Source organism: Microbacterium sp. NPDC089987, assembly GCF_044748505.1.
GTDB lineage: Bacteria > Actinomycetota > Actinomycetes > Actinomycetales > Microbacteriaceae > Microbacterium.
This window is the reverse complement of record NZ_JBIVGE010000001.1, coordinates 1054960-1280856: the sequence shown is the minus strand read 5'-3', so window position 1 is coordinate 1280856 and position 225897 is coordinate 1054960. Positions and strand designations below refer to the sequence as shown.

Here is a 225897-nt window from a genome sequence, read left to right as displayed (position 1 = left end):
CGCCCCGCGCGACGCTCTGCGGCTGAGCGAGTCCCTCGCCGAAGCCGTCGCCATCGACGACGCACCGACCGTGGTCCGCTATCCCAAGGGCGAGGTGCCCGACCCCATCACCGCGATCGAGCGCCTCGAGGACGGCACGGATGTGCTCGCCCGCGCCGACGAGGAGGACGTGCTGATCGTCGCGATCGGCTCGTTCGCCGAGGTGGCGGTCGACATCGCCGCGCGGCTGGGCGCCCGCGGCATCGGCGCGACGGTCATCGACCCCAGGTGGGCCGTGCCCGTGCAGCCGGCGGTCGTCTCGCTGGCAGCGCGGCATCGTCTCGTGATCACCCTGGAGGACGGCATCCGCGCCGGCGGCATCGGCACCCGTGTGCGTCAGGTGCTGCGTGAGGCGGGGATCGACACCGGCGTCGACGAGCTCGGCGTGCCGGACGAGTTCCTCCAGCATGCGACCCGGGAGCAGATCCTGGAGGATGCCGGACTCACGGCCGAGAAGATCACGGCCGACATCGTCGCGCAGGTGAGCGGCACCCGGATCCCCGTGGCGAAGGCTCCGGGCCAGACCGGCGCGATCGAGCTCCCGCTGCACGAGAGCCGCTGAGCCGCGCTCCCACGCGACGGACTCAGTTGATCGCGTGCAGCGCCGCGACACCCGCTGATACCCGATCGCTCTCGCGAAGGGCACCGGCGAGCAGGTAGCCGTCGGTGAGCGCATCGCCGGTGATCATCACCCGCACGACATCGACACCGCATGCGCGGCGCACCTCTTCCGAGCACGCCGCCAGCACGAAGGCGCTCAGCTCATCGTTGTGGGGCAGCTCCGGCGCGTCCAGACCGCGCACGATGTCGCGCAGAGCAGCCCCGACGATGTTCGATGCGCGCTCCTTCACGTTGACGACGTCGAGTTCGAACACCCGAAGATCTCGTCCGCTCGGGATGGGACGCCACTCGAATGACGCATGCACGCGGTGCTGCCGACCACTGGCCCCGGTCATCTCCCGCACCGGAAGGTCGGTGGCGCGACAGCGGACGTCGACCAGCCGGTACCAGTAGAACAGCGGGAAGGTGCCATGAGTGCCCGGATGCAGCACGACGACCTCGCCCACGGCGCCCCCGTCGCGTGCGGGACGCCGCTGCAGACGATTGCGGATGATCGGCTTGCCGTTGCGGGTGCGGATCGCCGCCCACCCCTCATCCACCGTCACGACGAACAGCCGCAGCAGGGCGGGGACGACAAGCAGGACCGTGAGGATGGCCGTGCCGGTCTTCAGCAGACCCGACATGCTCCTCCCGCCGAGCATCGTGAGGATCATGTCCATGCCACCATCGTGCCGCCCGGCGACGACCGCCGAACACGAATCCCCGCGATCGCGTCGGGTGTTCACCCGCTGTTGGCTGGCTGTTCGGCGCAGGACACGGCAGGGGCCGCACCCGAAGGTGCGACCCCTGTGCACTGAGCGTCAGCTCTGCACGAGTGTCAGCTCTGCACGAGTGTCAGCTCTGGACGATGCCGCGGATCGGCGGGTTGTGGAACGTGCCGCCGAACACCCGCTCCGATGCACCCTCGCGGTCGAGGTACGGCGACGCGCCGCCATCGATGAACGGCCATCCGGCGCCGAGGATCAGGCAGAGATCGATGTCCTCGACCTCGGGTACGACGCCCTCGTCCAGCATGAGACGGATCTCCTGAGCGAGCCCGTCCTGCACGCGCTGCAGAATCGTGTCGGCGGATGCGGGGGAGCTGCCGACATGTCCCTTGAGCACCTTCTCGGCGTTCTTGGTCCAGCCGGTGACGCGCCCGCCCTTGTCCTTCTCGACGACGGCGTCCAGCTCGGCGAGAGCATGGAAGTTCTCGTTCGCATAGAACCGATCGGGGAAGTGACGCACCATGGTGTCCTGCACGTGGGCTGCGACCTTCCAGCCGACGAGATCGATGAGCTGGAACGGACCCATCGGCAGGCCGAGCGGGCCGAAGGCGCGCTCGACGTCCGCGATCGGAGTGCCCTCGTAGACGGCGCGTGCCGCCTCGCCCATGACCTTCGCCAGCAGGCGGTTCACGACGAAGCCAGGAGCGTCCGCGGTCAGGACCGCGTTCTTGCCCAGGCCCTTCGCGACGACGAACGCGGTGGACAGCGCGGCCTCTGCGGTGTGCGGTGTCTTCACGATCTCGATCAGCGGCATGACCGCGACCGGATTGAAGAAGTGGAAGCCGACCAGTCGCTCCGGGTGGGCGAGCTTCGAGCCGATCTCCTCCACCGAAAGCGATGACGTGTTCGTCGCGAGGATCGCGTCGTCGGCGATGATCTTCTCGATCTCGCCGAACACCTGCTGCTTGACGCCGACCTCCTCGAACACAGCCTCGATCACGAAGTCGCAGTCCGCGTACTGGGTCTTGTCCGTGGTGCCGGTGACCAGCGAGCGCAGCTTGTTCGCGGTGTCGCCGTCGAGGCGGCCCTTCTGCTCGAGCTTGCCGATCTCGTCGTGGATGTACGACACGCCCTTGTCGACACGCGCTTGGTCGAGGTCGGTGATCAGCACCGGCACCTGCAGCTTGCGCACGAACAGCAGCGCGAACTGGCTGGCCATCAGGCCCGCACCGATGATGCCGACCTTGGTGACCTTCTTCGCGAGCGTCTTGTCGGGAGCGCCGACGGGGCGCTTGGCGCGCTTCTGCACGAGGTCGAAGGCGTACATCGACGCGGCGAACTGATCGCCGGTGACGAGCTCTGCGAGTGCCTCATCCTCACGCGCGAAGCCCTCGGCCTTCGTGCCGCTCTTCGCCTTCTCGAGCAGGTCGAGGGCGACGTAGGGCGAGCGGGGCATCGTGCCGATCTTCGACTCGAGCATGCCGCGGGCCGTCTTGATCGCGATGGGCCACTTGACCGTGCGCTCGATCCTGCCCGGCTCGTTCTTGCGCTCGACCTTCCTGCCTCCGAGCACCGCGTCTGCCCAGGCCAGCGAGCTCTCGAGGAAGGTGGATGCCGGGAAGATGGCATCCATCAGACCCAGCTCGAATGCCTGCTGCGGCTTGAGCATGCGGTTCTGCTTGAGCGGGTTGGAGACGACGACCTCGAGGGCCTTCTCGATGCCGATGAGGTTGGGCACCAGGTAGGCGCCGCCCCAGCCGGGGATGATGCCGAGGAAGACCTCGGGCAGCGCCAGCGCCGCGGCCGATGCATCGACGGTGCGGTAGGTGGAGTTCAGCGCGATCTCCATGCCCCCGCCCAGCGCGAGCCCGTTCACGAAGGCGAACGACGGCACGCCGAGCTCTGACAGCGAGCCGAGCACCTTGTGTCCGAGCTGCGCGATCAGGCGGGCGTTGTCCTTCGAGCCGAGCCGGCTGATGTCGGAGAGGTCCGCGCCGGCAGCCAGGATGTACTGCTTGCCGGTGATGCCGACCGCCTGGATCTCTCCTGCGGCGGCGCGCGCCTTCAGCGACGCCAGCGTCGCGCCGAGCTCGGTGAGCGTCGCGGGCCCCAGCGTGTTCGGCCGGGTGTGGTCGCGGCCGTTGTCGAGGGTGATGAGGGCGAGCACCTTGCCCGAGGCGAGGCGGATGTCGCGAACGGGGGAGTGCGTGACGACCTCGCCGTCGGCGAGGGCGGAGAGGGGCGTGAAGTCGACGCCGGCGTACTGCTCGTTGATCGTGTCGGCCATCGGGGTCACTTCCTCTTCTTGCCGTCGTAGAACGGGTTCTCCCAGATGACCGACCCGCCCTGGCCGAGACCGACGCACATGGCGGTCAGGCCGTAGCGCACGTCGGGCCGCTCGGCGAACTGCGCGGCGAGCTGGATCATCAGGCGCACTCCGGATGCCGCGAGCGGGTGTCCGACGGCGATGGCGCCGCCCCACTGGTTCACACGCGGATCGTCGTCGGCGATGCCGAAGTGGTCGAGCAGGGAGATGACCTGGATCGCGAAGGCCTCGTTGAGTTCGAACAGTCCGATGTCGGAGATGTCGAGGCCGGCCTTCTTCAGGGCCTTCTCGGTCGAGGGGATCGGACCGATGCCCATGATCTCGGGCTGCACGCCGGCGAACGCGAACGACACCATCTTCATCTTCGGGGTGAGCCCGAACTCCTTCACCGCGCTGCCGCCGGCCAGCAGCGACATGGTCGCCCCGTCGGTGAGAGGCGAGGAGGTGCCGGCGGTGACGCGGCCGTGCGGACGGAACGGCGTCTTCAGGGCGGCGAGGTCGTCCATGGTGGTCTGCGGACGGCGACCCTCGTCCTCGGTCGCGAGACCCCAGGCGCCGTCGGAGCCCTTGACTGCGACCGGCACGAGGTCGGGCTGGATCTTGCCCGCGTCGTATGCGGCCTGCACCTTGTGCTGGCTGAGCATGCCGAAGCGGTCGGAGCGCTCCTTGGTGAGATGCGGGAAGCGGTCGAAGATGCGCTCGGCGGTGACGCCCATGTTGAGCGCGCCGGGGTCGACCATCTTCTCCGCGACGAAGCGCGGGTTCGGGTCGGCGTTGCCGCCGATGGGGTGGTGGCCCATGTGCTCGACGCCGCCCGCGAGGGCGAAGTCGTACATGCCGACGCCGATCGACGCGGCCATCGTGGTGACGCTGGTCATCGCTCCGGCGCACATGCGCTCGACGGCGAGACCGGGAACGGTCTGCGGAAGGCCCGCGAGGATGGCGACCGACCGGCCGAGGGTCAGGCCCTGGTCGCCGGTCTGCGAGGTCGCGGCGATGGCGACGTCGTCGATGCGGTCGCCCGGGACGGCGGCGTTGCGCTCCATCAGGCCGATGGTCGCCTTGACGGCGAGGTCATCAGCGCGGGTGTTCCAGTACATGCCCTTTTCGCCGGCGCGCCCGAACGGGGTGCGCACTCCATCGACGAAGTAGACGTCCGAGATCTCGGCCACTCTGCCTCCATAGGTTGGGGTTCTCCTCCAGCCTAGGAGCGTGGATTATGCGCCAGGAATCGGTTGGGTCGAACCTACGAAGCGGTAGGGAAGCCCTCAACAGCGGTTTGCGGCCCCTCTACAAATGCATCCACGATCTTCTGTGCGGTATGCGCAATCTGCCAGGGGCGTGCACCCAGCTCGGCGAGCGCCGCGCCCACTGACTCGGCCCTGAGCTCGGCCGGCGGCTGCCAGGCGATGCGGCGCAGATGGTCAGGGGTGAGCAGGTTCTCGGTCGGCATGTGCAGCTCTTCGGCCAGGGCCTCGACCACGGGACGCGCAGCCTTCAGGCGCAGGTCGGCTTCCGGGTTGCGATCGGCCCAGGCGCGGGGCGGCGGAAGAGCATCGCTCGGCACGCGCTCGCGAGGCAGGTCCTCGGTGCTGCGACCGCGCTCGATCGCCGCCCACCAGCGATCGATCTGGGTACGGCTCGCACGCCCGTTGAACTCCTTCAGACCCGCGAGCTCCTGCTTAGAGCGCGGCGCGGCCAGCAGGGCGGCCAGCAGCGAGCGGTCGGGCACGAGACGACCGGGCGAGACGTCGACCTGCTCGGCGTACTGTTCGCGCGCCGTCCACAGCTCACGCGCCACCGCCAGCTGGCGAGCTCCGCGCACCTTGTGCAGGCCGCTCAGGCGTCGCCACGGCTCCTCGCGGGCAGGTTTCGGCAGGCGGTGCAGCGTCGCCTCGAACTCCTCGGCGGCGATCTCGGACTTGCCCGCCGCATCGAGCTCGTCGACGAGCGCATCGCGCACGTCGACGAGGTGCAGCACGTCGAGCGCGGCGTACTCCAGCCAGGGGTCGGGAAGCGGGCGCGTCGACCAGTCCGCTGCCGAGTGCGCCTTGGCGAGGGTGATGCCCAGCGTGTGCTCGACGACCGCGGCGAGACCGAAGCCGTCGCTGCCCAGCAGCCGGGAGGCGAGCTCGGTGTCGAAGATGCGCGCGGGCACCAGGTCGAGCTCGCGAAGCGAGGGCAGGTCCTGGCTGGCGGCGTGGAACACCCACTCGGCGTCGCCGATGGCATCCTGAAGCGGCTGGAAATCGCCGATCGCAGGCGGATCGAACAGGAACACCCCCGCGTCGCGGCGGAACACCTGCACCAGATAGGCGCGCTGGGAGTAGCGGAATCCGGATGCCCGCTCCACATCGACGGCCACCGGACCCGAGCCCCGGGAGAGCGCCTCTGCCGCCTTCTCGAACTCCGCACGGTCGTCGATCACGGAGTATTCAGCCACGTGCGCCCCTTCTCGCGCCGAACACGGCGACGTCCTCTGATCCCGGCGGGAGTCCTGCGAGCATCCCGACCAACTCCGCCCATGCTTCCACATGCGGGCGCAGCGGGGCATCCGGGGTCCATGACGCGCGCAGCTCGATCTGGGCGCCGTCGCCCTCTGCGGCCAGCGCCCCGAACCCCTTCGAGAGCATCTTCGTCGAGGTGCCGGACGCCGAGTGGTAGCCCGCGTCGCGGGATTCCAGCGCATCCACCAGCCACGACCAGGCGACGTCCGCCAGCAGCGGGTCGGTGCCGATCTCGGGCTCGAGCGGAGCCTGAGCGAACGCGACGATGCGCCAGGCGCCGCCCCACGCATCCGGCTCGTCCGGGTCGTGCAGCAGCACGAAGCGCCCGGTGCCGTACACCGAGTCGCCGTGATCGTCCGGCCGCACGTCGGCGGCGAGGGCCAGGGAGAAGGGCGCCAGCCCGGCGGGCGACGGAATCTCCCGCACGACGATGTCGGTGCGGAACGCCGTCTCACGAAGCTCTGCCGCCGCTGCATCGAACAGCGCTGCGGCATCCGGATGTGCGCTCACGTGGACAGGCTAGAGTCGGGAGGCGATGAAGAGTCTCAGGCACGCCGTAGCCTTCGCCGTCCCCGCTGTCATCGCCGCAGGAGCCGCGGCCGGGGCAGCCGCCGTCCTCGCTGCGGCCCGCCGCGTCGTCATGCCCTCCGTGCGCAGGAACGACACGCAGATCCTCGCGGTCGACACCGGCGCTCAGACCATCGAGCTCACGCGCACGCCCGACACCGAGCTGCCAGGACGCTACGGTCTGTTCACCACCGGAACCTACGGCTACGTCAAGCTCGGGGCGGTGCTCAGCGCCGACGCCACCAGCGTGCGCCGCAAGCTGCTCACCCAGATCGAGCCCGGCGCCCGGGTCGACCGCGATGCAGCGTTCAGCGGCTGGTACCACGTGTCGCCGAGCGAGCTGCACCTGCCCTGGGAGAGCGTGCTCATCGGCTCGCCCGCCGGTCCGTGCCCTGCGTGGCTGTTCCCGGCCGATTCGTCGACGTGGGTGATCCAGGTGCACGGGCGGGGCACGCTCCGCTCCGAGTGCCTGCGTGCGGTCCCTCTGCTGAACGCGCTGGGTCTGCCGACCCTGGTCGTGTCGTACCGCAACGACGGCGAGGCGCCGCGCACGCGGGGCGGCAGCTATGCGCTCGGCGCGTCGGAGTGGCGTGACGTCGACTCGGCGATCGGCTACGCGCTGCGGCAGGGCGCGCAGCGCGTGGTGCTCATGGGCTGGTCGATGGGAGGGGCGATCGCGCTGCAGACGGCGGTCTCGTCCGAGCATCGGGATGCCGTCGCCGGGGTCATCCTCGACTCGCCGGTCGTCGACTGGCGCACGGTGCTGCGCTTCCAGGCTCGCGAGTCGGGACTGCGCGAACCGCTGCCAGGACTCGCGATGGGAGCGCTGGGGAACACCTTCCTCGCCCGGCTCAGCGGCGCCGAGGAGGCGATCCGGTTCGACAGGCTCGACATGGTCGCCCGCGCCTCAGAGCTCGACTCCCCGATCCTGATCCTGCACAGCGACGACGATGGGTTCGTTCCAGCCGATGCATCCCACGCCCTCGCCGAGGCGCGACCCGACCTCGTGACGATGCCGGAATTCCACGTCGCGCGGCACACGAAGATCTGGAACTACGACGAGGACGGCTGGTCGGCGGCGATCACCGGATGGATGACGGCGCAGAACCTGCTCTGACCCCGCGGCCTCGCCGACGGACTCCCTTCAGCGCTTCGCCTCGACCTGACGCTTCACCCGCATCAGCATCCCGGTCATGCCGCCGATCCTCAGGGGGGAGACGAGACGCGTCAACCCGATGCTCTGCGGATAGTCGTTGGGCACCGCGAGCACCTCGTCGGCGGTGAGGCCGGTGAGCCCCTGCGCGAGGATGCTGGCGAAGCCGCGCGTGGTCGGAGCTTCCGGCGGCGCCGTCGCGTGCATGGTGACGACGCCATCGTCCACCTCGACGAAGATGTAGACGGGCGACTGGCACTCGGCCACGCGCTCGCCCATCTCCGGATGGGCGGCGATCTCATCGGAGACGGGCGGGAGCTCGTTCGCGAACTCGAGCAGCAGCTCGAGCCGATCGGGCTCGGGCAGTTCGAGGAACTCGTCGCGGAACTCGGCGAGGGTGGCGGGGACGTGCGTGTCGGTCATCCCTGACATCATCCCACCCGTCGCCGGGCAGGGCGCTCAGCGAGCCTGCCTCAGAGCGAGCCGGGCTCGCTGCCGCTGACGATCGGCACGCGCACGGCGCTGCCCCACTCGGTCCACGAGCCGTCGTAGTTGCGGACCTTCTCGATGCCGAGCAGGTGCTTGAGCACGAACCACGTGTGGCTCGAGCGCTCACCGATGCGGCAGTAGGCGATGACATCGTCTGCGTCATCGATGCCCGCCTGCTCGAGGTAGATCTCCTCGAGCTCGGCGCGCGACTTGAAGCCGCCGTCCTCGGCGACCGCCTTCCCCCAGGGCACGCTCTGCGCGGTGGGGATGTGACCGGCCCGCAGGCTGCCCTCTTCGGGGTAGGCCGGCGCGGTGGTCCGCTCGCCGTTGTACTCCTCAGGGGAGCGCACGTCGATGAGCGGCCCCGTGCCGATGAATGCGAGCACGTCCTCCTTGTAGGCTCGCAGCTGCGAGTCGTCGCGCTCGACCACGGGGTACTCGGTCGCCGGACGCACGGTCTTGTCGGTGGTGATCTCGCGTCCCTCGGCGATCCAGCGGTCGCGGCCGCCGTCGAGCAGGCGCACGTCCTCATGGCCGAACAGCGAGAACACCCACAGCGCGTAGGAGGCCCACCAGTTGTTCTTGTCGCCGTAGATGACCACGGTGTCGTCACGGGCGATGCCCTTGCGGCTCAGCAGCTCGGCGAAGCCCTCGCCGTCGACGTAGTCGCGCACGACCGGGTCGTTGAGCTCGGTGTGCCAGTCGATCTTCACCGCTCCGGGGATGTGTCCGGTCTCGTAGAGCAGCACGTCCTCGTCGGATTCCACGACCACGAGACCGGGGGTGTCGAGCCGGGCGGCGAGCCATTCGGTGGTCACGAGGCGGCCGGGTGCGGCGTACTCGGCGAACTTGGGGGATGACGTGTCGTGATCGACGGCCACGGGTGCTCCTCAGGGGTCGGGCTCGGGTGGGCATGGCGACGGCGTAAAGTTGTGCCGTCCCCTATGACGATAGATCCCCTGGCGTGCACCCGCATCCGGACCGTAAGACTATGACCTCAGGAACGTGATGACTCAGCAGATCAGCACGGGCGTCGTGCACCTCACCGAGCGCACGCCCGTCGTGACCGGAACCGAGATGCTGGCGAGCCTCGTACCTCCTCCGCAGTTCGACGATGCCACCTTCGAGAGCTATCGCTCCGACGATCGCTACCCGTCCCAGGAGGCGACGAAGCAGCTGCTGCAGCGCTTCGCCGGCAAGGCGGCCGCTCCGGCGAAGAAGGCCGGCCTGTTCCGTCGCGCGCCGAAGGAGACGCCGATGAAGCCAGGGGCGTACCTCGACGGCGGGTTCGGCGTCGGCAAGACCCACCTGCTGGCGTCCGTCTTCCACGCCCTTCCCGCCCGGCGGAAGTACTTCGGATCGTTCATCGAGTACACGGCCCTCGTGGGCGCGCTGGGCTACAAGAACACCGTCGATCTGCTGCGCGGCGCCGATCTGCTGTGCATCGACGAGTTCGAGCTCGACGACCCGGGCGACACCATGGTGATGACGCGGCTGCTGGGTGAGCTCGTCTCGTCGGGAACCAAGCTGGCGGCCACATCGAACACCCCGCCGAACGCGCTGGGCGAGGGCCGCTTCGCCGCACAGGACTTCCTGCGCGAGATCCACGCGATGTCCGAGAGCTTCGAGACGCTGCGCATCGACGGCGTCGACTACCGGCAGCGCTCGATCGACGGCAGCGCGGTCGTGTCGGACGACGCACGCTACGCGCAGGCGGTCGAGAGCGCCTCGGCATCCGGCGCCGCCTCGGACGACGACTTCGCGACGCTGATCCAGCACCTGGCCCAGGTGCATCCGTCGCGGTACATCCGCCTGATCGACGGGCTGTCGCTGGTCGGACTGCGCGACGTGCGCACCCTGACCGACCAGTCCGAGGCGCTGCGCTTCGTCGCCTTCGTCGACCGGGTGTACGACGCGCAGCTGCCGATCGTCGCGACCGGGGTGCCGCTGGATCAGGTCTTCGCCGACGAGATGCTCGCCGGCGGCTACCGCAAGAAGTACCTGCGCGCGATCTCGCGGCTCAACGCGCTGACCCACTCCGCTGCCGAGTGACGGGCGCTGCCGGGTAACACGATCGTCACACCGGATGCTCGGGTGTAACACGCCCGCAACACGGCGCGCCGTCGCCGGAAACATCGCACGCACAGACTGACCTCGTTCGTTCTACGGAGGAGGTTTCGACATGGATGCCACAGGCAACGTCTCGTGGGTGATCACCGCGACCGCGCTCGTGCTGCTGATGACGCCGGGGGTCGCGTTCTTCTACGGCGGTCTGGTGCGGGCGAAGAGCGTCGTCAGCATGATGATGATGAGCTTCGGGGCGATCGGCTTGATCGCCGTGCTCTGGGTGCTGTACGGCTACTCGATGAGCACGGTGTCGTCGCCCGCGCACTTCGCCGGCGATCCGTTCGCGGATCTCGGTCTGGCAGCCGCCTCTTCGGCGCCGGATGCCAATGTCGCCCTGCTCGGCGTGGCCTACGGCGCGACATTCGCGATCATCACCGTCGCGCTGATCTCGGGGGCGATCGCCGACCGCGCACGGTTCGGACCGTGGCTGATCTTCGTGGGCGTCTTCGGCACGATCGGCTACTTCCCGATCGCCGCCTGGGTGTGGGGCGGCGGGTGGATCATGCAGCTCGGCACGACCCTGTTCGGTGAGGACAGCGGTATCGCCGTCATCGACTATGCCGGCGGCACGGCCGTGCACATCAATGCCGGTGCGGCGGCGCTCGCGCTCGCACTCGTGCTCGGCAGGCGCATCGGCTTCGGGCGCGAGCTGAGCAAGCCCCACAACGTGCCGCTGACGCTGCTCGGTGCCGCGCTGCTGTGGTTCGGCTGGTTCGGCTTCAACGCCGGAGCGGAGTGGCTCTCGGATGACATGGGCGGAGTCGGCCTGATCGCGATCAACACCCTGGGGGCCGCGGCCGCCGGCATCCTCGGCTGGGTGCTCGTCGAGAAGCTGCGGGTCGGCAAGCCGACCTCCGTCGGCGCAGTGTCGGGGCTGGTCGCCGGCCTCGTCGCGATCACGCCGGCGTGCGCCGATCTCGCCCCGGGCTGGGCGCTGCTGCTGGGCGGCCTCTCCGGCGCCCTGTGCGCGCTGGCCGTCGAGCTGAAGTTCCGGCTCGGGTTCGACGACTCGCTGGATGTCGTGGGCCTTCACCTGGTGGGCGGCCTGCTCGGCACGGTGTACCTCGGCTTCTTCGCCACGGGGCACGGGATGCTCACCGGCGGTGATGCGCGGCTGCTGGCCGTGCAGGTGGTCGCAGCCGGGGGAGTGATGCTCTACTCGTTCGTGATCGCCTACACGATCGGGTTCGTCATCGAGAAGACGATCGGGTTCCGCGTCACGCAGGAGGATGAGGTCGCCGGTGTCGACCTCGCAGTGCACGGCGAGGCGGGCTACCTGCTGGCGCGATGACCGGCGGCTAGGGTGAGCGGGTGAGTTCGAGCAGCAGGTTCCTCTCGGTCATCGCCGACATCCTCGGCAGGGCGCTGTCACGGCGCGGCGGGGGCGACCCCCGCCCCCGCCCTCGCGCCACGCTCCGCCCCGACGGGAGAAGCGCGGAGCAGCACACGGCGGCCGACGCGGGACGGATGCCAGGATCCGAGACCGTCCGGATCGACCCTGCGCGCGTCCGCGACGTGCACGTGGGCTACTCGCCGTCCCGCAATGGCCTGCCGGATTCCGGGGAGATCATCTGGACCTGGGTGCCCTACGAGGAGAACGACGGACGGGGCAAGGACCGCCCGGTGCTCGTGATCGGCCGGCAGGGCGCCGACCGCGTGTACGCCGTGCGGATGACGAGCAGAGCACACGATCGCGACCGGGATTTCGTCCCGATCGGGTCGGGTGGCTGGGACTCCCAGGGGCGCGACTCGTGGGTCGACATCGAGCAGCTGTACAGCGTGCACCATGACGGGATGCGTCGCGAGGCCGCCGTCCTCGACGCCGGTCGCTATGGCCGCGTCGCGCAGACCCTTCTCAGCCGCTACGGGTGGGCGCGCGTCTGACGGTTGCGAGTGGCGCCGTGGGACGCCGCGGCGATGGCATCCAATCCGATCGGGCCGGGGGAGACGAACCCCCGGCGAGTCCCCAACCAGGACTCGACCGATCAAGGAGGAATCATGCGCTTCATCCCCACGAAAGTCCACGGCGTGCTCGACTACCTGGTGGGCGCCGCCCTCATCGTCGCTCCCTGGCTCTTCGGCTTCGCCGCGATGGGCGGCCCCGCCGTCGTGATCCCGATCGTCCTGGGCGTCGGGCTGATCGTCTACAGCCTGTTCACCAGCTATGAGTGGGGCCCGTTCAAGCTCATCCCGATGCCCGTGCACCTCGTCTTCGACGTCGTCGCCAGCCTGTTCCTCGCCCTTTCGCCGTGGCTGTTCGGCTTCATCTCCGCCGCGCCCAACGCGTGGGTTCCTCACGTGGTCGTCGGCATCACGGTGATCATCGTGGTGATCTTCTCCGAGCCGCAGCCCGCACGCGCGGCTCTCGGGACCGCTCGGGCCTGAGCCCGCGCCGATATCACCCCCGCGGGGCGACGGCAAGGCACCTCCGTGCCGCATGCCGTCGCCCCACAGTGGTGTCATGAGAACCACACCGACGGGATGGACGGAACCTGCTCCTGGCGTGCACCGGCTCGATGTTGCGCACGTCAACTGCTACCTGATCGAAGCCGAGGGCGGGCTGACCCTCGTCGATGCCGGACTGCCGCGTTCCAGCCGGCTGCTCGGAGCGCTGCTGAAGCGCATCGGCGCGGGAGTGCGCGATATCGACGCCGTGCTGCTGACCCACGGGCACTTCGATCATGTCGGGATGGCGCGCCCGCTCGCCGACCGCGGCGTCGGCTCGCTCGTGCATCCGGACGATGAGCGTCTGGCCCAGCACCCGTACCGCTATGCGCACGAGCAGCCCATCTGGTCATACCCGCTGCGCCACCCGCGCATCCTGCCCACGGTGGTGTCGATGGTGCAGGCCGGCGCGCTCCGGGTGAAGGGCGTGGCGGCTGAACCCGTCGTCGCCGACGGCGAGGTGATCGATGTACCAGGTCATCCTCGGGCGATCTGGACGCCCGGCCACACGAACGGACACTGCGGCTACTACTTCGAGAAGGCCGGTGTGCTGCTCTGCGGCGACGCGATCGTCACCCTCGACCCGTACACGGGCACGCAGGGGCCGCAGATCGTCGCGGGAGCGGCGACCGCCGACAGCACGAGGGCGCTGGCATCGCTGGATGCGCTGCGCGCGGTCGATCCCGCTGTCGTGCTCCCCGGGCACGGAGAGCCGTGGACGGACGGCATCGGCGTGGCGATCGATCAGGCGCTGCGCGCCGGAGCGCACTGACGCCCGACGCGCAGCGCAGCCGCCGCGATCAGCCGAGCGCGGCGGCGAGAGCCTCTGACGCGGTCGGATGCCGGAAATCGAAGCCGCTGCGGGTGAGCGCGGCGGGCGCGACGTCGGCATCCGCCAGCAGCAGGGAGTCGGCGGCGGCTCGACCGAGGCCCAGACGCAGCGCCCACGCCGGTGCGGGGACGAGGTATGGCCGATGCATCCGCGATGCCAGAGCGCGCCCGATCCCGCCCGCCGTCGCCCGATGCGGTCCGGTCAGGTTCACCGGACCGTGGATGTCGGAGTCGATGACGTGCCGGATCGCACGGACCTCATCCGGCAGCGAGATCCAGGGCCACACCTGTCGCCCAGAGCCCAGCGGCCCGCCCAGCCCCAGCCGGGTGAGAGCGATCATGGGTTTCAGCACGGCATCCGGATGCAGGATCGGCGCGGTGCGCAGCAGCGCGACCCGGGTTGCGGGGGTCGCTCGCATGGCCTCCCGCTCCCACTCCACGCAGATGCCGGCGAGGAAGGTCTCGCCGGGAGCACCCGTCTCGTCGAGACGGGTGCCGGGCTGATCGCCGTAGTAGCCGACGGCCGATGCCGACAGCAGGGCCGGTGCATCCGTCTTCAGGGCGAGCAGCGCGTCGGCCAGGACCGAGGTGGGCTGGAGGCGCGATTCTCGCAGGATGCCCCGGTAGCGCGGGCCCCACGGCAGCCTGCCGATGCTCGCACCGTTGAGGTTGACGACGGCCGCCGCACCGGCGAGCACGTCGGGGTCGAGCCGTCTGCCGGTGAGCCACTCGACTTCGTCGCTGCTGCGGGCGGGGCGCCTTACCAAGTGCACCACGCGGATGCCGTCTGCGCGGAGTGATCGCGTGAGCGCGCTGCCGATGAGGCCGCTCGCTCCCGATACGACGATGCGTGAGTCGTTCATGCTCCTGCACTCAGCACGACCTTGATGCAGCCGTCCTCCTTGCGCTGGAAGGTGCGGTACAGCTCGGGTGCATCGTCGAGCGGGGCCCGGTGCGTGACGAGGTCCATCACGCCCAGCGGATCAGCATCGTCTTCCACGAGAGGGAGGATCTCGTCGGTCCAGCGCTTGACGTTGCACTGGCCCATGCGCAGCGAGATCTGCTGGTCGAACATCGTCTTCATCGGCAGGATGTCGGCATCGCCCGCGTAGACACCGCTCAGCGACACCGTGCCGCCGCGGCGGACCAGTTCGATGGCGGCGTGCAGTGCGGCGAGCCGATCGACGCCCGCGTGCTCGAGCACCGGTCGTGACAGCGGGTCGGGCAGCAGCCCCACCGCCTGCTGCACCAGGGAGATCGCCGGGCTGCCGTGCGCCTCCAGTCCCACTGCGTCGATCACCGAGTCCGCGCCGCGGCCGGCGGTGAGGTCGCGCAGATGCGGGATGGTGTCGTCGTCGAGGTCGAAGACCTCGATGTCGTGACGCGCAGCCATGGCGCGGCGTTCGGGTACGGGGTCGACCGCCAGCACCCGGTGCCCGCGGGAGCGTGCGATACGGGCCGCGAACTGCCCGACCGGGCCCAGCCCGAGCACGGCGACGGTGCCGTCGGCGGGGACGTGTGCGTACTCGACGCCCTGCCATGCGGTGGGCAGGATGTCGCTGAGGAACAGGTAGCGGTCATCGGGCAGATCGCCGCCGACCTTCACGTGGTTGTAGTCGGCCAGAGGCACGCGCAGATACTCCGCCTGCCCGCCGGGCACCTGGCCGTACAGCTTCGTGTACCCGAACAGCGCGGCGCCGCTGCCGTACTCGCGCACCTGCGTGGTCTCGCACTGCGACTGCAGACCGCGCTGGCAGAACCAGCAGGTGCCGCAGGAGATGTTGAACGGGATGACGACGCGGTCGCCGGGTGTCAGATTGCGGATCTCCGAGCCGACTTCGACGACCTCGCCCATGGTCTCGTGGCCGAGGATGTCACCTCGGTCGATGAACGGCCCGAGCAGCTCGTAGAGATGCAGATCCGAGCCGCAGATCGCGGTGGAGGTGACGCGGATGATGGCGTCAGTCGGTTCGAGGATGCTCGGGTCGGGCACGTGCTCGATACGGACATCGCGCTTGCCGTGCCAGGTCAATGCCTTCATGAGAGGGTCCTCTGCTCGTCGTGCTGATGATCGGTGATGGGTTCTGCTTCTCGTGCGGCTGCCGCGTGCACGCATCCGCCGGACGCGGGCATGGTGGGCAGCCGACGTCGATCGACGTCGAGACCCTCCGGCGCGATCTGCACCCGCGGGTCGCTGAGAGCGGCGATCGCCGCGGAGAGCCCGGCGATCGCGAGCTTCTCGCCGGGGCAGCGGTGACCGGTGGCGACACCGGCGCCGCCGTGCGGGATGAACGCCGGGATGGCCTCGTAATCGGGCCGGTGGATGAAGCGCTCGGGACGGAACTCGGCAGCGTCGTCCCACGACGCGTCGTCCAGGTCTGTGCCCAGGATGTCCATGACGACCCGTCCGCCTGCCGGGACGTGCTGGCCATCGAAGTCGATGTCGGTGAGAGCCCGGCCCGGCAGCATCGGCACGAAGGGCGCCGTTCGCCGGATCTCCTGCGCGAAGGCCACGGCGAGCTGCCCGCCCACGAGCTCGCCGCTGCGTGCGGTCTCGGCATGGATGCGCAGGCGCCAGTCGGGATTCTCGAGCAGCCGCTTGGCTGCGAAGGCGACGAAGCGTGCGACGGCGACGAGCGGACGGATGCTGTTCTGCAGTTCGACGCCCGCCAGCCGTTCGGGGAGCAGCCTCCCATCGGGTCCGCGGTGCCACGCCCACTCGTGCAGCGCGGTGCCCTCCGGTGGAGTGAGGATGCCGGCGCGCACGTCGTGGATGAGCCTCGCCGCACGGCGATCGGACCAGAGCCGGTTGAACAGAGCCTCGCCGAACGCGGGGGAGAACGGGCTGCCGAACCCGTCGACGATCTGCGCCAGCCGAGTCGCCCATCTCGTGCGGGCCTCGTCGGAGCCGGGGAGCCCGGCCCACTGCATCCCGGCCCGGCCGAAGGCGCCGACTGCCGCGTCGTACGCGGTGCGGTGGCCGCCCGCGATCCACTCGTCGAGTTCGCGCCGCCATTCGCGCTCGAGCTCCGGCTGCAGGCGCCGCACCTGCTCGTCTTCATAGGCGACGTCCACGAAGGTGGCCTTGCGATGACGGTGATCGGAGCCGTCGAGGCTGTGCACCGATCCATGGCCGAACAGCGTCTCCTGCACGAAACGGGGCATGGCGCCGTGGCGGGCGATACGGGACCCGTCGTAGAACAGGTTGACGCCCTCAGCGCCGCGCACGAACGCCGCCCGATGCCCGAGAAGTCGCATCGGGGCGCCGCGCGCTCCGTCGCGGACCCGCGACCAGATGCGGGCGCCGAGGTCGTACCCGTGCACGAGGAGAAGGGGAGCGTCGTCTGCGATCCGGTGAAGCATGCGACCAGCCTGGACACCGCGCGCGGATGTGTGAACGGGGGCGCGATTCGCGGCCGTCTGTGCTAGGCCGTCTCCTGCTCCGGTTGTGCGCGGCTGAACGACGAAACCCCGTCAGATCACTGACGGGGTTCCTGGATGGTGGGCGATACCGGACTCGAACCGATGACCTCTTCCGTGTGAAGGAAGCGCGCTACCAACTGCGCCAATCGCCCATGTGGAGTTGTTTCGTGCACGGTGGCACAGTCAGAAAGCATACCCGATCCGTGCGGGCGTCCAGACACCGTGCGGCTCGCCGGGCGTGGCGGCTGGGGCCGGGTGGAAAGACACGCCCGGCGGCGTGGAGCGGTTTGGCGATGCGCCGATCCTGGGCTAATGTATTTCAAGTGCCCGGGAAGCCGGGAACGACAACAGAATATGCGGATGTAGCGCAGTTGGTAGCGCATCACCTTGCCAAGGTGAGGGTCGCGAGTTCGAGTCTCGTCATCCGCTCGAGTGCAGGAGCCCCCTTCAGGGGGTTTCGGCATGTGGGTTCGAATCCACCTCGCGGTGGCGTGGCCGAGAGGCTAGGCACCGGCCTGCAAAGCCGTTTACACGGGTTCGAATCCCGTCGCCACCTCTCTGACAACTGAACAGCCTTCTAGGCGCGATTGGCGCAGCGGTAGCGCGCTTCCCTGACACGGAAGAGGTCACTGGTTCGATCCCAGTATCGCGCACAGACAGAGACCCCCGGATGAGTCCGGGGGTTTTCTCGTTTCCGGATGCTCGTTGCAGACGGACTTGTCTTGCGAGTCGACCCGGCGAGCGCAACCCCCTCTTCCATGTCAAACGAGGTGGTTACCGTCGCTGCATGACCATGGTGCAGATGCAGCAGGCGATCATTCTGATCGATGACGACGACAGCATCCCGCTGGAGCGCGACCAGGACATCGGCGATCTGAAGAGTCGCATCGAAGAGGCTGCCGCGCAGAGCCGGTTCGTCGATTTCCGGACCGCCGAGGGAGCAGAGGTGTCCGTTCTGCTCTCACCGCACAGCCGCGTGCGGATCGCCGTTCTGCCGCACCGTCTCGAGGCGCTCGACATCGTGCAGCCGGGCGGCTTCGACGACCTGCCGGCCGATCTCCTGTAGGCGTCGAAGCGCGGGGTCGGGTCAGCGAGACCGGCGCATGCTCTCGTACGCGGCGAGCGCCGCCTTGCGCGTCTCGCCGAGGTCGACGATCGGCTCGAGCCGGGCATCCCCGACCCAGTCCCGGACGTAGTGGCCATCGCGATCGAACTTCTTCGCCTGCAGTTCGGGGTTGAACACCCGGAAGTACGGCGCGGCGTCAGCGCCGGAGCCGGCGACCCACTGCCAGTTGAACGGATTCGAGGCGTCATCGGCGTCGACCAGCGTGTCCCAGAACCACTCCTCGCCGCGGCGCCAGTCGACGAGCAGGTTCTTGATCAGGAACGACGCCGTCACCATCCGCACCCGGTTGTGCATGAAGCCGGTGTGCCACAGCTCGCGCATCCCGGCATCCACCAGTGGGATGCCCGTCTCGCCGCGCTGCCATGCGGTCAGCCGACCCGGCTTCAGCCGGGGCCAGGGGAACGCGTCGAACTCGGGGCGGAGGTTGCGGGTCGCAAGCTCCGGGAAGTGGAACAGGGTGTGCCAGGCGAACTCGCGCCAGCCGATCTCGGAGAGGAAGCGCCCAGCGCCCTCGTGCTCCGTCGCGGCGTGCCAGACGGTGAAAGGGCTCAGCTCGCCCCACCGCAGTCGCGGTGACAGCAGGGAGGTGATGCCCGCCGCCGGCTCATCGCGCGTGGTGTCGTACTGCGCCAGGTCTTCGCGGAGGAAATCCCTCAGCCGTGCGCGCGCAGCCGGCTCGCCCGGCTCCCACATCTCGCGCAGACCACCCGCCCAGTCTGGAGCGGTGGGCAGCAGCGACCAGTCGTCGAGATCGTCGGATGCCGGGATCCGGGCAGGTCCCTGGATTTCGCGGGGCTCCGGCAGCGGAGCGCGCGGCGCGGGAAGAGCCTGGCACGCGCGCCAGAAGGGCGTGAACACCGAGAAATGGGTGCCGCTGCCTGTCCGCACCGTCCACGGCTCGAAGAGGAGCGATGCCGCGAACGAGCGCACCTCTATTCCGCGTTCACGCAGGTCCGTCTTGATCTGCGTGTCCACGTCCCGCTGCGGCCCGCCGTAGCGCCGGTTCCAGAACACCGCACCGGCGCCAGTCTGCGCGACCAGCTCCGCGATGACGGGCGCCGCAGCACCTCGACGCAGCACGAACGCGCCGCCGCGCTCGATCACGCGGTCGCGCAGAGATGCGAGCGAGTGATGCAGCCACCAGCGGGCGGCGCCCCCGAGCATCCGGAAGCCGGGGGATTCCTCGTCGAGGACGTACACGGCGATGATCGGCTCGTCCCGGTCGATCGCCGCACGCAGGGCGGGGTTGTCTGCGAGGCGCAGGTCATCGCGGAACCACACGATCGAGGGGGACGTCATGCGCACAGCATCCCAGATGCCGCGTACCAGGGGCAGCGTTCGCACGGTTCGACTCGCAGAGTCAACCCCCTACGGCCGAGCGGTCGCGCCGCCCTACGGTGGTCACATCGGAGCTCAGGTGAGCTCCAGAACGGAAAGGAGCGGTCATGAATCCCCTTCTCATCATCATCGCGGTCATCGCGATCATCCTGGCAATCACGGGTGGGCTGGTGCAGTCCCTGAACTTCCTGCTGTGGGTCGGACTGGTCCTTCTTGCGCTCGCGGTGATCGCGTGGCTCATCAGGGCGGTCTCGGGTCGTAACACGAGCGTGTGACCTCCGACCCCGCGTCGATCGTCAACGGGTAAACGATCGGCGCTCGGCCCCGGTACGCAGAGCGAGAGCTCGCGGACCGGGGCTTTCCTGTGTCCGGGGCGCGGATGCGGGATGCCGGGACGCCGGCGGCGTAGACTTCAGGACATGGAATCCGCGTCGACCGCTCTCGTGACCTCTGTCACCGCTGTCGTCGCGCGAACTACGGACGCCTGAGCGGGCAGGGGCGCGTTCGCGCCTGCAGCTGAGTGGTCCACTTCCATCGTCTATCTGGAGAAACCCGTGTCAGACATCGCCCAGCCTCGTGCCGACAAGCGCGACGGCTTCGCCCTGTTCACCGATCGTTCCGTCATCGCCATGCGCGTGAACGGCGAGCTGAAGGATCTCGCCGCGACCGTCGCCGACAGCGACGTCGTCGAGGCGATCACCATCGACAGCCCCGACGGGCTCGCCATCCTGCGCCACTCCACGGCGCACGTGCTGGCCCAGGCCGTACAGCGCATACGCCCGCAGGCGAACCTCGGCATCGGTCCGTTCATCACCGACGGCTTCTACTACGACTTCGGCGTCGATGAGCCCTTCACCCCGGAGGACCTCAAGGCCATCTCGAAGGAGATGCAGCGCATCGTCCGCGAGGGTCAGCGCTTCACCCGCCGAGTGGTCACCGAAGACGAAGCACGAGCGGAGCTGGCGAACGAGCCGTTCAAGCTCGAGCTCATCGACCTCGCGGGCGGCCCCGGGTCGGGCGCGGATGCCGCAGAAGGCGCATCCGTCGAAGTCGGAGCCGGCGAGCTGACCATCTACGACAACGTCACCAAGGACGGCGAGGTCGCCTGGAAGGATCTCTGCCGTGGCCCGCACGTGCCGAGCACCCGCATGGTCGGCAACGGCTGGGACCTCACCCGCGTCGCGGCCGCCTATTGGCGCGGCAGCGAGAAGAACCCGCAGCTGCAGCGCATCTACGGCACGGCATGGCCGACCAAGGACGAGCTGCGCGCCTATCAGGAGCGTCTGGCCGAGGCCGAGCGTCGCGATCACCGCAAGCTCGGTGTCGAGATGGACCTGTTCTCCTTCCCGGACGAGATCGGCTCGGGCCTCGCGGTGTTCCACCCCAAGGGCGGCATCATCCGCTACGAGATCGAGGAGAACCTGCGTCGCCATCTGCTGCGCAACGGCTACGAGGTGGTGAACAGCCCGCACATCACCAAGAAGGACCTGTTCATGACCTCCGGTCATCTGCAGACCTATGCCGACGGCATGTTCCCTCCGATGCACCTCGATGAGGCGCGTGATGACGAGGGGAACATCACCCGGCAGGGCCAGGACTACTACCTGAAGCCCATGAACTGCCCGTTCCACAACCTCATCTTCCGCTCGCGCGGCCGCAGCTACCGTGAGCTTCCGCTGCGGATGGCGGAGTTCGGCACCGTGTACCGCTACGAGAAGAGCGGCACCCTGTCGGGGCTCACCCGCGTGCGAGGCCTGACCCAGGACGATGCGCACATCTACGTCACGCAGGACCAGGTGCGCGAGGAGCTCGCGACCAACCTGAACCTCGTGCTCACCCTGCTGCGCGACTACGGCCTCAACGACTTCTACCTCGAGCTGTCCACGAATGAAGAGGGCAACGACAAGTTCCTCGGCGACCCCGAGCAGTGGACGACCGCGATCGACACCCTGCGCGAGGTCGCCCTCGAGTCGGGTCTCGAGCTGGTCGCCGACCCGGGCGGAGCCGCGTTCTACGGCCCGAAGATCTCGGTGCAGGCGCGTGACGCGATCGGACGCACCTGGCAGATGTCGACCATTCAGCTCGACTTCAACCAGCCCGAGCGGTTCGAGCTCGAGTACACCGGCCCCGACGGCCAGAAGCACCGCCCGGTGATGATCCACCGCGCGCTGCTCGGCTCGGTCGAGCGCTTCTTCGCCATCCTGCTCGAGCACTACGCCGGCGACTTCCCGCTGTGGCTGGCTCCGGTGCAGGTGATGGGCGTGCCCGTCGCCGACCAGTACGGCGAGTACCTCGACGGCGTCGTCGCCCAGCTGCGTGAAGCCGGGGTCCGTGCCGACGTCGACCACTCCGACGACCGGATGCAGAAGAAGATCCGCAATCACACCACTGCGAAGGTGCCGGTGATCCTCATCGCGGGCGAGCAGGATCGCGCCGCCGGCACGGTCTCGTTCCGCTTCCGCGACGGGTCGCAGGAGAACGGGGTGCCGGTCGCGGATGCCGTGTCGCGCATCCGCTCGGCGATCGCGAGCCACGCGCGCGTCATGACGTCGGGGGACCTCGCTTGACTGAACTCGAAGACGGCAGTCGTCTTGCCGGCGTGCCGGACGAGTTCCAGCGCCTGTGGACGCCGCACCGGATGGCGTACATCAAGGCGGGCCCGCAGCCGCTTCGCGACGAGTGCCCGTTCTGCGAGGCGCCGAAGCATCCGGACGAGGAGCGGCTGATCGTCGCCCGCGGCGAGACCGCCTTCGTGGTTCTCAACCTGTTCCCGTACAACTCCGGTCACCTGCTGGTGTGCCCGTACCGCCACATCGGCACGTACGACCAGGCGACACCCGAGGAGGTCGCCGAGATCGGCGCACTCACTCAGACGGGCATGCGGGTGCTGCGCGAGGTGTCACGCTGCGACGGCTTCAACCTCGGCATGAACCAGGGCGAGGTCGCCGGCGCCGGCGTCGCCGCCCACCTGCACCAGCACATCGTGCCGCGGTGGGCGACGGATGCCAACTTCTTCCCGATCATCGCGAAGACCAAGGCCCTGCCGCAGCTGCTGGGCGAGATCCGCGAGGCTGTCGCGAACGCCTGGCCGCGCTGAGGCCGCTGAGTCCGAGTGCAGCAGGTCAGCGCACCTGGTGCGCGGTGAACTGCATCCGGGGGTTCGCGTAGGCCTCCTGCGACTGGACGAGACGCAGCTCGCGGTCTCCGGAGTCGAGGGTGTTCTGCAGCAGGTCGAACACGCTGGACACCGTGCGCTCGAGGGCGAGCTTCGCGTCGCCGGTCGAGGTGTAGTGCGCGGTGAACAGGGCTGCGGTCACGTCGCCTGAGCCGTTCGCCTTCATCGGCAGATGCGGCGTGGCGACGAGCCAGGCGCCCTTGTCATCGGCGGCGAGCATCTCGATCGTGCCCTCTTCGCGGTCGGGGCGCTCGACGGAGGTCACCAGCACGGTCGAGGGCCCCATCGCCATCGCGGCGTCGACCGAGGCGAGCGTGGACTCGAGATCCGACGGATCGGTGTCGGTCAGAAAGCCGAGCTCGAACTGGTTCGGCGTGATGATGTCGGCGACGGGCACAACCCTGTCGCGCAGCAGCACGGGGATCGCCGGGGCGACGAAGCATCCCGATTTCGCGTTTCCCATCACCGGGTCGCAGGCGTACACCGCATCCGGGTTGGCGGCCTTAGCCCGAGCGACGGCGTCGATGATCACGTCGGCGATGCCCTCGCCGCCCTGATAGCCGCTGAGCACCGCGTCGATCTCGCCGAAGACGCCGCGCTCCTCGATGCCGGTGATCACCTCTCGCACATCCGACGGGTCGATCATCGGTCCGCGCCAGGAGCCGTAGCCGGTGTGGTTGGAGAAGTTGACCGTGTACACCGGCAGCACATCGACGCCGAGGCGCTGCAGTGGGAAGACGGCCGCGGAGTTTCCGACGTGACCGTGCGCGACGGCCGACTGGATCGAGAGGATCTTCATCCTTTCATCCTCTCACTGCAGCCGCAGCCAGGTCATCGATGAGGCGGGCACTCTCGGCATCCGTCAGATCGTGCACGGTGAGGCGAAGATGGCGGGACGGACCCGCGGTCTCGTCGAGCAGGAACTCATCGCCGGGGCGGGCGAGCCAGCCACGGCGCATGAGCCGCTCGGCGGCGATGCGTGCGGTCGTCTCAAGCTGCACCCACAGGCTCAGCCCGTCGGTCGACATGGTCCGGATGCCGCGGGCTTGCAGCGCCTTGGCGAATGCCGCGTTGCGGTCGGCGTAGTGCGCGGCAGCGCGGGAGATCTGCGCTCGGGCGTCGGGGTCGGTGAGCTGCGCGTGCGCCAGGCGCTGCAGCAGGTGGCTCACCCACGTGGTGCCAGGGCTGAGACGCATCGCCAGCCGCTCCGCGGTCGTCGGATCCGTGCCGGCGAGGGCGAGGCACATGTCGGGCCCGAGGAACTTCGACACCGAGCGGATCAGTGCGTACCGGCGATGCTCGCGGCCGATCAGCGAGGCGTACGGGTGGGGCGAGAGCAGTGAGAAGTGGTCGTCCTCGATGATCAGGACGTAGGGATGATCGGCGAGCACCTCGCGCAGCGCCGCGGCGCGAGCGGGGGAGAGGCTCACGCCGGTGGGGTTCTGCGCGCGAGGCGTGCTGATGACGGCGCGAACCCCCGCGTCGAGGGCCGCGCGCAGGCCGTCGACCGTCATGCCCTCCTCATCGACGGGCACCGGGACGGCACGATAGCCCCCGAGCCGGACAGTGTGGATGCTGGAGAGGAAGCACGGGTCCTCCAGAGCGACCGCATCGTCGCGCGTGAGCGCCTGCGCGAGCAGCCGCTCGACCGCGTCGACGGCACCGCTGGTCACGATCACGCGCAGGTCGTCGCGGGGGAGGTCGGCGAGCATCCACTCGCGAGTCCACTGCTCGAGCCCGGCGTCGATCACCGGCTCGCCGTACAGCACGGGGCGCCCGACGATCCGCCCCAGCGCGGGCGTGGGATCGGGGATCAGGGTTGGGTCGGGGTTTCCGGATGCCACGTCGCGCAGCACGGTGTCTGCGACGCCCTCCTGCGCCACGGGCTCACCGCCCGCCATGATCGTCCCGGCGCGACCGCGGGAGACGACGAGCCCTGCCTGTGCCAGCTGGCGATACGCGGCCACGGCGGTGTTGCGGTTCACCCCGAGCATGGTCGCGAGCTCGCGCACCGAAGGCAGCAGGTCGCCGGGGCGCAGCGACCCGCGCTCGCGCAGACCGCGCACGCTGTCGGCTATCTCGGCAGCGGAGGTTCCGGTGATCGTCGCGTCCATCACCCCGATTCTATGGTGCTATCGTTTGGCATAGGCCAAAGCGCGGATTGTCACAACGAGGAGTGATCATGGCATCCACCGACCAGAACCCGACCACCGGATCGCAGCGCGTCAAGCGCGGTCTCGCCGAGATGCTCAAGGGCGGCGTCATCATGGACGTCGTCACCGCCGAGCAGGCGAAGATCGCCGAAGACGCGGGCGCCGTCGCCGTCATGGCGCTCGAGCGCGTGCCGGCCGACATCCGTGCCCAGGGCGGGGTGTCGCGGATGAGCGACCCCGACATGATCGACAGCATCATCTCCTCGGTCTCGATCCCCGTGATGGCCAAGGCCCGCATCGGGCACTTCGTCGAGGCGCAGGTGCTGCAGGAGCTCGGCGTCGACTACATCGACGAGTCCGAGGTCCTCTCGCCCGCCGACTATGTGAACCACATCGACAAGTGGCCGTTCACCGTGCCGTTCGTCTGCGGCGCCACTCACCTCGGTGAGGCGCTGCGGCGCATCACCGAGGGCGCGGCGATGATCCGCTCGAAGGGCGAGGCCGGCACCGGAGACGTCTCCGAGGCGATGAAGCACATCCGCAAGATCCGCGGCGAGATCGCCGCCCTCGGCGCCCTGTCGAAGGACGAGCTCTACGTCGCCGCCAAGGAGCTGCAGGCGCCGTACGAGCTGGTCGCCGAGATCGCCGAGACCGGCGAACTGCCCGTCGTCCTCTTCGTCGCCGGCGGTGTCGCGACCCCGGCCGACGCCGCGATGATGATGCAGCTCGGTGCGGACGGCGTCTTCGTCGGGTCGGGCATCTTCAAGTCGGGTGACCCGGTCGCCCGAGCCAAGGCGATCGTCAAGGCGACAGCGTTCTACGACGACCCGAAGGTGATCGCCGAGGCCTCGCGCGGCCTGGGCGAGGCCATGGTCGGCATCAACGTCACCGATCTTCCGGCGCCCCACCGCCTCGCCGAGCGCGGCTGGTGACCATGGCGCGCGTCGGGGTGCTCGCGCTGCAGGGTGACGTGCGCGAGCACGCCGCCATGCTCGAGCACCTCGGTGCAGAGGTCGTGCGCGTGCGCCGGCCGGAGGAGTTCGCCTCCGTCGACGGTCTCGTGATCCCCGGCGGGGAGTCGAGCGTGATCGACAAGCTCACCCGCATGTTCGGGCTCGCAGAGCCGATCCGTGCGGCCATCCGCGAGGGGATGCCCGTGTTCGGCACCTGCGCCGGACTGATCATGCTCGCCGATCGCCTCGCTGACGCGATTGAAGGACAGCAGACGTTCGGCGGGCTCGACGTCACCGTGCGGCGCAATGCATTCGGCCGTCAGGTCGACTCGTTCGAGGGGCCGGTCGCGGTGCCGGCGCTGGGCGATGAACCGGTGCACGCGGCGTTCATCCGCGGACCGGTGGTCGAGTCGGTGGGTCCGGATGCCGCGGTGCTGGCGTCCCTGGAGGATGGAACGGTGGTCGCGGTCGAGCAGGAGAACCTGCTGGGGATCAGCTTCCATCCGGAGATCTCCGGAGAGACGCGGTTCCATGAGCGATTCCTGCGGAGGGTCGGCGACCGGCGCTGAAGCGCATCCCGTGCTATTCGATAGAATGGACGGCGCCCTGGAGGCGACTCCAGGCGCAGACGACGAGCGGAGACATATGTCCGGGCATTCCAAGTGGGCCACGACCAAGCACAAGAAGGCCGTCATCGATTCGCGCCGTGCCAAGTCGTGGGCGAAGCTCATCAAGAACATCGAGGTCGCCGCGAAGCTCGGCGGACCCGACCAGGCCGGCAACCCGACGCTGTTCGACGCGGTGCTCAAGGCCAAGAAGATGTCGGTCCCGAAGGACAACATCGACCGCGCGGTGAAGCGCGGTGCGGGCATCGGCGGCGAGGCCGTCGAGTACACATCGATCATGTACGAGGGCTACGGACCCAACGGCGTCGCCCTCATGATCGAGTGTCTGACCGACAACAAGAACCGTGCTGCGGCAGAGGTGCGCACCGCCCTCACCCGCAACGGCGGCACTCTGGCCGACCCCGGATCGGTCGCCTACAACTTCACCCGCAAGGGCGTGATCGTCGTCGGCTCCGAGGGAACCACCGAGGACGACGTGATGATGGCGGCCCTCGAGGCCGGCGCCGAGGAGATCGAGCCGCACGCCGAGGGCTTTCAGGTGATCGCCGAGGCGACCGATCTGGTGGCCGTGCGCACCGGCCTGCAGGACGCCGGCATCGACTACGACTCGGCCGACATCGAGTTCGTGCCGAACCTCAAGGTCGAGATCGACGCCGACACGGCACGCAAGGTCTTCCGCCTCATCGACGCGCTCGAAGACAGCGACGACGTGCAGAACGTCTTCGCCAACTTCGACCTGACTCCCGAGGTGCAGGCCGAGCTCGAGAGCGACGACGAGGAGTAGCCCTTCGACAGGCTCAGGAACCCCCCTTCGGCGCGCTCAGGAACCCCCCTTCGGCGGGCTCAGCAACCCACGCCGGGAAGCTGAACAGCCACGACACCGGAAGGCCCCGGGCGCGCCTGCGCTCGGGGCCTTCTGCGTGCTCATAGCCTGGGGGAGTGAGCTCCCTGCGCGTCCTCGGCATCGATCCCGGCCTCACCCGCTGCGGCATCGGGGTCGTCGACGTCGACCGGTCGCGTCGGGCATCCCTCGTGCATGTCGGGGTCGTGCGGACTCCCGTCGATGCGGACCTGTCGACGCGGTTGGCGGCGGTGGCCGCGGGCATCCGCGCGGTGATCCACGAGCACCAGCCGGGCGCGGTCGCGGTGGAGCGGGTCTTCGCCCAGCACAACGTCCAGACTGTGATGGCCACGGCCCAGGCATCCGGTGTCGCCCTCCTCATCGCCGCGGAAGCCGGACTTCCCGCCGCGACCCACACGCCCAGCGAGGTGAAGGCCGCCGTCACCGGATACGGCTCTGCCGACAAGCGCCAGGTGCAGTCGATGATCGCGCGGATCCTGCGACTGGATGCTCCACCCCAGCCGGCCGATGCCGCCGACGCCCTCGCGATCGCCCTCTGCCACGCGTGGCGCGGCGGCTCCGCCGCGGCGGCTGCCGGCACCAGTCTCACCCCGGCGCAGCAGGCCTGGGCCGACGCCGAGCGCGGCAGCCGGAGCCGGTCGCTGCCCGCGCGCGCCCGTGTCGGTCGAACGGATGTACGACCTGCTCGATAGGCTGGCCGCATGATCTCGTCTCTGCGCGGCACGGTGCTGCACGCCGGCTCGACCCACGTCGTCATCGAGACCGGCGGAGTCGGGTTCTCGGTCTTCGTCCCCGGCGATGTGGCGCACACCGCCGTGGTCGGCGACCAGCTTCAGCTGCACACCAGCCTGATCGTGCGCGAGGACGCGCTCACCCTGTTCGGCTTCAGCGACAGCGACGAACTCGAGATCTTCGGTCAGCTGCTCAGTGTCACCGGCGTCGGGCCGAAGTCCGCACTCGGCGTGCTCTCGCACCTCACCGTCGATCAGATCGCAGAGGCTGTCACCGCAGAGGACGACGCACCGTTCCGCCGTGTGTCGGGAATCGGCCCGAAGACGGCGAAGCTCATCGTCGTGCAGCTGGCGGGCAAGGTGCAGCCCCGTGTGGCATTCGCCCCCGCCGGGGCTCCCGCCACCGCCACCGTCGAGCAGGTCGCCGCGGCGCTGGTCGGACTGGGCTGGTCGGAGAAGGTCGCCGCGGAAGCTGCGGCGCAGTCGGCGGAGGATGCCACCGACGCCGAGCGCGAGTCGGTTCCGGCGCTGCTGCGCCGCACGCTCGCCGCCATGGGACCGGGGGCCAAGCGTGGCTGACGACGCGCGTGATGCAGGGGAGGCGCTCGACGAGACCGAGCTCGCGATCGAGGGCGCGCTCCGGCCGACCAGTCTCGACGAGTTCGTCGGGCAGCCGAAGGTGCGCGGTCAGCTGCAGCTGCTGCTCGAAGCCGCGCGCATCCAGGAGCGCCCGGCCGATCACATCCTGCTCGCAGGTCCCCCCGGGCTCGGCAAGACCACCCTCGCGATGATCGTCGCGCACGAGAGCGGCCGGCCGCTGCGCCTCTCCAGCGGTCCCGCCATTCAGCACGCCGGGGACCTCGCAGCTCTGCTGTCGAGCCTCACGCCGGGCGAGGTGCTGTTCATCGACGAGATCCACCGGATGGCGCGCTCCGCCGAGGAGATGCTGTACCTCGCGATGGAGGACTTCCGCATCGACATCATGGTCGGCAAGGGTGCCGGCGCCACGAGCATCCCGCTCGAACTCTCGCCCTTCACGCTCGTCGGCGCGACGACCCGCTCTGGCCTGCTGCCCAATCCGCTGCGCGACCGCTTCGGATTCACCGGCCATCTCGAGTTCTATGACGACGACGATCTCGAGCGCGTGATCGCGCGGTCGGCCAACGTGCTCGGCGTGCGGCTGCCCGACGACTCGCTCAGCGAGATCGCGCGACGCTCTCGCGGCACCCCCCGCATCGCGAACCGCCTGCTGCGCCGCGTGCGTGACTATGCGCTGGTTCACGGGGGCGGCGCGTCGGCGTCGATCGCCGACGTGCAGGCGGCACTCGAGCTCTACGATGTGGACCCCATCGGCCTCGACCGGCTCGACCGAGCGGTGCTCGAGGCGCTCGTGCGTCGGTTCCGCGGCGGACCGGTGGGGCTCAGCACCCTGGCGGTGGCCGTCGGCGAGGAAGCCGAGACCGTCGAGAGCGTCGTCGAGCCCTACCTGGTGCGCATCGGCTTCCTCGGGCGCACCCCGCGCGGACGTATCGCCATGCCCGAGGCCTACCGGCACCTCGGCATCGCGCACCCCGAAGGCGTGGCATTGTTCGATGACCTATAATCGCTGAAGCCTCCCCGAACCCTTGTGCGCTCATCGGCGTGCGCTCTTTGAAAGGCCCATCCCTATGGATCCCATGTCCCTCATGCTCTTCGGTCTTCTCGCCGTGATGCTCGTGTTCATGTTCCTGAACACCCGCAAGCGCCAGAAGCAGATGAAGGAGCAGCAGGAGGAGAAGGCCACCAAGACGGTTCCCGGCGTCAAGGTTCTGCTGCAGGGCGGCCTGTACGGCACCATCGTCTCGTACGACCCGGTCGACCTCGACAAGCCCGCTCGCGTCGAGATCGCACCCGGCGTCGTCATCGAGGTGCACAGCCAGGCGATCCTGCGCCTCGTGGACGAGACTGCGGAGGGCGACGTGCTCATCGACACGCCCGTCACCGATGTCGACGCGCCCGCTCAGGACCGGACCGACGGCATCGAGTCCATCAAGGTCGAGACTCCCGAAGAGACCAAGGCGCGGCTCGAGCGCAACGACGAGAACTGACGCGCCGGCACCTCACTCGAAAGCGGAACTCAGTGGCATCAACATCTCCGACTCGCCATGCCTGGCGAGTCCTCCTCGGCCTGCTCATCGTCACGGCCGTGCTGTTCGGCATCAATGCTCTCGGCGTGTACGTCTTCAAGACCGACGCCGGAGAGCCGGCCAGCTCCTGGGCCCCTGAGCTCGCGCTCGACCTGCAGGGCGGAACGCAGATCATCCTCGGCGCCGAGTCGCCCGACGGAGCCGCCCCCACCGAGGATCAGCTCAATCAGGCCGCTGCGATCATCCGCCAGCGTGTCGACGCCTCCGGTGTCGCCGAGGCAGACATCACGACGGAGGGCGGCCGCAACATCGTCGTCCAGATCCCCGGCGCCGCAGACCAGGCCACCCGCGATCGCATCCAGGCCAGCGCCAAGCTCGAGCTGCGCCCGGTGATTCTGGCCACCGCCCCGGCGACCTCGTTCGTCGGCGAAGACGGTCAGGAGACGGCGTACCCGACCCCGGACGACGCGATGAACGCGACGCCCACCGCCGAGCCGACCGACAAGTCCGACCCCAACTGGGTCACCGACCGGCGAGTGGCCGAGCTGCAGGCCTACGACTGCTCCGCGAAGCACGATTCGGCGAACGCCCCCGCGGATGAGCCGCTGATCGCATGCGAGGAGAACGGCAGCTACAAGTACCTGCTCGGACCCGTGGAGCTCGACGGCAGCGTGATCAACGACGCCACGGCCGGACGCGAGCAGCAGAGCGGCCGTTGGACGGTCAACCTCGTCTTCGATGCCAAGGGCACCCAGATCTTCGGCGAGGTCAGCCAGCGGCTGAACGCCAACCGCCTCGCGCAGCAGTCGCCCCGCGACCAGTTCGCGTTCGTGCTCGACGGCAAGGTGCTCTCCGCGCCCACCATGCAGGCGGTCATCCTCAACGGCAAGCCCAGCATCTCGGGCAACTTCACGCAGGACAGCGCGAAGGCCCTCGCCGACCAGCTGCGCTACGGTGCGCTGCCGCTCAGCTTCACCGTCGAGAGCTCGGACACCATCTCGGCGACGCTCGGCTCGCAGCAGCTGCAGATCGGCCTCATCACCGGTCTCATCGGGCTGGGGCTCGTGGCGCTGTACTCCCTGATCACGTACCGGGCACTCGGCTGGGTGATCATGGCATCCATCGGCGTGATGGGCGTGCTGACGTACATCGTCATCGCGATCCTCGCGTGGCGGATGGGCTTCCGCCTGTCGCTCGCCGGCGTCGCAGGTCTGATCGTGTCGATCGGGTTCACGGCCGACTCGTTCATCGTGTACTTCGAGAGAATCCGAGACGAGCTGCGAGACGGCAAGTCGATCGTCGCCGCCGTCGAAGACGGTTGGGGGCGCGCGAAGCGCACCATCTACATCTCGAAGTCGATCAACGTGCTCGCCGCCGTCGTGCTGTACGTCCTCGCCGACGCCACGGTGAAGGGCTTCGCGTTCACCCTGGGTCTCACGACGCTCATCGACGTGTTCATCTTCGTGATCTTCACCCACCCGGTCATGCAGCTGCTCGCGCGCACCCGGTTCTTCGGCGGGGGGCACAAGCTCTCAGGTCTCGACCCGGATGCGCTCGGAGCGGTCTACCGCGGTCGCGCGCAGTTCCGCGACGTGCACACCGGTTCGTCCGGGCGCGCCGCCCGCAACAAGGGCGCGCGCGGCGAGGCCGAGAAGCGGCAGACCATCGCCGAGCGCAAGCGCGCTGAGGCTCTCGCGGGATCCAAGGATGCCGGAAAGGACTCCGACGCCTGATGTTCTCCATGAATGAGTTCGGCAACAACCTCTACTCGGGCAAGACCTCGTTCCCGTTCGTCGGAAAGCGGCGCCTGTGGTTCGTCATCGCGATCCTGCTGGTCGTCGGCTCCGCCCTCGTGCCGCTCATACGTCCGGTGCAGTTCTCGATCGAGTTCACGGGCGGATCGCAGTTCGTCGTGTCCGCCCCCTCGTCCACCGATCAGGCCCTCGCTACCGACGCGGTGCGCTCGGTCGTGCCGGACGCGGCCGCCAAGGTGGTCACGGTCAACAACCGCGACGTGCGGGTGCAGACCGACCAGATGACGCCGGACGAGACGCAGGATGTCAAGGCCGCCCTCGCCGACGCGTACGACGTGAAGGCCGACGAGATCACCGATTCGTTCATCGGGCCGGCCTGGGGCGAGAACGTCACCCGCCAGTCGCTGTGGGGCCTGGCGATCTTCCTCGCCCTGACCTTCCTCATCCTCGCGATCTACTTCCGCACCTGGAAGATGTCGGCGGCCGCCATCATCGGCCTGCTCGACGTGCTCCTGATCACGGTCGGCGTGTACGCCCTCGCCGGGTTCGAGATCTCGCCTGCGGCGGTGATCGGATTCCTCACGATCCTGGCGTACTCGCTGTACGACACCACGGTCGTGTTCGACAAGGTCCGCGAGAACACCACAGAGGACGTGAATCAGACGTCGCGCACCTTCGGCGAGTCCGTGAACCTCGCGGTGAACCAGACGCTGATCCGCTCGATCAACACGTCGGTCGTCGCTGCTCTGCCGGTCGGCGCGATCCTGTTCATCGGCTCGCTGTGGTTCGGCGCCGAGACGCTCACCGACATCTCGCTGTCGATCTTCGTCGGCATCATCGTCGCGACGTACTCGACGCTGTTCGTCGCGGCGCCCCTCTACTCGCTGTTCCGCGAGAAGGAGCCTGCCATCGTCGCGCACGACGCGAAGGTGCACGAGGCGCGCGAGCGCGCTGTCGCGGCGGTGTGATCGCCCGCGCGCGGCCGGGGACGACCTCGGCCGCGCGTAGGATGATCTGATCGGGAACGGGAGCAGAAGATGGCGGATTCTCAGGCGACAACGCAGGTCTCGAGCCTGCGCCGGCTGGTGCCGCGCATCTTCTCGCGCGCACCCAGGGTCAACGACCTCGACAACCTGATCCGCACCGTCCGCGCGAACCACCCGCGCGGGGACCTGCCCATCATCGAGCGGGCCTATCGGGTCGCCAAGGAGAAGCACGAGGGGCAGCGCCGCCAGAGCGGCGAGCCGTACATCACGCACCCCCTCGCCGTCGCGCAGATCCTGGCAGAGCTCGGCCTCGGCCCGCGTGCCATCGCCGCGGCCCTGCTGCACGACACCGTCGAGGACACCGGGTACGCGCTCACCGAGCTGACGGCGGAGTTCGGCGACGAGGTCGCCATGCTCGTCGACGGCGTCACCAAGCTCGACAAGGTCAAGTACGGCGAGAGCGCGCAGGCCGAGACGGTCCGCAAGATGATCGTGGCGATGTCGAAGGACATCCGGGTGCTGCTGATCAAGCTCGCCGACCGCCTGCACAACGCCCGCACCTGGGGCTTCGTGCCGCCCGAGAAGTCGGCGCGCAAGGCCAAGGAGACCCTCGAGATCTACGCGCCGCTCGCGCACCGTCTCGGCATCCAGACGATCAAGTCCGAGCTCGAGGATCTCTCGTTCGCGGTGCTGCACCCGAAGATCTACGCCGAGATCAACAGCCTCATCGCGCAGCGCACCCCGCAGCGCGAGAAGTACCTGCAGAGCGTCATCGAGTCGATCAACGAGGATCTGCGCGAGCTGCGCATCCGCGGCAAGGTGGTCGGGCGCCCCAAGCAGCTGTACTCGGTCTATCAGAAGATGGTCGTGCGCGGACGCGAGTTCGACGACATCTACGACCTGATCGGCATCCGCGTCCTGGTCAACTCGGTGCGCGACTGCTACGCCGTGCTCGGAGCGATCCACGCCCGGTGGACGCCGCTGCCCGGCCGCTTCAAGGACTACATCGCCACCCCCAAGTTCAACCTCTACCAGTCGCTGCACACGACGGTCATCGGGCCGTCGGGCCGCACCGTCGAGATCCAGATCCGCACGCACGAGATGCACCAGCAGGCGGAGTTCGGCGTCGCCGCGCACTGGATGTACAAGGAGCGGATGAACGGCGGCAAGGTGGATGCCCGTGCCGCCGACGCCGACATGGCCTGGCTCGCGCACATCTCCGACTGGCAGGCGGAGACGGCTGACCCGAGCGAGTTCCTCGATTCGCTGCGCTTCGAGATCGGCGCGAAGGAGGTCTACGTCTTCACCCCGAAGGGGCGGGTCATCGGCCTGCCCACCGGTGCGACGACGGTGGACTTCGCGTACGCCGTGCACACCGAGATCGGGCACCGCACGATGGGCGCCAAGGTCAACGGGCGGCTCGTGCCGCTCGAGACCGAGCTGAAGAGCGGCGACGTGGTCGAGGTGTTCACCTCGAAGAACCCCGACGCGGGACCCAGCCAGGACTGGCTGAGCTTCGTCAAGAGCACCCGGGCGCGCAACAAGATCCGCGGATGGTTCACGAAGGAGCGTCGCGAGGAGGCGATCGAGCAGGGCAAGGAGTCCATCGCCAGGGCGATGCGCAAGCAGAACCTGCCCCTGCAGCGGCTCATGAACCAGGAATCGTTCGCCGAGGTCGCGCGTCAGCTGCGCTACGAGGACGTCTCCGGGCTGTACGCCGCTGTCGGCGAGGGGCACGTCTCGACGCAGTCGGTGCTCGAGAAGGTCACCGCTCTCGTCGCCGCCGATGAGGACACCAGCACGGGCGCCATCGAGCTGCCGGGCCGTGCCCCGGCGCGCGAACCGCGTACGAGCGATTCCGGTGTGCTGGTGCGAGGCGCCTCGGACATCCTCGTCAAGCTCGCACGCTGCTGCACTCCGGTGCCCGGAGACCCCATCGTCGGGTTCGTCACGCGGGGCAGCGGCGTCTCGGTGCACCGTCAGGACTGCGTGAACGTGAAGGCGCTCGGCTCCGACCCGGAGCGCTTCATCGAGGTCGAGTGGGCGCCGACGACCAAGAGCGTGTTCCGCGTGCAGATCCAGGTGGAGGCGCTCGACCGCTCCGGCCTGCTCTCCGACGTCACGCGCGTGCTCAGCGAGCACCACGTCAACATCCTCTCGGCCACGGTCTCGACCACCGACGAGCGTCTCGCTCTCAGCAGATTCGTCTTCGAGATGGGGGACTCGGTGCACCTCGACCGGGTGCTCAACGCCGTTCGCCGCATCGATGCCGTCTACGACGTGTACCGCGTCACCACGTCCTGAGCCGCCAGCTCTCCAGGATCCGTCTGGCGTGGGCGGCGCCCGGCCGCCTGCCCAGCGGCAGCACCCGCGCGCGAACGGCGTCGATCAACCCGGGCGAGACGCCGATCAGCGCATGCAGCCAGATCTCGTCCTCAGCGCTGCGCGCCGAGCTGAGCAGCAGCGACACGGCGGTCGCCTCCGGCGTCTGAACCCATACTCCGGCAATCGATCGGATGTCGTCGGCGGCGAGCCGTCTCTCGTGATGCACCACGCGCATCGACGGACCGATGCGCTGGCGGCTGACGCTGATCCGGGACACATGGTGAACGCTCGGGGGAGCGTCGCCGGCCCCGTGCACCCAGGCGGCGCTCACGCCGCTCACGGCCGTTCCCGGCGGGACGAGTGGCGAGAGGCTCAACGCTCTCGCGCCAGGTCCCTCGATGGTGTCCGCCGGCATGTATCCCTCGCCGACCTCGACGACGTCGCCGTCGAGGCGTGCAGCGCTGAGCTCGGTCAGGCTCAGCCGGCCACCCGGACGGTAGAACAGGGCAGGATGCACGCTCAACAGTATGAGCCGCGACGCCCACCAGAAGGACGTCGCGGCTCATACTGTGGACAACGGCGGATGCCGGTCAGCCGGCGAGGTTCAGCCGCCCAGGGCGCTCAACCACGAGCGACGCGCGGCGAGGGCCTCGGTGGCCTCCTTGGCTGCGCGCTTGTCTCCGGACTTTTCCGCCGCGGCGAGCTCGGCCTCGAGCTTCTCGATGGCCTCGAGAAGCTGCGAGCTCATGTCGTTCGCACGAGCCTTCGTCTCAGGGTTGTTCTTCTTCCAGTCGACGTCCTCACGCGACTTGAGGGCCTGCTCGATCGAGCGCATGCGGTCGTCGAGCGCCCGCTCCTTCTCGCGCGGGAAGATGCGGCCGACCTCGTCCCACTGATGCTGGATGCGCGTGAGCAGGGCGCGGGCGCGCTTGAGGTTCGGCTCGTCGGCGACGGCCTTCGCCTCTTCGAGCAGTGCCTCACGAGCCTCGATCTTCGGAGCCGAGTCGGCCTCCTCAGCGGCCGCCTGCTCTGCGCGTGCGGAATACAGCGCGTCGCCGGCTGCCTTGAACCGCGCCCAGAGCGCGTCATCGGCCTTGCGGCCGGCGCGCCCCGACGCCTTCCACTCGTCGAGCAGATCGCGATAAGCGGGGATGCCGTCGACGCCGCGGGGTGCCAGCGCTTCCGCGCGCTCGACGAGACGAGCCTTGGCGTCACGGGCGGTGCGGTGGGCGTCGTCGAGCTCGGAGAAGAACGCCCGTCGTGCCTTGTCGACCGTGGTGCGCGCATCCCGGAAGCGCTTCCAGAGCTGCTGCGCCACGCCCTTGGGCAGGCGAGGCGCGTTCTGCTGGTGAGCCTGCCAAGCGTCGAAGAGCTCGGTCATCTCTGCGGTGACCTGCTTCCACTGCACCTTCGCCAGATCGCGGCCGGCGATGGCCTCGGCCTTCTCGACGATCGCGGTGCGCTCGGCGATGGCGGCGTCCAGCGCCTCTTTCGCGGCGGCCGACTCTCTGGCCGCGGCGTCGGCGAGCGAGGCGAGGAGCGTCTCGATGCGCTCACGGAGCGAGACCAGGTCGCCCACGGCGGCGGGTTCCGCGGCCTCGCCCTTCAGGTGCGTGGCCTGCTTGGTCAGGTCGGTCGCCGATGCGCCGCCGCTCTGCGCGCGGGTCTCGAGCGTGCCCAGCTTGACGGCGAGGTCGTCGTACTTGCGGCCGTAGTACGCCAGCGCCTCTTCCGCGGTGCCGTCGGGGTACTGGCCGACCGGACGCCAGCTCTCGCCCTCGCGCACCTCGACCGTGCCGTCCTCGGTGACCCGGCCCCATTCGGCGGCGTCCGAGGTGACCGGCGCGACGGCCGGCGCTGCTGGCGCTGCCGCTGCCACGGTGGGCATCGGCTTACGCGGCGGAGCCGGAACAGGCGGTCCGGGAACAGGAGGGGTGGGCGTGGGGGCGTCGTTGTCAGACACGATGTTCTCCTTGCGCGGTCGCTCCGCGGGAGTGGGAAAGGACGTTGCTCAGCCTAGTTCACTCGCCCGGCGTCTGCGTCGGCGCGGGCGCCGGCGTCTCGTCGGGATCAGCGCTCTCGGACGGCTCAGGAGAAGGGGTCGGCGCGGGAGTCGACGTCTGGGTCGGGGCGGGCTCCGGTGCGGTCATCTGCGCGTGCACGGCCTGGCTGGCGACAGCGCCCGCGACGATCAGCGACCCGATGACAGTGGCCACGATCGTGTCGCGCCGACGACGCCGGATGATCTTGGCGTTCCACGCGCTGCGCGCCGCATACAGCCGGGCGCGCTCCGCGTCGGTACGCGTGCGCTGGGGGTTGCGGGAACCGCGTGCTGCCATGGGGCCTCCTCCTGATGCGATCGTCAGGAGCCTACCCGGGCACGCCCGGTGTCCGCCCTGCCAGCTAGCCTGGAACGATGACCTCCGCGCCCCTCCTGTCGGGACAGACTCCGCTCGCTGTGCGCATGCGACCGGTCTCGCTCGACGAGGTGGCCGGGCAGCAGCATCTGCTGCGCGCGGGCTCGCCGATCGTCGCCCTCGCCGACCCCGATGCCAAGGCGCCCGGCGCCGTGTCCATCATCCTCTGGGGACCGCCCGGCACGGGCAAGACGACCCTCGCGCAGGCGATCGCGCGCTCTTCCGGGCGCCGGTTCGTCGAGCTGTCCGCGATCACGGCGGGCGTGAAGGACGTGCGCGAGGTCATGCAGGAGGCGGTCACGCAGCGCGACCTGTACGGGCAGACGACGATCCTCTTCCTCGACGAGATCCATCGGTTCACCAAGGCGCAGCAGGATGCCCTCCTGCCCGGCGTCGAGAACGGGTGGGTCATCCTCATCGCGGCGACGACCGAGAATCCGTCCTTCTCCGTCATCTCGCCGCTGCTCTCCCGCTCGCTGCTGCTGACGCTGAAGCCCCTCACCGACGATGACATCGGCGTTCTGCTCGACCGTGCGGTGACCGACGCGCGTGGCCTGGGCGGAGCAGTCGCGGTCTCGGACGACGCTCGAGCCGCGCTGATCAGGCTGGCGTCGGGCGATGCGCGTCGCGCCCTCACCGGCCTCGAAGCTGCGGCGGCCGTCGCGCTGTCGAAGCAGGAAGACGGAGATGGCGTCGTCGTCTCGGATGAGGACGTCGCACAGGCCGTGGATCGCGCGCTGCTGCGGTACGACCGGCAGGGCGACGAGCACTACGACGTGATCAGCGCGTTCATCAAGTCGATCCGCGGCTCGGACCCCGACGCGGCGGTGCATTATCTGGCGCGCATGATCGAGGCGGGGGAGGACCCGCGCTTCATCGCCCGCAGGCTGGTGATCTCCGCCGCGGAGGACATCGGTCTCGCCGACCCGCACGCGCTGAGCATCGCGACCGCGGCGGCCGACGCCGTCGCCTTCATCGGGATGCCCGAGGGCCGCATCCCGCTGGCCGAGGCCACCATCTACCTGGCGACCACCGCCAAGTCGAATGCCGCCTACACGGCGATCAACCAGGCGATATCCGATGTGCGGGCGGGCGGCTTCGGGCGGGTTCCGATCCATCTCCGTGACGCGCACTACGCGGGAGCCAAGCGCCTGGGACACGGGAAGGGCTACCGCTATCCGCACGACAGCGACGCGGGCATCCTGCCGCAGCAGTACCTTCCCGACGAACTCGTCGGCCGCCGGTACTACGAGCCGAAGAACCTCGGTGCCGAGCGCGACATCGCACCGCGGCTCGAGCGCATCCGCAGGATCCTCGGCGACCGCTGAGACGCTCAGCCCGATCTGTTAGCATTGAGCGGCTCGAAACACAGTTTTCGGGCATCCCTCTCTCCTGCACCACTTCCTGTCGCGCCCCGGCGTGCGCGTCGAGAAGAAGGAAGCGAGGCGATACGCCCGTGAGGCGCGAAAGACGCGTCCACGTCACGGAAGGAACACTTCGTGGTCACGAAGTCCCAGGACCGCCGCAAGGTCCGTCTCAGCCGTGCGCTGGGAATCCCGCTCACCCCGAAGGCCGCCCGCTACCTCGAGAAGCGTCCCTACGCTCCCGGCGAGCACGGCCGCACCAAGCGCAAGGCTGACAGCGACTACGCCGTCCGTCTGCGTGAGAAGCAGCGTCTGCGCGAGCAGTACGGCATCCGCGAGAAGCAGCTGCGCATCGCGTTCAACGAGGCCCGCCGCAAGGACGGCCTGACCGGTGAGAACCTGGTCGAGCTGCTCGAGATGCGTCTCGACGCCCTCGTCGTGCGTGCCGGCTTCGCCCGCACCACCGCGCAGGCTCGCCAGCTGGTCGTGCACCGTCACATCCTCGTCGACGGTCAGCTCGTCGACCGCCCGTCGTTCCGCGTGAAGCCGGGTCAGCTCATCCACGTCAAGGCCAAGTCCGAGGCTCTCGAGCCTTTCCAGGTCGCAGCAGCCGGCGGTCACGCCGAGGTGCTGCCCCCGGTTCCGGGCTACCTCGAGGTCGAGCTCGACAAGCTGCAGGCCCGCCTGGTCCGTCGTCCGAAGCGCGCCGAGGTCCCCGTGACCTGTGAAGTGCAGCTCGTCGTCGAGTACTACGCAGCTCGATAAGACACTGGGTGCCTGAGCCGGTCGAAGGCTCGCACGAGAGGCGTCGGGGATTCCCCGGCGCCTCTCGTCGTAGGATGGAGCGATGAAGAGACTGTCTTGGTTCCTGACCGGCGTGATCGGCGGTTTCGTCGCCGCCCACTTCATGAACAAGGACCCTCGCGGGCAGGAGATCTTCGCCGACCTCGACGCCCGTCTGTCCCAGGTCACCGCCGTCATCGGCGACGCGTATCGGCAGCAGGAAGCCCGCCTGTCCGACCCCGCAGACGACTGATCCCGATTCACACTCGCCGCGCATCCCGACGCGGCGCTCCCACGCAAGGAATGCCACGAGCTCTATGAAAACTGCGGAGATCGCGCAGCGGTACCTCGACTACTTCGAGAAGAACGACCACCTCATCGTCCCGTCGGCATCCTTGGTCAGCGACGACCCTTCGCTGCTCTTCACCGTCGCCGGCATGGTGCCGATGATCCCGTACCTCACGGGCGTCGTTCCCGCTCCGCACCCGCGCATCGCCGATGTGCAGAAGTGCATCCGCACGAACGACATCGAAGAGGTCGGGCGCACCGCCCGCCACGGCACGTTCTTCCAGATGCTGGGCAACTGGTCGTTCGGCGACTACTTCAAGGAAGGCGCGATCCGCTACGCGTGGGAGCTGCTGACCTCCTCCGAAGCCGACGGCGGCCTCGGATTCGACGAGAAGGACCTGTGGGTCACCGTCTACGAGACCGACGACGAGGCCGAGGCCATCTGGCGCGACATCATCGGGCTGAAGCCGGAGCGCATCCAGCGACTCGGGCGCGCCGACAACTACTGGAACACCGGGCAGCCCGGCCCCGGTGGCCCCGACTCGGAGATCTTCTTCGACCGTGGGCCCGCCTACGGCAAGGACGGCGGACCTGCCGTGGACGACTCGCGGTTCCTGGAGATCTGGAACCTCGTCTTCATGCAGGAGTTCGTCGAGAACGTCCGCAGCAAGACCGAGTTCGACATCGTCGGCGAACTGCCGATGAAGAACATCGACACCGGCATGGGGCTCGAACGCGTCGCTTTCCTCAAGCAGGGCGTCGAGAACATGTACGAGAGCGACCAGGTGCGTCCGGTTCTCGACCGCGCCGTGGAGCTCTCCGGCAAGAGGTACGGCGCCGTGCACGAAGACGACGTGCGCTTCCGCGTCATCGCCGATCACGTGCGCTCCTCTCTCATGCTCCTCTCCGACGGCGTGCGCCCCTCGAACGAGGGCCGCGGCTACATCCTGCGCCGTCTGATGCGCCGCACCGTGCGGTCGATGCGGCTTCTCGGTGTCGACGCGCCGGCGTTCCCCGAGCTCTTCGCCGCGTCGAGGGATGCCATGAAGTCGGCGTACCCCGTGCTCGAGACCGAATGGCCGACGCTCTCCTCCGCCGCGTTCGCCGAGGAGGAGACGTTCCGCCGCACGCTCGCTCAGGGATCGACGATCCTCGACCTCGCGCTCGACGACACGAAGAAGAAGGGCGCCGCCACGCTCAGCGGCTCCGACGCCTTCCTGCTGCACGACACGTACGGGTTCCCGATCGACCTCACACTCGAGGTCGCCGAGGAGGCGGGCCTCGACGTCGATCGCCCGGCGTTCGATGCGCTCATGAAGGAGCAGCGCGACCGCGCCAAGGCCGACGCCCGCAACCGCAAGCGACAGCTCGCCGATGTGTCGGTGTACCGCGAGTTCCGCGCGCTGGGGGAGACCGGCTTCGCCGGCTACACCGATCTGCAGACCGAATCCCGGGTGCTCGGACTGATCGTCGACGGGGCCCCCGCGCAGACGGCGTCCGAGGGTCAGGTCGCCGAGGTCATCCTCGCCGAGACCGCGCTGTACGCCGAATCGGGTGGCCAGGTGGCCGACAAGGGTACGATCGTCGGCGCCGGGTTCGAACTCGACGTGCTCGATGTGCAGCGTCCGGTGCCCGGACTGATCAGCCACACCGTGCACGTGGCTACCGGGTCGGTCTCGGTGGATGACCGCGCGACCAGCGTGGTGGACGCGGCGAATCGTCGTGCGGCTCAGCAGGCGCACTCGGCCACGCACCTGGTGCATGCCGCTCTGCGCGACACGCTCGGCAAGACCGCCACTCAGGCTGGATCGCTCAACCGTGCCGGGTACATGCGCTTCGACTTCGCGTGGTCGCAGCCGCTCTCGCTCGAGACCCGCTCGGAGATCGAGGAGATCACCAACCGGGCGGTGAACGACGCACTCGAGGTGACCACCCGCATCGTCTCGCTGGACGAGGCCAAGGAGGCCGGCGCCATGGCGCTGTTCGGCGAGAAGTACGGCGACGTGGTGCGCATGGTCGACATCGGCGGGCCCTGGTCGCGTGAGCTCTGCGCCGGCACGCACGTGACGACGAGCTCGGAGATCGGGCTGGTGAGCCTCGTGGGCGAGTCGTCGGTCGGAGCATCCAACCGCCGTATCGAGGCTCTCGTGGGACAGGATGCCTTCCGTGAGCTGGCTGCCGAGCGCACCGTCGTGTCGCAGCTGACCTCTGCGCTCAAGGCGCCGCGCGACCAGCTCGGGGCCCGCGTCGAAGAGCTGCAGGCGAATCTGAAGGCCGCTGAGAAGCGCATCGCGCAGTTCGAGGCGAAGGAGCGCGAGGGTCGAGTCCCTGCTCTCGTCGAGGCCGCATCGCGCGTCGGCGCATACCGGGTGGCGTCGACATCCCTGGGCGAGATCGGCTCAGCAGATGACATCCGAACGCTCGCCCTCAGCGTGCGCGAGCGCCTCGGATCCGACCCCGCGGTCGTCGCCTTCGGAGGCGTGGTCGGCGGCCGGCCGATCGTCGTGGTGGCGACGAACGACGCCGCCCGCACCGCCGGCGCAAAGGCGGGCGCACTCGTGCGCATCGCCGCCGGCCTGCTCGGTGGCGGCGGCGGCGGGAAGGACGATGTCGCTCAGGGTGGCGGGACCGATGCTTCGGCTCTGGATGCCGCGCTTGCGCGGATCGTCTCGGAGCTCGCAGGAGCGTGACGGGCTTCCGCCGCGGAACCCGCATCGGGATCGATGTCGGCAAGGCGCGCGTCGGCGTCGCCCGGTGCGATCCCGACGGGATGCTCGCTGTGCCGGTGGAGACCGTGCCGCGGTCGGAGACGTCGATCGATCGCATCCTTCAGCTCGTCGCCGAGTGGGAGCCGCTGGAGATCGTGGTGGGCCTGCCCGTGAACATGCGCGGCGAGGAGACGCTGTCGACCACGGATGCGCGCGCCTTCGCGGAAGAACTGCAGCACCGCTCGGGCCTGGCTGTCCGCATGGTCGACGAGCGGCTCAGCACGGTCAGCGCTCACACCGCACTGCGCGCTTCTGGGCGAACCCAGAAGAAGTCTCGTAGCATTGTCGATCAAGTGGCCGCAGTGGTGCTGTTGCAGCATGCCGTGGACACCGAGAAGAGCACCGGAAAGCCCGCCGGTGCGTTGATCCCCCCTGCCCAGGAGCCGCCGCGCGATGTCTGATCCGCACGATCGCAGACCCGACTCGCTCGGTGACTTCTTCGACAACGTTCCCACGGCTGCCACGCCGCTGCCCGAACGCGACGCACGTGACGAACCCGCTCCGGGTTCGCGCCGGGCTCTGCGCGAAGCAGCCGCTCGCGACGCAACAGAGCGTGATGTGCCCAGTGCCCGGACAGCCAGCGGAGACAGCGCATCGCGCGTCACGGGCGACGACACGCCGCCCGTCCCCGCGGAGCCCGAGGCGACCGTCTCGCCGCGGCCGGTCGGCCGAGGCGATCGCCAGGGGTCCGCAGACGTCGCGGCGACGCCGTCCGGCGCCCCGATGGCGCACGATGAACCGGACCACCAGTCTCTCGACTCGCTGTTCGCCCCCGAGGCGGCGACCCACGTCCCGCGCAAGCGTCGCGGCCGCGGCTGCCTGATCGCGCTGATCGTGCTGCTGGTGATCGGCGGCGTCATCGCCGGAGCCGGCGTCTGGGTCTACAACACCTACCAGACACAGATCGACGACATCATGGGGTGGGGCGAGCCGAAGGACTACGAGTCGGGCATCGCCACCGGCGAGGCCTTCGTGACGATCAAGAAGGGCGACACCGGCGCGCCCGTGTCGACAGCGCTCTTCCAGGCCAAGGTCACCAAGACCGACCGGGTGTTCTACGACTACCTGATCGAGAACGACCCCAACGTCACCTTCTATCCCGGCGTGTACAAGCTCCAGCAGAAGATGACGGCGTCGGCGGCGCTGAAGGCGCTTTCCAACCCAGAGAATCGCATGGCCAACACCGTGCGCATCGCCGAGGGCAGCACCGTCGCCTCGTCGCTGCCGCGGATCGCGGAGGGCGTCGGCATCCCGATCGAGGATCTGCAGGCCGCCGTTCAGGATCCCGGAGCGTATGGCGTCTCCGCAGAGAACCTCGAGGGCTGGCTGTTCCCGGCCATCTACACGTTCGATCCCGGCTCGAGCGCGCAGGACGTGATCGCCGCCATGGTCGATCGCACCCGCGAGTCGCTGGCGAAGGCGGGCGTTCCCGCAGACGACGTGCAGCGCGTGCTCACGATCGCCTCGATCATTGAGCGCGAGGCCCGCACCGCCGACTTCCCCAAGGTGTCGCGGGTGATCGCGAACCGTGTCGCTGATGGCATGATGCTGCAGATGGACTCGACCGCGCAATACGGCTACGGGGAGCTGCACGCCGGGAAGGCGAGCACCTCGGAAGCCGCGCAGCATGATGACAACCCGTGGAACACGTACGTCATCACCGGGCTTCCGAAGACGCCGATCGCGAATGCGGGCGACGCCGCGATCGACGCCGCCATGCACCCGGTCGACGGCCCATGGCTGTACTTCGTGACCGTCGACTTCTCGACCGGCGAGACACAGTTCTCCGAGACCTACGAAGAGCATCAGCAGGGCATCAAGAAGATGCGCGCGTGGTGCTCGGCGAACACCGACTACAAGGGCTGCTGACGTGGTCGGGCGCACGCGCCTCGCCGTCTGGGGCGACCCGATCGGTCACAGCCGCTCGCCGCAGCTGCACTCCGCCGCCTACCGGCATCTCGGACTCGAGTGGACGTACGAGCGTCGTCAGGTCGACAGAGCCGGGTTCGCCACCGCCCTTGCATCGCTCGATGAGTCGTGGCGCGGGCTGTCGCTGACCATGCCGCTGAAGGAGGTCGCGCACGACACCGCAGACGAGCTCGACCGTCACGCGGCCCTCACCGGGGCGGTGAACACGCTGCTTCTCGGCGAGACCCTCCGCGGCTTCAACACCGACGTGGGCGGCATCGTCGACGCGTTCACGCACGCCGGGGTCACGGGCGTGCGGCGCGCGCGCATCCTCGGGGCCGGCGCCACCGCGGCATCCGCGCTGGTCGCGCTGAGCGATCTCGGGGCGACCGAGGTGGAGTTCCGCGCGCGGCGCCCTGAGGCGGTCGACCGCCTGCGCCCGACCGCCGAGGCCCTCGGCGTGCAGGTCAGCACCGCGGACTTCGCGGCCCCGGCATCCGACGTCGATGCGACCGTCGCCACTCTGCCGAGCGGCACCGCGCTCGACACCGGCATCGCGACGCCGCTCGCAGCCGTCGGCGGCACGCTCTTCGAAGCGGCATACGCGCCGTGGCCCTCTGCTCTGGCAGCGCTCTGGCCCTCGAAGCGGGTCATCTCGGGCTTCGAGATGCTGCTGTTCCAGGCCGTCCGCCAGATCCGCATCTTCCGACATGGCGACCAGCGGAGCGAGCTGCCCGACGAGGCCGTCACAGTCGACATCATGCGGTCGGCGGGCATGGAAGACTAGAGCAATGCTCCGCGTGCTCACTGCCGGCGAATCGCACGGCCCCGAACTCATCGCCATCGTCGAGGGTCTGCCCTCCGGTGTGACGGTCACGGCCGAGGCCATCCAGGCCGATCTCCAGCGCCGCAAGCTCGGTTACGGTCGCGGCTCGCGCATGAAGTTCGAGCAGGACGAGCTGACCATCTCCAGCGGCGTTCGCCACGGCCTCACGCTGGGCAGCCCCATCGCGCTGCGGATCGGAAACACCGAGTGGCCCAAGTGGACCGAGGTGATGAACCCGGCGCCCACCGAGCTGACCGAGAAGTCCCGCGGCAGGGGAGCGGCGCTCACCCGCCCGCGGCCAGGTCACGCCGACCTCGTCGGCATGCAGAAGTACGACTTCGACGAGGCGCGGCCGATCCTCGAGCGTGCCAGCGCGCGGGAGACCGCCGCGCGTGTCGCCCTCGGCGCCGTCGCCCGCTCCTTCCTGTCGGAGCTCGGCATCCGCCTCGTGAGCCACACGCTCTCGATCGGCCCGGTGCAGGCTCCGGATGACGGCGCGCTGCCCACGCCGGACGACGTCGACGCGCTCGATGCGGATCCGCTGCGCTGCTTCGACGCCGAGACCTCCGCCCGCATGGTCGAGGAGGTCGACTCCGCCCGCAAGGACGGCGACACCCTCGGCGGCATCGTGGAGGTGCTCGCGTACGGCCTCCCGCCCGGAATCGGCTCGCACGTGCACTGGGACCGCCGGCTCGACGGCCGTCTGGCGCAGGCGCTGATGAGCATCCAGGCGATCAAGGGCGTCGAGGTCGGCGACGGCTTCGAGACCACCCGCCGCCGCGGCTCGGCCGCCCACGACGAGCTGTTCTCCGCGAGTGACGGCATCACACGGGCATCCGACCGCGCCGGCGGCATCGAGGGCGGTATGAGCACCGGCACCGTGCTGCGCGTCCGCGCCGGCATGAAGCCGATCGCCACGGTGCCACGCGCTCTGCGCACGGTCGACGTCGCCTCGGGCGAGACCGCGACCGCGCACCACCAGCGCTCCGACGTCTGCGCGGTGCCGGCCGCCGGTGTCGTGGCCGAGGCGATGGTCGCCATCGAACTCGCGAACTCGCTGCTCGAGAAGTTCGGCGGCGACAGCATCCGCGAGACACGACGCAATCTCGACTCCTACCTCGCCGCGATCCCCGAGTCGCTGCGCACCGCACCGGCATCCGAGGCGGCGCTGCTCGCCCATGATGAGCTCGTCTGATCATCCGCTGACCCTCGTGCTGGTCGGCCCGATGGCTGCAGGCAAGACGAGCGTCGGTCGCAAGGTCGCGCGTCTGCTCGATGTGCCCTTCATCGACACCGACAAGCGCATCGCCGCTGAGCACGGACCCATCCCCGAGATCTTCGCCGCTCACGGCGAAGCGCGGTTCCGTGAGTTCGAGCGCGAAGCCGTCGCGGTGGCGGTCGCAGAGGGCGGCGTGGTCTCGCTGGGCGGGGGAGCGGTGATGGATGCCGATACTCGCGCCCTGCTGCACCGGCATCCCGTCGTCTTCCTGACCGTGACCGCAGACGCCGTCGAGCGGCGCATCAGCGGAAGCGCTCGCCCGCTTCTGGCGGGCGACGAGAACCCGGTGGAGCGCTGGCGCACCATCTTCGACCAGCGACGAAGCCGGTACGAGGAGGTCGCCGACCTCACCGTCGACACATCACGCAGACCCATGCGGGCACTGGCGGAGGAGATCGCCGCCTGGAGGAGGAAGCAGCCATGACCACGACCACGATCAGCGTCTCCGGACAGACCCCCTACGACATCACCGTCGGGCGCGGCATCCTCGACCGCGTGCAGGCAGCGCTCAACCCCGCGGTTCGCAAGGTGCTCGTCGTTCATCCGCCGACCCTCGGCAAGCGCGCAGCAGAACTGCGCGAGCGTCTGATGTCCGACGGCGGAATCGAGGTGCTGCTCGCCGAGATCCCGGATGCCGAGGCCGGCAAGCGCATCGAGGTCGCGGCGTTCTGCTGGCAGGTGATGGGCCAGGCTGACTTCACCCGCACCGACGCGGTGGTCGGCTACGGCGGCGGTTCGGTGACCGATGTCGCCGGTTTCGTCGCCGCGACCTGGCTGCGCGGCGTGCAGGTCGTGCAGGTGCCGACCACGGTGCTCGGCCTGGTCGACGCCGCCGTCGGCGGCAAGACCGGCGTGAACACGGCTGAGGGCAAGAACATGGTCGGCGCGTTCTGGGCGCCGCGGGCCGTCGTCGGTGATCTCGACGAGCTGCAGAGCCTGAGCGCGAACGAGGCGACTGCGGGCTATGCAGAGGTCGTGAAGGCGGGGTTCATCTGGGCTCCGGAGATCCTCGACATCATCGAGGCGTCGCCGGAGCGGGCTGTCGATCCGACGACCGACGAGTTCCGCCGCACCGTGGAGCTCGCGATCGAAATGAAGGCCAAGGTCGTCTCGGACGACTTCCGCGAGGCAGGGCTGCGGGAGATTCTCAACTACGGTCACACTCTCGGGCACGCGATCGAGCACGCCGAGCGCTACCAGTGGCGCCACGGTGCCGCGATCTCGATCGGCATGATGTACGCCGCCGAGCTGTCGCGTCTGGCCGGGCGGCTGTCGGATGCGGGAGCCGACCGGCACCGGTCGGTGCTCGAGTCGCTCGGGTTGCCGACCACCTACCGCGCCGGCGCCTGGCAGCAGCTGCTGGCGACGATGCAGCGCGACAAGAAGGCGCGGGGCGGGATGCTGCGCTTCATCCTGCTCGACGACATCGCGAAGCCGACCGTGGTGCAGGCACCGGACGAGTCGCTCATGTTCGCCGCATACCAGGAGATCGTCGGATGACCGATGCCCGTCGCATGATGCTGCTGAACGGTCCGAACCTCAACCTGCTGGGCACGCGCGAGCCCGATGTCTACGGCACCGCGACGCTGGCCGACGTCGAACAGCTCACGGCGGCTGCCGCGGCCGACGTCGGCTACGAGCTGCGTGCGCTGCAGAGCAACCACGAGGGTGTGCTGATCGACGCGATCCACGCCGCCCGAGAGGACTGCGCGGCCATCATCATCAATCCCGGCGGGCTCACGCACACCTCGGTGTCGCTGCGAGACGCTCTGACCGGCGTCGGCCTGCCGTTCGCCGAGGTGCACATCTCCGATGTCTACGCCCGGGAGGAGTTCCGGCACTTCTCCTACCTCGATGACATCGCCGCTGTGCGCGTGGTCGGCGGGGGAGTGAACGGCTACGCGCGCGCCGTGCGGGAGCTGGCCGCCCTGCTCTGAAGTCAGTCGGCCCAGAATGGGCGGGCTCGAGCGCTCGACTCTGACACCGGGCCGGCATCGATGGTTAGGCGCGTCTCGCCGATGCCGAATGCCGGCCACTGCACGACGACCTCGATCGGCCCGTCGGGTGGCAGCGGCCACAACCAGAGGTGATCGGCCGACGAGTAGGCGTGCGGACCGCCACCGCCGCCCTGCTCGCGTCGGCTGAGTGTGAAGCCTTCAGGCTCGGCCATCGGATCGCCGCCGCCGAAGAATGGCGAGGCGTCGGTCACCTTCGTGCCGTCGGCCAGCACCACGCCGACGCGGAAGCGCCCGGCCGGATTGGCTGAGCCGAAACCCATGTGCTCCACGAAGGCGCCGGTCAGCTCGTTCCAGTCCTCGATCGCGATGCCGTTGCGGCGCAGGCGTCGCTGAATGCGGAGCTCGATCCCATCGGAGTAGACGGCGACGGCGACGAGGGCCACCGCGGCATGGTCGGTCACAGCCAGGACCTCGGATGCCGGGATCAGGACTGGCAGCTCGTTCTCCGGAGCCTGCCACCATCGCGGCTGGGGTGGCTCGTCGTCGTCCTGCTCTGGCATCGGCGGATCAGGTGGGAAGAAGCTCACGCGGCCAGTCCACCACGCGACCCAGGTGCCTGTACAGAGCCGCCCCACAATGGCGGACCTGCGACTGCGCTCAGGGTCGATCGTGCGATGACGCGACAGGCTCGCCTCATACGTGTTCGGGCACTGGTTGCGACGGTGAGTCTTCGCGCCACCGGAAGCGGCTCATGAGTGCGGCGAGGCTGGGAACTCTGCTGGCCGACAGATAGATGCCGTAGCCGATCACGCCTCCAGCGGTGTTCCACATGAGGTCATTGATGTCGGCGATGTGCCCGCCGGAGAAGTAGGCCTGGGCGGCGAGTTGCGCGAGCTCTATTCCGAGGCTGATCGAGACGGCGGTCAGCACGACCTTCTGCCAGGACGCGCGCTGCAAGAGGAGGGGAATGAGAAACCCCAGCGGCAGGAACACCGCAAGGTTCGTCAGCGCGTCCTCCACTTCATAGTCGTAGAAGGGCACGAGTGCGATCGCGGGGCTCCACGCTGTATCGCTTTCGGCGGGTGACAGGTAGATCGGGAAGACCGTGTTCGCGGTGATTCCGGCAGCATAGGTCGCGACGACGGCTGCAGTGATAGCGCGCGGCAGCGTGAGATTCTTGCGCCTCGACAGATCGACGATCAGCAGAGCGAACAGCGCGATCCCCAGGGGTATCGCCACCGGCAGAACGGGAACCTCACCGAACGGATTTGTGGACACTACGGGAACCTATCGGACTCGGGTGTGCGGAACGGTAGTTCGCCGTCAGTTCCTGGCCCATGCCGCTGCTAGCGTCGAGGAATGCCCCTCGCACTGGTCACCGGAGCCGCACGTTCGAACAGCATCGCCGCCGGCATCGTTCCTCGACTCCGCGCCGACGGGTGGAAGGTCGTTACCAGCGACCTGGACGCAGGGGACTACCCCTGCGACCTATCGGATGCACAGGCGCCGACCGCCCTGATCGACACGATCTCCCATGAGCACGGCCCACTGTCGGCTCTAGTGCTGAGTCACGCCCATGATGTGGAGTCCGGCATTCTCGACACCACGGCCGAGAGCTTCGACCAGCATGTCGCCGTGAACGCGCGTGCGTCCCTGTTGCTGATCGCTGCCTTCGCGCGGCAGGTCGATGAGACCGGGGGCGCGATCGTCGCATTCACGAGCGATCACGTTACGGGGAATCTGCCGTACGGAGCATCGAAGGGCGCGCTGGACCGGCTCGTCATCTCCGCTGCCCGTGAGTTCGGGCCCCGCGGGATCTCCGCGAACGTCGTGAACCCCGGGCCGATCGACACCGGATGGATGGACGACGAGACTCGACTGATGCTGACCTCGCAGCACCCGCTCGGGCGCTCGGGTACGCCCCGCGACATCGCAGGGATCACGTCATTCCTGCTCTCCGACGAGGGCCGCTGGATCAGCGGGCAGCTGCTGCACACCGACGGCGGATTCTCGGCACGGTTCTGACATCGCGGCCGCGGCGCGCGCGGATCATTCCGGATCGAGCAGCTCGTGCAGCACACGGCGTGCGAAATCGGACTCTCCGGGAGTGACGTTGGTCAGCATGATCAGTCCCTTCCATAGGGCCCACCCGGCGCCCCGTGCCCATGCCGCGTCATCGAGTCCGAGGCTGGTACGGAATGCTCGGCGCGCCGTTCCTCGGAACTGCGTCCAGAAGATCACCGTGTCGCATGCCGGGTCGCCGACCGCCGAGCATCCGAAATCGAGCACAGCGGAAAGCGAATGCCGGCGGTCGACCAGCAGGTTGCCGATCGCCACATCGCCGTGCAGCCACACCGCCGCTTCGTGGGCGGGTGCGGTTGTCGCGTCGCGCCAAAGGCCGACCGCGCGGTCGCGCTGCGGAGAATCGAGCAGGGATAGTCGCCTTTGCACCTGATCGTCCCACTGGGCCACCGGAGCGCCGCGCCACGCACTGTGCGGACCGGGCACGGGCCCGTCCGATGCCTGGATCCGCTGCAGAGAGCTGAGGAAGTCGCCAAGAGCAGCAGCGGCAGTCTCGTCGCCGCTGAGCAGCGCAGGTTCAGGGCGGTGTCCGTCGATCCAGTCGTAAATCGACCAGGGCGCGGGAAAGGGGTCGCAGGGTTCGCCGCGACCGACGACCTCGGGGATTCGCATCGTCACCTGCGGGCCGAGCCTCGGCAGCCACTGCTGCTCCTTGCGCACCTGGGGGACATAGGCGACAGCGGCCGGCAGGCGCACGACGAGCTCTCGGCCCAACCGGAACATGCGGTGATCATTTCCCGCCTGCACGACCGGATGCACGGGCAGTTCGGCCCACGCAGGGAACTGTCCGCGGACCAGGCTACGGACGAGGTCGGCGTCGATCGCAGCGCGCTCCGGGATGCAGTCCTGAGAGGCGAACAATTCGGCCATGCATCACACCTCCGCCGAGTACGCGCTACTCAGCCGCGATCGCAGCGGCGTATTCCGGATGCCTGCGACGGAAGACTTCCGCATAGACCGCGTGATCGATGACACCTCGCCGCGCAGCATCGGCAACCTCCGACCAGGTGCCCGAGGGGTCCACGAGGAGAGAGTCATAGCCGTCGGTCGTCCCGCCCGGGACGTACGGGAAGCGTACGAGTTCGTCGATGAGCTGCGCGCGACTGATGCTGCCCGCTGCAAAGTACTCGCAGATGCCGTACGGAGTCGAGGAGGAGAAGGTGTCGCTCGTCGCGGGTGCTTTCGACGCGGCGGTGAACTGCGTTCCGTCGCCGGTCTCATCTGATCTCGTCATCACGCTCCTCGCGTCCAATCCTAGAGACAGCGTCTGGTGCGAGGGGCAGTGCACACAGTTGGACTCGCGGCTGCCGATAACGCTGCTGCAAGGCTTTCGGCCGATCCGGTTTCGGCAGGGGCTTCCGGCGGACCGTTTCTCGGCGTGTCGCGCACCTGGTCGTCAGTGTCGGCGAGGCTGCCGAAAACGATCGCTTCTGGCGCGGTCTAAAGCTAGGGCTCGGAATGGTTGCACAAACCCTCGCCACAACCGCCACTCAGCGGCGCATCACCGGACGATTGGCCGAGTACGGTGGAGGAGTGAGCGTTTTGACCGAGTACATCAATGCCTGGGTCGCGAACGATCCGGAGCGGATTGCCGCGATGGTTGGCCCGGAATGCGTTGTTACCGAATGCTATGGTCCGGTCTATCGAGGTCGCGATCGCGTGCTTCAGTGGGCTCGGACGTGGTTTGCCGCAGGCGGAGTCGTGCACAGGTGGGATACAACGGAGCATCTCGTCGTTTCAGGTCACGAAGTCGCGCAATGGAGTTTCGAGTGCACCTGGGATGGGAATCGCAGCACGTTCGAGGGTGCGACGATTGCTCGTACTGCTGGTGGGCTTATCGTTGCGCTGCGCGAGTACCAGACTACTGCGGAACTCTACGACTGGGGCGGCAGCTGGCATTGAGACCCACAGTGGTTCTTGGCAGTTGTGATGGTGCTCACTGCCTGGACTGCCGAAAACGAACGTTTGCGGCGCATCTCTCGTTTGGTGCACGCTTGCCACGCCGGTAACGTTCTCCGGAACTTGCTTCTGGCAGACGCTATCGGCGGGTCAATGGGCGCTCCGTCGAGCACGGCGTCGACCCGACGACGTGGACCTTCAAGGCATGATGGCGTACACGTTCTCTGAGATCTTCATCGCGTTGTCAGGGGCGAACACACCGTCGGGAATGACGGCGAAGCTACCAGCTGGCCCTTGTGTCGCAACCCCGGAGGTGCCTCCGCACGAGATGGAGCCCTCGGAGTCCCCAAATAAAGCGACGAGACAGATGGACGACGTCTCAATGCCTTCAGCTATCCACAACGACGTTCCCTCGTGCTCGCCAACATAACGGGTCGTAGAAGGGTCAATCGTATCGCTCGGGTCTTCGTCGAGCGCAGGCAGCTTATCTTCAGACGTGTGCGATTTCCGAAGGTCAGCAAAATCATCTTTCATTGGAGCCGAGCATCCCGAAAATGCCAGGATCCCGCTCGTAACAAGCGTGATGACGAGCAGTCCACGTGCCTTGCGCATGGCTACAGTATGTCGACACGCGCGCGTCGGCGTCACCGTAAACGATCGATTCGGGCGCAATGCAACGGAGACAGCGAAGCGGTCGCCGCAAGATCCGCCACAAACGTCACAACGGCAGATGGCTCTAGCTGAGGTGAAACTACCGCTCCACGCGCGTCGTTTGCCCGTCGGCGCTACACCGACGCTGCTGGCGGGGCAATCGTGAAGAGGAACAATGACAGCAGCGAGGGGCCGACGGTCGCGAACAAGAGGACGCCGACCGCGATCAGGAAGCCGACGAGGCTCAGCGCCGTTCCCCGCAGGCTGGGATCCGCACGAATTGAACGGCGAGAGGCTAGAGCAAGGCTCACCGCCGCGACGGCGACCACCGTGGCGACTATCCAGAACTGGGAAGCCAGCACCGAAACGATTGCGAGAGAGAAGCTAGCAATGGCCTTCCCATCGACCGGGCGCGAACGCACGCCATCTTCGACCCCTGCCTCGGGCATGCCGATTCCCCTTTGGTCAGCCAGCATCATCAGCGTAGACGCCTGCTACGCCGGCGTCCATGACGGCGTGGAGCCGTGGCCGTCTGCACCCGCCGAAAACGATCGTTTACGGCAGGATGCAGGTCGCCCTTGTTCCCACGCGCGCATTGGTGCGCAGCTCACTGCGCGTCGTTCATCAAGCGGCGAGCCCGGAGCGTCGCCGCAAGTCCGCCGCCCACGATGCCGCAACCCCAGGCGAGCCAGCCGGCCATGAGGAATGGATCGCTTTGTGCGAGAACGAGCGCGGCAACGTTACAAGGAACAACGATCCAGAGCGCGGCGCGGTGACCGCCGATCCACGTAGCGGCACTGCGTGAGATATACGGCACGTGCAACCCGAGGACGCGCGAGGACGCGCCAAGACCAGTTGCTGCGCTGATCACGAGGGCCAGGACGATCGCGGCGCCTGCGATCAGGCCCCACGAGGTATTGGGTAGCGTCTGCATGCTTCGCTCGGTCCCTTCGATTCCTAGTTGTTCGCATCTGCGGCCAGTGGTCTCCTGCGAAACCGGGACGAGCGGCGGCCGACGCTCGATTCCTCGTTTCCGCCTTCGAGGTGCCGTTGAAGACGCTGCAGGGCTCTCCCATGCCTTGTGCGTGCTGGGGACTCGTTGATCGAGAGAAGGCGGGAAGCCTCAGCGATGCTGAACCATCCCAATGCACCAGCATCACCAGTTCCCTCGATCGCTCATAAAGTGATCTCGATCGCACGGCCCCATCCTCGCTGGAAGAGGCGGAGTTCACGCGAACCGTTATGACTTCGATCATGCTCTGCAGGTCGGCGCTCAGAAGGGTGGGGGTGCGGTGCTGGTGTATCCGGTGGGGGAGATGACCTGGACGGTGTGGTTGGGTCGCGTCCGGTACCGGATGCGGGTGCGGTGTCTGAGTGTGTGGTCGCGGGGGCAGAGGGGTCGGAGCTGACTCAGGTCTGTCGTCCCGCCTTTAGCCCAGGGGCGGTCGTGGTCGAGGTCAGCGTCGAGGGCGAGGCGGGTGCACCCGTCGCGGGAGCAGGTGCCGTGGTGCAGGGTCAGCCAATCGCGCTGGGCGCGGGTGGGCCGGTAGGTGCGGCGGTCCATGTCGACGATCACGCCCTTGACGGGGTCGGTGATCACGCGACGGAAGCCGCGGGCGTCGAGGAACATCTGCTTGGCAGTGATCGGGTCGATGCTGTCGCCGCCCACGATCGACGACTCCACCGGGACCGGCTCACCGGCGAGCAGCTGCACAGGGACGGTGACGAACAGCTTCGTCTTCACCGCGGTGGGGGTGCCGACGCCGCGCAGCCAGGCGCTGAAAAGGTCGGCGCGGATCTGGCTGCGGGTTCTGCCTTCGCGCTTGTCCTTCTGCATGTGCTTCGCCGTCGCGGTCAGACGCCGCATCACGGCGACCGCTTCGTGGGTGGGAACGAGGGCGGTGACCCACGACATCCCGTCCCCGGCGGGCGAGCGGTTTACGTGCCTGTCGGCCATCGCGCGGGTGTGCCGGCGCGCGGCGGTGTCGCCGGTGATCCGGTCCACCAGCTTCTTCGCCCGCTGCCGCAGCACCGCCGAGGAGCAGGTGAGCACCCACTCATGCGCCGCGTGATCCACCTTCGCGAGGGCGGCGGCCTCAGTATCCCGCACCTCCTGCGGCGCACCCACCGGAGACGCGAGCGCGCCAGCGGCGGTGACGACGACGCCGACGTTGTGCATCGACGCGAACCCGTCACGGGCGCGCTGCCACAGCAGGGGCAGATTCCGCGCTGCGGTCTCGGCGACCACGCACAGCTCGCGCACCCGCTCCTGCGAGATCCGCAGCCGCACCGACAGCTCCAGCACGACAGCGCGTTCGGCCATCTGCGCATCGGCGTCGATCGTGTAGATCTCCGGATGCCGGCGCGCGAACTGCACCGCCTCCACGACCCGCTCGGCCTGCCGCGCGGCATACCGGTTCGCATCCACCTCGGAGCACGTCACATCATCAAGGAGCACACCCAGCACATCACCCGCAGACTGCGGAATCGCGCCGAGCTCCTCATCGATGAACATGACACCAGTATAGAACAAAACTACGAAGAAAGGAAGAGTGAAACCGGATCAAATCGCTCGATCCAGGGCATCCGATAGAATCGCTTCTCGGCCACCCTCTGCGCGCAACCGCGCCCGGCCCTCCAAACTTCTGAACGAACGGACCCCCATCACCATGGCATCCACCGCAGACATCAAGAACGGCGTCGTCATCAAGATCGACGGACAGCTCTGGAGCGTCGTGGAGTTCCAGCACGTCAAGCCCGGCAAGGGCGGCGCCTTCGTCCGCACCAAGCTGAAGAACGTCGTCACGGGCAAGTCGGTCGACAAGACCTACAACGCCGGCACCAAGATCGAGATCGAGAACGTCGATCGTCGCGACTTCACCTACCTGTACACCGATGGCGACAGCTTCGTGTTCATGGACCAGGAGGACTACGACCAGATCAACGTCCCCGCGGCCACCGTCGGCGACGCGAAGAACTACATGCTCGAGAACCAGCAGGTGCAGATCGCGCTGAACAACGGCAACCCGCTCTACATCGAGCTGCCCGCCTCGGTCGTGCTCGAGGTCACCTACACCGAGCCCGGCCTGCAGGGCGACCGCTCGTCGGCCGGCACCAAGCCCGCGACCCTCGAGACCGGCTACGAGATCCAGGTTCCGCTGTTCCTCGAGACCGGCACCAAGGTCAAGGTCGACACCCGCACGGGCGACTACCTCGGCCGCGTCAACGACTGACCTTGAGCGCCCGCACCAAGGCGCGCAAGCGCGCCCTCGACATCCTCTTCTCGGCTGACGTGCGCGGCGAGGAGCTCTCGGTCGTGCTCGCGGCAGCCGCCAAGCGCGCCGCCAGCGAGCCGTCTCGTGAAGCCTCCTGGCTGTACGCCCGCGACATCGTCGATGGCATCATCGACAATCGCGACGAGATCGACGAGCACATCACCACGCACAGCAACGACTGGAAGCTCGACCGGATGCCCGCCGTCGACCGCGCCCTGCTGCGCATCGGCACCTGGGAGATCGTCTACAACGACGAGGTTCCGACGGCTGTCGCGATCGATGAGGCCGTCGAACTGGCCAAGGAGCTCTCGACCGAGGACTCCGGCGCGTTCGTGCACGGCGTGCTCGCCCGCATCGCTCGCTCCATCTGAGTCCCAGCCGGCGCCCAGCTCGTGTCGGTGATGAGCGCGTGTCGGTGGTGACGGGGAGGATGCTGTCATGAGCTCTCCTCGTCCCTCCGCCACCGCGCTGCGCGAGCTGGCGGGCGACGGCGGGTACCAGCGCGGTCTTGACTACGCCCGCCGGGGTCGCGTCGTCGACGCGCGGTGGGATGCCGGATCGCAGACCCTCACCGCCGACGTGTTCGGCAGCGAACGCGCTCCGTACCGCTGCCGCGTCCGCTTCGACGGGCAGCGGATCATGACGACCAGCTGCACGTGCCCGGTCGCATCGGCCTGCAAGCACGCGATCGCCGCGATCCTCATCGGATCCGCTGCGGATGAGATGTCGGACCTCGTCTCCGGGCGGCCCGCCGACCCGACTCCCGCGCCGCCGGCACCACCGCCGCCGCGCGAGCCTTGGGAGCAGTTCGGTGCGTTCGCGCGTCCCGTCCCGCCGCCGGCGTGGCGCGCGCTGCTGAACGCCCCGATCGCGGGACCGGCCGCGCTGCCCCTCGCGCTGGGAATCGAGTTGCGAGTGCGTCCGCGCCACTCGTTCGACAGATGGGGGCCGGCAGCACTGCAGACGGCGACACCCCGCGACCTCGCAGGGGAGCACGGTGAGCTGCTGCTCTGCGTCCGCCCGCTCATGCGCAGCGCGTCGACCGGACGCTGGATCCAGGGCGACGCCTCCTGGGACTCGGTGCGGCGCTCATCGGGTCGTTTTCATCCAGAGCAGGCGCGCTGGTTCACCGACTTCCTGAACATCGCTCGCGACTCGCTGCTCTCCGGCACCGCGGGCGACTGGATCGCACTCGACCGGGTCGAGACGCCGCTGCTGTGGCAGCACCTCGACGCGCTGACCGATCTCGGCATCCCCATCGTCTCGACGCAGAAGCACACCGCCGTCCGCCTCGCGGATGATGTGGCGATCGGTCTGCGAATCGAGCCGGTCGACGGCGGGGGGCTCGCGGTCAGCGTCGACGCGGTGATCGACGGGCAGACTGCACCGGCATCGCATCTCCGTCCGATCGGACGCATCGGGCTGTACTGGTGGAGCCTCGTGGGATCCGGCATCGACGTCGCCATCGCACGCATCGCGCTTGCGCCCGCGGTGCTCAACGCGATCAACGCTCCTGCCCCGATCGACGTGCCGCCGCACGACCGCGAGGGATTCCTCACCGACGCCTACCCGGCTCTGGCCCGGCAGACGGTGGTGACGGCGCCCGACCATCTGGCGCTTCCGTCTCTCGCCGTGCCGGAACCCGTGCTGCGGGTGGCGTTCCGAAAAGGGCACCGCATCGCCTACCGATTCGAGTGGGAGTACGCGGGTCACGGCTCGGTCGCGTTCGTCGGCGGCTCAGAGACCTTCCGTGATCCGGATGCCGAGCACCGGCGCTTCCGCGACCTCGAAGCGATCTGGGCCGGGGCGAGCGGTGAAGAGTTCCGCGATCGCGCTGAGCTCGAGCAGCTCGCCGCCGCCGAGTGGGCCGCACACGTGCTGCCGGCGTTCGAAGCCACCGACGTGAAGGTCGTCGTCACCGGCCGGCGAACGCGGTACAGAGAGCTGACCGGAACGCCCGAGATCTCCGTGTCCACTGTCGAGTCGACCGACGCCGACTGGTTCGACCTGGGCGTGCTCGTGAAGATCGACGGGCACTCGATCCCGTTCACGCCGCTGTTCACCGCGCTGAGCATGCGGCGCACGAAGCTCATGCTCGTCGACGGCACGTACTTCTCGCTCGCGCATCCTGCGCTGCAGCAGCTGCGCGAGCTCATCGACGAGGCGGGCGCGCTAACCGAGTGGGAGACGGGCCCGCGCATCAGCCGCTATCAGACCGCGCTTTGGGAGGACTTCGAGGACCTCGCCGACGAATCCGAGCAGGCGGTCGGCTGGCGAGCCACGGCCGAAGGCCTGCGCGGGATCGAGAGCGTGCCCGGCACCGCGCCGCCGGCGGGCCTGCGAGCACAGCTGCGCCCGTACCAGCAGCAGGGGCTCGACTGGCTGGCCTTCCTCTGGCAGCACCGGCTCGGCGGCATCCTCGCCGACGACATGGGCCTGGGAAAGACGCTCCAGCTGCTCTCGCTCGTGGCGCACGCCGTCGAGGCAGGGGAGAAGCGTCCTTTCCTCGTCATCGCGCCCACCTCCGTGCTCGGCACCTGGCGCAGCGAGGCGAGTCGGTTCACGCCCGACCTGCGCGTCCGCATCGTCGAGGGCACCGGATCGCGGCGGGCGGATGAGATCGGCGCGATGGCGGCTGCGGCCGACATCATCGTGACGTCCTACACACTGCTGCGACTCGATGCCGAGGAGTATCAGGGCATCGAGTGGGCGGGCGTGATCATCGACGAGGCCCAGTTCGCAAAGAATCCCGCCACGAAGGTGCACCAGGCGATCGCGCAGCTGCGATCGGTCGTCACGATCGCCGTCACCGGGACGCCCCTCGAGAACAGCCTGACCGACCTCTGGGCGCTGTTCTCGCTGACCGCGCCAGGGCTCTTCCCCTCGAAGCGCCGCTTCCGCGAGGAATACGTGCAGCCGATCGAGCAGGGCAAGGTGCCCGAGAACGAGGAAGGGGCGCCGTACCGGCAACGGCGCCTGGAGCGGCTGCGGCATCGCATCCGTCCCCTCATGCTGCGACGGACGAAGGAGCTGGTCGCGAGCGATCTGCCCGAGAAGCAGGTGCAGGAGCTGTTCGTCGATCTGAGCCCCGCGCACCGCGCCGTCTACGACACCGTCCTGCAGCGCGAGCGTCAGAAGGTGCTCGGCCTGCTCGCCGACCTCGACCGCAACCGCTTCATCGTGTTCCGCTCGCTCACCATGCTGAGGATGCTCGCGCTGTCGCCGCGGCTGATCGATCCGGATGCCGGTGACGCGTCGTCCGCGAAGCTGGACGTGCTGCTCGAGCACGTGCAGGAGCTGCGCGCGGAAGGGCATCGTGCGCTGGTCTTCAGCCAGTTCACCTCCTACCTGGAGATGGCCGCCGAGCGGCTGCGCGCCGCAGGCATCGCCTACGACTACCTGGACGGCTCGACCCGACGTCGAGACGACGTCATCGACGGATTCCGCTCGGGCGATGCTCCGGTGTTCCTGATCAGCCTGAAAGCCGGCGGGTTCGGGCTCACCCTGACCGAGGCCGACTACGTCCTGCTGCTCGACCCCTGGTGGAACCCCGCTGCCGAGGCGCAGGCCATCGATCGCACCCACCGGATCGGACAGACCCAGCCGGTGATCGTGTACCGGCTCATCGCCGCCGGCACCATCGAAGAGAAGGTGCTCGCGCTGCAGCAGCGCAAGGCGCGACTGTTCACCGCCGTGATGGACGATGAGGCTCTGTTCTCGCAGGCGCTCACCGCCGACGACATCCGCGGGCTGCTCGAATCGTGACCGACACGCCACCAGCATCCGGATAACCACGGCCGGTCACCGGCCGCGCTCAGCGAGCGCTCGGTAGAATCGACGCTGTCCAACCCTGAGGAGAGACATGCGGATCACGGGACTCGGCCACGCCGGGATGTTCATCGAGACGGTCGGCGGAAACATCATCTGCGACCCCGTTCTCGGACCCTCCTTCTACGGCTCCTGGTTCCCGTTCCCCGACAACCGCGGCCTCGACTGGGAGCGTCTCGGACGCGAAGCGGACTTCCTGTACATCTCGCACCGTCACCGCGACCACTTCGACCCGAACCTGCTCGAGAAGTACATCTCGAAGGACATCGAGGTGCTGCTGCCCGAGTACGTCACCGACGACCTCGAGGTCGACATCCGCAAGCTGGGCTACAACAACATCACCTACGCGCCCGCCGGCCAGGTGATCGAGCGCGGCGAGCTGAAGATCATGATCACGCCGCTGCGCGCCCCGAGCGACGGTCCGATCGGCGACTCCTCGCTGAGCGTCGACGACGGCACCGCATCGATCCTGAACCAGAACGACTCGCACCCGCTGGATCTGGAGACGCTGCTGTCGTTCGGCAAGCCGGAGGCGTACTTCACCCAGGTGTCCGGCGCGATCTGGTGGCCGATGGTCTACGACCTGCCTCAGGACGCCAAGCAGAAGTTCGCCGCGCTCAAGCGCGAGGCGCAGAACAAGCGCGCCATGTACTACATCGAGAAGGTCGATGCGCCCCACGTCTTCCCGATGGCGGGCCCGCCGATGTTCCTGCGCGAGGAGCTCTTCCAGTTCAACGGGAAGGGCCAGAACGACGACTCGATCTTCACCGATCAGAAGGAGTTCCTGGCGCACATGAAGGAGCTGGCGCCGAAATACGACGGCCACCTCTTCATTCCCGGCACCGTGGTCGACATGAACCACGGCGAGATGAACGTCTCGCAGAGCCTGTACTCCGAAGACGAGATCGCGCACATCTTCGACGAGAAGTGGGAGTACCTCGAAGAGCAGCGCGCATCGCGCCAGCAGGAGATCATCGACGAGGAGGCCACTCGCGCAGAGGTCATCCCGCCGGCCGAGATGCTCGCGGCGATCAAGGAGTGGTGGGAGCCGCTGCTGAAGAAGTCGCGGACCATCCGCCTCGGCGTCGGAGGCAACGTGCGCTTCAGGATCGGCGATCTCGACATGGTCGTGGACTTCCGCAAGGCGAAGGTCCGTGAGTACGCGGGCGAGGAGTGCATCTACTGGTACACGATCCCGGCCGACCTCGTCTCGACGAACATCCGCGACCACGAGATCGACTGGTCGAACTCGATCTTCCTCTCGATGCAGTTCTCGGTCGGGCGCAGCGGCAAGTTCAACGAGTTCCTCACCACCTTCCTCAAGTGCCTCTCAGTGGATCGCATCGAGTACGTCGAGAACTGGTACCAGGAGCAGACCGACCAGACCGAGGACGCCGAGATCGATGACTGGGTCGTGCAGCGCCGCTGCCCGCACCTGCGCGCCGACCTCACTCGCACCGGCAAGATCGAGGACGGGGTGCTCACGTGCTCGATGCACGACTGGAAGTGGGACCTCGAGACGGGCAAGTGCCTGACGACGACGGGACACCCCGTCCGCGCTTCGCGGATCATCCAGACCGGTTCGCGCGCGGCAGATGAGCGGGAGCCCGCTGCCGCATCGTGAGTCTGAGGCGCCGGATGCCACGGCTGGGTGTGGGTGCTGATGCCCGAACATCCCGCCTGCAGTACAAGGGTCCGTTTCGCGGCGCACGTCTGCTCGTACGGTACGCGCCCGAGGACGCGGTGCGGCTCGCAGGAGAACAGCTGGCCGAACAGGGATTCGTCCTCCGAGATGACGAGTTCGATCGGCGCCTCCAGCAGCAGGGCAGCCCGTGGAGGGCCGTCGCCGCCGAGATGGGGAACCCGAAGAGGTCCAACCGCACCTTCTGGACCGGACTGATCGCCGACGAGCTGCCGTTTCCGCTTCCGAGGTCGCTGCAGCACAGCATCCCACCCACTCTCGTCGTCGCGGCCGCCAGGCCGACGGGCGACGGAACCTCCGAGCTGGTCGTGTACCCCCATGCGTCCCGAGCCGGCGATCCTCAGCACGCTTTCGCTGCGGCACCGCGAGTCGACGCGGCGATCGATGCGATGACGCGCATGTCGACGGACGCTTCAGCACTCGTGTCGCACGAGACTCTGCGCGGCATCCGCAACGACGGCTGTCCGGCGTCTCAGGATGTCGTCCGGGACATGCTCGGCTGGCGGTGAGAACGATCACCGACGGTCTCCGTTAGACTTGCCGCATCACCGAACCTTTAACACCGTCCTGTGAGGCGGAGAAGGGAAGTGGCCGTTGTCTGCACGCACAGTGCTGCACGAAGCCGACATCGCGCGCGCTCTGACGCGCATCGCCCACGAGATCCTCGAGTCCAACCGAGGCGCCGAAGGGCTCGTGCTCCTCGGCATCCCGACCAGGGGAGTGACGCTGGCCGAGCGGCTCGGCTCGGTCATCTCCGGCATCGCCGAGACCGACATCCCCGTCGGATCGCTCGACATCACGCTGTTCCGCGATGATCTCTCGAAGCACCCGACCCGTGCGCCGAAGCGCACCGAGATCCCTGCCGGCGGCATCGACGACAAGACCGTCGTGCTCGTCGACGACGTGCTGTTCTCCGGCCGCACGATCCGCGCAGCGCTCGACGCCCTGCAGTCGATCGGCCGCCCGTCGGCGGTCCGCCTGGCGATCCTCGTCGACCGAGGCCACCGCGAGCTGCCCATCCGGCCCGACTTCGTGGGCAAGAACATCCCGTCGTCCCGCGCCGAGCGCGTCAACCTCCGCCTGCGCGAACTCGACGGAGCCGACGAGGTGACGATCGAATCATGAGGCACCTGCTCGACACCCGAACCCTCGATCGCGAGCAGGCCCTGCGCATCCTCGATGTCGCCGAGGACATGGCCGACACCCAGTCGCGCGAGGTCAAGAAGCTTCCGACGCTCCTCGGCAAGACCGTCGTCAACCTCTTCTTCGAGGACTCCACCCGTACCCGCATCTCTTTCGAGGCGGCCGCGAAGCGGCTCTCCGCCGACGTGATCAACTTCGCGGCGAAGGGATCCAGCGTCTCGAAGGGCGAGAGCCTGAAGGACACCGCCCAGACCCTGCAGGCGATGGGGGCGGATGCCGTGGTCGTGCGCCACTCGGCATCCGGAGCCCCCCGCACCCTCGCGACCAGCGGCTGGATCTCGGCCGGCGTGGTCAACGCCGGCGACGGGACGCACGAGCATCCCACCCAGGCGCTGCTCGACGCGTTCACCATCCGCAAGCGCCGCTATGGGAACGACAGCCGCGGGCGCGACCTGTCCGGTCTGCGCGTCGTCATCGTCGGCGACGTGCTGCACTCCCGTGTGGCCCGCTCCAACGTGTGGCTGCTGTCGCTGCTCGGCGCCGAGGTCACGCTGGTGACGCCCCCGACGCTCGTGCCGCAGAACGTGTCGCAATGGCCGGTGCGGGTGCTCTACGACCTCGATGCCGCTCTCGCCGAAGGGCCGGACGCCGTCATGATGCTGCGCATCCAGGCGGAGCGGATGCACCACGCTTATTTCCCCACTGAGCGGGAGTATTCCCGACTGTGGGGCCTGGACGCAGTGCGCGCGGCAACCCTGCCGGACGATAGCATTGTGATGCACCCGGGGCCGATGAACCGCGGACTCGAGATCTCATCCGAAGCCGCGGACTCGCCCCGTTCCACTGTGCTGGAGCAGGTCACCAACGGGGTCTCCGTGCGCATGGCCGTGCTCTATCTGCTGCTGGCAGGCGAGCGCAACGACGAAGAGGGGAAGTGAAGTGAGCCAGACCCTCGTCATCGCAGGCGTCCAGCTGCTCGGGCGCGAAAGCGCCGACATCGTGATCGAGAACGGTGTCATCGCCGAGATCGGCACCGGTCTCAGCCGATCGGGCGCGCGCGTCATCGACGCGGCAGGACTGGTCGCGCTCCCCGGTCTCGTCGACCTGCACACGCATCTGCGCGAACCCGGATTCGAAGCCTCCGAGACCGTCCTCACCGGCACGCAGGCGGCGGCGGCGGGCGGTTTCACGGCGGTCTTCGCCATGCCGAACACCCAGCCCGTGGCTGACACCGCAGGCGTCGTGGAGCAGGAGCTCGCCCTCGGAGAGGCAGCCGGCTACGCCACCGTGCAGCCGATCGGCGCCGTCACGGTCGGGCAGAAGGGCGAGCGTCTCGCCGAACTCGGCGCCATGGCCGGATCCCGCGCCCGCGTGCGCGTGTTCAGCGACGACGGCTTCTGCGTGTGGGACCCGCTGATCATGCGGCGCGCGCTGGAGTACGTGAAGTCGTTCGACGGCGTCATCGCACAGCACGCGCAGGACCCGCGTCTGACCGAGGGCGCGCAGATGAACGAGGGCGTCGTGTCGGCCGAGCTGGGCCTTGCCGGATGGCCGGCCGTCGCCGAGGAGTCGATCATCGCCCGCGACGTGCTGCTCGCCGAGCACGTCGGCTCCCGCCTGCACGTCTGCCATCTCTCCACGGCCGGGTCCGTCGACATCATCCGGTGGGCCAAGAAGCGCGGCATCCAGGTCACCGCCGAGGTCACCCCGCACCACCTGCTGCTGACCGACGACCTCGTGCGCGACTACGACGCCCGCTACAAGGTCAACCCGCCGCTGCGCACCGCCGAAGACGTGATGGCCGTGCGCGAGGGCCTGGCCGACGGGACGATCGACATCGTCGCGACCGATCATGCCCCGCACCCGGCCGAGAACAAGGCCTGCGAATGGCAGGCCGCCGCGAACGGCATGGTCGGGCTGGAAAGCGCGCTGCGCGTGGTCCACCAGGCGATGGTGCAGACCGGTCAGCTCGACTGGGCCGACGTCGCGCGCGTGATGAGCACTGCTCCGGCTCGCATCGGCCGCCTCGACGGCTTCGGTGCCCTCGAGGTCGGACGTCCCGCGCACGTGACGCTGTACGACCCGAACGTGCCGGGAGTCTTCACCGAGGCCGACCTGCACGGGCGCAGCCAGAACTCTCCGTATCTCGGGCGCGAGCTGCCGGGCCGCGTGCAGTGGACGATCCACGGCGGCGTCGTGACCGTCGACGGGGGAGCCCTCGTGGAGGAGCTCGACACGCGGGCTGCGCTGAGCGAGCGGAGCGAGTCGAAGTGACCCGCGAGCTCGCCGCGCTGATCATCGGCTTCGTCGCCGCGCTGATCCTGCTGGCCATGTTCTTCGCCTGGCGCAGGCGTCTGCGTCGGGACTCCGGGCTCACCGCTCCGCTCGGCGTCCCCGAGCATGCGGATGTGACCGGCAGATACGAGATCCTGTACGTCGCCACCACCAAGCACGACCAGCCGCTCGAGCGGCTCGCCGTCAGCCCGCTGACGTACCGCGCGCGAGGGGAGCTCGTGCTCACCGACCGGGGCGTGGCACTCAGCCTCGACGGTGCGCCGACCGTGTTCCTGTCCTCTGCGCGGCTGATCGCCGCAGACCGCGCGACCGTCGCCATCGACCGCGTCGTGGAGCGCGACGGTCTCATCCGCCTCGTATGGCGCGCGACCGACGACGTCCACGTCGATTCCTTCATCCGGCCCACCTCAGGCGGGCCCTCAGAAATCCTGCCGCAGCTCGAGCGCCTCTGCGCCGGCGCGGAGAACGGAGACAACTCGTGACATCCCCCGACCAGACTGCTCAGGGCCCTTCGACAGGCTCAGGGATCCAGAATGCGGCTGTTCTCGTGCTCGAGGACGGCACCCGCTTCGAGGGGCGCGCATACGGCGCCCGCGGCACCACTCTCGGCGAGGTCGTCTTCGCCACCGGCATGTCCGGGTATCAGGAGACGCTGACCGATCCGTCGTACGCCGGCCAGATCGTGCTGCAGACCGCGCCGCACATCGGCAACACCGGCATGAACCGCGAGGACCAGGAGTCCTCGCGCATCTGGGTCGCCGGCTACATCGTGCGCGACCCCGCACGCCGGGTGTCGAACTGGCGCTCCGAGGAGAGCCTTGACGACGCGCTCGTGCGCGAGGGGATCGTCGGGATCAGCAGCATCGACACGCGCGCCCTCACCCGCCGCATCCGCGACACCGGCTCGATGCGCGGCGGCATCTTCTCCGGCGACGCCGCGACGCTGGACGCCGACGAGCAGCTGCGTCAGGTGACCGCCGCTCCGGAGATGGCCGGTCAGAACCTGTCGGCCACCGTCTCGGTCGCCGAGCCGGTCGTCATTACCGCGACCACCGAGCGCATCGGGAACGTCGCCGTGATCGACCTGGGCATCAAGCAGTCCACCCTCGACAACCTCGCCGCACTCGGCTTCGACGTGCACGTGCTGCCGCAGTCCGCCAGCTTCGAGGACATCGCGTCGACCTCGCCGGACGCCGTGTTCTACTCCAACGGCCCCGGCGACCCCTCGGCATCGGATGAGCAGGTCGCCGTGCTGCGACAGGTGCTCGACGCGCGCATCCCGTACTTCGGCATCTGCTTCGGCAACCAGCTGTTCGGGCGCGCACTGGGACTCGACACCTACAAGCTCACCTTCGGCCACCGCGGCATCAACCAGCCCGTCATCGACAAGGCCACCGGCCGCGTCGAGATCACCGCGCACAACCACGGCTTCGCCGTCGCTGCCCCGCTCGAGGGCGAATTCGACAGCCCGCACGGCTACGGGAAGGTCGAGGTGAGCCACGTCGGCCTCAACGACCAGGTCGTCGAGGGCCTTCGCGCCCTCGACATCCCGGCCTTCTCGGTGCAGTACCACCCCGAGGCGGCGGCGGGTCCGCACGACGCCCACTACCTGTTCAGCAGATTCCGCGAACTCGTCGTCGCGAACAAGAAGGGCGCCAACTGATGCCGAAGCGTGAAGACATCAACTCCGTCCTGGTCATCGGCTCCGGCCCGATCGTCATCGGCCAGGCCTGCGAGTTCGACTACTCCGGAACCCAGGCGTGCCGCGTGCTGCGCGAGGAGGGCGTGCGCGTCATCCTGGTCAACTCCAACCCGGCCACCATCATGACCGACCCCGACTTCGCCGACGCGACGTACATCGAGCCGATCACCCCCGAGGTGATCGAGACGATCATCGCCAAGGAGAAGCCGGATGCCATCCTTCCGACCCTCGGCGGGCAGACCGCGCTGAACGCGGCCATGGCGCTGCACGAGCGCGGCATCCTCGAGAAGTACGACGTCGAGCTGATCGGCGCGAAGGTCGACGCGATCCGCCGCGGCGAGGACCGCCAGGTGTTCAAGGAGCTCGTGATCGAGGCCGGCGCCGACGTCGCCAAGTCGGTCATCTGCCATACCATGGACGAGCTGATCGCCGGTGCAGAACAGCTCGGCTACCCGCTCGTCGTGCGTCCCTCGTTCACGATGGGCGGCCTGGGCTCGGGCTTCGCGTACGACGAGACCGACCTCCGCCGCATCGGCGGTGCGGGCCTGCACGACTCGCCGACCAACGAGGTGCTGCTCGAGGAGTCGATCCTCGGGTGGAAGGAGCACGAGCTCGAGCTCATGCGCGACACCTCCGACAACACGGTGGTCGTCTGCTCGATCGAGAACGTCGACCCGGTCGGCGTGCACACCGGCGACTCGATCACCGTGGCTCCGGCGCTCACGCTCACCGACCGCGAGTACCAGAAGATGCGCGACATCTCGATCGACATCATCCGCTCGGTCGGCGTCGACACCGGCGGCTGCAACATCCAGTTCGCCGTCGACCCGTCCAACGGCCGCATCATCGTCATCGAGATGAACCCCCGCGTCTCGCGCTCGTCGGCGCTGGCATCCAAGGCGACGGGATTCCCGATCGCGAAGCTGGCCGCGAAGCTCGCGCTCGGCTACCGCCTTGATGAGATCCCGAACGACATCACCGGCGTCACGCCCGCGAGCTTCGAGCCGACGCTCGACTACGTCGTGGTGAAGGTGCCGCGCTTCGCGTTCGAGAAGTTCCCTGCAGCCGACGCCACGCTCACCACCACCATGAAGTCCGTGGGCGAGGCGATGGCCATCGGCCGCAACTACACGACCGCGCTGCAGAAGGCCCTGCGCTCCCTCGAGAAGCGCGGCTCCAGCTTCCACTGGGGTGAGGAGAGCCGCTCCGTGGACGAGCTGCTCGAGGTCTCGAAGACCCCGACCGACGGTCGCATCGTCGTGCTGCAGCAGGCGCTGCGCAAGGGCGCGACGATCGAGCAGGCCTTCGACGCGACAGCCATGGACCCGTGGTTCCTCGACCAGATCGTGCTGATCAACGAGGTGGCCGACGGCGTCGCCGCGGCTGACGAGCTCGATCGCGACACGCTGCGCCTCGCCAAGGAGCACGGATTCAGCGACGCTCAGATCGCGCAGCTGCGCGGTCTCGGCGAGGCCGAGGTGCGCGGCATCCGCCACCGCCTGGACGTCCGACCGGTCTTCAAGACCGTCGACACCTGCGCGGGCGAGTTCCCGGCCCTCACCCCGTATCACTACTCGAGCTACGACTTCGAGACCGAGGTCGCGCCGAGCGAGCGCACCAAGGTCGTCATCATCGGCTCCGGCCCCAACCGCATCGGGCAGGGCGTCGAGTTCGACTACTCGTGCGTGCACGCCTCGTTCGCGCTGTCGGATGCCGGGTACGAGACGGTCATGGTCAACTGCAACCCCGAGACGGTCTCGACCGACTACGACACCTCCGACCGCCTGTACTTCGAGCCGCTGACGCTCGAGGACGTGCTCGAGGTGCTCGACGCTGAGGCTCGCAGCGGCACCATCCTCGGCGTCGTCTGCCAGCTCGGAGGCCAGACCCCGCTCGGGCTCGCCAAGGGCATCGAGGCGGCCGGCTACACCGTGCTCGGCACCAGCCCCGCCGCGATCGACCTGGCCGAGGAGCGCGAGCTGTTCGCCCGACTGCTGGACGACGCCGGTCTCGTCGCCCCGCGCAACGGCACGGCGATCGACGTCGACGGTGCGGTGCGCATCGCCGAGGACATCGGCTACCCGGTGCTCGTGCGCCCGAGCTTCGTGCTGGGCGGTCGCGGCATGGAGATCGTCTACGACACGCCGTCGCTGCGCGACTACTTCGTGCGCACCGCCGGCGAGGTGATCATCGAGGAGGGCAAGCCGCTGCTCGTCGACCGCTTCCTCGACGACGCGATCGAGCTCGACGTCGACGCGCTGTACGACGGCACCGATCTGTACATCGGCGGCGTCATGGAGCACCTCGAAGAGGCCGGCATCCACTCCGGCGACTCGAGCTGCACCCTCCCGCCGGTCTCGCTCGGCCGTACCGACATCGACCGCGTGCGCACCGCCACCCTGGCCATCGCGAAGGGCGTCGGGGTGCGCGGCCTGCTGAACGTGCAGTTCGCGATCAGCGCCGGCGTGCTCTACGTGATCGAGGCCAACCCCCGTGCCAGCCGCACGGTGCCGTTCGTGTCGAAGGCACTGGGCATCCCGATGGCGAAGGCCGCCAGCCGTCTCATGGCGGGCGCGACGATCGCCGAGCTGATCGAGGAGGGCATGCTGCCTGCGCAGGACGGTTCGCGTGTGCCGCTGGGCGCGCCGGTCGCCGTCAAGGAGGCGGTGCTGCCGTTCAAGCGCTTCCGCACCCACGACGGCAAGGTCGTCGACTCCGTGCTCGGCCCCGAGATGCGCTCGACCGGTGAGGTCATGGGCATCGACCGCGACTTCCCGACCGCATTCGCGAAGAGCCAGTCGGCCGCGTACGGCGGGATGCCGACGTCGGGCACCGTGTTCATCTCGGTCGCCGACGCCGACAAGCGCGAGGTCATCCTCCCGGCGCACCGCCTGCAGCAGCTCGGCTTCACGCTCACCGCGACCGAGGGCACGGCCGAGATCCTCAGCCGCAACGGCATCGAGGCCCAGGTCGTGGCGAAGTACAGCGAGACGCAGGAGAACGGCGAGCGGAACATCGTCGACCTGATCAACGACGGCGAGATCGACATCGTGGTGAACACCCCGTCCGGCGGCGCAGCCCGCGCCGACGGGTACGAGATCCGTGCCGCGGCGGTCGCCGCCGACAAGGCGCTGTTCACCACCATGGCCGTGCTCGGCGCTGCGGTCACCGGCATGGATGCCACGCAGTCGGGCTTCGAGGTGCGCAGCCTGCAGGAGTACGCCGCCGACCGCGAGGCCGCTCGATGACGGAATCGTTCGGAGCGCGCCTGCGCACAGCGATGGACCGCTTCGGTCCGCTGTGCGTGGGCATCGACCCGCACGCGGCTTTGCTCGACCAGTGGGGTCTCGCGCAGGACGCCGACGGACTGCGCGCGTTCGGCCTCGCCGTGGTGGATGCCGCGGCAGGCCGAGCGGCCGTCGTGAAGCCGCAGGTCGCGTTCTTCGAGCGCTTCGGCTCTCGAGGATTCGCCGCGCTGGAGGACGTCATGACCGCCGCGCGGGATGCCGGACTGATCGTGCTGGCCGACGCCAAACGCGGCGACATCGGCTCGACCATGGCCGGCTACGCGGCCGCTTGGCTGGAGGCGGGATCGCCCCTCGAGGCCGATGCGGTGACCATCAGCCCCTACCTCGGTCCGGACTCGCTGCGCGACACGCTCACGACCGCCGTCCGCGCCGGCAAGGGCGTGTTCGTGCTCGCCGCGACGAGCAATCCGGAGGCGGCCTCGCTGCAGACCGCGCGCACGATCGATGTGGCCGGCGGCGACGAGCAGACCGTGGCCGCCAGGGTCACCCGGGACGTCACCTGGGCCAATCGCTCATCGGCCTTCGACGGCTCACTCGGCCCGGTCGGCGTGGTGATCGGCGCGACGGTCGACCGCTCGGAGCTGGGCCTCGGCGACGAGCTGCTCGCCGGCACGCCCATCCTCGCGCCCGGCTTCGGAGCGCAGGGCGCTACCGCCCAGGATCTGACCGCGCGGTTCGGCGCGGTGGCCGCGAACGTGCTCGCGAGCGAGAGCCGCAGCATCCTCGCCGCCGGAGCCGACGGCATCGCCCAGGCGATCAGCACCCGCAATGCGCGCTACCAGGAGGTCCTCCGTGACTGAACGACCCGCGGTCCCGGATGTCGACCGCCTCGCCGCATCCCGACGCGCCCTCGAGCGGAGGCGAGCGCGGGCCGCACTCAAGCGCGACCTCAGCACGCGGGTCATCGCGCCGCAGACGGTGCTGCGCCAGGCGATCGAAGACGCCGACTCCGACGCCGCCACCATGCGGGTCACCGACTTCCTGATGGCCCTTCCGGCGATCGGCGCCGGCAAGCGCGACCGTGTGCTCGAGGAGCTGCACATCGCGCCCGTCAAGCGGCTCGGGGGGCTCGGGGTGCGCCAGCGCACCGCGCTGAGCACGTGGCTCGACGAGCGCTTCCCGCCGCACCGGCCCCGCCCCGCCCGCAGTCGCCTGCTCGTGCTTGCCGGCCCCACCGCGGTCGGCAAGGGGACGGTGGCCGCGCGCATCCGCGAGACCCACCCGGAGATCCATCTGTCGGTGTCGGCGACCACGCGCGCCCCCCGCCCCGGCGAGGTCGACGGCGTGCACTACTACTTCGTCGACGATGCGGAGTTCGACCGTCTCATCGCCGACGAGCAGCTGCTCGAGTACGCGGTGGTGCACAACAAGCACCGCTACGGCACCCCGCGCGGGCCCGTGGACGCCGCTCTGACCGAGGGCAGGACGGTGCTGCTCGAGATCGATCTGCAGGGCGCCAGGCAGGTTCGTGCGGCTGAGCCGTCGGCATCCCTCGTCTTCCTGCTGCCGCCCAGCTGGGACGAACTCGTGCAGCGGCTGGTCGGCCGCGGCACCGAGGATGCCGAGGAGCGCGCCCGCCGGCTGCGCACCGCCCGGGTCGAGCTGGCCGCGCAGAACGAGTTCGATTACCTCGTCGTGAACGCCGACGTCGCGACCGCGGCCGAAGAGGTCGTAGAATTGTCCACAGACTCTGCGCGTCGCTCGGCTCATTGAGCCCTTCGGACCGCGCGCCGCATCGATTTCGCGACAGATCGTCACCCCGACGCCACCGTCGCCTGACCAGGAGGTCCACCATGGCCGGACACAACAACGGCATCATCGACCCGCCCATCGACAACCTTCTCGAGCGCGTCGAGTCGAAGTACGAGCTCGTGATCTACGCGTCGAAGCGCGCACGCCAGATCAACGACTACTACTCCGACCTGCACGAGGGAAACCTCTTCGACAACGTCGGCCCGCTCGTCGACTCCTCGGTCGAGGACAAGCCCCTCACGATCGCTCTGCACGAGATCAACGAGGACAAGCTGCGCATCCGTCACGCTGAGTGATCGCACTCGCACTGTGAGCCGCCGACGTCCTCATCGGGATGTCGGCGGCTTCATGCACACTGGCGTCGAGCCATCACCGGCTCCGCCACACGACCCCGCTTTGGAGCCCCGATGAGCGCGCTGCGCCTGTTCACGTCCGAGTCCGTCACCGAAGGACACCCCGACAAGATCTGCGATCAGATCTCCGACAGCATCCTCGACGGGCTCCTCGCGGTCGATCGGGATTCGCGCGTGGCCGTCGAGACGCTCGTCACGACCGGGCTCGTGCACGTCGCCGGTGAGATCCGCACCGAGGGCTACGTCGACATCCCCACGATCGTGCGCGACGTCGTGAACGGCATCGGCTACACCTCGAGCGACACGGGCTTCGACGGCTCGTCGTGCGGGGTCAGCATCTCGGTCGGTGAGCAGTCGACCGACATCGCGAACGGCGTCGACCAGGCGCAGGAGCAGCGAGACGGAGGATCGACCGATCCCCGCGACCTGCTCGGTGCGGGCGACCAGGGCATCATGTTCGGCTTCGCGACGAACGAGACCCCGCAGCTCATGCCGATGGCCGCGTGGACGGCGCATCGCATCGCCGAGCGTCTCACCGAGGTGCGCCGCTCCGGCGAGCTGTCGTTCCTGCGTCCGGACGGGAAGACGCAGGTCACCCTCGGATACGACGGCTTCACCCCCAAGACCGTCGACGCCGTCGTGCTCTCGACGCAGCACCACCCCGACATCTCCCAGGACGAGCTGAAGCAGCTCGTGCGGGACGTCGTCATCGACCCGGTTCTCGAGCAGACCGGTCTCGATCTCGCCGACGACCTGAAGTACTACATCAACCCGGCCGGCCCCTTCGTCACGGGCGGCCCGAAGGGCGACGCGGGCCTCACCGGTCGCAAGATCATCATCGACACCTACGGCGGCGCCGCCCGGCACGGCGGCGGCGCGTTCAGCGGCAAGGACCCGTCGAAGGTCGACCGCTCGGGCGCCTACGCGATGCGGTGGGTGGCGAAGAACGTCGTCGCCGCGGGGCTCGCCGACCGCGCCGAGGTGCAGGTCGCGTATGCCATCGGCGTCGCACGTCCGGTCGGCCTCTACGTCGAGACCTTCGGGACCGGCCGGGTGTCGGAGGAGACCATCACCGAGGCGATCTCGCAGGTGTTCGATCTGCGCCCGCAGGCGATCATCGAAGAGCTCGACCTGCTGCGCCCGATCTACGCGCAGACCGCCGCGTACGGGCACTTCGGCCGCGAGCTACCCGACTTCACCTGGGAGCGCACCGACCGCGCCGACGACCTGCGTCGCGCAGCCGGCCTCTGAGGCCGTCGTGTCCGAGGCTCGTCCCGAGCGGGCGGAGGCCGGCCCGGGGGAGGGACGCCGCATCGCGCGGGTGCTGATCGACTCGCCGCTGCCGCAGCTGGACAGGCTGTTCGACTACGCCCTGCCTGACGAGCTCGGCGACGTCGTCCCCGGCGTCCGCATCAAGGCGCCGCTGCGCACCGCGGGTCGCGTGGTCGACGGCTTCATCGTCGAGATCGACGTGGAACCGGATGCCACTCGCATGCTCTCCGAGATCGAGAGCGTCGTCTCGTCGACCGTCGTGATGCCCGACCGTCTGTACCGCCTCGCGCGGCGAGCGGCGGATCGCGCGGCGGGCTCGGCATCCGACGTCCTGCGCCTCGCTATCCCGAAGCGGCAGGTGCGGGTCGAGAAGGCGTGGACACCGGTCGAAGAGACGATCGAGATCGATTCGGATGCCCTGACCCGAGCACACGAGATCATCGCCCGCTACGACGGTCTGGCCGAGGTGATCGCCGAGTCGGGCCGGGCGGCCGTCGAGGCCATCCCCGTCCAGACCGGATCCGAGCCCGGATGGGCCGCGCTGCTGGCCGCTGCCGCCGCTGCCGAGCTGGCCGATGGCCGGTCGAGCGTCCTGGTGGTTCCCGACTACCGCGACCAGGAGCTGCTGCTCACCGCGCTCGCGGAGCTCGTGCCGGCAGAGGCGATCGCACGCCACGACGCACGGCAGACGAATCCCAACCGCTACCGCGCTTTCCTGCGCACCCTCGACGATGCGCCCTGCGTCGTGGTCGGCAACCGCTCAGCCGTCTACTCTCCGGTTCGCGCCGCGCTCGTCGTCATCTGGGACGATTCCGACCCGCTGCTCGCCGAACCGCTCGCCCCCTACGTGCACGCCCGCGACGCAGCGCTGATCCGGCAGGAGCAGGAGGGCAGTGCACTGCTGCTCGTCGCGCACACGCGCTCGACCGACGTCGAGCGGCTCGTGCAGCACTCGTGGCTGCGCGATGTCACCGCCGCGCGGCGGGTCATCCCGAACGTGCGTCTGAGCACGCCGCAGGAGCTCGAGCGGACGATCGGTCAGCGGGTGCCCTCGAGCGCCTTCGCCAGTGCGCGCGCGGCGGCGGCGGAAGGGCCGGTGCTCGTGCAGGTCGCTCGCCCCGGCTTCGCTCCGACGCTCGTGTGCGCCACATGCCGGCATCCCGCGCGGTGCCGGCAGTGCGGCGGGCCGCTGGGCGCCCGACGTCGCGGAGCAGTGCCCGTGTGCGGGTGGTGCGGTCGATCCGCGCACTCCTGGCGGTGCGTGGAATGCTCGTCCGAGCAGGTGCGGCTGGCGTCCTCCGGCACCGAGCGCACCGCCGACGAACTCGGACGCGCCTTCCCCGGAGTGCGGGTGATCGTCTCCGACGGCGCTCACCCGGTGCAGCACGTCGACGATCGTCCTGCGCTGGTCGTCGCCACGCGCGGCGCCGAGCCGATCGCCGACGGCGGCTACCGGGCGGTCATCCTGCTCGACGGCGCACGCATGCTGCAGGCGCCGGAGCTGCGGATCGGAGAGTCGTGCCTGCGCTGGTGGTCGAACGCCGCCGCCCTCGCAGCCCCGCGATCACCCGTGCATCTCGTGGGCGTGGACGGCCCGGTGGCTCGCGCCCTCGCGAGCTGGTCGGCCGCGGCCTACGCCCGCTCCGAGCTGGAGGCGCGGATGCCGCTGCACATGCCTCCGACGGCGCGGTTCGCGCAGCTCGAGGGTGTTCCGGCGTCGGTGAGCGCGGCGATCGACGTGCTCTCAGGCATCGGCATTCCCGCGGACGCGGTGCTGGGACCCGTGCCGATCGACGAGGACGGGCGCGTGCGCGCCCTCGTCCGCTTCCCCTACGCCGCCGGTCAGGAGGTCGCTGACACGCTGCGCGCCAGCGTCGTCGCCGATGCCGCCCAGAGCCGACGTGGCCGGGGGAGGCAGCGCATCCCGCTCTCGGTGCATCTCGATATCCTCGAACCCGACATCTGATCACCCGAAGCTCGACCGACCGGAGAACCTTTCATGCGCCTCGTCTTCGCAGGCACCCCCGCCGTCGCCGTCCCCACCCTGCGCGCCCTCGCCGCGCAGCACGAGATCGCGGCGGTGATCACCCGCCCGGATGCCCCACTCGGGCGCAAGCGCGTGCTGACCCCGTCGCCCGTCGCCGCAGTCGCAGAGCAGCTCGGACTGCCCGTCATCAAGGCAGCCCGGCTCGATGAAGACGTGACGAAGCAGATCGACGCCCTCGACGCTGCACTTGGAGTGATCGTCGCCTACGGCGGGATCGTGCGCGAGCCGCTGCTGTCGACGCCCGCGAAGGGCTGGATCAACCTGCACTTCTCGCTGCTGCCGCGGTGGCGCGGCGCAGCCCCGGTGCAGCGGGCTCTGATCAACGGCGATGCCGAGCTCGGCGTCGCCGTGTTCCAGCTCGTGCCCGCGCTCGATGCGGGAGACGTCTTCGCCATGCGCTCCGTCGCCGTGCCCGATGACGCGACCGCCGACGTGGCTCTCGAGGTGCTCGCGAAGGACGGCGCCGCGCTCACCCTCGACGTGGTGGCCGGCATCGCCGATGGCACCGCCCGCGCGCAGCCGCAGCAGGGCGATCCCTCCCTCGCCCCGAAGCTCACGCTCGACGACGGCGTGATCGACTGGCAGGCAGCACTCGACGAGGTGTACGCGCGCTACCGCGGCGTCACGCCAGAACCCGGTGCGCACACCACCATCGCCGGCGCTCGGCTGAAGATCCTCGGCGCCGCACCCGGGCCGATCGACGCGCCGCGCCTCGAGCCGGGCCTGCTGCACGGCACCAAGGACGCCGTGCTCATCGGCACGGGCACGACACCGCTCGCGGTCACCCGTGTGCAGCCGGCGGGCAAGGGATCGATGAACGCCGCCGACTGGTGGCGCGGTCTGCGCGACGGCGGATCCGCGAGGGTCGGATCGTGAGCGCCCCGAAGATCCAGGCCGCCCGCTGGGTCGCCTACGACGTGCTCCGAGCCGTGTCGGACGACGACGCGTATGCGAACCTGCTGCTGCCCAAGCTGATCGTCGAAGCGAACCTCGACCCGCAGGACGCCGGTCTCGCCACGGAGCTCACCTACGGCACGCTGCGTCGACGCGGAACCTACGACGCCATCATCGCCGAGGCGGCCGGCCGGCCCGTCGATCAGATCGACCCTGCGGTGCTGGATGCCCTTCGCCTCGGCGCGCATCAGCTGCTCTCCACCCGCGTCGCCGCGCACGCGGCGGTCAACGAGTCGGTCTCGCTGGTCGCAGCCGAGGTCGGACGCGGGGCGTCCGGATTCGCCAACGCCGTGCTGCGCCGGATTGGCCGAGACGACGCCGACACCTGGCAGCAGCGAATCGAAGCGGGCGCGCGCTCCGACGACGAGCGCCTCGCGCTGCGCACCGCGCATCCCGTGTGGGTGATCCGGGCCCTCCGGCGCGCCCTCGCCGCCGAGGGGCGAGGGGATGAACTCGACGCGCTGCTGGTGTCCGACAACGTCGCACCCGAGGTCACCCTCGCCGCGCTCCCGGGGCTCGCCGAGCCGGGCACCCCGCGACGCCCGTACGCGTCCACCGCATTCGGCTCGCCAGGCGGCGACCCTCGTCGGGTCATCGCCGACGCGAACGGCACCGTCCGCGTGCAGGATGAGGGCTCGCAGCTCGTCGCGCTGGCGCTGGCCGCCGCCGCGCCCGTGCATACGGGGGAGCGGTGGCTGGACCTCTGCGCAGGGCCCGGCGGGAAGACGGCGATGCTCGCCGCGCTCGCGCTCGGATCCGGTGCTGATCTCGAGGCGAACGAGGTCGTTCCCGCGCGCGCCGGACTGGTCCGGCATGCGGTGCGTCCGCTGCCGATCGAGGTGCCCGTGCACGAGGAGGACGGACGTGTGCTCGCTGCACAGCATCCGGCATCCTTCGATCGCATCCTCGTGGATGCGCCGTGCACCGGTCTCGGCGCGCTGCGCCGGCGTCCGGAGGCGCGCTGGCGCAAGTTGCCGGAAAACGTCCCTGAGCTCGTCGAGCTGCAGATGCAGCTGCTCGATGCCGCGCTCGACGCGCTGAAGCCCGGCGGCATCGTCGGCTACGCGACCTGCTCGCCGCATCTGGCGGAGACGACGGGAGTCGTCACGGAGATCCTGCGCCGTCGCGACGACATCGTCGAGCTCGACGCGCGCTCGGTCATGGCCGGAGTCGCCCGATCGCCCATCGACCTATCCCCGCGCGTGAACGACGGTCCCGGCAGCGGCAGCGTGCAGCTGTGGCCGCATCGCCACGGCACCGACGCCATGTTCCTCGCGCTGCTGCAGCGCACCGATCCGGAAAGGACCACCTCGTGACCCTCCCCACCGCGCCGCGGATCAACCCGAGCATCCTCGCGGCGGACTTCGCCAACATGCAGTCGGAGCTCGCCCGGATCGCGACGGCCGACTTCGCGCACGTCGACGTGATGGACAACCACTTCGTCCCGAACCTCACCTTCGGTCCCCAGATGGTCGAGCGCATCCAGGCGACCAGTCCCATCCCGCTCGACGTGCACCTGATGATCAGCGATCCCGACCGGTGGGCGCCTGGATACGCCGAGCTGGGCGCCGCCAGCGTCACCTTCCACCTCGAGGCCGCCGCCGACCCGGTCGCGCTCGCCCGCCGCCTTCGCTCGATCGGGGCGCGCGCGGGTATCGCGATCAAACCGGGTACGGCAGGGGAGGCGCTCTACGACATCCTCGACGAGTTCGACCAGATCCTGGTGATGACCGTCGAGCCGGGCTTCGGCGGCCAGGGCTTCATACCCGAGACGATGCCGAAGCTGCGGGCGCTGCATGACGAGGCGCGCAGGCGAGGGTCCGGCGTCTGGCTGCAGGTCGACGGCGGGATCTCCGACGACACGATCGCGCAGGCCGCCGCCGCGGGCGCCGACACGTTCGTCGCGGGCTCTGCGGTGTACGGGGCCGCCGACATCGAGGCCGCCGTCATCGGTCTTCGTGAGCGTGCACGAGCGGCTAGCCTGGAATCGTGAAGACATTCGACGAACTGTTCGCCGAGCTCAGCGCCACCGCGCTCGAGCGTCCCGAGGGATCGGGCACCGTCGCACAGCTGGATCGCGGAGTGCATGCGATCGGCAAGAAGATCGTCGAGGAGGCGGCCGAGGTCTGGATGGCCGCCGAGTACGAGTCGAACGACGAGGCCGCCGAGGAGATCTCGCAGCTGCTCTACCACCTGCAGGTGATGATGCTCGCCAAGGGACTGTCTCTGGAGGACGTCTACCGACATCTGTGAGCGAGGCTCAGACACCGTTCACCAGAGACGAAAGACATCCATGCTGCGCATCGCCGTTCCCAACAAGGGCTCGCTCTCCGAGACAGCCGCCGAGATGCTGACGGAGGCCGGATACACCGGCCGACGCGACCCCAAGACCCTGCACGTCATCGACGCCGACAGTGACGTCGAGTTCTTCTACCTCCGTCCTCGTGACATCGCGACCTACGTGGCATCCGGCGCTCTCGACGTCGGCATCACCGGTCGCGACCTGCTGCGCGACGTCCGTCAGGACGACGCCAGGGAGATCGAGCAGCTGGGCTTCGCCCGCTCGACCTTCCGGTTCGCGGCCCCTCCCGGCAGATACTCGTCGATCGAGGATCTCGAGGGCGTTCGCGTCGCTTCCGCCTATCCCGGCCTGGTCGACGACTTCCTGCGCGAGAACGGCGTGACCGCCCACCTCGTCCCTCTGGACGGCGCGGTGGAGTCGGCTGTGCAGCTCGGCGTCGCCGACGTGATCGCCGACGTCGTCGAGACCGGGACCACGCTGCGTCAGGCGGGCCTGGAGATCTTCGGCCCGATCATCATCCAGTCCGAGGCCGTGCTGATCAGCCGGCCGGGCGATGCGCCGGGAACTGACCGCCTGCTGCGCCGCCTGCGCGGTGTGATGGTGGCCCGGCAGTATGTGCTGCTCGACTACGACCTCCCCGCCCGCCTCGTGGACCAGGCCGTCGAGATCGCCGGAGGGCGGGAGTCGCCGACCATCTCGCCGCTGCGCGACCCCGAGTGGGTGGCCGTGCGGGTCATGGTGCCGCGCAAGGGCGTCAACCAGGTGATGGACGACCTGTACGCCCTCGGCGCTCGGGCGATCCTGGTGACCGCGATCGACGCGGCGAGGCTCTGATGACGCTCGCAGCCCGCGTGATCCCCTGCCTCGACGTCGCCGCGGGTCGCGTGGTGAAGGGCGTGAACTTCCAGAACCTGCGTGACATGGGCGACCCCGTCGAGCTCGCCGCGCACTACGCGGCACAGGGGGCCGACGAGATCACCTTCCTCGATGTCACCGCCACGGTGGATGCCAGGGCGACGACCCACGACGTCGTGCAGCGCACCGCCGAGAACGTGTTCGTGCCGCTCACCGTGGGCGGCGGGGTGCGCAGCGTCGACGACGTGGCGCGCCTGCTGTCGGTCGGTGCGGACAAGGTGGGGGTCAACTCCGCCGCGATCGCCCGTCCGGCGCTTCTCGATGAGATCGCCGACCGCTTCGGCGCCCAGGTGCTCGTGCTCTCGCTCGACGTCAAGCGGTCGACGACGACGCACTCCGGCTTCGTCGTCACGACGCACGGCGGACGCGCCGAGACGACCCTCGACGCACTCGACTGGGCGCGCGAGGCCATCGAGCGCGGCGCCGGAGAGCTTCTGGTCAACTCGATCGACGCGGACGGCACGAAGGACGGCTTCGACCTCGAGCTGGTTCGCCTGATGCGCGAGGTCTCTGCCGTTCCCGTGATCGCGTCCGGGGGAGCGGGCGACGTGGCAGATTTCGCCCCCGCGATCGCCGCCGGGGCGGATGCCGTGCTCGCAGCCAGCGTGTTCCACAGCGGACAGCTCACGATCGGCGAGGTCAAGGACGCGCTGCGGGCCGACGGCGTGGTGGTGCGATGAGCTCGCTCGATGTCACGTCGATCGCGTGGAACGACGCGGGACTCGCACCCGTGATCGTGCAGCAGCATGACACCCGAGAGGTCCTCATGCTGGCCTGGATGGATGCGGAGGCGCTGCGTCGCACGATGGCCGGCGGCCGTGCCGTGTACTGGTCGCGGTCGCGTCAGGAGTACTGGCGCAAGGGCGACACCTCGGGCAGCACCCAGCGCGTCGTCCGCATCGCTGTGGACTGCGATGCCGACACGATCCTGCTGCAGGTCGACCAGCAGGGCGCCGCCTGCCATACCGGCAGCCGCACCTGCTTCGACGGGCGCGAACTGCCCATGAGCGAGGCGTGACGTGCTGCGGCGCGCCCGGATGCTCGGCGTCCTCACATTCCTGCTCTCCGGCGGGATCGGCATCATCTCGTCCACCCAGATCTGGGCGACGGTGCAGCGTGCCGATGCGGGGGAGACCCTCACCGTCACCGGCGCGGTGATCTACCCGCTGCTGGCTCCGCTGTCGCTCGCCGTGCTGGCGCTGGGCGCCGCGCTTTCGATCGCCGGCCCCGTGCTGCGCCACATCCTCGCCGTGCTCGGCGTCGGAGCCGCCGCCGTTCTCATCCTCGGCACCGCGCCGTTGATCGGGTCGGCGCCGATCTCGGCCGTGGCGCCCGCGGTCACCGAGGCGACCGGCCTGGGCGGCGAGGAATCGCTGCGACAGGTCGTCGCGGACGTCACGGCGACGCCGTGGCCCGTGATCGCCCTGCTCTGCTGGGTGGTGCTCGCTCTGGCATCCGTCTTCGTGCTCCTCACCGCGCGCCGCTGGCCGACCGGCGGCCGTCGCTATCGCTCGGCTGGCGAGGGCGCGCATCGCAGCTCGGGGCCGCTCGACTCCGTCGATTCGTGGGACGAGCTGTCGCACGGCACGGATCCGACGGACTCAGCCCGATAGACTGTCAGCATCGCCTAGCCACCCGGAGGAGAACATGACCAACCCGATCGCCGATCCCGGCCACGGACACTCGCCTGCTGCCTGGACCGCCGTCGTGATCATGCTCGTGGGCTTCACCGCCGGCACGGTCTTCTTCTGCGTCGGCCTGCCGGTCGCCGTCTGGGTCTGCGCCGCCGTCGTGGTGGTCGGAGCGATCGTCGGGTGGGCTATGGCGAAGGCCGGCTGGGGTGTGAAGGGCCCGAAGTACGCGCCGAAGGCGCACTGATGGTGCTCGCCGACCTGACGGCCGGCGCCGTGCAGGATGCCGAGCGGCGCGCCCAGTCGCGACCGCTCGCCGTCGTCGAGCGCGAGGCCGCCGCACGACCCGCCGCTCGTGATGTGCTCGCCGCGCTCGCCCCGGCAGACCGGGTGAAGATCATCGCCGAGGTCAAGCGCGCCAGCCCGTCGCGTGGCGCCCTGGCAGAGATCCCCGATCCCGCGCTGCAGGCTTCGCTGTACGAGCAGGGTGGCGCTTCGGCGATCAGCGTGCTCACCGAGGAGCGCCGCTTCGGCGGCAGCCTCGCCGATCTCGAGGCGGTCACCGAGCGCGTCTCCGTGCCGGTGCTGCGCAAGGACTTCATCGCGACGCCGTACCAGGTCTTCGAGGCGCGCGCCGCCGGCGCCGATCTCGTGCTGCTCATCGTCGCGGGTCTGTCGCAGACCGTTCTCACCGAGCTGCACGACCTCATCACGGATCTCGGAATGACCCCGCTCGTCGAGACGCACTCCGCCGAGGAGCTCGAGGTCGCGATTGATCTGGGCGCGGATCTCATCGGCGTCAACGCGCGCAACCTGCACACTCTCGAGCTCGACCGCGACCTGTTCGCCCGCCTCTCCGACCGCGTCCCGGATTCCGCGATCCGCATTGCCGAATCGGCCGTGCTGCAGCCCGACGACGTCACCCGGTATCGGGACGCCGGCGCCGACGTGGTGCTCATCGGCGAGGCGCTCGTCACCGGCGACCCGGTCGCCACCCTCAACGCATTCCTCGCCGCCGGTGACACGCCGGTGCGAGGCAGAACGGAGATGAAGTGAGTCTGCGCGACCAGCACGGTCCGTTCTTCGGCGACTTCGGCGGCCGGTACATGCCCGAATCGCTCGTCGCCGCGATCGACGAGCTCGCCGCCGCCTACGAGGATGCGATCGCCGATCCTGCGTTCCGCTCCGAGCTCGCGACGCTGCTGCACTCCTACGCCGGGCGCCCTTCGCCGATCACCGAGGTGCCGCGATTCGCCGCGCACGCCGGCGGTGCACGCGTCTTCCTCAAGCGGGAAGACCTCAACCACACCGGCTCGCACAAGATCAACAACGTGCTCGGACAGGCGCTGCTCACCAGGCGTCTCGGCAAGACCCGCGTGATCGCCGAGACGGGCGCCGGTCAGCACGGCGTGGCGACCGCGACGGCAGCCGCCCTGTTCGGCCTCGACTGCACCATCTACATGGGCGAGGTCGACACCGAGCGTCAGGCGCTCAACGTCGCGCGCATGCGACTGCTCGGCGCCGAGGTGGTGGCTGTGACCACCGGCTCGCGCACGCTGAAGGATGCCATCAACGACGCGTATCGCGACTGGGTGGCGAGCGTCGAGACGACCAACTACATCTTCGGCACGGCGGCGGGCCCGCATCCGTTCCCCGCGATGGTGCGCGACTTCCAGAAGATCATCGGCGAAGAGGCCCGCGAGCAGCTGATCGCCGAGGCCGGCCGGCTGCCCGACGCGGTCGTCGCCTGCGTCGGCGGCGGCTCGAACGCCATCGGCATGTTCGACGCGTTCCTCGATGATCAGGACGTGAAGCTGTACGGCGTCGAGGCAGCAGGCGACGGCGTCGACACCCCGCGGCACGCGGCGTCGATCGGACGCGGACGGCCTGGTGTGCTGCACGGTGCGAAGACCTACGTCCTGCAGGACGAGGACGGACAGACCGTGGAGTCGCACTCCATCTCCGCGGGTCTCGACTACCCGGGGGTCGGGCCCGAGCACTCGTGGCTCAGCGCCATCGGGCGCGCCGAGTACATCCCCGCGACCGACGACGAGGCCATGCAGGCTCTGCGGCTGCTCAGCAGGACGGAGGGCATCATCCCCGCGATCGAGTCGGCGCACGCCCTGGCCGGCGCCCTGCGCATCGGCCGCGAACTCGGCTCCGACGGCCTCATCGCGATCTGCCTCTCGGGGCGCGGCGACAAGGACATGGACACCGCCGCACGGTACTTCGAGCTGTACGACGCCACGACGACCGACGCTGAGGGGACCACGGAGTGAGCCGGGTCGAGGATGCCATCCGCAAGGCGCATGCCGCGGGACGAGGCGCGTTCATCGGCTACCTGCCCGTGGGCTACCCGGATCTCGACACGAGCATCCAGGCCGCCCTCACTCTCGCCCGCAACGGCGTCGACATCATCGAGCTCGGCCCGCCCTACTCCGACCCGGTGATGGACGGCGCGGTGATCCAGGAGGCGACGCAGCATGCGCTCGCGAACGGCTTCCGGATGCGCGACCTGTTCACCGCCGTGCAGGCGATCACGGCCGAGACCGACGTGCCGGTCGTCGTCATGACGTACTGGAATCCCGTGATGCAGTACGGCGTCGACCGCTACGCGGACGACCTGCTCGCCGCCGGCGGCGCGGGCTTGATCACCCCCGACATCACGCCGGAGGCGGCGGAGGAGTGGATCGAGGCCAGCAAGCGCACGGGCCTCGACCGCATCTTCCTCGCCGCCCCGACATCCAGCGACGAGCGACTCGACCTGGTGATCTCGTCGTCGACCGGGTTCGTGTACACCGTGTCGACGATGGGCATCACGGGTGAGCGCGCTGCGCTCGACCTGGCAGCGCGCACGCTCGTCGAGCGCATGCGCTCCCGTGGCGAGGTGCTCGCCTGCGTCGGCATCGGCATCTCGAATGCCGATCAGGTCGCGGGCGTCGTCGAGTACGCCGACGGCGCGATCGTCGGCACGGCCCTCGTCAAGGCGCTCCGCGACGGCGGACTCGACGCCCTCGCCGCAACCACCAGAACCCTCGCCGGCGGCACGCCGACGACGCGATACTAGGATCTCTCTCATGCCCTTCGCGCCCTTCAGCAGCCTTTCCATCGTGCCCGCGAGCATCCCGAGCCCACCGGAGAGCAGCTTCCAGATCGGCCCGCTGACGATCCACTACTACGCGCTGTGCATCATCGCGGGCATCATCGCCGCCGGCTTGCTGACGAACCACCGCCTCACCAGACGCGGTGCGGAGAAGTGGGTCGTGATCGACATCGCGATCCCCGCCGTGCTTCTGGGCATCATCGGTGCGCGCATCTTCCACGTGCTCACCCACCCCAACTTCTACTTCGGCCCCGGCAGGAACACCTGGAACCCGTTCGAGTACGGCTCCGTCTGGGCGATCTGGGAGGGCGGCATCGCCATCTTCGGCGCGCTGCTCGGCGGCGCCGTCGGCGCCTGGCTCGGCTGCAAGTGGACGGGCATCCGGTTCTGGACATTCGCCGATGCTCTGGCACCGGGCATCCTGCTGGCACAGGCCATGGGCCGATTCGGCAACTGGTTCAACCACGAGCTGTTCGGTCTGCCGACCGATGTGCCCTGGGGCCTCGAGATCGAGCCCACCAACCCGTCCTTCCCTCCGGGACTGGCTGAGGGCACTCTGTTCCACCCGACCTTCCTGTACGAGGTGCTCTGGAACGGCCTCGGCGTGCTGGTGCTGCTGTGGGCCGGTCACCGCTTCCGCCTGCAGTGGGGCAAGCTGTTCGCGCTCTACCTCATCTGGTACAGCGCCGGCCGCATCGTGTGGGAGTCGATCCGGATCGACCCGAGCGAGGTGCTGTTCGGGCTGCGCAGCAACGTGTGGGCCGCGATCATCGGCGTCATCGTGGGTGTCGTCATCCTCATCGTGCAGACCCGTCGCCACCCGGGTGTGGAGCCGTCGCCCTATGTGCGCGGTCGGGAACCGCAGATCGCCGATGTAGAATCGCAGGACAATTCCTCCGACTTCGTCGACGTGAGTGAGCCTCCCGTCTCGGCCGAAGCCAACTAGGAGCCATCGCCACAAGCACCGCTCCCGTCACGCGAGGGTCCGTCTGGGCCCTCCTTCCGCGCGAGAGATCGCACTGAACGCACGGGCCGATGGCGTCCCCGGGTTCACTTGAAATCTGAGGACGGTGACTGATGTACTTCCAGCCTCCCTACGGCGCCTCCGGCGCCTACCCCCCGAAACAGGGTCTGTACAACCCCGCCCACGAGAAGGATGCCTGCGGCCTGGCCATGGTCGCAACGCTCCGCGGGGAACCCGGCCATGACATCATCGCGCTGGCGCTCGAGGCGCTGCGCAACCTGGAACACCGCGGTGCGATCGGCTCTGATGCCGGCACCGGCGATGGCGCCGGCATCCTCACCCAGATGCCGGACGCGTTCCTCCGAGAGGTCGTCTCCTTCGACCTCCCTCCTGCAGGCGAGTACGCCGCAGGACTCGCGTTCCTCCCTCGGGAGTCGAGCGCCCGCCGTGAGCAGAAGGCCGGCATCGAGCGCATCGCCGCCGCAGAGGGGCTCGACGTGCTCGGCTGGCGCGTCGTTCCCACCGCCAACGAGCACCTCGGCTCGCTCGCGGACGAGGCCCGTCCGGCGTTCGAGCAGCTCTTCGTCGGCATCCCCGGCGCGAGCGCCGGCTCCCCGCTGACCCTCGACCGCTTCGCCTACCGGCTGCGCAAGCGCGCCGAGCACGAACTCGGCGCCTACTTCGTCTCGCTGTCGTGCCGCACGCTCGGCTACAAGGGCATGCTGACGACGCTGCAGCTCGAGCCGTTCTACCCCGACCTGCAGGACGAGCGCTTCGCCTCCGAGCTCGCGGTCGTGCACTCGCGCTACTCGACGAACACGTTCCCGTCCTGGCCGCTCGCACAGCCGCTGCGCATGCTCGCACACAACGGCGAGATCAACACCGTCGGCGGCAATCGCAACTGGATGCGCGCCCGCCAATCGCAGCTGCGGTCCGACCTGCTCGGCGACATCCGCCCGCTGCTGCCGATCTGCAGCGACAGCGCGAGCGACTCGGCCTCCTTCGACGAGGTTCTCGAGCTGCTCACCCTCACCGGGCGCAGCCTGCCGCACGCGATCATGATGATGGTGCCGGAGGCGTGGGAGAAGCAGGCCGACATCGATCCCGACCTGCGCGCCTTCTACGAGTTCCACGACATCCAGATGGAGCCGTGGGATGGCCCGGCCGCGCTGATCTTCACGGACGGCGCCCAGGTGGGCGCGACGCTCGACCGCAACGGCCTGCGTCCCGGCCGCTGGACCGAGACGGTCGACGGACTGGTCGTCATCGGCAGCGAGACCGGGGTGCTCGAGTTCGCGCCGGAGCGCATCAAGCGGCGCGGCCGCCTGCGCCCCGGCCACCTCTTCCTCGTCGACACGGCTCAGCGGCGGATCATCGAGGACACCGAGGTGAAGCGCGACCTCGCGACCCTGCATCCCTGGCAGGAGTGGCTGGATGCCGGTGCGGTGCGCCTCGCCGATCTTCCGGAGCGCGAGCACATCGTGCATCCGGCGGCGTCGATCACCCGCCGTCAGCGCACCTTCGGCTACACCGAGGAGGAGGTGAAGGTGCTGCTCACCCCGATGGGGCAGACCGGCGCCGAGCCGCTCGGTGCGATGGGCAGCGACACGCCGATCGCCGCGCTCAGCGCACGGCCCCGGCTGCTCTTCGACTACTTCGTGCAGCAGTTCGCTCAGGTGACGAACCCTCCGCTCGATGCCATCCGCGAAGAGGTCGTGACCAGCCTGCGGCTCGGCCTCGGGAAGCAGCGCAACCTCCTGGAGTGGGGCCCGGAGCATGCGCGCACGGTCAGCCTGGACTTCCCTGTCATCGACAACGACGAGCTGGCGAAGATCAAGCACGTCGACAGGGCGCTGCCCGGTCGCACCAGTGCGACGATCTCCGGTCTGTACCACTTCGATGCCGGCCCCCAGTCGCTGCCCGAGCGGCTCGAGGCGATGTGCGCCGAGGCGGACGCCGCGATCGAGCGCGGAGCGGAGTTCCTCATCCTCTCCGACCGCGACTCCGACAAGGACCTGGTGCCGATCCCGTCGCTGCTGATGCTCTCGGCTGTGCATCACCACCTGATCCGGCGTGAGACGCGCATGCGCGTCGGCCTGATCGTCGAGGCCGGGGACGTGCGCGAGGTGCACCATGTCGCCACGCTGCTCGGCTACGGTGCGGCCGCCGTGAACCCGTACCTCGCCATGGAGACGGTCGAGCATCTGGTGCGCACCGGCTTCATCACCGGGATCACTCCCGATCAGGCCGTGCACAACCTCATCCACGCGCTGGGCAAGGGGGTGCTGAAGATCATGTCGAAGATGGGGATCTCGACGGTGTCCTCCTACGCAGGAGCGCAGGTCTTCGAGGCGATCGGGCTCGGCCAGGAGCTCATCGACCGGTACTTCACCGGCACCCAGACGAAGCTCGGCGGCATCGGCATCGATGACATCTACGCCGAGAATCAGCAGCGCCATGACTACGCCTACCCTCAGGACGGCGCGCCCCGCGCGCACGAGCGGCTGTGGACCGGCGGCGAGTACCAGTGGCGGCGAGACGGCTCACCGCACCTGTTCAACCCGGAGACGGTGTTCCGGCTGCAGCACGCGACGAGAACCCGCCGCTACGACATCTTCCGGGAGTACACCCGTCTGGTCGACGACCAGGCGCGCGAGCTGAAGACGCTGCGCGGACTGTTCGAGCTGCGCACCGGCGAGCGCCCGCCGGTGCCCCTCGACGAGGTCGAGCCGGTCAGCGCGATCGTGAAGCGATTCTCGACCGGTGCGATGAGCTACGGGTCGATCTCGCAGGAGGCGCACGAGACCCTCGCGATCGCGATGAACCGCCTGGGAGCGAAGTCGAACACCGGTGAGGGCGGCGAGGACCCCGAGCGCCTCACCGACCCCGAGCGGCGCAGCGCGATCAAGCAGGTCGCCTCCGGCCGATTCGGCGTGACCAGCCAGTACCTCACCGAAGCCGACGATCTGCAGATCAAGCTCGCCCAGGGCGCCAAGCCCGGCGAGGGCGGGCAGCTCCCGCCGCAGAAGGTGTACCCATGGGTGGCCCGCACCCGGCACGCCACCCCCGGCGTGGGACTCATCTCCCCGCCACCGCACCACGACATCTACTCGATCGAGGATCTCAAGCAGCTGATCTTCGACCTGAAGCGCGCGAACCCCAAGGCGCGCATCCACACCAAGCTGGTCAGCCAGTCGGGCATCGGGGCGGTCGCCGCCGGCGTCGCGAAGGCGCTCAGCGACGTGGTGCTCGTGTCGGGTCACGACGGCGGCACGGGCGCGAGCCCGCTGAACTCGCTGAAGCACGCCGGCACCCCTTGGGAGCTGGGTCTTGCCGAGGTGCAGCAAACGCTCATGCTCAACGGCATGCGCGACCGCGTCGTGGTGCAGGTCGACGGGCAGCTGAAGACCGGGCGCGATGTGATCATCGGCGCACTGCTGGGAGCGGAGGAGTTCGGCTTCGCGACGGCACCTCTGGTGGTCAGCGGCTGCATCCTCATGCGGGTGTGTCACCTCGACACCTGTCCGGTGGGCGTGGCGACCCAGAACCCGGTGCTGCGCCAGCGCTTCACGGGCAAGCCGGAGTTCGTGGTGAACTTCATGGAGTTCATCGCCGAGGAGGTGCGCGAGCTGCTCGCCGCCCTCGGATTCCGCTCGATCGACGAGATCATCGGCCGGAGCGACCTGCTGCGCACCGATCCGGCCGTGCGGCACTGGAAGACCGACGGCCTCGACCTGGCGCCGATCCTCGAGGGTCCGGCGTTCCCTGCCGGAGAGCCGAGGCGCAGCGCGCGAGCCCAGGAGCACGAGCTCGAGAAGCACTTCGACACGGCGCTGCTCGTGCATGCGTCCGAAGCCCTCGACAGCGCGCTGCCGGTCGTCATCGAGCTGCCGATCCGCAACACCGAGCGAGCCGTCGGCACCATGCTGGGCCACCATGTCACCGCACGACACGGCGCGGCGGGTCTTCCCCGCGAGACGATCGACATCACCCTGCACGGCACCGCCGGCCAGTCACTCGGGGCCTTCCTGCCGCCCGGCATCGTGCTGCGGCTCGAGGGCGACGCGAACGACTACGTCGGCAAGGGTCTCTCGGGTGGAGACATCACCATCCGGCCGGCTCGGGATGCCCGGTTCGAGCCGCACCGCAACGTCGTCGCCGGCAACGTGATCGGCTACGGCGCGACCAGCGGCAGCATGTACATCTCCGGTGCGGTGGGGGAGCGGTTCCTCGTGCGCAACTCCGGAGCGACCGCGGTCGTGGAAGGCGTCGGAGATCACGCTCTGGAGTACATGACGGGTGGTGTCGCGGTCATCCTCGGTGACACCGGTCGCAACCTCGGTGCGGGGATGTCCGGCGGGGTCGCGTACGTGCGGCGGCTCAGCGCGGCGCGAGTGAACAGTCAGGCGCTGCAGAGCGGAGAGCTGCTGCTCACTGCGCTCGAGCGCGACGACGCCGAGGTGCTGCGCGAGCTGCTCGTCGAGCACGTCGAGCGGACGGCGTCGCCGCTGGCATCCGCTCTCCTGGACGACTTCGAGAGCGTCCTCAACGAATTCACGAAGGTGCTGCCACGCGACTACGCGGCGGTGCGCACCATGCGCCAGGAGGCCGAGGCCGCGGGGATCGACCCCGACGGCGACGTCATCTGGGACCGGATCCTGGAGGTGACCGGTGGCTGACCCCAAGGGCTTTCTGAAGACGACCGAACGCGAGCTGCCGGCCCGCCGACCGGTGCCCGTCCGGATCATGGACTGGAAAGAGGTCTACGAACCCGGCGACCGGACGGTGCTGAAGCGCCAGGCAGGCCGATGCATGGACTGCGGTGTGCCGTTCTGCCATTCCGGATGCCCGTTGGGCAACCTCATGCCGGAGTGGAACGACCTCACCTGGCGCGGTGCCGACCGGGCAGCGATCGAGAGGCTGCACGCGACGAACAACTTCCCGGAGTTCACCGGGAGGCTGTGCCCAGCGCCGTGCGAGAGCGCCTGTGTGCTCGGCATCAACCAGCCGGCCGTGACGATCAAGCAGATCGAGGTCTCGATCATCGACCAGGCGTTCGAGAACGGATGGGTCGAGCCGCAGCCACCGCAGCGTCTCACCGGCCGCACGATCGCTGTCGTCGGGTCCGGACCTGCCGGTCTCGCCGCAGCCCAGCAGCTCACCCGTGCCGGGCACACGGTCGTCGTGTTCGAGCGCGACGACCGCATCGGCGGACTGCTGCGCTACGGCATCCCGGATTTCAAGATGGAGAAGCGGCACCTCGACATCCGCCTGCGGCAGATGGAGGAGGAGGGCACGCGCTTCCGCCCGGGCGTGGAGATCGGCCGGGACCTGTCGTGGGACGAGCTTCGCGGCCGCTACGACGCCGTGCTGATCGCCACCGGAGCCACGGTGCCCCGTGACCTTCCGATCCCCGGACGGGACCTCGACGGGGTGCACTTCGCGATGGACTATCTCGTGCCCTCCAATCGGGTGGGTGCCGGCGACGAGGTCGCCGACCAGATCACCGCTGCGGGCAGGCACGTCGTCGTGATCGGCGGCGGTGACACCGGCGCCGACTGCATCGGGACCGCGCACCGCCACGGCGCGCGCAGCGTGACCAACCTCGCGATCGGAAAGCAGCCGGGTACGGTCAGATCCGACGAGCAGCCATGGCCCACCATGCCGACGCTGTTCGAGGTGCAGTCCGCGCACGAGGAGGGCGGTGAACGCACCTACCTCGCGTCCACGGTGGAGTTCCTCGGCGACTCGGACGGTCGCGTCCGTGCCGTCCGCGTGGCGGAGACCGAGTACATCGACGGCCGGCGCGTGCCGCGCAGCGGCACCGAGCGCGAGATCCCCGCTGAGCTCGTGCTCATCGCCATGGGATTCACCGGGCCGGAGACCGCGTCATACGGCGGCGACACCGCGCCCGCCGCGACCGAGCGCGGCAGCCTGCAGCGCGACGGCGAATACGCGACCACGGTTCCGGGCGTCTTCGTGGCGGGCGACGCCGGACGCGGGCAGTCGCTCATCGTCTGGGCGATCGCCGAGGGGCGGTCGGCGGCCGCAGCCATCGACCGGCACCTGATGGGCGCCACCGTGCTGCCCGCCCCGGTGGCGGTCACAGATGTCGCGTTCAGCGTTCAGCCCGCGTAGGCTGGGCGCGGCAACGTCGCCATGTTGATTTCTGCCCTCTTACCCTGGAGATGATGTTGAGACGCGCGAAGATCGTCGCCACACTCGGCCCTGCAACCTCGACCTATGAGAAGGTCCGTGCCCTTATCGACGCCGGTGTGGACGTCGCCCGTCTGAACCTCAGCCACGGCGACTACTCCGTGCACGAGGCCAACTACTCGAACGTCCGTCGCGCCGCCGAGGACTCGGGACGTGCTGTCGCCATCCTCGTCGACCTGCAGGGTCCGAAGATCCGCCTCGGCCGTTTCGAGGACGGTCCGTACGAGCTCGAGGTCGGTGACATCTTCAAGATCACCACGGAAGACATCATCGGCAACCGTGAGATCTGCGGCACGACGTTCAAGGGCCTGCCGCAGGACGTCAACGCCGGCGACTTCCTGCTGATCGACGATGGCAAGGTGCGCGTGGAGGTCGTCGAGACCGACGGCACCGTCGTCACCACGAAGGTCATCGTGGCTGGCGCCGTGTCCAACAACAAGGGCATCAACCTGCCCGGTGTCGCCGTCAACGTTCCCGCCCTGAGCGAGAAGGACGAGGACGACCTGCGCTGGGGTCTGCGCATCGGCGCCGACGTCATCGCCCTGTCGTTCGTGCGTAACGCCGCCGACGTCGACCGCGTGCACGAGATCATGGCCGAAGAGGGTGTGCGCGTCCCCGTCATCGCCAAGGTCGAGAAGCCGCAGGCTGTCGACGCCCTCGAGGAGATCGTCGACGCGTTCGACGGCATCATGGTGGCCCGCGGCGACCTGGGCGTCGAGCTGCCCCTCGAAGCGGTCCCGATCGTGCAGAAGCGCGCGGTCGAACTCGCTCGCCGCAACGCCAAGCCGGTCATCGTGGCGACGCAGATGCTCGAGTCGATGATCTCGAGCCCGGTGCCGACCCGCGCCGAGACCTCCGACGTCGCCAACGCCGTCCTCGACGGTGCGGACGCCGTCATGCTCTCGGGTGAGACGAGCGTGGGCGAGTACCCGATCGTCGTGGTCGAGACCATGGCGCGCATCATCGAGTCGACCGAGGAGCACGGGCTCGAGCGGATCTCGCCGCTGAACACCAAGCCCCGCACGCAGGGCGGCGCGATCACACTCGCGGCCCTCGAGGTGGCAGAGTTCGTCGGCGCGAAGTATCTGTGCGTGTTCACGCAGTCCGGTGACTCCGCTCGCCGCCTGTCGCGTCTGCGCTCGCGCATCCCGATGATCGCGTTCACGCCCGAGCCCGACATCCGCCGCCGGATGGCCATGACCTGGGGCATCCGCTCGACGCTCGTCGAGATGGTGCAGCACACCGACTCGATGTACCGTCAGGCCGACGAGTACCTGCTGGGCAGCGGTCTGGCCGAAGAAGGCGATGTCATCGTCGTCATCTCCGGATCCCCTCCCGGGATCATCGGCTCGACGAACGACATCCGCGTCCACAAGGTCGGGGATGCCGTCGGCGGCGCAGCTCCCGTCTACAAGACCGGAGTCTGAGCAGCAACCGAGCGCCGAGGGGCGGGCCGACGGGCCGCCCCTCGGCGCTCGTGTCTGTCAGACGCGATACGGTGCTGAGATGAGCCAGGAGCCTTCGACCCGCCGACACCGCGTGGGCGAGCTGGTGTTCCGCACGCTCACCTCGCCCGGCCCTGGCTCCGCCACCGTGGTGCTCGTGCACGGCATCGGCATGTCGCACCGCTATCTCGCGCGTCTGCACGGCCGGCTCACCGCGCACGCCACGGTCGTGTCGGTGGATCTGCCCGGTTTCGCGGGCCTGGCTCGTCCGGAGCAGGACGTGGACGTGACGAGGATGGCCGATGCGCTGGCGGTGGTTCTCGACGAGCTCATGCTCGACCGCCCCGCGAGCCTGATTCTGGTCGGGCAGTCGATGGGAACCCAGTGGGTCACCGAGCTGGCCGTGCGGCACCCGCAGCTCAGCGACGCCGTCGTGCTGATCGGCCCGGTGACAGACGACCGCCGTCGCACCGTGCTCGCCCAGGCCGCTCTGCTGGCACTGGACACCCTGCGGGAGCCGCCCGGTGCGAATGCGCTTGTCTTCGGCGACTATCTGCGGTGCGGACCAGTCTGGTACCTCGCCCAGCTGCGACACATGCTGCGCTACCGGATCGAGGAGCGTGTGCGCGATCTGCGCGGACCGCTGCTGATCGTTCGCGGCTCACGCGACCCGATCGCTGGGCGCGACTGGTGCCGGCGCCTCCGTGACGCGCGCGGGGGAGGAGCGCCCGTGGCGCTCGTGGAGATCCCCGGGCGCGCACACAACGCGCAGCACTCGGCACCGGGAGCGGTGACCGCAGCGATCGTGCACACTCTCGGCCGTCTGCTCGGCTCGCAGCCGGCGGACGCGCCGGCGGCATCCGCGGGAAGCCGCGACGCGTGAGCGGCGTGCTGCGCCGGGCTGTGTGGTGGGCGGAGGACTACGCCTACGCGGCTGTCTGGCAGGCGCGCGCGTTCGCCAGCCGGGTGCATCCGGAGAGCTTCCTGTCGGGCGCCGGCACGCCGATCGTGGTGCTGCCGGGGATCTACGAGACCTGGAAGTTCATGCAGCCGCTGGCGCTGCGCGTGCACGAGCTGGGGCATCCGGTGCACGTGCTGGATTCGCTGCACCGCAATCTGCAGCCCGTGGCGGAGATGGCCGATGGCGTCGCCGCCTACCTGGCCGCTCACTCGCTGCAGGACGTCGTGCTGCTGGCGCACAGCAAGGGCGGCCTGGCGGGGAAGCTGGCGATGCTGGGCTTCGAGCGCGAGCGGATCCGTGGCATGGTGGCGGTCGCGACGCCGTTCGGCGGATCGCGCTACGCCCGGCTCATGCTGCCGCGCAACCTGCGGGCGCTCTCGCCGCGCGACCCTTCGATCGTCCACCTCTCGGCGCAGCACGAGGTCAATGCGCGGATCGTCTCGGTGTACGCCCGTTTCGACCCGCACATCCCCGAGGGCAGTGAACTGCCGGGGGCGAAGAACGTGCCATTGGACACCGGCGGCCACTTCCGCGTGCTCGCCAATCCCCGGGTGATGGCCGAGGTCGCCGCTCTCGCGGAGTGATCGTCGGAGATAAATCAACCGCACTCCGAAACTCGTCCCGCTGTGCCACCTTGGCCGTACGACGAGTGAGGAGATGACGATGACTGATCGACGAAGCCCGCTGCAGCCCGCGGGCGACGACAAGGGGCTCTGGCTCTCGGCGCTGGAGCTGGGTGCGAAAGCGCTGCAGAGTGCGACGCCGCTGAAGAAGTTCGACGTGTACGTGGTCGGATTCCATCCGGCCAAGGATGACCCGGCCATGCAGATGGAGGCACATCACTTCTGCCGGGTGGTCAACGACGACTTCATCCAGGCCACGCTGTTCGACGGCAACACCGCCGACGCGAACCTGATCGGCATCGAGTACATCATCTCGGAGAAGCTGTTCCACACCCTTCCCGCAGACGAGCAGCAGTACTGGCATCCGCACAACTACGAGGTGCTCTCCGGCTCACTGATCGCTCCGGGGCTGCCCGCACCCGCCGAGAAGGCGCTGATGAAGAGGCTGCTCAACAGCTACGGCAAGACCTGGCACACCTGGCACACGGGTCGCCACGATCTGGGCGGCGGGGACACGCTGCCGCTCGGTGAGCCGATGCTGATGTGGTCGTTCAACCGGGATGGGGAGAGCGACCCACGTCTCGAGCAGGACCGCGAAGAGGCCATGGGGCTGGAATCCGCACCCCGACGCGAGCAGCGCCAGGACCTGGCAGCCTACGCGCACCCGCAGCACGGCGTGGACGTGCTGCGCGACAGCTTTCCTGGCAGCTCGCCGATACCCGGGGTGATCGACGCGGATGCCGCCAGCGGCGAAGGCCCCGTGTGAGTGCGCAGGAGGGCGGCCCCTGCGGGACGGCCCTCCTGCGCATGTGCCGGCGGTGGGACTCGAACCCACACGCCCTCTCGGACAGAGCATTTTGAGTGCTCCGCGTCTGCCATTCCGCCACGCCGGCCGGCACACTGCGCATACGACTGTATCGCAGCCGGCACGGCAGCCCGCGCGCGCTTTCCGCCGACGTGCGCGGCCTTCGACTAGGATGGACGGGTGACTGAGCAAGAGCAGCCCGAGCAGCCCACGGCATCCGCCCCGCGTCGCGTCGTCGTCGCTGAGGATGAGTCGCTGATCCGCCTCGACATCGTCGAGATCCTGCGCGACAACGGCTTCGATGTCGTCGGCGAAGCCGGCGACGGCGAGACCGCCGTGCAGCTGGCCACCGAGCTGCGGCCCGACCTCGTCGTCATGGACGTGAAGATGCCTCAGCTCGACGGCATCAGCGCCGCCGAGAAGCTGCACAAGGCCAACATCGCCCCCGTCGTGCTGCTGACCGCGTTCAGCCAGAAGGAGCTCGTCGAGCGTGCGAGCGAGGCCGGCGCCCTCGCATACGTCGTCAAGCCCTTCACCCCGAACGACCTGCTGCCGGCCATCGAGATCGCGCTGGCCCGTCACGAGCAGATCATCACGCTCGAGGCCGAGGTCGCCGACATGGTCGAGCGCTTCGAGACCCGCAAGCTCGTCGACCGCGCCAAGGGTCTGCTGAACGAGAAGATGGGCCTGTCCGAGCCCGAGGCGTTCCGCTGGATCCAGAAGGCGTCGATGGACCGCCGTCTCACCATGCAGGACGTCGCGAAGGCCATCATCGAGCAGCTCGCGCCCAAGAAATGACTTCTGTCTGAGCCGCACCGGCTCGCACAGCGAAACGGCCCCCGACGTCACGTCGGGGGCCGTTCGGCATTCCGCCGTCAGGCGTCGACGGTCTTGATCAGGTTCGTGATGCGGATGGTGGAGCAGCGTCGGCCCTGCTCGTCGGAGACGGCGATCTCGTGCACGGTCATGCTGCGTCCGAGGTGCACGGGCGTGCAGACCCCCGTGACGAAGCCCGATGTCGCCGAGCGCGTGTGGGTCGCGTTGATGTCGATGCCCACAGCGAGACGCCCGGGGCCGGCGTGCAGGTTCGCCGCCATCGATCCGAGCGACTCGCCGAGAACCACATAGGCGCCGCCATGCAGCAGGCCGACCGGCTGAGTGTTGCCCTCGACCGGCATCGTCGCGACGGCGCGCTCGACGGTGAACTCGGTGAACTCGATGCCCATCTTCTCGGCCAGCGCGCCCATGCCGCGATGGGTCGCCCACTCCAGTCCGGTCATCTCGGTCTGCTCGGTCAATGCTCCTCCTCAGCGCGTGTCCGTCGCCCTCGTTAGGCTTGCAGGGTGACGGACTCCGCAAAGCCTACCCTCATGGTCGTCGACGGCCACTCGCTCGCATACCGGGCCTTCTTCGCCCTCCCTGTCGAGAACTTCACCACGAAGGACAACCAGCACACGAACGCCATCTACGGCTTCCTGTCGATGCTGGTGAACCTCATCAAGGCCGAGAAGCCGACGCACATGGCGATCGCCTTCGACACGTCACGTCACTCCTTCCGCACCGACGAGTACCCCGAGTACAAGGCGACGCGCTCCGAGACTCCCGGTGAGTTCAAGGGTCAGATCCCGCTGCTGCAGGACTGCCTGGCCGCCATGTCCATCCCGGTGCTGACCCAGGAGGGCATCGAGGCCGACGACGTCCTCGCAACCCTCGCGAAGCAGGGTTCCGAGCAGGGCTACGACGTGCTGGTGGTCTCGGGCGACCGCGACACCATCCAGCTCGTCAACGACGACGTCACGCTGCTGTACCCGAACGTGCAGGGGGTGTCGCAGCTCAAGCGCTACGACCCGGCCACCGTGCACGAGCGCTACGGAGTGCGCCCGGAGCAGTATCCGGACATCGCCGCCCTCGTCGGCGAGACGAGCGACAACCTGCCCGGCGTGCCCAAGGTCGGCGAGAAGACCGCCGTCAAGTGGCTCACGCAGTTCGGCAGCCTCGACGAGCTGCTCGCCCGCGCCGATGAGATCAAGGGCGTCGTCGGCGGCAACCTGCGCGAACACATCGAGGATGTGCGCCGCAACCGCAAGCTCAACCGCCTGCTGAACGATGTCGAGCTGCCTGTCGCCCCGGACGACCTGATCGTCAAGCCGATCAACGCACAGGCGGTGCGCGACATCTTCGCCCGACTCGAGTTCCGCACGCTCCTGCCTCGGGTGTTCGAGGCGGCGGGCGCGCCCGACGAGCCCGTTCACGACGAGCCCGCCATCGACGTGCCCGCCGCGACAGAGTCATCCGCCGCCGATGTCGCAGCCTGGCTCGGCCGGCAGCAGGGCGAGGTGGCGCTGCTGCTCACGCTCGTCAGCGGAGCGATCACTCGCGTCGGTGTGGCGACCGAGAGCGAGCTGCACGAGTGCAGCTGGAACCCTGAGGCGGCGACGGCGCTCACCGCGTGGCTCGAGTCCGATGCCCCGAAGGTGCTCAATGACGCCAAGCCGCAGGTCAAGGCGCTGCTGCGCGACGGCATCCGGCTGGGCGGACTCGCTCATGACACCCTGCTCGCCGGCTGGCTGATGCGTCCGAGCTTCCCCGACAAGACCCTCGCTCACCTCGTCGGCCGCTACCTCGACGAGAAGCTCCCCGAGGCAGATCCCACCCAGCTCGTGCCCGAGACAGACGGCGCCACACCATCGCAGGAGGCGTGGTTCACCCTGCGCGCGGCGATCGCCATCCGCGAGGCGATGCCCGAGTCGGTCGCTGCCGTGCTCACCGACATCGAGCTGCCGGCCGTCATCGCGCTGGCCGACATGGAGTCGGCGGGCGTGTCGGTCTCGCATGACGTGCTGTCGACCTTCTCCGGCGAGCTGCTCGAGCGCACCGACGGGCTCGCCGCCGAGGCGTTCGCCGTCGTCGGGCGCGAGTTCAACCTCGGCTCGCCCAAGCAGCTGCAGGAGGTGCTGTTCGAAGACCTGCAGCTGCCGAAGACGCGCAAGACCAAGACGGGGTACTCGACGGATGCCGCCGTGCTGGCCGATCTGCAGGAGACGCATCCGCACCCGTTCCTCGCGCTGCTGCTGCAGCACCGCGAGGCGAGCAAGCTGCGTCAGATCATCGAGACGCTCGACACCGCGATCCGCGACGATCACCGCATCCACACCACCTACGTGCAGACCGGGAGTCAGACCGGACGCCTGTCGAGCACCGATCCGAACCTGCAGAACATCCCCGTCCGCACCGAGGAGTCGCGCCGCATCCGCAGCGCCTTCGAAGTCGGCGAAGGGTACGAGACGCTCTTGACCGCCGACTACTCGCAGATCGAGATGCGGATCATGGCGCACCTGTCGGGCGATCCGGGTCTGATCGAGGCGTTCAACTCCGGTGAGGATCTGCACCGCTTCGTCGGCGCCCGCGTCTTCGGTGTCGAACCCGAAGAGGTCACCTCCGCCATGCGCACGAAGGTCAAGGCAATGTCGTACGGCCTCGTCTACGGCCTGAGCGCGTTCGGTCTGTCGAAGCAGCTCCGCATCGAGCAGTCCGAGGCGAAGCAGCTGATGCTGGAGTACTTCGCCCGTTTCGGTGCAGTGCGCGACTACCTGCGTGCCTCTGTGATGCAGGCGAAGGAAGACGGCTACACCGAGACCATCTTCGGTCGACGGCGCCCGTTCCCCGACCTCGCCAGCCCCAACCGCGTGCTGCGCGAGAACGCCGAGCGTGCCGCCCTCAACGCACCCATCCAGGGCAGCGCCGCCGACATCATGAAGATCGCCCTGAACCGCATTCACGCCGACCTGCGCGAGCGCGGGCTCGACTCGCGCGCGCTGCTGCAGATCCACGACGAACTCGTCGTCGAAGTCGCGGCGGGGGAGTGGGACGAGGTGGAGAGCATCGTGCGCGAGCGCATGGCCGGCGCCGCCGAGCTGACCGTGCCGCTCGAGGTGCAGGTCGGCCGAGGCCGTGACTGGAACGAAGCCGCGCACTGATCCCCGGTGCAGTGGGGATGCGAGGCTAGGCTCGAGATCATGAGTTCCGAGCCTCGCACCACCTCTGCCATCGATCAGATCGCCGAGAACTGGGTCGACACCCTGGTCGACCTCTCACCGATCCTCGCCACCTACATCGGTCGCAACGAAGCAGGCGCCCGCCTCGACGACGTCAGCCCGGAAGGGCACGAGCGCAGCATCGCCGCGGCGCGCGAGACGCTCGCCGCGCTCGACGCCGAGGTCCCCGTCGACAGCATCGACGAGGTCACCAAGACCGATCTGTCGGCGGAGCTGCGGCTGCAGCTCGAGCTGCACGACGCGCAGTGGCACCTGCGCGATCTGAACGTCATCGCCTCCGCCCCGCAGGACTTCCGCCAGGCATTCGACCTCATGCCGACCGAGACGATCGACGACTGGACCGTCGTCTGCGAGCGGCTCGCCGCGGTGCCGGCCGCGCTCAAGGGCTACGTCGAGACGCTGCGCGAAGGCATCCGGCACGGCGTCGTGCCCGCGCGCCGTCAGGTCACCGAAGTGGCCACGCAGATCGCCCGGTACAGCGCCGACCAGGGATTCTTCGCATCCTTCGCGGCGACAGCAGGGCCGCGTGACGGCCAGCTTCCGGCATCCCTCGCCCGCAACATCGCCGACCATGCCGGCGCCGCGCGAGTGGCCTATGACGATCTGCGCCAGTTCCTGATCAGCGAGCTGGCACCGGTCGCCGGCGAGCAGGATGCCGTCGGCCGCGACCTGTATGCACTGAACTCGCGCCGCTTCCTCGGCGCGAGCATCGACCTCGACGAGACCTACGAGTGGGGCCGCGAGGAGCTGCAGCGGATGATCGCCGAGCAGGAGGCGATCGCGAACGAGATCCTGCCCGGCGCGAGCGTCGAAGAGGCCGTCGCGCACCTGGAGTCGGACCCATCCCGGAAGCTGTACGGCACCGATGCGCTGCAGAAGTGGATGCAGGAGACCAGCGACCGCGCCATCGCCGATCTCGGTGCCAGCCACTTCGACATCCCCGAGCAGATCCGCGAGCTCGAGTGCATGATCGCTCCCACCCAGGAGGGCGGCATCTACTACACCGGCCCCACCGACGACTTCTCGCGTCCAGGCCGCATGTGGTGGTCGGTGCCCGAAGGGGTCACCGAGTTCGACACCTGGCGCGAGCTGACCACCGTGTACCACGAGGGCGTTCCGGGTCACCATCTGCAGATCGCGCAGGCGACGTACAACCGCGCCGAGCTGAACACCTGGCGCCGGGTGCTGGCCGGCACCTCCGGCCACGCGGAGGGGTGGGCGCTGTACGCCGAGCGGCTCATGGAGCAGCTCGGCTACCTCGATGACCCGGCCGATCGCCTGGGCATGCTGGACGGCCAGCGGATGCGCGCGCTGCGCGTTGTGCTCGACATCGGCGTGCACCTGGGCAAGCCGCGCCTCTCCGGCGACGGGATCTGGGACCACGACTACGCGCTGGAGGAGATGCGGCGCAACGTGAACATGCCCGATGAGTTCCGCCGGTTCGAGGTCAACCGCTACCTCGGATGGCCGGGACAGGCGACGTCGTACAAGGTCGGCCAGCGCATCTGGGAGCAGGTGCGCGATGCCGTGCAGCAGAAGCAGGGCGACGCCTTCTCGTTCAAGGACTTCCACAAGCGCGCGCTCGACATCGGAGGCGTCGGTCTCGACACCCTCCGCACCGCCGTCATCGGCTGAGAGCGGGTGTGCGGCGCCTCTACGATGAGAGGATGCCGCACACCGCGCTTCCGAGCCGTGCATCCATCGCGTCCCGACTCGACGCTCTGCCCTTCGCCCGTCCGCACCTTCGCGTGCTCACCGGCTCGGGTCTCGGCTGGGCGCTGGATGCCATGGACGTGGGACTCATCTCGTTCATCATCGCGGTGCTCGCGCAGCAGTGGCAGCTGACGCCGGGGGAGACCGGATGGATCGCCTCGATAGGGTTCGTCGGGATGGCGATCGGGGCCAGCGTCGGCGGTCTGCTCGCGGATCGCCTCGGTCGACGGCACGTGTTCGCTCTCACGCTGCTGATCTACGGTCTGGCCACCGGAGCCAGCGCGCTGGTCGGCGGCATCGCGATGCTGCTGGTGCTGCGCTTCTTCGTGGGGCTCGGCCTCGGCGCCGAGCTGCCGGTGGCGTCGACCTACGTCAGCGAGTTCGCCCCCGCGGCCATCCGCGGTCGCGTCATCGTGATCCTTGAAGCCTTCTGGGCTGTCGGGTGGACGGCATCCGCTCTCATCGGCTACTTCGTGATCCCGGCATCCGACGGCGGCTGGCGCTGGGCGTTCGCCCTCGGGGCGATCCCGGCGGCGTACGCGCTCGTGGTGCGCTGGGGACTGCCGGAGTCGCCGCGCTGGCTCGCCTCTCGAGGACGCCTGTCCGAGGCCGAGCGGATCGTGTCGGCCTTCGAGACCGCGGCGGACCTGCAGCGGTCTCCGGCGTCGCAGCCGGATGCCCCTGCGCTGAGCGTCCCTGCGCCGGATGCCGCTGACCAGACGGTCGCCGCGACCGGCGCGCAGCGCATGCGCGCACTGTGGTCGCCCGAGTTCCGCACGCGCACGCTGTGCATCTGGCTGGTCTGGTTCTGCGTGAACTTCGCCTATTACGGCGCATTCATCTGGATCCCCAGCATCCTCGTGCAGGCCGGGTACGACCTGGTGCGCTCATTCGGGTTCACTCTGCTGATCACTCTTGCCCAGCTGCCTGGCTATGCCGTCGCGGCGTGGCTGATCGAGGTGTGGGGCCGACGGGCGACGCTGTCGGTGTTCCTCGCCGGATCGGCGATCTCGGCGGTGCTGTTCGGCACCGCCGGCACCGAGGGCGCCATCATCGCGACGGGCATGGCGCTGTCGTTCTTCAATCTCGGCGCGTGGGGTGCTCTGTACGCCGTCACCCCCGAGCTGTATCCGACGTCGCTGCGCGCCACCGGCTCGGGCTGGGCTGCAGGGGTGGGCCGCCTGGCGTCGATCATCGCGCCGCTGCTCGTGCCCGCGCTGCTCGCCACGGGCGGGGCACCGCTGACCTTCTCGGTGTTCGCCGGGTTCTTCGTGGTCGCGACCATCACCGCGTGGGGGCTCGCCGATCTTCGGGGCCGGGCGCTCGACGAGCGGTGATCGCGGGACGCGACCTTGGCTGCGCCCGCGCCGCAATAGGCTGAGACCATGGCGGCTGTGCGGTTCGTGGCGATCGGCGATTCCTTTACCGAGGGAGTGGGCGACGAGCTGCCCGACGGCAGCGTGCGGGGGTGGGCGGATCTTGCCGCGCAAGGATGGGCGGATGCCACGGGCGAGCCCATCCAGTACGCCAATCTCGCCATTCGCGGTCGCCTGATCTGGCCCATCGTGAAGGAGCAGCTCGAGCCGGCGCTCGCGCTGCGGCCGACGCACCTGTCGTTCAACGGCGGCGGCAACGACATCCTCCGCCCGAACGCGGATATCGAGCACATCGCCGACGCGTTCTCCCGGGTGCTGCGCCGCTGCGACGAGGAGGGCGTGACGCTGATCCTGCTCTCCGGGGCCAATCCGAGTGCGCAGCTTCCGATGGGGCCGGTGTTCCAGCGTCGGGGGGACGCGCTGTCGGCGGCGGTGCTGCGGCGCGTCGAGGACCGCCCCGATGTGATCCGCGCGCTGAACTGGCCGGATGCCGAGCTGTCCCGCCCTCGCTACTGGTCGCAGGACCGCCTGCACATGAACGCGAACGGCCACCATCGCGTCGCAGCACGGGTGCTCCACTCGGTCGGAGCGGAGCCCCCGGAGGAGTGGTGGTCGCCGAGCACCGATCATCCCGCCGGTCCCGTCGGTCTGGCGTACTACCGGCAGTTCGTCGGTCCCTGGGTACGGCGCCGGGTGACGCGCACCTCGTCCGGCGACGGACGCGTCGCAAAGCACCCCACCTGGGTCGAGCGGACGCCGACGTGATCTCTCTTCGCGGCAGACGACTGCCGCGACGCATCGCTCAGCTGCTCATCGGCGTGTTCCTGTACGGCATCGGAATCGCCTTCCTCGTGCGCAGTGCGCTGGGCGCCGCACCGTGGGATGTGCTGACCCAGGGCATCACCCGCCATGTGCCGCTCAGCTTCGGGATCGTGACCACCATCGTCAGCGGCATCGTGCTGCTGCTGTGGATCCCGATCCGTCAGAAGCCCGGGGTGGGCACGATCGTGAACGCGGTTCTGGTCGGACCGTCCGCCGACGTCGGGTTCCTCTTCATCCCGGTGGGGGAGCAGCTGTGGCAGCGGGTGCTGCTCTTCGCGATCGGCCTGGTCGTGCTGTCGGCCGCTACAGGGCTGTACATCGGCGCGCACTTCGGGCCCGGCCCCCGCGACGGGCTGATGACCGGGCTGCATGTGCGACTGCGTCGCCCGATCTGGCTGGTGCGCACGTGTCTCGAGGTGACGGTCGTGCTGCTGGGCTGGGCGCTCGGGGGCATCGTCGGCATCGGAACGCTGCTGTTCGCCCTGCTGGTCGGACCGCTCTGTCAGTTCTTCCTGCGGGTGTTCGCGGTTCCGCTCGACCCGAAGCCGACACCGAGCACCCGGCCGGTGCCCGTGGAGGGCTGAACGTGGATCTCTGGGAGATGCGGGCGCTGCCCGCCGGGGTGGTGACCCTTCACGATGCACGCCGGAAGGAGCACCGGACCGTCGAGCTCGAGCCCTTCGAGATCGGCGCGTTCGCCGTCACCGAGGGGCAGCTCGCGGAGGTGCTGGGCATCGCCGCCCAGCATCCGCGGCGTCCGGCTCGCGATCTCAGCTGGTTCCGCGCCATCCGGTTCTGCAACGCCGCCTCGGAATGGGAAGGCCTCGACCCTGCGTACTCCTTCGACGGCGAGGACGTCACCTGGCACGTCGACAGCGACGGATACCGCCTGCCGACCGAGGCGGAATGGGAGTACGCGTGCCGGGCCGGCTCGGTCGGGCCGCAGTACGGTCCGCTGGACGAGGTCGCCTGGACATCACTCGACGGCGTGGAAGCGCCGCAGGATGTCGGCATGAAGCTGCCGAACCTGAACGGACTGTTCGACACGCTCGGCAACGTCTGGGAGTGGTGCTGGGACTTCCTCGACCCCGAACGCTACGACGACTACCGCGTGTTTCGCGGCGGCGGGTTCGCCGATGACACGTGGAGCGTGCGGGCATCGGTCCGCCGCGGGGGCGGTCCGCGGATGCACCACGACGACGTTGGCATGCGTCTCGCGCGCGGCGGCTACGACGGCACGGATGCCGCTCAGGGCTGGTCGGCGCAGGCGGATGTCGAGCACGGCGGGCGCGGGGGAGCGCGACCCATCGGCTGGACCCCACGCCGCTGACCCCGGCCGACCACGACCTACACCGATTTCAGAAGGAGCACCCATGACCAGGCCGATCGAGCTGATCATCTCGCAGGGACGCGTCGGCGACCGCACTGGCGGAGCCATCCCCGGCGCTCTGAAGACGGGGCACGCGCTGTCGCGGATGCTCGGGATCGAGCCACTCGTGGTCGGCACCGCTGCCCCGGCGCAGGAGGACGACTGGTCTGAGTGCCTGCCCGCGGCGGAGGAGACACTGCACGCGCTGCGCGACGCCGTCCGCGACGCGTTCGACCGCGACGCGACCCCCGTGCTCGCCACGAACACCTGCGGTGCGAGCATCGGCACTCTGCCGACGCTCGCGGAGCGGTTCCCCGACGCCGTCGTGCTCTGGATCGACGCGCACGGAGACTTCAACACGCCTGAGACCACCGGCTCCGGATACCTCGGCGGGATGGTCGTGGCGGCCGCGTGCGGGCTGTGGGACAGCGGACACGGGGCGGGGCTGAACCCGAAGCAGGTGGTCATCGTGGGCGGCCGTGACATCGACCCGGACGAGCGGACGCTGCTGGATCAGCACGGTGTGACCGTACTGCCTCCCAGCGAGAGCACCCCCGCGCGCATCGACGAGATCGTCGCCGGCCGCGACGTCTGGATCCACGTCGACTGGGACGTGCTGCAGCCCGGCTACATCCCTGCCGCGTACCGCGTGGATGCAGGGATGCTGCCGCACGAGATCGCGGCGATCTTCGCCGCGATCGACCCCGCGCGCGTGCGAGGTGTCGAGCTGGCGGAGTTCGAGGACGGCGATCAGGGCATCCCGTCGCATCTCAGCGTCGAGCTGATCCTGGAGACCTTCCAGGCGCTGCGGCTCGGCGGCTTCGGCGGCTGATCCTGCCGATCAGCGGTGACGCCTGCGCTCAGGATCCAGTCCCATCCGGATGCGCGTGTTCCTGCGCTCGCGGATGATGAAGGAAGCACCGAGCAGCCACAGCGGGATCTGGGTGGCGAACGCCCAGCGGAAAGCGTCCAGCGAGTAGGTGTCGGGCGTGCCGGCGCCCTGGAGATCGAGTGTGAGACCGATGAAGAAGATCGCGATGAGCGCCGCGAGGAATCCTCCGGAGTTGGTCACGCCGGTGGCGGTGCTGAGGCGGTGAGCCGGGTTGTGCGTGCGGGCGTGGTCGAAGGCGATCATGGATGCCGGTCCGCCTGCGGCCAGGCACACCACCAGCACGATCAGCAGCCAGATCGGCGCTGCTCCCTGCCAGAGGATCACCGTGCTCCACGCGATCACCTGAACGGCGATGCTCGGCAGCACGAGCGCGAGTGACCGGCGAGTGGGGATGCGTCGTGACAGCATCCCGAGTACGGGGCTCAGTGCCATGCTGACCAGCACGGTGATCGACAGGATGCCGGCAGCACCCGCGGGCGACAGCCCCTGCCCTGCGGTGAGGAACGGCATGCCCCAGAGCAGCAGGAAGGCGGTGCTGGCGAACGGGGTGGTGAAATGCGACCAGAAGGCCAGGCGGGTGCCAGGGTGGGCCCAGGCCGCGCGGATGCCGACACCGGTGTCGATCGCCGAGGTGATGACCTGCACGACGCCCGTCTCGGTGTTGACGGTCACATCCGAGCTGCGCTCGGGCGGGTGGTTGCGAACCAGGATCCAGACGAGGATGGCGAACAGCAGGCCGAGTCCGGCGATGCTTCCGAACGTGATCGTCCAGTTCGTGGAGTGCAGCAGCACGGCCAGCGGGGTGAGCGCGATGAGCTGACCGGTCTGCCCGACGAGGCCGGTCAGCTGCCCCATCACGGGTCCGCGCTGGGCCGGGAACCACGTTGCGACGAGGCGCAGCACCGCGGGGAAGACGGCTGCGTCGCCCGCGCCGAGCAGAACGCGCGCGATGAGGGCGATGCCGATGCTCGGAGACACCGCCATCACGAACTGGCCGAGGGCCATCAGCAGCATCCCGACCACCATGATCGGACGGGAGCCGTAGCGGTCGAGCAGCACGCCGATGGGGATCTGCAGGCCGCCGTACACGGCGAGCTGCACCACGGCGAAGAGCGAGAGCGTCGCCGCGTCGGCCTGGAAGCGCTCGGCGGCGTCCACACCCACCGCGCTGAGCGAGCTGCGGTTCGTGATGGCAAGGACGTAGGCGGCGGCCGCCACGCCCCACACCAGCCAGCCGCGCCATCCGGGAGTCGTGCGGGGAAGGGGAGTAGCGCTCACCCATCAAGGCTAGTCCTGCTGGTCGCGTGACATGACGCGGCCGACGGCGCAGACTCGGAGCATGAGCCTCTGGGTGCTGCACGTCGACATGGATCAGTTCATCGCCGCCGTCGAGGTTCTGCGCCAGCCGGAGCTCGTCGGCAGGCCGGTGATCGTCGGCGGGAACGGCGACCCCACCGAGCGCGCGGTCGTGGCGACCGCCTCGTACGAGGCGCGCGAGTTCGGGATCGGGTCCGGCATGCCGATGAAGATCGCGGCTCGCAAGGCACCCGACGACGCGGTGTTCCTTCCGGTGGACCACGTTGCCTACGAGAGCGTCTCGGCCACGGTCATGGCGACGTTGCGCGGGCTGCCGGGTGTGACGCTCGAGATCATCGGGTGGGACGAGTGCTTTCTCGGGGTGATGACCGACGAGCCGGAGGAGGTGGCACGGCGAGCACGCCAGGCGGTGCTCGCGGCCACCGCACTGCACTGCTCGATCGGCATCGGAGACAACAAGATCCGTGCGAAGATCGCGACCGGGTTCGGCAAGCCGCGGGGGATGTTCCGTCTCACCGAGCAGAACTGGTTCGAGGTGATGGGGGAGCGGTCGACGCGTGAGCTGTGGGGCATCGGACCGCGAGTGCAGAAGCGGCTGGCCGGTCATGGCATCAGCACGGTGCGGAACCTGGCGGATGCCGATCGAGGAGAGCTCGTCGCGGAGTTCGGACCGCGAATGGGACTCTGGTACGGCGACCTGGGGTTCGGCCGGGGTCCGGCGACGGTCGACGACACGCCCTGGGTGGCGCGGAGTCACAGCCGCGAGACGACGTATCAGCAGAACCTCACCACGACGGAGCAGGTGGCTGCGGCGGTGCGTGAGCTGGCGATCCGAGCGTTCGACGACTGCGCAGCAGAGGACCGCCCCGTCGAGCGCGTGCACCTCAAGGTGAGATACGCGCCCTTCGGCACCAGGACGCTCGGCCGGAAGCTGTCTGCTCCTACCTCTGATCGTGACGAATTCGTGCACGCCGCACTGCGTCTTGCTTCCTCTCTGGATCCCGCGCGCGAGGTCCGCCTGCTCGGTGTGCGCGCGGAGATGTCCATGCCCGCCGGCGGCGACCCTGTCGAGCGCACCCCGGTACGGGGACGAATGTGATCGATGCGGGCTCCTCGGCTGTCAAGGCCATCGGGCTGCCGCCCGCGTCGACCTAGAGTGCTGTCGTCGCCGGGCACCCGAACAGGCGACGGGAGGACTCGATGACAGGCGATGATTCGCTGCCCACCTCTGGCCTGATCGACAGGCGCTACCAGCTCCTCGAGTGCGTCGGCCAGGGAGGGATGGCGCGGGTGTACCGCGCGCAGGACACCCTTCTCGGGCGCACCGTCGCGATCAAGCTGCTGCGCAGCGAACTGGAAGGCGACGACGCGTCGGCGGGTCGAGCGCGGGGTGAGATGACCGCTCTCGCCTCGCTCAATCACCCGGCGCTCGTCACTCTCTACGACGCGCAGCTCGTACCGGGACGCCCCGAGTACCTGGTGATGGAGTTCGTGGACGGGCCGACGCTGGCCGAACGGATCGCTCAGGGGCCCCTCGCTCCCGCAGATGTCGCGGCGCTCATCACTGATCTCGCGGAGGCACTGCACATCGTGCACAGTGCGGGCATCGTGCATCGGGACATCAAGCCGTCGAACGTGCTCATATCCCAGGCGCCGTTTCCCGCCAGCCGGTCGGGGGCGAAGCTCGCCGACTTCGGCATCTCGGCCCTGGTCGATGCAGCCCGCCTCACATCTCCCGGCATCGTGATCGGAACGGCCGCCTACATCGCCCCGGAACAGCTTCAGGGCGCGATGCCCGCGCCGCCGGCAGACATCTACTCGCTCGGACTCGTGATGCTCGAGGCGCTCACCGGCAGCCGCGCGTTCCCGCAGTCCGAGGGCATCGGCGCCGCGATGGCGAGGCTGACCACGGCGCCGATGGTCCCGACAGACCTCGGGCCGGCATGGTCCAACCTCCTGACGTCCATGACGGCGCTCGATCCAGGCGACCGCCCGCTCGCATCGGAGGTCTTCGCCGCAGCATCCGATCTCGCCGCCTCCTCCGCGCCGCCGCCACGACCAACGATGCCAGCCGCCGTCGCGGCCGCTGCGCTGGCTGCGGGGGCTCCTGCCGCAGCCGCCTCGACGGTCTCAGCGGAGGCGGCGACAGCCGCGATGACCACGCCGACGCGCGTGCAGCCCGGCGTGGCACCCGCTCCCGTGTCGACGGGCGTGCTGCCCTCGCCGTCGCACAAGACAGGCGTCGAGAGCCGTGCCAAGCGGCGACGGGTCGGGGTCATCGGGACGGCGGCAGCTGCGGCGATCGCCGCTTCTGTGCTCGCGGGTGCATGGATGCTGGGAGGTGGCGCGCCGGAGCCTGCGGCAACCGACCCTGCCGACACCCGACCATCCGCACCCGCAACGCCGGCCGTGCCCGCGAACGCGCCTGGTGAACAGGCAGACGACCCGCAGACCGACACGGACGCGAACTCGGATCGCAACGCTCAGGAGAAGGCTGCGAAAGAAGCCGAGAAGGCCGCTGAAGAGCAGCGCAAGGCCGCGGAGAAGGCTGCCGAAGAGCAGCGCAAGGCCGCGGAGAAGGCTGCCGAAGAGCAGCGCAAGGCCGCGGAGAAGGCTGAGAAGGAAGCGGAGAAAGCTCGGGAGGACGCCGACGACGCGGAGGAGCAGCAAGAGGACGAGGCGGAGCCGACGCCGGAAGGGGGAGTCGAGGGGACGCTGGACAGTGTGACCCTGTCGAGCCCGCAGCCATCCGCCAGCTAGGGGTGCCGGAGCTGCTCGCCGGGCTCCCCGTGCTCAAGAGCACGCATGCTCAGCGAACGTCACGATTGCTAAGAACCCCTTGTTCCTGGTGAGGATTCGTCGAGGATAGCCGCGTAGCGGCGGCGCGCTTCTTCCCCGTCCTGGAGAGCCTTCGCCTCCTCTTCTGGCGTTCGAGGACGCTGTGGACATCGAGACTGCTTGATCTTCTCCCAAGCCCACCGGCACGCCGTGTCTTCATCAGGAAATACCAGCTCATTGCCGTGTTCATCCACCCACGGCCGCCATGACGCACGGTCGTCTCCGACCGTGGCGCCCACAGTTCCGTCCGATCGAGGAATCAGAGTGATGTATGCGGGAGTCGGCTGGCCGCTCGCAGCCCAGACGAACAGGTAGGGGGTCGACGAGCGATCGGGAATGATCGTCAGAATCAGGGTTTCCAGTTCTTGGTGATTCAAGGTCTCTGCTCGCCTTCAGTCATGGAACAAGCTTCCCGGAGGAGCGCTCATCTCCCGGCGAAGCGGGCCTTCGCCTCTGGTGTGAGTGGCGTGTACAGGTTGACTCGGTTGCCGTCGGGGTCAGCCAGCATCATGGCACGGTTGCCCCAGGGCATGGTGGTCGGCTCTTGCAGCACCTCGACGTGATCGCTGAGCCGCGCGCGTTCCTGGTCCACGTCGTCGACCTGGAATTCGATGATCGCGCTCGAATTCGATGCCACGGTCAGTCCCGTACCGGGGAAGAGGGGGAGGGTCGCGTCGGAGCCGATCGCAAGAGATCCACCAGCGGTGACAAGTTCCGCGAAGACGGGGGCGGGCCGTTGGAACGTCGATCCGGTGAGATGTTCGTAGAACTCCACCATCTCGTCGAGGCGACTGGTGAGAAGGCGAATGGAGGCGAGTTTCATACAGCGGTCCTGTCTGTTCTGGCCTGCGTGTTCGGCAGGATTCACAACATATCAGGCGCCTGATATGTTGTGAATGACGAAGGGGGAGAGATGGCGGAGGATTTCGGGCGGCGAGTGCCTTATCTGCTGCGGCGCGTGAACGCGGCGCTGTCGCAACGGCTGGACGAGGATCTGCGCGCATTCGGACTGACGCAGTCACAGCTCTCGGCATTGGCGATCCTCGACGTCGCTCACCCTGGGGGACTGTCCGGCGCGACGCTGAGCGCGCGCTCGGGCGTGACGCCGCAGTCGATGTCTACGGCGATCTCCGGCTTGGTGGAGCGGGGGTTGGTCGAGCGCACTCCACATCCTTCGCACGGCAGGATCCTGGAGTGCCTCATCACCGAAGCGGGCACCGAGCTGCTGCATGCCGTGCAGCGAACCACGCGAGAAGGCGACCGCTACGACGGAGGACTGGACTCAGCGCAGCTGGACCAGCTCCGAGAGCTGCTCGTCGAGATGATGCGCAACCTGGATCTCTATCTGCCTTCCGCAGGGTCGAAGTAGGAGAGGTCCGTTCCTGCTTGATCTGACATAATGTGCATTATCGGTTATTCCTCGCGGAGCACCAGATCGAGGAGGCGCTCGAGAGACTCTCTCTGATCCACATCCAGCCTCGCGAACATCGGCAGCAGCTCCCGATGAGCCGCCTCGTACATGCGCTGCGTCAGCTCCCTTCCTTCGGCGGTGAGGAAGACCTCGACCGCACGGCGATCCTGCTCGCTCCGCGCACGCGCGAGATGACCGCGGCGCTCAGCGCGATCGATCAGTCCAGAGATCGTCGATTTGTCCAAGCCAAGGTGCGCCGCCAGGTCGGTGACCCGCGGGCGACGCTCGCGCAGGATGCCGAGCACGCGCAGCTGTGTCAGCGAGAGGTCGTTGTCGGCTCCGATGCGCGAGAGCACTCCGGTGACCTCGAATGTCGCGTGAACGAGTGCGTCCACCAGGGCGATGTCAGCGGCGGCGCTCGGGTTGCTTGACATGGTTGGGATTACCCACCAATCTTAACTGGTTCGTATTCCCAACCATATAGGAGCAGTCATGCGTGCCGCCATCCTCTCTGACGTCGATCGTCCTCCCGTCTATGCCGAGCACCCGGGGGTGCTGCCGCGCGAAGGCCAGATCGTGGCCGATGTGCTGGCCGCCGGGCTGCACCACCTCACTCGGGCACGCGCCACGGGGCGTCATTACAGCAGCTCCGTTCCCCTCCCCCTCGTCCCCGGAGTGGACGGCGTCGTCCGTGACCCCGACGGGGCGCTGCGCTACATCGCCCTCGACGAGACGCGCATCGGCACCTTCGCCGAGCAGACCGCTTTCGACGCCGACCGCAGCATCATGCTGCCCGCGAACGCCGATCCCGTCACCATCGCCGCGGGCATGAACCCGGGTATGTCCTCATGGATCGCCCTGCGCCGTCGGATCCAGATGCCCGTGGGAGCACGAGTGCTGGTGATCGGCGCCACCGGCGCCGCCGGCCGTCTGGCCGTGCAGATCGCCAAGCTGCTGGGAGCGAGCCACGTCACGGCAGCCGGACGCGACGCGGCCCGCCTGGCTCCGCTGCGAGCGCGGGGCGCGGACAGCGTCGTGACGCTGGACGGACTGGCCGGCGCGGCAGACGTCGATGTGGTGCTCGACTACATCTGGGGCGAACCGGTCGCCTCGGCCCTGGTGCCGCTGCTAATGCGGCGACGTGACAGATCGACTGCACTGCGATGGATCCAGCTCGGCTCCATGGCGGGATCCACCGCCGCCATCCCGGCCGCCGCACTGCGCTCATCACGGTTGGAGCTGATCGGCAGCGGAATCGGCGCCGTCCGCGCAGACGAGATCGTCGACGAGCTCCCCGCGCTGGCGGAGGCATTCGCATCGGGCGAGCTCACGGTCCCGGTCCGCGCCGTCCCGCTCAGCGACGTCGAGCAGCACTGGGCGGACGTGGGCTCAGAGCGGATCGTGTTCCAGCCCGCCGGTTCATGACACCATCCCCTGACGGCGACGACGGGATGCCGGCGTCGCCGTCAGGCCACGTACGCGGCGAGGTGCTCGCCCGTGAGAGTCGCCCTCGATGCGACGAGATCGGCCGGCGTCCCCTCGAACACGACGCGCCCGCCGTCGTGGCCGGCGCCCGGCCCGATGTCGATGATCCAGTCGGCGTGGGCCATCACCGCCTGATGATGCTCGATCACGATCACCGTCTTGCCCGCGTCGACGAGACGGTCGAGCAGACCGAGCAGGTTGTCGACATCCGCGAGGTGCAGACCGGTGGTCGGCTCGTCGAGCACGTAGATGTCGACCTTCTCCCCCATCTGGATCGCCAGCTTGAGTCGCTGCCGTTCACCGCCCGACAGGGTGGAGAGCGGCTGACCGAGCGTCAGATATCCGAGTCCCACATCCTGCATCCGCGACAGGATCGAGACGACGGCGGGGATCCTGGTCTCCGGCGCGGAGAAGAACGCGTGCGCCTCGGCGACGGGCAGGTCGAGCACCTCGGTGATGTCGAGCCCGCCGAGCTTGTACTCGAGCACACCCAGCTGGAACCGCTTGCCGCCGCAGTCCTCGCACGGTGTCTCGATCGTGTCCATGAACCCGAGCTCGGTCACGATCACACCCGACCCCTTGCAGCTGGGGCAGGCGCCTTCGCTGTTCGCGCTGAACAGCGAAGGCTTCACGCCGTTCACTTTCGCGAACGCCTTGCGGATCGGCTCCAGCATCCCGGTGTACGTCGCCGGATTGCTGCGACGCGAGCCCTTGATGGCGGTCTGATCGATCGCGACCACGCCGTCCATGGGACTGATGGAGCCGTGCACGAGCGAGCTCTTGCCTGAACCCGCGACTCCCGTCACGACCGTGAGCACCCCGGTCGGCACGTCGACGTCGACGTCCTGGAGGTTGTTGGCGTCCGCGCCCCGGACTTCCAGTGCTCCGACCCGCGCGCGCACGGCATCCTTCAGCGACGCACGGTCGTGCAGGTGGCGACCGGTGAGCGTGCCGCTTCGCGTCAGCTCATCGACCGTTCCCTCGAAGCACACCTCTCCCCCGCCGCTGCCCGCTCCCGGCCCGAGATCGACGACGCGATCGGCGATCGCGATCGTCTCGGGCTTGTGCTCGACGACGAGCACGGTGTTGCCCTTGTCACGCAGCTGCAGCAGCAGCGCGTTCATCCGCTGGATGTCGTGCGGATGCAGGCCGATCGTCGGCTCATCGAACACGTAGGTCACGTCGGTGAGGGAGGAGCCGAGGTGGCGCAGCAGCTTGATGCGCTGCGCCTCTCCCCCGCTCAACGTGCCCGACGGACGCTCGAGGCTGAGATAACCCAGCCCGAGGGTGACGAACGAGTCGAGGTTCGCTCGCAGCGCGTCGAGCAGCGGACCCGCCCCGCTCACCGAGAGACCGCGCACCCATGCGGCGAGGTCGGTGATCTGCATGCGGCAGGCGTCTGCGATGCTCGTGCCCTCGATCTTCGAGGACCGCGCCCCCTCGGTGAGCCGGGTTCCACCGCACTCGGGGCACGTCTGGAACGTCGCCACCCGCTCGACGAACGCCCGGATGTGCGGTTGCAGGGCGTCGATGTCCTTCGACAGCATCGACTTCGTGATCTTCGGGATCAGCCCCTCGTAGGTCATGTTGATGCCCGAGATCTTCACCTTGGTGACCTCGCCGTACAGGAACATGTGGCGCTGCTTCTCGGTGAACTTCGCGATGGGCTTGTCGGCGGGATAGAAGCCCGACTGCGAGAACCCCTTCACCATCCAGCCGTCGGCGGTGTACCCGGGGACCATGATCGCGCCCTCGTCGAGCGACTTCGACTCGTCGATGATCTGGGTCAGGTCGATGTCCGACACCGCTCCCCTGCCCTCGCAGCGCGGGCACATGCCGCCGAGGTACACGACGTCCTTCACGATCTTCTTCTCGCCCTTCGGCCCGGTCATGACCCCGCTGGCCTTCTGCGTCGGGATGTTGAACGAGAAGGCGGTCGGCCCGCCGATGTACGGCTCGCCGAACTTCGAGAACAGGATGCGCAGCATCGCGTTGGCATCTGTCACGGTGCCGACGGTCGAGCGCGGGTTGGCGCCGAGGCGCTCCTGATCGACGATGATCGCGGTGGTGAGACCCTCCAGCACATCGACGTCGGGCCGCGGCACGGACGGCATGAACCCCTGTACGAACGCGCTGTAGGTCTCGTCGATCATCCGCCGCGACTCGGCGGCGATCGTGTCGAACACCAGTGAGCTCTTGCCCGAGCCGGATACCCCGGTGAACACCGTCAGACGTCGCTTCGGCAGGCTGACCGACACGTCCTTCAGGTTGTTCTCGCGGGCGCCCTCAACGCGGATGACGTCATGGCTGTCGGCGGGGTGGTCCTGTGGCACGGTGCTTCCTTCGATGGGGCGGGGGCGGTTGCCGGGCGGCGCACTCGTCAGGCGATCGCCTGATTGATACGGACGAAGTTACCCGCAGGATCACGGAACGCGCAGTCCCGCACGCCGTAGGGCTGATCGATCGGCTCCTGCACCACGTCGGCGCCGTTCGCCTCGATCTCGGCGAACGCGGCATCCACGTCGTCGGCCGTGAGCACGACGCCCGCGTAGCTGCCCTTCGCCATCAGCTCGAGAATCGTGCGGCGCTCGTCGTCGCTGATGCCCGGATCGACTGCCGGAGGGGTGAGGACGATCGACGTGTCGGGCTGACCGGCCGGCCCCACCGTGATCCACCGCATGTCCTCGTATCCGACGTCCTTGCGGACCTCGAAGCCGAGGACGTCGCGATAGAAGACGAGGGATGCCTCCGGGTCGACGTGCGGGAGGAAGCTGACGCTGATGGTGATGTTGTTCATGGCGTCGACGCTACTCACGCCCGTGCGACGCCGCTTCTCGATTCCTGATCGGTCTTGTCGCCTGCTTCTCGATCCACGACGGGATGCCCGGGCCCGGTCCCGGCTCCCGCCGGTAGGCGCTCGGCGACAGACCGACGAGCTGGCTGAAGCGGGTGCTGAACGTGCCGAGCGACGAGAAGCCGACCGCGAAGCACGCGTCGGTCACGCTCACGTCCCCGCGCCGCAGCAGAGCCATGGCCCGCTCGATGCGGCGCGTCATGAGGTAGGAGTACGGGGATTCGCCGAACACCTGGCGGAACCTGCGGCTGAGGTGGCCCGCCGACATGTGCTCCCCGCGTGCCAGCGTCTCGACGTCGAGCGCGCGGGCGTACTCGCGATCGATCCGGTCGCGCACCCGACGCAGCCTGATCAGCTCCGCGAGTCGGTACGCGTCCTCATCAACCTGTGGCACATCCCGATCCTGGCATCCGATAGCGTGTGCGCGTAACGTCCCTCGTACGAAAGGACAATCATGGCCGCCTTGCGATTCGCCGATCCCGGTTTTCTGCGCTCCGTCCGTCTCTTCCTCGGCATCGCCGGGGCGATCACTCTCATCTCCGGCCTCGTGCTGCTCATCTGGCCCGCGAAATCGGCCGTGATCGTCACCGGCATCTTCGCCAGCTACCTCATCATCGGCGGTCTCGTCTACCTCGGACTCGCCGTGTTCTCGGGCAGGGGCGGCGGCTGGGTGCGAACCGGCCATGTCATCCTGGGCCTGCTGTACATCACAACCGGCATCATCGCATTCGCCAACCTCAGTGCGGCGACGGTCACGCTCGCGATCATCGTCGCGATCTTCATCGGCGTGAGCTGGATCGCCGATGGCGTGGTGGCGCTGAGCCTGATGGGACACGACGCATCCAAGGTGTGGACGCTGCTGTATGCGCTGCTCGGCATCATCGCCGGCATCATCGTGCTGCTCTCGCCGCTCTACGCCGCCACGGTGCTGTGGCTGATTCTCGGCATCTCGCTGGTCGCGCTCGGGGTCGTGCAGCTGGTGCGGGCTCTCACCCTGAAGCCCGTCGATTCCGTGCAGGCGCCGGACGTCGTGGTCTGAGCCGAGGCCGACAGACGAAGAGGGAGGCGACCCCAGCGGGTCGCCTCCCTCTTCGTTCGAACGTCACTCCGCGGCGAAATCCGAGGTGTCGCCGACGAGACGGGTGTTGTCGGCCGGCACCGGGTCCACGGCGGCCTTCGCCACCTCTGCGGCGAACTCCGAGACGTTGTAGAGCTTGCCCGCCGACTCGCGGCGGTCGGCGATCGCACCGGGGTTGGCGCGCTCGAGCAGCGTCGCCGTGATGGTGCCCTCGATCATGTCTCCTGAGACGACCGTGAACCCGACGCCCTTCTCAGCAAGACCGGGGATCAGCTCGCGCAGCGCGTCTTCGCCCGCGCGCTTGGAGCGAGCGACCGGCTCGTACTCGGGCATGGTCGGTGTGGTGCGGATGAAGTGCGCCTGGTGACTGGTGACGAACACGACCCGAGCGCCGTCGCCCAGCAGCGGCTCTGCGGTCTGCAGCACGTTCACCTGCGCATCGCGGTTGAGCTTCAGCGCGTAGTCCTCTGCCATACCGGACTCCATGCCTCCGGAGGCATTGAGCACCAGCACGTCGAGGCGACCGAACTCCTCGCGCACCCGGGCGAACATCGCGGACACGGACTCGGGGTCGGTCAGGTCCGCGCCGACGACGAGCGCACGGCGTCCGAGGGCGCGCAACTCGTTCGCGAGCTTCTCCGCGCGCGGAGCCTTGTTGCGGAAGTTGATGACGACGTCGGCGCCGGCCTCGGCGAAGTAGCGGACGGTGTCAGCGCCGATGCCGCGCGACGAGCCGGTGACGAGAGCCACCTTGCCGTCGAGGGATCCGGCGGGAAGGACCTGGGTCATCTCTGCTCCTCGGGATACGCGCGGTCGCCGGGGATGGCGACATCCCACCCTACAACGGCGCCCTTCCGCGGCCCGGTCCTGACCAGCGTGGTAGGTTGACGCTCAGGAGGGCGTATGGACGGTCTGGCGACATTCTTAGCCGACATCGGGCAGTGGGCGTGGATCGCCTGGCTGGTGCTGATCGCCGTCTTCCTGGTGATCGAGATGCTCACCCTCGACTTCACTTTCCTGATGCTGTCGTTCGGCGGCCTCCTCGGCCTCATCGCCGGACTTCTCGGACTTCCGTGGTGGGCGCAGCTGATCGTCGCCGCCGTGGCGGCAGCGCTGTTCATCTTCTTCCTCCGCCCTCCTCTGCTTCACCGCCTGCGCCGCGGAGAGGATCCCGCGAAGTCCAACGTCGATGCGCTGATGGGCCTGGGCGGCACGGCGCTGCTCGACATCACCCAGATCACCGGTCAGGTCAAGCTCAGCAACGGCGACATCTGGACCGCCCGCAGCCTCGACGGCACGCCCATCATCGCCGGCACCCGCATCGCGGTCGCCGACATCAGCGGCGCCACCGCCATCGTCCGTCCCGTCACCGAATAGGAGCATGATGAACGACTCCTCGTTCATTCCGACCGCCATCGCGTGGGTCCTCGCCATCGCGGTCATCATCTTCGTGCTGGTCACGATCGCCCGCGCGATCCGGATCATCCCGCAGGCGACGGCCGGCGTCGTCGAACGCCTCGGCCGGTATCACAAGACCCTCCAGCCGGGGCTGAACATCCTGGTGCCGTTCATCGACCGGCTGCGTCCGCTGATTGACATGCGCGAGCAGGTCGTCTCGTTCCCGCCGCAGCCCGTCATCACCGAGGACAACCTGGTGGTGTCGATCGACACCGTCGTCTATTTCCAGGTGACGGATGCCCGTGCCGCGACTTACGAGATCGCGAACTACCTTGGTGCCGTCGAGCAGCTGACCACGACGACGCTGCGCAACGTCGTCGGCGGACTGAACCTCGAGGAGGCTCTCACCAGCCGCGACGAGATCAACGGGCAGCTGCGAGTCGTGCTCGATGAGGCCACCGGCAAGTGGGGCATCCGCGTCTCGCGCGTCGAGCTGAAGGCCATCGACCCGCCCGTCTCGATCCAGGATTCGATGGAGAAGCAGATGCGCGCCGAGCGCGAGCGTCGTGCCACCATCCTCACCGCTGAAGGGTCGAAGCAGTCGCAGATCCTCGAAGCCGAGGGGCAGCGTCAGGCCGCCATCCTCAAAGCCGAGGGCGACAAGCAGGCGGCGGTGCTGCGCGCCCAGGGCGAGGCCGAGGCGATTCAGAATGTGTTCAGCGCCATTCACCAGGGCCGGCCCGACGACAAGCTGCTCGCGTACCAGTACCTGCAGATGCTGCCCAAGATCAGCGAGAGCGAGTCGAGCAAGCTCTGGATCATCCCGAGCGAGCTGACCGAGGCGCTCAAGGGCATCGGATCGGCGTTCACACCCCGGGGCGACGCCGCCGGCGAGCCGCCGCGCGGCGCGTGACGCATCCGTTCTTCGTCGGCACCAGGCACCCGCGCGTCTTCGCCCACCGCGGACTGATCGTCGCGGGCGGCGGAGGCGCTGCGGTGTGGGAGAACACCGCGGCCTCGTTCGCCGCCGCGCACGCGGCCGGCGCGGAGTACATCGAGACCGACTGCCGGGTCACGGCAGACGGAGACGTCGTCCTCTTCCACGACGAGACACTGCAGCGACTGGCCGGGGACCCGCGCCGCGTGGGCTCGGTGCGCACGAGAGAGCTGGAGCGCCTCTTCGTCGAGCACGGCGGACTGCTCACGGTGGCGGATGCCCTCGATGCCTTCCCCGGCATCAGGTTCAACATCGATGTGAAGACGGCACAGGCATCCGTCCCGCTCGGCGCCGCTGTCGCGCCGCACGCGGATCGGGTGCTGGTCACCAGCTTCTCCGACCGTCATCGCCTCGCCGCGCTCCAGGCGACGATCGAGGCGGGAGCGAAGATCAGGCCGGCCACGTCGGGCGGTCGCTCGGTGATCACACGCCTGCGAGCGCTCTCGGCCATCCGCCTCTCCCCCGCCCGCGTGCTGCGCGAAGTCGACGCGGTGCAGATCCCGGTATCCCACAGCGGCGTCCGCCTCTTCACTCCCTCGCTGCTGCGCGCCGCTCACCGGCACGGAGTCGAGGTGCACGTCTGGACGGTCAACGAACCCGCCGAGATGGCGCGGCTGGTCGCCGCCGGCGCCGACGGCATCGTGACCGATCGCGCCGGTCTGGCGGTGCGAACTCTTTCCTGACGGCTCCGCCGCCGCCCGCGCATGCCCTGGGATTCCCCTGTGAGTCCGAGCCGGTTGTCACCACCGTGGATGAATCGCACAGGCGCAGGCGTTATACCTGACAGCGACGAGAGGACCACACAATGGCAGATCGCAGCCTTCGCGGCATCCGGCTGGGTGCCCAGAGCCTTCAGAGCGAGGAGGGCGTCGTCTTCATGGAGCGACGCGCCACCGCGTACAAGTGCGACACGTGCGGCCAGGAGACCACCCTGATGTTCGCCGCCGACGCCGAGGCCCCGCAGACCTGGGAGTGCCGTCACTGCGGCGCCGAAGCGGTGCTGCAGGTCGACGGTGCACCCGTCAAGATCGAGGACAACGACGAGAAGGTGGCACGAACCCACTGGGACATGCTGCTCGAGCGCCGTACCCGCGACGAGCTCGAAGAGCTCCTCGCAGAGCGCCTCGCCTACGTCCGCGCCCGCCGCGGCGCGGGAGACGACCCCACCCGCCACCGCATCGGCGCGTGACTCAGAGTCGCCGTCGCGACAGCAGTCCGGCGACGACGAGCAGGACCGGCGTGATCAGCATCCCCAGCTGAATCCACGGCCCCAGCACGACCCCCGCCGTGAGGCCGGAGCGCAGTTCGACATCCTCGAGCAGCGCTCCGGCCTCATCTGCGTCCAGGGTCGAGACGGTCGACCCGTCGGGCCGGATGATCTGGCTCGTGCCGACGGTCGAGACGTTCACGACGCTGCGGCCGGTCTCGATGGCGCGCATGCGGGCGAATGCGAGCTGCTGCAGGTTCTCGTCGGTTCCGCGGAAGTCCGCGTTGTTCGTCTGGAAGACCAGCACCTCGGCGCCCTCGCTGACACTCTCGCGGATGACCTCGTCGTAGATGACGTCGAAGCAGATCGCGAGTCCGACGCCCGTGCCGTCCACGCGCACGAGCGGTGGGTTCGTGCCGGGGGTGTACTCGCGGCCGATCAGCCCGATGAGCTCAGGCGCGAGCGCGTAGTAGAAGTCGCGGTCGGGGACGTACTCGCCGAAGGGCACCGGATGCCTCTTGTCGTGCAGCTGCGAGGCATCGCCCTCTCGAGTCCACAGGAACGAGGTGTTGAAGATGCGCTTCCCGCGCTCGGTGGCGGTGTTGGCGAGCAGAGGCGCGTCGAACTCGTTCACGAGGCGGGTGAGCCGCCGCGCGGTCGACTCGTCCTGGAACGGGTCGTAGTCGATGCCGCCCTCCGGCCAGACGAGCAGGTCGACGTCCTCTTCGCCGATCGTCCTGGTCGCATCCGTCTGAGCGCTGATCACGCCGTACGGCTCTCGTTCGTCGAAGTAGCCGGTGGTGCCGTTGCCCTGCACCGCCGCGATGCGCATCTCACCCGATCGCGTCGTCGGGAACAGCGGCGTCAGCAGCAGCACGAGCAGGGTGACCGCCGGGGCGATGAGGCTCATCGGCCGGCGCCACCCGTGCATCCGGAACAGCTCGATCAGCAGCGCGACGAGCGCGACCATCAGGAACGTCAGCCCGCTCACCCCCAGCCACGAGGCGACCGGCGCGAACGGACCCTGCGCCTGCGTCATCCCGAGCCGCCCCCAGGGGAAACCTCCGTACGGCCAGTTGCCGAGGAAGAGCTCGTGCGTCGTCCACAGGCCGGCGACGACGAGCGGCAGCGCGACGGGCCTGCTGCGGGGCCACGCTCTGGGCATCCAGCGGTATGCGAGGGCGATCGGGACGAGCGACACGGCCGTGAGCACGCCCTCCACGACGGTCAGCGCGAGCCAGGGCACCGGACCGAGATAGCGCGCCGTGAAGGAGACCTGCAGGGCGAAGAACACCAGACCGTAAGCGAGGCCGACGAGCAGAGCACCGCCGACACGGCGTCCGCCCAGCGCGGGCAGCAGCAGGGCCAGAGCAACGAAGACGAGCGGCCAGACAGCGGCGGCGGGGAATGCGAGCGCCATGAGGATCCCGGCTGCCGCCGCCATGCCGATGGCGGCCCACAGCGGCATGGCACGGCTCGCCGAAGGCGCGTCGGTGTCGCTCATCCCGGTCACACCGCGGTGTAGACGACGATGCCGCGGCGCACGCCGTCGAGCGCCCTGCGGGCTGTCCGCGCCAGGTCGCCGTCCTCGGCGACGATCGAGAGCTGGTCGAGGAGATCGATGGTCTGCTTGGCCCAGCGCACGAAGTCGCCGGCAGCCATGTCCGCGTCGATGAGCACCCGATCGAGGGAGCCGCCGCGCGCCCACGCGTGCATGGCCGCGGCGAGTCCCGGCGCGAGCGGCTCAGTGCGCGGCAGCGAGTAGTCGTGCTCGAGATCGTCGAGCTCTGCCCACAGCCTCGTCGTCGCGTCGTACGCGATGCGGAACGCGCCGCGAGGCAGGCCGCGCTCGCCCATGTTCTGCTCGTCACGGCGCGGCTCGTAGACCAGGCAGCTGGCCATCGCGGCCAGCGACGGCGCGTCGAGGGTGCGCCACAGGCCCTGACGGAGGGATTCGGCGACGAGCAGGTCGCGTTCGCCGTAGATGCGCCGCATGGTCCGGCCGGCATCGGTCAGCGACAGGCGATCGCCCTCGCCGTCGAGATAGCCGACCACCTGCAGCACATCGATCACCCGGTCGAAGATCCGGGCGACCGTGCCGGTGCGCGTCTCGATCTGCCGACGGATGCGGTCGGTGTCGCGCTTCAGTGAGAAGTACCGCTCGGCCCAGCGGGCATGCGCCTCACGGTCCGGACAGCTGTGGCAGGCATGCCGCCTCATCCGCGTGCGCAGTCCCTCGATCTTCTTGATGCGCTTGTCGCGGACCGCACGCCCTCCGGCATCCCGCCGATCCTTCTTCTCGAGATCGCTCAGCTCACGCCGCATCGCGGCGTACTCGAGGAAGTCGCCGTGCTCGCACGTCATCGCCTCGCGGTAGCCGGCCAGCGAATCCTCCGCCTCCCGCACCTTGCGGGCGAGCCCGACGACCGATCTGTCGGCCTGGAACTGAGCGAACGACGACTCGAGGATCTCGCGCGCTCGCGACCTGCCGAACCGGTCGATGAGGTTGACCGCCATGTTGTAGGTCGGACGGAAGCTGGAGTTGAGCGGGTAGGTGCGGCGGGATGCCAGTGCCGCAACGGCCTGAGGATCCATCCCCTCCGTCCACTGGACGACGGCGTGACCTTCGATGTCGATCCCGCGCCGACCTGCGCGTCCGGTGAGCTGGGTGTACTCCCCCGAGGTGATCGCGACCCTGGCCTCGCCGTTGAACTTCTCCATCTTCTCGAGCACCACGGTGCGGGCGGGCATGTTGATGCCCAGTGCGAGCGTCTCGGTCGCGAAGACAGCCTTCACGAGCTTGCGCTGGAACAGCTCCTCGACGACCTCCTTGAACGCCGGCAGCATCCCCGCGTGGTGCGCGGCGACGCCGCGTTCGAGATCGTCGCGCCACTGCCAGAAGCCCAGCACATCGAGATCCTCGTCGAGCAGCGCACGCGTGCGATCCGTGACGATCTCGCGGATCAGCGCGCGCTCCTCCTGACTGGTGAGGCGCACACCGGAGCGGCGCACCTGCTGCACGGCCGCGTCGCAGCCGACCCGGCTGAAGATGAAGAAGATCGCGGGCAGCAGGTTGGCGCGCTCGAGAAGGCGCACGACCTCGGGCCGGTCCATCCGCTCGATCCGGCTCATGTTCGCTGCCCGCACGGGGCGCTTCCCGCCGCGCGGCGGACGGTGCGCGTCCCGGCCGGCATGCCGGTTGCTGCGGTACTCCTGCGCGCGACGGTTGCTCTCGTGACGCGATCCGGTGAAGGAGCGGATGCGCAGCAGCTCCTGGTTCACCTGCGCAGTCGCGACGCCGGCGCGCTCGTCGAAGAGCGGCAGCAGGTCGTCGCGCACGAGCACGTGCTGCTCGAGCGGGACGGGGCGGACCTCGGAGACGATCACGTCTGTGTCGCCGCGGACGGTGTCGAGCCAGTCGCCGAACTCCTCGGCGTTCGACACGGTCGCGCTCAGCGAGACGAGGCGCACCTGCTCGGGCAGGTGCAGGATGACCTCTTCCCACACCGGGCCGCGGAATCGGTCTGCCAGATAGTGCACCTCGTCCATCACGACGTACCGAAGTCCGCGCAGCGCGTCGGAGTCGGCGTACAGCATGTTGCGCAGCACCTCGGTCGTCATGACCACGATGCGCGCGTTGCCGTTGATGTTGGTGTCGCCGGTGAGCAGACCGACCTGATCCGCACCGTACACGTCGACCAGCTCGCGGAACTTCTGGTTCGAGAGCGCCTTCATCGGCGTGGTGTAGAAGGCCTTGTCATTCCCGGTCTGCATCGCCAGGTGGATCGCGAACTCGCCGACGATCGTCTTTCCCGCCCCCGTCGGAGCTGCGACCAGGACGCTGCGGCCGCGCTCGAGCGCGTAGCAGGCGTCGACCTGGAACGGGTCGAGCGCGAAGCGCTGTCGCTCGGCGAAAGCCTGCGTGTGCGGATGCTCGGCCGCAGCCCTGGCGGCCGCGTAGCGCTCGGCGGGAGAACTCATGCGGTCAGCGAGTCCGGGTCGAGGCCGGCGGCGATCCTGTGCTTGCGACGCCGCCTGTCCAGCAGCACGGTGAGGCCGGCGGCCGCGAAGTAGAGCACGGTCAGCATCCCCGCCAACAGCAGCATGCTGACCACGTCGGCAGCAGGCGTGGCCAGAGCGGCGAAGGTGGTCGCGATCAGCACCGCAACCCGCCAGCCCTTGAGGATCGCCTTGCCGGAGAGGATGCCGGCGAAGTTCAGGGCGACAAGGAACACCGGCAGCACGAACGCGACGCCGATGACGAGCATCATCTTGAAGACGAAGTCGTAGTACTCCTTGGCGCTGTACAGGTTCGGCGAACCGGCTGGAGTGAAGCTGGCCATCAGTTCGATGATGTGCGGCACGATCAGCGTGCCCACGTAGCATCCGGCGAAGAACAGCGGCAGGGCTGCGGCGATGAACCCCACCGTGTACCTGATCTCCTTGCGGGTCAGTCCGGGCATGATGAACGCCCAGATCTGCCACATCCAGATCGGCGCCGACAGGAAGATGCCGATCGAGAAGGCCATCCGCATGCGCAGGTCGAAGGGCGAAGTCACCGAGGTGAACGTCAGGGCGACGATGGTGTCGCTCGTCTTAGCGACCTGGTTGATCGGCTCGGTGATGAAGGCGATGATCGGATCGGTCACGATGAACGCGATGATCATGCCGACCAGCAGGCCGGCAGCCGCCAGCATCAGTCGCTTGCGGAACTCCAGAAGGTGAGCCCCCAGCGACATGCGCCGTTCACCGCGCGGCTGGCTGCCCTTCGCGGCGCGAGCGTCTACCGCAGCCACGGTGATCAGACTGTGCGATCAGGACCAGCGGGCGCGTCGGGGTCGACGTCGCTCACGGCATCCTTCTTCTTGGTGGTGTCGGCAGCGTCTTCCTCGCGCATGGCCTTCATCTCGCCCTTGAAGACGCGAGCCGACTGGCCCATGCTCTTGGCCAGCGCCGGCAGCTTCGCCGCACCGAAGAGAAGAAGGATGACGACGAGGAGAATAACCAGGTGCCATCCGTTGAGACCAGCAAGCATGTGGGGCTCCTAAATCGTGGGTGCGATCAGTCTACCTGGGCGGGTTGCGGCTCAGGCGTCTTGTAGAGGTCGAGTCCGGCAGCCGCCCAGTCGTGTGTCGTCGCGCGCGCGAGCGGTGGATCGAGCACCTCGAGAGCGCCGCCGAAGCGTGCGGCGACGCGCTTGATGCCCCGGGGGTCGGCCATACGGATGCGGAGGGTGACGAGGCCTTCGCCGCGCTCGACCTCCTCCTGCGGGAACGATCCGATCAGTGGCACGAGCCGCTCGGGGATCCGCACGACCACCTCGCCCTCGGGTCCGTCGCCGTGGCCGAACTCGGCGGGCACGGCAGCGTCGGCATGAGTGATCCGAATGTCGGTGAGGCGGGCGTCGCTGACTCGGTCGAGATGGAAGGTGCGCATCGCGGTGCGCAGATGGCACCAGCCCTGCAGGTACCACTGGCCGTTGTCGATGCGGATCTGCGCGGGATCGACGGTGCGGGTGGTGGGCTGAGCGTCGGGAGCCTGGTAGCGGAACGACACGGCGACGCCGTCGCGCAGAGCCTGCGAGACCACGCGCTGCACCTCCGTGACGGCGGCCGGCGCCACGACGAGGTCGGGTGGGGCGTCGGCCGATCCGCGCGAGAGCTTGGCCATGAGTCCGGCGACCAGGCCCGAGTCCGCGACGGCCGGCACCGAGGCGACCATCTGCAGCCCGGCGAGCAGGGCGGCCGCCTCGCGAGCGGTCAGACGCGGCACACGCCGCAGCGCGACGTCGTTGGTGATCTCGATGATGTCGTGCTCGTCGAGCAGCTCCCAGTCGATGTCGAACATCTCCTGAGGCAGCTGCCAGTAGCCGGAGTCTCCCGGCAGGCCGATGACGGTGAGCTTCTCGACCATCCCGCGCAGAGCCTCGCGGGTCACGCCGAAGTCGGCCGCCGCCTCGTCGAGCGTGACCTGCCCGCGTTCGAGCAGGTACGGCACGAGAGTGAGGTAGAGCCGCACGCGGTCGGCGGCGAGAAGCGGTGCGCCCGAGGTGCTCATGCGTCCTCCCGATCGACGGTGTCCTGGTCGATGGCATGATGCTCGGCAATCGCCTGGAGACGCTGGATCACCGCATCCCGCAGGTCGGCGGGACTCACCACCCGCACCTCGGGTCCGTACGATGCCAGCTCGTCGGCGAAGATGTGCCGGTCGACGTAGCCGACGGCGATGCCCTGGGGGCGCGGCGTCGCACGACGACCGAGGCGCAGCGCCGCCTCGGTGCCCGGCGTCACCTCGAGCAGGGCGATCTGCGACGCGACGAGCTCTTCGAGCCCCGCCAGCGCTCGGGCGGTCGCGCCCTCACGCAGGGCGACGTCGAAGGTCTGCGCGGTCACCTTCACATCGCTGACGATGCGGCTGAGCAGGAATGTGCGCTCGGCATCCGCGTCGATGTCGATGCCGAACAGATGCCAGCGCGCTTCGTACTCCACCTGCGCGAGCGGACGCACGCGGCGGCGGGTGGGCGCCTTCTCCCCCGGCTTGAGGTACTCGAAGACGACGACCCGGTTCCGCTCGATCCCCTCCTGCAGCGCGGGGAACGCCGCATCTCGGGCCGCGATACGCGGAGCGAAGCCGATGATCGGCTCGTCGCCGTCGATGCCGAGCGCGCGGATCTTGCGCACGCCGGATCGGGCATCCAACGACACCGACTCGGTGCTCCACACGCTCCCCGCCAGGCGCAGCACGGCGAGCTCCGCCGGGGTGAACTCGATGTCAGCCGGCAGGTCATAATCCGCCTGAGGGATGCGGTAGCGCGCCTCGCGCAGATCCTGCGGATCGGCGGGGTCGCCGATCGTCTCGATCGGGACGCCGAGCGAACGCAGCTCGTCCTTGTCGCGCTCGAACATCTTCTCCAGGGCATCGGGCTTGGCGCCCGCCTCGACGCGCTGCCGGTAGCCGGAGACGTTCTCGATGATCTGCTGCTTGGTGAGCCCGATCTCCGTGGCCATCAGCGCCACGACGAGATTCGTCAGGCGCTCCTCTGCGGGGATCCGGGCGGGCGTCACTGGCTCAACAGCTCCTGGGGGATGACACCGAGCACGTCGACGACGTGCACAGTCGCGTCGTCGCCGGACTGCGTCGGCACGACGACCATCAGCTGCGATCCGACGCGCGACTTGGAGACGGCCTCTGCGACCTCGGCGGGCAGGCCGTCGGTGCTGGTGACAGAGCCGTCCCAGGTGGTCTGGCCGACGCTGCGGCTCGTCCAGCCGACGGAGGTCGAGCGGATGAGGGCTGTGCCGTCTCCGACCTTCTCGTGCTCGCCCTTCAGCAGCGTCTCGGTGGTCGCCTTCTGCGGTGCCGCGATGTCGGGGATGATGACGCCGGGGCGGCCGCCGGGTGCGCGCACCACCGAGGGCAGGCCGGGCGCGTCGTTGAAGACCGCGGAGCCGTCGGCCTTGGCCAGGGCGGTGTAGCGCACGTCGTAGACGGCGACCAGGCTGTCGTCGGCGTCGAGGCCGATCTGCTGCGCGGCGCCCTCGGGAAGGTCGGCGGCGGGGATCGACGCGACGATGCGGCTGCCCTCCGTCGCGCACTTCAGTGCCTCGTCGGCACCTGCGAGCTCGGCGCCCGCGGATTCGGGGCTCCACAGCTTCAGCTGCGCGTCGAGCGTCTGCCCGGTCGTGCCGTTCACCAGCACGCGGGCGAGGATCGCCTCCTGTCGGCTGTCGGTGATCGCCCGACCGTCACCGGTGACGATGTCGGCGTAGGCGGGCTTGCCCGTGTGGACAGGCAGCTCGATCTCGACGCGCGGGGCGCCGAAGTCGCCGCTCACGTTCACCGACTTCTGCAGCGCCACCGAGCTGTCGCGCTCGCACGCCGCTCCCTCGAATGTCGGCGCTGCGGCCGAGCATCCGGTCAGGACGATGGTGGAGAGGGCGAGGGCCGAGAGGGCAGCGGTCGTTTTGCGCACGCGCCCCAGTCTATTCGGATGCCTGCTCGCCCTCGCGCGATGCCGCCGCGATCCGCGCGCCGCCCGCGGCCTTCTGCGCTTCGCGCACACGCTTGCGCAGGTTCTTGTCGGTGATCTGCCTGTCACCGACCGCACCTGGCGTCCACAGCTCGACATCCTCGTCGCCGTAGCTGGACTTCGACGCACGGCGACGCACCTCGGGCGGCACCGCGCCCGGCGCCAGACGGCGTGCGGTGAGCAGAAAGCCGGTGTGGGCGATCATGCGGTGATCGGGCCGCACCGCGAGGCCTTCGACGTGCCAGCCGCGCACCATCGTCTCGGATGCGTCGGGCTCGGTGAACAGCCCGGTGCCGCGGATATACTCCGCGACCCGCGACAGCTGGGTGGCGGTGGCGATGTAGCAGATCACGACGCCGCCCGGCGTGAGCGCCTCGGCGACGGCGTCCATGCACTCCCATGGGGCGAGCATGTCGAGCACCACGCGATCGACCGTTCCCGGCTGATGCTGGGCGCCCAGTTCCTCAGCCAGGTCTCCGACCACGACGTTCCACGTCTCCGGGGTCTCACCGAAGAAGGTCTCGACGTTCGCCTTCGCGACCTCGGCGAAGTCCTCACGGCGCTCGAAAGAGGTGAGCCTGCCATCGTGTCCGATCGCGCGCAGCAGCGCGAGGGACAGGGCGCCAGAGCCGACGCCGGCCTCCACGACCACGGCGCCGGGGAAGATGTCGGCCTGCATGACGATCTGTGCCGCATCCTTCGGATAGACGATGGCCGCACCGCGGGGCATCGACATCGCGAAGTCGCGCAGCAGCGGGCGCAGCGCCAGGTAGTCGTGGCCCGCGCTGTTCGTCGCGACCGAGCCGTCAGGCTGGCCGATCAGGTCAGCGTGGCGCAGCACGCCGTGGTGCGTGTGCAGCTCACCGTCTGCTCGCAGCGTGATGGTGTGCAGGCGACCCTTAGGGCCGGTGAGCTGAACGCGGTCACCCTCACGGAAGGGACCGCTGGGACGTGCGGCGCTCATCGTGCGCCCTCCTTCGTGAAACGGGCGTGCAGATCGGTGAGGTCGGCGGTCGTGCGCCCTTCGAGAGTGGGCCACAGCTCGTCGGCACCGTACCCGTCGAGCGAGACGATGTGCGGCACGCCGAGGGTGACCGCACCGGATGCCGCTCCCGAGGCCACGCCGGTCGGCGAGTCCTCGATCACGACCGCGTCGGCGATGTCGATGCCGAGCTGCGCGGCAGCGGCGAGGTACGGATCGGGGAACGGCTTGGGTCGCTCGACCTCGTCGCCGGCGATGACGAGATCGAACGCCGCGAAGTCGATCTGCGCAACGACGTCGAGCGCCATGCGACGCAGCGACATGGTCACGAGCGCCGTCGGGATGCCCTCAGCGCGCAGATTCGCGAGAAGCTCTCGCGCGCCGGGCCGGAACGGCACACCCTGCGTGCGGAGCAGCTCGGCGACGCGATCCGTCATCAGGTCGACGATCTCCTGGGGCTCGAGGTCGACGCCCGCCTGCTGCAGCACACGGCCGCTCTCGAGCAGACCGCTGCCGATCAGCTGCATCGCGTCGTCGTGCGTCCACGTTCCGCCGTAGGACTCGACCAGCTCCGTCTCGACGGACATCCAGTAGGGCTCGGTGTTGACGAGTGTTCCGTCCATGTCCCACAGGACCGCGGCGGGCTTTCTGCTCATTGCACCCATGCTAGCCGGGTCGCCGCCCCTGTCTTGGTGCTGAGGTCTAGCCTGGAGTGATCGACTCGGCTCCCGGAAGGAGAGGGATGGACGTCCTCGGCTCTCGCATCATCGTGGCCGCGTTCGACGGCTGGAACGATGCCGGCGAGGCGGCGAGCGGTGCCATTGCCGCGCTGCGTGCAGCGGGCGAGTACGAGCAGGTGCACGCTGTCGACCCCGAGCTGTACTTCGACTACCAGTACACGCGTCCATCGACCCAGGTGAACGCCGACGGACGACGGGAGCTGCGGTGGCCGGACGCGACGCTGTGGCGGCCCACCCGCCCCAGTGTCCGCGGCCCTGAGCTCTGGCTGCTGACCGGCTCGGAGCCGGCGCGCGCCTGGCAGGCGTTCGTGAACGAGTTCGTCGATGTCGCGCTCCGCGACGACGTCACGGGTCTGGTCACGATCGGGGCGATGCTCTCGGACGTGCCGCACACCCGTCCGATCTCGGTCTTCGCCTCGAGCCAGGACGAGCGGGTGCGGGACGTGCACGGGCTGGACAAGTCCAGCTACGAGGGACCGGTCGGGATCCTGAGCGTCTTCGACCAGTTCTTCAGCCAGGCGGAGATCCCGGCCGCCAGCCTGTGGGCCAGCGTGCCGCACTACGTCGCGACCGCGTCCCCCTCCCCCAAGGCGACGCTGGCGCTGCTCGACCGTCTCGAGGAGCTGACCGGTGTCGGGCCCGAGCGCGAGCACATGCGCACCGAGGCCGCAGCATGGGAGGCGTCCATCGACGCGGCTGCGGCGGAGGACGAGGACATGGCGGAGTACATCCGGCAGCTCGAACGCACCCGTGACACGTGGGATTCGCCGGACGCGTCGGGGGATGCCATCGCGCAGGCGTTCGAGCGCTATCTGCGCCGCCGCGGCGACGGTCCCGACAAGCGCTGATCCGTCAGACGGCGGGGACGACGCCGGTGGCGAGCAGCACGATGAGCGCGACACCGAGCAGCACCCGGTAGATCACGAACGGCAGGAAGCTGCGCTTCGAGATCCAGTTCATGAAGAACGCGATCACGCCGAGCGCGACGACGAATGCGATGCCGGTGGCGGCGAAGGTCTCGCCGAGACCGAAGTGCTGGTTCGCGTCTCCGCCGTGCTTGAACAGCTGATAGAAGCCGCTGCCGAAGACCGCGGGGATCGCGAGCAGGAAGGCGTACCGTGCGGCGGCCGCGCGCTCGTAGCCGAGGAAGAGCCCCATCGTGATGGTGCCGCCCGAGCGGGAGACGCCCGGAACGAGCGCGAGCGCCTGCGCGAACCCGAAGGCGGCGCCGTGGCCGTAGGTGAGCTGGTCGAGCTGGCGACGCTTGGCGCCGACGTGGTCGGCGATGCCGAGCAGCACGCCGAAGACGATCAGCATGATCGCGACGACCCACAATGACCGGAAGACCGTCTCGATCGAGTCCTGGAACAGCAGCCCCAGCACGACGATGGGGATGCTGCCGAGGATGATCAGCCAGCCCATGCGCGCGTCGGGATCGTTGCGCGGCGCCTTGCCGGTGAGGGAGCGGAACCACTGGGCGACGATGCGCACGATGTCCCGCCAGAAGAACACGACCACCGCGGCTTCGGTGCCGATCTGCGTGATAGCGGTGAAGGCGGCGCCCGGGTCCTCCCCCGACGGCAGGAACGTGCCGACGATGCGCAGGTGCGCGCTGGAGGAGATGGGCAGGAACTCCGTGAGTCCCTGCACGATGCCGAGGATGAGCGCTTCGAGCAGGTTCATGCGTCGCTTTCTGACAGGGCCGGGTGAGTGTGGCGCGCGAGCAGGGGCCGGTCAGCAGCTGCGCAGCAGATCGGCCAGCACGCGCTGGCCGAAGACAAGCGATTCTACGGGCACGCGTTCGTCGACTCCGTGGAACATCCCGGTGAAGTCCAGATCCGCGGGCAGACGCAGCGGGGCGAACCCGTACCCGGCGATGCCCAGCGAGGCGAGTGCCTTGTTGTCGGTCCCCGCCCCCAGGAGGTAGGGGATCACGGGCACGCCGGGGTCGTGACGCCCGAGCGCGGCGACCATGGCGTCGACGAGGTCTCCCTCGAACGCGGTCTCCATCCCGATGTCGCGCACGACCGTCTGGATCTCGATGTCATCACCGACGATCCGCTGCAGCTCCGCGAGCACGTCGTCCTCGGTTCCGGGGATGACGCGGACGTCGATGAGCGCCTCCGCCGTCTCGGGGATCACGTTGTGCTTGTAGCCCGCGGTCAACGCGGTCGGGTTGGTCGTGGTGCGGAACGTCGAGCGCAGGAACGCCTCGGCCGGTCCCGCGGCAGCGGCCAGGGCATCCGGGTCGTCGACCGGACGGCCGGTGAGCTCGCTCAGGCCGTCCAGCAGGGCCCGGGTGGTCGATGTGAGCCGGATCGGCCAGCGGGTGCGTCCGACCGCCGCCACCGCCTCAGCGAGCCGCGTCACCGCGTTGTCGTCGTGATAGCGGCTGCCGTGCCCGGCGCGGCCCTTCGCCACGAGACGCAGCCAGAGCAGCGCCTTCTCGCCCACCTGCAGCAGGTAGGCGCGGCGGTCGTCGACCGTGATCGAGTAGCCGCCGACCTCGCTGATCGCCTCGGTGGCGCCGGCGAACCAGTCGGGCCGCTCCTTCACCACGAGGGCGGAGCCCTCGACGCCGCCGTTCTCCTCGTCGGCGAAGAACGTCAGGATGAGGTCGCGTTCCGGCTGCTCCCCTGCCCGGAGCATATCGGCGACGGCGGTGAGGATCATGGCGTTCATGTTCTTCATGTCGACCGCGCCGCGCCCCCACAGCATCCCGTCGCGCACCACGCCCTCGAACGGGTCGACGCTCCAGTCCGCGGCGACCGCGGGGACGACATCGAGGTGACCGTGCACGACAAGCGCGGGTCGCTCAGGGTCGCGCCCGCGCACGCGAGCCATCACGTTGGTGCGCCGCTCGATCGGCTCGTAGTACTCGGGCTCGAGACCGAGGCCCTGCAGGTAGGCGCCGACGTACTCGGCTGCCTCCCGCTCGCCGTTGGCCCTGCCGCCGCCGAAGTTCGACGTGTCGATGCGGATCAGGTCGCGGGCGATGCGGACGACCTCGGGCAGCTCAGTCTCGGGCATGTGCCCAGGCTACCCAACCGGGGTGCCACGCCCGGGAGTCGCGCTGGTTCGAACAGCTCCGAACGGCGTGCTAGAGTCGATCTTCGTTCGGCAACGAACATTTCAACACCTGCGCGGGTGGCGGAATAGGTAGACGCGCTAGCTTGAGGTGCTAGTGCCCGAATAGGGCGTGGGGGTTCAAGTCCCCCCTCGCGCACAGAACGAAGAAGACCCGGATCCAGCGGATCCGGGTCTTCTTCGTTTCAGCTCTGTTCCCGCAGCCGCCGCCATCGGTACGGCGGGTAGTCCTCGGGCCAGTGCATCCGCACGGTGCGGAATCCGCGCCGCACCCGGCGTCGGAAGCCGCGGCCCGGCCACAGCGGCCGCATCGAGATGCCCATCGCCCCGCCGGTGATCCGCCCGATTCTCCCCACCGCTCCGAGGTGGTAGGACAGGTCGAGGTCGTCGTGGGTCTCGGCATCATGTCGGTGCACCACGGCGCTGACCGATCGCCAGGCATCCGCCCGCATCGCGAGGTTCGACCCGAACAGCGGACGATGTCCGAGTGCGGCACCGCCGGCGACCGCGTACCCGCCCAGGTAGATCGCGGCGGTCCAGCGCAGGGCGCGCGGGCCGTCGATGAAGCGTGCACCGCCGGTCGCCGCGACTATGTCCGGAGAGCGCGAGAACGTCGCCTCCGCATCCGCCACCCACGTCGCCGACGGGACGCAGTCGGCATCGAGCCGGAGAATGAGGTCTCCGGACGCCGCGTCGTATCCGGCGGCCGCCGCCGCGGGGATGCCGATTTCGGCGCAGGGCACCACACGGGCGCCCGCTGACGCGGCGATCGTCGCCGACGCATCCGAGGATGCATTGTCGACGACGATCACCTCATCGGCCTGTCGCGTCTGCTCGCCCAAAGCGGCGAGGCAGCGCTCCAGCAGCTCTGCGTCATCCCGCACCGGGATGACGACCGACACACGCAACGATGCTCAGGCGTCGACGTCGCCGCGCCAGGCGCCGGTCTCGCCGCCACGACCCTCGATGAACTTCTTGAAGTTGTCGAGGTCCTTCTTGACAGCGTGCGATCCTGCGCCGACCAGCGCGCCGACCTTCTCGAGCAGGCCCTGCGGGTCCCAGTCGATCTGCGCCGTGACCCGCGTGGTGTTCTCGTCGAGCTTGTGGAACGTGACCACTCCGGCGTGCTCGGTCTCGCCGCCGAGGCTGCGCCATGCGACGCGCTCGTCCGGGTGCTGCTCGGTGATCTCGGCGTCGAACTCGCGCTCGGCCCCGCCGACATTGACCACCCAGTGATTGTGCGTGTCGTCGATCTGCGTGATCGAGACGACCTCGTCCAGGAAGTGGGGGAAGCTCTCGAACTGCGTCCACTGGTTGTATGCGACGGTGACGGGAACGTTCACGTCGACGGTCTCGATGATCTGGGGCATCTTCAACTCCTCGCTTCTGGGATGGAGATCTCAGTCAGCCGCACTGCGCTCGATCGCGGGAGGGGGTTGACGGCGACGCCGAAGGAGGTCGACTCAGACCGCGCCGACGCCGAACATGAGCCCGAGCGCATAGGTGATGGCCGCCGCGCCCAGGCCGATCCCCAGCTGGCGCAGGGCGCGCTTGAGGGGCGGGCCGCCGGAGAGGATGCCCACCATCGCGCCGGTCGTGAGCAGTGCGATGCCGACCAGCACGAGCGCGACGACGATCGCCGTCAGACCGCTGAGGCCGAAGATCCACGGCAGGACGGGGATGATCGCTCCCGAGGAGAACAGCAGGAAACTCGAGATCGCGGCCGCCCAGTCGCTGCCGATCAGATCGTGATCGGTGTGGGTCCCGATCGGCCCTGTCGCATCCCGGCGGATGCCGGCACGAGCCGCCTCGACGACGCGCTGGGCGCGCGCGAGGGACTCATCCGACGCCATCCCGCGTGCGCGGTACACGAGAGCCAGCTCGTTCGCGTCGATGTCGAGGTCGCCCGCGGCGGCATCGGCATCACTGCTCTCCTCGGTGGAGGCCAGCAGCTCGCGCTGGGAGCGCACCGACACGAACTCCCCGGCACCCATCGAGAGCGCACCCGCCAGCAGCCCGGCGACGCCGCTGAAGAGCACGAAGCCGCCGCTCACGCCGGTCGCGCCGATCCCGAGCACGAGCGCGAGATTGGAGACGAGTCCGTCGTTCGCCCCGAACACGGCCGCGCGGAACGACCCGGACAGGCGGCGGCGTCCCCGTGCCGCGAGACCGCGCACAACCTCGTGGTGCACCTTCTCATCGGCGCGCATCGCCGGGGTCGCGAACTTCTCGGTGTCGTACGGCGATCGCGCTTCGGCGCTCTGCGCGAGCGCGAGCACGAAGATCGACCCGAAGCGGGATGCCATCCAGCCGAGCATGCGCGAGCGGATGCCGGCCTTCGGCAGTCGCTGGGGCTCTCCGCCGAGAAGGTCGAGCCAGTGCTGCTCGTGCCGGCGCTCGGCTTCGGCGAGCGAGAGCAGGATCTCGCGCTCCTCGCCGTCGCGCCGAGCCGCTAGGTTCGCATAGACGGCGCCTTCGGCGCGCTCCTCGACCAGGTAGCGGGCCCACTGCCGGCGGTCGGCGGGGGTGGGCTGTGCGGGCGCGTTCATGCATCCTCCGTGCTGTGGGGAACAGTCAACGGTATCGACGGCGATGGGCTGCAACCGCGTCAGGGCAGCGATTGACAGGATTTCGGATGCCCGAAGCGCACCTGCTCAGGAGCGCACGCGCTTGCGCAGCACATCGATCCGTGACTGCAGCTGGGCGACGGTCGCCTGCGGGACGGCGGGTCCGCCGCAGACGCGCCGCAGCTCGGCATGCACCGCGCCGTGCGGCTCGCCGCTCTGTCGGGCATACAGGCCGACCAGGCTGTTGAGCAGCTGCCGCTGCTCACGCAGCGTGCGGTGCAGCGGTGCGGGAAGCGTCGACTCCTGCTCAGGAGGGGCGGCGGCCTCGCGGGCCTGACGCAGCTTGCTCTGCCTGGCCTGACGCTGCATGAGGAGGTCGTGCACGTGCTCCGGCTCGAGCAGCCCTGGCAGCCCGATGAACTCCTCCTCCTCGGGCGTGCCCGGCTCAGCCAGCTCGCCGAAGTCCGCGCCGTCGAAGACCACCCTGTCGAAGTGCGCGAGCGAGGAGATCGCCTGGTAGCTGAACTCCTGCGTGAGAGCATCCGACGCGTCGTCCTCGCGATTGGCGCTCTCCAGCAGCGAGTCCTCGAGCCCGTCGTCGTCCTTGGTCTGGCGGTCGAGGGCGTGATCGCGCTGCTTCTCCATCTCGTTGGCGAGCGTCATCAGCACGGGCACGTTCGGCAGGAACACGCTCGCCGCCTCACCGCGACGGCGGGCGCGCACGAAGCGCCCGATCGCCTGGGCGAAGAACAGCGGCGTCGACGAGGAGGTCGCGTACACGCCCACGGCGAGCCGCGGCACGTCGACGCCCTCCGACACCATGCGCACCGCGACCATCCACCGTCTGTCGTCAGCGCTGAACTTCTCGATCCGCTCCGACGCCGATGCGTCGTCGCTGAGCACGACGGTGGGCTGCTGCGCGGTGATGCTGTGCAGGATCTTCGCGTACGCGCGGGCCACCGTCTGATCGGTGGCCAGCACAAGACCTCCGGCATCGGGCACGTGATGGCGGATCTCGGAGAGGCGCCGGTCGGCGGCGCGCAGCACCGCCGGCATCCACTCCCCCTCCGGATCCAGCGCCGTGCGCCAGGCCTGCGAGGTGACGTCCTTGGTGTTGTCCTGGCCGAGGTGCGCCTCGAGCTCGTCGCCGGCGCTCGTGCGCCAGCGCATCTTGCCGGAGTACATGTGGAAGAGCACCGGCCGCACCACGCCGTCCGCCAGGGCACGGCCATAGCCGTAGGCGTAGTCGGTGCTCGACACCCGCGCGCCGGACTCGTCCGGCAGGTACTCGACGAACGGGATCGGCGCGGTGTCGCTGCGGAACGGCGTGCCGGAGAGCAGCAGCCGCCGCTTCGCCGGACCGTAGGCGTCACGGATCGCATCGCCCCAGCTCAGCGCGTCGCCGCCGTGGTGCACCTCGTCGAGGATCACCAGGGTCTTCGCATCTTCGGTCAGGTGCCGGTGCACCGACGACTTCGCGGCGACCTGCGCGTAGGTCACGACGACACCGTGGTACTGGCGCGACGGCGCCCAGTGGCTGTTGCGGAACCGTGGGTCGAGGCGGATGTTCACACGCGCTGCGGCGTCGGCCCACTGCGTCTTCAGGTGCTCGGTCGGCGCGACGACGATGATCCGGTTCACCTCACCCATCCGCAGCAGCTCGACCGCCAGCGTCAGAGCGAAGGTGGTCTTACCGGCGCCGGGCGTCGCGGCGACGAGGAAGTCGCGTTGATCCGCCTGGAAGTACTGGTCCAGCGCCTCTCGCTGCCACGCCCTCAGCTTGTCGGCGGTACCCCACGGGGCGCGCTGAGGAAAGGACGGAGAGAGCACCGCTCTACGATAATCCAGGCCGCCGACAGTTCGGTTCGGCGCCCGGGTAGGCTCGGATGCTGTGCTCCGGGCGCCCCCGCGGCACTTCCTGTCGAAGGAGAGACGATGCTCGATCAGGATTCGACGCGAAGCTCGTACGTCGCCAACGAGGGTCCGCACCCCTGGCGGCGTTTCGTGGCGGTGGGCGACTCGTTCACCGAGGGCATCGGCGATCCCGATGATGCGGCTCCCGGCGGTCACCGCGGATGGGCCGATCGAGTCGCCGAGGTGCTGTCACAGGACGTCGATGACTTCGCGTACGCCAACCTCGCGGTGCGCGGCAAGCTCATCGCGCAGATCGCCGCCGAGCAGATCGAACCGGCGGTCGCCCTCGCGCCCGACCTCGTGTCGATCTGCGCGGGAGGCAACGACGTGATCCGTCCGCGCACCGACCCCGACGAGATCGCCGCACAGCTCGAGCGCGCCGTCGCGCGTCTGGCCTCCACGGGCGCGGCGATCGTGCTGTTCACCGGCATCGACACGCATTTCACGCCGGTGCTCCGCCCCTTCCGCGGCAAGGTCGCGATCTACAACGAGAACGTGCGCGCGATCGCCGACCGCCACGACTGCATCGTGGCCGACCAGTGGGCCCTGAAGGTCATCCAGGACACCCGGTTCTTCGCCGATGACCGGCTGCATCTGAACCCGCTCGGCCACCATGAGGTCGCCCGCATGGTGCTGCGTGCGCTGAACGTGCCGAACGCCCTGCAGCCGATGCAGCCGGAGCCGATGCCCGTGCGCACCTGGCGCGAAGCGCGTACCGAAGACATCGGCTGGGCACGCGAGCACCTCGTGCCGTGGGTGCTGCGACGGCTGCGTCACCAGTCGTCGGGCGACACCGTCGTTGCGAAGCGCCCCGACGCGATGCCCTTCCTGCGCGGGGACCTCGACTGAGATCCGACCGCTGCAGAGCTCAGCGCGTGGCGTAGAACGCCACCGCTGACGCCGCCGCGACATTGAGGGAGTCCACCCCGCCCAACATCGGGATGGTGACCCTTCGGTCGAGCAGTCGGTCGGTCTCGGGTCGGATGCCGTCGCCCTCGGTGCCGAAGATCAGCGCGAGCCGCTCCGGCGACTCGGCCACGAGATCGTCGAGCGCGATCGCGCCGTCTCCGAGCGTCATGCCCGCGACGAGGTACCCGGCGGAGCGCAGATCCTCGATGCCGTCCGGCCAGCTCTCGATCCGCGTCCACGGCACCTGGAACACCGTGCCCATCGACACGCGCACCGAACGGCGGTAGAGCGGATCGGCGCAGGTGGGGCTCACCAGCACCGCGTCGACGCCCAGCGCCGCCGCCGAGCGGAAGATCGCCCCGACGTTGGTGTGGTCGGTGAGTCCCTCCAGGACGGCGACACGCGGACGGTCAGCGTTCACCTGCGACAGCAGATCGGCGAGGCGTGGGGGTTCGGGCCGGTGCATGGCCGCCATCACTCCGCGGTGCACGGCGAAACCCGTGAGCTTCTCGGCGGCGTCATCGGTCACGACGTAGACGGGCACGTCGCGGTCGCCGAGCAGCTCGGCGACGGCATCCGCCCACTTCTGCTGGGTGAGCACCGACCTCGGGCGGTGCCCCGCCTGCAGAGCGCGCTCGATGACCTTCGCCGACTCGGCGATGTACATGCCGCCGGCCGGCTCGCGCACCCGGCGCAGCGCCGTGTCGGTGAGCGATCGGTAGTCGTCGAGCACCGGGTCGTGCGGGTCGCGGAGGTGGTGCAGCTGCATCCGTCCATGCTGTCAGTCGAAACGGCCCCGCTGTGCCGCGCACCCGCATAGACTTCCGGGGTGCAGTCGCTCGAGCTCTCGGACACGGTCTCCGACGCCGTCGAGCGCACAGCCGGGCTGCTGCAGAGCCGACCGTTCGCCGTGCTGACCGGAGCGGGCATCTCGACCGACTCCGGCATCCCCGCCTACCGCGGCAAGGACGCACCGCCGCGCTCGAAGCCGATGACGATCCAGACGTATCTCTCCGATGAGGCCGCGCGTCGCAGGTACTGGCTCGGAGGGCACCTCGGGTACCGCGCGTTCACCGCGCCCGACCCGAACGGCGGCCATCTCGCGCTCGCTGCTCTGGAGCGCATGGGCGCGGCGACCGGCGTGGTCACCCAGAACGTCGACGGTCTGCACCTGCGAGCCGGCAGCCGGCGGGTCATCGAGCTGCACGGCACCATGCACCGCACCCTCTGCCTGCACTGCGGCCAGGTGTACGACCGGCGGGCGATCGCCGAGCGCATCGAGCAGCTCAACCCGTGGATCCTCGTTCCCGAGAACATCGTGCTCAACCCCGACGGCGATGTGTCGCCGGAGAGCACGGCGGGATTCGTCATCCCGACCTGCGAGATCTGCGACGGGATGCTGAAGCCCGATGTGGTCTACTTCGGCGAGTTCGTGCCGATCGCCCGCTTCGCACTCGCCGAGTCGCTGGTGCACGCCTCCTCCGCTCTCGTCGTCGCCGGCACGTCGCTCATGGTGAACTCCGGAATCCGGGTGATCGAACGCGCACGACGGCGAGACATGCCGATCGTGATCGTCAATCATGAGCCGACGAGAGCGGATGCCTGGGCCGACGAGGTCATCGAGGGTGGGACGACCGAGGTGCTCACCGCGCTGGCGGCCCGGCTCGGAGCTCTCTGAGCCGTGCTCACGGGAGCCTCCTCTAGGCTCGAACGGTGACCCTGCTGACACTCGTACGCCACGGACAGACCGACTGGAACCTCGCCCGTCGCATCCAGGGCACCACCGACATCCCGCTGAACGACACCGGACGCGACGACGCCCGATACGCCGCGCACAAGCTCTCGCGCGGTGAGCATCACACGATCTACGCCAGCCCCCTGGTGCGGGCTCGAGAGACGGCCGAGATCATCGCCGCTGAGCTGGGGCTGGACGCACCGACCCTCGTTCCCGACATGCGTGAACGCGAGTTCGGGGTCGGTGAGGGCATGCTCGTCGCCGACTACCTCGGACGATACGGCGACTGGCACGCCGAGGTGCCCGGCGCGGAGACGCTCGATGAAGTCTGCGTGCGCGCGATGGCGGCGCTGCACAGCATCGCCCGCGACGCTCGCCGCCGCTCGGCACCGACCGCGGAGTCGGTGATCGTCGTGACCCACGGTGGTGTGATCCGCTCGCTGATCGACCACGCCTCCGGCGGAACACTGCCCGCGCTGGGCAGCGCGCTCGGCAACGGCTCGCTGCACCGCTTCGAGGCTGCGCCTGACACCCTGCGGCTCCTTGAGGAAGCCGTCGTCCTGTAGGTCAGCGTCGGCTGAGCACCGCGCGGGCGTGCCGCAGCACGGGCTCGTCAATCATCCGCCCCTCGAATCGGAACACGCCGCGCTCCTCTTCAGCCGCCGTCAGCACCGCCTCAGCCCAGGTGATCGTCCCCTGGTCGGGTCGGTAGGCGTCGCGGATGACGGAGACCTGACTCGGGTGGATGCATGCGGTCGCTTCGAACCCGGATGCCACCGCATCCGCGGCCTCAGCGGCGAGGCCCGCCACATCGTCGATGTCGAGGTGCACGGCGTCGATCGCCGTCCGACCGTACGCGCCGGCCGCGAGCAGCACCTGGCCACGCGCCGTGCGCGCGACATCGCGGTAGCGCCCGTCCGGGAAGCGGCTCGACATCCCGCCGAGGGATGCCACGAGGTCCTCGGCTCCCCACATGAGGGCGATGGTGCGCTCGTGAGCGGCGATCTCCCCCGCACGGTGCACGCCGCGCGCGGTCTCGCACAGCGCGATCAGCTCGAACTCCGCACCGAACGCATCGAACGCCGCCGGGTCCTCGCTCTTCGCCACCATCACCGTCCGGAACGGCGTCTGCCGCAGCGCGTCGATGTCCCGTTCGAACTCCGCGGTCTCGGGTGCGTTCACCCGCACGATGACGCGATCGGTGTCCAGCTCGGCGGCGATGATGTTCCTGCGGGCCTGCGCCTTGGCATCCGGAAGCACGGCATCCTCGAGATCGAGGATCACCGCGTCCGCCTTCTGCAGCGCGCCGGTGAACCGCTCAGGGCGGTCCGCCGGACAGAACAGCAGCGCCGGACCCATGCCGAGGGTCATCGCTCCCCCTCCGGCAGGCAGCGCATCAGCGCGGTGCGGGTGGCCTTCGCCACCACCACGCCGTCCTGATTGCGTCCGATGTGCTCGATCGTGCAGATGCCCTGACCGGGACGCGATGCCGAGAGGCGCTTGTCGACGATCACGCTCTCGGTGTACAGCGTGTCGCCGTGGAACAGCGGGTGCGGAAACGAGATGTCGCCGAGGCCCAGCTGCGCGACCAGGGTCCCCTGGGTGAGCTGCGCCACAGAGGCGCCGACCATCGTCGACAGCGTCCACATCGAGTTCATCAGCCGCTGGCCGAACGGCTGCTGCCCGTCGGCGAACGCCGCATCGAGGTGCAGCGCCTGCGTGTTCATGGTGAGCGTGGTGAACAGCACGTTGTCGGCCTCGGTCGCCGTGCGTCCCGGCCGGTGCAGGTAGCGCGCGCCGACCTCGAACTCCTCGAAGTACAGACCGCGCTGAACGATGTCGGTCATGATCGCACGCTATCCGACCAGGCCCAGCGACCGGGCGATGACGAGCAGCTGCACCTCGGTGGTGCCCTCGCCGATCTCGAGGATCTTCGAGTCGCGGTAGTGCCGCGCGACGGGGTACTCGTTCATGAAGCCGTTGCCGCCGAAGATCTGCGTCGCGTCGCGTGCGTTGTCCATCGCGGCCTCGCCCGAGACCAGCTTGGCGATCGCCGCCTCCTCGGCGAACGGGCGGCCGGCGTCGCGCAGGCGTGCCGCGTGATGCCAGGCGAGGCGTGCGGTGTGCACGCGAGCCCGCATGCGGGCCAGGGTGAACTGGGCGTTCTGCCGTGTGCTCAGCGCCGCGCCGAACACGGTGCGCTTGTTGGCGTAGTCGACCGCGGCTTCCAGGCATCCCTCGGCAGCGCCGGTCGCGAGAGCGGCGATCGCGATGCGCCCCTCGTCGAGGATGCTGAGGAAGTTCCGGAATCCCTGCCCGCGCGCGCCGAGCAGATTCTCCTCGGGCACCCGCACGTCCTGCAGGGTGAGGGGATGCGTGTCGGAGGCGTTCCAGCCCACCTTGTCGTACGGCGGTTCGACCGTGAATCCCGGCGTGCCGTTCGGGACGATGATCGTCGAGATCTCCTTGCGCTCCCCGCCACCGGCGCGCTCTGCGGTACCGGTGACCGCGGTCATCGTGACGAAGCGGGTGATGTCGGTGCCCGAGTTGGTGATGAACTGCTTGCTGCCGTTGAGCACCCACTCGCCGCCGTCGAGGCGCGCCGTGGTGCGCGTGGCGCCCGCGTCGCTTCCCGCTTCCGGCTCGGTGAGGCCGAAGCCGGCCAGTGCCTCGCCCGCGAGCAGTGCAGGCAGGTGCTCCTGCTTCTGCTCCGCGGTGCCGAAGCGGTACACGGGCATCGCCCCCAGGCTGACGCCTGCCTCGAGGGTGATCGCGAGCGACTGGTCGACGCGCGCGATGCCTTCGATCGCGAGGCCGAGCGCGAGGTAGTCGCCGCCCTGCCCGCCGTACTCCTCCGAGAACGGCAGACCGAACAGGCCCATCTCGCCCATCTGCCGCACGACGTCGAGGTTCAGCGTGTGCGTGCGGTCGGCCTCGTACGCCTGGGGCGCGACGACCTCCTCGGCGAACTCGCGCACCATCGAGGCGAGCTCGCGCTGCTCCTCGTTCAGGTCGACGCCGGTCAGTTCGGTCTGAGTGCTCATGCTGTCTCCTGTTCGCTGACTCGTGCGACGGGCTGGTCCCGTCGCACCTGGTCGCCGAGCGCGACCAGCAGATGCACCGTGCCGTCGTGCGGCGCGAGCACCGGATGCTCCATCTTCATCGCCTCGATCGAGACGAGCGGGTCTCCCGCCTGCACCACGTCGCCGTCGGCGACATGGACGGCCACGATGCTGCCCGGCATCGGGGCACGCCCCTCCGGCTGGCTGGGTCCGGATGCGCGCTCCCGCTCGGCGAGCCGACGCTGCATGCGTCCACGGCGCGAGAGCGGGCGCAGGCGCGCGGTCACACCGTCGGCGAAGACCCAGACCGCACCGTCAGCGTCGGTCGCCGTCGGGATGCCGTGCACGTACGCTGCCGGCGCCTCGACGATCGTGTCGTCGTCGGTGACGAACTCGGTGCGCCGCGGCGCGGCCGACGCTCCGAGACGCCAGCCGGGCAGCCCGTGCCAGATCTCGGCAGCGGGCCTCGGGCGGCTCGCCTGCGCGGTCTGGGGTGCCGCGGCAGCAGCCAGCATGGCGGGCGTGGGCGGCGGAGCGGCGAACGGGAGCATCGTCTCGATCAGGCCCGTGTCGAGATCGCCCCGACGCACTCGCTCATCGCGGATCAGAGCGCGCAGGAATGCGATGTTCGTCTCGACTCCCAGCACGACGGTCCGGGCGAGCGCGGCATCCAGACGGCGCAGGGCCGTCGCCCGGTCGGCACCGTACGCGATGACCTTCGCGATCATCGGATCGTAGAACCCGCTGATCTCCGACCCGGTCTCGATCGCGGCATCCACTCGCACGTCGCGCGGAGGGTCGAACAGCAGGACGCGCCCGGTGGATGGCAGGAACCCTCGTTCCGGCGATTCCGCGTACACCCGCGCCTCGACGGCGTGACCGCGCACGGCAGGAGCCGGATCGATCGCGCCGCCCGCCGCGATGTGCAGCTGCAGTGCGACGAGGTCCAGGCCCGTGACCTCCTCGGTCACGGGGTGCTCGACCTGAAGACGGGTGTTCATCTCGATGAAGAACACGTCGTCCATCGCATCCGCCTCGACGAGGAACTCCACCGTGCCGGCGCCGACGTAGTCGACGCTCTTCGCGGCGGCCACCGCCGCGTCGAGCAGTCGCTGGCGCACGGCATCGGGAAGATGCGCTGCCGGCGCTTCTTCGATGACCTTCTGATGACGACGCTGCAGGGTGCATTCGCGTTCGCCGAGCGCGATGACGGTGCCGTGGGTGTCACCGAAGACCTGCACCTCGATATGGCGCGGTCGCTGGACGAGACGCTCGAGCACCATGGAGTCGTCGCCGAAGGCGGCGATGGCGACGCGCCGTGCGGTCGCCAGTGCGCCGGCGAGCTCGTCACCCGAGCGGACGATCTCCATGCCCTTGCCGCCACCACCGGCGCTGGGCTTGACCAGCAGCGGATAGCCGACCTCATCGGCCCGTACGCGGATCTGCTCGTCGTTCAGGCCTGCGGCGGCGAAGCCGGGAACCACGGGCACGCCGTGCCGCGCAACGTGGTCGCGTGCGGTGGCCTTGTCGCCCATGATCTCAAGGGCGCTCTCCTCGGGCCCGATGAAGATCACACCCGCGGCATCGCACGCACGGGCCAGCTGGACACTCTCGGAGAGGAAGCCGTATCCGGGGTGGATGGCCTGAGCTCCGGATGCCTGTGCAGCGGCCATGATGGCATCCACGTTCAGGTACGAATCAGAAGCGGCGGAGCCGCCGATGTGGATGGCCTGGTCGGCTTCGCGCACGTGCGGCGCTTGGGCGTCGGCGTCGCTGTACACCGCGACGCTGCGCATGCCGAGGTCGCGCAGGGTGCGGATGATGCGGCGAGCGATCTCGCCGCGGTTGGCGACGAGGACGGTGTCGATGGTCATGGTGATCACATCCGGAAGAGGCCGAAGCGCGGGTCGGGCAGGGGCGTGCGGGAGACGACGTCGAGCGCGAGTCCGAGCAGGTCGCGGGTCTGGTCGGGGTCGACGATTCCGTCGTCCCACAGCCGTGCCGTGGCGTAGTAGGGCTCGCCCTGTGCCTCGTACTGGCTGCGCACCGGCGCCTCGAACTCGGCGCGCTGGTCGTCGGTCCACGACCTTCCGGCCGCGGCGAGTTGGTCCTCTTTCACCGTGGCGAGGACAGATGCCGCCTGCGGACCGCCCATCACGGAGATGCGGCTGGCCGGCCAGGTCCAGAGGAACCGCGGCGAGTACGCGCGGCCGCACATCGAGTAGTTGCCGGCGCCGAACGAGCCCCCGATGATGACGGTCAGCTTCGGCACACGGGTGGTGGCGACGGCGGTGACCATCTTCGCGCCGTCTTTGGCGATGCCGCCGGCCTCGGCGTCGGTGCCGACCATGAATCCGGTGATGTTCTGCAGGAACAGCAGCGGGATGCCGCGCTGGTCGCACAGCTCGATGAAGTGCGCGCCCTTCTGAGCCGATTCGCTGAACAGCACGCCGTTGTTGGCGACGATTCCGATCGGGTGACCGTGCAGCCGAGCAAACGCGGTGACGAGGGTCGTGCCGTACTCGGGTTTGAACTCGCTGACACTGTCGGCATCGACCAGCCGGTCGATCACCTCGTGCACGTCGTACGCGGCGTTCACGTCGACGGGCACGACGTCGTAGAGGCTTCCTGCCTCGCGCGGTGCGATGCTCGGCCCGACGTGCCACGCCGGCTGCGCCGGCTGAGGCAGGGTCGCGACGATGTCGCGGAGGATCTCGAGGGCGTGCTCGTCGTCGTCGGCCAGGTGATCGACCACCCCCGAGCGGCGGGCGTGCAGCTCTCCCCCACCCAGCTCCTCGGCGGTGACGACCTCCCCGATCGCGGCCTTCACCAGCGGCGGACCGCCGAGGAAGATGGTGCCCTGGTTCCGCACGATCACGGTCTGATCGCTCATCGCGGGCACGTACGCCCCGCCGGCGGTGCATGATCCCAGCACGGCGGCCAGCTGCGGGATGCCCTCCGCCGACATGCGCGCCTGGTTGAAGAAGATCCGGCCGAAGTGGTCACGGTCGGGGAACACCTCGTCCTGCTTCGGGAGGAAGGCGCCGCCGGAGTCGACGAGATAGAGGCACGGCAGGTGGTTCTCGAGTGCGATCTCCTGGGCCCGCAGATGCTTCTTCACCGTCATCGGGAAGTAGGTGCCGCCCTTGACGGTCGGGTCGTTGCAGACGACCATCACGTGCCGCCCGTGCACCAGCCCGATGCCGGCGATCACCCCGGCGCCCGGCGCCTCGTCGCCGTACAGACCGTCTGCGGCGAGCGGGGCGACCTCGATGAACGGACTGCCCTCGTCGAGCAGTCTGTCGACGCGATCGCGGGGCAGCATCTTGCCGCGGGAGAGGTGGCGCTCGCGGGAGCGCTTTGGACCGCCGAGTGCTGCGGCGGCCAGACGCTCGCGCAGTTCGTCGGCGAGAGCCTGCTGGGTGACCGGCATCGCGGGTCCTCCTTGACCGTTGCGGAAAAATCGCGCCAGAAGGGCTAGTGTTCACTCACCCCGGCAATTCAGGTTAGCGAGGATTAACCGAAATGACAATGGCCGTCACGCCACGCAACCGCGCCAAAGCAGAGCGCACCGATGCGATCCTCATCGCGGCCGCCGCGCTGTTCGGCGCTCGGGGATACTCGAGCGTCAGCCTGGAGGACATCGGCGCCGCCGTCGGCGTGTCGGGTCCCGCCGTCTACCGGCACTTCGCCGGAAAGCAGGCCCTCCTCGGCGCGCTGCTGATCGGTGTGAGTGAAGACCTCGTGACCGGCGGCACGGCGGTCGTGCGCGGCGCGTCCGACGACCGCACGCGCATGGCGATGCTCGTGGACTTCCACGTCGATTTCGCGCTGCGCAACGCCGACGTGATCCGTGTGCAGGACCGCGATCTCTCGCACCTGACCGAGGACTCGCGGTCGGACGTGCGACGCCTGCAGCGCACCTACATCGGCCTGTGGATCGACGCGCTCGGCGCTCTCGTCAGCGCCGAGCGCGACGAGCTGAGGCTGCGCGTGCAGGCGTGCTTCGGACTGCTGAACTCCACCCCGCACAGCACCTCTGCCGCACTGCGCACACGCACCGACACCGCGCGCCTGCTCGCGGAGATGGCGATGGCGGCGCTGACGGCCTCCGACGACTGACCAGGCGCCGCTGCGCCTCGGCGACCGACCGAGATCGGCCGCCGATGGTCTCACATCGGCGGCCGATCCGAGCCGACGGCGCGCGGTTCAGTACAGCAGCGCTCGGCCGGGCTGCTCGAGGATGTCGGCGACGTCCTTGAGGAAGCGCGCGCCCTCCGCCCCGTCGACGAGTCGGTGATCGAATGACAGGCTCAGCGTCATCATCTGACGCAGCGCGATCTCGCTGTGGTGCTCCCAGGGCTGGCGTCGCACCGCGCCGACGGCGAGGATGCCGGACTGCCCTGGCGGGAGGATCGGAGTGCCCGCGTCGATGCCGAAGACGCCGATGTTCGTGATCGAGAAGGTGCCTCCGGCGAGCTCCGCTGGGCTGGTCTTCCCGGCGCGCGCGGTCTGCGTGAGCTGGGTGAGTGCGTCGGCCACTCCGGTGAGGGAGAGCCGCTCGGCGTCGCGGATGATCGGCACGATCAGGCCGCGCTCGGTCGCTGCCGCGATTCCCAGGTCGACGAAGTGGTTGTGCACGATCTCACCGGCGACCTCGTCCCAGGTCGCATTCAGTGACGGGTTCCGGCCCAGAGCGAGAGTCACCGCCTTCGCGATCACCACGAGTGGTCCGATGCGGTGCTCAGCGAGCTTTCTGTCGGCCCGAAGCTGATCGATCAGCTCCATGGTCGCCGTGACGTCGACGGTGTGGAATGTGGTGACGTGCGGAGCGGTGAACGCGCTCTGCACCATCGCCTGGGCGGTGTGCTTGCGCACGCCCTTGATCGCGATGCGGGTCTGCGCACGATCACCGGACGGCACCGCCGGCGACGAGACCGGCGCGGTTTCGGTCGCTGCAGCGGTCGCACCGGTGCGCTCCGCATAGGCATTCACGTCCTCGCGGGTGATCACCCGGTCACCGACCTCAGCTGCCACCAGCGCGAGGTCGACGCCGAGGCGCTTCGCGTGGGCACGGACGGGTGGGGTCGAGCGGGGCCGCTCCCCCACGGCCGGTTCCGCGACGCTCGGCGGCAGCACGTCGTGCGGGGCCGCGACGAGCACGTCGGCATCGGCAGAGGCCGCGGGGGCCGCACCGCCTCGTCGGGCACGTCGGGCAGGACGATCTCCGGATGCCGGTGCCGCGCCGTATCCGACGAGATTGGGCTGCGCCTTCTCCTCCGCCTCGGCCGCGGGCGGAGCCGAGGGAGCGTCGGGCTCTTCACCGGCGACGTCGAAGGCGATCAGCGGCGCACCGACCGCCACGGTCTCGCCGGCATCGGCGTGCAGTGTCGTGACCCTGCCCTCGTAGGGCGATGGCAGCTCGACCACGGCCTTGGCGGTCTCGACCTCGGCGAGCGTCTGATTCAGCACGACGGCGTCACCGGGCTGCACGAGCCACTGCACCACCTCGGCTTCGGTGAGTCCTTCGCCCAGATCGGGCAGGCGGAATTCGGCGTTCACCGCTCGTCCCCCTTCGCGTCGGCAGTGCTCAGACTGTGCGGACGATCGAGCACGCGGTCGACGGCATCGAGGATGCGGTCGAGATCGGGCAGGTGGAACTTCTCGAGCTTGGCGGGCGGATACGGGATGTCGTGGCCGGTGACGCGCACGGGTGCGGCCTCGAGGTACTCGAAGCAGTACTCCGTGATGCTCGCGATGACCTCCGCCGCCACTCCCGCCTCGCGGGATGCCTCGTGCGCGACGACGACGCGGCCGGTGCGCCGCACCGACGCGGTGACCGTCTCGTAGTCGATGGGTGAGAGCGAGCGCAGGTCGATGACCTCGAGCGACAGGCCCTCGTCCTCTGCAGCGGCGGCCGCGTCGAGAGCTGTGCCCACCATCGCGCCGTACGTGATGATCGTGGCATCCACTCCCTGACGCACGACGCGAGCGAGACCCATCGGCGGGGCGTCGGCGAGCGAGCCGGCGAGGTCGACCTCGCCCTTGTGGTGGTAGAGGCGCTTCGGCTCGAAGAACAGCACGGGATCGTCGCTGGCGATCGCCTGGCGCAGGCAGCGGTACGCGTCCTGCGGGTCGGAGACCGCGATCACGCGCAGTCCGGCGGTGTGCACGAAGTACGCCTCCGGTGACTCGGAGTGGTGCTCGGCGGCGCCGATGCCGCCCGCCCAGGGCACGCGGATCGTGACCGGCATCTTCACGCGCCCCTGCGTGCGGTAGTGCAGCTTCGCGACCTGGGAGACGATCTGGTCGAACGCCGGGTAGATGAATCCGTCGAACTGGATCTCGACCACAGGACGGTAGCCGCGGAACGCGAGTCCTACCGCGGTGCCGACGATGCCCGATTCGGCGAGCGGAGTGTCGATCACGCGCTTCGCGCCGAATTCGTCCTTGAGTCCGTCGGTGATCCGGAAGACCCCGCCGAGGGTGCCGATGTCCTCGCCCATCAGCACGACCTTCTCGTCGTCGAGCATCGCCTGGCGCAGGCCCGCATTCAGGGCCTTGCCCATCGTCATCTGCGTCATCTCAGGCCTCCTCGAAGGACGCCAGGTACGCGGCGTAGTCGTCGCGCTGACGCTCGAGTCCGGAGTGCGGCTCGGCGTACACGCGGTCGAACACGGCGAGGGCAGGGCGGGTCTGCATGCCGATGCACGCTGCGCGCATCTCGCGGGCGACGTCGTCGGCGGACTTCTCAACGGATTCGAGGTGCTCATCCGTGAGCTCCCCTGCGGCGCGGAGGTGCGCCTCAAGACGCGCGATCGGGTCGCGATCGCGCCACAGGGCGAGTTCGGCGTCGTCGCGGTAGCGCTTGGGGTCGTCGGCTGTGGTGTGCGGCCCCATGCGGTAGGTGACCGCCTCCAGGTACGCCGGTCCCTTTCCGGATCGCGCGTAGTCGAGCGCCCAGCGCATGGCCGCCATGCAGGCGAGCACGTCATTGCCGTCGACACGCAGGCTGGGGATGCCGAATCCGGGCGCGCGGCCGGCCAGCGGGTACTGCGACTGCAGTCCGACCGGCTCGGAGATCGCCCAGTGGTTGTTCTGGCAGACGAACACAACGGGTGCGCGGTACGACGATGCGAAGATCATCGCCTCGTTGACGTCCCCCTGGCTGGTGGCGCCATCGCCGAAGTAGGTGACGGCGACGTCGTCTGCTCCGTCGTGGAGGATGCCCATGCCGTAGCCGACCGCGTGCAGGGTCTGCGCTCCGATGATGATCTGCAGCGGAGCGATGCCGAGCCGGGCGGGATCGTACGCCGCGCCCTCCTCACCGCGCCACATGCGCACGTAGTCCCCCGGCTCCGCTCCGCGGGTGTACATCACCCCGGTCTCGCGGTAGCTGGGGAAGACGAAATCCTTCGGCGCGAGCGCACGGCCGGTGCCGATCTGGGCGGCCTCCTGGCCGTTGCACGGCGCCCACAGCCCGAGCTGACCCTGCCGCTGCAGCGCCACGCCCTCCGAGTCGATGCGCCGCAGCACCACCATGTCACGGTGCAGCTCGCGCATCGCCGCGTAGTCGATGTCGTCGATCCAACGGTCGAGTTGCGGGTTCGACACGCGGGTGCCGTCGGGAGCGATGATGCGCTCCGTGAGTTCGAGATCGTTCTGTGCGTCGACGATCGGGCTGGTGTTCGGTGACATCGGCGTCCTCCTGACGTGGCGGCCCTCGTGGGGCATGCACGGCTTCCCGACTGCTGCGTCGGGCTTGCTCGAATGCTACGTCGAGTTGACACGTCGCTCAACCATGTTTGCGACTGCTGAGCATGTTGCGCAATTCGCCGATGCGGGTCACTGATATCGTGTGGCACTATGCCCGTCCTGGATCGCACAGACCTCGAACTGCTCACCGCCCTCGCGGAGGATCCCCGCATAACCGTGGTGAAACTGGCCGATCGGCTTCGCCTGTCGCGCAACACCATCCAGGCGCGGATGGCCCGGCTCGAGCAGACAGGAGTCTTCGAGTCGTACGAGCGCTCGTTCTCGACCGAGGTGCTCGGCTTCCCTCTCCAGGCGTTCATCAGCATCGGCGTGCGGCAGACGGAGCTGCCGCGGATCATCGCCGAGCTGTCACGGGTTCCCGAGATCGTGCAGGCGCACGGGCTGAGCGGATCGATCGATCTGCTCGCACGAGTCGCGTGCCGCGACGCTCGTCACCTGTTCGACACCGACGCCCGGATCCTGTCGATCGATGGCGTGGAGCGCACCGAGACCTCACTCGCGATGGGCGAGGTCATCCCCTTCCGGGTGGCAGGGCTCATCGGCCTGGCACGACGGGAAGCCTGAGGAAGCGCCGGATCGCCCCGGCCGCCTCGGCCGGAGTCTCGTAGTGGATGAGGTGTCCGACCTCGGCGATCTCCACCAGCTCCGCGTGCGGGAACATCATCGCCAGGCGTCGCTCGGCCTCGATCGGGGTGATGTCGTCGCGCTGGGCCGCGATCAGCAGCGTCGGCACGTCGATCACGCCCGCGAAGGCCCGCACATCGTGCGAGACGCTGGTCACGAAGGCGTCGTGCAGCGCGTCGCGATCGGCGAAGCGCGAGAAATAGGCCTCGTGCTGGTCGTGGATGAACCTGCGCAGCGCCGGGTCGCGGGTCTTGGCCATCGCCATGCTCATCACACGCACCGTGAGCGGGTGCCGTAGCAGGGCCGTCCCCCACCGCTCGGGCAGGCGAGCGCCCAGCGCGTAGTACAGCACCGCGATCCGCGTGAGCAGCCCTTTCGGACCCTCGAGCGCGGGCGCGCCGATCGGGTTGATCAGGATGAGCTCGGGCGTCTCCAGGCCGCTCGCGACCGCAGCGGCCGAGACGATCGAGCCGAAGGAGTGCCCGAGGATGATCGCCCCGGGGGCGACTGCCCGGGCGAACTCGCAGAGCCACCCGGTGTAGAGACCGAGGTCGTGCTCGCGGTCCGGGATCGGAGGCGTCTCGCCGAAGCCCGGAAGGTCGGGTGAGATGATCCGGATGCCGGGCAGGTACGCCACGACCGGCTCGAGCCCGTGATGCTCGCCGCGGAAACCGTGCACCGCGACGATCGTGGGCCCGTCCTCGGCCGCGTCGCCGTAGACCCAGTACGCGGTGGTCGATCCGAGCACCTGCACCTCTCGGCGTTCGACCGGGATCTCGGCGAGGCGAGCGGCGTACGGGGAGGTCGCGGGCATGCCGCCGAGTCTACGGGAAGGAATGTCGGTGGCCGTCCTTATGTTCGAATCAAGGAAGGAGACACCATGGCTTCACTGACCGAGACACACCCCGCTCTGCTGTGGGAGACGCCATCTCTGCGCACCCACGCGGAGCACCTCGACAGAGCCGGCGACCACCTCTGGCGCGTGGTCGACGCCAAGGGCGCTATACGCGGACACCTCCGCGTGATCGCCGATCCGCTGGGCATCCGCTACCGCGCGGAGCGCCTGCATCTGGCATCCGGAGCCTTCCGCCTGGTCGGCGAGTTCTGGGATGCCGACGATGCGGTCGCCGCGCTGCGGAACTGACACGGTGCCCCCTGCAGGATTCGAACCTGCGACCAACGGATTAGAAAGCCGATGCTCTTCCTCTGAGCTAAGGAGGCGTGCTGCTCCAGATTACCGTGTCGGGCCCCGTCGCTAGGATCGAACCATGGTTTCTGCGACTGAGAACGACCGGCTCGTCTGGATCGACTGCGAGATGACGGGCCTCGACCTCTCGGTCGACGAACTCGTCGAGATCGCGGTCGTGGTCACCGACTTCGAGCTGAACCTGCTGGACCCCGGTTTCCAGATCGTCATCAAGCCCGGCGATGCGGCTCTCGCGAACATGAACGACTTCGTCACCGACATGCACCGCACCTCGGGCCTGATCGATGAGATCCCGAACGGCGTGAGTGTCGCCGAGGCCGAGGAGCAGACGCTCGCATACATCAAGCGCTTCGTTCCGCTCGAGCGGAAGGCGCCGCTCGCGGGCAACACCATCGGCACCGACCGCATGTTCCTCGCCAAGTACATGCACGAGGTCGACCAGTACCTGCATTACCGCAACGTCGACGTGTCCAGCGTGAAGGAGCTGTCGCGCCGCTGGTACCCGCGGGTCTTCTTCCAGGCTCCCGAGAAGCACGGCGGTCATCGAGCTCTGGCCGACATCCTCGAGTCCATCCGTGAGCTTCGCTACTACCGCTCCGCGGTGTTCATCGATGCTCCCGGCCCGTCGTCCGAACAGGCGCGTGACATCGCTGCTCGCACGGTGTCGGAGTTCACTCCGAACATGTAATAGACTTATCGAGTTGCCCGCTTCGGCAGGCGCATGGTGGGTATAGCTCAGCTGGTAGAGCACCGCGTTGTGGTCGCGGGGGTCGCGGGTTCAAGCCCCGTTACTCACCCCAATCACTTTGCCCCCGGCTCTTGAGCCGGGGGCAAAGTGATGTCCTGGTCCGAGTCTTTTTCCATCGAGTGCGCCACAATGGGCGGGTGGATGCCGACCGCAGACTCCGTGATTCCGAGGCGCGACTGTTTGCGCACTACGGCCTGGAGCGCGAGGAATTCTTCGTCGACCTCGCGGCGGCCGGGGTTCGGCTTCGCGTGCAGAGCATCGGATCAGGCCCCTCACTCGTCTTTCTCCACGGGGTGAGTCTTTCCAGCGCCGTGTGGACGCCATGGCTCCATGAATTCGCCAATTATCGCGTTCTCTTGGTGGACCTTCCCGGCCACGGCCTGTCCGGTCCTGTGTCGTGCGACGTGCGCACGGTTCGGGATCATTCCGTCAAGCTGCTGGATGCCGTCTTCGACGCACTCGCGCTTGACGAGGCGGCGGTGATCGGTCACTCTCTCGGCGGCATGTTCGCCCTCTGGCACGCGGCATCCAGGCCCGGTCGGATCCGCTCCCTGACCGCTATCGGCGACCCCGCGGTGGCATTCCCCGGGGTGCATGTCCGGATGCCTCTTTCGCCGATGACGGTCCCGATCCTCGGAACGGCGATGCTGAGGGTTCCACTGTCGAGAACGCTGTACCGGCGTCTTCTCGGCCAGGGGCTCAGCCCCGGAGCAGCCGCGAGCGCATCAGACGAACTGGTCGACTCGCTGCGATTCGCGGCTCGTCGGCCGGCAAACGCCGCGACAGTCGCCTCCCTGATGCACGCGATCAACCGGTTCCGACGCCCTCGCCCCGCGAGTGTCCTGAGTGAGGGTGAACGCCGGCGAATAACCGCCGAACCGCTGTTCTGCTGGGGCGCCGACGACCCTTTTCTCACCCCGGCTCACGTACGCCCTGCCGTTGCCGAGATCCGTTCCGCCACGCTCGAGGTGGTGCCAGGAGGACACGCACCGTGGCTCGACTCTCCGGACTCGTGTGCCGAGCTCGTGACCGACTATCTCGCCGCCACCGGTTTCGGCTCCGCTCTCTGACACGGGATCGCGCCCGCGGTGCTGCCTCCGACGCACAGGTCGGCATCCGTCATGAGCTGGACGCTTCGCCGTATCAGCCGCGCTTCTTCAACGGCATCGTCGTGATGCAGGTCGGGTCCTTCTCGTTCACGGTGGAGATCACGGACCTGGCCTCGCTGTCGCCGATGACGATCACGACGTCAGCGGTGATGCCCCGCGGAAGCCACACGCCGATGAAGCCGTTGTCGAACGTGCGGGTCTGCTCGTCGGCATACGTCTCCCCTGTGGCGAGATCGGTGATCGTCAGGTGCAGCTCGGTGTTGCGCAGCTCGCCGACGCATGAGCTCGGCGCATGGAAGGTGCAGTCGTGGGTCTGCGAGCGGTACGGAGCGAAAGAGATGTAGGTGAGGCCGTCCGGCATCGCCATCTCGATCTGGTCGCCGTCCTCCCCCAGCACGACGCGGTCGGTGCGGATCGATGCCGAGACCGCATCGTCCCGCTCGCTGATCGGCGCACGATCGAGCCGGTCGATGACCGTGCGGACATCGGTGCGTGACAGCTCCTTCATGCTCGGCCCCGACGGGCGCGCCGACGTCGCCGAGCCGCTCGGCTCTGGGCGGGCCGTCTGCTCGGCCGGCGAGCAGGCTGAGAGCAGCAGCGCGCCCGCGACGGCGAAGACGACGGCCGGGGTGATCATTCGTGTGCGCATGCGACGTGGGTTCCTCATCATCTCGGTGGGGAGAGAAGCCGCCGGTGCGACGCCTGGGCCGTGCACAGCCTTCTTCTCACCGCGACGGTACCCATCGAGGCTATGAGTCGTCGGCAGGGGCGCCCGGCACCGGGCGCGCCCCGGCTAGCATCGAAGCATGTCCTCCTCACTGGATTCCGACGCGCAGGCGCTGCCTGACGGTGGCATCGAGATGACCGCCGAGGCCTTCGAGGTGCTTGTCGTCGAGGAACTGGACAGTCTGCCCGACGACATGGTCGACGGGCTCGACAACGTCGTCTTCGTCGTCGAGGACGAACCGGAAGACGGCAGCGACCTCTTCGGTCTGTACGAGGGCTTCGCGCTCACCGAGCGCGGCCAGTACGGCCTGGGCGAGCTGCCGGATCGGATCATCATCTACCGTCACGCGCATCTCGCCGCCTGCGCCGACGAGGAGGAGCTGCGGGACGAGGTGCACACGACGCTCGTCCACGAGATCGCGCACTTCTACGGCATCGACGACGAGCAGCTGCATGAGCTGGGGTGGGCATGAGCACCCCCGCATCCACTCCCCTGCTCGATGAGCAGCTCACGGTCGCCCCGCTCGTGCCCTGGCAGCTGGTCGTCTGGGACGACCCCGTCAATCTCATGAGCTACGTCGTTCGCGTGTTCCGCCGCTACTTCGGATACCCCGAGGAGCAGGCCACCGCGCTCATGCTCGCCGTGCACAACGAAGGACATGCGGTCGTCGCCACCGGTCCGAGGGAGACCATGGAGGTGCACGCCCAGGCGATGCACGACTTCGGGCTGTGGGCCACCATCCGAAGGGTTCCGCAGTGAGCGTGTCGATCTCGATCGCATGGATCGAAGGGCGCAATCTGCTGCACCTCATCGACGAGTTCCTCGAGCTCGTCGCCGGTCCGCGCATGAGCGCCGACCCCGCGCTGGCTCGGCTCGCGCCCGTCGCCTATCCCGATGATGACGCCGCAGCTGCCGAGTTCCGTCGCGGGACCAGGGACGAGCTGTTCGACCGCCGCCGCGAGGACGCCCTCGTCATGCGCAGGGACCTCGTCGAGTTCGACGATGGCGATGACGACGCCGGAGGACGGGATGCGCTCGCCCCTCACGAGGTCGACATCGCACCCGCGCACGTCGATCCGTGGATGCGCACCCTCACCGCGATCAGGCTGGTCGTCGCGTCGCGCCTCGGCGTCGACCACGACGACCGTCACGACCCGGAGGACCCGCGGTTCCACGTGTACGACTGGCTCGGGTATCGACTGGATGACCTGATCCAGCGCGCCGACGACGCCGACGACGAAGCCGCGTCTACGGCGTAGCCACCTGCACCTGAGCGAGCCGCTGCGGGGCGTGTCGTGCGATGTGCGCATCCTCCTGCGCTGCCCACATGTCCCAGTGGCTGCGGAAGGCGTCGCCGTCACGTTCGAGCGCGCGTCGACGCCGGGACTCGTGCGGTCCGTCCACCCAGACGGTGACGTCGGCGAGCGCTGCCGTCGCGGGCGTCAGCGCACCGCAGCCTTCGACGATCAGTCCGAGCGCCGGGTCGACGGCATGGGCCTCGGCCTCTTCCTCCAGCTCCCAGTTCCAGCGCCGCCAGATGCCGATCAGACCGCGCCCATGCGGACGCAGCACCTGTTCCCGCGCGATCTCCGCGCCGCGTTCGAGCCCGCTCCATCCCGGATAGACCGAGTCGAGCGCGAGCAGCTGCACGGGCGTGTGCAGCGGCCATGCCCTGGCGACGCGCGCAGCGAGACTGCTCTTGCCAGCACCGCTGCGACCGTCGATGACCACGACGGGGTTCGACGCCGACACCGCGGTGACCGCATCGCAGATGCGCGCCGTCGCCTCCCTCAGACGCTCTCCGAAGGGGTCGGTGGCAGAGGGTGTCGGCATGACACCACGCTATCGAACCGCGCCGTCGGTCACTCCCGGCCGAACGGCCGGGGCTCGACGCCGCTCGTGCCGCGCCGATCCGCTGCTCCGACGTGACGGGCGCGCGTGATCATGCCGACCCCGAATCTCGCCCGCGCGTCGTCGAGTGTGCCTTCCAGGCGACGCTGGTCTTCATCGTCATCCCACAGCGCCATCGCCGACGTCCCGGCCGGACGCAGCTTCTCAGCCCGCACCCCGACCAGCCGCACGGGATCCCTGCGCTCGATCTGGGCGAACAGCGTGGTCGCCGTCTCTCCGATGCGCTGTCCCACATCGGTCGGCTCCGGCAGCGAGAGGGTGCGGCTCAGGGTGGTGAAGTCAGCGAAGCGGATCTTGATAGCCACTGCTCCGGCATGCCACCCCGATCTGCGCAGGCGTGCTCCGACACGATCAGCGAGGCGCAGCAGCTCCGAGCGAAGCAGATCCCGATCCTCGATGTCGCGGTCGAAGGTCTCCTCGTGACCGATGCTCTTCTCGACCCGCTCCGTCTCGACAGGGCGGGCATCGAGACCGCGGGCGAGGTGCTGCATCCGCTGCCCGAGCGCAGGGCCGACGGCGCGCTCCAGCGCTTCGGCCGGCGCTTCGCGGACATCGCGGATGAGTCGGATACCCCGACGCTGCAGCGCTTCGGCGGCCTTCGGGCCGACGCCCCACATGGCTCCGACCGGTCGCGGATCGAGGAACTCCTGCGTCCGCGAGGCGGGAACCACCAGCATCCCGTCGGGCTTGGAGACGGTGGATGCCATCTTCGCGACGTGCTTCGTGGCCGCCACCCCGACGCTGCACGTGATGCCGACCTCATCGCGCACCCGTCGTCTGATGAGAGCCGCGATCTCGCCGGGGCTCCCCCACAGGCGCCGCACTCCGCGCACGTCGAGGAACGCCTCATCGATCGAGAGCTGCTCGACGAGAGGGGTGATGCTCTGGAAGATCTCCATCACCTGCGCCGAGACCGCCCGGTAGCGGGTGAAGTCCGGTGGAACGACGCGCGCCGTCGGGCAGAGTCGCAGCGCCTGCCCGACGGGCATCGCACTGCGCACCCCGAAACGTCGCGCCTCGTACGACGCACTCGAGACGACCGAGCGCCCGTCCGGACCGCCGATGATCAGCGGCAGGCCGCGCAGCGACGGGTCGTACAGCACCTCGACCGCCGCGTAGAAGGCATCCATGTCGACATGCAGGATGCCGGTGCCCGTGTCGTCAGCGCCCTCGGGCGAGACGATGCGGCCCGATCCGTCACCGCGTCCCATGCGTCCATCCTGTCCGGTGCCACCGACATCGCGTCGGTGGCACCGCAGAGGTCACTGTGCGGCGCGCTCGAGGATCAGCTCGCGCACGCGCGCAGCGTCGGCCTGACCCTTCATCGCCTTCATCACGGCGCCGATCACAGCGCCCGCCGCCTGGACCTTGCCGTCCTTGATCTTCGCCAGCACGTCCGGCTGCGCGGCGAACGCGTCGTCGATCGCGGCGATCAGCGCGCCGTCGTCCGAGACGACGGCCAGGCCGCGCGAGTCGACGACCTGCTGCGGCGATCCCTCGCCGGCGATGACGCCCTCGAGCACCTGACGGGCGAGCTTGTCGGTCAGCGTGCCGGCATCCACCAGTCCCTGCAGAGCTGCGACATCGGCGGGCGAGACGAGACCAGGGGCCTCCCGCTCCTGCGCGTTCGCGATGCGCGTGATCTCACCCGTCCACCACTTGCGCGCAGCGGCCGGTGCGGCACCGGCCGCGATCGTCGCCTCGACCTCGTCGATCAGACCGCCGTTGCGCACGTCCTGGAACTCCAGGTCTGTGAAGCCCCAGTCGGCCTTCAGGCGACGGCGCCGCGCCAGTGGCTGCTCCGGCAGAGCGGCCCGCAGCTCCTCCACGAGCTCGCGCGACGGCTGCACGGGCAGCAGGTCGGGCTCCGGGAAGTAGCGGTAGTCGTCGGCATCCGACTTCGGGCGGCCCGGCGATGTGGTGCCGGTGTCCTCGTGCCAGTGACGCGTCTCCTGGATGATCGTCCCGCCGTCGGCGAGGATCGCGGCCTGGCGCTGGATCTCGTAGCGCACGGCCCGCTCGACCGAGCGCATCGAGTTGACGTTCTTCGTCTCGGTGCGGGTGCCGAGCTTCTCCTGGCCACGGGGGCGCAGCGACACGTTCGCGTCGCAGCGCAGGTTGCCGCGCTCGAGACGCGCCTCCGAGATGCCGAGGCCGCGCACGATGTCGCGGATCGCGGCGATGTACGCCTTCGCATACTCGGGGGCACGGTGCTCGGCGCCGAAGATCGGCTTGGTGACGATCTCCACGAGCGGGACACCCGCGCGGTTGTAGTCCACCAGCGAGTACTCGGCACCCTGGATGCGGCCGGTGGCTCCGCCCATGTGGGTGAGCTTGCCGGCGTCCTCCTCCATGTGCGCGCGCTCGACGGGGATCGTCACCAGAGTGCCGTCCTCGAGCTCGACCTCGACCGACCCCTCGAACGCGATCGGCTCGTCGTACTGCGAGATCTGGTAGTTCTTGCCCAGGTCCGGGTAGAAGTAGTTCTTCCGCGCGAAGCGGCTGGACTCGGCGATCGAGCAGCCGAGCGCCAGGCCCAGGCTGATCGACGAGCGCACCGCGGTCGCGTTGACCACAGGCAGGGATCCCGGCAGGCCGAGGTCGACGGGGGCGATGAGCGTGTTCGGCTCGGCGCCGTGGAACTCGTCGTTCGCCGGGTTCGGGGCATCCGAGAACATCTTGGTGCGGGTGTTCAGCTCGACGTGCACCTCGAAGCCGAGCACCGGCTCGAACATCTCGAGGGCCTTGTCGAAGTCCATGAGCTTGGCGGTTGCCATCAGCGGGTTCCTCCCTGCTTGGGTCCCTGAGCCTGTTCCTTGGGTCCCTGAGCCTGTCGAAGGGCGGGCGCCTTCGACAGCAGCGGCGCGCCCCACGAATCGACCAGCGCCGCCTCCAGGGCGGCGCCGACGCGGTACAGACGAGCGTCCTCGTGCGCAGGCGCGAGGAACTGGATGCCGACGGGAAGACCGTCTTCGGCTGCCACGCCCGAGGGGATCGAGATGCCCGGCACACCGGCGAGGTTCGCGGGGATCGTCGTCAGGTCGTTCAGGTACATCTGCAGCGGGTCGTCGACCTTCTCGCCGATGCGGAACGCCGTCGTGGGCGCCGAGGGCGTGGCGATCACGTCGACCTGCGCGAAGGCGGCGTCGAAGTCCTGCTGGATGAGCGTGCGCACCTTCTGCGCGCTGCCGTAGTACGCGTCGTAGTAGCCGGCAGACAGAGCGTAGGTGCCGAGGATGATGCGCCGCTTGACCTCAGGACCGAAGCCGGCGTCGCGCGTCGCGGACATGACGTCCTCCACCGTCGGGTTGCCGTCGGGGGTGACGCGCAGACCGAAGCGCACCGAGTCGAACTTCGCGAGGTTGCTCGACGCCTCCGCGGGCAGGATCAGGTAGTACGCGGCGACCCCGTACTCGAAGTGCGGGGCCGAGATCTCGACGATCTCCGCACCCTGCGCCTCCATGACGGCCAGCGACTCGCGGAACGATGCCGCGACGCCCGCCTGGAAGCCGGAGTCAGGCAGCTCCTTGATCACGCCCACCCTGAGCCCCTTGAGCACCTGACCGGTGGCGCCCTCGCGCGCTGCCGCCGCGAACGACGGCCATTCCTGCGCGAGCGAGGTCGAGTCCTGCGGGTCGTGACCGCCGATCACATCGTGCAGCAGCCCGGCGTCGAGGACGGTTCGGGTCACCGGTCCGACCTGGTCGAGGCTGGATGCCAGCGCGATCGCGCCATAGCGGCTCACGCCGCCATACGTGGGCTTGATGCCGACGGTGCCGGTGACGTGGGCGGGCTGACGGATCGATCCGCCCGTGTCGGAGCCGAGCGCGAGCGGTGCCTCGAAGGCCGCGACGGCAGCGGCCGAGCCTCCACCGGAGCCCCCGGGGATGCGGTCGAGGTCCCACGGGTTTCGGGTCGGACCGTAGGCGGAGAACTCCGTCGACGAGCCCATGGCGAACTCGTCCATGTTCGTCTTGCCGAGCGGCACCAAGCCGGCCGCTCGAGAGCGCGCCACGACGGTGGCGTCGAACGGCGACATGTAGCCCTCGAGGATCTTCGAGCCGCTCGTTGAGGGCATGTCGGTGGTGACGAGCACGTCCTTGACCGCAAGCGGGACGCCGGCGATCGGGCCGAGCTGCTCCCCCGCCGCACGGCGCGCGTCGACCTCGGCGGCCGCCGCGAGTGCGTGCTCGTTCACGTGCAGGAATGCGTGCACGTCTCCGTCGACGGCGGCGATGCGGTCGAGATGCGCCTGAGTCGCCTCGACGCTGGAGATCTCGCCCGCGGAGATCTTCTCGCCGAGCTCGGCGGCGGTCAGTCGGATGATGTCGCTCACTGCTCTTCTCCCAGGATCGCGGTCACGCGGAAGCGGCCATCGGCGGCATCCGGGGCGTTCTGCAGCACCTGCTCGAGCGTGAGGGGCTGGCCGACCTCGTCGGGGCGGTAGACGTTGCTCATCGCGATCGGGTGGCTCGTGGCGGCGACGTCAGGCGTGGCGACCTGCGACACCTTGGCGATGTTGTCGACGATGGCGTCGAGCTGACCGGTCAGCTGAGTCACCTCGCCGTCGGAGAGCTGGATGCGCGCGAGCACGCCGAGATGGCGCACAAGATCAGGGGTGATTTCAGACACCACACCAGTCTACGAGAGCGTGACGCGCGCACACGTAAGCTGAGACGCGTGACCGAGTTCGCTCCTCCTCGCCCATGGACCGCAAGCTACGCCGAAGGGGTCCCGCAGGACCTTCCCGAGGTGACCGGTTCGCTGATCGACATCGTCGAGGCCTCGGTGCGCGACTACCCGGACGCCCCGGCGCTGCAGTTCTTCGGACGCGAGACGACCTACCGCGAGATGCAGGATGCCATCGAGCGCGCCGCCGCCGGGCTGCGCGATCTCGGTGTGGGCCCGGGCGACCCGGTGGCCATCGTGCTGCCGAACTGCCCGCAGCACATCATCGCCTTCTACGCCGTCCTTCGTCTCGGTGCTGTGGTGATCGAGCACAACCCGCTCTACACGCCCCGAGAGCTGCGCAAGCAGTTCGAGGACCACGGCGCCAGGCACGCCATCGTCTGGAGCAAGGTCGCCGAGACCGTACAGGCGTTCCCGGCCGATCTGGCGGTCAAGAGCCTGATCTCGGTCGACGTGACGACGGCCATGCCGCGCAGGATGCAGCTGATGCTGAGACTGCCGATCGCGAAGGCCCGGGAGTCGCGTGCGGCGCTGACCGCGAAGGTGCGCGGGGCGATCAGCTGGGACTCGCTCGGGGAGTGCGCACCGCTGCCGGCATCGCACCCGCGACCCGGCACCGACGACCTCGCGATCATCCAGTACACCTCCGGCACCACGGGCACGCCCAAGGGCGCCTCGCTCACCCACCGCAACCTGCTCGCCAACGCCGCGCAGGCGCGGGCGTGGGTGCCGTCGATCACACGAGGCGACGGCTGCGTCGTGTACGCCGTGCTGCCCATGTTCCACGCGTACGGACTCACGCTGTGCCTCACCTTCGCCATGTCGATGGGTGCGCGGCTCGTGCTCTTCCCGAAGTTCGAACCCGACCTCGTGCTGCAGGTCGCCAAGAAGCACCCGGCGACCTTCCTGCCCCTGGTGCCGCCGATCGCCGAGCGGCTGCTGGCCGCGGCGAAGGAGAAGGGCGTCTCGCTCGCCGGCACCGAGGTCGCGATCTCCGGTGCGATGGCACTGTCGCACCAGCTCGTGGTGCCTTTCGAGGAGGCCACCGGCGGCTACCTCGTCGAGGGCTACGGTCTGAGCGAGTGCTCCCCCGTGCTGATGGCCAACCCGGTCGCCGGCCATCGCGTGGCCGGCACAGTCGGCCTGCCGCTGCCGGGAACGGAGTGCCGCGTCGTCGACCCCGAGAATCCGACCGTCGACGTGGCGGCAGGCTCTGCCGGCGAGCTGATCGTGCGCGGCCCTCAGGTGTTCTCCGGCTACTACGGCAAGCCGGAGGAGACCGAGGCGGTGTTCGTCGACGGCTGGTTCCGCACCGGCGACATCGTCACGATCGACGACGCCGGCTTCGTGCGCATCGTCGACCGCATCAAGGAGCTCATCATCACGGGCGGCTTCAATGTGGCGCCGACCGAGGTCGAGGGCGCCCTGCGCCAGCATCCGGATGTCATCGACGCAGCCGTGGTGGGGCTGTCCAGCGACCGCTCCGGTGAGGAGGTCGTCGCGGCGATCGTCGTGGAGGACGGCAAGGACGTCGACGTCGAGGCGATCCGCGCCTTCGTGCGCGGCATCCTCACCCCGTACAAGGTGCCGCGGCGACTCTTCGTCGTCGACGAGCTGCCGACGTCGCTGATCGGCAAGGTGCTGCGCCGCGAGGTGAAGGAGCGCCTGCTGGCGCTGACCTCGGGCAGCTGAGTGGCCAGCACTCTCACATCCGCACCCACTATCGTTGACAGGTGACTGCCGACGACATCGCCCCTGCACCCGACGCGCCCGAGACCTCCGACGAGATCGTGACCTCTCCCGGATTCGAGGAGCTGGGCATCACCGGATCGCTGCTCAAGGCGATCAAGGACCTCGGCTACGAGACGCCCTCCCCCATCCAGGCGGCGACCATCCCCACTCTGCTGCGCGGCCGCGACGTGGTCGGCATGGCGCAGACCGGAACCGGCAAGACCGCGGCATTCGCACTCCCCGTGCTCGAGCGCCTCGAGCCGGGCCAGAAGACCCCGCAAGCACTCGTGCTCGCTCCCACGCGCGAGCTGGCGCTGCAGGTGTGCGAGGCGTTCGAGGCGTACTCCACCAAGATGAAGGGCGTGCACGTGCTGCCCGTCTACGGCGGGCAGGGCTACGGCGTGCAGCTGTCGGCGCTGCGCCGGGGCGTGGATGTCGTCGTCGGCACCCCGGGTCGCATCATGGATCACCTGGCGAAGGGGACCCTCGACCTCTCCGAACTGAAGTACCTCGTGCTGGATGAGGCCGACGAGATGCTGAAGATGGGCTTCGCCGAGGACGTCGAGCAGATCCTCGCGCAGACGCCGGAGGAGAAGCAGGTCGCCCTGTTCTCGGCGACCATGCCCGCCAGCATCCGCCGGCTCGCGCAGCAGTACCTGCGCGACCCCGAGGAGATCACGGTCAAGTCGAAGACCGCGACCAACACGAACATCACTCAGCGCTACCTCGTCGTCTCGTACGCGCAGAAGGTGGATGCCCTGACCCGCATCCTCGAGATCGAGAACTTCGACGGGATGATCGTCTTCGTCCGCACGAAGAACGAGACGGAGACCCTGGCCGAGAAGCTGCGCGCTCGCGGCTACTCCGCCGCCGCCATCAACGGCGACGTGCCGCAGGTGCAGCGTGAGCGCAGCGTCAACCAGCTCAAGGACGGCAAGCTCGACATCCTCGTCGCCACGGATGTCGCCGCACGCGGTCTCGACGTGGAGCGCATCAGCCACGTCGTCAACTTCGACATCCCCACCGACACCGAGTCGTACGTGCACCGCATCGGCCGCACCGGCCGTGCCGGCCGCACCGGAGACGCGATCAGCTTCATCACCCCGCGCGAGCGCTACCTGCTCAAGCACATCGAGAAGGCCACGCGCCAAGCGCCGGCCCAGATGCAGCTGCCGACCACCGAAGACGTGAACACCACTCGTCTCGCCCGCTTCGACGACGCCATCACGTCCGCTCTCGAGGAGACCCGCCGCATCGAGGCGTTCCGCGACATCATCGCGCACTACGTGCGCAACCACGACGTTCCCGAGGCGGATGTCGCCGCGGCGCTGGCCGTGGTCGCCCAGGGTGAGACACCGCTGCTGCTCGACCCCGAGAACGACGAGCTGTCGCGCGCGGTGGAGCGGGACAACCGTCCGCCGCGCGAGCGCAGCGACCGGTCCAACGACCGCGGCGACCGGGGCGACCGGGCCCCGCGGGAGCGTCGCGGCCGCGGCGACTACGCGCCCTACCGCATCGAGGTCGGCCGCCGTCACCGCGTCGAGCCGCGTCAGATCGTCGGCGCCCTGGCTAACGAGGGCGGCCTCGGCCGTGACGACTTCGGCGCGATCGCCATCAAGCCGGACTTCTCGATCGTCGAACTGCCGGTGAACATGGATCCGTCCGTGCTCGACAAGCTGCGCGACACCCGCATCTCGGGCAAGCTCATCGAGATCCGCCCCGACCGCGGCGTGCCGAACCGCCGCGCACCCCGCGACCGCGACGACCGCGGCGGATACGACCGGGACGACCGGGGCGGCCGCGGCTACTCCCGCGACGACCGCGGCTCCCGCGATGACCACGCGCGCGACGACCGGCCGGCCCGCAAGCCACGCCACAAGAACTGAACCCCCCGGCGCACGCTCGCGTGCGCCGGGTACGGGACGGTGCGCCTCGCGCGGACGGATGCTGAGGATCCGTCCGCGCGAGGCGCTTTCTGTGCGGAGTGCTCCCTGACGCGGGTCAGGCGTCGAGCGCGTCCGGGCCCTGGGTGACGAGGATGTGAAACTGGGCGGCGTCGAGGATGCGCAGCCCGAGCGCCTCGGCCTTGGCGAGCTTGGAGCCGGCGCCGGGACCCGCAGCCACGAAGTCGGTCTTCTTCGACACGGAGGATGCCGCCTTGCCGCCGGCCTTCATGATCGCCTCCTGCGCGCCCTCACGCGAGTAGCCCTCCAGGCTTCCCGTGGCGACCACGGTGAGTCCGTCGAGCACTCCGCCCTCGACCGTGGCGGCTCCGGGACCGGGATGCCCTGGCGTCGCCCACTGCACCCCGGCATCCGCCCACTGCTGCACGATCTCCTGGTGCCAGTCGACCTCGAACCAGCTGAGCAGCGAATCCGCGATGATCCCGCCGACGCCCTCCACAGCGGCCAGCTCGTCGCGGCTCGCCGCGCGGATGGCATCCAGCGAGCCGAACCACTGCGCGAGCGCGCGGGCGGCGACCGGGCCGACGTGGCGGATGTTCAGCGAGACGAGAAGCCGCCAGAGCTCCTTGGTCTTCGCCTTCTCGAGCTCGGCGAGCAGTTTCACCGCCTGCGATGAGGGCTGGGGACCATCGAGTCCCTGCTTCTTCTCGGCTGCGCTGGCGTTGCGGCGGAAGGGCGCCCGCATCTTGACGACGCCGTCGTCGTCTTCCTTGGCCAGTCCGGTCTCGGAGTCGCGCACGACCACCTCGATGGGCACGATCTGCTCGAGCGTGAGATCGAAGAGGCCCGCCTCGGTCTCCAGCGGCGGATCAGCCGGGCGAGTGGGCTGAGTCAGCGCCGCAGCGGTCACCTCGCCGAGCGCCTCCACATCGAGCGCGCCACGGGATCCGATGTGCTCGACACGACCGCGCACCTGGGCAGGGCAGGAGCGCGCGTTCGGGCAGCGGAGGTCGATGTCGCCCTCCTTCATGGGCCGCAAGGGCGTGCCGCACTCGGGGCACGCGTCGGGCATGACGAACTCGCGCTCGGTGCCGTCGCGCTTGTCGACCACCGGGCCGAGCACCTCGGGGATCACGTCGCCGGCCTTGCGCAGCACGACGGTGTCGCCGATCAGCACGCCCTTCGCCTTCACGACGTCCTTGTTGTGCAGGGTCGCCTGGCGCACGACGGAGCCGGCGACCTGCGCCGGCTGCATGACCGCGAACGGGGTGGCGCGACCGGTGCGTCCCACCGAGACGACGATGTCGAGAAGCCGGGTCTGCACCTCTTCCGGCGGGTACTTGTAGGCGATCGCCCAGCGGGGTGCGCGGCTGGTCGTCCCGAGCTCGTCGTGCAGCGCGAGCTCATCGACCTTGACGACGATTCCGTCGAGCTCGTGCTCGATGTCGTGGCGGTGCTCGCCGAAGTGCGCCACGTACTCCTCGACCTCGTCGATGCTGCGGCACACCTTGGTGTGCGGGCTGGTCGGCAGGCCCCACTGGGCCAGCAGCTCGTACACCTCGCTCTGCGCGGCGACCGGCGGGTTCGTCCAGGCGCCAACGCCGTGCACGTACAGCGACAGCGACTCGATGCGCAGCAGACCGGCTTCGAGCTCGAGACCCGTCTTCTTGTCGATCTGCTGCCGCAGGCCACCACTCGCGGCGTTGCGCGGGTTGGCGAAGGCAGGGAAGCGGCGGGCCGCGGCGGTACGGGCCTTCTCATCGTCGAAGGGCTTCTTCGCGCCGCCGCGCGTCTCCCACCTATCGCGCGCCTCCGCGTAGACGCGATCGCGGAACGACGCCTGCGCGGCGTTGAGGCGCTCGAAGGCCGCGACGGGGATGAACACCTCGCCACGCACCTCGACGATCTCCGGATGGCCTTCGCCGCTCAGCCGCTCGGGGATGTCGGCGAGACGCAGGGCGTTCTCGGTGACGATCTCGCCGACGCGACCATCGCCGCGGGTCGCGGCCGAGGTCAGCACACCGTTCTCGTATCGCAGGTTGATCGCCAGACCGTCGATCTTCAGCTCGGTCAGCCAGGCGACCTCTCGCCCGGCGGATGCCTGGGTCTTCGCCGCCCACTCGCGCAGCTCGTCGAGCGAGAACACGTTGTCGAGGCTCAGCATCCGCTCGGCGTGCTCGATCGTGGCGAGACCGGTTGCCTCCGCGGCGCCGACCATCTGCGTCGGCGAGTCCTGCCCCTGCAGCTCGGGATGCAGACGCTCGAGCTCTTCGAGCCGCCGCATCCAGCCGTCGTACGTCGCGTCGTCGACGAGCGACGTGTCTCGCCCGTAGTAGGCGTCCTTCGCCTCGAGGATGCGGGTCGTGAGCTCTTCGGCTTCGGCGCGGGCGTCGGTCAGCGAGATGTTCTCAGGCACCCGCCAAGTCTACGAGCGAGCACCGACAAGCCAGGGGGCTTGACGCCGCACGCGCGTGCAGTGCCCGACCGGCGTCAGGCGCCGACCGGGACGGCCGACACTGTGGTGTCGATCGTGAACTGCCCGAGCACCCGCGTGCCGACGTAGATGACCGCGCTCTGACCGGGCGCCACGCCGTCGAGCGGCACCTCAGGCACGACGCGCACCCCGGTGTCGGTCACCTGCGCGCGAGCGGGCACGGGTTCGGCATGGGCGCGGATCTGAACCTCGCACGCGAAGTCGGACGCCACGGGCGCAGCACCCGCCCACGAGAAGCGCTCCCCCGCGATCTCGGCGATCGCCAGCGCCTCCTTCGGACCGACGACCACGGTGTTCGACACCGGTCGCACCTCGAGCACGAAGCGCGGCTTGCCGTCGGCAGCAGGCACACCCAGGCGCAGACCACGGCGCTGACCGACGGTGAACACGTGCGCGCCCTCGTGCGTGCCGACGACCCCGCCGCTGCGGTCGACGATGTCGCCGGTCTCGGTGCCGACCTTCTCCGCCAGCCATCCGCGCGTGTCGCCGTCGGGGATGAAGCAGATGTCGTGGCTGTCCGGCTTCTGGGCGACCGTGATGCCGCGCTCTGCCGCCTCAGCGCGCACCAGCGCCTTCGAGGGCGTGTCGCCGAGCGGGAAGTAGGTTCGTGCGAGCTGGTCGGCGTTCAGCACCCCGAGCACATACGACTGGTCTTTGGCCGAATCCGACGCCCGGTGCAGCTCGAGCCCCCCCGAGCCGTCGACGAGGGTCGCGTAGTGGCCGGTGCAGACGGCGTCGAAGCCCAGCTCGATGGCGCGCTCGAGAAGGGCCGCGAACTTGATCTTCTCGTTGCAGCGCAGGCAGGGGTTGGGCGTGCGGCCGGCCTTGTACTCGGAGATGAAGTCCTCGATGACGTCGTCGCGGAAGCGCTCAGAGAAGTCCCAGACATAGAACGGGATGCCGAGCAGATCGGCCACGCGACGGGCATCCAGCGCATCCTCGATCGTGCAGCAGCCGCGACTGCCGGTGCGCAGTGTGCCGCCGGCCCGGGACAGCGCCAGATGCACGCCGACGACATCGTGTCCTGCATCGACGGCGCGCGCCGCCGCCACCGCCGAATCGACACCACCGCTCATCGCCGCCAGAACTCGCATGGACTCCAGTCTACGAGCGCCGGCTGGGCGACTCCCCTCAGCGCGAGGCTCGCGCCACGGCATCCGGAATCGCGGCGAGCACCGCGGCGACATCCGCCTCGGTCGACGTCGATCCGAGCGTGAACCGCAGCACGCTCCGGGCATCCTGCTCGCGGCGCCCCATCGCCAGCACCACGTGCGAGGGCTCGGCCACCCCGGCCTGGCAGGCCGAGCCGGTGGACGCCGAGATGCCCGCCATGTCGAGCAGGAACAGCAGGCTCTCCCCCACCGCCCCCGGGAACAGCAGATGCGCATTGCCGGGCAGGCGATCGATCGGATCGCCGAGCAGCGACGCCGAGGGGACGGCGGCGAGGACGCCCGCCACGAGCCGGTCCCGCAGCGCGGCGAGCCGGGTGCTCTCGCGCTCGCGTTCGGCGTCGCTCTCCTCCAGCGCCACGGCGAGGGCAGCCGCGCCGGGCACATCCTGCGTTCCCGCACGCAGCCCGCGCTGGTGCGATCCCCCGTGCAGCAGCGGCGCGATCCGCGCGCTGCGGGCCGCGACCAGCACACCCGTTCCGACCGGCGCGCCGATCTTGTGGCCGGCGATGCTCATCGCGACGAGTCCGGCACCGGCGGGCGCATCGCCTCGCAGCTCGCGGAACGCGAGCGGCAGGTGACCGAAGGCGGCGACCGCATCCAGGTGCAGCGGGACACCCGCGGCGGCGGCGGCGAAGCCGAGCGCCGGCGCGTCGTTGACCGTGCCCACCTCGTTGTTGGCGACCAGGGCGGTGGCCAGCGCCGCGCCGGGCAGCGCGCCGGTGAACAGCGGCACGTCGATCCGGCCGAGCGCGTCCACCCGCACGGAACGCACCTGGACGCCCTCCCGCTCGAGAGCCGCGACGGTGTCCATGGTGGCGTGATGTTCAGCATCGGGGAGGACGATGGCCGCCGCGTCCGCGGGTCGCGAGCGCCACAAGCCGCGAAGGGCGGTGTTGATCGACTCGGTGCCGCCCGAGGTGAACACGACCTCTATCGGATCGCAGCCGATGACGGCGGCGGCCCGCTCGCGTGAGTCCTCGAGCAGTCGGCGCGCAGCCTGGCCCGCGCCGTGCGTCGACGACGCGTTGCCCACGATCTCGGATGCCGCGATCCAGGCGTCCCGGGCACCGGCGCGCAGCGGAGTCGTCGCCGCGTGATCGAGGTAGTGCCGCATCCTCCCATCCTCGCACTGCGCCGCCCGGCGGGACTGAGGATCATTGGCTGCGGGACGCAGATTCATCTTCAGAGGGTCGGCAGTTTAGGCTGGTGGCCATGCCCGCTCTGCCCGCACCGCCCCTCGGCGGCGACGCTCTCGACAACCTCGGCGTGCGGCTGCACGACGGTGGCGGAACGCTGCGCGTCTGGTCCAGGAACGCATCGTCCATCGAACTCGTGGTGTTCGACGGGGACGACCTCGACTGGGAGATCGCGACGCTGCCGCTCGAGCGGCGGACAGGCGGCATCTGGGAGGCGACGACCGACCTGCTGCGGGCGGGTGCGCGCTACGCGCTGCGCGTGGACGGACCGCTCGGTCCCGGCAACGTCTTCAACTCCGAGACCCTCCTGCTCGACCCGTACTCTCGGGGCCTCGCGCAGGGCGGCGGGTATCAGGAGTGGCGCTCGGTGGTGATCGCCGACGGCTTCGACTGGGGAGATGTGCAAAAGCCCGCGGTGCCGATGGACGAAACCGTCATCTACGAGGGCCATATCAAGGGCCTCACCAAGCGTCACCCCGGTGTGCCCGCTGCGCTGCACGGCACGTACGCCGGCCTCGCCCACCCGGCGATGACCGAGTACCTGACGCAGCTGGGCGTCACCAGCGTCGAGCTGCTGCCCGTGCAGGCGTTCGTGCCCGAGCCCCGACTGCTCGAGCGCGGACTCACGAACTACTGGGGCTACAACACCCTCAACTTCTTCACGCCGCACACCGCCTACGCCACAGAGGCCGCGCGCCGCGCCGGCCCCGAGGCCGTGCTCGCGGAGTTCAAGGGCATGGTCAAGCTGCTGCACCAGGCGGGCCTCGAGGTGATCCTCGACGTCGTCTACAACCACACCAGCGAGGAGGGCCTCGGCGGCCCGCGAGCCAGTTTCCGTGGCATCGACAACGCCCTCTACTATCGCCAGCTGGAGGACGGCGCCTACGTCGACACCACCGGATGCGGGAACACGCTCAACACGTCGGTCGACGCGCCCGCGCGCCTCGTTCTCGACTCGCTGCGCTATTGGGCGACCGAGATGCAGATCGACGGCTTCCGCTTCGACCTCGCCACCTCTCTCGCCCGCGACGCCGGCCATGAGTACGACCGCGAGCATCCCCTCCTGCAGGCCATCGGTGAGGACCCGGCGCTGCAGGACGTGAAGATCATCGCCGAGCCGTGGGACGTGGGACTCGGCGGCTGGCAGACCGGCAACTTTCCCGCCGGATGGAGCGAGTGGAACGACCGCTACCGCGACCGCGCCCGGAACTTCTGGCTCAGCGACATCGACTACGCCCGGCGCGCGACCGCACCCGTCGGCATCGGCGGATTCGCCAATCGTCTGGCCGGCTCCGCCAACACCTACTCGCAGGAGCGCGGTCCGCTGGCGAGCATCAACTTCGTCACCGCGCACGACGGCTTCACGCTGCACGACCTCGTCAGCTACGACGTCAAGCACAACGAAGCCAACGGCGAGCAGAACCGCGACGGCGCGGACGTGAACCGGTCGTTCAACCATGGCGTCGAGGGCGAGACCGACAACCCCGCCATCCTCACAGCACGACGCCGGGCGATGCGCAACCTGATGGGCACCCTGCTGCTCTCGGCGGGCATCCCGATGATCACCGCGGGAGACGAGTTCGGGCGCACGCAGAAGGGCAACAACAACGCCTACTGCCATGACTCCCCCCTCACCTGGCTGAGCTGGTCTCACGAGCCGTGGCAGCAGGATCTGCTGGCACACGTCACCCGGCTCACGCGCCTGCGTGCCGAGAATCGCGCGCTGCGGCCCGCACGCTTCGCGGTGCTCGGCGAGCACGTCCCGGAGGCATCCGAGATGGAATGGTTCGACCAGAACGGCGAGACGATGGCGTCCGAGCAGTGGAACGACCCCCGCCATCGCACCCTGCAGTACGTCGCGACGAGCGACCCGCGTGATGGCGAGAGCAACCGCATCCTGCTGATCGTGCACGGCACCGAGGCCTCGATCGACGTCCGCCTGCCTGACGGGCTGGAAGGGGCGACGGGCTTCACGTCGCTCTGGTCCAGCGCAGATGAGACGCCACGCGACGAGCAGCGCCGGTACTCGCCCGGAGAGGTCCTCCCGATCGCGGGCACGTCGATGCAGCTCTTCCGGGTCGAGTGACGCATACCACCAGGCACGGTACATTCGAGGTGTGGCAGCACCGACAGCACGTGACTCTGCGGGTCTGAGAAGCCCCGCCCAGATCCCTCTGCGCCCTGCCGCCGAGACGACCCACGATCCCGGCCTGAGAGCCGGGCGCATCCCGGTCTTCTCGCCGACACCGCATGTGCCTCAGGGGTACCCGGCGAAAGCCTTCGTCGGAGAGGCCGTGCCGTTCGACGTCGTGGCGTTCCGCGAGGGGCACGACCTCATCGGCGTGCATCTGCGCCTCTCATCCCCCGACGGGCGCGAGACGCTGCACCGGCTCACCCCGCTCGACGACGGCAGCGATCGGTGGCGCACGACGGTCGCGCTCGATCTCGCGGGCGACTGGCGCTTCCGTTTCGAGGCGTTCTCGGATGACTTCGGCACGTGGGCGCACGCCGCCGACGTCAAGGCGCTCGCGGGAGTCGACATCCCGGTGATGTGCGCACTGGGCGTGCAGCTGCTCGCGGCGGCCGCCAAGGAGACAGACCGGCCCCCGGCCGAGACCCGCATCCTGAGGGCTGCGGCGACGATGCTGCGGAAGGCGCAGAAGGCGTCGGATGCCGAGGCGCTGCGCGCCGTCGCCGTCGACGCGGCGCTCGGCCAGGCGTTCGCCGCCCGCCCCCTCGCCGCGTTGGGATCGGTCATCGACTGGATGCCGCTGCGCGTCGAGCGGCAGCGGGCGGGCGTCGGCGCCTGGTACGAGTTCTTCCCCCGCTCGGAGGGCGCGGTGCGCCGCAAGGACGGCACAGTGAAGAGCGGAACGTTCCGCTCCGCCGCGCAGCGCCTGCCGGGCGTGGCGGGCATGGGCTTCGACGTGGTCTACCTCGTGCCGATCCACCCGATCGGCACGACGAATCGCAAGGGTCGCAACAACACCCTGACCATCGAGCCCGGCGATCCAGGATCGCCGTACGCGATCGGCTCCCCCGACGGCGGACACGACGCGATCCACCCGGAGCTCGGCACGGAGAAGGATCTGCGCGCCTTCATCCGGGCCGCGGCGAAGGAGGGCCTCGAGGTCGCCCTCGACCTCGCGCTGCAGGCGTCGCCCGATCACCCCTGGGTGAGCGAGCATCCGGAATGGTTCACCACCCTTCCCGACGGCACCATCGCGTACGCCGAGAACCCGCCGAAGAAATATCAGGACATCTACCCGATCAACTTCGACAACGACCCGGCCGGCAGCTACGCCGAGATGCTGCGCGTCGTCATGCACTGGGTGTCGCTCGGCGTCAAGATCTTCCGCGTCGACAACCCGCACACCAAGCCGCTGCAGTTCTGGGAATGGCTGATCGCCGCGGTCAACGCGAAGGACCCCGACGTGATCTTCCTCGCCGAGGCGTTCACCCGGCCCGCGGTGATGCGGGCCCTCGCCGCGGTCGGCTTCCAGCAGAGCTACTCGTACTTCACCTGGCGCAACACCAAGGCCGAGCTCGAGGAGTTCCTCACCTCGGTGTCGCACGAGACGAGCGACTACATGCGACCGAACCTGTTCGTGAACACGCACGACATCCTCACCGAGTACCTGCAGTTCGGCGGGCGCGCGGCGTACCGCATCCGGGCCTGCATCGCTGCGACCGCGGCTCCGATCTGGGGCGTGTATGCGGGTTACGAGCTGATCGAGAACGTGGCCAGGCCCGGCTCCGAGGAGAACATCGACAACGAGAAGTACGAGTACAAGTTCCGCGACTGGGAGGGCGCAGAGGAGCGCGGCGAGTCCCTCGCGCCGCTGCTGCGGCGCCTGAACGAGATCCGGCGCGAGCATCCGGCGCTGGGGCAGCTGCGCAACTTCTCCGCGCACTGGAGCGATGACGATGCGGTGCTGGTGTACTCCAAGCATCTGGATGCCGCATTCACCGGCACCGGGAACGCGGACACCATCATCGTCGTGGCGAACGTCGACCCGCACTCGGTGCGCGAGACGACCGTTCACCTCGACACCACGGTGTGGGGCATCGAACCCGGTGACGCGTTCAAGGTCGAGGATCTGCTCACCGGAGCAGTCTGGACCTGGACCGACCACAACTATGTGCGGCTGGACGCGTTCGCCGAGCCGGTGCACATCCTGAAGGTGAAGGAGCGATCATGAGCTATCTCGAAGACGTGTCTGCGTCGGCGGAGTGGATGGCGGTGTCGCAATCCACGCATCACGACCCGCATGCTGTGCTCGGCGCGCATCCCCGCACCGATTCCGTCGGTCGCACCACCACCGCGATACGCGCGCGCCGGCCGTTCGCCGAAGCCGTGCAGGCCGTCTTCGACGACGGCTCCCGGCTCGACCTCGCCCATGTCGCGCACGGGATCTGGGAGGGCAGCCACAGCGGGCAGCCCGTGCCCTACCGCATTGCGACGACGTACTCCGGCGGCGAGGAGACCATCGCCGGAGACCCGTACCGTCACCTCAGCGCTGTCGGGGAGCTCGACATCCACCTGATCGCCGAGGGACGCCACGAGCGTCTGTGGGAGGTGCTCGGAGCGCACCCCCGCGCTCTCGACGGCGAGCAGGGCGTGGACTTCGCCGTGTGGGCCCCGAACGCGAGGTCGATGCGCGTGGTCGGCGACTTCAACGGCTGGAACGGGGAAGGTCACGCCATGCGCTCGATGGGCGGGAGCGGCGTCTGGGAGCTGTTCATCCCCGACGTGCCTGTCGGAGCGCGCTACAAGTACGAGATCCTCGGCGCCGACGGGCACTGGCGGCAGAAAGCCGACCCCATGGCGCAGCAGGCCGAGTTGCCGCCGGCGACCGCCTCGGTCGTCACGCTGAGCGCCTACCGCTGGAACGACGAGGCCTGGCTCACCCGGCGCGCCGCCGCACATGCGGTCGCCCAGCCGATGTCGGTCTACGAGGTGCACCTCGGCTCGTGGCGCGGCGGTCTCACCTACCGAGACGCGTCGGATCCCCTGATCGAGCACGTCCTGGCGACGGGATTCACCCACGTGGAGTTCATGCCCCTCGCCGAGCATCCGTTCGGCGGATCGTGGGGGTATCAGGTGAGCGGGTACTACGCCGCGACGAGCCGCTTCGGCTCGCCCGACGACCTCAGGTACCTGATCGACCGGCTCCACCAGGCGGGTATCGGCGTGATCATGGACTGGGTGCCCGGCCACTTCCCGAAGGACGAGTTCGCCCTGGCCCGCTTCGACGGCAGCCCGCTGTACGAGCACGCGGATCCTCGGCGCGGCGAGCATCAGGACTGGGGCACGCTGGTCTTCGACTACGGTCGCAGCGAAGTGCGCAACTTCCTCGTGGCGAACGCCCTGTTCTGGCTCAGCGAGTTCCACATCGACGGTCTGCGCGTCGACGCCGTCGCCTCGATGCTCTACCTCGACTACTCGCGCAAGGCGGGCGAGTGGGAGCCGAACATCCACGGCGGACGCGAGAACCTCGAGGCGATCCACTTCCTGCAGGAGGTCAACGCCACGGCTTACCGCAAGCACAAGGGCGTCGTCATGATCGCCGAGGAGTCCACGGCATTCCCCGGCGTGACCGCCCCCACGAACCACGCCGGACTCGGCTTCGGGTTCAAGTGGAACATGGGGTGGATGAACGACTCGCTCGAGTACATGAAGCGAGACCCGCTGCACCGCGCGCACCATGAGGGTGAGATGACGTTCTCGTTTGTCTACGCCTTCGGCGAGAACTACATGCTGCCGATCAGCCACGACGAGGTCGTGCATGGCAAGGGCACCCTGGTCTCGCGGATGCCAGGCGACCACGCGCACAAGCTCGCGAACCTGCGCGCGTACCTCGGCTTCATGTGGGGTCATCCCGGCAAGAAGCTGCTGTTCATGGGTCAGGAGTTCGGTCAGATCGGCGAGTGGTCGGTCGACCGCGAGCTGGACTGGTGGCTGCTCGACCAGCCGGCGCACGCCCAGCTGCAGCAGCTGGTCGGCTCGCTCAACGCCGTCTACCGTGCGCAGGCCCCGCTCTGGGAGCGCGACAACGACGGCTCGTCGTTCTCGCGTCTGGGAGCGCCCAGCTGGGATCCCAGCGTGATCGCGTTCGAGCGGCGGGATGCCCATGGCGGCCGCCTAGTGGTCATCTCCAACTTCGCGGGCGTGACACGCACGGGATACCGGATCGCCCTGCCTGTGGAGGGCTCCTGGCAGGAGATCCTGAACACGGATGCCGCCGCCTTCGGCGGGAACGACGCCGGGAACCTCGGAATGATCAGCGCCCACAGAGCCAACGACGACGATCCCGCGATCGCGACCGTCACGCTTCCGGCGCTGTCGACGCTGTGGTTCCGGTACCAGCCCGATCCGCACCTGCCGACGCCGAGCCACTGGTGAACGATGAGCGCCCGACCCCAGAAGGGGGTCGGGCGCTCGTCGTCGAATGAGGGGGCCGGGTCAGAAGAGCAGCGAGGTGAGCCTCGTGCGCGCCGACGTCACGCGCGGGTCAGCGGGACCGATCAGCTCGAACAGCTCGACCAGCCGCTCGCGGATGCGCGTGCGGCTGCCGGCGTCGGCCGCACTGAACAGCTCGAGCAGTCTGCTGAACGCGTCGTCGACATGGCCGCCGGCGAGGTCGAGGTCGGCGACCTGGAACTGCGCGTCGATGTCCATCGGCGCAGCAGCAGCCGCGGCGCGGACCTGCTGCAGGTCGAGGCCCTGCACGCGGTGCAGCAGCCGCACCTGACCCAGCCCCGCCTTCGCGTCGTCATCGCGCGGGTTCTCGGCGAGGGCCTTCTCGTACGCGGTGATCGCGCGCGCGTAGTCCCCCGCCTCGATCGCCTCGAACGCCTCGGCGTGCAGAGGCGGCAGCGGTGCGGACTCGTCCTCGGGGGCCGGGGCGCCGTCGTCGCCCACGGGCACCGATCCGGTGACGCCGTTCTGCGCGGCGACCTCGAGCAGGCGGGCGAAGACCTCGCGCACCTGCTCCTCAGGGACGGCGCCCGTGAACATCGGCACGGGCTGTCCGCCGATCAGGGCGACGACCATGGGGATCGACTGCGCGCGGAATGCCTGTGCGACCTGAGGGTTGGCGTCGACATCGACCTTGGCGAGCACGACGCGCCCGTGCTGCTCGCGGGTCACCTTCTCGATGATGGGGCTGAGCTGCTTGCACGGCCCGCACCACTCCGCCCAGAGGTCGACGACGACGGGGACCGAGCGCGAGAGCTCGAGGATCTCGCCGAACGACTGATCGGTGACATCGACGACCACATCGGGCGCCCCATCGACCGGCGCACTCGGGGCCGCGGCTCCCTTGGGGTCCTGGGCGCCGGCTGGCCGGTTGCGCAGAGAGGACAGGTCGACTGCGCCGCGCAAAGCGGCAGCGGAGATCTCGGTCACTGGTTCACCTTCACGCTGAGGAGGTCCTGATGGTACGCGAGCAGACGGATCTGCTCCTTCGAGCCCTGTGCGGGCACGGAGAAGAAGAGCTGGATGCCGTAGATCGTGGTGAAGCCCTTGGCGGACTCCTTCACGCCGGTCAGCGCGCTCGCCTCCTGATTCTCGCCGATCCGGATCACCGCATCGGCCGAGGTCGCGGTGATCGTCTCGATGTCATCGACACGCACAGCCACCACCGCTCCGCTGCCCAGCGTGGCCAGGGAGAGCGGCGTCTCCTCCGGTGCCTTCATGTCGAACGCGACCGTGGAGGTGGTGTCGGCCTGCTTCTCCTTGAGCCCGGTGAGGACGGCGGTACGGCTGTCGCGGACGCTCTGCGCCAGCTTCTCGGCGGTGGCGTCGAAACGCCCGGCGAACTCGCTCTTGTCGCCGTTGTCGACGAAGTCCGAGAAGGCGTCCGCCACCTGCTCGGGCGGAAGCGCCAGGAACGGAGACTCGGCGGGGATGCGGGTGGTGCCGAGCCACGCCGGCGCGACGTCGGGGAATTCGGAGGCGGCGGGCATGTCGGCCATCTCGGAGATGCGGTAGTTCGACCAGGGATCGTCCTGCGTCATCGTCAGCAGCACGGGCGCCGCGGTGTCGTCCTTCTCGGAGACGGTCAGCGCGAGCACCGAGCGCGGCCAGCTGTCCGTCGCCTCCGGCAGAAGGATCTTGACCTTGTCCCGCGGCGACGTCAGTGCTTGCGTGCGCTCGGCGATCTTCTCGCGGAGCGTGTACTCGGTGCGCCGGCCTTCGAGAGCGGCCCCGGCGATACGCGTCTCGGCGCGAGCGATGTCGAGTTCTTCGTCGGCCTGCTGCACGACCTGGGCGATCTCGGAGACGATGCGCTGGCCCTGCTTCTTCGTGACCACCGGCGGCTTCTGATCCTCGGGGGTCACCACCGTCGGCGTCGGGGTCGGCGTCGGGGTCTCCGCGCCGAACTCCGGCCAGGACTCCGCCGAGCAGCCGGTCGCGAGCACGGCGGTCAGCGTCAGCGCGGGCAGACCCAGTGCGAGGCGGCGCCGCAGCGCAATGCGATGCGCCTGCCCGGGCGACCGCTCCTCCCCCTCGGAGTCTGCAGAGGGAGCGTCGATCCGCCCGGTCGCTGTGCGGTCAAGATCAGCGGCATCCCCGGACCCCTGTTCGATCGCCGCGCGCCGCGGAGTGCCCTGCATCTCGATCGGCTGCGTCTCGGGCAGCGGACCCGGCCCCTTGCGCAGCGGTCCGCGGCCGCGACGCTGGTGGCGGATCGCCAGGATGTAGAGCACGAGACCTGCGAGCAGAAGGACACCGCCGGCCGTCATCAGCGGACCCGCCAGAGGGGTGCGGGTGTCGAGTCCCCAGCTCACGAGCACCTCGTCGGGAGCCGGCTCGATGCCGTCGCGCGAGATGAGCACGCTGTGCCCCGGCGTCAGCTGCATCTCGGTCACGAGGGTGTCCTCCTCGGCATACGAATCGAGCCAGAGATCGGAGCCTGCCGGGTTGCGGCCCGAGGTCTCGCCTCCTCCGGCCGGCGGCTGCTGAGGCGCGACGGTCCTGCTGACCGGCTCGTCGTCCTTCCCGAGCGTGACACTCGTGTAACTCGTGTCCGACAGCCATGCCTCGGCATCGGCGGTCCGGCCGTACGCCACGAAGATCTCGCCCTCGCCGCGCACGAGCAGCTTCTGAAGCCCGGGGTGGGCGGCGAGCACGTCCGCATCGACGAGCAGATACGGCTGCGGCTCGTCGACCGACAGCGCCATCCTCTGCTCGGTGGGCCCCATGAAGATGGTGCGCTGGGCGATCCCGGCTCCGATGAGAACCGTGGCCAGCACGAAGGCCACGACGGCCCATACGAAACGCACGAATCAACTCCTTACGCGACCGGGCATCCGCCGCAGTCCGCTCGACGTTTTAGACTAGCGAAAGCACCTGGGCATTGCCCACGAAGCGGCATGCGCGGGCGGCGGTATCACCCGCTGCGGCCCGTCGCCGAGGACCCGCCGCAAGCAGCAACTAGGATCTTCGCAGGTCGACCAGGAGAGCCATGAAGATTCACAGTCCCTTTCGCACCGCGCTGGTGGCGACGCTCGGCGTGGGTCTGGGCCTCCTGCTGCTCACCGGCGTGCAGGCCCTGTCGACGATCATCCTCTACATCGGCACGGCCCTGTTCCTGAGCCTGGGACTCGACCCGCTGGTCACCTCCCTCGAGCGCCGCGGTCTCCCCCGCTGGGCCGCCGTGCTTCTCACCATCCTTGCCGTGCTGGGCGTCTTCGCCGCTGTCGTCCTGATCGTGCTGCCCGTCGTGACCGATCAGATCACGCAGCTGGTGACGCGCATCACACCGCTCTTCGTCAACGGCGAGCAGACCGTGAGCGACGTCAAGGCGTGGCTCACCGACGCGTTCCCCAACCTCGAGGTCAATCTCGTCTTCGACTACATCAACAGCTGGATCGCCTCCGAGGAGTGGACCAAGAGCGTGACCCAGTGGAGCACCACGATCGGCGAGGGCGTCTGGGTCGTCGGCGGTGCAGTGCTGACCGGCGCGTTCGGCGCGTTCATCGTGCTGATCCTCACGATCTACATGACGGCCTCGACCCCCTCGCTGAAGGGCGCCGTCTACCAGCTGGTGCCCGCCTCCAAGCGCGAGCGCTTCATCGACATCGCAGACCAGATCACCGATTCCGTCGGCCACTACGTGATGGGGCAGGTCTCGCTCGGTGTCATCAACGGCATCCTGAGCATGGTTTACCTGTCGATCATCGACGCGCCGTTCACCGCGGTGCTCGCCGTCGTCGCCTTCTTCTTCTCCCTCATCCCGCTCGTCGGTACGCTCACCGGCTCGACGATCATCGTGCTGGCGTGTCTGCTTCCCGGCGTCGGATCGCCTGGCACCGCTCTGGCGGCGGCCATCTACTACCTCATCTACATGCAGGTCGAGGCCTACTTCATCGCACCGCGCATCATGAGCCGCGCGGTGTCGGTCCCCGGAGCGGTCGTCGTCATCGCCGCGCTGTCAGGCGGGGCGCTGCTCGGACTCCTCGGTGCGCTGATCGCGATTCCGGTCGCCGCGAGCGTGCTGATCATCTACCGGCAGGTGCTGATCCCCCGCATGAACGAGCGCTGAGCCGGAGCTCCGCCCTCAGGCGACGCGCCAGCAGTGCGAGTGCCAGTGCCGCCGGGCGGCGAGATCCGCGCTCTCGCCCATCACGCCGTCCGCACGCCACACGACGACGTGCGCCGTGCCGGGAGGGATGATGCCCGCGCAGCCGGGGCACCGGTAGTCCTTGAGGGCCTGGCCGGCCGAGATCGGCTGCACGGTCCATTCCCGGCCACGCCGGGTCTCCGTGCGCTTCCAGCCCGCGAGGAGCCGGTCGAAGGAATCACCGGATGCGGCGCGCTCAGGCCGGCGTCGACGGGAGCGTGGCATGGTGCCCGCTCACCACCAGTGGTTGCGCGACCAGAAGTTGTACGCTCCGGCCCAGCTTCCGTAGCGTCCCACCGCGTAGCCGTTCCCCCAGCGGAGGTTGTCGACCGGGTTGTAGCCGTTGCCGGGAACCTTGCTGCAGGGCAGCGCCTGCACCAGCCCGCACGCGCCGGACGACTTGTTGGTCGCGTTCGGGTTCCAGCCGCTCTCCTTGGAGACGATGTAGTCGACGTACGGCCAGTCGCTGCTCGCGATCCCGGCAGCCGACATCCACTCCTCCTTGGAGCCGCCGCCCGTGTAGGCAGGCGTCGAGGGCGCGCTGCTCTTCGGAGCGGCTTCCGCGGGCTTGGCAGCCGGCTTGGGCGCCGGAGGCGGGGTGGGCTTCGGCTTGACGTACACCTCGAAGCCGTTGCGCGTGACGGGGGCGATGTCTGCACCTTCGACGGAGACCGTGATGCTCTGCGTGTCGGCGGCAGCCAGCGAGAATGCCGTCACGGGCGTGTCGGTCGGCTGGGGCTCGGCGACGGCGACACCGCTCGGTGCCATCATGGCCGCGGAGATGCCGACGACCGCGAGCCCGGCCAGCACAGCGCTGGCGCGGTGGCGCGTCTTGTTCGTCTTCTTCGTACGCGAGGCGTTCGGGCGCGTCACGTTCGAGATCAATTCGTTATCGGGAGTCACGATGGCCAACAGTCTACGCACACCTCGGCACCACATCCATGAGAACTCACCGAGAACGGGTCAGCGGACGGAGAGGAGGACTTCGACCGTGGCGTCGAGAAGGGCATCCACCTGCTCTTCCCGATACCCGCCGCGCTGCATGCGGAAGGCGGCGGCTCGCACCTGATCGACGTCGAGCGGATCGCCGTCGCGCAGGAAGGCCGCGATGCGGTCGCCGACGTGGTCGACCTCATCCAGGCGGTAGCCGAAGGTCAGGATGCTCGTGCGAGCGAACCGCTTCCTCCGGGGCCGGGTGAGGTGATCGAGCACCTGCTGCGCGTCCTCACGCGCCTGCGCCACCCAGGCATCCACGCCGACGCGGCCGATGGCCCGCTCTCGAGCGCGCTGGGCGAAGGCATCCTCCACGCGGGCGAGTGCGGCGTCGACATCGGCGATGACGTACCCTCCCCTGACCAGCGGGAAGGATGCCGCACGCACGTCGTCTGCACCGAAATCGGTGCGCGATTCCTCGAACGCCGCTCGAGCGGAGTCGAGGAAGCTGTCGACGGCTGTGCGGTGATAGCCGCGCTGCCTGCCGGTCGTCAGGGGGAAGGCCGGCGGCGCCGTAAACGCCTCGAGGTCTGACTCAGTCATCAGGATCCGATCAGAGGGGTGAGGAGGTAGTACAGCGCGAGGGCGGGAACAGTGGAGGGCAGGATGCTGTCGAGACGGTCGAGCAGGCCGCCATGCCCCGGAAGCCAGGAGCTCATGTCCTTGATGCCGAGGTCGCGCTTGAGCATCGATTCGCCCAGATCGCCCAGCGTGGCGCAGATGAGGATCGCCGCCCCGAAGATCAGACCGCACCACCAGGGAAGCTCGAGCAGGAAGATCGCGAGGAGCACGCCGACCGCGAGCGACCCGACGACCGCACCGCCGAAGCCCTCCCAGGTCTTCTTCGGGCTGATCCGCGGCGCCATCGGATGCTTGCCGAACGCGAGCCCCGCAGCGTACGCGCACGTGTCGGCGGCGACGGCGACGGCGATGAAGCCCAGCACCCACCACTCGCCGTTCTCGCGGCTCAGCAGCATGAGCGCCACAGAGGTCAGGAACGGCACGTACACCTGCACGAACGCCCCGACCACGACATCGGCGAGCACGGCACCGTAGGTGCGACCGTCTGCGGCGATCATCTGCCCGATCATCCGCCACACGCTGACGAAGGCGACGGCCACGATGAGCACGACCCAGCTCAGCCACAGTGCGGCGAACGGGCCGGTCAGCAGCACCGCCGCGCCCGCGACCAGCTGCGGCGCGACATCCACCCTCCGACCGCCCGCCCGAAGAGCACGGGAGAGCTCGTAGGTGCCGAGCAGGCCGGCCGCGATCGCGATCGGCAGGAACAGCCATTTGATGAAGAGCAGGGAGGCGACCAGAACGGCACCGAACGCGACGCCGATCAGGATGGCCACGATCAGATCGCGGCCCGTGCGCTGCTTGATCCGCTCGTTGGCCTGGTCGAACTGCTCGCGGGCCTGCGTGACGTGCGATTCGAACTCTCCGCGCCTGGCGCGCCACTGCTCGCGAAGCGCATGCGACTCCACGCCGTCGGCGGCCGGCATCGGCGGACGCGGCGGGATGCGCCCGGCATCGAACGCCGGGAACGCCGAATCCGAGAGAGCCCGCTCCGAGTCGGATCCGCCGACGCTGTCGCCGGAAGCCGGGCGCGCCGACGCATCGCCGTCAGCGGGAGCATCGCCGTGTCGGGCCTCTCGCCGCGTGAGCGGCTGTTCGCCGGGATCGCTGTCGCCTGCCATGCCGTCAGACCTCGAGCAGCTCTGCCTCTTTGCGCTTGAGCGCGTCGTCGATCGCGTCGACGTACTGGCGGGTCAGTGCGTCGAGCTCCTTCTCCCCACGAGCGATCTCGTCCTCGCCGACCTCGTTCTTGAGCCCGTCGAGCTGATCCTTGGCCTTGCGGCGGATGCCGCGCACCTGCACCTTGGCGTCCTCGCCCTTCGAGCGCACCAGCTTGACGTACTCCTTGCGGCGCTCCTCGGTCAGCTCGGGCATCGTCACGCGGACGATGTTGCCGTCGTTCGTCGGGTTGGCTCCAAGGTTCGGCATGTCGCGAATGGCCTGCTCGATGGCTCGCAGCGCGCTCTTGTCGTACGGGGTGACGATCAGCGTGCGCGCCTCGGGGTTCGCCATCGAGGCCAGCTGCGCGATGGGCGTCGGGGAGCCGTAGTAGTCGACCATCAGCTTCTGGAAGAGCTGGGGGTTCGCGCGACCGGTGCGGACCGTGGCGAAGTCCTCCTTGGCGGCGTCGACCGCGCGGGTCATGCGTGCGGTGGTATCTGCGAGGACGTCCGCGATCACGGGTGCTCCTTCAAGTCGTGGTTTTCGAACGATTCTATCCGGCGATCTGCCGCAGAACCCTGAGCGACGGGGCGGTCAGGGTGTGACGAGCGTGCCGATGGGCTCGCCGAGCAGCGCCTTCGTGACGTTGCCCGCAGGCTCCATGCCGAACACGCGCATGTCCATGTTGTTGTCCATGCACAGGCTGAAAGCGGTGGAGTCGACGACCTTGAGTCCGCGCTGCAGGGCGTCGCGGTAGGTGACGCGCTCGATGCGCTCGGCGCTGGCATCCTTGTTCGGGTCGGCGGTGTAGATGGCGTCGACACCGTTCTTGGCGACCAGCACCTCGTCTGCGCCGATCTCGAGAGCGCGCTGGGCGGCGACGGTGTCGGTGGAGAAGTACGGCAGGCCTGCGCCGGCGCCGAAGATGATGACGCGGCCCTTCTCCATGTGGCGCTCCGCGCGGAGCGGGATGTACGGCTCGGCGACCTGCGTCATCGAGATCGCGGACTGCACGCGCGTCGCGGCGCCTGCCTGCTCGAGGAAGTCCTGCAGTGCGAGGGCGTTCATGACGGTGCCGAGCATGCCCATGTAGTCGGCGCGACCGCGGTCCATGCCGCGCTGGCTGAGCTCCGCGCCCCGGAAGAAGTTCCCGCCGCCGACGACGATCGCGATCTCGACACGGTCGACGGCTGCCGCGATTTCACGGGCGATCTGGCCGACGATGTCGGGGTTGACGCCGAGCTGGCCTCCGCCGAACGCTTCGCCGGAGAGCTTCAGGAGGACGCGTCGGCGTCCGGTGCCTTCGGTCATGGATGGGTTCCTCTCGTCCCGATTCAAGATAGTGCCTTCTGGGCATGAAGAAGGGGGTCCGGATCTCAGATCCGAACCCCCTGGGGATTGTTACGCGCCGACCTTGAAGCGCGCGAAGTCGGTGACGGTGATACCGGCATCCTTCGCGACCTGGGCCACGGACAGCTTGTTGTCCTTCGCATAGTCCTGTTCGAGAAGCGCGACCTGCTTGAAGTAAGCGGTGACGCGACCCTCGACGATCTTCGGCAGAGCGGCCTCGGGCTTGCCCTCGTTGCGGGAGATCTCGGTGACGATCTCGCGCTCCTTCTCGACCTCGGCGGCCGGGACGTCCTCGCGGGAGAGGTACGACGGGTTCGCGAACGAGATGTGCTGCGCGATGCTGCGAGCGGTCTCGGCGTCCGAGCCGCTGTACGCGACGACGACACCGATCTGCGGGGGAAGGTCCTTGCTGGTGCGGTGCAGGTACACCGAGACGGCGTCTCCGGTGACGGTGCGCACGCGACGCAGTTCGACCTTCTCGCCGATGATCGCCGCCTCGTCCGAGATCAGCTGCTCGACGGTCTGCTCGCCGGCCGGAGCAGCGAGCGCTGCCTCGACGGAGTCGGCGGAGACGGCCGCGACGGCGTCGGCGACCTTCTCGGCGAGCGTGATGAAGCGCTCGTTCTTCGCGACGAAGTCGGTCTCGCACGCGAGCTCGATCAGCGTCACAGCGCCGTCGGTCTCGCGAGCGACGACGAGGCCCTCGCTGGTTGAGCGGTCGGCACGCTTCGCGTTGCCCTTCGCGCCCTTGAGTCGAAGGATCTCGGTCGCCTTCTCGACGTCTCCGCCAGCCTCTTCGAGCGCCTTCTTGGTGTCGACCATTCCGGTGCCGAGCTGCTCGCGCAGCGCCTTGATGTCGGCGATGGTGAAGTTGGCCATGTGTGGTGGCTCCTTGCTTCGAATCTGAACGTGTGGGGGGACTTACTTGGCGTCTGCCTCGGCGGCGGGAGCCTCAGCGGCGGCCTCGTCGGCGGCAGGAGCCTCAGCAGCCTCAGCGGCGGCGGGAGCCTCGGCGGCCTCAGCAGCGGGAGCCTCAGCAGCCTCAGCGGCAGGAGCCTCGCCGCCCTCGAGCAGCTCGCGCTCCCACTCGGCGAGCGGCTCAGCGTCGCCGGCGTCGGGGTTGTGCTTCTGCTGCAGGCCCTCGGCTGCGGCGTCGGCGACGATGCGCGTCAGCAGCGAGACGGAGCGGATCGCGTCGTCGTTGCCGGGGATCGGGTACTGGAAGTCGTCCGGGTCGGCGTTCGTGTCGAGGATGCCGATCACGGGGATGCCGAGCTTCTTGGCCTCGTCGATGGCAAGGTGCTCGCGCTTGGCGTCGACGACCCACAGGGCCGAAGGGGTCTTCGACAGGTTGCGGATTCCACCGAGCGACTTGTGCAGCTTGTCGAGCTCGCGCTTCTTGAGCAGGAGCTCCTTCTTGGTGAAGCCCGAGGCGGCGGGGTTCTCGTAGTCGAGCTCCTCGAGCTCCTTCATGCGAGCGAGACGCTTCGCGATCGTGGAGAAGTTGGTGAGGAGGCCACCCAGCCAGCGCTGGTTGACATAGGGCTGGCCCACGCGGTCGGCCTGCTCGGCGAGGACTTCCTGCGCCTGCTTCTTGGTGCCGACGAAGAGGATGGTGCCGCCGCGTGCGACGGTCTCCTTGACGAAGTCGTACGCCTGGTCGATGTATGCCAGCGACTGCTGCAGGTCGATGATGTGGATGCCCGAGCGCTCGGTCAGGATGAAGCGCTTCACCTTCGGGTTCCACCGGCGGGTCTGGTGTCCGAAGTGCACGCCGCTGTCGAGCAGCTGGCGGATGGTGACCACAGCCATGGTCGTCTCCTTGTTCTGACGCTGTCGCGTCGTTGAGGTTGATCTCGCCGATCGATCGACCGGCAATCCTGGTGCCCGGCGCACACCCGCCCGCTCGGAGAAGCGGGACCTGTGGGAGTGGATGCCACGACCTGAGTCGCTGTGGGCACGCGTAGTCACCTCGATTTCGAGGTGCTCCCCCAGTGTACAGGATCGGGCTCAGCGCCAACGCCCTGCACAGGCGGGGCGATCGGCCGCTTATCCCCGGTCCTCGGCATCCCGCGCCTGGAGATGAGGCGAGATGGACCAGGGTGGGACGATGGCCGCCCGCTTCATCGCCCTCGTCCTCTCGCTCGCCCTCTCCAGCGGCAGCGTCGCGAGCGGGCCGGCCGACGTCGAAGGTGCCTGGGTGTGGCCGGTGAGCGGTGCGCGGTCGGTGGTGGAGCCCTTCCGCGCTCCCGTGCACGATTACGGCGCAGGTCATCGGGGGATGGATGTCGCCGCGGCTGCGGGCGCGGACGTCATCGCGCCCGCCGCTGGCGTGGTGGCGTTCTCGGGCACCGTGGTCGACCGTCCGCTGATCACGATCGACCACGGCGGCGGTCGCGTGAGCACATGGGAACCCGTGTCGCCGACACTGTCGCCAGGAGATGTGGTCGCCACCGGGGACCTGATCGGGACGGTGGCCACCGGCGGTCACGCGAAGCGCGGCACGTTGCATGTCGGCGTGCGACTCGACGGCCGCTACATCAATCCACTGCCGCTGTTCGGCGAGGTGCCGCGGGCGATCCTGCTCCCCTGCTGCGAGGGATGACCGCGGCGCCCGGCTGCCGGCGGGTCATGCGCGCGGATGGGCGAGGCGGTACCCGGCGAGCAGCCGCTCGGCCGACACATGCGTGTAGATCTGCGTCGTTCCTAGGCTGGCGTGCCCGAGGATCTCCTGCACGGCACGCAGGTCTGCTCCGCCATCGAGTAGGTGGGTGGCGGCGGAATGCCTGAGCGCGTGCGGACCGACGTGGTCGGCACCGACGACAGGGCCGAGCACGCGGGCGACGAGCGCGTAGACGGTGCGCGAGCCGATACGCGAGCCGCGCGCACCGAGGAACAGCGCAGGCGTCGCGTTCTCGGCGCGGGTGATCAGCGCCGGGCGCCCCCGGGTGAGATAGGCGCCGATGGCCTCGGCTGCGGGTGCCCCGAACGGAACCACTCGCTCCTTGGCGCCCTTGCCCAGCACGCGCACGGTGCGACGGTGCATGTCCACGTCGTCGATGTCGATGCCGCACAGCTCCGAGACGCGCATGCCGCTGCCGTACAGCGCCTCGAGCATCGCGTGGTCGCGAAGAGTGATGGGGTCGCCCTCGGCCGCTGCCGCACGATGCTGGTCGAGCAGCTCGCGCATCCCCTCCTTGGAGGCGACGACGGGAAGGGTTTTCGCACGTTTCGGCGTGACCAGGCGGAGACTGGGATCAACGGCGATGAGGTCGCTCTCGTGCGCCCATCCGAAGAACGACCGAGCAGCGGCGGCGCGTCGTGCGAGGGTCGATCGCGCATCTCCTCGCTGCGTGGCCCGCCACAGCCAATCGCGCAGCATCTCGAGGTCGATCTCGCGGAGGTCGGCGTCTTCGACCACTGCGCCGAGGTCGGCGAGATCGGACCGGTAGGCCCGCACGGTGGCAGGTGACAGCCGTCGCACTCGATCGAGATACGACGTGAAGGATGTCACCGCGTCCGCATACCTCACCTCTCCAGCATGCCGCTCCCTCGCTGCGTCGCCGACTGCCGCGCCGCAGTGCCGCCACTGCCGTTCGTGCGGTGCCGCGCCGGAGGGTCGTCACTGGGTGCGGATCCACCCGCCGTCGCGCTCAACGACTCCGCCCTCCAGGCCGACCATGCCGAGGAGCGAGCGCACCCGCTCGATGGAGAGGCCACTGCGGCGTGCGATGTCCGCCGTCTCCCGTGCGGTGCGCGTGCTCATCGCATCGAACAGCCGCGTGCGGTCATGATCCGGCGCAGCGGGTGCGGCAGCTGTGGCATCGGTCTCTCCCCACAGCTCCCTGACCTCCTGCGCGCTCGTGACGCACACGGCGTCGTACTCCCGCAGCAGCCGATGGCATCCCGCCGACGCTGCAGAGGTGATCGGCCCCGGGACCGCGCCGATCGGACGTGCCAGCGACGATGCGTGCCCCGCGGTGTTGAGCGTGCCGCTGCGCCAGCCCGCCTCGACGACCACCGTCGCGAGGGTCGAGGCCGCGATGAGCCTGTTGCGGGCGAGGAAGCGCCACTTCGTCGGCGCCGACCCGCAGGGCACCTCGCTGAGCACGACGCCGGACTGCCTGATCCTGTCGAACAGCTGCTGATGCCCGATCGGGTAGGCGCGGTCGACGCCGCCGGCGAGGAACGCGGCCGTCGCCCCGCCGACGCCCAGCGCCGCGCGGTGCGCCGCCCCGTCGATCCCGTAGGCGCCCCCCGAGACGACCAGGGTCCCATCGGCTGCGAGGTCTCCGGCCAGTTCCGCGGCGACGTTCTCGCCGTACCCCGTGGCGGCCCTCGCGCCGACGATCGCCGCAGCGGTCTCGGCGCCCAGCACGCGCACGTCGCCCCGCGCCCACAGCAGCACGGGCTGATGCACCTCGAGGTCGCCGAGGCCCTCCGGCCAGAGCTCATCGCCGGGAAGCAGCAGGCGCGCTCCCACGCTGTGCGCCGAGACGAGGGCATCCCGCACGGCGCGAGCGCTCGCGCGCGGCCGCCATCGTGCCAGCGCGTCCGCGAGAGGCCGTGCCGCTGTGACTCCGGGCGGCATGAGGCTCGTCTCCCCGAACGTGGCGCGCAGTGCCTCCACGGCGCCCAGCCTCTCAAGCAGAGCGCCGGCGACCCCGTCTCCCGGCTCGATGAGCACCGACCACGCGACCCGCGCAGCGACCTCGGCCGGGTCGGCATCGGGCCGCAGCAGGCGAGCGCTCGAGCGCACCTCTGGGTCATCGATCAGTTCGAGTCCGTTGGCGATCATGCCAGGAGCCCTTTCTTGAGGAACAGCGCGTGCCCGAGCTGATCAGCGCCGGGCGAGGAGAGGCCGGCGAGGTCGCTGAGGGTCCACGCGATCCGCAGCACCCGGTCGTACGCGCGCAACGTGACCGCCCCTCGCTCCAGCGCGCGATCCAGCGGCGCCCGCACCGCCGGTGGAAGGCGCAGCGCGCCCTGACGGAGCCGCTCCCCCGGCACCTGGCCGTTCACGCGCCAGGGGCTGGCACGCCATCGCTCCGCTGCCGCCGCCCGAGCGCACGCGACTCGATCGCGCGCCTCGTCGGTCGACATCCCCGAGCGCTCACCTGACGTCGCCCGGGATGCCGCGACGCGCATCACCTGCAGGTCGATGTCGACGCGATCGCGCAGTGGCCCCGACAGCCGCCCCGCGTAGCGGCGAATGGCCGTCGGCGGGCAGGTGCACTCGGCTCCCCGGACGCCGTAGTTGCCGCAGGGGCAGGGATTCATGGCGAGGATCAGCTGGAACTGCGCGGGGAAGCTGGCGGCGAAGCCTGCCCGCACTATCTCGATGCGTCCCGACTCCAGCGGCTGGCGCAGCGCGTCGAGCGCCGCCCGCTGGAACTCCGGCGTCTCATCGAGGAAGAGCACGCCACGGTGCGCGCGCACGATGGCGCCGGGCCGGGGCACGCGTGAGCCGCCGCCGACCAGAGCGGCAGCCGACGCCGTGTGGTGAGGAGCCTCGAACGGGGGCAGCGCGTCGAGCCGGGTGACCGCCTCGCCCGTGAGCGATCGGATCGCCGCGACCTCGAGTGCTTCGGGCTCGGTCAGCGACGGGAGGATCCCCGGCAGGCGTCGCGCCAGCATGGTCTTGCCTGCACCGGGAGGACCGCTGAGCATCATGTGGTGACCGCCGGCTGCAGCGGTGATCAGCGCGTCGACCGCCTCGTCCTGCCCGATCACATCGGCGAGGTCCAGACTCTCATCTGCGCGATCAGCACGGGCGGGCAGCCGGACGGGCTCGGCATCGTCGACCTCGATGTCGGCGCCGTGCGCAACCGCGACCTCGGCGAGCGACACCGCAGCGTGCACCTCGACGCCAGGCACGAGCCGGGCTTCGGTGGCGTTGGCGTGCGGCACGATCACTCGAGTGAAACCAGCACGCGCGGCAGCGTAGACGGCCGGCAGCACGCCCGGAACAGGGCGCAGCCTGCCGTCGAGGCCCAGCTCGCCGATGTGCACCGTGGAGCGCACCGAATCCCGTCGCAGCGCTCCCCCGGTCGCCAGCGTCGCCACCGCGACGCTCAGATCGAAGCCGCTCCCCGCCTTCGGCAGGTTCGCGGGCGACAGGTTCACGGTGAGCCGCCGGCGCGGGAAGTCGAGTCCCGCGTTCACGCAGGCGTTGCGCACCCGCTGCGCGGCCTCTCCCAGAGCCTTGTCGGGCAGACCGATGATCTGGAAGCCCGGGGTCTGGTTGCTGAGGTCGGCCTCCACCTCGACCATGTGGCCATCCACTCCGGTCAGAGCGACCGCCCACGTGCGCGCGGTGCTCACCGCAGATCCTCGAGATGCTCGAGTCGTGCGTCACGGGCATCCGGACCGGTCAGGCCGATGATCTCGATCCTGATGCGCCGCCCCCTGGACAGCTCGGGGTGGGATCGCGCCCAGGCGAAAGCCAGGCGCCAGAGGCGCTGATGCTTGCGTTCGTCGACGGCCTCGAACGGATGCCCGAAGCGCTCCGAGCGCCGGGTCTTCACCTCGATCATGCAGAGCAGACCGTCTCGGACGGCGATGATGTCGATCTCGCCCTGCGCACACCGCCAGTTGCGCTCGAGGATCTCGTAGCCGCAGGCGCTCAGATGCTGCGCCGCCCGCTCCTCGCCCGCTCGCCCGAAGTCGTCTTTCGCTGCCATGACGACAGCCTGCGCGGCAGCACCGACCTCGGCGCTCGGCGTTCACAGTGATTGTGAAGAACTCACCGACATCCCCGGTTTGGGGATGATCGTCACTTGCCGTCGAGCGACAGCTCCTCGGGCAGTTCGAATTCCCGGCGCTGCAGCTCTTCGACGTTCACGTCCTTGAAGGTGAGCACACGCACGGCCTTGACGAAGCGATCGGCGCGGTAGATGTCCCACACCCAGACGTCGCTCATCGAGATCTCGAAGTAGAAGTCGTGCTCGGTGTCGCGACGGACGACGTTCACCTCGTTCGCGAGATAGAACCTGCGCTCGGTCTCGACCACGTACTGGAACTGGCCGACGACGTCGCGGTACTCGCGGAACAGCGCGAGTTCGAGTTCGCGGTCGTAGTCGTCGAAGGCATCCTCATCCATGATGTCTCCATCCTACGAGCAGACGGCCTCCGATGCGGATTCCTCAGAACAGCGTCGGCGCGTCTGCGATCGCCCACGACGATCGGTGCAGCGGTGACAGACCGCGTTCGCGGATCGCCTGCCGATGCTCCGGGCTCGCGTAGCCCTTGTTGCGCTCCCACTGGTAGTCGGGATGCTCGGGATGCAGCGCGGCCATGTGCGTGTCACGCGCGACCTTCGCGATCACGGACGCCGCCGAGACGGAGGCGCAGTCGCGGTCGCCCTTGATGATCGTGCGCACGGTGAGCGGCACCGGGTGCACCCGGGACACGTAGTCGTGGTTGCCGTCGAGGATCACGAGGGTGCGCTCGAGGCTCGCCCCGGCGTCGACGACCGCCTGCACCGCGCGCGATGCCGCAAGGCCCAGGGCGCCCATGATGCCCACCTCGTCGATCTCCGCCGCACTGGCCCAGCCGACCGCGGACACCGGCACCCAGGCCTGGGCGCGCTCGGCCATCTCGGGGCGGCGCTTCTCGGTGATCATCTTCGAATCGCGCAGCCCGTCGAGCACGCGCCGACGAGAGCCGGCGGCATCCATCACCGCAGCCCCGACGGCGACGGGACCCGCGAGTGCTCCCCTGCCGACCTCGTCCAGGGCGATGATGAGGTCGAACTCCTTGAGCAGACGGCGCTCGAGCGTGAGCGTCGGCGCGACCACCGTCATTCCGGTGCGGGCACGGCGCGGAACACCTCGTCGTGCGTGTCGACGGACCCGAACCGGTCCAGCGGCCAGGTGGTGAGGAAGGCACGTCCCACGACGTTCTCGAGGGGCACGAAGCCGCCTCCGGGCAGCTCCTGGTGCGCGCGGGAGTCCTGCGAGCGGTCGCGGTTGTCGCCCATCACCCAGATGCGATCCTCGGGCACGGTGACGTCGAACTCGACGTTCGAGGCGGCCGTGTCGCCCTCGGGGAGGTTGAGGTACCCGAGCTCGTTGATCGGAGAGCCGTTCACCGTGATCTGCCCCAGGGCATTGCAGCAGACCACGTGGTCTCCCGGCATGCCGATCACGCGCTTGACCAGGTGGTCCTGGGCATCTGTGGTCGAGATGCCCACGAAGGTGAGCGCCCAGTCGACCGCCTCGACGAGCGGGGGTCGTGCCGGTGTCTGCGGAGCCGCCGGCAGCCAGCCGCCGGGATCCTTGAACACCACCACGTCTCCGCGGTCGTATCCGCTCCAGCGCGGCGTGAGCTCGTCGACGAGGATGCGGTCGTTGACGAGCAGCGTGCGCTCCATCGATCCCGACGGGATGTAGAACGAGCGCACGACGAAGGTCTTGACCACGAACGACACCAGCGCCGCGATGAGGATGATGACCAGCACATCGCGCAGGAAGACCAGTGCACCCCGACGCCGCTGCGGTGGCTGGACTGCCGCGGGGGCATCGGATGTCATGTGATTCCTCTTCATCGACTCACCGCGCACGCGGCAGTACAAGCGTCGCACACCCGCGACCGAACGACAGAACCCCGGGACGAGTGTCCCGGGGTTCTGTGGCAAGGATGCGGCGCGTCAGTTGTCGCGCTTCTCCTTGATCTTGGCCTTCTTGCCGCGCAGGTTGCGCAGGTAGTACAGCTTCGCGCGACGCACGTCACCGCGGGTGACGACCTCGATGTGGTCGATCACCGGCGAGTGCACCGGGAAGGTGCGCTCGACGCCCACCTGGAAGCTGATCTTGCGGACCGTGAAGGTCTCGCGCACACCATCGCCCTGACGGCCGATGACGACGCCCTGGAACACCTGGATACGCGAGCGGGCACCCTCGGTGATGTTCACGTGCACCTTGACGGTGTCACCGGGGTGGAAGACAGGAATGTCGGAACGGAGCGAAGCCGCATCGACGGCGTCGAGGATCTGCATGATCGTCTCTCTCTGCACTCGCCACAGGTCGGGTGCATGAATCAAAGGGATGAGAACGGGTGTGTGCCGAGCGGCGCGCGATGCGTCCGCGGGTTCCCCTGAGGCAGAACCGGGTCACGGCACAAACATCTATTCTGCCATGAAGCGCGGCCCCGCGCCACTCGAGCGCGCCCTCAGAGATCCCTCGAACGGGACTCCTCGATGATGACGACGCCCGGCTCGTCCGAAGCGCGATCACTGCGCTGCTGCGGAGCGATCGTCGACCACGTCAGCGTCTCCCGCAGGCGTGCTCCGGCACCGCGAGCCTCGTTCCAGAGCTGCCAGACCTGCATCCAGAAGAGGCCGATCGCTGCCACGATGGCGGCTGCGAGCAGCCAGGGGAAGGCGCCGTCGATGAAGAAGCCGACGAGGATGGTCAGGACGTGCCACACGGCGAAGCCGGCGACGTCCAGCCACGACACGGCGCGCTCGGCACGCACCGACGGACGCGAGCGCGTCAGCAGGGTCAGCACGAGCTGGGTGACGAGGACACCGGGGACCGCCATCAGCAGCACCCAGAGCAGCGCCCAGCCGCTCTGCCCGAAGATCGCCCAGCCGATCAGCATCCACGCCGGAAGGGCGAGCGATGCCGGCAGCAGCCAGCGGAAGAACAGCCGTCGCAGGTCCATGCTCCGATGGTACGTCCACACCCGCCGCCGCCGGCAGGTGTTCGCTGTGGGCATCGGCAGGGTGCGCATCGGGGAGAATGGATGCTGACGAGAGGAACACCATGATCGAACTGCGCACCCCCGCCGAGATCGACGAGATGCGCGCCGCCGGCCGCTTCGTCGCCGAGACCCTGGCGACGCTGCGCGATGAGACGAAGGTGGGGACGAACCTGCTCGCCATCGACGCCAGAGCGCACGACCTGATCCGGCGAGCCGGCGCCGAGTCCTGCTACATCGACTACGCCCCCTCATTCGGTCGTGGGCCGTTCGGCAAGGTCATCTGCACCTCGGTGAACGATGCCGTGCTGCACGGACTCCCGCACGACTACGCGCTGCGCGACGGCGATCTGGTCTCGCTCGACTTCGCGGTCTCCCTCGACGGATGGGTCGCCGACTCGGCGGTGTCGTTCGTGGTCGGCACGCCGCGCGAGGAGGATCTGCGGCTCATCGACACCACCGAGCGCGCTCTCGACGCCGCCATCGCCGCCGCCGTCATCGGCAACCGGATCGGCGACATCTCGGCATCCATCGCCGCGGTCGCGCACGGCGAGGGCTACTCGATCAACACCGACTTCGGCGGCCACGGCGTCGGCCGCATCATGCACGGCGACCCGCATGTGCCGAACGACGGCCGCGCTGGGCGGGGATTCCCGCTGCGCGAGGGCCTCGTCTTCGCGCTCGAGCCGTGGTTCCTCGCCACGACCGACGAGCTCGTCACCGATGACGACGGATGGACGCTGCGCAGCGCAGACGGATCCCGCGGCTCGCACTCCGAGCACACCGTCGCCGTCACGAAGGACGGGCCGATCGTGCTGACGGATCGCAGCTTCCTCGGCGTCGACTGACCGGAGAACTCCTCGGCGACGGCGGCGCGTCCGCGGCCGGGCCGGTGCTCCCAGACCTCTCGCATGCAGAACGCCCTAGGCTCGGCTCCGACACCGCCCGACGACCCGAGGGATGCGCCGCACGATGACGACCTCCACGACCGACACCTCCTGGCTGGGCACGCTCATCGACGCGGTGATCAGCCTGATGGACACGATCGGTCCGATCGGCGCGGGCATCGCGATCGCGCTCGAGAACCTGTTCCCGCCCCTGCCGAGTGAGGCGATCCTCCCGATGGCGGGGATCGCCGCTCACGACGGCTCCTTCGGCCTGTGGGAGGCCGTCGCGTGGACCACAGCGGGATCGCTGGTCGGCGCGCTCGCCCTCTACGGGCTCGGCGCGTGGCTGGGCCTGGATCGCCTGCGACGCGTCGCGCGTCGCCTCCCCCTCATCGACGTGTCCGACGTCGACCGCACGGTCGCGTGGTTCCACCGTCACGGCGGAAAGGCGGTCTTCTTCGGCAGGTTCGTCCCCATCTTCCGCAGCCTCATCTCGATACCGGCCGGTGTCGCGCGCATGCCGCTGTGGCGCTTCGGTGCGCTGACGGCGGCCGGCAGCCTGATCTGGAACACCGCGTTCATCCTCTGCGGCTGGTTCCTCGGCTCGGGCTGGCACATCGTCGAGCAGTACGTCGACGTGGTTCAGAACGTCGTCATCATCGTCGTGGCGGTGACGCTCGTCGTGCTCGCGGCCGTGCGCATCCGCTCGATTCGGGCGAAGCGCAGGCCCGGCGCGACGCCGGAGGCGAGCGACGCACCCACCGGTGAGGTGCCGGTGTCCTCCGGCCGCTGACCGCTCGAGCGCTCAGTCGGAGAGCAGGTCGGGACGGCGCACGCGGGTGCGCTCCAGCTGCTGCTCGTGACGCCACCCGGCGATCGCGCCGTGATTGCCGCTGAGCAGGATCGGCGGAACCTCGCGATCGCGCCACACCGACGGCTTCGTGTAGGACGGGTACTCCAGCAGGCCGTCCTCGTGCGATTCCTCGACCAGGCTCTCGGGGTTGCCGACCACGCCCGGGATGAGGCGGCCGATCGCCTCCACCATCGCCATCACGGCGACCTCTCCCCCGTTGAGCACGTAATCGCCGAGGCTGATCAGGCGCACCTCGCCGAGGTCGGCGGCGTACTCGAAGACGCGCTCGTCGATGCCCTCATAGCGCCCGCAGCCGAAGATCAGATGCTCCCGGGTGGCGAGCTCGCGAGCGGTCGCCTGCGTGAAGACCTCGCCCGCGGGCGAGGGGAAGATGATGGTCGGCCGGCCCTTCGACGAGCTCAGGGGCCCGCTTTGCGAATCCGCGAGCTGATCCAGCGCGAGGCCCCAGGGCTCCGGTTTCATCACCATGCCGGCGCCGCCGCCGTACGGGGTGTCGTCGACGGTGCGGTGCCGATCGGAGGTCCAGTCCCGGAGGTCGTGGACGTCGAGATCGAGGATGCCCGAGTCCCGGGCCTTCCCGAGCAGGGAGAGGGTGAGCCCGTCGAAGTACGAGGGGAAGATCGAGACGACGTCGATTCTCATCGGTGGACGCCGCGGCTCACTCTGATGGCGCGTCGTCGCCCGGGTCCGCTGCCGGCAGCTCCTCGAAGAGCCCGGCGGGCGGCGTGACGATGACACGGCCGGCGGCGACATCGACGGTCGGCACGATGGCCTCGACGAACGGGACCATCACCTCGCCCGACTCGGTCTTCACGATCAGCAGATCCTGCGCGGGGAGGTGCTCGACCCGCGCGACGCGACCGACGACGACGTCGTCGCGCACCACGTCGAGACCGACGAGCTGGTGCGCGTACCACGCGTCGTCCTCGACCTCGTCGTCCTCGTCCATCCAGAGGATCGCCCGTACCAGCGACTCGGCCGCGGTGCGGTCTTCGACGCCGTCGAGGAAGACGACGGAGTTGCCGTTCATCTCGCGGTATTCCCGGATGGTGACGGTCTTGCCGTGCCAGGTGGAGGCCTCCGGGACCTGCAGCGTGAACTCGGCCCCGGGAACGAAGCGCCGCTCCGGGTTGTCGGTGTACAGCTCGAGCTTCAGCGCGCCCTTGAGTCCGTGTGCCTTGAGCAGACGGCCGACGCGGAGCTGGTTCTTCTCGGCGGCCACGTCAGTCGTCCGCGACGTCGACGCGGACACGACGTCCGTCGGCGAGGGCGGAGATGAGCGTGCGCAGCGCCTTGGCGGTGCGGCCGCCGCGCCCGATCACGCGACCACGGTCATCCGGGTGCACGTGCACCTCGAGGAGGTCGCCACGGGGCGACGCGGATGCGGTGATGCGGACATCGTCCGGGTGATCGACGATCCCCTTGACGACGTGTTCGAGCGCGGCGGCGAGCACAGCGGATTACTCTGCGTCGGCGGCGGGAGCCTCAGCGGCCTCCGCGTCGGCAGGAGCGTCGGCCGGGGCCTCCTCGGCCTTCTTCTCGGCCTTGGGCTTGATGACCGACTTCTTGGCGGAGTCGATCTCGAACGGCGCCTTCGGCTCCGCGACCTGGACGGTGGACTTCGCATCCTTGTCGCCCTTGAACTTGCCCCAGTCACCGGTCAGCTTCAGCAGCGCGGCGACCTGCTCGGTCGGCTGCGCGCCGACCGACAGCCAGTACTGCGCACGCTCGGAGTCGACCGTGATCACCGAAGGGTGCTCGGTGGGGTGGTACTGACCGATCTCCTCGATCACGCGACCGTCGCGCTTGGTGCGCGAGTCGGCGACGACGATGCGGTAGTGCGGTGCACGGATCTTGCCCATGCGCTTGAGACGGATCTTGACAGCCACGATTCTCCTGAATGGTGTGGAAAGAAAGATGAACCGGTCGCCTGGAGAGTGGGGTGCACATCCGGCGGAAGCTCTGAAAGGGGTGACGGATGCTGGATAGAGGGTCGAGCAGCCGTCCGACCCTCTATTCTGCCAGATTCGGGCGCAGTCCGCGAAACGACACGTCACGGGTTGTGGGGCGCGTCGGCGCACCGTGTCAGACTGTGCGCGTGCCGATCGAATTCGCCTCCTCCGTCCGCTCGACCGTCGGGCTGGAGTGGGAGGTCATGCTCGCCGATCCGGCCACGGGAGATCTCGTGGGCCGCGCGCCCGAGCTGCTGACCCGTCTCGAGCGGCAGAGCGCCCCGGAACGGCACACCGTCACCGGCGAGCTCCTCACGAACACCATCGAGGTGACCAGCGGTGTGGGCGCCACGGTCGCCGACGCGGTCGACGACGTCGCCGCCGCCATCGCGGCCGTGCGCCGCTCCACCGACCCCGCGGGAATCGAGCTGCTGTCGGCCGGCAGCCACCCTTTCGCGCAGTGGTTCGATCAGCGCGTGACCGACAAGAACCGCTATCACAAGCTCATCGAGCGCACCCAGTGGTGGGGCCGCAACATGATGATCTGGGGCATCCACGTGCATGTCGGTGTGGACGATCGGGCGAAGGTACTGCCGATCATGGGCGCCCTGGCGGGGTTTCTCCCCCACCTTCAGGCGCTGTCCGCCTCGAGTCCCTACTGGGCCGGTGAGCGGACCGGCTACGCCTCGAACCGGGCCCTGGTGTTCCAGCAGCTGCCGACCGCGGGGCTCCCCTGGTCCATCTCCAACTGGCAGGAGTTCGAGACCTTCGTCGACGACATGACCCGCACCGGGGTGATGGAGGACCCGTCCGAGATCCGATGGGACATCCGTCCGGCGCCGAAGTGGGGCACGATCGAGGTGCGCGCGTGCGACGGCATGTCGACGCTGAGTGAACTGGCATCCGTCGCCGCACTGACCCAGGCACTCGTGGAGTTCTTCTCCCGTGAGCTCGACGAGGGCAGGCAGCTGCCGACGCTTCAGCCCTGGTTCCATCGGGAGAACAAGTGGCGGGCGGCCCGGTACGGCCTGGATGCCAGGGTGATCGTCGACCGCGCGGGATCGCAGGTTCCGGTGCGCGAGCACATCACTGCAGTCGTCGAGGATCTCATGCCGATCGCCGCTGATCTGCGCTGCACGGACGAGTTGCAGGGCGTGCGCACGATCGTCGACCAGGGTGCGAGCTATTCGCGTCAGCTCGCGGCGGCGGATGCGGCGAACGGGGATCTCCGGCAGGTCGTCCAGCACCTGATCCGAGAGTTCCGGGCAGGTCCTGAGCGCTCGGTCGCCGGCTGAGCGTCGCCCCGCACTCTCGATCAGTCGCTGTCGAGCAGTCGGCGAGCAAGGGAATCGTCGAGCACGACATCGGTGATGAGACCCGCGCCGATCGCGGCCTTCAGCGAGCCGAGCTTCGCCGCACCCGAGACGACGCACACCCGGCGGGGCACGCGTCTCAGCCGGTCGAGTCCGGGCCCGGTCGAACGTGCGTTGAGCCGCACGTCCCGCCAGCTGCCGTCCGCCCGGAAGAACACGGTCGCCACGTCGCCGATGACGGCGTCCTCCTTCAGACTGCGATAGTCGTCGCGTCCGAGGTAGCCGCCGACGTAGACGCGGCTGGGCACGTCGGCCTCGGGCGAGCCCAGGCCGAACACGGCGATGTCCATCTTCGCCTGGAAGGCCAGCACCCGCCGGGTGCTGCGCTCGCGCCACATGGCCTCACGCGTGTCGGGGCTGTCGAAGAAGGCGGGGACGGGGAACTGCTCGACCTGGGCGCCGAACGCGTGACCGAAGCGCTGCAGGATGTCGCTGGAGTACTCCAGCCCGCTCGTCTGCGTGTTGCCGGCGCCGTTGAGCTGCACGAAGGTCGTTCCGTGGGTCTCCTTGGGGGTCAGCGAGCGGCTGACCGCGCTGATCGTGGAACCCCAGGCCACGCCCGCGACCATGTTGGACTCGATGAACTGCGAGAGCAGGCGCCCGGCGGTGAGCGCCACGCGCTCGAGTCGCTCCACCTCGCTCACCCGCTCCGGGATCGGGGCGATGTGCGCGGTGATGCCGTGCCGGTCGTTGAGCCGCTGCTCGAGCATCCCCAACCGCTCCAGGGGCGAGTGGATGCGGATGTCGACCAGACCGACCTCGCGAGCGAATCGCAGCAGCCGCGAAACCGACGATCGGGACGTGGCGAGCTCGCGGGCGATGACGTCCATGGTCTGGTCCTGCATGTAATACAGCTGCGCCGCGGTCAGCGCGGCGATGAGCTTGCGGTCGCGTGCGGTGTCGGTGGCCATGACATCCTCCGCCGCGATTCTTGCACATATGTGCATCGGGGTTGCACGTAGCGCGCTTCAGGTCGATGCTGGGAGCATCCAGAGAAGAGGGAGGTCGAAGATGATCGAGTCGACGCACTCATCACGCGAGCGCCAGCAGGTCGAAGCGGTGCGCGAATCAGGACGCACCACGGTTCTCATCATCGGTGCCGGGATCAACGGCATCGCCGCTTTCCGTGATCTCGCCCTGCAGGGCGTGGACGTCATGCTCGTGGAGCGCGGCGACTTCGCGTCCGGCGCCTCTTCGGCATCGAGTCACATGATCCACGGCGGCATCCGCTACCTCGAGAACGGCGAGTTCCGCCTCGTGCGCGAATCCGTCCAGGAGCGCAACGGACTGCTCAAGATCGCGCCGCACTACGTCAAACCGCTGCAGACCACGATCCCGATCTACTCGACCTTCTCGGGCATCCTCTCCGCTCCCCTGCGCTTCCTCACGCACCGCAGCGGAAAGCCGCAGGAGCGCGGAGCCTTCCTGATCAAGGTCGGGCTCACGATCTACGACACCTTCTCTCGCGATGGCGGGGTCGTCCCTCGCCACCGCTTCCTCGGACGCAAGCGCTCGCTGGCGGAGCTGCCCTCGCTCGATCCGAAGATCAAGTACACCGCCACCTACTACGACGCGTCCATGCACGACCCCGAGCGCCTCGCGCTCGACGTGCTGCAGGACGGTCTGGCCGCGCACTCGGGTGCCGTGGCGCTCAACTACGTCGAGGCCGTCGGACGCACGGGTGACGGCGTGCTGCTGCGCGATCTCGAGACCGGCACTGAGTTCACGGTGTCAGCCGATGTCGTCGTGAACGCATCCGGACCGTGGACCGACCTCACGAACGACGCTCTCGGCGAGGAGACCCGCTTCATGGGCGGCACCAAGGGCTCGCACATCGTGCTGGACCACCCGGAGCTGCTCGACGCGACCGCCGGCAGGGAGATCTTCTTCGAGCACTCCGACGGACGCATCGTGCTCATCTACCCGCTCAAGGGTCGCGTGCTCGTCGGCACGACCGACATCGACGCCGATCCGCGCGAGGTTCCGGTGTGCACGGATGAGGAGATCGACTACTTCTTCGAGCTGATCCATCACGTGTTCCCGTCGATCGCCGTCTCTCGCGATCAGATCGTGTACACCTTCTCGGGCATCCGTCCGCTCCCCCGCCACGAGGACACCGCTCCCGGCTTCGTCTCGCGCGACTACCGCGTCGAGGTCGACCGCGGCGGAGAGGTGCCGCTGGTCAGCCTCGTCGGCGGCAAGTGGACCACCTTCCGCGCCCTGGGCGAGTCGCTCTCGGACGTCGTGCTCGGACTGATCAACCGCGGTCGTCGTGTGTCGACGCTCGGTCGCGCGATCGGCGGAGGACAGGGTTTCCCGCGCACCGCACGTGCCCGGCACAGCTGGCTCGAGAAGAACCTCCCCGGAGCGGGAGATCGCGCCGAGCGCCTCCTCACCCGCTACGGCACGCGCGCGGCAGACGTGTGGCAGTTCATCCGCGAGGGCGATGATGCGCCGCTCGCCGACGGCGAGCTCTCGACACGAGAGCTGGCCTGGATGATCGAGCGCGAGCACGCCGTCCGGCTGCAGGATGTCATCCTGCGCCGCACCAGCCTCGCGTTCACCGGCGACGTCACCGGTGAGATGCTCGTCGAGCTGGCGGATGCCATGGCTCCCCTGCTCGAGTGGGATGCAGAGCGTCGCGCGGCCGAACTCGAGGACACGCGCGCCCTGCTCAACGAACGGCACGGGCTCGAGCTTCCTGCACTTCCCTCCCACCAGAACGGCTGAAGGACCCACCGTCGTACTCCTCACGACATGAATTCACTCATTGCACGCGCTTGGGGAGAGCGCGTGCGCACGAAAGGTCAATGAAGACATGACTGATATCAACCTCGGACTGTACTTCCTCTCCGAGTTCGTCGGGACGGCCATGCTGATCCTGCTCGGCTGCGGTGTCGTCGCCAACGTCGCGCTCGCCAAGAACAAGGGCTACGCGGGCGGATTCCTCATGGTCAACTGGGGATGGGGTCTCGCCGTGTTCGCCGGTGTTCTCGTCTCCGCCTACTCCGGCGCGATCATCAACCCGGCGGTCGGAATCGGCCTGCTCATCGCCGGCAAGATCACGTTCGCCGCGTTCCTCGTCGCCACCGCTGCAGAGCTGCTGGGCGCCATCGTCGGCGCCGTGCTCGTCTGGCTCGCGTACAAGCAGCACTTCGACGACGAGCCGGATGCTGCGAACAAGCTCGGCGTGTTCTCGACCGGCCCCGCGATCCGCTCCTACGGCTGGAACCTCGTCACCGAGATCATCGGCACGTTCGTGCTGGTGTTCGTGATCCTCGCGTTCGCGGATTACGGCGACATCGAGGTGGGCACTCCCGGCGGCCTCGGCCCGCTCACCGCACTGCCCGTCGCCCTGCTCGTCGTCGGCATCGGCGCCTCGCTCGGTGGCCCGACCGGATACGCGATCAACCCGGCACGTGACCTCGGTCCGCGCATCGCGCACGCCATCCTGCCGATCAAGGGCAAGGGCTCGAGCGACTGGTCGTACTCGTGGGTTCCGGTCGTCGGCCCGCTCATCGGCGGCGCGATCGCCGCCCTTCTCGCACCGGCGCTGCTGAGCCTCGCCTGACCCGCATCGATTTCAAAGGAGAAACACAATGGCTGAGTACATCATCGCGATCGACCAGGGAACCACGTCGAGCCGTGCCATCATCTTCGACCGCAAGGGCAGCATCATCGCCACCGGCCAGAAGGAGCATGAGCAGATCCTGCCGAAGGCGGGCTGGGTCGAACACGACGCGCTGGAGATCTGGCGCAACGTGCAGGAGGTCATCGGCCTGGCGCTGAGCCGCGCCGACCTCACCCGCCACGACATCGCCGCGGTCGGCATCACGAACCAGCGCGAGACCGCGGTGGTGTGGGACAGGAACACCGGAAAGCCGGTGTACAACGCGATCGTCTGGCAGGACACCCGCACCCAGGAGATCGTCGACCGCCTCGCGGCCGACGGCGGTGTCGAGCGCTTCAAGCCGGTGGTCGGTCTGCCGCTGGCGACCTACTTCTCGGGCACGAAGATCACCTGGATCCTCGAGAACGTCGAGGGCGCGCGCGAGAAGGCCGAGGCCGGCGACCTGATGTTCGGCACCACCGACTGCTGGGTCCTGTGGAATCTCACCGGCGGCACCGACGGCGGCGTGCACGCCACGGATGTCACCAACGCGTCGCGCACGATGTTCATGGACCTCGAGACGCTCGAGTGGCGCGATGACATCCTCGAGGCGTTCGGGGTGCCGCGGTCGATGATGCCCGAGATCCGCTCGTCGTCTGAGGTGTACGGCGCGGCCGAGAGCTCGTCGCTGCTGCGCGAGACGCCCATCGCGGGCATCCTGGGAGACCAGCAGGCCGCCACGTTCGGTCAGGCCGCGTTCGACACGGGCGAGAGCAAGAACACCTACGGCACGGGCTGCTTCCTCATCTTCAACACCGGCGAGGAGATGGTGCACTCGAAGAACGGTCTGCTCACGACCGTCGGCTACAAGCTCGGTGACGGCCCGACGCACTACGCGCTCGAAGGCTCGATCGCCGTCACCGGGTCGCTGATCCAGTGGCTGCGTGACCAGCTGGGGATCATCAGCTCAGCTCCCGAGGTCGAAGACCTGGCCAGCCAGGTCGAGGACAACGGCGGCGTGTACATCGTGCCCGCGTTCTCGGGTCTCTTCGCGCCGTACTGGCGTTCGGATGCCCGCGGCGCCATCGTGGGCCTGACCCGGTACTCGAACCGCAACCACATCGCCCGTGCCGCTCTCGAGGCGGTCGCCTTCCAGACGCGAGACGTGCTGGACGCGGTGAACGCGGATGCCGGCGTGGATCTCTCGGAGCTGAAGGTCGACGGCGGGATGGTGGCCAATGACGCGCTCATGCAGTTCCAGGCCGACGTGCTCGGCGTGCCTGTCGTGCGTCCGGTCGTCGCAGAGACCACCGCCCTCGGCGCGGCGTACGCCGCGGGCCTCGCCGTGGGCTTCTGGAGCGGGTTGGACGACCTGTCGGCCAACTGGCAGGAGGACAAGCGCTGGGAGCCGACGATGGATGCCGATGAGCGCGACCGCCAGCTGCGCCTGTGGCGCAAGGCCGTCTCGAAGTCGATGGACTGGGTGGACGCCGACGTGAGGTGATCCCTGATCGACGAAGCGGGCCCGGAGAGCGATCTTCGGGCCCGCTTCGTCTTGCGAGTCTTGCGAGTCTTGCGAGTCTTGCGAGGGCGATCAGCCCTTGCCGAACAGCTTCTGGATCTCTGCGAGGTCGGCCTCGCTCGGCGCCTTCTGCCCGCCGAGTCCGAAACCGGTTCCGGTCGGCGTGGCGTTCGCGGTCGCAAGGCCGGCGTTCTCTGCGGCGCGCTTGGCCGGGTTGCCGGACCGCGAGCCGCCGCTCTTGCCCTTGCCGCCCTTCTTGCCGCGCTTGCTCGACGCGCCCGGCTTGCCCATCGGCCCCATGCCGGGGATGTTCGGCGTGCCGCCGCGCGCAACGGTCTTCATCATCTTGGCCGCCTGCTCGAAGCGCTGCACGAGCTGGTTGACGTCGGTGACGGTCATTCCCGATCCCTTGGCGATGCGCAGCCGGCGCGAGCCGTTGAGGATCTTCGGGTTGCGACGCTCACCGGGGGTCATCGAGCGGATGATCGCCTCGGTGCGGTCGATCTCGCGCTCGTCGAAGTCCTCGAGCTGCTGCTTCATCTGCCCCATGCCCGGCAGCATGCCGAGCATCTTCTTCATGGAGCCCATCTTCTTCATCTGCTGAAGCTGCTCGAGGAAGTCCTCGAGGGTGAACGCCTCGTTGGCGAGCTTCTCGGCCATCTTCAGGGCCTCTTCCTCATCGAAGGCCTGCTGCGCCTGCTCGATGAGGGTCAGGATGTCGCCGAGGTCGAGGATGCGGCTCGCCATGCGGTCGGGGTGGAAGGGCTCGAGGTCCTCGAGGTTCTCGCCTGTCGAGGCGAAGATGATCGGGCGTCCGGTGACCGAGGCCACCGACAGCGCCGCGCCACCGCGGGCGTCGCCGTCGAGCTTCGACAGCACGACGCCGGTGAAGTCGACGCCCTCCTGGAATGCCTTGGCGGTGTTGACCGCGTCCTGTCCGATCATCGCGTCGATGACGAACAGCACCTCGTCGGGGCTGGTCGCCTTGCGGATGTCGGATGCCTGCTTCATCAACTCGGCGTCGACGCCGAGGCGTCCGGCCGTGTCGATGATGACGACGTCGTGCTGGTGCCGGCGGGCGTAGTCGACGCCGTCCTTGGAGACGCGGATCGGGTCGCCGACGCCGTTGCCGGGCTCCGGAGCGAAGATGGTGGCTCCCGCACGCTCGGCGACCACCTGCAGCTGGTTCACGGCGTTCGGACGCTGCAGGTCGGCAGCGACCAGCAGCGGCGTGTGTCCTTCGCCCTCGAGCTGCTTGGCGAGCTTGCCGGCGAACGTGGTCTTGCCCGAGCCCTGCAGACCGGCGAGCATGATCACCGTCGGCGGGTTCTTGGCGAACTCGAGGCGGCGCTGCTCGCCGCCCAGGATCGCGACGAGCTCCTCGTTCACGATCTGAACGACCTGCTGCGCCGGGTTCAGCGCCTTGTTGACCTCGTCCCCGAGGGCGCGTTCGCGCACCTTCGACGTGAAGTCCTTGACGACCTGCAGCGCGACATCCGCGTCGAGCAGAGCGCGCCGGATCTCGCGGACAGTGCCGTCGACATCGGCGGGGGTCAGCTTTCCCTTCGTGCGCAGGTTGCGGAAGGTCTCGGTGAGCCGATCGGAGAGCGTGCCAAAGGTAGCCATGGTGCCTCCGATTCTACGCGAGCGGCGGGCGTCGTCCGCTCAGCGCCAGGGAAGATCGTGCACGCTGCGCATCGCATCCTCGAACCGCGCCTCGAGCGACGCCTGACCGGCACCCTGCTCCGCCCACACCCGTACCGACGACAGCACGGCCGCAGCCAGAGCTGAACCCAGGATGTCGGCGCGGATCGCCTCGATGCCGGCGCTGCGCGCGGTCGCGGCGATCGCCGAAGCCAGCCGGGCATGGCGCAGCCCGGTGTCGCGCATCAGCCCCGCTTCGACGCCCATGGCACTCGCGTGACGGAGGGCGAGTGCCAGCGGGTCCGGTGCCAGATCGTGGAGCATGGGACGCAGCGCGTCTCGCACGGCAGCGCCGTCGGCATCCGTTCCCAGGCGCGCCAGCGCGACCAGAGCCGCGTCGACCCTCGCGTCGAACCCCGACCACAGCACGTCGCTCTTCGATGAGAAGTAGTTGAAGAAGCTCGACCGGCTCACTCCGGCGCGACGCGTGATGTCGACGATGGACGTCGCCTCGTATCCCTGCTCGAGGAACAGCTCGCAGGCCGCCTCCGCGAGCGTCTCGCGAGACGACGCCCGGGGACGTCCTGCTCGCGAAGCCGTGCTCATAGCGATCAGCGTAGCCGCGCGTCGTGCCCATCGATCCCGTCGACCGCGTATTGTGGAAGCGACGCCTGTTCTTGGACGCCATCCAACAATTGGGAGAAGCCCCGATGCTCGACATCCAGACACCTGGTCTCGCACCCGACTACGTGCCCTACCTCGACGGGTGGGAGCTGCAGCGCAGCGTGCATCGCGACGTCGTCGCCGGCACCAGGACCGACACCCTGCTGCTGCTCGAGCACGAGGCGGTCTACACCGCGGGGAAGCGGACCGAGGAACATGAGCGACCGCAGGACGGCACGCCGGTGGTCGATGTCGACCGCGGCGGGAAGATCACCTGGCACGGTCCGGGTCAGCTGGTCGGATACCCCATCGTGCGGCTGCACGAGCCGATCGATGTGGTCGCGCACGTGCGTCGACTCGAGCGGCTGCTGATCGGCATCCTGAAGCCGCTCGGCGTGGACGGCTACCAGGTCGACGGGCGCAGCGGAGTCTGGGTGCGTCGTCCGCTCGGCGAGGACAAGGTGGCCGCGATCGGCGTGCGCGTGCAGCAGGGAGTGACCATGCACGGCTTCGCGATCAACTGCGACAACACGCTGGCCGGCTTCCGCGGCATCATCCCCTGCGGCATCGCCGATGCCGGTGTGACGACCGTGAGCGAGGTCACCGGAGCGCCGGTCGCACCGCGCGACATCGTCGGCGCGGTCGCCGACGCCTTCATCGCCGAGTACGCGACCGAGAACGAAGGAGTCGCCGCATGAGCGCCGCCCACCCCGACGGACGCAGACTGCTGCGCCTCGAAGTCCGCAACGCCGAGACGCCCATCGAGCGCAAGCCCGCCTGGATCAAGACCAAGGCGAAGATGGGACCGGAGTACACGGCCCTGCAGTCGCTGGTGAAGACCGAGGATCTGCACACCGTCTGCCAGGAGGCCGGCTGCCCCAACATCTTCGAGTGCTGGGAAGACCGCGAGGCGACCTTCCTCATCGGCGGTTCGCAGTGCACCCGCCGCTGCGACTTCTGCCAGATCGACACGGGCAAGCCCGACGCCTACGACATCGATGAGCCGCGTCGGGTCGCGGAGAGCGTGCAGCGGATGGGCCTGCGCTACGCCACCGTCACGAGCGTCGCCCGCGACGACCTGCCGGACACGGGCGCGTGGCTGAACGCCGAGACCGTGCGTCAGATCCATGCGCTGAACCCGAACACCGGCGTCGAGCTGCTCGCCAACGAGCACAACGCCGACCCGGCTTTCCTGGGGCAGATCTTCGACGCGCGCCCCGAGGTCTTCGCGCACAACGTCGAGACGGTTCCGCGCATCTTCAAGCGCATCCGGCCCGCCTTCACGTACGAGCGCTCGCTGAGCGTGATCACGCAGGGGCACGACGCGGGACTCATCACGAAATCGAACCTCATCCTCGGCATGGGCGAGGAGCCGGAGGAGGTCGTGCAGGCGCTGCAGGATCTGCGCGATGCCGGATGCGACATCATCACCATCACGCAGTACCTTCGCCCGACGCCGCGCCACCTGCCCGTCGCCCGGTGGGTGAAGCCGGACGAGTTCGTCGAGTTCAAGGCCGAGGCCGAGCGCATCGGATTCCTCGGCGTGCTCGCCGGTCCCCTCGTGCGCTCGTCGTACCGTGCCGGACGTCTGTGGGCTCAGTCGATGATCTCGAAGGGCCGCGAGATCCCGCCGCACCTCGCGCATATCGCCGAGAGCGCCGACCTCGGATTCGCGCAGGCCGTCTGAGGCTCAGTCGGCGCTGGTGACCGACTGCACCGAGCCGTCGGATGCCAGGTTGACCAGCAGCACCTCGTCGGTCTCATCGGCGTCGAGCGCGTACTCGAGCACCGCGAACGGCTCCGATCCGCCGTGCTCGTCGGCGAGGATCGTCATGCTCGACAGCCGCAGCGACCGGATGATGTCGACCGCGGCGTCACCGCTGACGTCGACGAGCACGTCTTCGAGCTCGTCGCCGAACGCCTCCTGCTGCTGCAGAATGTACTCGGTCACCTCGCTGGTGCGGTCGTCGACCTCGGTCAGCATCGCGCCGCGCACCGTGGCATCCAGGTCCTCGATCCCGGCGATCAGCGCCGCCGCGACGTCCAGTGCGGCGATGGACACGTCGTCCTGGTCGGGGGCGGTGAGGTCGACGGTGACGGACTGGTCGCCGACGTCCACCTGCTCGCTCCAGAAGATGGCGCCGTCGGGCCCCGAGGAGAGAACCCCGAAGTAGTCGTGTTCGATCGCCATAACGCTATGAAACCAGCCTCTCCGCCGCGGCGGTAGTCCTACGCGCCGACGAGCGACGACACGAACACGTGGGGGGTGAAGCCGGTGAGATCATCGATCCCCTCACCCTGGCCGAGGAGCTTCACCGGGATGCCCGTGCGCTCCTGCACAGCGAGGACGAAGCCGCCCTTGGCGGAGCCGTCGAGCTTGGTGATCACCAGCCCGGTGACCCCGGCATGCTGCAGGAACGATTCCGCCTGCATGACGCCGTTCTGACCGGTCGTCGCGTCCAGGACGAGCAGCACTTCGCTGATGGGGGCCTGCTTCTCGATCACGCGGCGCACCTTCGACAGCTCGTCCATCAGACCGCTCTTGGTGTGCAGGCGTCCGGCGGTGTCGATGATGGCGATCTCGATGCCCTGGTTCTTGGCGTACTCCACCGTCTGGAAGGCGACGGATGCCGGATCCTGGCCCTCCTGCTGCGGACGGACGATGGCCGCTCCCCCGCGCTGCGCCCAGGTCGCGAGCTGCTCGACGGCCGCCGCGCGGAACGTGTCGGCCGCGCCGACCACGACGCTGCGCTCGAACCCGCGCAGGAACTTGGTGAACTTGCCGATCGTCGTCGTCTTGCCGACGCCGTTCACGCCGACCACGAGCACGACGGCGGGGCGCTCGGTGAGCTTGAGCGTGGTGTCGAACTTCGCGAACCGCTCTTCGAGGGTCTCGCGCAGCATGCGCTGCAGGTCTCGAGGGTCTGTGGTGCGGTAGCGGTCGACCTTCTCGTGCAGCTCGTCGAGGAGCTGCTCGGTGATGTCGGGGCCGAAGTCCGCGGTGATCAGCGCCGTCTCGAGGTCCTCCCACGTCGTCTCGTCGATCGTGGGCTTGACGAACATGCCGCGCAGCGCGCGACCAAGGGACCAGGACTTCTCCGCCATGCCCCCAGCCTAGGCGTTCGCGCCGGTGGGCCGGATCAGGCGGAGGCCGCGGCGCGGTCGCCCACGCGCTGTCCGACCACGGCCGACACGCCGTCCTGGCGCATGGACACGCCGTACAGCGCGTCGGCGATCTCCATCGTGCGCTTCTGGTGCGTGATCACGAGCAGCTGCGAGCTCTCACGCAGCTGCTCGAAGACGGTGAGCAGCCGGCCGAGGTTCGCGTCGTCGAGCGCGGCCTCGACCTCGTCGAGGATGTAGAACGGGCTGGGCCGCGCCTTGAAGATCGCGACGAGGAGCGCGACCGCTGCGAGCGAGCGCTCACCGCCCGAGAGCAGGGAGAGCCGCTCGATCTTCTTGCCGACCGGTCGCACGGCGACCTCGATCCCCGTGGTCAGCATGTCGTCCGGATTCGTGAGCGAGATGCTGCCGGAACCGCCGGGGAACAGCAGCGGGAACACCTCCCCGAACGCCTGCTTGGTGTCTTCGAACGCCGCGGCGAAGATCGTCTGCATGCGCTCGTCGAGCTCAGCGATGATCGTGAGCAGATCCTGACGGGTCTTCGTCAGGTCGGCGAGCTGCTCGGTGAGGAAGGCGTGCCGCTGCTCGAGTGCCGCGAACTCCTCGAGCGCGAGCGGGTTCACCCGGCCCAGCTGGGCGAGTTTGCGTTCGGCGTCCTTCAGTCGCCTCTCCTGCACGCGCCGGTCGAACGGGATGCCCGACGCGTCTTCGTCGTCCGCCTCCGTTCCCGGGTCTCGCGGAATCAGCTGATCGGGCCCGTATTCCGCGATGAGGGTGTCTTCGTCGAGCGCGAGCTCCGAGGCCACCCGATCGAGCAGGCTGCCGAGGTGGAGCTTCTTCTCGTGGATCTGCAGTTCGAGTCCGTGCACGCTCTCGGTGAGTCCGGTGAGGCGGTCACGCAGCGAGCTCTCCTGCTTGCGCAGGGCGACGAGCTCCTCGTTGTGCGCTGAGCGCTCGGCCTCGGCAGCGGCGAGGGCCACGCGCGCCTCGCTCACCGATCGGTCGATCGAGTCAAGCACGCGCGGCAGCTCCTCGGCGACCGCAGATGCCGCAGCCCGCTGCGCCCGTCGGATCACGGCACGTCTGGCAGCCTCAGCCGCGGCATCCCGCTCCTGCTCCCGCTGACGCTCGAGAGCGACCACCCGCGCCCGCGCTGCACGCACGCGCTCGCGCAGCGTCTCGATCTCGAGGCGAGCGCGCACCTCGCCCTCGCGGGCCGACTCCAGCGCTTCGACAAGTCCGTCACGGGTGGAGGCATCCAGCACGGGCCGCGGGTTGGATTCCGCCGCCTGGAGCTCGTTCTTCGCCGCTGCCGCCTTCTGCTCGGCATCCGCGACAGCCGACTGCGCCTGCGCGAGACTCGACTCGAGTCGGTCGCACTCCGCGACGGCTGCCTCGTGCTGCACGGTGACGCGGTTGACCTGCTCGGCGTGATTCGCCAGCGCGGCGTCGTGCTCGCGCAGCGCGCGCAGGGCGTCCTTCGCTGCTCGTCGCGCCATCTCTACCCGGTCAGTCGCGTCCACCCGCGCCTCGCGCAGCGCGTCGACGATCGTGCGCACCTCGGCCAGACGGTCGGTCGCCGCGTCCCGTTCCGCGGCGAGCTCGAGACGCGACGTCTCTCCCGACCCCGCGCGGAGGCTGTGCGCGGTGACGACCTCGCCGGTCTTCGTGACGACCGTGGTGCGGTCGTCGCCGAGCGCGTCGAGGGCACGACGCGCATCCCGCGCGCCGTCGAGATCCTCGACGATGAGCACGGTCGCGAGCAGCGACCGCACACCGTGCGGCGCATCGACGACATCGACAGCAGGAATCGCGCCGTCTACACCGGAAGCGACGACGGCCGAAGTGACCGTGCCCTCGGCGATCACCAGATCGACCGTCCCCCGCGCCCCCTGCGCCACGAGCGTGAACGCGTAGTCGGCGGCATCTACCAGCACGCCCTCGGCGAGCGGGCCGAGCACGGCGGCGATGGCGCCCTCGTAGCCTGCCTGCACCTGCACCGCGTCGCCGACCAGTCCGCGCACCCCTGCGGCTCCGGATGCCACGATCTCGGCCGCTCCGCCCGACAGTGAGAGCGCGCTCGTCAGCGCCGCAGCCTTCGCCGTCAGCGCGTCGGCTTCACGTTCGGCGTCATGCAGCCGCTCGCGCAGCGAGTCGCGCTCCGACTCCGCGGCGGAGACTTCCTTCTGCGCCTGGTCATAGGCGGCGGTGTACTCCGCGGCCGAGCCCTCGGGTGGGTGCGCGTCGTCGATCCCCTCGAGCGCATCTGCCGCCTCGCGGCGACGCTGATGCGCCGATTCGAGTGCCTGCTCCTGTCGCAGCACCGCGCCGCGCACGGCGGCGAGGGCGGATGCCGCCGCGTCGGCGTTGCCGCGCAGCGTGTTCAGCCGCATGTCGTACTGCGACACCAGAGCGCTCTGCTCGGCGATGTCGACGTCGAGGGTGTCGAGCTCGGCGCGCGCGTTCACGACCTCTCGGCTCGCTGCGACCGCGGCATCCTGCGCGTCGCCGAGACCCTCCGAGATACGCGTGATCTCGTCAGAGGCCTCGTCGATGGCATCCTGCGTGACGGTGATCGCGGTGACCGCGTCGTCAGCCTCGCTGCCGAGCAGCGCGAGGCGCTGGTTGGCGAGCGTGTACAGGCTGCGCATGCGCTCCTGCGCCTGTTCGAGAGCGAAGGCGACGCTGCGTGCGCGGTCGACGGCGGCAGAGTTCTGCTGCTGTTCCAGCCGCTGGATGCCCGCGCGAACGCCCTCCGCCTGCTCGGAGAGCACGAGGCGCTCGGTGTGCCGCTCGTGCTCGGTGCGCGTGTGGTCTGCGAGAGCCGTGCGCAGGGCGACCACGTCATCGGCGAACAGGCGAGCCTTGGCATCCCGCACCACCGCCGCGATCGTCTGCGCCTCGCGGGCGATCTCGGCCTGTCTGCCCAGTGGCTTCAGCTGGCGACGGATCTCGCCGGCGAGATCGCTGAGCCGCGTGAGGTTCGTCTCCATCGCGTCGAGCTTGCGGACCGTCTTCTCCTTGCGACGACGGTGCTTGAGGATGCCGGCGGCCTCTTCGATGAAGCCGCGGCGGTCCTCCGGCGACGCCTGCAGCACGGTGTCGAGGCGTCCCTGACCGACGATGACGTGCATCTCGCGGCCGAGACCCGAGTCGCTGAGCAGCTCCTGCACGTCGAGCAGCCGGCAGCTTGAGCCGTTGATGGCGTACTCGCTCGAGCCGTTGCGGAAGAGCGTGCGGCTGATCGTCACCTCGGCGTAGTCGATGGGCAGAGCGCCGTCGCTGTTGTCGATCGTCAGCTGCACCTCCGCGCGTCCGAGAGGACCGCGGGTCGAGGTGCCGGCGAAGATGACGTCCTCCATCTTCCCGCCGCGCAGCGTTTTGGCGCCCTGCTCGCCCATCACCCAGGCGAGCCCGTCCACGACATTCGACTTGCCCGACCCGTTCGGGCCGACGATGCATGTCACCCCCGGTTCGAACACGAAGGAGGTCGGCTGCGCGAACGACTTGAAGCCCTTGAGCGTCAGGCTCTTCAGATGCATGCCGGCGCCTTCGTGGTCAGGGGGTTCACGGGTCAGACGCTACCGGAATCACGCAGTACGGCGCGGATTCCGCGCCGTACTCGGAGCGTTCAGCAGCGCGATGACGCACGGGCGACACGCCGGGACGGAAGAAAATGCTTGACGGAAGCTGTGCGCCTTCACTAGCGTGGCGTCCGATCACAAGAGAGGAGGTCACCGATGACTACGAACAACAACGCCGCCTGGTTCTTCACCATGCCGCTTGCGCGTGCGCCATACGCCGCCGTGTCGGTGACCTTCGCCCGTTCTCAGGGCTAGAACCACACCGCCTCTCCCGGTCTCTCCGACGCATCCCTGCGTCAGATCGATGATCGCCGTCGCCGCCTCACCGGCAGTCGACCTCCGCCCGCACCGCGGGCCTCGCCCGTCAGCATCCTGACGCCTCGACGAGGACTCCGTGTTCGTCGACCGCTTCGGACGCTGCGTTCCCGGGCACCGTCTTCGCCGTGCCGGCGACGACGAGCCCAGCCACACCCACAGAAAGCGCACACATCGTGAGCACCGTTCTGCTGACCGATCACCGGCAGCAATCCACGTCCATCCATCCACCGGATACCGAGGGTCGTCAGATCCTCACCATCCCCGACCGAGACGGTCTGCAGCGCCTGACGCACGTCGACCGGCTCACCTTCCGCATCGGGCTGTGGCTGCTGCAGCGCAGCACCCGCACCCGTGACGAGAAGCCCTACTCGCCGGCTCCGGACCTCGACCGCCGGCCGATTCGCGAGACCGAGGCGATCAGCCTGCTGGTCTGGGGCTACCAGCGCAATCAGCTCTGAGAGGCAGACGATGTCCATCACCCTTCCCATCGGCGCGACCCTGCGTCCGCTCGAGCTCGCCGCCCGAGCGGACGCGGGGCCGTCCCCCGCAGTCCACGCCTATGCTGCCGTCCGCAACGAGCTGCTCATCGAGACCACCGGTCGCGACGATGACTTCCTCACGGCGTCCGAGCTGCTGTCGACGCTCTCCCCCACGCCCGACCGCGACCGGCGGCACTGGGCGATAGAACTCGACGGCGACACCGTGGGGCGCTGCGCGCTCGACATCCTGCGCGATGACGGCGGCGCGACCGCGTTCGTGACCGTCGCTCTGCTCCGTCGCGCGTGGGGCCGCGGGATCGGACCGGCCGCGTACGCGCAGATCGAGGCGGTGGCACGGGATGCCGGCGTGCGCAAGCTGCTCAACTGGTCGGAGCACCACGACACCGAGGCACCGCTGCCGCGGCTCGACTCCCCCACCGGGTTCGGGTCGGCTCCGCTCGACCGCACGGCGCGCTTCCTGCAGCGCAAGGGCTTCCGCCTGGAGCAGGTCGCGCGCGGGAGCGCGCTGATCTGGAGCGACAGGGTCGCAGATCACCTGCGCAGCCTGCGCGACGGTGCCGCAGCGCACGCTGCGGACTACCGCGTCGTGCAGTGGACGATGCCCACACCGGACGAGCACGTCGAGGGCTACGCCTGGATGAAGTCGCGCATGTCGACCGATGCGCCTGACGGGGACCTCGGGATGCCGGAGGAGGTCTGGGATGCCGATCGAGTGCGCCGAGAGGAGTCGCGCCTGACGGCGCGCGGCTGGACGCTTCTCGTCACCGCCGCGCAGCACGTCGTCACCGGTGAGCTCTGCGCATTCAACGAACTCGCACTCGGCGAAGACGTCGCCGCAGGCACTCACCAGTTCGACACTCTCGTGCTCTCCGAGCATCGCGGACACCGACTCGGCATGCTCGTAAAGACGGCGGGTCTGCTCGCCTGGCTCAACAGTCATCCGCTCTCGCCTCGAGTCACCACCTGGAACGCCGAGGAGAACCAGCCGATGCTCTCCATCAACGAAGCCATCGGCTTCACCCCGATCGCCTACGAGGGCGCCTGGAGGAAGGACCTCGCATGAGCACGACCATCACGAACGACAGGACCGGGCTGATCATCACCGCGCTGACGGTGCCGGAGACGCTGGACAGCCCTGACGCGGCGGACTTCCACGCGTTCGTCGCGTTGAACAACGCCATCTGCGTCAGCGATACGGGACTGGACGACCTGGGTCGCACCGCCGACGAGATGCTGCCGCAGTGGCGCGCCTCGACCGACTACGTGCAGCAGACCCTGCTCGCCCGAGAGGGCGAACGGATCGTGGGAGCTGTGACGGTGAGCCACGCGACGGCCGAGCCGACCAGCGCGGAGAGCGATCTGATGGTTATGCCCGAGAACTGGGGCCGCGGCATCGAGCACGCGCTGCTCGCCGAGGCCGAGGCGGAGGTGCGTCGGATCGGCCGCAAGGTGATCCAGTCCTGGACTCTGCACCGCGCCGCCCCCGGTGACTCGCCCCTCGTCCCGAAGACCGGATGGGGTCACATCTCGCGGACCCCACACGCTCAGCTGCTCGCCGACGACGGCTTCACGCTCGAGCAGGTGGAGCGCAACAGCGCCTTCGACCTGCAGGGTGATCTCGCGCCGATCGAGAGGATGCTCGCCGACGCGCTCGCCGTCGCCGGCGACGAGTACCGCCTGGTCGAGTGGACGGTGCCCACCCCGCCCGAGCTGCGGTCCGGGTACGCGTGGGCGCTCTCGCGGATGTCGACGGATGCCCCCAGCGGACATCTCGAGATGGATGAGGAGATCTGGGATGCCGATCGCCTCGCCCGGCGCGATGCCAGGTTCGTCGAGGGCGGCCAGACGGTCTCGGTCGCCGCGGTGAAGCACGTCCCCACGGACACGCTCGCCGCGTTCAACGAGCTGGTGATCGGATCGGATCCGACCGGGGTGACGCACCAGTACTGCACGCTGGTGCTCAAGGAGCACCGCGGGCATCGCCTGGGCCAGATCGTGAAATGCGCGAACATCCTCCGCTGGCGCGGGATCGCGCCTGACTCGCCGCGCATCACCACCTTCAACGCCGAGGAGAACCGTCCCATGCTCGACATCAACGAGGCGATGCGGTTCCAGCCGGTTTCCTACGCGGGCGCCTGGCAGAAGAAGCTGAACTGACGATCCTCCGTGCGTCATCGCTCGACGTGCGTGAGCTGACCCAGGACGACCTGCCGGTGTATCAGTGCCCGTCGATGATCGACATGAATCCGGCAAAGGCGAACAGCCCGGGCACGACGTACAGGAACACCAGCGTCGCGCACCAGCCGAGCGCTCCGACGAGTGATAGGAATCCCACGCGACGGTCTCGCATCTTCAGTCGCCTGCCCGCCGAATCGATCTTCCGCTTCGGCTCGACCCAGGTGACGGTCGGATCTGCCATGGTGGCACGGAACGAGGTGCGCGCGGTGGGATCGCCCTGCCCCGGCACCCGGTCGTCGCGATATCGAGCTGCCGCCCGAGACACCACTGGTACAGCGCAGGTGATGAGCACGCCGAATCGCTCCCAGGTCTCTGCGCGGGTGAAGTCCGCCGAGCCCGGAGCGAAGAAGACCACGGTGTCGTCGACCATCTCGACGTTGAAGGCCACGGCATGGTCGAGCAGAGCCACCATCACGTCTGGCGCGAGCAGGTACAGAGCATCGGTGCCGTAGTCATTCGGGGCGTAGACGCGGAAGTGACGGTCGAAATCACCCTCCAGCGAGATCCGCTGGCTCTGCTCCAGGTGCACGGGCAGCTGCTTCGAGATGCCGCCCGACTTCACGGAGCTGAGGACGACGTGCGGGACGGGGGCGGGCAGCCGGAGCATCAGGTAGTGCCAGTCGTCGCTGCTCGCGCGCTTGGCTCTGAGCTGGCCGAACTCGACGTCCCCAGCCACGAATCGCGGATGGAAGTACGTCGCCGCTACGCCTGTGGTGATCAGAGATCGGAACCGCGCTCTTCGGGTCGGCTGCGGCTCGAACCCGTTGGCGAGAGAAGTCAGGGTCTGACGCCAGCTTGCGAGGCGTGATCTGCGCGACGGCGGCAGCTTCGACCACCGCCACAGCAGAAGCGCGCCAGCGCACCAGATCAGGAAGACCACAGTCAGGATCACGATATCGCGCACATCCACCGCTGTGATCCGGTTCTCCTGCAGCGTGTCGATCCGCACGCCCAGCGTGAACCAGACGATGCAGAGGTACCACAGCATCAGGCAGTGGTTCACGTGCACGATCAGCTGGCGCGCGGTCGGCATCCAGCGCGGGCGTGACCCGCGGCGAGCCCGGTCGATCGCGGCAGCGACCTCGAACTCCGGCGCGCTCAGCCACCGCAGATCCATCATCCCCCTGCCCTGCACAAGGTCAGCGCCTCCGCTGGCAGCGCGGGCAGTAATGGCTGGAGCGATTCATGAAGGCCTCGCGGCGGATCGGCCCACCGCACCGCGGGCACGGTTCTCCCCCGCGACCGTAGGCATTGAAGGAATGCGCGAAGTAACCGGCCTGGCCGTTCACGTTGACGTACTGCGCGTCGAAGCTCGTGCCGCCCTCAGCCAGGGCCTTCTCGAGCACGAGGCGCACCTCGGCCAGCAGCCGGTGCAGCGCCGGCACCGATATCGCCGTGCCATGCGTCTCAGGGTGGATCCGCGCCGCCCACAGCGACTCGTCGGCGTAGATGTTGCCGATGCCGCTGACCAGCGACTGATCGAGGAGGATGCGCTTGATCGCGCTGGATCGCCGGCGGATGCGGGCTATCACCTCGCGCTCGTCGAACGCGGGATCGAGCGGATCGCGGGCGATGTGCGCGACCTGCGACGGCACGAGCGGATCGGCGGTGCCGTAGCCGCCCGGGGCGGCATCCGGGGTGGGCAGCAGCCGGTCGACGGCCAGCGACCCGAAGGTGCGCTGATCGGCGAAGACGACGGCGAGAACGCCGTGACCCGGATGCTCGATGCGCAATCGCACCCGCTCATGACGCTCGAGCGGGGCATCCGGATCGCGCAGCAGCATCTGCCCGCTCATGCCGAGATGCGCGACGAGAGCCTCCTGCTCCCCCGCGCTGTCCGCGAGCGGCAGCCAGAGGAACTTGCCGCGTCGCGCGGCGGAGCGCACGTCGCGCCCCTCGAGACGGCCGACGAAGTCGGCGGCGCCGTGCGGATGCCTGGTGAGGGCGCGTTCATCGAGGACGTCGACCGAGAGCACGCGCGAGCCGGTGACCGCGGGCGCGAGGCCGTGGCGCACAACCTCGACCTCGGGAAGCTCGGGCACGCGAGATCAGACCCGGTCGCTGAGCAGCCGCCACGCCGTGAGCGCGGCAGCCATCTCGGCCGTCTTCTTGCTCGTGCCGACGCCGGTGCTCGCCAGGTCGCCGACGCGCACCGTGGCGGTGAACACACGGTTGTGGTCGGGGCCGGCGGACTCGATGGAGTACACCGGCGGAGTGGACCCGAGACGCGCGGCCAGCTCCTGCAGGCTGGTCTTCGGGTCCATCGCCGCGCCGTAGCGCTCGGGGTCCGCGAGCAGCGGCTCGGTCAGCCGCAGCACCAGCTCAGTCGCGGCATCCGGTCCGGCCGAAAGGAAGGTCGCACCGAAGACGGCTTCCATCGTGTCGGCGAGGATCGAATCCTTGTCGCGGCCGCCGGTCTGCTCCTCGCCTCGTCCGAGACGAAGGTGCTCACCGAGGCCTATAGCGCGAGCGACCTCGGCGAGGGCGACGGTCGACACGACGCTTGCGCGCCGTTTGGCCAACTCGCCCTCGTCGAGGTCGGGAAGCGTGGTGAAGAGCATGACGGTCACCGCGAGTCCGAGCACCGAGTCTCCGAGGAACTCGAGACGCTCGTTGTTCGGGATGCCACCGTGCTCGTACGCATAGGAACGATGCGTGAGCGCACGTTCCAGCAGTTCAGGATCGATGTCGACGCCGAGCTTCTCGACCAGCGAGGCTCGCCCCGTGAGAATCTCGGACATCACCGACCCGATCAGATGTCGGCGACCTTGCGGCCCTTGTACTCGAGGAACAGCTCGGTGCCCTGCGAATCCGTGACGACCTTCGCCTGGTGCGGACGGCTGTAGACGACCTTGCCGTTTTCGATGGTCTTCACCAGAGCGGTGGGCTCCGCCTTCCACTGCGCGCGGCGCGAGCGGGTGTTGGAACGGGAGACCTTGCGCTTCGGGGGGTTACCGGCCATGACTAGCTCTCTTCTTTCTCGGCGCCGCGGCGGTCTGCCGGGGCGTCCTGGTCTGTGATCTGGCGGAGCGCGCTCCATCGAGGATCGATGGGAGCAGTGCTCTCTGCGTCGGTGCTCACGGCCAGCTTCTCGCCCGTGTTCGGATCGAGACCCGGGCAATCCGGCTGACACACCGGCTGAAATGGAAGCGACAGTACAACCGCATCCCTGACCAGAGTTTCAAGATCCACGTGGTCGTCTTGAACCTCGAAGTCAGTTTCTTCCTCTCCAGGATACGCGAAAAGCTCCTGGAACTCGACTTCGACGGGCGCAGAGATCTCTGTGAGGCAACGACCGCACTCGCCGGAGTACTCCGAATCGGCCGTTCCGGACACGAGGATTCCCTCGTGCACCGACTCCAGACGCACGTCCAGATCGAGGATCTCACCGGCTTCGACAGCGACGATGCCCTCACCCCACTTCTCGCGGAGGGTGACCTCGAAGCGATGCTCGCGCATCTCCCCCGGCTTGCGGACGATGTCGCGGACGGGGAGGAAGAAGGGACCGTTCACTCGGGATTTCACCCCGCCATGCTACCGGTCGCAGATGGACGGGGGCCGAACGACTCAGAGCCCGCGGGCTCCCGTGTCGAGGAAGGAGGCGACGACGGGCGGCACGAACGGCGAGACGTCGCCGCCGAGGGCGGCAACCTGACGCACCAGCGAGCTTGACACCATGGCGTGGGCGGGATCGGGCAGCAGGAACACCGTCTCGATGTCGGCCAGGTGACGGTTCACGATCGCCATCGGCGACTCGTATGCGACGTCGACCTGCGAGCGGATGCCCTTGACCAGCACCCCGGCGTCGACATCGCGGGCGTAGTCGACAAGCAGGCCCATGCTCCACGACCCGACGATGATGTGTCCCTCGACGCCGGCCTCGGCGATCGACTGCTCGAGCAGGCTCAGTCGCTGAGCGATCGGGAGCATCGCCTCCTTGCCGGGGTTGTGCACGACCAGCACGTGCAGCTCGTCGTAGAGGCGGGCAGCCCGCGAGATCACGTCAAGATGCCCGAGCGTGGGCGGGTCGAACGATCCGGGAACGACGGCGATCCGAGAATTCACGCCTTCAGCCTATGACATCGTGCCCTCAGTTCTTGCTGAGGGCCGCCCGATCCGATTCGCTCACTCGGCCGGCGATCGCGACGCGCAGACCGGGATGCTCGACGAGCATCGGGTCGTCTTTGAGGATGTCGGCGGCGATGTCACGCGCGTAGGCGATGAGCCCGGCATCCTTCACCACCCGCAGCAGCCGCAGCGACGACTTCACGCCCGCCTGCGCGGCCCCGAGCACGTCGCCCTCACCGCGCAGCTCGAGGTCGACCTCGGCCAGCTCGAATCCGTCGAGCGTGGCGGCTACCGCCTCGACGCGCTCGCGCGCCAGAGAGCCGCCCTCAGCCTCGGTGACCAGCAGGCAGAGGCCCGCGTGCTCGCCGCGGCCCACACGACCGCGCAGCTGGTGCAGCTGCGACACGCCGAACCGATCGGCGTCCATGATCACCATCGTCGAGGCGTTCGGCACGTCGACGCCCACCTCGATCACCGTCGTGGCGATGAGCAGGTCGATCTCCCCGCGTGCGACCGCGCGCATCACGGCATCCTTCTCCTCGGCCGGCATCTTGCCGTGCAGCACGGCCCGACGCACGCCTCCCAGCACCGGATGCGTGGCGAGCAGCTGCTCGAGCTGCACCACACCCCAGCGTGGGCCCTTGCCCTCGACGTCCGGCGGCGGCTGGTCATCGACCTCGACCGAGTCCTTCGCGGTGTCGATAGCCGCGCATACGGCGAACACCTGACGGCCCTCTGCGATCTCCTCGGCTGCGCGCCCCCAGACCCGCTGGAACCACTCCGGATGCTCGGCCAGCGGCGCGACATGGCTCGTGATCCCGGCGCGCCCCGCCGGCATCGAGCGGATGACGGAGGTGTCGAGGTCGCCGAACACCGTCATCGCGACCGTGCGCGGGATGGGGGTCGCGGTCAGCACGATCGCGTGCGGCGCGGTGCCCTTCGCGCGCAGCATCTCGCGCTGCTCGACGCCGAACCGGTGCTGCTCGTCGACGACGACGAGCGCCAGGTCGGCGAAGGTGGTCTTCTCGGAGAGCAGCGCGTGCGTGCCGATGACGATGAGCGATTGCCCGGATGCCACGCGCAGCGCGGCCTTGCGCCGTGCCGGCGCGGACATCTGACCGGTGAGCAGCGTCGGAATGAGCTCGGCCGCCATGTCGGGGCCGAGCATCTTCGTGATCGAGCGGAGGTGCTGCGCGGCGAGCACCTCGGTGGGGGCGATGAGCGCGGCCTGTCCCCCGGATTCAGCCGTCTGGAGCATCGCCCGCAGCGCGACCAGGGTCTTGCCCGAGCCGACCTCGCCCTGGATGAGCCGGTTCATCGGCCGATCGGCACTCAGATCGGCCGCGATCACCGCCCCGACGCGCTGCTGGTCGGGCGTGAGGGTGAAGGGCAGCGTCGCGTCGAAGCGCTCGAGAAGCCCTCCGGGGCGTGCCGTACGCGGGGTGGCGGTGAGCGAGCGCACCTGGATGCGCTGCTGCAGCAGCGCCGTCTGCAGCACGAGTGCTTCGTGCATGCGCAGCGTGCGAACGGCCGGTTCGATGTCGCCCCTGCGCCGCGGACGATGGATGGCGTCGAGCGCCTGCCGTGCGGTGAGCAGTCCCTCGCGAGCGCGGATGTCGTCGGAGAGAGGGTCGGGCACGTCGCCGAGCTGGTCGAGCACGACGCCGATCAGCTTCGCGATCTGCCAGCTCTGCATCGCCGAGGTCGCCGGGTAGATCGGGATGGGAACGTCCTGCAGGGCATCCGCCTGGCGGTAGGCGCTCTCGGTGTCGTCGAAGAGCTGGTAATCCGGATGCGCGAACTGCACCTTGTCCTTGAACATCCCGACCTTGCCCGAGAAGATGCCGCGGCGTCCGACCGACAGCTCCTTCCTGCGCCACTCCGCCTGACCGAGGTTCTTCGCGAAGAATGTCAGCGCCATCTGCCCGACGCCATCGCCGATGACGACCTCGAGCATCGCGCCACGTCGGTTGCGCATCTCGCGAGCAGTCGCCGAGATGACCTCGCCGACGATCGTGACGGTCTCGCCGATCGGCAGCTCCAGGATCGGGGTCAGCTCGCCACGATCCGCATAGCGTCGCGGATAGTGTCCCAGCAGATCCCCGACGCTCGTCATCCGGAACGCCTTCTCGAGGGTCTTTGCCGTGGACGCGCCGACGGCGGTCGTCAGCGGCGTGTCGAGCTCGAAGGACATGGTTCGAGTCTAGGGAGCGCCGGAGACATCGACCGCCGTGTCGTATCGTGATCGGGTGACGAGGATCATCGCCGGCGCCGCCCGTGGCGCACGCCTGGACGTGCCGGGCGCCGGCACCCGCCCCACCAGCGACCGCGTGCGCGAGTCGCTCTTCGGAGCGCTGGAGTCGATGGATGCCATCGACGGTGCCCGCGTACTCGACCTGTACGCCGGCAGCGGTGCGCTCGGTCTCGAGGCGTGGAGCCGGGGCGCCCAGCGCGTCGATCTCGTCGAGATCTCCCGCACGGCGGCGAACATCGTCGGCCGCAACGTCACCGTGGTCGCGAAGGCCATGAGCGCGGAGCCGGCGGCGAAGGTGCATCAGAGCGCCGTCCGCGCCTACCTCTCGCGAGCGCAGGGTCCGTTCGATCTCGTGTTCATCGATCCGCCGTACGATCTCGACGACGCGGCCATGACGGCCGACCTGGTCGCGCTCGCGGCTCTGCTGTCGGAGGAAGCGGTGGTCGTCATCGAGCGCGGCAAACGGGCGACGCCACCCGACCTCGGTGCCGCCGGCCTCACTCTCCTGAGGGAGAAGGCGTACGGGGACACTCGCGTGTGGTGGGCGGAGCCGTCGGGCGAGCAGGCCTGACGCCGCACCCGCTGCGCTGTCAGCGCGCGTGATCCCAGTCGCGGTACGGGTCCCACCCCGACTCGGCGACCGGCTCCCCGTCGACGAGCACCGACGCGTCCCCGCGAGTGAGCACCTGGCCGATCGACGTGAAGCCGTCGGGAACCTCACCGGGAGCGAAGGTCGCCAGCAGGCCGTGATCCTCTCCCCCGCCCAGCGCACGGCCTCGATCGCCCCCGAATGCCAGCGCGTCCAGCGCGGAGCCCGAGAGCGCGATCGTCACACCGGAGGCATCCGCCATGCGAGAGCCGTCCAGTGCCAGGCCGTCGGAGACGTCCATCATGGCCGTGGCTCCGCCATCCGCCGCGATCGGTCCGAGCGCGAGCGGGGGCACCGGCCGCAGCTGCCGATCGAGGGCACGCTGCTGCACGGCATCCAGAGCTGAGCGATCGACCGGCACCGGGGTCGCACCGTTGCGGAAGCGGGCGAACAGCAGCCCGAGACCCGCGGCGGCCACGCCGAGCTCTCCCGCGAGGGCGACCACGTCGCCGGGCCGCGCACCGGCGCGCGTCACCGCGGAACGCCCGCCGAGATCGCCCAGCGCCGTGACCGCGATCATCAGCAGCTCCGAGACCGTGAGATCACCGCCGACGACCGAGCATCCCGGCGCCAGCTGAGCGCAGCACTCCCGGAAGCCGTCCGCCATCGCCTCGACGAACGACAGCCGGGTGCCGGCGGGCACGGCGAGCGACACGAGCAGGGCGGTGGGCACCGCGCCCATGGCGGCGATGTCGGAGAGGTTCACGGCAGCGGACTTCCAGCCGAGGTCGTAGCCGGTCGACCAGGCGAGGCGGAAGTCCGGCCCTTCGACCAGGGTGTCGGCGGTGGCGACGACCGATCCCGACGGAGCGGTGATCACTGCCGCGTCGTCACCCGGACCGAGCACGGCGTGCGCAGCAGGTGCGGTGCGCGCGAGGATGGCGC

At 69.0% G+C, this 225897-nt stretch carries 220 protein-coding genes and 8 tRNA genes (2 of these 228 cut by a window edge); 122 read left to right on the top strand and 106 right to left on the bottom strand.

Annotated features, from left to right (window positions below):
- On the top strand, positions 1–601 hold the end of the coding sequence (gene dxs / locus ACIPV2_RS06040; protein ID WP_400839367.1) for a 1-deoxy-D-xylulose-5-phosphate synthase. The gene continues 1343 nt to the left of window position 1, outside the view; 601 of the gene's 1944 nt are visible here — the last part of the coding sequence; its start codon lies beyond the left edge, outside the window; its stop codon occupies positions 599–601.
- Positions 602–623: 22 nt separating this feature from the next.
- Here the strand turns inward: dxs and ACIPV2_RS06035 are convergent, their stop codons facing one another.
- The 5 genes from ACIPV2_RS06035 to ACIPV2_RS06015 all read right to left on the bottom strand — a co-directional run bounded on the left by ACIPV2_RS06035 (position 624) and on the right by ACIPV2_RS06015 (position 6710).
- Positions 624–1319 (bottom strand): SPFH domain-containing protein, encoded by a 696-nt coding sequence (locus ACIPV2_RS06035; protein ID WP_400839365.1) that lies wholly within the window; start codon positions 1317–1319, stop codon positions 624–626.
- Positions 1320–1494: 175 nt separating this feature from the next.
- On the bottom strand, positions 1495–3654 hold the full coding sequence (locus ACIPV2_RS06030) for a 3-hydroxyacyl-CoA dehydrogenase NAD-binding domain-containing protein (protein ID WP_400839363.1): 2160 nt from the start codon (positions 3652–3654) through the stop codon (positions 1495–1497).
- 5 nt (positions 3655–3659) lie between these two features.
- Positions 3660–4865, bottom strand: a complete 1206-nt coding sequence (locus ACIPV2_RS06025) for a thiolase family protein (RefSeq protein ID WP_400839361.1) — start codon at positions 4863–4865, stop codon at positions 3660–3662.
- A gap of 74 nt (positions 4866–4939) precedes the next feature.
- Positions 4940–6136 carry a ribonuclease D gene (locus ACIPV2_RS06020; protein ID WP_400839359.1) on the bottom strand — a complete coding sequence of 399 codons (1197 nt, stop codon included), beginning with the start codon at positions 6134–6136 and terminating at the stop codon, positions 4940–4942.
- Positions 6129–6710, bottom strand: coding sequence for a DUF3000 domain-containing protein (locus ACIPV2_RS06015; RefSeq protein WP_101186654.1), 582 nt, complete (start codon positions 6708–6710; stop codon positions 6129–6131). Before ACIPV2_RS06015 ends, ACIPV2_RS06020 begins: the two co-directional genes overlap by 8 nt.
- Positions 6711–6735: 25 nt before the next feature.
- On the opposite strand from ACIPV2_RS06015, the gene ACIPV2_RS06010 reads away from it, so the two are divergent.
- The gene (locus ACIPV2_RS06010) at positions 6736–7884 is read left to right on the top strand and encodes an alpha/beta hydrolase family protein (protein WP_400839356.1); all 1149 of its coding nucleotides are present in this window, start codon (positions 6736–6738) and stop codon (positions 7882–7884) included.
- Positions 7885–7911: 27 nt separating this feature from the next.
- Here ACIPV2_RS06010 and ACIPV2_RS06005 read toward each other — a convergent pair whose 3' ends face one another.
- Positions 7912–8343 carry a SufE family protein gene (locus ACIPV2_RS06005; protein ID WP_101186652.1) on the bottom strand — a complete coding sequence of 144 codons (432 nt, stop codon included), beginning with the start codon at positions 8341–8343 and terminating at the stop codon, positions 7912–7914.
- Positions 8344–8393: 50 nt separating this feature from the next.
- The gene (locus ACIPV2_RS06000; RefSeq protein ID WP_400839354.1) at positions 8394–9290 is read right to left on the bottom strand and encodes a sulfurtransferase; all 897 of its coding nucleotides are present in this window, start codon (positions 9288–9290) and stop codon (positions 8394–8396) included.
- A 127-nt stretch (positions 9291–9417) separates the two neighbouring features.
- Here ACIPV2_RS06000 and zapE point away from each other — a divergent pair, with 127 nt between their 5' ends.
- The 5 genes from zapE to ACIPV2_RS05975 all read left to right on the top strand — a co-directional run bounded on the left by zapE (position 9418) and on the right by ACIPV2_RS05975 (position 13753).
- Positions 9418–10461: a cell division protein ZapE gene (gene zapE / locus ACIPV2_RS05995; RefSeq protein ID WP_101186650.1), complete on the top strand. Its 1044-nt coding sequence runs from the start codon at positions 9418–9420 to the stop codon at positions 10459–10461.
- Positions 10462–10591: 130 nt separating this feature from the next.
- Positions 10592–11827, top strand: a complete 1236-nt coding sequence (locus tag ACIPV2_RS05990) for an ammonium transporter (RefSeq protein WP_400839351.1) — start codon at positions 10592–10594, stop codon at positions 11825–11827.
- A 20-nt stretch (positions 11828–11847) separates the two neighbouring features.
- Entirely contained in the window at positions 11848–12420 is a 573-nt protein-coding gene (locus tag ACIPV2_RS05985) for a type II toxin-antitoxin system PemK/MazF family toxin (protein WP_400839349.1), read from the top strand.
- Positions 12421–12534: 114 nt separating this feature from the next.
- Positions 12535–12921, top strand: a complete 387-nt coding sequence (locus ACIPV2_RS05980) for an SPW repeat protein (RefSeq protein ID WP_400839347.1) — start codon at positions 12535–12537, stop codon at positions 12919–12921.
- Positions 12922–12997: 76 nt separating this feature from the next.
- Positions 12998–13753, top strand: coding sequence for an MBL fold metallo-hydrolase (locus tag ACIPV2_RS05975; protein WP_101186647.1), 756 nt, complete (start codon positions 12998–13000; stop codon positions 13751–13753).
- Positions 13754–13781: 28 nt separating this feature from the next.
- Here the strand turns inward: ACIPV2_RS05975 and ACIPV2_RS05970 are convergent, their stop codons facing one another.
- The 4 genes from ACIPV2_RS05970 to ACIPV2_RS05955 all read right to left on the bottom strand — a co-directional run bounded on the left by ACIPV2_RS05970 (position 13782) and on the right by ACIPV2_RS05955 (position 17387).
- Entirely contained in the window at positions 13782–14675 is an 894-nt protein-coding gene (locus tag ACIPV2_RS05970; protein ID WP_400839345.1) for a TIGR01777 family oxidoreductase, read from the bottom strand.
- The gene (locus ACIPV2_RS05965; protein ID WP_400839343.1) at positions 14672–15853 is read right to left on the bottom strand and encodes a zinc-dependent alcohol dehydrogenase; all 1182 of its coding nucleotides are present in this window, start codon (positions 15851–15853) and stop codon (positions 14672–14674) included. The genes ACIPV2_RS05970 and ACIPV2_RS05965 overlap by 4 nt, the downstream gene beginning before the upstream one ends.
- Positions 15850–17175, bottom strand: a complete 1326-nt coding sequence (locus tag ACIPV2_RS05960; RefSeq protein ID WP_400839341.1) for a cytochrome P450 — start codon at positions 17173–17175, stop codon at positions 15850–15852. Before ACIPV2_RS05960 ends, ACIPV2_RS05965 begins: the two co-directional genes overlap by 4 nt.
- A gap of 136 nt (positions 17176–17311) precedes the next feature.
- Positions 17312–17387 (bottom strand) — tRNA-Val (locus tag ACIPV2_RS05955).
- A gap of 204 nt (positions 17388–17591) precedes the next feature.
- Between ACIPV2_RS05955 and ACIPV2_RS05950 the strand changes: the two genes are divergently transcribed.
- The 4 genes from ACIPV2_RS05950 (at position 17592) to ACIPV2_RS05935 (ending at position 18301) form a co-directional block, all read left to right on the top strand.
- Positions 17592–17664 (top strand) — tRNA-Gly (locus tag ACIPV2_RS05950).
- 56 nt (positions 17665–17720) lie between these two features.
- A tRNA-Cys gene (locus ACIPV2_RS05945) sits at positions 17721–17791 on the top strand.
- A 25-nt stretch (positions 17792–17816) separates the two neighbouring features.
- Positions 17817–17888 (top strand) — tRNA-Val (locus ACIPV2_RS05940).
- 134 nt (positions 17889–18022) lie between these two features.
- Positions 18023–18301: a hypothetical protein gene (locus ACIPV2_RS05935; protein WP_400839339.1), complete on the top strand. Its 279-nt coding sequence runs from the start codon at positions 18023–18025 to the stop codon at positions 18299–18301.
- 21 nt (positions 18302–18322) lie between these two features.
- On the opposite strand, the gene ACIPV2_RS05930 is transcribed toward ACIPV2_RS05935, so the two are convergent.
- Complete coding sequence (locus ACIPV2_RS05930) at positions 18323–19660, bottom strand: cryptochrome/photolyase family protein (protein ID WP_400839337.1); 1338 nt, start codon at positions 19658–19660, stop codon at positions 18323–18325.
- 146 nt (positions 19661–19806) lie between these two features.
- Between ACIPV2_RS05930 and ACIPV2_RS05925 the strand changes: the two genes are divergently transcribed.
- From ACIPV2_RS05925 to ACIPV2_RS05915, 3 genes are all read left to right on the top strand, one after another.
- Positions 19807–19974 carry a hypothetical protein gene (locus tag ACIPV2_RS05925; RefSeq protein ID WP_177243763.1) on the top strand — a complete coding sequence of 56 codons (168 nt, stop codon included), beginning with the start codon at positions 19807–19809 and terminating at the stop codon, positions 19972–19974.
- A 354-nt stretch (positions 19975–20328) separates the two neighbouring features.
- Complete coding sequence (gene thrS / locus ACIPV2_RS05920) at positions 20329–22266, top strand: threonine--tRNA ligase (RefSeq protein WP_400839939.1); 1938 nt, start codon at positions 20329–20331, stop codon at positions 22264–22266.
- Positions 22263–22796 carry an HIT family protein gene (locus tag ACIPV2_RS05915; RefSeq protein ID WP_400839334.1) on the top strand — a complete coding sequence of 178 codons (534 nt, stop codon included), beginning with the start codon at positions 22263–22265 and terminating at the stop codon, positions 22794–22796. The genes thrS and ACIPV2_RS05915 overlap by 4 nt, the downstream gene beginning before the upstream one ends.
- Positions 22797–22821: 25 nt before the next feature.
- Here the strand turns inward: ACIPV2_RS05915 and pdxY are convergent, their stop codons facing one another.
- Both pdxY and ACIPV2_RS05905 read right to left on the bottom strand, forming a co-directional pair.
- Complete coding sequence (gene pdxY / locus ACIPV2_RS05910; RefSeq protein ID WP_400839332.1) at positions 22822–23673, bottom strand: pyridoxal kinase PdxY; 852 nt, start codon at positions 23671–23673, stop codon at positions 22822–22824.
- A 4-nt stretch (positions 23674–23677) separates the two neighbouring features.
- Positions 23678–24988 (bottom strand): aminotransferase class I/II-fold pyridoxal phosphate-dependent enzyme, encoded by a 1311-nt coding sequence (locus ACIPV2_RS05905; protein ID WP_400839330.1) that lies wholly within the window; start codon positions 24986–24988, stop codon positions 23678–23680.
- A gap of 68 nt (positions 24989–25056) precedes the next feature.
- Between ACIPV2_RS05905 and pdxS the strand changes: the two genes are divergently transcribed.
- The 10 genes from pdxS (at position 25057) to ACIPV2_RS05855 (ending at position 35369) form a co-directional block, all read left to right on the top strand.
- A complete protein-coding gene (pdxS, locus tag ACIPV2_RS05900; RefSeq protein ID WP_400839328.1) occupies positions 25057–25959 on the top strand; it encodes a pyridoxal 5'-phosphate synthase lyase subunit PdxS in 903 nt (300 codons plus the stop codon).
- A gap of 2 nt (positions 25960–25961) precedes the next feature.
- The gene (gene pdxT, locus ACIPV2_RS05895) at positions 25962–26549 is read left to right on the top strand and encodes a pyridoxal 5'-phosphate synthase glutaminase subunit PdxT (RefSeq protein ID WP_400839326.1); all 588 of its coding nucleotides are present in this window, start codon (positions 25962–25964) and stop codon (positions 26547–26549) included.
- Positions 26550–26625: 76 nt separating this feature from the next.
- Complete coding sequence (locus ACIPV2_RS05890; RefSeq protein WP_101186636.1) at positions 26626–27390, top strand: YebC/PmpR family DNA-binding transcriptional regulator; 765 nt, start codon at positions 26626–26628, stop codon at positions 27388–27390.
- Positions 27391–27545: 155 nt separating this feature from the next.
- Positions 27546–28160, top strand: a complete 615-nt coding sequence (gene ruvC, locus ACIPV2_RS05885; protein ID WP_400839325.1) for a crossover junction endodeoxyribonuclease RuvC — start codon at positions 27546–27548, stop codon at positions 28158–28160.
- A 9-nt stretch (positions 28161–28169) separates the two neighbouring features.
- On the top strand, positions 28170–28778 hold the full coding sequence (gene ruvA / locus ACIPV2_RS05880) for a Holliday junction branch migration protein RuvA (RefSeq protein WP_400839323.1): 609 nt from the start codon (positions 28170–28172) through the stop codon (positions 28776–28778).
- Positions 28771–29802: a Holliday junction branch migration DNA helicase RuvB gene (gene ruvB / locus ACIPV2_RS05875; protein WP_400839321.1), complete on the top strand. Its 1032-nt coding sequence runs from the start codon at positions 28771–28773 to the stop codon at positions 29800–29802. The genes ruvA and ruvB overlap by 8 nt, the downstream gene beginning before the upstream one ends.
- 73 nt (positions 29803–29875) lie before the next feature.
- A complete protein-coding gene (gene yajC, locus ACIPV2_RS05870) occupies positions 29876–30286 on the top strand; it encodes a preprotein translocase subunit YajC (protein ID WP_400839937.1) in 411 nt (136 codons plus the stop codon).
- Between the two features lie 32 nt (positions 30287–30318).
- Positions 30319–32058 (top strand): protein translocase subunit SecD, encoded by a 1740-nt coding sequence (secD, locus tag ACIPV2_RS05865; RefSeq protein WP_101186632.1) that lies wholly within the window; start codon positions 30319–30321, stop codon positions 32056–32058.
- Positions 32058–33047 carry a protein translocase subunit SecF gene (secF, locus tag ACIPV2_RS05860; protein WP_101186631.1) on the top strand — a complete coding sequence of 330 codons (990 nt, stop codon included), beginning with the start codon at positions 32058–32060 and terminating at the stop codon, positions 33045–33047. Before secD ends, secF begins: the two co-directional genes overlap by 1 nt.
- Before the next feature lie 69 nt (positions 33048–33116).
- Entirely contained in the window at positions 33117–35369 is a 2253-nt protein-coding gene (locus ACIPV2_RS05855) for a RelA/SpoT family protein (RefSeq protein ID WP_400839319.1), read from the top strand.
- Here ACIPV2_RS05855 and ACIPV2_RS05850 read toward each other — a convergent pair.
- From ACIPV2_RS05850 to ACIPV2_RS05840, 3 genes are all read right to left on the bottom strand, one after another.
- A complete protein-coding gene (locus ACIPV2_RS05850) occupies positions 35356–35907 on the bottom strand; it encodes an SAM-dependent methyltransferase (protein WP_400839317.1) in 552 nt (183 codons plus the stop codon). The genes ACIPV2_RS05855 and ACIPV2_RS05850 overlap by 14 nt on opposite strands.
- An 87-nt stretch (positions 35908–35994) precedes the next feature.
- On the bottom strand, positions 35995–37353 hold the full coding sequence (locus tag ACIPV2_RS05845) for a DUF349 domain-containing protein (protein WP_400839315.1): 1359 nt from the start codon (positions 37351–37353) through the stop codon (positions 35995–35997).
- A gap of 58 nt (positions 37354–37411) precedes the next feature.
- The gene (locus tag ACIPV2_RS05840; RefSeq protein ID WP_400839313.1) at positions 37412–37729 is read right to left on the bottom strand and encodes a hypothetical protein; all 318 of its coding nucleotides are present in this window, start codon (positions 37727–37729) and stop codon (positions 37412–37414) included.
- A 77-nt stretch (positions 37730–37806) separates the two neighbouring features.
- Between ACIPV2_RS05840 and ACIPV2_RS05835 the strand changes: the two genes are divergently transcribed.
- From ACIPV2_RS05835 to ACIPV2_RS05785, 11 genes are all read left to right on the top strand, one after another.
- Positions 37807–39135, top strand: a complete 1329-nt coding sequence (locus tag ACIPV2_RS05835) for a replication-associated recombination protein A (protein ID WP_400839311.1) — start codon at positions 37807–37809, stop codon at positions 39133–39135.
- Positions 39136–39306: 171 nt separating this feature from the next.
- Entirely contained in the window at positions 39307–39936 is a 630-nt protein-coding gene (gene rpsD / locus ACIPV2_RS05830; protein ID WP_071643686.1) for a 30S ribosomal protein S4, read from the top strand.
- Between the two features lie 82 nt (positions 39937–40018).
- Positions 40019–40207: a hypothetical protein gene (locus ACIPV2_RS05825; RefSeq protein ID WP_071643685.1), complete on the top strand. Its 189-nt coding sequence runs from the start codon at positions 40019–40021 to the stop codon at positions 40205–40207.
- 64 nt (positions 40208–40271) lie between these two features.
- Positions 40272–42932, top strand: a complete 2661-nt coding sequence (gene alaS / locus ACIPV2_RS05820; protein WP_400839308.1) for an alanine--tRNA ligase — start codon at positions 40272–40274, stop codon at positions 42930–42932.
- Complete coding sequence (gene ruvX, locus ACIPV2_RS05815; protein WP_400839306.1) at positions 42929–43411, top strand: Holliday junction resolvase RuvX; 483 nt, start codon at positions 42929–42931, stop codon at positions 43409–43411. The genes alaS and ruvX overlap by 4 nt, the downstream gene beginning before the upstream one ends.
- The gene (gene mltG, locus ACIPV2_RS05810) at positions 43404–44879 is read left to right on the top strand and encodes an endolytic transglycosylase MltG (RefSeq protein ID WP_400839304.1); all 1476 of its coding nucleotides are present in this window, start codon (positions 43404–43406) and stop codon (positions 44877–44879) included. The genes ruvX and mltG overlap by 8 nt, the downstream gene beginning before the upstream one ends.
- Position 44880: 1 nt before the next feature.
- The gene (locus tag ACIPV2_RS05805; RefSeq protein WP_400839302.1) at positions 44881–45705 is read left to right on the top strand and encodes a shikimate dehydrogenase family protein; all 825 of its coding nucleotides are present in this window, start codon (positions 44881–44883) and stop codon (positions 45703–45705) included.
- 4 nt (positions 45706–45709) lie between these two features.
- Positions 45710–46939: a chorismate synthase gene (gene aroC / locus ACIPV2_RS05800; protein ID WP_400839300.1), complete on the top strand. Its 1230-nt coding sequence runs from the start codon at positions 45710–45712 to the stop codon at positions 46937–46939.
- The gene (locus ACIPV2_RS05795) at positions 46926–47447 is read left to right on the top strand and encodes a shikimate kinase (RefSeq protein ID WP_400839298.1); all 522 of its coding nucleotides are present in this window, start codon (positions 46926–46928) and stop codon (positions 47445–47447) included. The genes aroC and ACIPV2_RS05795 overlap by 14 nt, the downstream gene beginning before the upstream one ends.
- Positions 47444–48523 carry a 3-dehydroquinate synthase gene (gene aroB, locus ACIPV2_RS05790; RefSeq protein ID WP_400839296.1) on the top strand — a complete coding sequence of 360 codons (1080 nt, stop codon included), beginning with the start codon at positions 47444–47446 and terminating at the stop codon, positions 48521–48523. The genes ACIPV2_RS05795 and aroB overlap by 4 nt, the downstream gene beginning before the upstream one ends.
- Positions 48520–48960 carry a type II 3-dehydroquinate dehydratase gene (locus tag ACIPV2_RS05785; protein ID WP_400839294.1) on the top strand — a complete coding sequence of 147 codons (441 nt, stop codon included), beginning with the start codon at positions 48520–48522 and terminating at the stop codon, positions 48958–48960. The genes aroB and ACIPV2_RS05785 overlap by 4 nt, the downstream gene beginning before the upstream one ends.
- Positions 48961–48962: 2 nt before the next feature.
- Here ACIPV2_RS05785 and ACIPV2_RS05780 read toward each other — a convergent pair whose 3' ends face one another.
- Both ACIPV2_RS05780 and ACIPV2_RS05775 read right to left on the bottom strand, forming a co-directional pair.
- Positions 48963–49568: a hypothetical protein gene (locus ACIPV2_RS05780; protein WP_400839292.1), complete on the bottom strand. Its 606-nt coding sequence runs from the start codon at positions 49566–49568 to the stop codon at positions 48963–48965.
- 106 nt (positions 49569–49674) lie between these two features.
- Positions 49675–50259, bottom strand: coding sequence for a VanZ family protein (locus tag ACIPV2_RS05775; RefSeq protein WP_400839290.1), 585 nt, complete (start codon positions 50257–50259; stop codon positions 49675–49677).
- Positions 50260–50340: 81 nt separating this feature from the next.
- Between ACIPV2_RS05775 and ACIPV2_RS05770 the strand changes: the two genes are divergently transcribed.
- Positions 50341–51006: an SDR family oxidoreductase gene (locus ACIPV2_RS05770; RefSeq protein ID WP_400839288.1), complete on the top strand. Its 666-nt coding sequence runs from the start codon at positions 50341–50343 to the stop codon at positions 51004–51006.
- A 24-nt stretch (positions 51007–51030) separates the two neighbouring features.
- Here the strand turns inward: ACIPV2_RS05770 and ACIPV2_RS05765 are convergent, their stop codons facing one another.
- Together ACIPV2_RS05765 and ACIPV2_RS05760 are read right to left on the bottom strand one after the other, a co-directional pair.
- Positions 51031–51933, bottom strand: a complete 903-nt coding sequence (locus ACIPV2_RS05765) for an aminoglycoside phosphotransferase family protein (protein ID WP_400839286.1) — start codon at positions 51931–51933, stop codon at positions 51031–51033.
- A 25-nt stretch (positions 51934–51958) separates the two neighbouring features.
- Complete coding sequence (locus ACIPV2_RS05760) at positions 51959–52297, bottom strand: hypothetical protein (protein WP_400839284.1); 339 nt, start codon at positions 52295–52297, stop codon at positions 51959–51961.
- A gap of 224 nt (positions 52298–52521) precedes the next feature.
- Here ACIPV2_RS05760 and ACIPV2_RS05755 point away from each other — a divergent pair, with 224 nt between their 5' ends.
- Complete coding sequence (locus tag ACIPV2_RS05755; RefSeq protein WP_400839283.1) at positions 52522–52965, top strand: nuclear transport factor 2 family protein; 444 nt, start codon at positions 52522–52524, stop codon at positions 52963–52965.
- A 195-nt stretch (positions 52966–53160) separates the two neighbouring features.
- Here the strand turns inward: ACIPV2_RS05755 and ACIPV2_RS05750 are convergent, their stop codons facing one another.
- The 4 genes from ACIPV2_RS05750 to ACIPV2_RS05735 form a co-directional block, all read right to left on the bottom strand.
- Complete coding sequence (locus ACIPV2_RS05750) at positions 53161–53574, bottom strand: hypothetical protein (RefSeq protein WP_400839282.1); 414 nt, start codon at positions 53572–53574, stop codon at positions 53161–53163.
- A gap of 173 nt (positions 53575–53747) precedes the next feature.
- On the bottom strand, positions 53748–54092 hold the full coding sequence (locus tag ACIPV2_RS05745; RefSeq protein ID WP_400839281.1) for a hypothetical protein: 345 nt from the start codon (positions 54090–54092) through the stop codon (positions 53748–53750).
- A gap of 128 nt (positions 54093–54220) precedes the next feature.
- Complete coding sequence (locus tag ACIPV2_RS05740) at positions 54221–54547, bottom strand: hypothetical protein (protein ID WP_400839279.1); 327 nt, start codon at positions 54545–54547, stop codon at positions 54221–54223.
- A 339-nt stretch (positions 54548–54886) separates the two neighbouring features.
- Entirely contained in the window at positions 54887–56128 is a 1242-nt protein-coding gene (locus ACIPV2_RS05735) for a DUF222 domain-containing protein (RefSeq protein WP_400839277.1), read from the bottom strand.
- A gap of 154 nt (positions 56129–56282) precedes the next feature.
- On the opposite strand from ACIPV2_RS05735, the gene efp reads away from it, so the two are divergent.
- The 35 genes from efp to ACIPV2_RS05560 all read left to right on the top strand — a co-directional run bounded on the left by efp (position 56283) and on the right by ACIPV2_RS05560 (position 96170).
- Positions 56283–56846, top strand: a complete 564-nt coding sequence (gene efp, locus ACIPV2_RS05730; protein WP_071643676.1) for an elongation factor P — start codon at positions 56283–56285, stop codon at positions 56844–56846.
- Between the two features lie 2 nt (positions 56847–56848).
- The gene (gene nusB, locus ACIPV2_RS05725; RefSeq protein ID WP_101186608.1) at positions 56849–57259 is read left to right on the top strand and encodes a transcription antitermination factor NusB; all 411 of its coding nucleotides are present in this window, start codon (positions 56849–56851) and stop codon (positions 57257–57259) included.
- A 67-nt stretch (positions 57260–57326) separates the two neighbouring features.
- A complete protein-coding gene (locus ACIPV2_RS05720) occupies positions 57327–60653 on the top strand; it encodes an SNF2-related protein (RefSeq protein WP_400839274.1) in 3327 nt (1108 codons plus the stop codon).
- A gap of 97 nt (positions 60654–60750) precedes the next feature.
- Positions 60751–62340: a Rieske 2Fe-2S domain-containing protein gene (locus ACIPV2_RS05715; RefSeq protein WP_400839272.1), complete on the top strand. Its 1590-nt coding sequence runs from the start codon at positions 60751–60753 to the stop codon at positions 62338–62340.
- Between the two features lie 14 nt (positions 62341–62354).
- The gene (locus ACIPV2_RS05710; protein WP_400839270.1) at positions 62355–62927 is read left to right on the top strand and encodes a hypothetical protein; all 573 of its coding nucleotides are present in this window, start codon (positions 62355–62357) and stop codon (positions 62925–62927) included.
- An 85-nt stretch (positions 62928–63012) separates the two neighbouring features.
- Complete coding sequence (gene pyrR, locus ACIPV2_RS05705) at positions 63013–63543, top strand: bifunctional pyr operon transcriptional regulator/uracil phosphoribosyltransferase PyrR (RefSeq protein WP_101186602.1); 531 nt, start codon at positions 63013–63015, stop codon at positions 63541–63543.
- Entirely contained in the window at positions 63540–64499 is a 960-nt protein-coding gene (locus ACIPV2_RS05700) for an aspartate carbamoyltransferase catalytic subunit (protein WP_400839267.1), read from the top strand. The genes pyrR and ACIPV2_RS05700 overlap by 4 nt, the downstream gene beginning before the upstream one ends.
- 19 nt (positions 64500–64518) lie before the next feature.
- Positions 64519–65835, top strand: a complete 1317-nt coding sequence (locus ACIPV2_RS05695) for a dihydroorotase (protein ID WP_400839935.1) — start codon at positions 64519–64521, stop codon at positions 65833–65835.
- Entirely contained in the window at positions 65832–66338 is a 507-nt protein-coding gene (locus ACIPV2_RS05690; RefSeq protein ID WP_400839265.1) for a hypothetical protein, read from the top strand. Before ACIPV2_RS05695 ends, ACIPV2_RS05690 begins: the two co-directional genes overlap by 4 nt.
- On the top strand, positions 66335–67519 hold the full coding sequence (gene carA / locus ACIPV2_RS05685; protein WP_400839263.1) for a glutamine-hydrolyzing carbamoyl-phosphate synthase small subunit: 1185 nt from the start codon (positions 66335–66337) through the stop codon (positions 67517–67519). Before ACIPV2_RS05690 ends, carA begins: the two co-directional genes overlap by 4 nt.
- The gene (gene carB / locus ACIPV2_RS05680; protein ID WP_400839261.1) at positions 67519–70806 is read left to right on the top strand and encodes a carbamoyl-phosphate synthase large subunit; all 3288 of its coding nucleotides are present in this window, start codon (positions 67519–67521) and stop codon (positions 70804–70806) included. The genes carA and carB overlap by 1 nt, the downstream gene beginning before the upstream one ends.
- Positions 70803–71666: an orotidine-5'-phosphate decarboxylase gene (pyrF, locus tag ACIPV2_RS05675; protein WP_400839259.1), complete on the top strand. Its 864-nt coding sequence runs from the start codon at positions 70803–70805 to the stop codon at positions 71664–71666. Before carB ends, pyrF begins: the two co-directional genes overlap by 4 nt.
- Positions 71635–72579, top strand: a complete 945-nt coding sequence (gene gmk / locus ACIPV2_RS05670) for a guanylate kinase (RefSeq protein ID WP_400839257.1) — start codon at positions 71635–71637, stop codon at positions 72577–72579. Before pyrF ends, gmk begins: the two co-directional genes overlap by 32 nt.
- An 80-nt stretch (positions 72580–72659) precedes the next feature.
- On the top strand, positions 72660–72914 hold the full coding sequence (gene rpoZ, locus ACIPV2_RS05665) for a DNA-directed RNA polymerase subunit omega (protein WP_099195959.1): 255 nt from the start codon (positions 72660–72662) through the stop codon (positions 72912–72914).
- 111 nt (positions 72915–73025) lie between these two features.
- Positions 73026–74222, top strand: a complete 1197-nt coding sequence (gene metK, locus ACIPV2_RS05660) for a methionine adenosyltransferase (RefSeq protein ID WP_400839254.1) — start codon at positions 73026–73028, stop codon at positions 74220–74222.
- 7 nt (positions 74223–74229) lie between these two features.
- Positions 74230–76209: a primosomal protein N' gene (locus tag ACIPV2_RS05655; RefSeq protein WP_400839252.1), complete on the top strand. Its 1980-nt coding sequence runs from the start codon at positions 74230–74232 to the stop codon at positions 76207–76209.
- A 33-nt stretch (positions 76210–76242) separates the two neighbouring features.
- The gene (gene fmt, locus ACIPV2_RS05650) at positions 76243–77166 is read left to right on the top strand and encodes a methionyl-tRNA formyltransferase (protein WP_400839250.1); all 924 of its coding nucleotides are present in this window, start codon (positions 76243–76245) and stop codon (positions 77164–77166) included.
- Positions 77163–78560 carry an RsmB/NOP family class I SAM-dependent RNA methyltransferase gene (locus ACIPV2_RS05645; protein WP_400839248.1) on the top strand — a complete coding sequence of 466 codons (1398 nt, stop codon included), beginning with the start codon at positions 77163–77165 and terminating at the stop codon, positions 78558–78560. Before fmt ends, ACIPV2_RS05645 begins: the two co-directional genes overlap by 4 nt.
- Complete coding sequence (gene rpe / locus ACIPV2_RS05640) at positions 78557–79237, top strand: ribulose-phosphate 3-epimerase (protein ID WP_400839246.1); 681 nt, start codon at positions 78557–78559, stop codon at positions 79235–79237. Before ACIPV2_RS05645 ends, rpe begins: the two co-directional genes overlap by 4 nt.
- Positions 79234–79497 (top strand): phosphoribosyl-ATP diphosphatase, encoded by a 264-nt coding sequence (locus ACIPV2_RS05635; protein WP_071644477.1) that lies wholly within the window; start codon positions 79234–79236, stop codon positions 79495–79497. Before rpe ends, ACIPV2_RS05635 begins: the two co-directional genes overlap by 4 nt.
- Before the next feature lie 40 nt (positions 79498–79537).
- Complete coding sequence (gene hisG / locus ACIPV2_RS05630; RefSeq protein ID WP_400839244.1) at positions 79538–80380, top strand: ATP phosphoribosyltransferase; 843 nt, start codon at positions 79538–79540, stop codon at positions 80378–80380.
- Positions 80380–81141, top strand: coding sequence for an imidazole glycerol phosphate synthase subunit HisF (gene hisF / locus ACIPV2_RS05625; RefSeq protein ID WP_400839242.1), 762 nt, complete (start codon positions 80380–80382; stop codon positions 81139–81141). The genes hisG and hisF overlap by 1 nt, the downstream gene beginning before the upstream one ends.
- The gene (gene hisI, locus ACIPV2_RS05620) at positions 81138–81479 is read left to right on the top strand and encodes a phosphoribosyl-AMP cyclohydrolase (protein ID WP_400839240.1); all 342 of its coding nucleotides are present in this window, start codon (positions 81138–81140) and stop codon (positions 81477–81479) included. Before hisF ends, hisI begins: the two co-directional genes overlap by 4 nt.
- Position 81480: 1 nt before the next feature.
- On the top strand, positions 81481–82074 hold the full coding sequence (locus ACIPV2_RS05615) for a Trp biosynthesis-associated membrane protein (protein WP_400839238.1): 594 nt from the start codon (positions 81481–81483) through the stop codon (positions 82072–82074).
- A gap of 34 nt (positions 82075–82108) precedes the next feature.
- Positions 82109–82339, top strand: a complete 231-nt coding sequence (locus ACIPV2_RS05610; RefSeq protein ID WP_400839236.1) for an HGxxPAAW family protein — start codon at positions 82109–82111, stop codon at positions 82337–82339.
- Positions 82340–82341: 2 nt separating this feature from the next.
- Positions 82342–83148: an indole-3-glycerol phosphate synthase TrpC gene (gene trpC, locus ACIPV2_RS05605; protein ID WP_400839933.1), complete on the top strand. Its 807-nt coding sequence runs from the start codon at positions 82342–82344 to the stop codon at positions 83146–83148.
- Entirely contained in the window at positions 83145–84371 is a 1227-nt protein-coding gene (trpB, locus tag ACIPV2_RS05600) for a tryptophan synthase subunit beta (RefSeq protein ID WP_400839234.1), read from the top strand. The genes trpC and trpB overlap by 4 nt, the downstream gene beginning before the upstream one ends.
- Positions 84368–85159 carry a tryptophan synthase subunit alpha gene (gene trpA / locus ACIPV2_RS05595; protein ID WP_101186586.1) on the top strand — a complete coding sequence of 264 codons (792 nt, stop codon included), beginning with the start codon at positions 84368–84370 and terminating at the stop codon, positions 85157–85159. Before trpB ends, trpA begins: the two co-directional genes overlap by 4 nt.
- A 10-nt stretch (positions 85160–85169) precedes the next feature.
- Positions 85170–86141, top strand: a complete 972-nt coding sequence (lgt, locus tag ACIPV2_RS05590) for a prolipoprotein diacylglyceryl transferase (protein ID WP_101186585.1) — start codon at positions 85170–85172, stop codon at positions 86139–86141.
- A 131-nt stretch (positions 86142–86272) separates the two neighbouring features.
- Positions 86273–90838 carry a glutamate synthase large subunit gene (gltB, locus tag ACIPV2_RS05585; RefSeq protein ID WP_400839231.1) on the top strand — a complete coding sequence of 1522 codons (4566 nt, stop codon included), beginning with the start codon at positions 86273–86275 and terminating at the stop codon, positions 90836–90838.
- Positions 90831–92297, top strand: coding sequence for a glutamate synthase subunit beta (locus ACIPV2_RS05580; protein WP_400839229.1), 1467 nt, complete (start codon positions 90831–90833; stop codon positions 92295–92297). The genes gltB and ACIPV2_RS05580 overlap by 8 nt, the downstream gene beginning before the upstream one ends.
- Positions 92298–92353: 56 nt before the next feature.
- Positions 92354–93802 carry a pyruvate kinase gene (gene pyk, locus ACIPV2_RS05575; protein WP_101186963.1) on the top strand — a complete coding sequence of 483 codons (1449 nt, stop codon included), beginning with the start codon at positions 92354–92356 and terminating at the stop codon, positions 93800–93802.
- A 79-nt stretch (positions 93803–93881) separates the two neighbouring features.
- Positions 93882–94703: an alpha/beta fold hydrolase gene (locus ACIPV2_RS05570; protein WP_400839227.1), complete on the top strand. Its 822-nt coding sequence runs from the start codon at positions 93882–93884 to the stop codon at positions 94701–94703.
- The gene (locus ACIPV2_RS05565) at positions 94700–95365 is read left to right on the top strand and encodes an esterase/lipase family protein (protein ID WP_400839225.1); all 666 of its coding nucleotides are present in this window, start codon (positions 94700–94702) and stop codon (positions 95363–95365) included. The genes ACIPV2_RS05570 and ACIPV2_RS05565 overlap by 4 nt, the downstream gene beginning before the upstream one ends.
- A 79-nt stretch (positions 95366–95444) precedes the next feature.
- Positions 95445–96170 carry an OBAP family protein gene (locus ACIPV2_RS05560; protein ID WP_400839223.1) on the top strand — a complete coding sequence of 242 codons (726 nt, stop codon included), beginning with the start codon at positions 95445–95447 and terminating at the stop codon, positions 96168–96170.
- Between the two features lie 44 nt (positions 96171–96214).
- Here ACIPV2_RS05560 and ACIPV2_RS05555 read toward each other — a convergent pair.
- Positions 96215–96297, bottom strand: a tRNA-Leu gene (locus ACIPV2_RS05555).
- 92 nt (positions 96298–96389) lie between these two features.
- On the opposite strand from ACIPV2_RS05555, the gene ACIPV2_RS05550 reads away from it, so the two are divergent.
- Complete coding sequence (locus tag ACIPV2_RS05550; protein WP_071644465.1) at positions 96390–97007, top strand: ANTAR domain-containing response regulator; 618 nt, start codon at positions 96390–96392, stop codon at positions 97005–97007.
- Between the two features lie 77 nt (positions 97008–97084).
- Here the strand turns inward: ACIPV2_RS05550 and ACIPV2_RS05545 are convergent, their stop codons facing one another.
- The gene (locus tag ACIPV2_RS05545; protein ID WP_101186962.1) at positions 97085–97489 is read right to left on the bottom strand and encodes a hotdog fold thioesterase; all 405 of its coding nucleotides are present in this window, start codon (positions 97487–97489) and stop codon (positions 97085–97087) included.
- A 90-nt stretch (positions 97490–97579) separates the two neighbouring features.
- Between ACIPV2_RS05545 and polA the strand changes: the two genes are divergently transcribed.
- The 7 genes from polA to ACIPV2_RS05510 are packed head-to-tail and all read left to right on the top strand — an operon-like array spanning position 97580 to position 106376.
- Positions 97580–100186 (top strand): DNA polymerase I, encoded by a 2607-nt coding sequence (gene polA, locus ACIPV2_RS05540; protein ID WP_400839931.1) that lies wholly within the window; start codon positions 97580–97582, stop codon positions 100184–100186.
- 39 nt (positions 100187–100225) lie between these two features.
- Positions 100226–101899, top strand: coding sequence for a DUF885 domain-containing protein (locus ACIPV2_RS05535; protein ID WP_400839220.1), 1674 nt, complete (start codon positions 100226–100228; stop codon positions 101897–101899).
- Between the two features lie 32 nt (positions 101900–101931).
- The gene (locus ACIPV2_RS05530; RefSeq protein ID WP_400839218.1) at positions 101932–103314 is read left to right on the top strand and encodes an MFS transporter; all 1383 of its coding nucleotides are present in this window, start codon (positions 101932–101934) and stop codon (positions 103312–103314) included.
- A 48-nt stretch (positions 103315–103362) separates the two neighbouring features.
- Entirely contained in the window at positions 103363–104118 is a 756-nt protein-coding gene (locus ACIPV2_RS05525) for an SGNH/GDSL hydrolase family protein (protein ID WP_400839216.1), read from the top strand.
- On the top strand, positions 104115–104759 hold the full coding sequence (locus ACIPV2_RS05520) for a YitT family protein (protein ID WP_400839214.1): 645 nt from the start codon (positions 104115–104117) through the stop codon (positions 104757–104759). The genes ACIPV2_RS05525 and ACIPV2_RS05520 overlap by 4 nt, the downstream gene beginning before the upstream one ends.
- Positions 104760–104776: 17 nt before the next feature.
- Positions 104777–105505 (top strand): formylglycine-generating enzyme family protein, encoded by a 729-nt coding sequence (locus tag ACIPV2_RS05515; RefSeq protein WP_400839929.1) that lies wholly within the window; start codon positions 104777–104779, stop codon positions 105503–105505.
- 43 nt (positions 105506–105548) lie between these two features.
- Positions 105549–106376, top strand: coding sequence for an arginase family protein (locus tag ACIPV2_RS05510; RefSeq protein ID WP_400839212.1), 828 nt, complete (start codon positions 105549–105551; stop codon positions 106374–106376).
- Between the two features lie 9 nt (positions 106377–106385).
- On the opposite strand, the gene ACIPV2_RS05505 is transcribed toward ACIPV2_RS05510, so the two are convergent.
- On the bottom strand, positions 106386–107714 hold the full coding sequence (locus ACIPV2_RS05505; protein WP_400839210.1) for a nitrate/nitrite transporter: 1329 nt from the start codon (positions 107712–107714) through the stop codon (positions 106386–106388).
- 61 nt (positions 107715–107775) lie between these two features.
- Here ACIPV2_RS05505 and ACIPV2_RS05500 point away from each other — a divergent pair, with 61 nt between their 5' ends.
- Together ACIPV2_RS05500 and ACIPV2_RS05495 are read left to right on the top strand one after the other, a co-directional pair.
- Positions 107776–108852, top strand: a complete 1077-nt coding sequence (locus tag ACIPV2_RS05500) for a DNA polymerase IV (RefSeq protein ID WP_400839208.1) — start codon at positions 107776–107778, stop codon at positions 108850–108852.
- Between the two features lie 101 nt (positions 108853–108953).
- Positions 108954–110513: a serine/threonine-protein kinase gene (locus ACIPV2_RS05495; RefSeq protein ID WP_400839206.1), complete on the top strand. Its 1560-nt coding sequence runs from the start codon at positions 108954–108956 to the stop codon at positions 110511–110513.
- 502 nt (positions 110514–111015) lie between these two features.
- On the opposite strand, the gene ACIPV2_RS05490 is transcribed toward ACIPV2_RS05495, so the two are convergent.
- Positions 111016–111414, bottom strand: a complete 399-nt coding sequence (locus ACIPV2_RS05490) for a VOC family protein (RefSeq protein WP_400839204.1) — start codon at positions 111412–111414, stop codon at positions 111016–111018.
- 90 nt (positions 111415–111504) lie between these two features.
- Here ACIPV2_RS05490 and ACIPV2_RS05485 point away from each other — a divergent pair, with 90 nt between their 5' ends.
- Positions 111505–111960, top strand: a complete 456-nt coding sequence (locus tag ACIPV2_RS05485; protein WP_400839202.1) for a MarR family winged helix-turn-helix transcriptional regulator — start codon at positions 111505–111507, stop codon at positions 111958–111960.
- A 44-nt stretch (positions 111961–112004) separates the two neighbouring features.
- Here ACIPV2_RS05485 and ACIPV2_RS05480 read toward each other — a convergent pair whose 3' ends face one another.
- A complete protein-coding gene (locus tag ACIPV2_RS05480; RefSeq protein WP_400839200.1) occupies positions 112005–112436 on the bottom strand; it encodes a MarR family winged helix-turn-helix transcriptional regulator in 432 nt (143 codons plus the stop codon).
- 58 nt (positions 112437–112494) lie between these two features.
- Between ACIPV2_RS05480 and ACIPV2_RS05475 the strand changes: the two genes are divergently transcribed.
- The gene (locus tag ACIPV2_RS05475; protein ID WP_400839198.1) at positions 112495–113427 is read left to right on the top strand and encodes a zinc-binding alcohol dehydrogenase family protein; all 933 of its coding nucleotides are present in this window, start codon (positions 112495–112497) and stop codon (positions 113425–113427) included.
- A gap of 41 nt (positions 113428–113468) precedes the next feature.
- On the opposite strand, the gene ACIPV2_RS05470 is transcribed toward ACIPV2_RS05475, so the two are convergent.
- The 3 genes from ACIPV2_RS05470 to ACIPV2_RS05460 are packed head-to-tail and all read right to left on the bottom strand — an operon-like array spanning position 113469 to position 116735.
- Positions 113469–115820, bottom strand: coding sequence for an ATP-binding cassette domain-containing protein (locus ACIPV2_RS05470; RefSeq protein WP_400839196.1), 2352 nt, complete (start codon positions 115818–115820; stop codon positions 113469–113471).
- Positions 115821–115867: 47 nt separating this feature from the next.
- Positions 115868–116284, bottom strand: a complete 417-nt coding sequence (locus ACIPV2_RS05465; RefSeq protein ID WP_400839194.1) for a VOC family protein — start codon at positions 116282–116284, stop codon at positions 115868–115870.
- A 10-nt stretch (positions 116285–116294) separates the two neighbouring features.
- On the bottom strand, positions 116295–116735 hold the full coding sequence (locus ACIPV2_RS05460) for a helix-turn-helix transcriptional regulator (protein ID WP_400839192.1): 441 nt from the start codon (positions 116733–116735) through the stop codon (positions 116295–116297).
- A 60-nt stretch (positions 116736–116795) separates the two neighbouring features.
- Here ACIPV2_RS05460 and ACIPV2_RS05455 point away from each other — a divergent pair, with 60 nt between their 5' ends.
- A complete protein-coding gene (locus tag ACIPV2_RS05455; RefSeq protein WP_400839190.1) occupies positions 116796–117380 on the top strand; it encodes an HdeD family acid-resistance protein in 585 nt (194 codons plus the stop codon).
- Between the two features lie 63 nt (positions 117381–117443).
- Here ACIPV2_RS05455 and ACIPV2_RS05450 read toward each other — a convergent pair whose 3' ends face one another.
- Complete coding sequence (locus ACIPV2_RS05450; RefSeq protein WP_400839188.1) at positions 117444–118208, bottom strand: SDR family oxidoreductase; 765 nt, start codon at positions 118206–118208, stop codon at positions 117444–117446.
- Between the two features lie 114 nt (positions 118209–118322).
- Here ACIPV2_RS05450 and ACIPV2_RS05445 point away from each other — a divergent pair, with 114 nt between their 5' ends.
- From ACIPV2_RS05445 to ACIPV2_RS05430, 4 genes are all read left to right on the top strand, one after another.
- Positions 118323–118796 carry an NfeD family protein gene (locus ACIPV2_RS05445; protein ID WP_101186561.1) on the top strand — a complete coding sequence of 158 codons (474 nt, stop codon included), beginning with the start codon at positions 118323–118325 and terminating at the stop codon, positions 118794–118796.
- 7 nt (positions 118797–118803) lie between these two features.
- Complete coding sequence (locus tag ACIPV2_RS05440) at positions 118804–119730, top strand: SPFH domain-containing protein (RefSeq protein WP_101186958.1); 927 nt, start codon at positions 118804–118806, stop codon at positions 119728–119730.
- Positions 119727–120497: a glycerophosphodiester phosphodiesterase family protein gene (locus ACIPV2_RS05435; protein ID WP_400839185.1), complete on the top strand. Its 771-nt coding sequence runs from the start codon at positions 119727–119729 to the stop codon at positions 120495–120497. The genes ACIPV2_RS05440 and ACIPV2_RS05435 overlap by 4 nt, the downstream gene beginning before the upstream one ends.
- 122 nt (positions 120498–120619) lie before the next feature.
- The gene (locus tag ACIPV2_RS05430; protein ID WP_101186559.1) at positions 120620–121003 is read left to right on the top strand and encodes an RNA polymerase-binding protein RbpA; all 384 of its coding nucleotides are present in this window, start codon (positions 120620–120622) and stop codon (positions 121001–121003) included.
- Position 121004: 1 nt separating this feature from the next.
- Here ACIPV2_RS05430 and lnt read toward each other — a convergent pair whose 3' ends face one another.
- The 9 genes from lnt to ACIPV2_RS05385 all read right to left on the bottom strand — a co-directional run bounded on the left by lnt (position 121005) and on the right by ACIPV2_RS05385 (position 130688).
- Positions 121005–122525 (bottom strand): apolipoprotein N-acyltransferase, encoded by a 1521-nt coding sequence (lnt, locus tag ACIPV2_RS05425; RefSeq protein WP_400839182.1) that lies wholly within the window; start codon positions 122523–122525, stop codon positions 121005–121007.
- A gap of 5 nt (positions 122526–122530) precedes the next feature.
- Positions 122531–125002: a DEAD/DEAH box helicase gene (locus ACIPV2_RS05420; protein WP_400839180.1), complete on the bottom strand. Its 2472-nt coding sequence runs from the start codon at positions 125000–125002 to the stop codon at positions 122531–122533.
- Positions 124999–125760 carry a twin-arginine translocase subunit TatC gene (tatC, locus tag ACIPV2_RS05415; protein ID WP_400839927.1) on the bottom strand — a complete coding sequence of 254 codons (762 nt, stop codon included), beginning with the start codon at positions 125758–125760 and terminating at the stop codon, positions 124999–125001. The genes ACIPV2_RS05420 and tatC overlap by 4 nt, the downstream gene beginning before the upstream one ends.
- 62 nt (positions 125761–125822) lie before the next feature.
- The gene (tatA, locus tag ACIPV2_RS05410; protein WP_101186556.1) at positions 125823–126056 is read right to left on the bottom strand and encodes a Sec-independent protein translocase subunit TatA; all 234 of its coding nucleotides are present in this window, start codon (positions 126054–126056) and stop codon (positions 125823–125825) included.
- Positions 126057–126082: 26 nt separating this feature from the next.
- Entirely contained in the window at positions 126083–127078 is a 996-nt protein-coding gene (locus tag ACIPV2_RS05405) for a helix-turn-helix transcriptional regulator (RefSeq protein ID WP_400839177.1), read from the bottom strand.
- Positions 127075–128028 carry a helix-turn-helix transcriptional regulator gene (locus ACIPV2_RS05400; protein ID WP_400839925.1) on the bottom strand — a complete coding sequence of 318 codons (954 nt, stop codon included), beginning with the start codon at positions 128026–128028 and terminating at the stop codon, positions 127075–127077. Before ACIPV2_RS05400 ends, ACIPV2_RS05405 begins: the two co-directional genes overlap by 4 nt.
- A gap of 53 nt (positions 128029–128081) precedes the next feature.
- Positions 128082–128993, bottom strand: coding sequence for a peptidylprolyl isomerase (locus tag ACIPV2_RS05395; RefSeq protein ID WP_400839175.1), 912 nt, complete (start codon positions 128991–128993; stop codon positions 128082–128084).
- Between the two features lie 10 nt (positions 128994–129003).
- Positions 129004–130014, bottom strand: coding sequence for a tRNA (adenine-N1)-methyltransferase (locus ACIPV2_RS05390; RefSeq protein WP_101186553.1), 1011 nt, complete (start codon positions 130012–130014; stop codon positions 129004–129006).
- Complete coding sequence (locus ACIPV2_RS05385; protein ID WP_400839173.1) at positions 130011–130688, bottom strand: HAD family hydrolase; 678 nt, start codon at positions 130686–130688, stop codon at positions 130011–130013. The genes ACIPV2_RS05390 and ACIPV2_RS05385 overlap by 4 nt, the downstream gene beginning before the upstream one ends.
- Positions 130689–130774: 86 nt before the next feature.
- Between ACIPV2_RS05385 and ACIPV2_RS05380 the strand changes: the two genes are divergently transcribed.
- A complete protein-coding gene (locus ACIPV2_RS05380; protein ID WP_400839171.1) occupies positions 130775–131620 on the top strand; it encodes a PAC2 family protein in 846 nt (281 codons plus the stop codon).
- Positions 131621–131624: 4 nt separating this feature from the next.
- On the opposite strand, the gene ACIPV2_RS05375 is transcribed toward ACIPV2_RS05380, so the two are convergent.
- Both ACIPV2_RS05375 and ACIPV2_RS05370 read right to left on the bottom strand, forming a co-directional pair.
- Positions 131625–132455 carry an undecaprenyl-diphosphate phosphatase gene (locus tag ACIPV2_RS05375; RefSeq protein WP_400839169.1) on the bottom strand — a complete coding sequence of 277 codons (831 nt, stop codon included), beginning with the start codon at positions 132453–132455 and terminating at the stop codon, positions 131625–131627.
- 51 nt (positions 132456–132506) lie between these two features.
- Positions 132507–133802: a M20/M25/M40 family metallo-hydrolase gene (locus ACIPV2_RS05370; protein ID WP_400839167.1), complete on the bottom strand. Its 1296-nt coding sequence runs from the start codon at positions 133800–133802 to the stop codon at positions 132507–132509.
- A 111-nt stretch (positions 133803–133913) separates the two neighbouring features.
- Here ACIPV2_RS05370 and ACIPV2_RS05365 point away from each other — a divergent pair.
- Positions 133914–133998: transfer RNA gene (locus ACIPV2_RS05365), tRNA-Leu, on the top strand.
- Positions 133999–134044: 46 nt separating this feature from the next.
- Here ACIPV2_RS05365 and ACIPV2_RS05360 read toward each other — a convergent pair.
- From ACIPV2_RS05360 to ACIPV2_RS05345, 4 genes are all read right to left on the bottom strand, one after another.
- The gene (locus ACIPV2_RS05360) at positions 134045–134761 is read right to left on the bottom strand and encodes a glycosyltransferase family A protein (protein ID WP_400839165.1); all 717 of its coding nucleotides are present in this window, start codon (positions 134759–134761) and stop codon (positions 134045–134047) included.
- A gap of 12 nt (positions 134762–134773) precedes the next feature.
- Positions 134774–135229: an SRPBCC family protein gene (locus ACIPV2_RS05355; RefSeq protein ID WP_101186540.1), complete on the bottom strand. Its 456-nt coding sequence runs from the start codon at positions 135227–135229 to the stop codon at positions 134774–134776.
- A gap of 93 nt (positions 135230–135322) precedes the next feature.
- The gene (locus ACIPV2_RS05350; protein WP_400839163.1) at positions 135323–136408 is read right to left on the bottom strand and encodes a VIT1/CCC1 family protein; all 1086 of its coding nucleotides are present in this window, start codon (positions 136406–136408) and stop codon (positions 135323–135325) included.
- A gap of 105 nt (positions 136409–136513) precedes the next feature.
- Entirely contained in the window at positions 136514–138256 is a 1743-nt protein-coding gene (locus tag ACIPV2_RS05345; RefSeq protein ID WP_400839161.1) for a DEAD/DEAH box helicase, read from the bottom strand.
- Between the two features lie 105 nt (positions 138257–138361).
- Between ACIPV2_RS05345 and ACIPV2_RS05340 the strand changes: the two genes are divergently transcribed.
- Positions 138362–139189, top strand: coding sequence for an SGNH/GDSL hydrolase family protein (locus ACIPV2_RS05340; protein WP_400839159.1), 828 nt, complete (start codon positions 138362–138364; stop codon positions 139187–139189).
- Between the two features lie 19 nt (positions 139190–139208).
- Here ACIPV2_RS05340 and ACIPV2_RS05335 read toward each other — a convergent pair whose 3' ends face one another.
- Positions 139209–140018: a TrmH family RNA methyltransferase gene (locus ACIPV2_RS05335; RefSeq protein WP_400839157.1), complete on the bottom strand. Its 810-nt coding sequence runs from the start codon at positions 140016–140018 to the stop codon at positions 139209–139211.
- 60 nt (positions 140019–140078) lie between these two features.
- Here ACIPV2_RS05335 and ACIPV2_RS05330 point away from each other — a divergent pair, with 60 nt between their 5' ends.
- Positions 140079–140927, top strand: a complete 849-nt coding sequence (locus ACIPV2_RS05330; RefSeq protein WP_400839155.1) for a Sir2 family NAD-dependent protein deacetylase — start codon at positions 140079–140081, stop codon at positions 140925–140927.
- 35 nt (positions 140928–140962) lie between these two features.
- Positions 140963–141550, top strand: coding sequence for a histidine phosphatase family protein (locus tag ACIPV2_RS05325; RefSeq protein WP_400839153.1), 588 nt, complete (start codon positions 140963–140965; stop codon positions 141548–141550).
- Between the two features lies 1 nt (position 141551).
- On the opposite strand, the gene ACIPV2_RS05320 is transcribed toward ACIPV2_RS05325, so the two are convergent.
- Genes ACIPV2_RS05320 through ACIPV2_RS05300 form a run of 5 tightly spaced genes read right to left on the bottom strand, consistent with a single transcriptional unit; the run spans position 141552 to position 147479 of the window.
- Entirely contained in the window at positions 141552–142355 is an 804-nt protein-coding gene (locus ACIPV2_RS05320; RefSeq protein ID WP_400839151.1) for an HpcH/HpaI aldolase/citrate lyase family protein, read from the bottom strand.
- On the bottom strand, positions 142352–142831 hold the full coding sequence (locus ACIPV2_RS05315; protein WP_400839149.1) for a MaoC family dehydratase: 480 nt from the start codon (positions 142829–142831) through the stop codon (positions 142352–142354). The genes ACIPV2_RS05320 and ACIPV2_RS05315 overlap by 4 nt, the downstream gene beginning before the upstream one ends.
- 9 nt (positions 142832–142840) lie before the next feature.
- Positions 142841–144028, bottom strand: a complete 1188-nt coding sequence (locus ACIPV2_RS05310; RefSeq protein ID WP_400839147.1) for an acyl-CoA dehydrogenase family protein — start codon at positions 144026–144028, stop codon at positions 142841–142843.
- Complete coding sequence (locus ACIPV2_RS05305) at positions 144025–145920, bottom strand: acetyl/propionyl/methylcrotonyl-CoA carboxylase subunit alpha (RefSeq protein ID WP_400839145.1); 1896 nt, start codon at positions 145918–145920, stop codon at positions 144025–144027. Before ACIPV2_RS05305 ends, ACIPV2_RS05310 begins: the two co-directional genes overlap by 4 nt.
- A gap of 5 nt (positions 145921–145925) precedes the next feature.
- Positions 145926–147479, bottom strand: a complete 1554-nt coding sequence (locus ACIPV2_RS05300) for a carboxyl transferase domain-containing protein (protein WP_400839143.1) — start codon at positions 147477–147479, stop codon at positions 145926–145928.
- A gap of 92 nt (positions 147480–147571) precedes the next feature.
- On the opposite strand from ACIPV2_RS05300, the gene ACIPV2_RS05295 reads away from it, so the two are divergent.
- Positions 147572–148168 (top strand): TetR/AcrR family transcriptional regulator, encoded by a 597-nt coding sequence (locus ACIPV2_RS05295; RefSeq protein ID WP_400839141.1) that lies wholly within the window; start codon positions 147572–147574, stop codon positions 148166–148168.
- A gap of 87 nt (positions 148169–148255) precedes the next feature.
- On the opposite strand, the gene ACIPV2_RS05290 is transcribed toward ACIPV2_RS05295, so the two are convergent.
- The 3 genes from ACIPV2_RS05290 to ACIPV2_RS05280 are packed head-to-tail and all read right to left on the bottom strand — an operon-like array spanning position 148256 to position 151744.
- The gene (locus ACIPV2_RS05290; RefSeq protein WP_400839139.1) at positions 148256–149608 is read right to left on the bottom strand and encodes a dihydrolipoamide acetyltransferase family protein; all 1353 of its coding nucleotides are present in this window, start codon (positions 149606–149608) and stop codon (positions 148256–148258) included.
- A complete protein-coding gene (locus ACIPV2_RS05285; RefSeq protein WP_400839137.1) occupies positions 149605–150630 on the bottom strand; it encodes an alpha-ketoacid dehydrogenase subunit beta in 1026 nt (341 codons plus the stop codon). Before ACIPV2_RS05285 ends, ACIPV2_RS05290 begins: the two co-directional genes overlap by 4 nt.
- Before the next feature lies 1 nt (position 150631).
- Positions 150632–151744 carry a thiamine pyrophosphate-dependent dehydrogenase E1 component subunit alpha gene (locus ACIPV2_RS05280; protein WP_400839135.1) on the bottom strand — a complete coding sequence of 371 codons (1113 nt, stop codon included), beginning with the start codon at positions 151742–151744 and terminating at the stop codon, positions 150632–150634.
- Positions 151745–151912: 168 nt separating this feature from the next.
- On the opposite strand from ACIPV2_RS05280, the gene ACIPV2_RS05275 reads away from it, so the two are divergent.
- Positions 151913–152386 carry an Lrp/AsnC family transcriptional regulator gene (locus ACIPV2_RS05275; RefSeq protein WP_101186525.1) on the top strand — a complete coding sequence of 158 codons (474 nt, stop codon included), beginning with the start codon at positions 151913–151915 and terminating at the stop codon, positions 152384–152386.
- Here ACIPV2_RS05275 and ACIPV2_RS05270 read toward each other — a convergent pair.
- Positions 152358–153260, bottom strand: coding sequence for an alpha/beta fold hydrolase (locus ACIPV2_RS05270; RefSeq protein ID WP_400839132.1), 903 nt, complete (start codon positions 153258–153260; stop codon positions 152358–152360). The genes ACIPV2_RS05275 and ACIPV2_RS05270 overlap by 29 nt on opposite strands.
- Before the next feature lie 66 nt (positions 153261–153326).
- On the opposite strand from ACIPV2_RS05270, the gene ACIPV2_RS05265 reads away from it, so the two are divergent.
- On the top strand, positions 153327–153590 hold the full coding sequence (locus ACIPV2_RS05265) for a hypothetical protein (protein ID WP_400839130.1): 264 nt from the start codon (positions 153327–153329) through the stop codon (positions 153588–153590).
- Positions 153591–153595: 5 nt separating this feature from the next.
- On the opposite strand, the gene ACIPV2_RS05260 is transcribed toward ACIPV2_RS05265, so the two are convergent.
- Positions 153596–153667: transfer RNA gene (locus ACIPV2_RS05260), tRNA-Arg, on the bottom strand.
- 47 nt (positions 153668–153714) lie between these two features.
- On the opposite strand from ACIPV2_RS05260, the gene orn reads away from it, so the two are divergent.
- From orn to ACIPV2_RS05245, 3 genes are all read left to right on the top strand, one after another.
- Positions 153715–154341, top strand: coding sequence for an oligoribonuclease (orn, locus tag ACIPV2_RS05255; RefSeq protein WP_101186522.1), 627 nt, complete (start codon positions 153715–153717; stop codon positions 154339–154341).
- Positions 154342–154377: 36 nt separating this feature from the next.
- Positions 154378–154453, top strand: a tRNA-His gene (locus tag ACIPV2_RS05250).
- An 85-nt stretch (positions 154454–154538) separates the two neighbouring features.
- The gene (locus ACIPV2_RS05245) at positions 154539–155471 is read left to right on the top strand and encodes an alpha/beta fold hydrolase (protein ID WP_400839128.1); all 933 of its coding nucleotides are present in this window, start codon (positions 154539–154541) and stop codon (positions 155469–155471) included.
- 73 nt (positions 155472–155544) lie between these two features.
- Here the strand turns inward: ACIPV2_RS05245 and ACIPV2_RS05240 are convergent, their stop codons facing one another.
- Positions 155545–156159, bottom strand: coding sequence for a CueP family metal-binding protein (locus ACIPV2_RS05240; protein WP_400839126.1), 615 nt, complete (start codon positions 156157–156159; stop codon positions 155545–155547).
- Between the two features lie 211 nt (positions 156160–156370).
- On the opposite strand from ACIPV2_RS05240, the gene ACIPV2_RS05235 reads away from it, so the two are divergent.
- From ACIPV2_RS05235 to ACIPV2_RS05225, 3 genes are read left to right on the top strand one after another with little or no spacing between them, the layout of a single operon-like run.
- Positions 156371–156709, top strand: coding sequence for a metallopeptidase family protein (locus ACIPV2_RS05235; protein WP_400839923.1), 339 nt, complete (start codon positions 156371–156373; stop codon positions 156707–156709).
- Positions 156706–156996 (top strand): ATP-dependent Clp protease adapter ClpS, encoded by a 291-nt coding sequence (clpS, locus tag ACIPV2_RS05230; protein WP_101186954.1) that lies wholly within the window; start codon positions 156706–156708, stop codon positions 156994–156996. The genes ACIPV2_RS05235 and clpS overlap by 4 nt, the downstream gene beginning before the upstream one ends.
- Complete coding sequence (locus ACIPV2_RS05225) at positions 156993–157496, top strand: DUF2017 family protein (protein WP_400839124.1); 504 nt, start codon at positions 156993–156995, stop codon at positions 157494–157496. Before clpS ends, ACIPV2_RS05225 begins: the two co-directional genes overlap by 4 nt.
- Here the strand turns inward: ACIPV2_RS05225 and ACIPV2_RS05220 are convergent.
- From ACIPV2_RS05220 to gatC, 5 genes are read right to left on the bottom strand one after another with little or no spacing between them, the layout of a single operon-like run.
- Positions 157486–158070 (bottom strand): hypothetical protein, encoded by a 585-nt coding sequence (locus tag ACIPV2_RS05220; RefSeq protein ID WP_400839122.1) that lies wholly within the window; start codon positions 158068–158070, stop codon positions 157486–157488. The two genes, ACIPV2_RS05225 and ACIPV2_RS05220, sit on opposite strands and share 11 nt — an antisense overlap.
- Before the next feature lie 29 nt (positions 158071–158099).
- The gene (gene dinB / locus ACIPV2_RS05215; protein WP_400839120.1) at positions 158100–159359 is read right to left on the bottom strand and encodes a DNA polymerase IV; all 1260 of its coding nucleotides are present in this window, start codon (positions 159357–159359) and stop codon (positions 158100–158102) included.
- Between the two features lie 51 nt (positions 159360–159410).
- Positions 159411–160925: an Asp-tRNA(Asn)/Glu-tRNA(Gln) amidotransferase subunit GatB gene (gene gatB / locus ACIPV2_RS05210; RefSeq protein ID WP_101186515.1), complete on the bottom strand. Its 1515-nt coding sequence runs from the start codon at positions 160923–160925 to the stop codon at positions 159411–159413.
- Complete coding sequence (gene gatA, locus ACIPV2_RS05205; protein ID WP_400839117.1) at positions 160925–162484, bottom strand: Asp-tRNA(Asn)/Glu-tRNA(Gln) amidotransferase subunit GatA; 1560 nt, start codon at positions 162482–162484, stop codon at positions 160925–160927. The genes gatB and gatA overlap by 1 nt, the downstream gene beginning before the upstream one ends.
- On the bottom strand, positions 162481–162780 hold the full coding sequence (gene gatC / locus ACIPV2_RS05200; protein ID WP_400839115.1) for an Asp-tRNA(Asn)/Glu-tRNA(Gln) amidotransferase subunit GatC: 300 nt from the start codon (positions 162778–162780) through the stop codon (positions 162481–162483). Before gatC ends, gatA begins: the two co-directional genes overlap by 4 nt.
- Positions 162781–162828: 48 nt before the next feature.
- Here gatC and ACIPV2_RS05195 point away from each other — a divergent pair, with 48 nt between their 5' ends.
- Positions 162829–164529: a long-chain-fatty-acid--CoA ligase gene (locus ACIPV2_RS05195; protein WP_400839113.1), complete on the top strand. Its 1701-nt coding sequence runs from the start codon at positions 162829–162831 to the stop codon at positions 164527–164529.
- 41 nt (positions 164530–164570) lie between these two features.
- Positions 164571–166454, top strand: a complete 1884-nt coding sequence (locus ACIPV2_RS05190; protein ID WP_400839111.1) for a DEAD/DEAH box helicase — start codon at positions 164571–164573, stop codon at positions 166452–166454.
- A gap of 115 nt (positions 166455–166569) precedes the next feature.
- Here ACIPV2_RS05190 and ligA read toward each other — a convergent pair whose 3' ends face one another.
- The 3 genes from ligA to ACIPV2_RS05175 form a co-directional block, all read right to left on the bottom strand.
- A complete protein-coding gene (gene ligA / locus ACIPV2_RS05185) occupies positions 166570–168888 on the bottom strand; it encodes an NAD-dependent DNA ligase LigA (protein WP_400839109.1) in 2319 nt (772 codons plus the stop codon).
- A 74-nt stretch (positions 168889–168962) separates the two neighbouring features.
- Complete coding sequence (gene mnmA, locus ACIPV2_RS05180) at positions 168963–170060, bottom strand: tRNA 2-thiouridine(34) synthase MnmA (RefSeq protein WP_400839107.1); 1098 nt, start codon at positions 170058–170060, stop codon at positions 168963–168965.
- Positions 170061–170097: 37 nt separating this feature from the next.
- Positions 170098–171252: a cysteine desulfurase family protein gene (locus ACIPV2_RS05175; RefSeq protein WP_400839105.1), complete on the bottom strand. Its 1155-nt coding sequence runs from the start codon at positions 171250–171252 to the stop codon at positions 170098–170100.
- A 98-nt stretch (positions 171253–171350) separates the two neighbouring features.
- Here ACIPV2_RS05175 and glgX point away from each other — a divergent pair, with 98 nt between their 5' ends.
- The 3 genes from glgX to glgB are packed head-to-tail and all read left to right on the top strand — an operon-like array spanning position 171351 to position 177740.
- The gene (gene glgX / locus ACIPV2_RS05170; RefSeq protein WP_400839103.1) at positions 171351–173420 is read left to right on the top strand and encodes a glycogen debranching protein GlgX; all 2070 of its coding nucleotides are present in this window, start codon (positions 171351–171353) and stop codon (positions 173418–173420) included.
- 31 nt (positions 173421–173451) lie between these two features.
- Positions 173452–175536, top strand: coding sequence for a maltotransferase domain-containing protein (locus ACIPV2_RS05165; RefSeq protein WP_400839101.1), 2085 nt, complete (start codon positions 173452–173454; stop codon positions 175534–175536).
- The gene (gene glgB / locus ACIPV2_RS05160) at positions 175533–177740 is read left to right on the top strand and encodes a 1,4-alpha-glucan branching protein GlgB (protein WP_400839099.1); all 2208 of its coding nucleotides are present in this window, start codon (positions 175533–175535) and stop codon (positions 177738–177740) included. Before ACIPV2_RS05165 ends, glgB begins: the two co-directional genes overlap by 4 nt.
- A 60-nt stretch (positions 177741–177800) precedes the next feature.
- Here glgB and ACIPV2_RS05155 read toward each other — a convergent pair whose 3' ends face one another.
- Complete coding sequence (locus ACIPV2_RS05155; RefSeq protein WP_400839097.1) at positions 177801–178745, bottom strand: tetratricopeptide repeat protein; 945 nt, start codon at positions 178743–178745, stop codon at positions 177801–177803.
- On the bottom strand, positions 178742–180625 hold the full coding sequence (locus tag ACIPV2_RS05150; RefSeq protein WP_400839095.1) for a glycosyl transferase: 1884 nt from the start codon (positions 180623–180625) through the stop codon (positions 178742–178744). Before ACIPV2_RS05150 ends, ACIPV2_RS05155 begins: the two co-directional genes overlap by 4 nt.
- Positions 180626–180807: 182 nt before the next feature.
- Between ACIPV2_RS05150 and ACIPV2_RS05145 the strand changes: the two genes are divergently transcribed.
- Positions 180808–181887, top strand: coding sequence for an AI-2E family transporter (locus tag ACIPV2_RS05145; RefSeq protein WP_400839093.1), 1080 nt, complete (start codon positions 180808–180810; stop codon positions 181885–181887).
- 15 nt (positions 181888–181902) lie between these two features.
- Here the strand turns inward: ACIPV2_RS05145 and ACIPV2_RS05140 are convergent, their stop codons facing one another.
- From ACIPV2_RS05140 to rpsB, 8 genes are all read right to left on the bottom strand, one after another.
- The gene (locus tag ACIPV2_RS05140) at positions 181903–182190 is read right to left on the bottom strand and encodes a hypothetical protein (protein WP_400839091.1); all 288 of its coding nucleotides are present in this window, start codon (positions 182188–182190) and stop codon (positions 181903–181905) included.
- A gap of 9 nt (positions 182191–182199) precedes the next feature.
- Positions 182200–182868, bottom strand: a complete 669-nt coding sequence (locus tag ACIPV2_RS05135; RefSeq protein WP_400839089.1) for a transglycosylase SLT domain-containing protein — start codon at positions 182866–182868, stop codon at positions 182200–182202.
- Between the two features lie 60 nt (positions 182869–182928).
- Entirely contained in the window at positions 182929–183501 is a 573-nt protein-coding gene (locus tag ACIPV2_RS05130) for a DivIVA domain-containing protein (protein WP_400839087.1), read from the bottom strand.
- On the bottom strand, positions 183501–184661 hold the full coding sequence (locus ACIPV2_RS05125; RefSeq protein WP_400839085.1) for a phosphatidate cytidylyltransferase: 1161 nt from the start codon (positions 184659–184661) through the stop codon (positions 183501–183503). The genes ACIPV2_RS05130 and ACIPV2_RS05125 overlap by 1 nt, the downstream gene beginning before the upstream one ends.
- A gap of 4 nt (positions 184662–184665) precedes the next feature.
- Positions 184666–185220, bottom strand: a complete 555-nt coding sequence (gene frr / locus ACIPV2_RS05120) for a ribosome recycling factor (protein WP_400839083.1) — start codon at positions 185218–185220, stop codon at positions 184666–184668.
- A gap of 75 nt (positions 185221–185295) precedes the next feature.
- On the bottom strand, positions 185296–186012 hold the full coding sequence (pyrH, locus tag ACIPV2_RS05115) for a UMP kinase (protein ID WP_400839081.1): 717 nt from the start codon (positions 186010–186012) through the stop codon (positions 185296–185298).
- A 90-nt stretch (positions 186013–186102) separates the two neighbouring features.
- Positions 186103–186930, bottom strand: a complete 828-nt coding sequence (gene tsf, locus ACIPV2_RS05110) for a translation elongation factor Ts (protein WP_101186497.1) — start codon at positions 186928–186930, stop codon at positions 186103–186105.
- 42 nt (positions 186931–186972) lie between these two features.
- Complete coding sequence (gene rpsB / locus ACIPV2_RS05105; protein WP_400839078.1) at positions 186973–187863, bottom strand: 30S ribosomal protein S2; 891 nt, start codon at positions 187861–187863, stop codon at positions 186973–186975.
- A gap of 298 nt (positions 187864–188161) precedes the next feature.
- On the opposite strand from rpsB, the gene ACIPV2_RS05100 reads away from it, so the two are divergent.
- On the top strand, positions 188162–188656 hold the full coding sequence (locus ACIPV2_RS05100) for a murein hydrolase activator EnvC family protein (RefSeq protein WP_400839076.1): 495 nt from the start codon (positions 188162–188164) through the stop codon (positions 188654–188656).
- Positions 188657–188680: 24 nt separating this feature from the next.
- Here ACIPV2_RS05100 and ACIPV2_RS05095 read toward each other — a convergent pair whose 3' ends face one another.
- The 9 genes from ACIPV2_RS05095 to ACIPV2_RS05055 form a co-directional block, all read right to left on the bottom strand.
- Positions 188681–189583, bottom strand: a complete 903-nt coding sequence (locus tag ACIPV2_RS05095) for a tyrosine-type recombinase/integrase (protein WP_400839074.1) — start codon at positions 189581–189583, stop codon at positions 188681–188683.
- Positions 189584–189673: 90 nt separating this feature from the next.
- Positions 189674–190849 (bottom strand): DNA-processing protein DprA, encoded by a 1176-nt coding sequence (gene dprA, locus ACIPV2_RS05090; protein ID WP_400839072.1) that lies wholly within the window; start codon positions 190847–190849, stop codon positions 189674–189676.
- On the bottom strand, positions 190846–192375 hold the full coding sequence (locus ACIPV2_RS05085; RefSeq protein ID WP_400839070.1) for a YifB family Mg chelatase-like AAA ATPase: 1530 nt from the start codon (positions 192373–192375) through the stop codon (positions 190846–190848). Before ACIPV2_RS05085 ends, dprA begins: the two co-directional genes overlap by 4 nt.
- Positions 192372–192734, bottom strand: a complete 363-nt coding sequence (locus ACIPV2_RS05080; RefSeq protein WP_400839068.1) for a YraN family protein — start codon at positions 192732–192734, stop codon at positions 192372–192374. The genes ACIPV2_RS05085 and ACIPV2_RS05080 overlap by 4 nt, the downstream gene beginning before the upstream one ends.
- Before the next feature lie 92 nt (positions 192735–192826).
- A complete protein-coding gene (locus ACIPV2_RS05075; protein WP_101186491.1) occupies positions 192827–193153 on the bottom strand; it encodes a DUF2469 family protein in 327 nt (108 codons plus the stop codon).
- A 43-nt stretch (positions 193154–193196) separates the two neighbouring features.
- Positions 193197–193856 carry a ribonuclease HII gene (locus ACIPV2_RS05070; RefSeq protein ID WP_400839066.1) on the bottom strand — a complete coding sequence of 220 codons (660 nt, stop codon included), beginning with the start codon at positions 193854–193856 and terminating at the stop codon, positions 193197–193199.
- Positions 193853–194584 carry a signal peptidase I gene (gene lepB, locus ACIPV2_RS05065; protein ID WP_400839064.1) on the bottom strand — a complete coding sequence of 244 codons (732 nt, stop codon included), beginning with the start codon at positions 194582–194584 and terminating at the stop codon, positions 193853–193855. Before lepB ends, ACIPV2_RS05070 begins: the two co-directional genes overlap by 4 nt.
- 117 nt (positions 194585–194701) lie before the next feature.
- Positions 194702–195049: a 50S ribosomal protein L19 gene (rplS, locus tag ACIPV2_RS05060; RefSeq protein ID WP_101186950.1), complete on the bottom strand. Its 348-nt coding sequence runs from the start codon at positions 195047–195049 to the stop codon at positions 194702–194704.
- A 173-nt stretch (positions 195050–195222) separates the two neighbouring features.
- The gene (locus ACIPV2_RS05055) at positions 195223–195717 is read right to left on the bottom strand and encodes an MFS transporter permease (protein ID WP_400839062.1); all 495 of its coding nucleotides are present in this window, start codon (positions 195715–195717) and stop codon (positions 195223–195225) included.
- Between the two features lie 101 nt (positions 195718–195818).
- Between ACIPV2_RS05055 and map the strand changes: the two genes are divergently transcribed.
- Complete coding sequence (gene map / locus ACIPV2_RS05050) at positions 195819–196601, top strand: type I methionyl aminopeptidase (protein WP_400839060.1); 783 nt, start codon at positions 195819–195821, stop codon at positions 196599–196601.
- 124 nt (positions 196602–196725) lie between these two features.
- Positions 196726–197433 (top strand): DedA family protein, encoded by a 708-nt coding sequence (locus tag ACIPV2_RS05045; RefSeq protein WP_400839058.1) that lies wholly within the window; start codon positions 196726–196728, stop codon positions 197431–197433.
- Positions 197434–197445: 12 nt separating this feature from the next.
- On the opposite strand, the gene trmD is transcribed toward ACIPV2_RS05045, so the two are convergent.
- Genes trmD through rpsP form a run of 4 tightly spaced genes read right to left on the bottom strand, consistent with a single transcriptional unit; the run spans position 197446 to position 199403 of the window.
- A complete protein-coding gene (gene trmD, locus ACIPV2_RS05040; protein ID WP_400839056.1) occupies positions 197446–198156 on the bottom strand; it encodes a tRNA (guanosine(37)-N1)-methyltransferase TrmD in 711 nt (236 codons plus the stop codon).
- A 16-nt stretch (positions 198157–198172) separates the two neighbouring features.
- The gene (rimM, locus tag ACIPV2_RS05035; RefSeq protein ID WP_400839054.1) at positions 198173–198736 is read right to left on the bottom strand and encodes a ribosome maturation factor RimM; all 564 of its coding nucleotides are present in this window, start codon (positions 198734–198736) and stop codon (positions 198173–198175) included.
- Between the two features lies 1 nt (position 198737).
- Entirely contained in the window at positions 198738–198968 is a 231-nt protein-coding gene (locus ACIPV2_RS05030; RefSeq protein ID WP_071644715.1) for an RNA-binding protein, read from the bottom strand.
- A gap of 6 nt (positions 198969–198974) precedes the next feature.
- Positions 198975–199403 (bottom strand): 30S ribosomal protein S16, encoded by a 429-nt coding sequence (rpsP, locus tag ACIPV2_RS05025; protein WP_101186485.1) that lies wholly within the window; start codon positions 199401–199403, stop codon positions 198975–198977.
- Between the two features lie 209 nt (positions 199404–199612).
- Here rpsP and ACIPV2_RS05020 point away from each other — a divergent pair, with 209 nt between their 5' ends.
- Entirely contained in the window at positions 199613–200761 is a 1149-nt protein-coding gene (locus ACIPV2_RS05020; RefSeq protein ID WP_400839051.1) for a glutamate--cysteine ligase, read from the top strand.
- A gap of 20 nt (positions 200762–200781) precedes the next feature.
- Here ACIPV2_RS05020 and ACIPV2_RS05015 read toward each other — a convergent pair whose 3' ends face one another.
- Positions 200782–201750 carry a sugar-binding transcriptional regulator gene (locus ACIPV2_RS05015; protein WP_101186483.1) on the bottom strand — a complete coding sequence of 323 codons (969 nt, stop codon included), beginning with the start codon at positions 201748–201750 and terminating at the stop codon, positions 200782–200784.
- 100 nt (positions 201751–201850) lie between these two features.
- Here ACIPV2_RS05015 and ACIPV2_RS05010 point away from each other — a divergent pair, with 100 nt between their 5' ends.
- The 3 genes from ACIPV2_RS05010 (at position 201851) to glpK (ending at position 205953) form a co-directional block, all read left to right on the top strand.
- Positions 201851–203569: an FAD-dependent oxidoreductase gene (locus ACIPV2_RS05010; protein WP_400839048.1), complete on the top strand. Its 1719-nt coding sequence runs from the start codon at positions 201851–201853 to the stop codon at positions 203567–203569.
- A gap of 88 nt (positions 203570–203657) precedes the next feature.
- Positions 203658–204410 carry an MIP/aquaporin family protein gene (locus ACIPV2_RS05005; RefSeq protein WP_400839046.1) on the top strand — a complete coding sequence of 251 codons (753 nt, stop codon included), beginning with the start codon at positions 203658–203660 and terminating at the stop codon, positions 204408–204410.
- 28 nt (positions 204411–204438) lie between these two features.
- Positions 204439–205953, top strand: a complete 1515-nt coding sequence (gene glpK / locus ACIPV2_RS05000; protein ID WP_400839044.1) for a glycerol kinase GlpK — start codon at positions 204439–204441, stop codon at positions 205951–205953.
- A 90-nt stretch (positions 205954–206043) separates the two neighbouring features.
- On the opposite strand, the gene ffh is transcribed toward glpK, so the two are convergent.
- Positions 206044–207597 carry a signal recognition particle protein gene (gene ffh / locus ACIPV2_RS04995; protein WP_400839042.1) on the bottom strand — a complete coding sequence of 518 codons (1554 nt, stop codon included), beginning with the start codon at positions 207595–207597 and terminating at the stop codon, positions 206044–206046.
- Between the two features lie 39 nt (positions 207598–207636).
- Positions 207637–208221 carry a TetR/AcrR family transcriptional regulator gene (locus ACIPV2_RS04990; RefSeq protein WP_400839040.1) on the bottom strand — a complete coding sequence of 195 codons (585 nt, stop codon included), beginning with the start codon at positions 208219–208221 and terminating at the stop codon, positions 207637–207639.
- Between the two features lie 104 nt (positions 208222–208325).
- Between ACIPV2_RS04990 and lipB the strand changes: the two genes are divergently transcribed.
- Positions 208326–208976: a lipoyl(octanoyl) transferase LipB gene (gene lipB / locus ACIPV2_RS04985; protein WP_400839921.1), complete on the top strand. Its 651-nt coding sequence runs from the start codon at positions 208326–208328 to the stop codon at positions 208974–208976.
- Entirely contained in the window at positions 208973–209965 is a 993-nt protein-coding gene (gene lipA / locus ACIPV2_RS04980) for a lipoyl synthase (protein ID WP_400839038.1), read from the top strand. The genes lipB and lipA overlap by 4 nt, the downstream gene beginning before the upstream one ends.
- A gap of 3 nt (positions 209966–209968) precedes the next feature.
- On the opposite strand, the gene ACIPV2_RS04975 is transcribed toward lipA, so the two are convergent.
- The 3 genes from ACIPV2_RS04975 to smc are packed head-to-tail and all read right to left on the bottom strand — an operon-like array spanning position 209969 to position 214943.
- Positions 209969–210469: a DUF2004 domain-containing protein gene (locus tag ACIPV2_RS04975; RefSeq protein ID WP_101186475.1), complete on the bottom strand. Its 501-nt coding sequence runs from the start codon at positions 210467–210469 to the stop codon at positions 209969–209971.
- A gap of 38 nt (positions 210470–210507) precedes the next feature.
- Positions 210508–211383: a signal recognition particle-docking protein FtsY gene (gene ftsY, locus ACIPV2_RS04970; RefSeq protein WP_101186474.1), complete on the bottom strand. Its 876-nt coding sequence runs from the start codon at positions 211381–211383 to the stop codon at positions 210508–210510.
- Between the two features lie 35 nt (positions 211384–211418).
- A complete protein-coding gene (gene smc, locus ACIPV2_RS04965) occupies positions 211419–214943 on the bottom strand; it encodes a chromosome segregation protein SMC (RefSeq protein WP_400839035.1) in 3525 nt (1174 codons plus the stop codon).
- 533 nt (positions 214944–215476) lie between these two features.
- On the opposite strand from smc, the gene ACIPV2_RS04960 reads away from it, so the two are divergent.
- The 3 genes from ACIPV2_RS04960 to ACIPV2_RS04950 are packed head-to-tail and all read left to right on the top strand — an operon-like array spanning position 215477 to position 217960.
- Positions 215477–215761, top strand: a complete 285-nt coding sequence (locus tag ACIPV2_RS04960; RefSeq protein WP_400839033.1) for a hypothetical protein — start codon at positions 215477–215479, stop codon at positions 215759–215761.
- Positions 215762–215771: 10 nt separating this feature from the next.
- Entirely contained in the window at positions 215772–216866 is a 1095-nt protein-coding gene (locus tag ACIPV2_RS04955; RefSeq protein ID WP_400839031.1) for a GNAT family N-acetyltransferase, read from the top strand.
- Positions 216863–217960: a GNAT family N-acetyltransferase gene (locus ACIPV2_RS04950; RefSeq protein ID WP_400839029.1), complete on the top strand. Its 1098-nt coding sequence runs from the start codon at positions 216863–216865 to the stop codon at positions 217958–217960. Before ACIPV2_RS04955 ends, ACIPV2_RS04950 begins: the two co-directional genes overlap by 4 nt.
- 61 nt (positions 217961–218021) lie before the next feature.
- On the opposite strand, the gene ACIPV2_RS04945 is transcribed toward ACIPV2_RS04950, so the two are convergent.
- The 7 genes from ACIPV2_RS04945 to ACIPV2_RS04915 are packed head-to-tail and all read right to left on the bottom strand — an operon-like array spanning position 218022 to position 224303.
- Entirely contained in the window at positions 218022–219161 is a 1140-nt protein-coding gene (locus ACIPV2_RS04945; protein WP_400839027.1) for a hypothetical protein, read from the bottom strand.
- 19 nt (positions 219162–219180) lie between these two features.
- Positions 219181–220083 carry a bifunctional DNA-formamidopyrimidine glycosylase/DNA-(apurinic or apyrimidinic site) lyase gene (mutM, locus tag ACIPV2_RS04940; protein ID WP_400839025.1) on the bottom strand — a complete coding sequence of 301 codons (903 nt, stop codon included), beginning with the start codon at positions 220081–220083 and terminating at the stop codon, positions 219181–219183.
- Between the two features lie 6 nt (positions 220084–220089).
- Positions 220090–220782, bottom strand: coding sequence for a ribonuclease III (gene rnc, locus ACIPV2_RS04935; RefSeq protein WP_400839023.1), 693 nt, complete (start codon positions 220780–220782; stop codon positions 220090–220092).
- Positions 220783–220793: 11 nt separating this feature from the next.
- Entirely contained in the window at positions 220794–221003 is a 210-nt protein-coding gene (gene rpmF / locus ACIPV2_RS04930; RefSeq protein ID WP_101186469.1) for a 50S ribosomal protein L32, read from the bottom strand.
- 2 nt (positions 221004–221005) lie between these two features.
- Positions 221006–221554, bottom strand: a complete 549-nt coding sequence (locus ACIPV2_RS04925) for a DUF177 domain-containing protein (protein WP_101186468.1) — start codon at positions 221552–221554, stop codon at positions 221006–221008.
- 54 nt (positions 221555–221608) lie between these two features.
- Positions 221609–222106: a pantetheine-phosphate adenylyltransferase gene (coaD, locus tag ACIPV2_RS04920; protein WP_101186467.1), complete on the bottom strand. Its 498-nt coding sequence runs from the start codon at positions 222104–222106 to the stop codon at positions 221609–221611.
- 25 nt (positions 222107–222131) lie between these two features.
- Entirely contained in the window at positions 222132–224303 is a 2172-nt protein-coding gene (locus ACIPV2_RS04915) for an ATP-dependent DNA helicase RecG (protein WP_400839021.1), read from the bottom strand.
- A gap of 55 nt (positions 224304–224358) precedes the next feature.
- Between ACIPV2_RS04915 and rsmD the strand changes: the two genes are divergently transcribed.
- On the top strand, positions 224359–224934 hold the full coding sequence (gene rsmD / locus ACIPV2_RS04910) for a 16S rRNA (guanine(966)-N(2))-methyltransferase RsmD (RefSeq protein ID WP_400839019.1): 576 nt from the start codon (positions 224359–224361) through the stop codon (positions 224932–224934).
- A gap of 19 nt (positions 224935–224953) precedes the next feature.
- Here rsmD and thiL read toward each other — a convergent pair whose 3' ends face one another.
- A protein-coding gene (gene thiL, locus ACIPV2_RS04905; protein ID WP_400839017.1) for a thiamine-phosphate kinase crosses the window boundary here: on the bottom strand, positions 224954–225897 show its 3' portion. The gene runs 61 nt beyond the window's last position; only the last 944 of its 1005 coding nucleotides appear in the window; its start codon lies beyond the right edge, outside the window; its stop codon occupies positions 224954–224956.

Excerpts from the sequence above, each read along its gene's own strand:
- ACIPV2_RS06035 (WP_400839365.1), bottom strand. The coding sequence starts at position 1,319 with ATGGACATGATCCTCACGATGCTCGGCGGGAGGAGCATGTCGGGTCTG.
- ACIPV2_RS06030 (WP_400839363.1), bottom strand. The coding sequence starts at position 3,654 with ATGGCCGACACGATCAACGAGCAGTACGCCGGCGTCGACTTCACGCCC.
- ACIPV2_RS06010 (WP_400839356.1), top strand. The coding sequence starts at position 6,736 with ATGAAGAGTCTCAGGCACGCCGTAGCCTTCGCCGTCCCCGCTGTCATC.
- ACIPV2_RS06005 (WP_101186652.1), bottom strand. The coding sequence starts at position 8,343 with ATGACCGACACGCACGTCCCCGCCACCCTCGCCGAGTTCCGCGACGAG.
- zapE (WP_101186650.1), top strand. The coding sequence starts at position 9,418 with ATGACTCAGCAGATCAGCACGGGCGTCGTGCACCTCACCGAGCGCACG.
- ACIPV2_RS05990 (WP_400839351.1), top strand. The coding sequence starts at position 10,592 with ATGGATGCCACAGGCAACGTCTCGTGGGTGATCACCGCGACCGCGCTC.
- ACIPV2_RS05980 (WP_400839347.1), top strand. The coding sequence starts at position 12,535 with ATGCGCTTCATCCCCACGAAAGTCCACGGCGTGCTCGACTACCTGGTG.
- ACIPV2_RS05975 (WP_101186647.1), top strand. The coding sequence starts at position 12,998 with ATGAGAACCACACCGACGGGATGGACGGAACCTGCTCCTGGCGTGCAC.
- ACIPV2_RS05970 (WP_400839345.1), bottom strand. The coding sequence starts at position 14,675 with ATGAACGACTCACGCATCGTCGTATCGGGAGCGAGCGGCCTCATCGGC.
- ACIPV2_RS05965 (WP_400839343.1), bottom strand. The coding sequence starts at position 15,853 with ATGAAGGCATTGACCTGGCACGGCAAGCGCGATGTCCGTATCGAGCAC.
- ACIPV2_RS05960 (WP_400839341.1), bottom strand. The coding sequence starts at position 17,175 with ATGCTTCACCGGATCGCAGACGACGCTCCCCTTCTCCTCGTGCACGGG.
- ACIPV2_RS05935 (WP_400839339.1), top strand. The coding sequence starts at position 18,023 with ATGACCATGGTGCAGATGCAGCAGGCGATCATTCTGATCGATGACGAC.
- ACIPV2_RS05930 (WP_400839337.1), bottom strand. The coding sequence starts at position 19,660 with ATGACGTCCCCCTCGATCGTGTGGTTCCGCGATGACCTGCGCCTCGCA.
- ACIPV2_RS05925 (WP_177243763.1), top strand. The coding sequence starts at position 19,807 with ATGAATCCCCTTCTCATCATCATCGCGGTCATCGCGATCATCCTGGCA.
- thrS (WP_400839939.1), top strand. The coding sequence starts at position 20,329 with ATGCGCGTGAACGGCGAGCTGAAGGATCTCGCCGCGACCGTCGCCGAC.
- pdxY (WP_400839332.1), bottom strand. The coding sequence starts at position 23,673 with ATGAAGATCCTCTCGATCCAGTCGGCCGTCGCGCACGGTCACGTCGGA.
- ACIPV2_RS05905 (WP_400839330.1), bottom strand. The coding sequence starts at position 24,988 with ATGGACGCGACGATCACCGGAACCTCCGCTGCCGAGATAGCCGACAGC.
- pdxS (WP_400839328.1), top strand. The coding sequence starts at position 25,057 with ATGGCATCCACCGACCAGAACCCGACCACCGGATCGCAGCGCGTCAAG.
- pdxT (WP_400839326.1), top strand. The coding sequence starts at position 25,962 with ATGGCGCGCGTCGGGGTGCTCGCGCTGCAGGGTGACGTGCGCGAGCAC.
- ACIPV2_RS05890 (WP_101186636.1), top strand. The coding sequence starts at position 26,626 with ATGTCCGGGCATTCCAAGTGGGCCACGACCAAGCACAAGAAGGCCGTC.
- ruvA (WP_400839323.1), top strand. The coding sequence starts at position 28,170 with ATGATCTCGTCTCTGCGCGGCACGGTGCTGCACGCCGGCTCGACCCAC.
- yajC (WP_400839937.1), top strand. The coding sequence starts at position 29,876 with ATGTCCCTCATGCTCTTCGGTCTTCTCGCCGTGATGCTCGTGTTCATG.
- secF (WP_101186631.1), top strand. The coding sequence starts at position 32,058 with ATGTTCTCCATGAATGAGTTCGGCAACAACCTCTACTCGGGCAAGACC.
- ACIPV2_RS05855 (WP_400839319.1), top strand. The coding sequence starts at position 33,117 with ATGGCGGATTCTCAGGCGACAACGCAGGTCTCGAGCCTGCGCCGGCTG.
- ACIPV2_RS05840 (WP_400839313.1), bottom strand. The coding sequence starts at position 37,729 with ATGGCAGCACGCGGTTCCCGCAACCCCCAGCGCACGCGTACCGACGCG.
- ACIPV2_RS05835 (WP_400839311.1), top strand. The coding sequence starts at position 37,807 with ATGACCTCCGCGCCCCTCCTGTCGGGACAGACTCCGCTCGCTGTGCGC.
- ACIPV2_RS05825 (WP_071643685.1), top strand. The coding sequence starts at position 40,019 with ATGAAGAGACTGTCTTGGTTCCTGACCGGCGTGATCGGCGGTTTCGTC.
- alaS (WP_400839308.1), top strand. The coding sequence starts at position 40,272 with ATGAAAACTGCGGAGATCGCGCAGCGGTACCTCGACTACTTCGAGAAG.
- mltG (WP_400839304.1), top strand. The coding sequence starts at position 43,404 with ATGTCTGATCCGCACGATCGCAGACCCGACTCGCTCGGTGACTTCTTC.
- aroC (WP_400839300.1), top strand. The coding sequence starts at position 45,710 with ATGCTCCGCGTGCTCACTGCCGGCGAATCGCACGGCCCCGAACTCATC.
- ACIPV2_RS05795 (WP_400839298.1), top strand. The coding sequence starts at position 46,926 with ATGAGCTCGTCTGATCATCCGCTGACCCTCGTGCTGGTCGGCCCGATG.
- aroB (WP_400839296.1), top strand. The coding sequence starts at position 47,444 with ATGACCACGACCACGATCAGCGTCTCCGGACAGACCCCCTACGACATC.
- ACIPV2_RS05785 (WP_400839294.1), top strand. The coding sequence starts at position 48,520 with ATGACCGATGCCCGTCGCATGATGCTGCTGAACGGTCCGAACCTCAAC.
- ACIPV2_RS05770 (WP_400839288.1), top strand. The coding sequence starts at position 50,341 with ATGCCCCTCGCACTGGTCACCGGAGCCGCACGTTCGAACAGCATCGCC.
- ACIPV2_RS05765 (WP_400839286.1), bottom strand. The coding sequence starts at position 51,933 with ATGGCCGAATTGTTCGCCTCTCAGGACTGCATCCCGGAGCGCGCTGCG.
- ACIPV2_RS05760 (WP_400839284.1), bottom strand. The coding sequence starts at position 52,297 with ATGACGAGATCAGATGAGACCGGCGACGGAACGCAGTTCACCGCCGCG.
- ACIPV2_RS05755 (WP_400839283.1), top strand. The coding sequence starts at position 52,522 with ATGGTTGCACAAACCCTCGCCACAACCGCCACTCAGCGGCGCATCACC.
- ACIPV2_RS05750 (WP_400839282.1), bottom strand. The coding sequence starts at position 53,574 with ATGCGCAAGGCACGTGGACTGCTCGTCATCACGCTTGTTACGAGCGGG.
- ACIPV2_RS05745 (WP_400839281.1), bottom strand. The coding sequence starts at position 54,092 with ATGATGCTGGCTGACCAAAGGGGAATCGGCATGCCCGAGGCAGGGGTC.
- ACIPV2_RS05740 (WP_400839279.1), bottom strand. The coding sequence starts at position 54,547 with ATGCAGACGCTACCCAATACCTCGTGGGGCCTGATCGCAGGCGCCGCG.
- ACIPV2_RS05735 (WP_400839277.1), bottom strand. The coding sequence starts at position 56,128 with ATGTTCATCGATGAGGAGCTCGGCGCGATTCCGCAGTCTGCGGGTGAT.
- efp (WP_071643676.1), top strand. The coding sequence starts at position 56,283 with ATGGCATCCACCGCAGACATCAAGAACGGCGTCGTCATCAAGATCGAC.
- ACIPV2_RS05720 (WP_400839274.1), top strand. The coding sequence starts at position 57,327 with ATGAGCTCTCCTCGTCCCTCCGCCACCGCGCTGCGCGAGCTGGCGGGC.
- ACIPV2_RS05715 (WP_400839272.1), top strand. The coding sequence starts at position 60,751 with ATGCGGATCACGGGACTCGGCCACGCCGGGATGTTCATCGAGACGGTC.
- ACIPV2_RS05710 (WP_400839270.1), top strand. The coding sequence starts at position 62,355 with ATGCCACGGCTGGGTGTGGGTGCTGATGCCCGAACATCCCGCCTGCAG.
- ACIPV2_RS05700 (WP_400839267.1), top strand. The coding sequence starts at position 63,540 with ATGAGGCACCTGCTCGACACCCGAACCCTCGATCGCGAGCAGGCCCTG.
- carB (WP_400839261.1), top strand. The coding sequence starts at position 67,519 with ATGCCGAAGCGTGAAGACATCAACTCCGTCCTGGTCATCGGCTCCGGC.
- pyrF (WP_400839259.1), top strand. The coding sequence starts at position 70,803 with ATGACGGAATCGTTCGGAGCGCGCCTGCGCACAGCGATGGACCGCTTC.
- gmk (WP_400839257.1), top strand. The coding sequence starts at position 71,635 with ATGCGCGCTACCAGGAGGTCCTCCGTGACTGAACGACCCGCGGTCCCG.
- rpoZ (WP_099195959.1), top strand. The coding sequence starts at position 72,660 with ATGGCCGGACACAACAACGGCATCATCGACCCGCCCATCGACAACCTT.
- metK (WP_400839254.1), top strand. The coding sequence starts at position 73,026 with ATGAGCGCGCTGCGCCTGTTCACGTCCGAGTCCGTCACCGAAGGACAC.
- fmt (WP_400839250.1), top strand. The coding sequence starts at position 76,243 with ATGCGCCTCGTCTTCGCAGGCACCCCCGCCGTCGCCGTCCCCACCCTG.
- hisG (WP_400839244.1), top strand. The coding sequence starts at position 79,538 with ATGCTGCGCATCGCCGTTCCCAACAAGGGCTCGCTCTCCGAGACAGCC.
- hisF (WP_400839242.1), top strand. The coding sequence starts at position 80,380 with ATGACGCTCGCAGCCCGCGTGATCCCCTGCCTCGACGTCGCCGCGGGT.
- hisI (WP_400839240.1), top strand. The coding sequence starts at position 81,138 with ATGAGCTCGCTCGATGTCACGTCGATCGCGTGGAACGACGCGGGACTC.
- ACIPV2_RS05610 (WP_400839236.1), top strand. The coding sequence starts at position 82,109 with ATGACCAACCCGATCGCCGATCCCGGCCACGGACACTCGCCTGCTGCC.
- lgt (WP_101186585.1), top strand. The coding sequence starts at position 85,170 with ATGCCCTTCGCGCCCTTCAGCAGCCTTTCCATCGTGCCCGCGAGCATC.
- gltB (WP_400839231.1), top strand. The coding sequence starts at position 86,273 with ATGTACTTCCAGCCTCCCTACGGCGCCTCCGGCGCCTACCCCCCGAAA.
- ACIPV2_RS05570 (WP_400839227.1), top strand. The coding sequence starts at position 93,882 with ATGAGCCAGGAGCCTTCGACCCGCCGACACCGCGTGGGCGAGCTGGTG.
- ACIPV2_RS05560 (WP_400839223.1), top strand. The coding sequence starts at position 95,445 with ATGACTGATCGACGAAGCCCGCTGCAGCCCGCGGGCGACGACAAGGGG.
- ACIPV2_RS05545 (WP_101186962.1), bottom strand. The coding sequence starts at position 97,489 with ATGACCGGACTGGAGTGGGCGACCCATCGCGGCATGGGCGCGCTGGCC.
- polA (WP_400839931.1), top strand. The coding sequence starts at position 97,580 with ATGGTCGTCGACGGCCACTCGCTCGCATACCGGGCCTTCTTCGCCCTC.
- ACIPV2_RS05535 (WP_400839220.1), top strand. The coding sequence starts at position 100,226 with ATGAGTTCCGAGCCTCGCACCACCTCTGCCATCGATCAGATCGCCGAG.
- ACIPV2_RS05530 (WP_400839218.1), top strand. The coding sequence starts at position 101,932 with ATGCCGCACACCGCGCTTCCGAGCCGTGCATCCATCGCGTCCCGACTC.
- ACIPV2_RS05525 (WP_400839216.1), top strand. The coding sequence starts at position 103,363 with ATGGCGGCTGTGCGGTTCGTGGCGATCGGCGATTCCTTTACCGAGGGA.
- ACIPV2_RS05515 (WP_400839929.1), top strand. The coding sequence starts at position 104,777 with ATGCGGGCGCTGCCCGCCGGGGTGGTGACCCTTCACGATGCACGCCGG.
- ACIPV2_RS05510 (WP_400839212.1), top strand. The coding sequence starts at position 105,549 with ATGACCAGGCCGATCGAGCTGATCATCTCGCAGGGACGCGTCGGCGAC.
- ACIPV2_RS05500 (WP_400839208.1), top strand. The coding sequence starts at position 107,776 with ATGAGCCTCTGGGTGCTGCACGTCGACATGGATCAGTTCATCGCCGCC.
- ACIPV2_RS05495 (WP_400839206.1), top strand. The coding sequence starts at position 108,954 with ATGACAGGCGATGATTCGCTGCCCACCTCTGGCCTGATCGACAGGCGC.
- ACIPV2_RS05490 (WP_400839204.1), bottom strand. The coding sequence starts at position 111,414 with ATGAAACTCGCCTCCATTCGCCTTCTCACCAGTCGCCTCGACGAGATG.
- ACIPV2_RS05485 (WP_400839202.1), top strand. The coding sequence starts at position 111,505 with ATGGCGGAGGATTTCGGGCGGCGAGTGCCTTATCTGCTGCGGCGCGTG.
- ACIPV2_RS05480 (WP_400839200.1), bottom strand. The coding sequence starts at position 112,436 with ATGTCAAGCAACCCGAGCGCCGCCGCTGACATCGCCCTGGTGGACGCA.
- ACIPV2_RS05475 (WP_400839198.1), top strand. The coding sequence starts at position 112,495 with ATGCGTGCCGCCATCCTCTCTGACGTCGATCGTCCTCCCGTCTATGCC.
- ACIPV2_RS05465 (WP_400839194.1), bottom strand. The coding sequence starts at position 116,284 with ATGAACAACATCACCATCAGCGTCAGCTTCCTCCCGCACGTCGACCCG.
- ACIPV2_RS05455 (WP_400839190.1), top strand. The coding sequence starts at position 116,796 with ATGGCCGCCTTGCGATTCGCCGATCCCGGTTTTCTGCGCTCCGTCCGT.
- ACIPV2_RS05450 (WP_400839188.1), bottom strand. The coding sequence starts at position 118,208 with ATGACCCAGGTCCTTCCCGCCGGATCCCTCGACGGCAAGGTGGCTCTC.
- ACIPV2_RS05445 (WP_101186561.1), top strand. The coding sequence starts at position 118,323 with ATGGACGGTCTGGCGACATTCTTAGCCGACATCGGGCAGTGGGCGTGG.
- ACIPV2_RS05440 (WP_101186958.1), top strand. The coding sequence starts at position 118,804 with ATGAACGACTCCTCGTTCATTCCGACCGCCATCGCGTGGGTCCTCGCC.
- ACIPV2_RS05430 (WP_101186559.1), top strand. The coding sequence starts at position 120,620 with ATGGCAGATCGCAGCCTTCGCGGCATCCGGCTGGGTGCCCAGAGCCTT.
- lnt (WP_400839182.1), bottom strand. The coding sequence starts at position 122,525 with ATGAGCGACACCGACGCGCCTTCGGCGAGCCGTGCCATGCCGCTGTGG.
- ACIPV2_RS05420 (WP_400839180.1), bottom strand. The coding sequence starts at position 125,002 with ATGAGTTCTCCCGCCGAGCGCTACGCGGCCGCCAGGGCTGCGGCCGAG.
- tatC (WP_400839927.1), bottom strand. The coding sequence starts at position 125,760 with ATGTCGCTGGGGGCTCACCTTCTGGAGTTCCGCAAGCGACTGATGCTG.
- tatA (WP_101186556.1), bottom strand. The coding sequence starts at position 126,056 with ATGCTTGCTGGTCTCAACGGATGGCACCTGGTTATTCTCCTCGTCGTC.
- ACIPV2_RS05405 (WP_400839177.1), bottom strand. The coding sequence starts at position 127,078 with ATGAGCACCTCGGGCGCACCGCTTCTCGCCGCCGACCGCGTGCGGCTC.
- ACIPV2_RS05400 (WP_400839925.1), bottom strand. The coding sequence starts at position 128,028 with ATGGCCACGGAGATCGGGCTCACCAAGCAGCAGATCATCGAGAACGTC.
- ACIPV2_RS05390 (WP_101186553.1), bottom strand. The coding sequence starts at position 130,014 with ATGAGCGCCGCACGTCCCAGCGGTCCCTTCCGTGAGGGTGACCGCGTT.
- ACIPV2_RS05385 (WP_400839173.1), bottom strand. The coding sequence starts at position 130,688 with ATGAGCAGAAAGCCCGCCGCGGTCCTGTGGGACATGGACGGAACACTC.
- ACIPV2_RS05380 (WP_400839171.1), top strand. The coding sequence starts at position 130,775 with ATGGACGTCCTCGGCTCTCGCATCATCGTGGCCGCGTTCGACGGCTGG.
- ACIPV2_RS05375 (WP_400839169.1), bottom strand. The coding sequence starts at position 132,455 with ATGAACCTGCTCGAAGCGCTCATCCTCGGCATCGTGCAGGGACTCACG.
- ACIPV2_RS05370 (WP_400839167.1), bottom strand. The coding sequence starts at position 133,802 with ATGCCCGAGACTGAGCTGCCCGAGGTCGTCCGCATCGCCCGCGACCTG.
- ACIPV2_RS05355 (WP_101186540.1), bottom strand. The coding sequence starts at position 135,229 with ATGCCCCAGATCATCGAGACCGTCGACGTGAACGTTCCCGTCACCGTC.
- ACIPV2_RS05350 (WP_400839163.1), bottom strand. The coding sequence starts at position 136,408 with ATGAACGCGCCCGCACAGCCCACCCCCGCCGACCGCCGGCAGTGGGCC.
- ACIPV2_RS05340 (WP_400839159.1), top strand. The coding sequence starts at position 138,362 with ATGCTCGATCAGGATTCGACGCGAAGCTCGTACGTCGCCAACGAGGGT.
- ACIPV2_RS05335 (WP_400839157.1), bottom strand. The coding sequence starts at position 140,018 with ATGCAGCTGCACCACCTCCGCGACCCGCACGACCCGGTGCTCGACGAC.
- ACIPV2_RS05320 (WP_400839151.1), bottom strand. The coding sequence starts at position 142,355 with ATGACCCTCGGCATGGGTCCGGCGCTGCTGTTCTGTCCGGCGGACCGC.
- ACIPV2_RS05315 (WP_400839149.1), bottom strand. The coding sequence starts at position 142,831 with ATGACCGACATCGTTCAGCGCGGTCTGTACTTCGAGGAGTTCGAGGTC.
- ACIPV2_RS05310 (WP_400839147.1), bottom strand. The coding sequence starts at position 144,028 with ATGAGCACTCAGACCGAACTGACCGGCGTCGACCTGAACGAGGAGCAG.
- ACIPV2_RS05305 (WP_400839145.1), bottom strand. The coding sequence starts at position 145,920 with ATGACCATCGACACCGTCCTCGTCGCCAACCGCGGCGAGATCGCTCGC.
- ACIPV2_RS05300 (WP_400839143.1), bottom strand. The coding sequence starts at position 147,479 with ATGCCGGTCACCCAGCAGGCTCTCGCCGACGAACTGCGCGAGCGTCTG.
- ACIPV2_RS05295 (WP_400839141.1), top strand. The coding sequence starts at position 147,572 with ATGACAATGGCCGTCACGCCACGCAACCGCGCCAAAGCAGAGCGCACC.
- ACIPV2_RS05285 (WP_400839137.1), bottom strand. The coding sequence starts at position 150,630 with ATGACGCAGATGACGATGGGCAAGGCCCTGAATGCGGGCCTGCGCCAG.
- ACIPV2_RS05280 (WP_400839135.1), bottom strand. The coding sequence starts at position 151,744 with ATGTCACCGAACACCAGCCCGATCGTCGACGCACAGAACGATCTCGAA.
- ACIPV2_RS05275 (WP_101186525.1), top strand. The coding sequence starts at position 151,913 with ATGCCCGTCCTGGATCGCACAGACCTCGAACTGCTCACCGCCCTCGCG.
- ACIPV2_RS05270 (WP_400839132.1), bottom strand. The coding sequence starts at position 153,260 with ATGCCCGCGACCTCCCCGTACGCCGCTCGCCTCGCCGAGATCCCGGTC.
- ACIPV2_RS05265 (WP_400839130.1), top strand. The coding sequence starts at position 153,327 with ATGGCTTCACTGACCGAGACACACCCCGCTCTGCTGTGGGAGACGCCA.
- orn (WP_101186522.1), top strand. The coding sequence starts at position 153,715 with ATGGTTTCTGCGACTGAGAACGACCGGCTCGTCTGGATCGACTGCGAG.
- ACIPV2_RS05240 (WP_400839126.1), bottom strand. The coding sequence starts at position 156,159 with ATGCGCACACGAATGATCACCCCGGCCGTCGTCTTCGCCGTCGCGGGC.
- ACIPV2_RS05235 (WP_400839923.1), top strand. The coding sequence starts at position 156,371 with ATGACCGCCGAGGCCTTCGAGGTGCTTGTCGTCGAGGAACTGGACAGT.
- clpS (WP_101186954.1), top strand. The coding sequence starts at position 156,706 with ATGAGCACCCCCGCATCCACTCCCCTGCTCGATGAGCAGCTCACGGTC.
- ACIPV2_RS05220 (WP_400839122.1), bottom strand. The coding sequence starts at position 158,070 with ATGCCGACACCCTCTGCCACCGACCCCTTCGGAGAGCGTCTGAGGGAG.
- dinB (WP_400839120.1), bottom strand. The coding sequence starts at position 159,359 with ATGGGACGCGGTGACGGATCGGGCCGCATCGTCTCGCCCGAGGGCGCT.
- gatB (WP_101186515.1), bottom strand. The coding sequence starts at position 160,925 with ATGGCAACCGCCAAGCTCATGGACTTCGACAAGGCCCTCGAGATGTTC.
- mnmA (WP_400839107.1), bottom strand. The coding sequence starts at position 170,060 with ATGCGAGTTCTGGCGGCGATGAGCGGTGGTGTCGATTCGGCGGTGGCG.
- ACIPV2_RS05175 (WP_400839105.1), bottom strand. The coding sequence starts at position 171,252 with ATGCGGCACTACCTCGATCACGCGGCGACGACTCCGCTGCGCGCCGGT.
- glgX (WP_400839103.1), top strand. The coding sequence starts at position 171,351 with ATGCCCGCTCTGCCCGCACCGCCCCTCGGCGGCGACGCTCTCGACAAC.
- glgB (WP_400839099.1), top strand. The coding sequence starts at position 175,533 with ATGAGCTATCTCGAAGACGTGTCTGCGTCGGCGGAGTGGATGGCGGTG.
- ACIPV2_RS05145 (WP_400839093.1), top strand. The coding sequence starts at position 180,808 with ATGAAGATTCACAGTCCCTTTCGCACCGCGCTGGTGGCGACGCTCGGC.
- ACIPV2_RS05140 (WP_400839091.1), bottom strand. The coding sequence starts at position 182,190 with ATGCCACGCTCCCGTCGACGCCGGCCTGAGCGCGCCGCATCCGGTGAT.
- ACIPV2_RS05130 (WP_400839087.1), bottom strand. The coding sequence starts at position 183,501 with ATGACTGAGTCAGACCTCGAGGCGTTTACGGCGCCGCCGGCCTTCCCC.
- ACIPV2_RS05125 (WP_400839085.1), bottom strand. The coding sequence starts at position 184,661 with ATGGCAGGCGACAGCGATCCCGGCGAACAGCCGCTCACGCGGCGAGAG.
- pyrH (WP_400839081.1), bottom strand. The coding sequence starts at position 186,012 with ATGACCGAAGGCACCGGACGCCGACGCGTCCTCCTGAAGCTCTCCGGC.
- tsf (WP_101186497.1), bottom strand. The coding sequence starts at position 186,930 with ATGGCCAACTTCACCATCGCCGACATCAAGGCGCTGCGCGAGCAGCTC.
- rpsB (WP_400839078.1), bottom strand. The coding sequence starts at position 187,863 with ATGGCTGTGGTCACCATCCGCCAGCTGCTCGACAGCGGCGTGCACTTC.
- ACIPV2_RS05100 (WP_400839076.1), top strand. The coding sequence starts at position 188,162 with ATGGCCGCCCGCTTCATCGCCCTCGTCCTCTCGCTCGCCCTCTCCAGC.
- dprA (WP_400839072.1), bottom strand. The coding sequence starts at position 190,849 with ATGATCGCCAACGGACTCGAACTGATCGATGACCCAGAGGTGCGCTCG.
- ACIPV2_RS05080 (WP_400839068.1), bottom strand. The coding sequence starts at position 192,734 with ATGGCAGCGAAAGACGACTTCGGGCGAGCGGGCGAGGAGCGGGCGGCG.
- ACIPV2_RS05075 (WP_101186491.1), bottom strand. The coding sequence starts at position 193,153 with ATGGATGAGGATGCCTTCGACGACTACGACCGCGAACTCGAACTCGCG.
- ACIPV2_RS05070 (WP_400839066.1), bottom strand. The coding sequence starts at position 193,856 with ATGACGGTGGTCGCGCCGACGCTCACGCTCGAGCGCCGTCTGCTCAAG.
- lepB (WP_400839064.1), bottom strand. The coding sequence starts at position 194,584 with ATGACATCCGATGCCCCCGCGGCAGTCCAGCCACCGCAGCGGCGTCGG.
- rplS (WP_101186950.1), bottom strand. The coding sequence starts at position 195,049 with ATGCAGATCCTCGACGCCGTCGATGCGGCTTCGCTCCGTTCCGACATT.
- ACIPV2_RS05055 (WP_400839062.1), bottom strand. The coding sequence starts at position 195,717 with ATGGACCTGCGACGGCTGTTCTTCCGCTGGCTGCTGCCGGCATCGCTC.
- map (WP_400839060.1), top strand. The coding sequence starts at position 195,819 with ATGATCGAACTGCGCACCCCCGCCGAGATCGACGAGATGCGCGCCGCC.
- ACIPV2_RS05045 (WP_400839058.1), top strand. The coding sequence starts at position 196,726 with ATGACGACCTCCACGACCGACACCTCCTGGCTGGGCACGCTCATCGAC.
- trmD (WP_400839056.1), bottom strand. The coding sequence starts at position 198,156 with ATGAGAATCGACGTCGTCTCGATCTTCCCCTCGTACTTCGACGGGCTC.
- ACIPV2_RS05015 (WP_101186483.1), bottom strand. The coding sequence starts at position 201,750 with ATGGCCACCGACACCGCACGCGACCGCAAGCTCATCGCCGCGCTGACC.
- ACIPV2_RS05010 (WP_400839048.1), top strand. The coding sequence starts at position 201,851 with ATGATCGAGTCGACGCACTCATCACGCGAGCGCCAGCAGGTCGAAGCG.
- ACIPV2_RS05005 (WP_400839046.1), top strand. The coding sequence starts at position 203,658 with ATGACTGATATCAACCTCGGACTGTACTTCCTCTCCGAGTTCGTCGGG.
- glpK (WP_400839044.1), top strand. The coding sequence starts at position 204,439 with ATGGCTGAGTACATCATCGCGATCGACCAGGGAACCACGTCGAGCCGT.
- ffh (WP_400839042.1), bottom strand. The coding sequence starts at position 207,597 with ATGGCTACCTTTGGCACGCTCTCCGATCGGCTCACCGAGACCTTCCGC.
- ACIPV2_RS04990 (WP_400839040.1), bottom strand. The coding sequence starts at position 208,221 with ATGAGCACGGCTTCGCGAGCAGGACGTCCCCGGGCGTCGTCTCGCGAG.
- lipB (WP_400839921.1), top strand. The coding sequence starts at position 208,326 with ATGCTCGACATCCAGACACCTGGTCTCGCACCCGACTACGTGCCCTAC.
- lipA (WP_400839038.1), top strand. The coding sequence starts at position 208,973 with ATGAGCGCCGCCCACCCCGACGGACGCAGACTGCTGCGCCTCGAAGTC.
- ACIPV2_RS04975 (WP_101186475.1), bottom strand. The coding sequence starts at position 210,469 with ATGGCGATCGAACACGACTACTTCGGGGTTCTCTCCTCGGGGCCCGAC.
- ftsY (WP_101186474.1), bottom strand. The coding sequence starts at position 211,383 with ATGGCGGAGAAGTCCTGGTCCCTTGGTCGCGCGCTGCGCGGCATGTTC.
- smc (WP_400839035.1), bottom strand. The coding sequence starts at position 214,943 with ATGCATCTGAAGAGCCTGACGCTCAAGGGCTTCAAGTCGTTCGCGCAG.
- ACIPV2_RS04955 (WP_400839031.1), top strand. The coding sequence starts at position 215,772 with ATGTCCATCACCCTTCCCATCGGCGCGACCCTGCGTCCGCTCGAGCTC.
- ACIPV2_RS04950 (WP_400839029.1), top strand. The coding sequence starts at position 216,863 with ATGAGCACGACCATCACGAACGACAGGACCGGGCTGATCATCACCGCG.
- ACIPV2_RS04945 (WP_400839027.1), bottom strand. The coding sequence starts at position 219,161 with ATGATGGATCTGCGGTGGCTGAGCGCGCCGGAGTTCGAGGTCGCTGCC.
- rnc (WP_400839023.1), bottom strand. The coding sequence starts at position 220,782 with ATGTCCGAGATTCTCACGGGGCGAGCCTCGCTGGTCGAGAAGCTCGGC.
- rpmF (WP_101186469.1), bottom strand. The coding sequence starts at position 221,003 with ATGGCCGGTAACCCCCCGAAGCGCAAGGTCTCCCGTTCCAACACCCGC.
- ACIPV2_RS04915 (WP_400839021.1), bottom strand. The coding sequence starts at position 224,303 with ATGTCCTTCGAGCTCGACACGCCGCTGACGACCGCCGTCGGCGCGTCC.